274 protein-coding genes, 8 tRNA genes and 21 pseudogenes (1 of these 303 running past the window's edge) are annotated in these 224475 nt (G+C 41.8%); 172 read left to right on the top strand and 131 right to left on the bottom strand.

Annotated elements, in window-relative coordinates; genetic code table 11:
* Nucleotides 1–6 precede the first annotated feature (6 nt).
* The 9 genes from MKP07_RS34785 (at nt 7) to tssO (MKP07_RS34750) (ending at nt 5971) form a co-directional block, all read left to right on the top strand.
* Nucleotides 7–363 carry a GPW/gp25 family protein gene (locus tag MKP07_RS34785; RefSeq protein WP_240852615.1) on the top strand — a complete coding sequence of 119 codons (357 nt, stop codon included), beginning with the start codon at nt 7–9 and terminating at the stop codon, nt 361–363.
* 87 nt (nt 364–450) lie between these two features.
* A complete protein-coding gene (locus MKP07_RS34780; RefSeq protein ID WP_240852614.1) occupies nt 451–2340 on the top strand; it encodes a hypothetical protein in 1890 nt (629 codons plus the stop codon).
* Complete coding sequence (locus MKP07_RS34775) at nt 2337–2789, top strand: hypothetical protein (protein WP_240852613.1); 453 nt, start codon at nt 2337–2339, stop codon at nt 2787–2789. The genes MKP07_RS34780 and MKP07_RS34775 overlap by 4 nt, the downstream gene beginning before the upstream one ends.
* The gene (locus tag MKP07_RS34770; RefSeq protein WP_240852612.1) at nt 2740–3282 is read left to right on the top strand and encodes a hypothetical protein; all 543 of its coding nucleotides are present in this window, start codon (nt 2740–2742) and stop codon (nt 3280–3282) included. Before MKP07_RS34775 ends, MKP07_RS34770 begins: the two co-directional genes overlap by 50 nt.
* A 39-nt stretch (nt 3283–3321) precedes the next feature.
* Nucleotides 3322–3879, top strand: coding sequence for a TssN family type VI secretion system protein (locus tag MKP07_RS34765; RefSeq protein WP_262920144.1), 558 nt, complete (start codon nt 3322–3324; stop codon nt 3877–3879).
* Nucleotides 3880–3890: 11 nt separating this feature from the next.
* Nucleotides 3891–4118 (top strand): TssN family type VI secretion system protein, encoded by a 228-nt coding sequence (locus tag MKP07_RS40540; protein ID WP_317236207.1) that lies wholly within the window; start codon nt 3891–3893, stop codon nt 4116–4118.
* 124 nt (nt 4119–4242) lie between these two features.
* Nucleotides 4243–4743, top strand: a complete 501-nt coding sequence (locus tag MKP07_RS34760) for a hypothetical protein (protein WP_240852611.1) — start codon at nt 4243–4245, stop codon at nt 4741–4743.
* Nucleotides 4740–5417: a hypothetical protein gene (locus MKP07_RS34755; protein WP_240852610.1), complete on the top strand. Its 678-nt coding sequence runs from the start codon at nt 4740–4742 to the stop codon at nt 5415–5417. Before MKP07_RS34760 ends, MKP07_RS34755 begins: the two co-directional genes overlap by 4 nt.
* 35 nt (nt 5418–5452) lie before the next feature.
* Complete coding sequence (gene tssO, locus MKP07_RS34750; RefSeq protein ID WP_240852609.1) at nt 5453–5971, top strand: type VI secretion system TssO; 519 nt, start codon at nt 5453–5455, stop codon at nt 5969–5971.
* A 19-nt stretch (nt 5972–5990) separates the two neighbouring features.
* Here the strand turns inward: tssO (MKP07_RS34750) and MKP07_RS34745 are convergent.
* Nucleotides 5991–6502 (bottom strand): annotated as a pseudogene (locus MKP07_RS34745) (C40 family peptidase).
* Between the two features lie 324 nt (nt 6503–6826).
* Between MKP07_RS34745 and MKP07_RS34740 the strand changes: the two are divergent.
* The 4 genes from MKP07_RS34740 to MKP07_RS34725 all read left to right on the top strand — a co-directional run bounded on the left by MKP07_RS34740 (nt 6827) and on the right by MKP07_RS34725 (nt 10255).
* Nucleotides 6827–7411: a PKD domain-containing protein gene (locus MKP07_RS34740; RefSeq protein WP_240852608.1), complete on the top strand. Its 585-nt coding sequence runs from the start codon at nt 6827–6829 to the stop codon at nt 7409–7411.
* A 181-nt stretch (nt 7412–7592) separates the two neighbouring features.
* Nucleotides 7593–7868 carry a hypothetical protein gene (locus tag MKP07_RS34735; protein ID WP_240852607.1) on the top strand — a complete coding sequence of 92 codons (276 nt, stop codon included), beginning with the start codon at nt 7593–7595 and terminating at the stop codon, nt 7866–7868.
* Between the two features lie 3 nt (nt 7869–7871).
* Nucleotides 7872–8219, top strand: coding sequence for a hypothetical protein (locus tag MKP07_RS34730; RefSeq protein ID WP_240852606.1), 348 nt, complete (start codon nt 7872–7874; stop codon nt 8217–8219).
* Between the two features lie 65 nt (nt 8220–8284).
* Nucleotides 8285–10255 carry an AAA family ATPase gene (locus MKP07_RS34725; RefSeq protein ID WP_240852605.1) on the top strand — a complete coding sequence of 657 codons (1971 nt, stop codon included), beginning with the start codon at nt 8285–8287 and terminating at the stop codon, nt 10253–10255.
* A 265-nt stretch (nt 10256–10520) separates the two neighbouring features.
* On the opposite strand, the gene MKP07_RS34720 is transcribed toward MKP07_RS34725, so the two are convergent.
* The 11 genes and pseudogenes from MKP07_RS34720 to MKP07_RS34670 form a co-directional block, all read right to left on the bottom strand.
* Nucleotides 10521–11534 carry a hypothetical protein gene (locus MKP07_RS34720; protein WP_240852604.1) on the bottom strand — a complete coding sequence of 338 codons (1014 nt, stop codon included), beginning with the start codon at nt 11532–11534 and terminating at the stop codon, nt 10521–10523.
* 253 nt (nt 11535–11787) lie between these two features.
* Complete coding sequence (locus MKP07_RS34715; protein WP_240852603.1) at nt 11788–12357, bottom strand: hypothetical protein; 570 nt, start codon at nt 12355–12357, stop codon at nt 11788–11790.
* Nucleotides 12358–12545: 188 nt separating this feature from the next.
* Nucleotides 12546–12827, bottom strand: coding sequence for a GPW/gp25 family protein (locus tag MKP07_RS34710; RefSeq protein ID WP_240852602.1), 282 nt, complete (start codon nt 12825–12827; stop codon nt 12546–12548).
* Between the two features lie 7 nt (nt 12828–12834).
* Nucleotides 12835–13296 (bottom strand): hypothetical protein, encoded by a 462-nt coding sequence (locus MKP07_RS34705; RefSeq protein ID WP_240852601.1) that lies wholly within the window; start codon nt 13294–13296, stop codon nt 12835–12837.
* Entirely contained in the window at nt 13296–13922 is a 627-nt protein-coding gene (locus MKP07_RS34700) for a PKD domain-containing protein (protein ID WP_240852600.1), read from the bottom strand. Before MKP07_RS34700 ends, MKP07_RS34705 begins: the two co-directional genes overlap by 1 nt.
* 23 nt (nt 13923–13945) lie before the next feature.
* On the bottom strand, nt 13946–14467 hold the full coding sequence (gene tssO, locus MKP07_RS34695) for a type VI secretion system TssO (protein WP_240852599.1): 522 nt from the start codon (nt 14465–14467) through the stop codon (nt 13946–13948).
* Between the two features lie 73 nt (nt 14468–14540).
* Nucleotides 14541–14993, bottom strand: a complete 453-nt coding sequence (locus MKP07_RS34690; protein ID WP_240852598.1) for a hypothetical protein — start codon at nt 14991–14993, stop codon at nt 14541–14543.
* Complete coding sequence (locus tag MKP07_RS34685; protein ID WP_240852597.1) at nt 14966–15694, bottom strand: hypothetical protein; 729 nt, start codon at nt 15692–15694, stop codon at nt 14966–14968. The genes MKP07_RS34690 and MKP07_RS34685 overlap by 28 nt, the downstream gene beginning before the upstream one ends.
* A gap of 25 nt (nt 15695–15719) precedes the next feature.
* Nucleotides 15720–16513 (bottom strand): annotated as a pseudogene (locus tag MKP07_RS34680) (TssN family type VI secretion system protein).
* A gap of 49 nt (nt 16514–16562) precedes the next feature.
* Complete coding sequence (locus MKP07_RS34675) at nt 16563–17129, bottom strand: hypothetical protein (protein ID WP_240852596.1); 567 nt, start codon at nt 17127–17129, stop codon at nt 16563–16565.
* Complete coding sequence (locus tag MKP07_RS34670; protein ID WP_240852595.1) at nt 17063–17494, bottom strand: hypothetical protein; 432 nt, start codon at nt 17492–17494, stop codon at nt 17063–17065. Before MKP07_RS34670 ends, MKP07_RS34675 begins: the two co-directional genes overlap by 67 nt.
* A gap of 235 nt (nt 17495–17729) precedes the next feature.
* On the opposite strand from MKP07_RS34670, the gene MKP07_RS34665 reads away from it, so the two are divergent.
* The 13 genes from MKP07_RS34665 (at nt 17730) to MKP07_RS34610 (ending at nt 24006) form a co-directional block, all read left to right on the top strand.
* A complete protein-coding gene (locus MKP07_RS34665; protein WP_240852594.1) occupies nt 17730–19484 on the top strand; it encodes a phage baseplate assembly protein V in 1755 nt (584 codons plus the stop codon).
* Nucleotides 19481–19651, top strand: a complete 171-nt coding sequence (locus tag MKP07_RS34660; protein ID WP_240852593.1) for a hypothetical protein — start codon at nt 19481–19483, stop codon at nt 19649–19651. Before MKP07_RS34665 ends, MKP07_RS34660 begins: the two co-directional genes overlap by 4 nt.
* On the top strand, nt 19651–20097 hold the full coding sequence (locus MKP07_RS34655) for a DUF4123 domain-containing protein (protein ID WP_240852592.1): 447 nt from the start codon (nt 19651–19653) through the stop codon (nt 20095–20097). Before MKP07_RS34660 ends, MKP07_RS34655 begins: the two co-directional genes overlap by 1 nt.
* Before the next feature lie 11 nt (nt 20098–20108).
* On the top strand, nt 20109–20279 hold the full coding sequence (locus MKP07_RS34650) for a hypothetical protein (protein WP_240852591.1): 171 nt from the start codon (nt 20109–20111) through the stop codon (nt 20277–20279).
* 9 nt (nt 20280–20288) lie between these two features.
* Nucleotides 20289–20645, top strand: coding sequence for a PAAR domain-containing protein (locus MKP07_RS34645; RefSeq protein WP_240852590.1), 357 nt, complete (start codon nt 20289–20291; stop codon nt 20643–20645).
* Nucleotides 20646–20781: 136 nt separating this feature from the next.
* On the top strand, nt 20782–20913 hold the full coding sequence (locus MKP07_RS40535) for a hypothetical protein (RefSeq protein WP_262920142.1): 132 nt from the start codon (nt 20782–20784) through the stop codon (nt 20911–20913).
* 68 nt (nt 20914–20981) lie between these two features.
* Nucleotides 20982–21155, top strand: coding sequence for a hypothetical protein (locus tag MKP07_RS34640; protein WP_240852589.1), 174 nt, complete (start codon nt 20982–20984; stop codon nt 21153–21155).
* 52 nt (nt 21156–21207) lie between these two features.
* Nucleotides 21208–21876 (top strand): hypothetical protein, encoded by a 669-nt coding sequence (locus tag MKP07_RS34635; RefSeq protein ID WP_240852588.1) that lies wholly within the window; start codon nt 21208–21210, stop codon nt 21874–21876.
* Nucleotides 21870–22019, top strand: coding sequence for a hypothetical protein (locus MKP07_RS34630; protein ID WP_240852587.1), 150 nt, complete (start codon nt 21870–21872; stop codon nt 22017–22019). The genes MKP07_RS34635 and MKP07_RS34630 overlap by 7 nt, the downstream gene beginning before the upstream one ends.
* Before the next feature lie 163 nt (nt 22020–22182).
* Nucleotides 22183–22524, top strand: coding sequence for a hypothetical protein (locus MKP07_RS34625; protein WP_240852586.1), 342 nt, complete (start codon nt 22183–22185; stop codon nt 22522–22524).
* On the top strand, nt 22521–22931 hold the full coding sequence (locus MKP07_RS34620) for a hypothetical protein (protein ID WP_240852585.1): 411 nt from the start codon (nt 22521–22523) through the stop codon (nt 22929–22931). The genes MKP07_RS34625 and MKP07_RS34620 overlap by 4 nt, the downstream gene beginning before the upstream one ends.
* 39 nt (nt 22932–22970) lie before the next feature.
* A complete protein-coding gene (locus tag MKP07_RS34615) occupies nt 22971–23630 on the top strand; it encodes a hypothetical protein (RefSeq protein ID WP_240852584.1) in 660 nt (219 codons plus the stop codon).
* 73 nt (nt 23631–23703) lie between these two features.
* The gene (locus MKP07_RS34610) at nt 23704–24006 is read left to right on the top strand and encodes a hypothetical protein (RefSeq protein WP_240852583.1); all 303 of its coding nucleotides are present in this window, start codon (nt 23704–23706) and stop codon (nt 24004–24006) included.
* Here the strand turns inward: MKP07_RS34610 and MKP07_RS34605 are convergent.
* Nucleotides 23999–24199 carry a hypothetical protein gene (locus MKP07_RS34605; protein WP_240852582.1) on the bottom strand — a complete coding sequence of 67 codons (201 nt, stop codon included), beginning with the start codon at nt 24197–24199 and terminating at the stop codon, nt 23999–24001. The two genes, MKP07_RS34610 and MKP07_RS34605, sit on opposite strands and share 8 nt — an antisense overlap.
* An 18-nt stretch (nt 24200–24217) precedes the next feature.
* Here MKP07_RS34605 and tssD (MKP07_RS34600) point away from each other — a divergent pair.
* The 7 genes and pseudogenes from tssD (MKP07_RS34600) to MKP07_RS34560 form a co-directional block, all read left to right on the top strand.
* Nucleotides 24218–24670: pseudogene (gene tssD, locus MKP07_RS34600) on the top strand (type VI secretion system tube protein TssD); the annotation flags it as partial.
* Between the two features lie 15 nt (nt 24671–24685).
* Nucleotides 24686–26033, top strand: a pseudogene (locus tag MKP07_RS43355) (type VI secretion system contractile sheath protein TssC).
* Between the two features lie 24 nt (nt 26034–26057).
* Nucleotides 26058–27191 (top strand): hypothetical protein, encoded by a 1134-nt coding sequence (locus MKP07_RS34580; RefSeq protein WP_240852578.1) that lies wholly within the window; start codon nt 26058–26060, stop codon nt 27189–27191.
* The gene (locus MKP07_RS34575) at nt 27188–27700 is read left to right on the top strand and encodes a hypothetical protein (RefSeq protein ID WP_240852577.1); all 513 of its coding nucleotides are present in this window, start codon (nt 27188–27190) and stop codon (nt 27698–27700) included. Before MKP07_RS34580 ends, MKP07_RS34575 begins: the two co-directional genes overlap by 4 nt.
* A gap of 44 nt (nt 27701–27744) precedes the next feature.
* Entirely contained in the window at nt 27745–28218 is a 474-nt protein-coding gene (locus MKP07_RS34570) for a lytic transglycosylase domain-containing protein (RefSeq protein WP_240852576.1), read from the top strand.
* A gap of 28 nt (nt 28219–28246) precedes the next feature.
* Nucleotides 28247–28552: a hypothetical protein gene (locus tag MKP07_RS34565; protein ID WP_240852575.1), complete on the top strand. Its 306-nt coding sequence runs from the start codon at nt 28247–28249 to the stop codon at nt 28550–28552.
* Nucleotides 28525–28809: a hypothetical protein gene (locus tag MKP07_RS34560; protein ID WP_240852574.1), complete on the top strand. Its 285-nt coding sequence runs from the start codon at nt 28525–28527 to the stop codon at nt 28807–28809. The genes MKP07_RS34565 and MKP07_RS34560 overlap by 28 nt, the downstream gene beginning before the upstream one ends.
* A gap of 295 nt (nt 28810–29104) precedes the next feature.
* Here the strand turns inward: MKP07_RS34560 and MKP07_RS34555 are convergent, their stop codons facing one another.
* Nucleotides 29105–29956 (bottom strand): hydrogen peroxide-inducible genes activator, encoded by an 852-nt coding sequence (locus MKP07_RS34555; protein WP_240852573.1) that lies wholly within the window; start codon nt 29954–29956, stop codon nt 29105–29107.
* Between the two features lie 353 nt (nt 29957–30309).
* Here MKP07_RS34555 and MKP07_RS34550 point away from each other — a divergent pair, with 353 nt between their 5' ends.
* The 5 genes from MKP07_RS34550 to MKP07_RS40520 all read left to right on the top strand — a co-directional run bounded on the left by MKP07_RS34550 (nt 30310) and on the right by MKP07_RS40520 (nt 34788).
* Nucleotides 30310–31620, top strand: coding sequence for a hypothetical protein (locus MKP07_RS34550; RefSeq protein ID WP_240852572.1), 1311 nt, complete (start codon nt 30310–30312; stop codon nt 31618–31620).
* Nucleotides 31621–31745: 125 nt separating this feature from the next.
* Nucleotides 31746–32501 (top strand): XRE family transcriptional regulator, encoded by a 756-nt coding sequence (locus tag MKP07_RS34545; RefSeq protein ID WP_240852571.1) that lies wholly within the window; start codon nt 31746–31748, stop codon nt 32499–32501.
* Nucleotides 32502–32724: 223 nt separating this feature from the next.
* Nucleotides 32725–33846 carry a DPP IV N-terminal domain-containing protein gene (locus MKP07_RS40530; RefSeq protein WP_262920141.1) on the top strand — a complete coding sequence of 374 codons (1122 nt, stop codon included), beginning with the start codon at nt 32725–32727 and terminating at the stop codon, nt 33844–33846.
* Nucleotides 33843–34550 carry an alpha/beta hydrolase family protein gene (locus tag MKP07_RS40525; protein ID WP_317236237.1) on the top strand — a complete coding sequence of 236 codons (708 nt, stop codon included), beginning with the start codon at nt 33843–33845 and terminating at the stop codon, nt 34548–34550. Before MKP07_RS40530 ends, MKP07_RS40525 begins: the two co-directional genes overlap by 4 nt.
* Nucleotides 34551–34614: 64 nt before the next feature.
* Entirely contained in the window at nt 34615–34788 is a 174-nt protein-coding gene (locus tag MKP07_RS40520) for a S9 family peptidase (protein ID WP_262920140.1), read from the top strand.
* Between the two features lie 106 nt (nt 34789–34894).
* Here the strand turns inward: MKP07_RS40520 and MKP07_RS34535 are convergent, their stop codons facing one another.
* Nucleotides 34895–35365 carry a Crp/Fnr family transcriptional regulator gene (locus MKP07_RS34535; RefSeq protein WP_240852570.1) on the bottom strand — a complete coding sequence of 157 codons (471 nt, stop codon included), beginning with the start codon at nt 35363–35365 and terminating at the stop codon, nt 34895–34897.
* Nucleotides 35366–35653: 288 nt separating this feature from the next.
* Here MKP07_RS34535 and MKP07_RS34530 point away from each other — a divergent pair, with 288 nt between their 5' ends.
* Nucleotides 35654–35914, top strand: a complete 261-nt coding sequence (locus MKP07_RS34530) for a hypothetical protein (protein ID WP_240852569.1) — start codon at nt 35654–35656, stop codon at nt 35912–35914.
* 118 nt (nt 35915–36032) lie between these two features.
* On the opposite strand, the gene MKP07_RS34525 is transcribed toward MKP07_RS34530, so the two are convergent.
* From MKP07_RS34525 to MKP07_RS34485, 11 genes and pseudogenes are all read right to left on the bottom strand, one after another.
* The gene (locus MKP07_RS34525; RefSeq protein WP_240852568.1) at nt 36033–36674 is read right to left on the bottom strand and encodes an NAD(P)H-dependent oxidoreductase; all 642 of its coding nucleotides are present in this window, start codon (nt 36672–36674) and stop codon (nt 36033–36035) included.
* A gap of 73 nt (nt 36675–36747) precedes the next feature.
* Nucleotides 36748–37068: a GyrI-like domain-containing protein gene (locus tag MKP07_RS40515; RefSeq protein WP_262920139.1), complete on the bottom strand. Its 321-nt coding sequence runs from the start codon at nt 37066–37068 to the stop codon at nt 36748–36750.
* Complete coding sequence (locus tag MKP07_RS40510; RefSeq protein WP_262920138.1) at nt 37050–37370, bottom strand: GyrI-like domain-containing protein; 321 nt, start codon at nt 37368–37370, stop codon at nt 37050–37052. The genes MKP07_RS40515 and MKP07_RS40510 overlap by 19 nt, the downstream gene beginning before the upstream one ends.
* Nucleotides 37371–37571: 201 nt before the next feature.
* Nucleotides 37572–37940 carry a DUF1801 domain-containing protein gene (locus MKP07_RS34515; RefSeq protein WP_240852567.1) on the bottom strand — a complete coding sequence of 123 codons (369 nt, stop codon included), beginning with the start codon at nt 37938–37940 and terminating at the stop codon, nt 37572–37574.
* Nucleotides 37937–38395 (bottom strand): GyrI-like domain-containing protein, encoded by a 459-nt coding sequence (locus tag MKP07_RS34510; protein ID WP_240852566.1) that lies wholly within the window; start codon nt 38393–38395, stop codon nt 37937–37939. The genes MKP07_RS34515 and MKP07_RS34510 overlap by 4 nt, the downstream gene beginning before the upstream one ends.
* Before the next feature lie 108 nt (nt 38396–38503).
* Entirely contained in the window at nt 38504–38680 is a 177-nt protein-coding gene (locus MKP07_RS34505) for a hypothetical protein (RefSeq protein ID WP_240852565.1), read from the bottom strand.
* A 213-nt stretch (nt 38681–38893) separates the two neighbouring features.
* The gene (locus tag MKP07_RS34500; RefSeq protein WP_240852564.1) at nt 38894–39106 is read right to left on the bottom strand and encodes a hypothetical protein; all 213 of its coding nucleotides are present in this window, start codon (nt 39104–39106) and stop codon (nt 38894–38896) included.
* 100 nt (nt 39107–39206) lie between these two features.
* Nucleotides 39207–39950, bottom strand: a complete 744-nt coding sequence (locus MKP07_RS34495; RefSeq protein WP_240852563.1) for a hypothetical protein — start codon at nt 39948–39950, stop codon at nt 39207–39209.
* A 208-nt stretch (nt 39951–40158) separates the two neighbouring features.
* Complete coding sequence (locus tag MKP07_RS41730; protein ID WP_317236206.1) at nt 40159–40557, bottom strand: hypothetical protein; 399 nt, start codon at nt 40555–40557, stop codon at nt 40159–40161.
* Nucleotides 40558–40660: 103 nt separating this feature from the next.
* Nucleotides 40661–41377 (bottom strand): annotated as a pseudogene (locus tag MKP07_RS41725) (beta-ketoacyl-[acyl-carrier-protein] synthase family protein).
* Nucleotides 41378–41501: 124 nt separating this feature from the next.
* A complete protein-coding gene (locus MKP07_RS34485) occupies nt 41502–42065 on the bottom strand; it encodes a TetR/AcrR family transcriptional regulator (RefSeq protein WP_240852562.1) in 564 nt (187 codons plus the stop codon).
* A 195-nt stretch (nt 42066–42260) separates the two neighbouring features.
* Here MKP07_RS34485 and murB point away from each other — a divergent pair, with 195 nt between their 5' ends.
* From murB to MKP07_RS34470, 3 genes are all read left to right on the top strand, one after another.
* Entirely contained in the window at nt 42261–43031 is a 771-nt protein-coding gene (murB, locus tag MKP07_RS34480; protein ID WP_240852561.1) for a UDP-N-acetylmuramate dehydrogenase, read from the top strand.
* Complete coding sequence (locus MKP07_RS34475) at nt 42923–43204, top strand: hypothetical protein (protein ID WP_240852776.1); 282 nt, start codon at nt 42923–42925, stop codon at nt 43202–43204. Before murB ends, MKP07_RS34475 begins: the two co-directional genes overlap by 109 nt.
* Nucleotides 43205–43502: 298 nt before the next feature.
* Complete coding sequence (locus MKP07_RS34470; protein ID WP_240852775.1) at nt 43503–44165, top strand: porin family protein; 663 nt, start codon at nt 43503–43505, stop codon at nt 44163–44165.
* Between the two features lie 81 nt (nt 44166–44246).
* On the opposite strand, the gene MKP07_RS34465 is transcribed toward MKP07_RS34470, so the two are convergent.
* Nucleotides 44247–44855 (bottom strand): superoxide dismutase family protein, encoded by a 609-nt coding sequence (locus tag MKP07_RS34465; RefSeq protein ID WP_240852560.1) that lies wholly within the window; start codon nt 44853–44855, stop codon nt 44247–44249.
* 126 nt (nt 44856–44981) lie between these two features.
* Between MKP07_RS34465 and MKP07_RS34460 the strand changes: the two genes are divergently transcribed.
* The 5 genes and pseudogenes from MKP07_RS34460 to MKP07_RS34440 all read left to right on the top strand — a co-directional run bounded on the left by MKP07_RS34460 (nt 44982) and on the right by MKP07_RS34440 (nt 47918).
* Nucleotides 44982–45344 (top strand): NUDIX hydrolase, encoded by a 363-nt coding sequence (locus MKP07_RS34460; protein WP_240852785.1) that lies wholly within the window; start codon nt 44982–44984, stop codon nt 45342–45344.
* The gene (locus tag MKP07_RS34455) at nt 45286–45543 is read left to right on the top strand and encodes an NUDIX hydrolase (RefSeq protein WP_394803746.1); all 258 of its coding nucleotides are present in this window, start codon (nt 45286–45288) and stop codon (nt 45541–45543) included. The genes MKP07_RS34460 and MKP07_RS34455 overlap by 59 nt, the downstream gene beginning before the upstream one ends.
* A gap of 3 nt (nt 45544–45546) precedes the next feature.
* Nucleotides 45547–46035: a DUF4112 domain-containing protein gene (locus MKP07_RS34450; protein ID WP_240852559.1), complete on the top strand. Its 489-nt coding sequence runs from the start codon at nt 45547–45549 to the stop codon at nt 46033–46035.
* A gap of 46 nt (nt 46036–46081) precedes the next feature.
* Nucleotides 46082–46879 (top strand): 23S rRNA (guanosine(2251)-2'-O)-methyltransferase RlmB, encoded by a 798-nt coding sequence (rlmB, locus tag MKP07_RS34445; protein ID WP_240852558.1) that lies wholly within the window; start codon nt 46082–46084, stop codon nt 46877–46879.
* Between the two features lie 38 nt (nt 46880–46917).
* Nucleotides 46918–47918: pseudogene (locus MKP07_RS34440) on the top strand (GSCFA domain-containing protein).
* On the opposite strand, the gene tssD (MKP07_RS34430) reads toward MKP07_RS34440, so the two are convergent.
* The 5 genes from tssD (MKP07_RS34430) to MKP07_RS34410 all read right to left on the bottom strand — a co-directional run bounded on the left by tssD (MKP07_RS34430) (nt 47915) and on the right by MKP07_RS34410 (nt 50476).
* On the bottom strand, nt 47915–48418 hold the full coding sequence (tssD, locus tag MKP07_RS34430) for a type VI secretion system tube protein TssD (RefSeq protein ID WP_240852555.1): 504 nt from the start codon (nt 48416–48418) through the stop codon (nt 47915–47917). The pseudogene MKP07_RS34440 and the gene tssD (MKP07_RS34430) overlap by 4 nt on opposite strands.
* A gap of 67 nt (nt 48419–48485) precedes the next feature.
* A complete protein-coding gene (locus tag MKP07_RS34425) occupies nt 48486–49184 on the bottom strand; it encodes a sterol desaturase family protein (protein ID WP_240852554.1) in 699 nt (232 codons plus the stop codon).
* Nucleotides 49172–49318: a hypothetical protein gene (locus MKP07_RS34420; RefSeq protein ID WP_240852553.1), complete on the bottom strand. Its 147-nt coding sequence runs from the start codon at nt 49316–49318 to the stop codon at nt 49172–49174. The genes MKP07_RS34425 and MKP07_RS34420 overlap by 13 nt, the downstream gene beginning before the upstream one ends.
* A 6-nt stretch (nt 49319–49324) precedes the next feature.
* On the bottom strand, nt 49325–49738 hold the full coding sequence (locus tag MKP07_RS34415; RefSeq protein WP_240852552.1) for a hypothetical protein: 414 nt from the start codon (nt 49736–49738) through the stop codon (nt 49325–49327).
* Between the two features lie 345 nt (nt 49739–50083).
* Nucleotides 50084–50476: a SpoIIAA family protein gene (locus MKP07_RS34410; protein ID WP_240852551.1), complete on the bottom strand. Its 393-nt coding sequence runs from the start codon at nt 50474–50476 to the stop codon at nt 50084–50086.
* 400 nt (nt 50477–50876) lie between these two features.
* Here MKP07_RS34410 and MKP07_RS34405 point away from each other — a divergent pair, with 400 nt between their 5' ends.
* Nucleotides 50877–51575, top strand: a complete 699-nt coding sequence (locus MKP07_RS34405; protein WP_240852550.1) for an SPFH domain-containing protein — start codon at nt 50877–50879, stop codon at nt 51573–51575.
* A 10-nt stretch (nt 51576–51585) separates the two neighbouring features.
* Nucleotides 51586–51786 carry a hypothetical protein gene (locus MKP07_RS34400; RefSeq protein WP_240852549.1) on the top strand — a complete coding sequence of 67 codons (201 nt, stop codon included), beginning with the start codon at nt 51586–51588 and terminating at the stop codon, nt 51784–51786.
* A gap of 48 nt (nt 51787–51834) precedes the next feature.
* Here the strand turns inward: MKP07_RS34400 and MKP07_RS34395 are convergent, their stop codons facing one another.
* A complete protein-coding gene (locus MKP07_RS34395) occupies nt 51835–53055 on the bottom strand; it encodes a trans-sulfuration enzyme family protein (RefSeq protein WP_240852548.1) in 1221 nt (406 codons plus the stop codon).
* A 129-nt stretch (nt 53056–53184) separates the two neighbouring features.
* Between MKP07_RS34395 and MKP07_RS34390 the strand changes: the two genes are divergently transcribed.
* From MKP07_RS34390 to MKP07_RS34355, 7 genes and pseudogenes are all read left to right on the top strand, one after another.
* Entirely contained in the window at nt 53185–53526 is a 342-nt protein-coding gene (locus MKP07_RS34390) for a histidine kinase (RefSeq protein ID WP_240852547.1), read from the top strand.
* 125 nt (nt 53527–53651) lie between these two features.
* Nucleotides 53652–53972: a LytS family sensor histidine kinase gene (locus MKP07_RS34385; RefSeq protein WP_240852546.1), complete on the top strand. Its 321-nt coding sequence runs from the start codon at nt 53652–53654 to the stop codon at nt 53970–53972.
* 90 nt (nt 53973–54062) lie between these two features.
* Nucleotides 54063–54656: a LytR/AlgR family response regulator transcription factor gene (locus MKP07_RS34380; RefSeq protein ID WP_240852545.1), complete on the top strand. Its 594-nt coding sequence runs from the start codon at nt 54063–54065 to the stop codon at nt 54654–54656.
* Nucleotides 54657–54814: 158 nt separating this feature from the next.
* Nucleotides 54815–56802: pseudogene (locus tag MKP07_RS34370) on the top strand (cation:proton antiporter).
* The gene (locus tag MKP07_RS34365) at nt 56799–57092 is read left to right on the top strand and encodes a hypothetical protein (RefSeq protein ID WP_240852542.1); all 294 of its coding nucleotides are present in this window, start codon (nt 56799–56801) and stop codon (nt 57090–57092) included. The pseudogene MKP07_RS34370 and the gene MKP07_RS34365 overlap by 4 nt, the downstream one beginning before the upstream one ends.
* A gap of 40 nt (nt 57093–57132) precedes the next feature.
* Nucleotides 57133–57569 (top strand): annotated as a pseudogene (locus MKP07_RS34360) (SufE family protein).
* 223 nt (nt 57570–57792) lie between these two features.
* Complete coding sequence (locus tag MKP07_RS34355; protein ID WP_240852540.1) at nt 57793–58167, top strand: hypothetical protein; 375 nt, start codon at nt 57793–57795, stop codon at nt 58165–58167.
* Between the two features lie 297 nt (nt 58168–58464).
* On the opposite strand, the gene MKP07_RS34350 is transcribed toward MKP07_RS34355, so the two are convergent.
* From MKP07_RS34350 to MKP07_RS34280, 15 genes are all read right to left on the bottom strand, one after another.
* Nucleotides 58465–59067, bottom strand: coding sequence for a sulfite exporter TauE/SafE family protein (locus MKP07_RS34350; RefSeq protein WP_240852539.1), 603 nt, complete (start codon nt 59065–59067; stop codon nt 58465–58467).
* A complete protein-coding gene (locus tag MKP07_RS34345) occupies nt 59068–59505 on the bottom strand; it encodes a FixH family protein (RefSeq protein ID WP_240852538.1) in 438 nt (145 codons plus the stop codon).
* A gap of 16 nt (nt 59506–59521) precedes the next feature.
* Nucleotides 59522–60139: a 4Fe-4S dicluster domain-containing protein gene (locus MKP07_RS40505; protein WP_262920137.1), complete on the bottom strand. Its 618-nt coding sequence runs from the start codon at nt 60137–60139 to the stop codon at nt 59522–59524.
* Nucleotides 60140–60147: 8 nt separating this feature from the next.
* Nucleotides 60148–60372 carry a 4Fe-4S dicluster domain-containing protein gene (locus MKP07_RS40500; RefSeq protein ID WP_262920136.1) on the bottom strand — a complete coding sequence of 75 codons (225 nt, stop codon included), beginning with the start codon at nt 60370–60372 and terminating at the stop codon, nt 60148–60150.
* A 121-nt stretch (nt 60373–60493) separates the two neighbouring features.
* On the bottom strand, nt 60494–60940 hold the full coding sequence (locus MKP07_RS34330; RefSeq protein WP_240852537.1) for a 4Fe-4S binding protein: 447 nt from the start codon (nt 60938–60940) through the stop codon (nt 60494–60496).
* 13 nt (nt 60941–60953) lie between these two features.
* Nucleotides 60954–62120 carry a cbb3-type cytochrome c oxidase N-terminal domain-containing protein gene (locus MKP07_RS34325; RefSeq protein WP_240852536.1) on the bottom strand — a complete coding sequence of 389 codons (1167 nt, stop codon included), beginning with the start codon at nt 62118–62120 and terminating at the stop codon, nt 60954–60956.
* Between the two features lie 11 nt (nt 62121–62131).
* A complete protein-coding gene (locus MKP07_RS34320) occupies nt 62132–62296 on the bottom strand; it encodes a cbb3-type cytochrome c oxidase subunit 3 (RefSeq protein WP_240852535.1) in 165 nt (54 codons plus the stop codon).
* A 60-nt stretch (nt 62297–62356) separates the two neighbouring features.
* Nucleotides 62357–64480, bottom strand: coding sequence for a cytochrome-c oxidase, cbb3-type subunit I (ccoN, locus tag MKP07_RS34315; protein ID WP_240852534.1), 2124 nt, complete (start codon nt 64478–64480; stop codon nt 62357–62359).
* A 9-nt stretch (nt 64481–64489) separates the two neighbouring features.
* On the bottom strand, nt 64490–64645 hold the full coding sequence (gene ccoS, locus MKP07_RS34310; protein WP_240852533.1) for a cbb3-type cytochrome oxidase assembly protein CcoS: 156 nt from the start codon (nt 64643–64645) through the stop codon (nt 64490–64492).
* Between the two features lie 75 nt (nt 64646–64720).
* On the bottom strand, nt 64721–65005 hold the full coding sequence (locus MKP07_RS34305; RefSeq protein ID WP_240852532.1) for a hypothetical protein: 285 nt from the start codon (nt 65003–65005) through the stop codon (nt 64721–64723).
* 44 nt (nt 65006–65049) lie between these two features.
* Nucleotides 65050–66672 (bottom strand): heavy metal translocating P-type ATPase, encoded by a 1623-nt coding sequence (locus MKP07_RS34300; protein ID WP_240852772.1) that lies wholly within the window; start codon nt 66670–66672, stop codon nt 65050–65052.
* 17 nt (nt 66673–66689) lie between these two features.
* Nucleotides 66690–67118, bottom strand: coding sequence for a heavy metal translocating P-type ATPase metal-binding domain-containing protein (locus MKP07_RS34295; protein WP_240852531.1), 429 nt, complete (start codon nt 67116–67118; stop codon nt 66690–66692).
* Between the two features lie 188 nt (nt 67119–67306).
* Nucleotides 67307–68167 (bottom strand): C1 family peptidase, encoded by an 861-nt coding sequence (locus tag MKP07_RS40495; protein ID WP_317236205.1) that lies wholly within the window; start codon nt 68165–68167, stop codon nt 67307–67309.
* 38 nt (nt 68168–68205) lie between these two features.
* Nucleotides 68206–68709, bottom strand: a complete 504-nt coding sequence (locus MKP07_RS34285) for a C1 family peptidase (protein WP_262920134.1) — start codon at nt 68707–68709, stop codon at nt 68206–68208.
* Nucleotides 68676–68891 carry a hypothetical protein gene (locus MKP07_RS34280; RefSeq protein WP_240852530.1) on the bottom strand — a complete coding sequence of 72 codons (216 nt, stop codon included), beginning with the start codon at nt 68889–68891 and terminating at the stop codon, nt 68676–68678. The genes MKP07_RS34285 and MKP07_RS34280 overlap by 34 nt, the downstream gene beginning before the upstream one ends.
* A 187-nt stretch (nt 68892–69078) precedes the next feature.
* Between MKP07_RS34280 and MKP07_RS34275 the strand changes: the two genes are divergently transcribed.
* The 7 genes from MKP07_RS34275 to MKP07_RS34245 all read left to right on the top strand — a co-directional run bounded on the left by MKP07_RS34275 (nt 69079) and on the right by MKP07_RS34245 (nt 75348).
* Nucleotides 69079–69411: a hypothetical protein gene (locus MKP07_RS34275; RefSeq protein WP_240852529.1), complete on the top strand. Its 333-nt coding sequence runs from the start codon at nt 69079–69081 to the stop codon at nt 69409–69411.
* Complete coding sequence (locus MKP07_RS34270) at nt 69398–70921, top strand: YidC/Oxa1 family insertase periplasmic-domain containing protein (protein WP_240852528.1); 1524 nt, start codon at nt 69398–69400, stop codon at nt 70919–70921. Before MKP07_RS34275 ends, MKP07_RS34270 begins: the two co-directional genes overlap by 14 nt.
* Nucleotides 70922–71017: 96 nt before the next feature.
* Nucleotides 71018–71677 carry a hypothetical protein gene (locus tag MKP07_RS34265; RefSeq protein WP_240852527.1) on the top strand — a complete coding sequence of 220 codons (660 nt, stop codon included), beginning with the start codon at nt 71018–71020 and terminating at the stop codon, nt 71675–71677.
* 614 nt (nt 71678–72291) lie between these two features.
* Complete coding sequence (locus MKP07_RS34260) at nt 72292–72534, top strand: hypothetical protein (RefSeq protein ID WP_240852526.1); 243 nt, start codon at nt 72292–72294, stop codon at nt 72532–72534.
* Complete coding sequence (locus MKP07_RS34255) at nt 72528–73721, top strand: tetratricopeptide repeat protein (RefSeq protein ID WP_240852525.1); 1194 nt, start codon at nt 72528–72530, stop codon at nt 73719–73721. Before MKP07_RS34260 ends, MKP07_RS34255 begins: the two co-directional genes overlap by 7 nt.
* Nucleotides 73722–73837: 116 nt before the next feature.
* Nucleotides 73838–74611, top strand: coding sequence for a phosphosulfolactate synthase (locus tag MKP07_RS34250; protein ID WP_240852524.1), 774 nt, complete (start codon nt 73838–73840; stop codon nt 74609–74611).
* On the top strand, nt 74611–75348 hold the full coding sequence (locus tag MKP07_RS34245; RefSeq protein ID WP_240852523.1) for a shikimate dehydrogenase family protein: 738 nt from the start codon (nt 74611–74613) through the stop codon (nt 75346–75348). The genes MKP07_RS34250 and MKP07_RS34245 overlap by 1 nt, the downstream gene beginning before the upstream one ends.
* 285 nt (nt 75349–75633) lie before the next feature.
* Here the strand turns inward: MKP07_RS34245 and MKP07_RS34240 are convergent, their stop codons facing one another.
* The 5 genes from MKP07_RS34240 to MKP07_RS34220 form a co-directional block, all read right to left on the bottom strand.
* Nucleotides 75634–76122 (bottom strand): hypothetical protein, encoded by a 489-nt coding sequence (locus MKP07_RS34240; RefSeq protein WP_240852522.1) that lies wholly within the window; start codon nt 76120–76122, stop codon nt 75634–75636.
* 32 nt (nt 76123–76154) lie between these two features.
* Nucleotides 76155–76406, bottom strand: coding sequence for a hypothetical protein (locus MKP07_RS34235; protein WP_240852521.1), 252 nt, complete (start codon nt 76404–76406; stop codon nt 76155–76157).
* Between the two features lie 438 nt (nt 76407–76844).
* Nucleotides 76845–77717 carry a cupin-like domain-containing protein gene (locus MKP07_RS34230; RefSeq protein ID WP_240852520.1) on the bottom strand — a complete coding sequence of 291 codons (873 nt, stop codon included), beginning with the start codon at nt 77715–77717 and terminating at the stop codon, nt 76845–76847.
* Nucleotides 77718–77887: 170 nt separating this feature from the next.
* The gene (locus tag MKP07_RS34225) at nt 77888–78265 is read right to left on the bottom strand and encodes a riboflavin synthase (protein WP_240852519.1); all 378 of its coding nucleotides are present in this window, start codon (nt 78263–78265) and stop codon (nt 77888–77890) included.
* Nucleotides 78226–78483 carry a hypothetical protein gene (locus MKP07_RS34220; RefSeq protein ID WP_240852518.1) on the bottom strand — a complete coding sequence of 86 codons (258 nt, stop codon included), beginning with the start codon at nt 78481–78483 and terminating at the stop codon, nt 78226–78228. Before MKP07_RS34220 ends, MKP07_RS34225 begins: the two co-directional genes overlap by 40 nt.
* A gap of 107 nt (nt 78484–78590) precedes the next feature.
* On the opposite strand from MKP07_RS34220, the gene rpsU reads away from it, so the two are divergent.
* From rpsU to MKP07_RS34205, 3 genes and pseudogenes are all read left to right on the top strand, one after another.
* On the top strand, nt 78591–78788 hold the full coding sequence (gene rpsU, locus MKP07_RS34215; RefSeq protein WP_240852517.1) for a 30S ribosomal protein S21: 198 nt from the start codon (nt 78591–78593) through the stop codon (nt 78786–78788).
* A 152-nt stretch (nt 78789–78940) separates the two neighbouring features.
* Nucleotides 78941–79741, top strand: a pseudogene (locus MKP07_RS34210) (tyrosine-type recombinase/integrase).
* 131 nt (nt 79742–79872) lie between these two features.
* Nucleotides 79873–80172 (top strand): HPF/RaiA family ribosome-associated protein, encoded by a 300-nt coding sequence (locus MKP07_RS34205; protein WP_240852516.1) that lies wholly within the window; start codon nt 79873–79875, stop codon nt 80170–80172.
* Nucleotides 80173–80248: 76 nt separating this feature from the next.
* On the opposite strand, the pseudogene MKP07_RS34200 reads toward MKP07_RS34205, so the two are convergent.
* A pseudogene (locus MKP07_RS34200) lies at nt 80249–81945 on the bottom strand (outer membrane beta-barrel family protein).
* A gap of 260 nt (nt 81946–82205) precedes the next feature.
* The gene (locus MKP07_RS40490; RefSeq protein WP_262920133.1) at nt 82206–82337 is read right to left on the bottom strand and encodes a hypothetical protein; all 132 of its coding nucleotides are present in this window, start codon (nt 82335–82337) and stop codon (nt 82206–82208) included.
* A gap of 130 nt (nt 82338–82467) precedes the next feature.
* Here MKP07_RS40490 and MKP07_RS34195 point away from each other — a divergent pair, with 130 nt between their 5' ends.
* The 12 genes from MKP07_RS34195 (at nt 82468) to MKP07_RS34145 (ending at nt 87502) form a co-directional block, all read left to right on the top strand.
* Nucleotides 82468–82641: a hypothetical protein gene (locus MKP07_RS34195; protein ID WP_240852515.1), complete on the top strand. Its 174-nt coding sequence runs from the start codon at nt 82468–82470 to the stop codon at nt 82639–82641.
* Between the two features lie 534 nt (nt 82642–83175).
* Nucleotides 83176–83247, top strand: a tRNA-Thr gene (locus MKP07_RS34190).
* 86 nt (nt 83248–83333) lie between these two features.
* A tRNA-Tyr gene (locus MKP07_RS34185) sits at nt 83334–83416 on the top strand.
* A gap of 93 nt (nt 83417–83509) precedes the next feature.
* A tRNA-Gly gene (locus MKP07_RS34180) sits at nt 83510–83582 on the top strand.
* 90 nt (nt 83583–83672) lie between these two features.
* A tRNA-Thr gene (locus MKP07_RS34175) sits at nt 83673–83747 on the top strand.
* 97 nt (nt 83748–83844) lie between these two features.
* Nucleotides 83845–83967 (top strand): GTP-binding protein, encoded by a 123-nt coding sequence (locus MKP07_RS43920; protein WP_449589538.1) that lies wholly within the window; start codon nt 83845–83847, stop codon nt 83965–83967.
* Between the two features lie 23 nt (nt 83968–83990).
* Nucleotides 83991–85031: an elongation factor Tu gene (tuf, locus tag MKP07_RS34170; RefSeq protein ID WP_449589539.1), complete on the top strand. Its 1041-nt coding sequence runs from the start codon at nt 83991–83993 to the stop codon at nt 85029–85031.
* 64 nt (nt 85032–85095) lie between these two features.
* Nucleotides 85096–85166: transfer RNA gene (locus MKP07_RS34165), tRNA-Trp, on the top strand.
* 93 nt (nt 85167–85259) lie between these two features.
* Nucleotides 85260–85457, top strand: coding sequence for a preprotein translocase subunit SecE (gene secE / locus MKP07_RS34160; RefSeq protein ID WP_240852514.1), 198 nt, complete (start codon nt 85260–85262; stop codon nt 85455–85457).
* 3 nt (nt 85458–85460) lie between these two features.
* A complete protein-coding gene (nusG, locus tag MKP07_RS34155; RefSeq protein ID WP_240852513.1) occupies nt 85461–86051 on the top strand; it encodes a transcription termination/antitermination protein NusG in 591 nt (196 codons plus the stop codon).
* A gap of 469 nt (nt 86052–86520) precedes the next feature.
* On the top strand, nt 86521–86793 hold the full coding sequence (locus tag MKP07_RS34150; RefSeq protein WP_240852512.1) for a glycine zipper domain-containing protein: 273 nt from the start codon (nt 86521–86523) through the stop codon (nt 86791–86793).
* Nucleotides 86794–86899: 106 nt separating this feature from the next.
* Nucleotides 86900–87502, top strand: a complete 603-nt coding sequence (locus MKP07_RS34145; RefSeq protein WP_240852511.1) for a DUF6799 domain-containing protein — start codon at nt 86900–86902, stop codon at nt 87500–87502.
* A gap of 63 nt (nt 87503–87565) precedes the next feature.
* Here the strand turns inward: MKP07_RS34145 and MKP07_RS34140 are convergent, their stop codons facing one another.
* The 8 genes and pseudogenes from MKP07_RS34140 to MKP07_RS34105 form a co-directional block, all read right to left on the bottom strand.
* On the bottom strand, nt 87566–88279 hold the full coding sequence (locus MKP07_RS34140; RefSeq protein WP_240852510.1) for a hypothetical protein: 714 nt from the start codon (nt 88277–88279) through the stop codon (nt 87566–87568).
* Between the two features lie 64 nt (nt 88280–88343).
* Nucleotides 88344–89351: a cytochrome d ubiquinol oxidase subunit II gene (locus MKP07_RS34135; RefSeq protein ID WP_240852509.1), complete on the bottom strand. Its 1008-nt coding sequence runs from the start codon at nt 89349–89351 to the stop codon at nt 88344–88346.
* Nucleotides 89352–89360: 9 nt separating this feature from the next.
* Nucleotides 89361–90621, bottom strand: a pseudogene (locus tag MKP07_RS34130) (cytochrome ubiquinol oxidase subunit I).
* A gap of 184 nt (nt 90622–90805) precedes the next feature.
* Nucleotides 90806–91579 (bottom strand): hypothetical protein, encoded by a 774-nt coding sequence (locus tag MKP07_RS34125; RefSeq protein ID WP_240852508.1) that lies wholly within the window; start codon nt 91577–91579, stop codon nt 90806–90808.
* A gap of 26 nt (nt 91580–91605) precedes the next feature.
* Nucleotides 91606–94917 (bottom strand): preprotein translocase subunit SecA, encoded by a 3312-nt coding sequence (gene secA, locus MKP07_RS34120; RefSeq protein WP_240852770.1) that lies wholly within the window; start codon nt 94915–94917, stop codon nt 91606–91608.
* 335 nt (nt 94918–95252) lie between these two features.
* On the bottom strand, nt 95253–95762 hold the full coding sequence (locus MKP07_RS34115; RefSeq protein ID WP_240852507.1) for a hypothetical protein: 510 nt from the start codon (nt 95760–95762) through the stop codon (nt 95253–95255).
* Nucleotides 95763–95833: 71 nt separating this feature from the next.
* On the bottom strand, nt 95834–96142 hold the full coding sequence (locus MKP07_RS34110) for a hypothetical protein (RefSeq protein WP_240852506.1): 309 nt from the start codon (nt 96140–96142) through the stop codon (nt 95834–95836).
* 176 nt (nt 96143–96318) lie between these two features.
* Nucleotides 96319–96672 carry a glycosyltransferase family 39 protein gene (locus MKP07_RS34105; RefSeq protein WP_240852505.1) on the bottom strand — a complete coding sequence of 118 codons (354 nt, stop codon included), beginning with the start codon at nt 96670–96672 and terminating at the stop codon, nt 96319–96321.
* 270 nt (nt 96673–96942) lie between these two features.
* Here MKP07_RS34105 and MKP07_RS34100 point away from each other — a divergent pair, with 270 nt between their 5' ends.
* Nucleotides 96943–97455: an acyl-CoA thioesterase gene (locus MKP07_RS34100; protein ID WP_240852504.1), complete on the top strand. Its 513-nt coding sequence runs from the start codon at nt 96943–96945 to the stop codon at nt 97453–97455.
* Nucleotides 97456–97496: 41 nt separating this feature from the next.
* Nucleotides 97497–98189, top strand: coding sequence for a DUF1003 domain-containing protein (locus MKP07_RS34095; protein ID WP_240852503.1), 693 nt, complete (start codon nt 97497–97499; stop codon nt 98187–98189).
* 33 nt (nt 98190–98222) lie between these two features.
* Here the strand turns inward: MKP07_RS34095 and MKP07_RS34090 are convergent, their stop codons facing one another.
* The 4 genes and pseudogenes from MKP07_RS34090 to MKP07_RS34075 form a co-directional block, all read right to left on the bottom strand.
* On the bottom strand, nt 98223–98672 hold the full coding sequence (locus MKP07_RS34090) for a hypothetical protein (RefSeq protein WP_240852502.1): 450 nt from the start codon (nt 98670–98672) through the stop codon (nt 98223–98225).
* A 29-nt stretch (nt 98673–98701) separates the two neighbouring features.
* Nucleotides 98702–99558: pseudogene (locus tag MKP07_RS34085) on the bottom strand (CHAT domain-containing protein).
* Between the two features lie 117 nt (nt 99559–99675).
* A complete protein-coding gene (locus MKP07_RS34080) occupies nt 99676–100476 on the bottom strand; it encodes a hypothetical protein (RefSeq protein WP_240852501.1) in 801 nt (266 codons plus the stop codon).
* The gene (locus tag MKP07_RS34075) at nt 100461–101120 is read right to left on the bottom strand and encodes a hypothetical protein (protein WP_240852500.1); all 660 of its coding nucleotides are present in this window, start codon (nt 101118–101120) and stop codon (nt 100461–100463) included. Before MKP07_RS34075 ends, MKP07_RS34080 begins: the two co-directional genes overlap by 16 nt.
* A gap of 142 nt (nt 101121–101262) precedes the next feature.
* Between MKP07_RS34075 and MKP07_RS34070 the strand changes: the two genes are divergently transcribed.
* Entirely contained in the window at nt 101263–101715 is a 453-nt protein-coding gene (locus tag MKP07_RS34070) for a hypothetical protein (protein WP_240852499.1), read from the top strand.
* A gap of 62 nt (nt 101716–101777) precedes the next feature.
* Here the strand turns inward: MKP07_RS34070 and dapA are convergent, their stop codons facing one another.
* Together dapA and MKP07_RS34060 are read right to left on the bottom strand one after the other, a co-directional pair.
* Entirely contained in the window at nt 101778–102662 is an 885-nt protein-coding gene (gene dapA / locus MKP07_RS34065) for a 4-hydroxy-tetrahydrodipicolinate synthase (protein ID WP_240852498.1), read from the bottom strand.
* A gap of 209 nt (nt 102663–102871) precedes the next feature.
* Nucleotides 102872–103843, bottom strand: a complete 972-nt coding sequence (locus tag MKP07_RS34060; RefSeq protein ID WP_240852497.1) for an acetyl-CoA carboxylase carboxyltransferase subunit alpha — start codon at nt 103841–103843, stop codon at nt 102872–102874.
* A 234-nt stretch (nt 103844–104077) separates the two neighbouring features.
* On the opposite strand from MKP07_RS34060, the gene MKP07_RS34055 reads away from it, so the two are divergent.
* Nucleotides 104078–104149, top strand: a tRNA-Thr gene (locus tag MKP07_RS34055).
* Nucleotides 104150–104208: 59 nt separating this feature from the next.
* On the opposite strand, the gene MKP07_RS34050 is transcribed toward MKP07_RS34055, so the two are convergent.
* The 9 genes from MKP07_RS34050 to MKP07_RS34010 form a co-directional block, all read right to left on the bottom strand.
* Nucleotides 104209–104559, bottom strand: a complete 351-nt coding sequence (locus MKP07_RS34050; RefSeq protein WP_240852496.1) for a hypothetical protein — start codon at nt 104557–104559, stop codon at nt 104209–104211.
* A 209-nt stretch (nt 104560–104768) separates the two neighbouring features.
* Nucleotides 104769–105446 carry a hypothetical protein gene (locus MKP07_RS34045; RefSeq protein WP_240852495.1) on the bottom strand — a complete coding sequence of 226 codons (678 nt, stop codon included), beginning with the start codon at nt 105444–105446 and terminating at the stop codon, nt 104769–104771.
* A 53-nt stretch (nt 105447–105499) separates the two neighbouring features.
* Nucleotides 105500–106402 carry an IS1595 family transposase gene (locus tag MKP07_RS34040; RefSeq protein WP_240852494.1) on the bottom strand — a complete coding sequence of 301 codons (903 nt, stop codon included), beginning with the start codon at nt 106400–106402 and terminating at the stop codon, nt 105500–105502.
* Nucleotides 106403–106493: 91 nt separating this feature from the next.
* Nucleotides 106494–107585 carry a Fic family protein gene (locus tag MKP07_RS34035; RefSeq protein ID WP_240852493.1) on the bottom strand — a complete coding sequence of 364 codons (1092 nt, stop codon included), beginning with the start codon at nt 107583–107585 and terminating at the stop codon, nt 106494–106496.
* A 126-nt stretch (nt 107586–107711) separates the two neighbouring features.
* On the bottom strand, nt 107712–108188 hold the full coding sequence (locus MKP07_RS34030; protein ID WP_240852492.1) for a PUA domain-containing protein: 477 nt from the start codon (nt 108186–108188) through the stop codon (nt 107712–107714).
* A gap of 17 nt (nt 108189–108205) precedes the next feature.
* A complete protein-coding gene (locus tag MKP07_RS34025; protein WP_240852491.1) occupies nt 108206–108730 on the bottom strand; it encodes an amino acid kinase family protein in 525 nt (174 codons plus the stop codon).
* Between the two features lie 115 nt (nt 108731–108845).
* Nucleotides 108846–109226, bottom strand: coding sequence for a YkgJ family cysteine cluster protein (locus tag MKP07_RS34020; RefSeq protein WP_240852769.1), 381 nt, complete (start codon nt 109224–109226; stop codon nt 108846–108848).
* Between the two features lie 93 nt (nt 109227–109319).
* A complete protein-coding gene (locus MKP07_RS34015) occupies nt 109320–109913 on the bottom strand; it encodes a sterol desaturase family protein (RefSeq protein WP_240852490.1) in 594 nt (197 codons plus the stop codon).
* On the bottom strand, nt 109850–110257 hold the full coding sequence (locus MKP07_RS34010) for a hypothetical protein (protein ID WP_240852489.1): 408 nt from the start codon (nt 110255–110257) through the stop codon (nt 109850–109852). The genes MKP07_RS34015 and MKP07_RS34010 overlap by 64 nt, the downstream gene beginning before the upstream one ends.
* Nucleotides 110258–110448: 191 nt before the next feature.
* On the opposite strand from MKP07_RS34010, the gene gcvP reads away from it, so the two are divergent.
* On the top strand, nt 110449–112494 hold the full coding sequence (gene gcvP, locus MKP07_RS34005; RefSeq protein WP_240852488.1) for an aminomethyl-transferring glycine dehydrogenase: 2046 nt from the start codon (nt 110449–110451) through the stop codon (nt 112492–112494).
* Complete coding sequence (locus MKP07_RS34000) at nt 112476–113147, top strand: aminomethyl-transferring glycine dehydrogenase (RefSeq protein WP_240852487.1); 672 nt, start codon at nt 112476–112478, stop codon at nt 113145–113147. Before gcvP ends, MKP07_RS34000 begins: the two co-directional genes overlap by 19 nt.
* Nucleotides 113148–113318: 171 nt before the next feature.
* Here MKP07_RS34000 and MKP07_RS33995 read toward each other — a convergent pair whose 3' ends face one another.
* Nucleotides 113319–113969, bottom strand: a complete 651-nt coding sequence (locus MKP07_RS33995; protein ID WP_240852486.1) for a hypothetical protein — start codon at nt 113967–113969, stop codon at nt 113319–113321.
* Between the two features lie 511 nt (nt 113970–114480).
* Between MKP07_RS33995 and MKP07_RS33990 the strand changes: the two genes are divergently transcribed.
* Nucleotides 114481–114840 carry an N-acetylmuramidase domain-containing protein gene (locus MKP07_RS33990; protein ID WP_240852768.1) on the top strand — a complete coding sequence of 120 codons (360 nt, stop codon included), beginning with the start codon at nt 114481–114483 and terminating at the stop codon, nt 114838–114840.
* A 17-nt stretch (nt 114841–114857) separates the two neighbouring features.
* Here the strand turns inward: MKP07_RS33990 and MKP07_RS41720 are convergent.
* From MKP07_RS41720 to MKP07_RS40465, 4 genes and pseudogenes are all read right to left on the bottom strand, one after another.
* Nucleotides 114858–116292: pseudogene (locus MKP07_RS41720) on the bottom strand (AAA domain-containing protein).
* 465 nt (nt 116293–116757) lie between these two features.
* The gene (locus MKP07_RS40475) at nt 116758–117366 is read right to left on the bottom strand and encodes a beta-L-arabinofuranosidase domain-containing protein (protein WP_317236236.1); all 609 of its coding nucleotides are present in this window, start codon (nt 117364–117366) and stop codon (nt 116758–116760) included.
* A gap of 76 nt (nt 117367–117442) precedes the next feature.
* The gene (locus tag MKP07_RS40470) at nt 117443–117859 is read right to left on the bottom strand and encodes a glycoside hydrolase family 127 protein (RefSeq protein ID WP_262920129.1); all 417 of its coding nucleotides are present in this window, start codon (nt 117857–117859) and stop codon (nt 117443–117445) included.
* Nucleotides 117860–117885: 26 nt separating this feature from the next.
* A complete protein-coding gene (locus MKP07_RS40465) occupies nt 117886–118761 on the bottom strand; it encodes a glycoside hydrolase family 127 protein (protein ID WP_262920128.1) in 876 nt (291 codons plus the stop codon).
* A 199-nt stretch (nt 118762–118960) separates the two neighbouring features.
* Between MKP07_RS40465 and MKP07_RS33975 the strand changes: the two genes are divergently transcribed.
* From MKP07_RS33975 to MKP07_RS33950, 6 genes are all read left to right on the top strand, one after another.
* Nucleotides 118961–119033 (top strand) — tRNA-OTHER (locus MKP07_RS33975).
* A gap of 163 nt (nt 119034–119196) precedes the next feature.
* Complete coding sequence (locus tag MKP07_RS33970; protein ID WP_240852485.1) at nt 119197–120462, top strand: dihydroorotase; 1266 nt, start codon at nt 119197–119199, stop codon at nt 120460–120462.
* Nucleotides 120463–120465: 3 nt separating this feature from the next.
* Nucleotides 120466–120957 carry a DUF4199 family protein gene (locus tag MKP07_RS33965; protein WP_240852484.1) on the top strand — a complete coding sequence of 164 codons (492 nt, stop codon included), beginning with the start codon at nt 120466–120468 and terminating at the stop codon, nt 120955–120957.
* Nucleotides 120957–121679, top strand: coding sequence for a glycosyltransferase family 2 protein (locus MKP07_RS33960; RefSeq protein ID WP_240852483.1), 723 nt, complete (start codon nt 120957–120959; stop codon nt 121677–121679). The genes MKP07_RS33965 and MKP07_RS33960 overlap by 1 nt, the downstream gene beginning before the upstream one ends.
* A complete protein-coding gene (locus tag MKP07_RS33955) occupies nt 121669–121899 on the top strand; it encodes a hypothetical protein (RefSeq protein WP_240852482.1) in 231 nt (76 codons plus the stop codon). Before MKP07_RS33960 ends, MKP07_RS33955 begins: the two co-directional genes overlap by 11 nt.
* Nucleotides 121900–122041: 142 nt before the next feature.
* Nucleotides 122042–122662, top strand: a complete 621-nt coding sequence (locus MKP07_RS33950; RefSeq protein WP_240852481.1) for a hypothetical protein — start codon at nt 122042–122044, stop codon at nt 122660–122662.
* 166 nt (nt 122663–122828) lie between these two features.
* On the opposite strand, the gene MKP07_RS33945 is transcribed toward MKP07_RS33950, so the two are convergent.
* On the bottom strand, nt 122829–123908 hold the full coding sequence (locus MKP07_RS33945) for a DUF2157 domain-containing protein (RefSeq protein ID WP_240852480.1): 1080 nt from the start codon (nt 123906–123908) through the stop codon (nt 122829–122831).
* Nucleotides 123909–124265: 357 nt separating this feature from the next.
* Here MKP07_RS33945 and MKP07_RS41715 point away from each other — a divergent pair, with 357 nt between their 5' ends.
* The 6 genes from MKP07_RS41715 (at nt 124266) to MKP07_RS33915 (ending at nt 129502) form a co-directional block, all read left to right on the top strand.
* Nucleotides 124266–125081, top strand: coding sequence for a c-type cytochrome (locus MKP07_RS41715; RefSeq protein WP_240852479.1), 816 nt, complete (start codon nt 124266–124268; stop codon nt 125079–125081).
* 30 nt (nt 125082–125111) lie between these two features.
* Nucleotides 125112–126245, top strand: coding sequence for a hypothetical protein (locus tag MKP07_RS33935; protein WP_240852478.1), 1134 nt, complete (start codon nt 125112–125114; stop codon nt 126243–126245).
* 49 nt (nt 126246–126294) lie between these two features.
* A complete protein-coding gene (locus MKP07_RS33930; RefSeq protein WP_240852477.1) occupies nt 126295–126519 on the top strand; it encodes a hypothetical protein in 225 nt (74 codons plus the stop codon).
* Nucleotides 126520–126553: 34 nt separating this feature from the next.
* Entirely contained in the window at nt 126554–128686 is a 2133-nt protein-coding gene (locus MKP07_RS33925; RefSeq protein ID WP_240852476.1) for an nSTAND1 domain-containing NTPase, read from the top strand.
* Between the two features lie 163 nt (nt 128687–128849).
* The gene (locus MKP07_RS33920) at nt 128850–129104 is read left to right on the top strand and encodes a TIR domain-containing protein (RefSeq protein ID WP_240852475.1); all 255 of its coding nucleotides are present in this window, start codon (nt 128850–128852) and stop codon (nt 129102–129104) included.
* The gene (locus MKP07_RS33915) at nt 129101–129502 is read left to right on the top strand and encodes a hypothetical protein (protein WP_240852474.1); all 402 of its coding nucleotides are present in this window, start codon (nt 129101–129103) and stop codon (nt 129500–129502) included. The genes MKP07_RS33920 and MKP07_RS33915 overlap by 4 nt, the downstream gene beginning before the upstream one ends.
* Before the next feature lie 64 nt (nt 129503–129566).
* On the opposite strand, the gene MKP07_RS33910 is transcribed toward MKP07_RS33915, so the two are convergent.
* From MKP07_RS33910 to MKP07_RS33900, 3 genes are all read right to left on the bottom strand, one after another.
* Nucleotides 129567–130145, bottom strand: a complete 579-nt coding sequence (locus MKP07_RS33910) for a caspase family protein (protein WP_240852767.1) — start codon at nt 130143–130145, stop codon at nt 129567–129569.
* Entirely contained in the window at nt 130052–130378 is a 327-nt protein-coding gene (locus MKP07_RS33905) for a hypothetical protein (RefSeq protein ID WP_240852473.1), read from the bottom strand. Before MKP07_RS33905 ends, MKP07_RS33910 begins: the two co-directional genes overlap by 94 nt.
* Before the next feature lie 157 nt (nt 130379–130535).
* Nucleotides 130536–130943: a M15 family metallopeptidase gene (locus MKP07_RS33900; protein WP_240852472.1), complete on the bottom strand. Its 408-nt coding sequence runs from the start codon at nt 130941–130943 to the stop codon at nt 130536–130538.
* A 344-nt stretch (nt 130944–131287) separates the two neighbouring features.
* Here MKP07_RS33900 and MKP07_RS33895 point away from each other — a divergent pair, with 344 nt between their 5' ends.
* From MKP07_RS33895 to MKP07_RS33885, 3 genes are all read left to right on the top strand, one after another.
* Entirely contained in the window at nt 131288–131653 is a 366-nt protein-coding gene (locus MKP07_RS33895) for an OB-fold nucleic acid binding domain-containing protein (protein ID WP_240852471.1), read from the top strand.
* Nucleotides 131654–131755: 102 nt separating this feature from the next.
* A complete protein-coding gene (locus MKP07_RS33890; protein WP_240852470.1) occupies nt 131756–132643 on the top strand; it encodes an amino acid--tRNA ligase-related protein in 888 nt (295 codons plus the stop codon).
* Entirely contained in the window at nt 132595–133116 is a 522-nt protein-coding gene (locus MKP07_RS33885; RefSeq protein ID WP_240852469.1) for an amino acid--tRNA ligase-related protein, read from the top strand. The genes MKP07_RS33890 and MKP07_RS33885 overlap by 49 nt, the downstream gene beginning before the upstream one ends.
* Nucleotides 133117–133291: 175 nt before the next feature.
* On the opposite strand, the gene yiaA is transcribed toward MKP07_RS33885, so the two are convergent.
* From yiaA to rsmG, 3 genes are all read right to left on the bottom strand, one after another.
* Nucleotides 133292–133798, bottom strand: coding sequence for an inner membrane protein YiaA (gene yiaA, locus MKP07_RS33880; RefSeq protein ID WP_240852468.1), 507 nt, complete (start codon nt 133796–133798; stop codon nt 133292–133294).
* Between the two features lie 163 nt (nt 133799–133961).
* Complete coding sequence (locus tag MKP07_RS33875) at nt 133962–134381, bottom strand: Crp/Fnr family transcriptional regulator (protein WP_240852467.1); 420 nt, start codon at nt 134379–134381, stop codon at nt 133962–133964.
* A 39-nt stretch (nt 134382–134420) separates the two neighbouring features.
* Nucleotides 134421–135059, bottom strand: coding sequence for a 16S rRNA (guanine(527)-N(7))-methyltransferase RsmG (gene rsmG, locus MKP07_RS33870; RefSeq protein ID WP_240852466.1), 639 nt, complete (start codon nt 135057–135059; stop codon nt 134421–134423).
* A 224-nt stretch (nt 135060–135283) separates the two neighbouring features.
* Here rsmG and MKP07_RS33865 point away from each other — a divergent pair, with 224 nt between their 5' ends.
* Nucleotides 135284–136078: a pepsin/retropepsin-like aspartic protease family protein gene (locus tag MKP07_RS33865; protein WP_240852465.1), complete on the top strand. Its 795-nt coding sequence runs from the start codon at nt 135284–135286 to the stop codon at nt 136076–136078.
* An 87-nt stretch (nt 136079–136165) separates the two neighbouring features.
* Here the strand turns inward: MKP07_RS33865 and MKP07_RS33860 are convergent, their stop codons facing one another.
* The 4 genes from MKP07_RS33860 to MKP07_RS33845 all read right to left on the bottom strand — a co-directional run bounded on the left by MKP07_RS33860 (nt 136166) and on the right by MKP07_RS33845 (nt 138950).
* Entirely contained in the window at nt 136166–136423 is a 258-nt protein-coding gene (locus MKP07_RS33860) for a hypothetical protein (RefSeq protein ID WP_240852464.1), read from the bottom strand.
* 112 nt (nt 136424–136535) lie between these two features.
* Nucleotides 136536–137078, bottom strand: coding sequence for a glycosyltransferase (locus tag MKP07_RS33855; protein WP_240852463.1), 543 nt, complete (start codon nt 137076–137078; stop codon nt 136536–136538).
* 434 nt (nt 137079–137512) lie between these two features.
* Nucleotides 137513–138238: an SDR family oxidoreductase gene (locus MKP07_RS33850; RefSeq protein ID WP_240852462.1), complete on the bottom strand. Its 726-nt coding sequence runs from the start codon at nt 138236–138238 to the stop codon at nt 137513–137515.
* An 88-nt stretch (nt 138239–138326) separates the two neighbouring features.
* Nucleotides 138327–138950, bottom strand: coding sequence for a Crp/Fnr family transcriptional regulator (locus tag MKP07_RS33845; RefSeq protein ID WP_240852461.1), 624 nt, complete (start codon nt 138948–138950; stop codon nt 138327–138329).
* Between MKP07_RS33845 and tgt the strand changes: the two are divergent.
* A pseudogene (gene tgt, locus MKP07_RS33840) lies at nt 138895–140108 on the top strand (tRNA guanosine(34) transglycosylase Tgt). The gene MKP07_RS33845 and the pseudogene tgt sit on opposite strands and share 56 nt — an antisense overlap.
* 780 nt (nt 140109–140888) lie before the next feature.
* On the opposite strand, the pseudogene MKP07_RS33835 reads toward tgt, so the two are convergent.
* Nucleotides 140889–141934 (bottom strand): annotated as a pseudogene (locus MKP07_RS33835) (LptF/LptG family permease).
* A gap of 359 nt (nt 141935–142293) precedes the next feature.
* Here MKP07_RS33835 and MKP07_RS33830 point away from each other — a divergent pair.
* The 7 genes from MKP07_RS33830 to MKP07_RS33805 all read left to right on the top strand — a co-directional run bounded on the left by MKP07_RS33830 (nt 142294) and on the right by MKP07_RS33805 (nt 145004).
* Nucleotides 142294–142572, top strand: a complete 279-nt coding sequence (locus MKP07_RS33830) for a citrate synthase family protein (RefSeq protein ID WP_240852460.1) — start codon at nt 142294–142296, stop codon at nt 142570–142572.
* Nucleotides 142572–142820, top strand: a complete 249-nt coding sequence (locus MKP07_RS40455) for a citrate/2-methylcitrate synthase (protein WP_262920127.1) — start codon at nt 142572–142574, stop codon at nt 142818–142820. Before MKP07_RS33830 ends, MKP07_RS40455 begins: the two co-directional genes overlap by 1 nt.
* On the top strand, nt 142817–143617 hold the full coding sequence (locus MKP07_RS33825; protein ID WP_262920196.1) for a citrate (Si)-synthase: 801 nt from the start codon (nt 142817–142819) through the stop codon (nt 143615–143617). Before MKP07_RS40455 ends, MKP07_RS33825 begins: the two co-directional genes overlap by 4 nt.
* A gap of 116 nt (nt 143618–143733) precedes the next feature.
* Entirely contained in the window at nt 143734–143889 is a 156-nt protein-coding gene (locus tag MKP07_RS33820; protein ID WP_240852459.1) for a hypothetical protein, read from the top strand.
* A gap of 223 nt (nt 143890–144112) precedes the next feature.
* Nucleotides 144113–144451, top strand: a complete 339-nt coding sequence (locus tag MKP07_RS33815) for a phage holin family protein (protein ID WP_240852458.1) — start codon at nt 144113–144115, stop codon at nt 144449–144451.
* Nucleotides 144444–144779 (top strand): hypothetical protein, encoded by a 336-nt coding sequence (locus tag MKP07_RS33810; RefSeq protein WP_240852457.1) that lies wholly within the window; start codon nt 144444–144446, stop codon nt 144777–144779. The genes MKP07_RS33815 and MKP07_RS33810 overlap by 8 nt, the downstream gene beginning before the upstream one ends.
* A gap of 151 nt (nt 144780–144930) precedes the next feature.
* Nucleotides 144931–145004: transfer RNA gene (locus MKP07_RS33805), tRNA-Ala, on the top strand.
* A 976-nt stretch (nt 145005–145980) separates the two neighbouring features.
* Here MKP07_RS33805 and MKP07_RS33800 read toward each other — a convergent pair.
* From MKP07_RS33800 to MKP07_RS33785, 6 genes are all read right to left on the bottom strand, one after another.
* Complete coding sequence (locus tag MKP07_RS33800; protein WP_240852456.1) at nt 145981–146568, bottom strand: hypothetical protein; 588 nt, start codon at nt 146566–146568, stop codon at nt 145981–145983.
* Entirely contained in the window at nt 146565–147608 is a 1044-nt protein-coding gene (locus MKP07_RS33795; protein WP_240852455.1) for a zinc-dependent alcohol dehydrogenase family protein, read from the bottom strand. Before MKP07_RS33795 ends, MKP07_RS33800 begins: the two co-directional genes overlap by 4 nt.
* 23 nt (nt 147609–147631) lie before the next feature.
* The gene (locus MKP07_RS40450; protein ID WP_262920126.1) at nt 147632–147766 is read right to left on the bottom strand and encodes a hypothetical protein; all 135 of its coding nucleotides are present in this window, start codon (nt 147764–147766) and stop codon (nt 147632–147634) included.
* A gap of 305 nt (nt 147767–148071) precedes the next feature.
* On the bottom strand, nt 148072–148269 hold the full coding sequence (locus tag MKP07_RS43350) for a sensor histidine kinase (protein ID WP_394803761.1): 198 nt from the start codon (nt 148267–148269) through the stop codon (nt 148072–148074).
* A 23-nt stretch (nt 148270–148292) separates the two neighbouring features.
* Nucleotides 148293–148781: a sensor histidine kinase gene (locus tag MKP07_RS33790; RefSeq protein ID WP_240852454.1), complete on the bottom strand. Its 489-nt coding sequence runs from the start codon at nt 148779–148781 to the stop codon at nt 148293–148295.
* Nucleotides 148778–149602 (bottom strand): PAS domain-containing protein, encoded by an 825-nt coding sequence (locus MKP07_RS33785; RefSeq protein ID WP_317236235.1) that lies wholly within the window; start codon nt 149600–149602, stop codon nt 148778–148780. The genes MKP07_RS33790 and MKP07_RS33785 overlap by 4 nt, the downstream gene beginning before the upstream one ends.
* An 864-nt stretch (nt 149603–150466) precedes the next feature.
* On the opposite strand from MKP07_RS33785, the gene MKP07_RS33780 reads away from it, so the two are divergent.
* Nucleotides 150467–150922: a pyridoxamine 5'-phosphate oxidase family protein gene (locus tag MKP07_RS33780; protein ID WP_240852452.1), complete on the top strand. Its 456-nt coding sequence runs from the start codon at nt 150467–150469 to the stop codon at nt 150920–150922.
* Nucleotides 150923–151164: 242 nt separating this feature from the next.
* Nucleotides 151165–151506, top strand: coding sequence for a hypothetical protein (locus MKP07_RS33775; RefSeq protein ID WP_240852451.1), 342 nt, complete (start codon nt 151165–151167; stop codon nt 151504–151506).
* Here MKP07_RS33775 and MKP07_RS33770 read toward each other — a convergent pair.
* The 9 genes and pseudogenes from MKP07_RS33770 to MKP07_RS33730 all read right to left on the bottom strand — a co-directional run.
* Nucleotides 151499–151711: pseudogene (locus tag MKP07_RS33770) on the bottom strand (helix-turn-helix domain-containing protein); the annotation flags it as partial. The gene MKP07_RS33775 and the pseudogene MKP07_RS33770 sit on opposite strands and share 8 nt — an antisense overlap.
* Nucleotides 151678–152019, bottom strand: a complete 342-nt coding sequence (locus MKP07_RS33765) for a Crp/Fnr family transcriptional regulator (RefSeq protein ID WP_240852766.1) — start codon at nt 152017–152019, stop codon at nt 151678–151680. The pseudogene MKP07_RS33770 and the gene MKP07_RS33765, both read right to left, overlap by 34 nt.
* Before the next feature lie 79 nt (nt 152020–152098).
* Entirely contained in the window at nt 152099–152554 is a 456-nt protein-coding gene (locus MKP07_RS33760; protein ID WP_240852449.1) for a response regulator transcription factor, read from the bottom strand.
* A 249-nt stretch (nt 152555–152803) separates the two neighbouring features.
* On the bottom strand, nt 152804–153379 hold the full coding sequence (locus MKP07_RS43345) for a DUF308 domain-containing protein (protein WP_394803744.1): 576 nt from the start codon (nt 153377–153379) through the stop codon (nt 152804–152806).
* Nucleotides 153380–153572: 193 nt separating this feature from the next.
* Nucleotides 153573–154073 carry a cation transporting ATPase C-terminal domain-containing protein gene (locus tag MKP07_RS33755; protein WP_240852448.1) on the bottom strand — a complete coding sequence of 167 codons (501 nt, stop codon included), beginning with the start codon at nt 154071–154073 and terminating at the stop codon, nt 153573–153575.
* Nucleotides 154074–154080: 7 nt separating this feature from the next.
* Complete coding sequence (locus MKP07_RS33750) at nt 154081–155868, bottom strand: cation-translocating P-type ATPase (protein ID WP_240852447.1); 1788 nt, start codon at nt 155866–155868, stop codon at nt 154081–154083.
* Complete coding sequence (locus tag MKP07_RS33745) at nt 155865–156077, bottom strand: cation-transporting P-type ATPase (RefSeq protein WP_240852446.1); 213 nt, start codon at nt 156075–156077, stop codon at nt 155865–155867. The genes MKP07_RS33750 and MKP07_RS33745 overlap by 4 nt, the downstream gene beginning before the upstream one ends.
* 61 nt (nt 156078–156138) lie before the next feature.
* Nucleotides 156139–156857: pseudogene (locus MKP07_RS41710) on the bottom strand (DUF6544 family protein).
* A gap of 202 nt (nt 156858–157059) precedes the next feature.
* Entirely contained in the window at nt 157060–157386 is a 327-nt protein-coding gene (locus MKP07_RS33730) for a DUF1003 domain-containing protein (protein ID WP_240852443.1), read from the bottom strand.
* A 910-nt stretch (nt 157387–158296) separates the two neighbouring features.
* On the opposite strand from MKP07_RS33730, the gene MKP07_RS33725 reads away from it, so the two are divergent.
* The 6 genes from MKP07_RS33725 to MKP07_RS41705 all read left to right on the top strand — a co-directional run bounded on the left by MKP07_RS33725 (nt 158297) and on the right by MKP07_RS41705 (nt 161515).
* Complete coding sequence (locus tag MKP07_RS33725) at nt 158297–158764, top strand: hypothetical protein (RefSeq protein WP_240852442.1); 468 nt, start codon at nt 158297–158299, stop codon at nt 158762–158764.
* 32 nt (nt 158765–158796) lie between these two features.
* Nucleotides 158797–159186: a polysaccharide deacetylase family protein gene (locus MKP07_RS33720; protein WP_240852441.1), complete on the top strand. Its 390-nt coding sequence runs from the start codon at nt 158797–158799 to the stop codon at nt 159184–159186.
* Nucleotides 159187–159409: 223 nt separating this feature from the next.
* Nucleotides 159410–160297, top strand: a complete 888-nt coding sequence (locus tag MKP07_RS40445) for a L,D-transpeptidase scaffold domain-containing protein (RefSeq protein ID WP_262920125.1) — start codon at nt 159410–159412, stop codon at nt 160295–160297.
* Nucleotides 160297–160749 (top strand): L,D-transpeptidase family protein, encoded by a 453-nt coding sequence (locus tag MKP07_RS40440; protein ID WP_262920123.1) that lies wholly within the window; start codon nt 160297–160299, stop codon nt 160747–160749. The genes MKP07_RS40445 and MKP07_RS40440 overlap by 1 nt, the downstream gene beginning before the upstream one ends.
* A 170-nt stretch (nt 160750–160919) precedes the next feature.
* Nucleotides 160920–161393, top strand: coding sequence for a BON domain-containing protein (locus tag MKP07_RS33710; protein ID WP_317236202.1), 474 nt, complete (start codon nt 160920–160922; stop codon nt 161391–161393).
* Nucleotides 161394–161401: 8 nt separating this feature from the next.
* Nucleotides 161402–161515, top strand: a complete 114-nt coding sequence (locus MKP07_RS41705; RefSeq protein ID WP_317236201.1) for a BON domain-containing protein — start codon at nt 161402–161404, stop codon at nt 161513–161515.
* A gap of 320 nt (nt 161516–161835) precedes the next feature.
* On the opposite strand, the gene MKP07_RS33705 is transcribed toward MKP07_RS41705, so the two are convergent.
* The 5 genes from MKP07_RS33705 to MKP07_RS33690 all read right to left on the bottom strand — a co-directional run bounded on the left by MKP07_RS33705 (nt 161836) and on the right by MKP07_RS33690 (nt 164885).
* Nucleotides 161836–162639, bottom strand: coding sequence for a universal stress protein (locus tag MKP07_RS33705; RefSeq protein ID WP_240852440.1), 804 nt, complete (start codon nt 162637–162639; stop codon nt 161836–161838).
* A gap of 130 nt (nt 162640–162769) precedes the next feature.
* Nucleotides 162770–163525, bottom strand: coding sequence for a universal stress protein (locus MKP07_RS33700; RefSeq protein ID WP_240852439.1), 756 nt, complete (start codon nt 163523–163525; stop codon nt 162770–162772).
* Between the two features lie 106 nt (nt 163526–163631).
* Entirely contained in the window at nt 163632–164012 is a 381-nt protein-coding gene (locus tag MKP07_RS33695; protein ID WP_240852438.1) for a tyrosine-type recombinase/integrase, read from the bottom strand.
* Between the two features lie 178 nt (nt 164013–164190).
* On the bottom strand, nt 164191–164625 hold the full coding sequence (locus MKP07_RS43340) for a phage integrase SAM-like domain-containing protein (protein WP_394803760.1): 435 nt from the start codon (nt 164623–164625) through the stop codon (nt 164191–164193).
* Nucleotides 164625–164885 (bottom strand): hypothetical protein, encoded by a 261-nt coding sequence (locus tag MKP07_RS33690; RefSeq protein WP_317236234.1) that lies wholly within the window; start codon nt 164883–164885, stop codon nt 164625–164627. Before MKP07_RS33690 ends, MKP07_RS43340 begins: the two co-directional genes overlap by 1 nt.
* 498 nt (nt 164886–165383) lie before the next feature.
* Between MKP07_RS33690 and MKP07_RS33685 the strand changes: the two genes are divergently transcribed.
* Nucleotides 165384–166271 carry a hypothetical protein gene (locus MKP07_RS33685; RefSeq protein WP_240852436.1) on the top strand — a complete coding sequence of 296 codons (888 nt, stop codon included), beginning with the start codon at nt 165384–165386 and terminating at the stop codon, nt 166269–166271.
* Nucleotides 166272–166291: 20 nt separating this feature from the next.
* Nucleotides 166292–166855 (top strand): hypothetical protein, encoded by a 564-nt coding sequence (locus tag MKP07_RS33680; RefSeq protein WP_240852435.1) that lies wholly within the window; start codon nt 166292–166294, stop codon nt 166853–166855.
* Between the two features lie 216 nt (nt 166856–167071).
* Here MKP07_RS33680 and MKP07_RS33675 read toward each other — a convergent pair whose 3' ends face one another.
* From MKP07_RS33675 to MKP07_RS33660, 4 genes are all read right to left on the bottom strand, one after another.
* Nucleotides 167072–167617 (bottom strand): hypothetical protein, encoded by a 546-nt coding sequence (locus MKP07_RS33675; RefSeq protein WP_240852434.1) that lies wholly within the window; start codon nt 167615–167617, stop codon nt 167072–167074.
* A 53-nt stretch (nt 167618–167670) separates the two neighbouring features.
* On the bottom strand, nt 167671–168684 hold the full coding sequence (locus MKP07_RS33670; RefSeq protein WP_240852433.1) for a glycoside hydrolase family protein: 1014 nt from the start codon (nt 168682–168684) through the stop codon (nt 167671–167673).
* Between the two features lie 55 nt (nt 168685–168739).
* Entirely contained in the window at nt 168740–169807 is a 1068-nt protein-coding gene (locus MKP07_RS33665; protein ID WP_240852432.1) for a hypothetical protein, read from the bottom strand.
* A gap of 123 nt (nt 169808–169930) precedes the next feature.
* A complete protein-coding gene (locus MKP07_RS33660) occupies nt 169931–170800 on the bottom strand; it encodes an AraC family transcriptional regulator (RefSeq protein ID WP_240852431.1) in 870 nt (289 codons plus the stop codon).
* A 187-nt stretch (nt 170801–170987) separates the two neighbouring features.
* Here MKP07_RS33660 and MKP07_RS33655 point away from each other — a divergent pair, with 187 nt between their 5' ends.
* From MKP07_RS33655 to MKP07_RS33440, 42 genes and pseudogenes are all read left to right on the top strand, one after another.
* Entirely contained in the window at nt 170988–171461 is a 474-nt protein-coding gene (locus MKP07_RS33655) for a carboxypeptidase-like regulatory domain-containing protein (RefSeq protein ID WP_240852430.1), read from the top strand.
* On the top strand, nt 171434–172639 hold the full coding sequence (locus MKP07_RS33650; protein WP_317236233.1) for a TonB-dependent receptor plug domain-containing protein: 1206 nt from the start codon (nt 171434–171436) through the stop codon (nt 172637–172639). Before MKP07_RS33655 ends, MKP07_RS33650 begins: the two co-directional genes overlap by 28 nt.
* A gap of 166 nt (nt 172640–172805) precedes the next feature.
* The gene (locus tag MKP07_RS33645) at nt 172806–174155 is read left to right on the top strand and encodes a SusC/RagA family TonB-linked outer membrane protein (protein WP_394803743.1); all 1350 of its coding nucleotides are present in this window, start codon (nt 172806–172808) and stop codon (nt 174153–174155) included.
* A gap of 10 nt (nt 174156–174165) precedes the next feature.
* Nucleotides 174166–174312 carry a RagB/SusD family nutrient uptake outer membrane protein gene (locus MKP07_RS33640; protein ID WP_240852429.1) on the top strand — a complete coding sequence of 49 codons (147 nt, stop codon included), beginning with the start codon at nt 174166–174168 and terminating at the stop codon, nt 174310–174312.
* Nucleotides 174313–174317: 5 nt separating this feature from the next.
* Entirely contained in the window at nt 174318–174671 is a 354-nt protein-coding gene (locus MKP07_RS33635) for a RagB/SusD family nutrient uptake outer membrane protein (protein ID WP_240852428.1), read from the top strand.
* Nucleotides 174599–175606: a RagB/SusD family nutrient uptake outer membrane protein gene (locus MKP07_RS33630; RefSeq protein WP_240852427.1), complete on the top strand. Its 1008-nt coding sequence runs from the start codon at nt 174599–174601 to the stop codon at nt 175604–175606. The genes MKP07_RS33635 and MKP07_RS33630 overlap by 73 nt, the downstream gene beginning before the upstream one ends.
* 79 nt (nt 175607–175685) lie before the next feature.
* Entirely contained in the window at nt 175686–176063 is a 378-nt protein-coding gene (locus tag MKP07_RS33625; RefSeq protein WP_240852426.1) for a hypothetical protein, read from the top strand.
* A 44-nt stretch (nt 176064–176107) separates the two neighbouring features.
* Complete coding sequence (locus MKP07_RS33620) at nt 176108–176386, top strand: hypothetical protein (RefSeq protein ID WP_240852425.1); 279 nt, start codon at nt 176108–176110, stop codon at nt 176384–176386.
* Between the two features lie 13 nt (nt 176387–176399).
* Complete coding sequence (locus tag MKP07_RS33615; RefSeq protein ID WP_240852424.1) at nt 176400–177338, top strand: sugar-binding domain-containing protein; 939 nt, start codon at nt 176400–176402, stop codon at nt 177336–177338.
* A 17-nt stretch (nt 177339–177355) separates the two neighbouring features.
* Nucleotides 177356–178348, top strand: coding sequence for a glycoside hydrolase family 2 TIM barrel-domain containing protein (locus MKP07_RS33610; RefSeq protein WP_240852423.1), 993 nt, complete (start codon nt 177356–177358; stop codon nt 178346–178348).
* Nucleotides 178285–178494, top strand: a complete 210-nt coding sequence (locus tag MKP07_RS33605) for a DUF4982 domain-containing protein (RefSeq protein WP_317236200.1) — start codon at nt 178285–178287, stop codon at nt 178492–178494. Before MKP07_RS33610 ends, MKP07_RS33605 begins: the two co-directional genes overlap by 64 nt.
* 23 nt (nt 178495–178517) lie before the next feature.
* The gene (locus MKP07_RS33600) at nt 178518–178850 is read left to right on the top strand and encodes a hypothetical protein (protein ID WP_240852421.1); all 333 of its coding nucleotides are present in this window, start codon (nt 178518–178520) and stop codon (nt 178848–178850) included.
* 46 nt (nt 178851–178896) lie between these two features.
* A pseudogene (locus MKP07_RS33595) lies at nt 178897–180978 on the top strand (glycoside hydrolase family 95 protein); the annotation flags it as partial.
* A gap of 45 nt (nt 180979–181023) precedes the next feature.
* Nucleotides 181024–181416, top strand: a complete 393-nt coding sequence (locus MKP07_RS43335) for a glycoside hydrolase family 95-like protein (RefSeq protein ID WP_394803759.1) — start codon at nt 181024–181026, stop codon at nt 181414–181416.
* A 197-nt stretch (nt 181417–181613) separates the two neighbouring features.
* Nucleotides 181614–181973 (top strand): hypothetical protein, encoded by a 360-nt coding sequence (locus tag MKP07_RS33580; protein WP_317236232.1) that lies wholly within the window; start codon nt 181614–181616, stop codon nt 181971–181973.
* Between the two features lie 5 nt (nt 181974–181978).
* Nucleotides 181979–182452 (top strand): glycoside hydrolase family 31 protein, encoded by a 474-nt coding sequence (locus MKP07_RS33575; RefSeq protein WP_240852417.1) that lies wholly within the window; start codon nt 181979–181981, stop codon nt 182450–182452.
* Nucleotides 182406–182825: a TIM-barrel domain-containing protein gene (locus MKP07_RS43330; RefSeq protein ID WP_394803758.1), complete on the top strand. Its 420-nt coding sequence runs from the start codon at nt 182406–182408 to the stop codon at nt 182823–182825. Before MKP07_RS33575 ends, MKP07_RS43330 begins: the two co-directional genes overlap by 47 nt.
* Complete coding sequence (locus MKP07_RS33565) at nt 182762–183559, top strand: glycoside hydrolase family 31 protein (protein ID WP_240852415.1); 798 nt, start codon at nt 182762–182764, stop codon at nt 183557–183559. The genes MKP07_RS43330 and MKP07_RS33565 overlap by 64 nt, the downstream gene beginning before the upstream one ends.
* A 3-nt stretch (nt 183560–183562) precedes the next feature.
* The gene (locus tag MKP07_RS33560; RefSeq protein ID WP_240852414.1) at nt 183563–184738 is read left to right on the top strand and encodes an alginate lyase family protein; all 1176 of its coding nucleotides are present in this window, start codon (nt 183563–183565) and stop codon (nt 184736–184738) included.
* Nucleotides 184739–184782: 44 nt separating this feature from the next.
* On the top strand, nt 184783–186615 hold the full coding sequence (locus tag MKP07_RS33555) for an alpha-L-fucosidase (protein ID WP_240852413.1): 1833 nt from the start codon (nt 184783–184785) through the stop codon (nt 186613–186615).
* Between the two features lie 5 nt (nt 186616–186620).
* Nucleotides 186621–187043: a hypothetical protein gene (locus MKP07_RS33550; protein WP_240852412.1), complete on the top strand. Its 423-nt coding sequence runs from the start codon at nt 186621–186623 to the stop codon at nt 187041–187043.
* On the top strand, nt 186992–187432 hold the full coding sequence (locus MKP07_RS33545; RefSeq protein ID WP_240852411.1) for a hypothetical protein: 441 nt from the start codon (nt 186992–186994) through the stop codon (nt 187430–187432). The genes MKP07_RS33550 and MKP07_RS33545 overlap by 52 nt, the downstream gene beginning before the upstream one ends.
* Entirely contained in the window at nt 187396–187824 is a 429-nt protein-coding gene (locus MKP07_RS33540) for a hypothetical protein (protein WP_240852410.1), read from the top strand. Before MKP07_RS33545 ends, MKP07_RS33540 begins: the two co-directional genes overlap by 37 nt.
* 193 nt (nt 187825–188017) lie before the next feature.
* On the top strand, nt 188018–189340 hold the full coding sequence (locus MKP07_RS33535; RefSeq protein ID WP_240852409.1) for a hypothetical protein: 1323 nt from the start codon (nt 188018–188020) through the stop codon (nt 189338–189340).
* Between the two features lie 18 nt (nt 189341–189358).
* The gene (locus tag MKP07_RS33530; protein WP_240852408.1) at nt 189359–190141 is read left to right on the top strand and encodes a polysaccharide lyase 6 family protein; all 783 of its coding nucleotides are present in this window, start codon (nt 189359–189361) and stop codon (nt 190139–190141) included.
* Complete coding sequence (locus tag MKP07_RS33525; protein WP_240852407.1) at nt 190119–190358, top strand: hypothetical protein; 240 nt, start codon at nt 190119–190121, stop codon at nt 190356–190358. The genes MKP07_RS33530 and MKP07_RS33525 overlap by 23 nt, the downstream gene beginning before the upstream one ends.
* Before the next feature lie 149 nt (nt 190359–190507).
* Nucleotides 190508–190732: a hypothetical protein gene (locus tag MKP07_RS33520; RefSeq protein ID WP_240852406.1), complete on the top strand. Its 225-nt coding sequence runs from the start codon at nt 190508–190510 to the stop codon at nt 190730–190732.
* A 72-nt stretch (nt 190733–190804) separates the two neighbouring features.
* Nucleotides 190805–192211, top strand: a complete 1407-nt coding sequence (locus tag MKP07_RS33515; RefSeq protein ID WP_240852405.1) for an alpha-L-fucosidase — start codon at nt 190805–190807, stop codon at nt 192209–192211.
* Between the two features lie 38 nt (nt 192212–192249).
* On the top strand, nt 192250–192747 hold the full coding sequence (locus MKP07_RS33510) for a glycosyl hydrolase family 28-related protein (RefSeq protein ID WP_240852404.1): 498 nt from the start codon (nt 192250–192252) through the stop codon (nt 192745–192747).
* Entirely contained in the window at nt 192729–193799 is a 1071-nt protein-coding gene (locus tag MKP07_RS33505) for a glycoside hydrolase family 28 protein (RefSeq protein WP_240852403.1), read from the top strand. Before MKP07_RS33510 ends, MKP07_RS33505 begins: the two co-directional genes overlap by 19 nt.
* A gap of 305 nt (nt 193800–194104) precedes the next feature.
* Nucleotides 194105–194692 carry an RNA polymerase sigma-70 factor gene (locus MKP07_RS33500; protein ID WP_240852402.1) on the top strand — a complete coding sequence of 196 codons (588 nt, stop codon included), beginning with the start codon at nt 194105–194107 and terminating at the stop codon, nt 194690–194692.
* A gap of 77 nt (nt 194693–194769) precedes the next feature.
* A complete protein-coding gene (locus tag MKP07_RS33495; protein WP_240852401.1) occupies nt 194770–195798 on the top strand; it encodes a FecR family protein in 1029 nt (342 codons plus the stop codon).
* Between the two features lie 138 nt (nt 195799–195936).
* On the top strand, nt 195937–196755 hold the full coding sequence (locus MKP07_RS33490) for a DUF4974 domain-containing protein (RefSeq protein ID WP_240852400.1): 819 nt from the start codon (nt 195937–195939) through the stop codon (nt 196753–196755).
* Nucleotides 196745–198292, top strand: a complete 1548-nt coding sequence (locus tag MKP07_RS33485) for a SusC/RagA family TonB-linked outer membrane protein (protein WP_317236231.1) — start codon at nt 196745–196747, stop codon at nt 198290–198292. Before MKP07_RS33490 ends, MKP07_RS33485 begins: the two co-directional genes overlap by 11 nt.
* 103 nt (nt 198293–198395) lie before the next feature.
* Nucleotides 198396–199319: a SusC/RagA family TonB-linked outer membrane protein gene (locus MKP07_RS33475; RefSeq protein WP_240852784.1), complete on the top strand. Its 924-nt coding sequence runs from the start codon at nt 198396–198398 to the stop codon at nt 199317–199319.
* 81 nt (nt 199320–199400) lie between these two features.
* Nucleotides 199401–199958: a RagB/SusD family nutrient uptake outer membrane protein gene (locus MKP07_RS33470; protein WP_240852398.1), complete on the top strand. Its 558-nt coding sequence runs from the start codon at nt 199401–199403 to the stop codon at nt 199956–199958.
* Complete coding sequence (locus MKP07_RS33465; protein ID WP_240852397.1) at nt 199853–201109, top strand: RagB/SusD family nutrient uptake outer membrane protein; 1257 nt, start codon at nt 199853–199855, stop codon at nt 201107–201109. The genes MKP07_RS33470 and MKP07_RS33465 overlap by 106 nt, the downstream gene beginning before the upstream one ends.
* 173 nt (nt 201110–201282) lie before the next feature.
* Nucleotides 201283–201594 carry an AraC family ligand binding domain-containing protein gene (locus tag MKP07_RS33460; RefSeq protein ID WP_240852396.1) on the top strand — a complete coding sequence of 104 codons (312 nt, stop codon included), beginning with the start codon at nt 201283–201285 and terminating at the stop codon, nt 201592–201594.
* Nucleotides 201576–202145: a helix-turn-helix domain-containing protein gene (locus MKP07_RS33455; RefSeq protein ID WP_240852395.1), complete on the top strand. Its 570-nt coding sequence runs from the start codon at nt 201576–201578 to the stop codon at nt 202143–202145. The genes MKP07_RS33460 and MKP07_RS33455 overlap by 19 nt, the downstream gene beginning before the upstream one ends.
* Before the next feature lie 129 nt (nt 202146–202274).
* Nucleotides 202275–202736 carry a hypothetical protein gene (locus MKP07_RS33450; RefSeq protein WP_240852394.1) on the top strand — a complete coding sequence of 154 codons (462 nt, stop codon included), beginning with the start codon at nt 202275–202277 and terminating at the stop codon, nt 202734–202736.
* A complete protein-coding gene (locus tag MKP07_RS33445; RefSeq protein ID WP_240852393.1) occupies nt 202705–203532 on the top strand; it encodes a PQQ-dependent sugar dehydrogenase in 828 nt (275 codons plus the stop codon). Before MKP07_RS33450 ends, MKP07_RS33445 begins: the two co-directional genes overlap by 32 nt.
* A 182-nt stretch (nt 203533–203714) precedes the next feature.
* Complete coding sequence (locus MKP07_RS33440; RefSeq protein ID WP_240852392.1) at nt 203715–203975, top strand: c-type cytochrome; 261 nt, start codon at nt 203715–203717, stop codon at nt 203973–203975.
* A gap of 804 nt (nt 203976–204779) precedes the next feature.
* Here MKP07_RS33440 and MKP07_RS40435 read toward each other — a convergent pair.
* The 7 genes and pseudogenes from MKP07_RS40435 to MKP07_RS33410 form a co-directional block, all read right to left on the bottom strand.
* Nucleotides 204780–205124 (bottom strand): glycoside hydrolase family 88 protein, encoded by a 345-nt coding sequence (locus MKP07_RS40435; protein ID WP_262920121.1) that lies wholly within the window; start codon nt 205122–205124, stop codon nt 204780–204782.
* The gene (locus MKP07_RS33435; RefSeq protein ID WP_262920120.1) at nt 205121–205852 is read right to left on the bottom strand and encodes a glycoside hydrolase family 88 protein; all 732 of its coding nucleotides are present in this window, start codon (nt 205850–205852) and stop codon (nt 205121–205123) included. The genes MKP07_RS40435 and MKP07_RS33435 overlap by 4 nt, the downstream gene beginning before the upstream one ends.
* Before the next feature lie 361 nt (nt 205853–206213).
* Complete coding sequence (locus tag MKP07_RS33430) at nt 206214–206396, bottom strand: GH36 C-terminal domain-containing protein (RefSeq protein WP_240852391.1); 183 nt, start codon at nt 206394–206396, stop codon at nt 206214–206216.
* A pseudogene (locus tag MKP07_RS33425) lies at nt 206396–208148 on the bottom strand (glycoside hydrolase family 36 N-terminal domain-containing protein); the annotation flags it as partial. The pseudogene MKP07_RS33425 and the gene MKP07_RS33430, both read right to left, overlap by 1 nt.
* A gap of 288 nt (nt 208149–208436) precedes the next feature.
* Nucleotides 208437–208838, bottom strand: a complete 402-nt coding sequence (locus tag MKP07_RS33420; RefSeq protein WP_240852390.1) for a hypothetical protein — start codon at nt 208836–208838, stop codon at nt 208437–208439.
* Nucleotides 208787–209170, bottom strand: coding sequence for a hypothetical protein (locus tag MKP07_RS33415; protein WP_240852389.1), 384 nt, complete (start codon nt 209168–209170; stop codon nt 208787–208789). Before MKP07_RS33415 ends, MKP07_RS33420 begins: the two co-directional genes overlap by 52 nt.
* The gene (locus MKP07_RS33410) at nt 209137–210417 is read right to left on the bottom strand and encodes a hypothetical protein (protein WP_240852388.1); all 1281 of its coding nucleotides are present in this window, start codon (nt 210415–210417) and stop codon (nt 209137–209139) included. The genes MKP07_RS33415 and MKP07_RS33410 overlap by 34 nt, the downstream gene beginning before the upstream one ends.
* Before the next feature lie 652 nt (nt 210418–211069).
* On the opposite strand from MKP07_RS33410, the gene MKP07_RS33405 reads away from it, so the two are divergent.
* Both MKP07_RS33405 and MKP07_RS33400 read left to right on the top strand, forming a co-directional pair.
* The gene (locus MKP07_RS33405; protein ID WP_262920192.1) at nt 211070–211657 is read left to right on the top strand and encodes a GDSL-type esterase/lipase family protein; all 588 of its coding nucleotides are present in this window, start codon (nt 211070–211072) and stop codon (nt 211655–211657) included.
* Between the two features lie 159 nt (nt 211658–211816).
* A pseudogene (locus tag MKP07_RS33400) lies at nt 211817–212532 on the top strand (3-keto-disaccharide hydrolase).
* 132 nt (nt 212533–212664) lie between these two features.
* On the opposite strand, the gene MKP07_RS33395 reads toward MKP07_RS33400, so the two are convergent.
* Nucleotides 212665–213498, bottom strand: a complete 834-nt coding sequence (locus tag MKP07_RS33395) for a helix-turn-helix domain-containing protein (protein ID WP_240852385.1) — start codon at nt 213496–213498, stop codon at nt 212665–212667.
* Nucleotides 213499–213733: 235 nt separating this feature from the next.
* On the opposite strand from MKP07_RS33395, the pseudogene MKP07_RS33390 reads away from it, so the two are divergent.
* Nucleotides 213734–215183: pseudogene (locus MKP07_RS33390) on the top strand (alpha-L-fucosidase).
* On the top strand, nt 215183–215389 hold the full coding sequence (locus tag MKP07_RS33385) for an alpha-L-fucosidase C-terminal domain-containing protein (protein ID WP_240852384.1): 207 nt from the start codon (nt 215183–215185) through the stop codon (nt 215387–215389). Before MKP07_RS33390 ends, MKP07_RS33385 begins: the two are co-directional and overlap by 1 nt.
* A 164-nt stretch (nt 215390–215553) precedes the next feature.
* Here MKP07_RS33385 and MKP07_RS33380 read toward each other — a convergent pair whose 3' ends face one another.
* Nucleotides 215554–216651 carry a hypothetical protein gene (locus tag MKP07_RS33380; protein WP_240852383.1) on the bottom strand — a complete coding sequence of 366 codons (1098 nt, stop codon included), beginning with the start codon at nt 216649–216651 and terminating at the stop codon, nt 215554–215556.
* A gap of 146 nt (nt 216652–216797) precedes the next feature.
* Here MKP07_RS33380 and MKP07_RS33375 point away from each other — a divergent pair, with 146 nt between their 5' ends.
* The 7 genes from MKP07_RS33375 (at nt 216798) to MKP07_RS33350 (ending at nt 220538) form a co-directional block, all read left to right on the top strand.
* Entirely contained in the window at nt 216798–217229 is a 432-nt protein-coding gene (locus MKP07_RS33375) for a hypothetical protein (RefSeq protein WP_240852382.1), read from the top strand.
* On the top strand, nt 217220–217486 hold the full coding sequence (locus tag MKP07_RS33370; protein ID WP_240852381.1) for a hypothetical protein: 267 nt from the start codon (nt 217220–217222) through the stop codon (nt 217484–217486). Before MKP07_RS33375 ends, MKP07_RS33370 begins: the two co-directional genes overlap by 10 nt.
* Nucleotides 217476–218264, top strand: coding sequence for a sensor histidine kinase (locus MKP07_RS33365; RefSeq protein ID WP_240852380.1), 789 nt, complete (start codon nt 217476–217478; stop codon nt 218262–218264). The genes MKP07_RS33370 and MKP07_RS33365 overlap by 11 nt, the downstream gene beginning before the upstream one ends.
* A 17-nt stretch (nt 218265–218281) precedes the next feature.
* The gene (locus MKP07_RS33360; RefSeq protein ID WP_240852379.1) at nt 218282–218938 is read left to right on the top strand and encodes a response regulator; all 657 of its coding nucleotides are present in this window, start codon (nt 218282–218284) and stop codon (nt 218936–218938) included.
* 138 nt (nt 218939–219076) lie between these two features.
* Nucleotides 219077–219430 carry an aldo/keto reductase gene (locus MKP07_RS40425; RefSeq protein WP_262920117.1) on the top strand — a complete coding sequence of 118 codons (354 nt, stop codon included), beginning with the start codon at nt 219077–219079 and terminating at the stop codon, nt 219428–219430.
* A gap of 29 nt (nt 219431–219459) precedes the next feature.
* Nucleotides 219460–220059, top strand: a complete 600-nt coding sequence (locus MKP07_RS33355) for an aldo/keto reductase (protein ID WP_262920116.1) — start codon at nt 219460–219462, stop codon at nt 220057–220059.
* Between the two features lie 11 nt (nt 220060–220070).
* Nucleotides 220071–220538 (top strand): hypothetical protein, encoded by a 468-nt coding sequence (locus MKP07_RS33350; protein ID WP_240852378.1) that lies wholly within the window; start codon nt 220071–220073, stop codon nt 220536–220538.
* On the opposite strand, the gene MKP07_RS33345 is transcribed toward MKP07_RS33350, so the two are convergent.
* The 3 genes from MKP07_RS33345 to MKP07_RS33335 form a co-directional block, all read right to left on the bottom strand.
* Nucleotides 220535–221776 (bottom strand): carboxypeptidase-like regulatory domain-containing protein, encoded by a 1242-nt coding sequence (locus MKP07_RS33345; protein ID WP_240852377.1) that lies wholly within the window; start codon nt 221774–221776, stop codon nt 220535–220537. The genes MKP07_RS33350 and MKP07_RS33345 overlap by 4 nt on opposite strands.
* Nucleotides 221777–221938: 162 nt before the next feature.
* Nucleotides 221939–223249, bottom strand: coding sequence for a hypothetical protein (locus MKP07_RS33340; RefSeq protein ID WP_240852376.1), 1311 nt, complete (start codon nt 223247–223249; stop codon nt 221939–221941).
* A gap of 64 nt (nt 223250–223313) precedes the next feature.
* Nucleotides 223314–224475 carry the 3' portion of an autotransporter outer membrane beta-barrel domain-containing protein gene (locus MKP07_RS33335; RefSeq protein WP_240852375.1) on the bottom strand. Its footprint extends 296 nt past the window's final position, so the window shows 1162 of its 1458 coding nt (coding positions 297–1458); the start codon falls outside the window, past its right edge — the gene reads right to left on this strand; it ends in the stop codon at nt 223314–223316.

Raw genomic sequence — 224475 nt, 5'->3', positions numbered from 1 at the left:
CGGGATATGAATTTTCAAAACTATTATAAGCTACCACTCGACCTGGGTAGCATTACCGCCAAAAAGATACTGCCGAAGTGCAGCCAAAAGGAATCTATTGCGCATCATCTGCACCTCATACTTACTACTTCTTTCGGGGAGTTGTTAAGCGATGTTCAGTATGGTAGCAGCCTGTGGGATGAAGATTTCGATAATGTATCTTATCGCAACAAACAAAAAGAACATATACTAAGGTCTATAGCCTCAACCATTGCTATATACGAAACCCGTATAGAAAAGGTAAAGGTAGAAATGAATGTGATGCAGGAGGAAATACCCGACAGAACTACTGATCCGCGTATGAAACGCAAGCTTGATTTTTGATAACGGGTGTAATGGTAGCCACTAACGAAAACATTGTATACAGGGATAGCTTTTTTGTAAGTCCCCTGGCCTATAACTAGAATAAACATGAGTGAAAGCAGGGAGCACATAAGAAACAGGATGTTACATCATGCAGCGAGGATATGGGGGTACCCCGAGACCGAGGATACTTCCAGCTTCGATCCGTTGGTAAACCTGCTAATGTCGGTTAACGCAGCTGAGTTGGAACGCCTATCCAATGAGATCCACCATTCACGCACCAGGGTGATGGATCGCATCATGCAGCTATTGGCTCCAGATGTATTAACGGGCCCTCATCAGGCATCGGCGATATTAAATGCTAATAGCCTGGATGACACAGCGGTACTTTCGCCGCGGGAACAGTTCTTCATAACGCAGCCGCTTGCCATGGGACAGGAAGCTAATGCCAATATTGATGTATATTTTACGCCTGTTGATGCTTTCTTTATCAATGCCTGTTCAGTAAAATACATGGCCGCCGGTAATAAGTTTTTTCGTTATACCTCAGATAGCATTACCAGGGAACTGATGGCTGTGGGTAATGAACAACAATTTTTGCCCAATGCTACACTTTGGGTAGCGTTAGATAATCCTCGTGTAAGCCTGAAAAATACCCAGTTTTATTTTCAATACCGCAGCGAGATTCACAAAGATATTTTCTATAATCAGCTAAAAAATACCCGATGGACAATAGACGATACACCGGCTAGCACAAGGAAAGGGTATAATCGGTTGCCTGACACCAATGCTGATTGGTATGCGCAACAAATCATTAACCAGCAGGCCAGTGTATCCGATAAATTTATGAAGCTGGTAAAGCAGCAGTATGAACATTATTTTATATCTGTAACCGACTCGCCGGGAGGAATGATGAATCGCGAATCAAAAACACCAGATCAGTTAAAGGAGGTTTTTGGTCCGGCGGTCAATAGCCTGAATAATGAAAAATTAAGATGGATCAAAATTATTTTTCCTGAGAACATAACTGGCGCCATGCTGGAAGAAGTAAGTGTTTTTGCCAATGCTTTTCCGGTTGTAAACAGAAGACTGCATGAGATGTCTTATCGGCTGCAGGAAATGATGAATGTAATACCGCTTCTTTCTGAAGAGAACCAGTTTTTTGACATAGATGCCATTACCGATGATAGCGGGCGAAAGCTTCATGTAAGAGAGCAGGAAGAAATAGAAAAGTCGGGATTGAGCATTGTAATGCGAAACGGCGGTGCCGGCAGATTTGATGAGCGGGATGCGCAGATGGTGATAGAAAACCTGGTGCAATTATTACGGGATGAGAGCGCGGCCTTTTCAAACATAGGTAAAGACCTCGTAGCGCAGGAAGTTAAAAACCTGCAACAGTCCATTACAAAAATCGAACAGCTTGTAGGTGCGGGCACGAGCGGTAATGCTACTTCGTTTACCCCCTATCTAATGGTTCGGAATAATAAACAATCAGATTCCAGGTTTCTGTATATATCCTACTGGAGTACGAACGGCGCTACCGCCAACGGCGTAAGGGCTGGCACAAGGCTACAGTCTTATCGAACCAGTTCGGTAAAAGCTTCCTCTGCATTTCTTCTGACACCAACCCTGGGCGGCAAAAACAGACTAAGTCAAACGGATAGCGTAGTAGCATATAAATATGCATTGCTCTCCAAAGACCGCGTAATGAGTAAGGAGGATATTAAATTGTATTGTCAGCTTGCTTTAGGGAATATGGTGCGCGATGTATCTATAGCAAAAGGCTTTATGATATCAGCAGAAAATACCAGCGGGTTTAAAAAAACAATAGATGTAACCATCACAATCGATAGGAAAAGCTACGATGAGGCCAAAGATAATGGTGAGTTAATCAACTGGGAGAAAGATATTGCCCTGCAATTAGACGAACGATCTATGGCGTTTATACCCTTCCGGGTATTTGTAAAATCAATTATCAACAATAGTATTGCTGTATGATAAAAGAAGAAGAATTATATGGGTTGTTGGACGCCTTGGAAAAACGGGGGACCGATGTTCGGGCAGAAGTGCTGTTGAATCACCTGCGCGAAAACGGGTTACTCGATGAAAGTTTTGTTGTAAGTAATAACGGTTTCTTTTATCGCGAGTTTACCAAAGATATTTATGCAGCCGCTGTAGCCGAGGATCAATGGTTTCGCCAGTACCTCGAAGTAGCGCTTTCCCGTTCCGGTTTTTATGATATGCTACCCGAAGCTTTGTTTCATCAACCTGAAACCACTGAATTCCGGCAACGTTCGGGCGTATCAGAAATGATAACGCGGTATAAAAAAATACAACAAAAGAAAAGGAAGCTCGTAAATTCTTCCAGCCTTTTGAGAACGAATTTTTCACCAGCAGATGGAATTGGAGCGCGAAGAATTAAACCTGCTGGATACGCTGCGGAATAAAACCCTTAGCCTCTATTTTTTGAAGTTTTGGGGATTGCCTGCCAGCCTTACAGTACATGAAGTAGCTTCTTTTTTACTGCTCTTTCCCTACGCCAATATAATCAATGGAAATATATCGTTGATGCAATCCTGTCTCAGGGTGCTGCTAAAAGAAGCTGTGGTAATAATGCAGAAGCAACCCGTGGCCACGATAGCTGAGGGTGATTGGGACATGGGTTTGGGTAGCCAGCCCCTGGGCGATTACATGATTTGTGGCAATGATTTTATGGAAGAGTATCCAAACCTGTCTTATAAAATAGGACCTCTGAAAAATAGTCGTGTAACTGAGTATATTGAAGAAGGCCGAAAGGAAATATTGATCCGGACTTTTAATAATTTTTTCGCGCCGGTAGAAGCGGATATAGAAATTGATATAGAAATAAACAACAGCATCCCAGGAATGAGTTTTGCTGAAGAAGACGAAATAATATTAGGGTATTCATCTGTTATGTAATATGATAGACATTTTTTTATCAATAATAGTGCTTTACAAATGGATAGTTGGTTTTCCCAATCAATGCGGGGCATATTGTCGGTATTAGGTATTGGTTTTGTCAGCCTTTCGGTAGTTGCAGGAATTATTATTTCCCGCATACGGGGAAGCGTAAAACCTTTTATAAAGCCATGTTTGCTTTACCTGCTTTTATATGCATTGGCTTTTGCTATAACCGGGCTGCTGATTGCCCTGCGTATGTTTCAAAGTTATACTCAGTATTTTATCTTCTTTCAGTTGATATTTATTGCGCTGGGCATACTACACGTATTTACCCTCTTCAAATACCAGAAATGGATCAACGAAAAAACCTTTTGGGCCGAGGTGATTTTTACAATAGTTATAGCTGCTGCCGGAGGTTTATGTTTCATGATGGTCTATCGTTATTTTAGTAGGGATGAAATGGATATTGCTATGCTGGGTGCCGCAGTAAGTTTCCTTATTCCCCTGTTTGTTTACTATACTTACAAACGCGCCATTGCTATTCCTTTTAAGATATTAAAGCAGTGGCATTATCCAATACAGGCTGCTACTGCCGAACCCGATGAAAAAAGTTAAAAAATCTTTTGGTGATCAGTTTTGAGTTTTTAAAGAAGGAGAACGATAAGCATTATACCAATTTTCGGGCTAAAGCCCCGTCAGATATGGACTTTGGAGAGTTATTCTACTATTTTATTAATGATTACAATGAAAGGCATCCTCATGCTACCATATCTTACTCCAACGAAACTGGCATGCCTTCAGGCTGGATATTTTTAAAAAGCCAAAGTGGTATACATTGTTTACAAAGTATATAGATTCTGAACGTACTATATTTATTAATCATATAAAAGAGAACGATATTATTATGTGTATACGCGTATCCTGATCAACAAAGCGTTAACAAGTTTTACATCATCGTTTTAAATAAAAAATAAAAGAATGAAGCGACAAGGTGAATATCAACCAGTGAATTGGATCAATGGGATGAAGATCAATAAAACGCATTTTATAGCAGAACGCAATGCGGGCACCTATCAGCAGGCAATGGGCAATACCTCTTTTTTAAATGATCATAATTATGGAATCCTGCCCTTTAAAGGTAATACACCATCATCCAGGATTTGGTTGAGCATTGATAACGCCAACCATGTTAACATCCGTATCATGTCTTGCCTGGCTATTACAAGAGGCGGTTATATTATAGACTTTAATTCAGATGAGGTAGACCTGGCAAACCCGCTTTCCGCAAAGATCCCGGGGCTGAGCATTCCGTTTACCTTACTGAAAGATAAAAGTAAATCTTTCTATATCGTATTGTCGGTCGATCCCTATCATCCTGAACCAACAGGTGCCGCTAACCCGGAAGAGCAGCCGGTTCGCCTGCCTTTTTGCGCCCCTCGTATTCTGTTTTGTTGCTGGAGGAAGAAGAGACTAGTGTGAATACCCTGGGAGACTTTCAATTACCTGTAGGTAAGCTGGAAGTAAGAGACCAGACAGTCTTGTTGATAGATAACTATATACCGGCTTGCACTAATGTTAATAGTCATGAATTTTTGTTACAGCATCATGCACAAACTGAACAATTTCTGGGCAAGTTGGAACTAAACGCCTTGCAGATCATACAAAAGATACTACAGAAAAATCAATCCAATGATATAATTGAACCTGTAAGAAAGTTGTGTGAGCAGGTGCTATCCTATATCTCTAATGTTTATGGTGCCTATCGGCAAACTGTTCGGTATGCGCCGCCTATTCAGCTAATTGCTATGGTATCGGGCCTGGCAAGAAATATTAAAAATGCGATTGATATTTACACGGGTACTTTCAAAGAGGAGATGATTAACTATTTCACCGAATGGTGTAATGTAAAACAAGGTGAGTTGGAGGATGAAATTGCAGAGGTCTGCAATTATCGGTACGATCATTTGAATATCCACACGGGTATTTTAAAATGCTCCAATTTCTGCGGGCTTGTATTGGGTTTGTTTGATGCGTTGGCGGCGCTGGATTATATAGGCAAAAAAAAAGAGACCGGCATTTTTGTTAAAGAGCAGTTGATTGTACCCGAGGAAGATATACAATCAAGAAGGAGAGGATTTTTCCTGGCTGACTAAAACTGATAATCAATAAAATATAAAATTAAGCAACAATGGCGCAGATCGTTATTAATGCAAAGGAAAGAAGACAGGCCTTCTGGAAATTTTTATTCTTCTTTATTATTTCTGTTGGAATCATATTGTTAGCGGTGTACTTTGATACGTTGGTGCCCACAAAAGAGAACAGGATGATGCGGGAGCAGCTGGCCAAATTTAAAGTAAGAGAAGCTGCACAGGAACGTTTCACCAATAGTATGAATGAAGCCCGTGCTCTAATTGATTCATTAAGGAAGCCAGGCGTTAATGAAGCATATGTCAATTCTCAGGCACTGGAAAAGATAAGAGAGCTTACTGCATTGCAGTATAAAGACAGCAGCATGTACAGCCGTTTAAATGCCAGTGTTATCGATGTGTTTCAGCGTTACCAGGAGTCCATGAGCCAGGTGGCGAAATTGGGTACCATGCCAGAGGATTTTCAGAAAGTTAAAATGGAGTATGAAAATGCGCAGAAAGAATTGATCACCTGCAGGCAAAATCTGAATAACCTGTTAAACCCCGCAGGCAGCTATTAAGCCTGTTTTAGCTCTTTGATTATTCTACCCGAACCGATTTATTAACGATCAGTCTGCCGGCTCCAACATATTTGGAAGACCAGTAGGGATCGTTAAGACTGGCAATACTTACGCCTTTAGATGAAGATGAGTTTACAAACATGTTGTTGTCTAGGTACATGCCCACATGCGACACATAAGTGCCGGGTAAGGTTTTGAAAAAACCAGGTCGCCCTTGGCCAGTTCAGGTCGTACTGTAAAACGCTCTACATTCTGAGTGAAGAATTGTTGAACAGATGCGCGCGGTATGCGGATCTTATATACATCGGAAAACAACCGCTGAATAAAGGCTGAACAGTCAATGCCGTTTTTGGTAGTACCTGCCCATAAGTAGGGCGTGTGCAGCCATTCATCAATAAAGGAATACAGTTTGACGTCAGTGATTTTTTCGGGTTTTGTTTTCAGATAGCCGGAGTATTTACTTTTCAGTCGTATTTCCTCCTGGCTACTGACGGGTTTGTCAGCTTCATTATTGGTTACTTTAACGACCATCTGATCGGGAGTCTTCGTGCTGTCGTTAATTACAGCTACATCCGGCCCGTTTTCGTAAATGAATTGACTATAGTCGGGTTGCGGACTTTTTTTAATGCGGTACAACCGGCCAGTAATACGATGATAAATATTTTGAATATAGGTTTTGTCAGCATGCCTAAAAGTACAAACTAAGATCAAAACAGCATGATAATTTTTTATGAGAGACATAAGCGCCAGGGTGACTGGAAGATGTAGGTATCTAAAAATTTGATAGCAATGCTGCTGTATAGTTGACATTGGAATTTCGAACAATAAAAATATACGGATGAAAAAAAGCAATACATGGCTTTTCGCCTCGATGATAATGTTACCATTGCCTTCCTGGTTACCTGTGTAATCGCTTCGATGGCTTTTGTGGTTCGCTATAAAAATCACACACCCTGTAAAGAGTTCGCTATTAAAACATTAACCAATAAGATTTATACCGGAACCCTGATCCGCTTTGATGCAGATGTAACCGGGCATAGAGATTTTGAATGGGACTTTGGTGATAATGAAAGTAGCCATAGTGAAGTGAACTCAGCGGTTCATTCTTATGACCGGCCAGGTGAATATGTAGTTACTTTAAAATTAGATGACCGGTGTATGGAAACAACTACCATTTTTGTGCAACAAGCTGCAGAAGTGATAGATCAGTCGCGTATGCCGCATGCAATAATTCCCGAAGTAACTGAGGTTGGAAAGCCTACCAGTTTTACGGATACAACCGCTGGCGCCAATGCCTGGGAGTGGAGGTTTGGCGAAAATGAAAAAGTAGATGCCTATGTGAAAAATCCTGTTTACTCTTTCAGACAACCTGGTTGGAAAACCATAACATTAACCGTTAACGGAAATAATGATGCAGTTCTGGTAAAAAGATATTTGTAAATCCACCTAAGCAGGGAGCAGCGCCAACGCTCGTTCCGAGATCTGGTGGTGGACGTAAGCCAATCAGCTCAAGGCCCGAAACCGATCCGCTAGAAGAGCAGTTGAATCCACAGCCAGAACAGCCCGAAGCACCACCCCCGTGGTAAAAGCCCCCGAAATTTCTATCACAGACTTTAGATATATGTTATTTGGAGTAGCAGATAAGAGGTTGAATGCCGCCAGTTTTGCCAAGTATTTTTGTGATGGTAACCTGAATACTTACACGAATATAAACGGGAAGCCGTCTACCTTTAATGAGCTATGTGCTAAGCTGGCAAAGCTGAAAAAATCGGGCGATATTAAGAGCATGACAGTTACTCCCAAAAAGAATCAGGAAACCAATTGTATTTCCTCCGTAAGCATTGTAATAAGGGTAAAAACAGGTATATTTGGTTTATCTAAAACCCCTGATTTTTAAACCATGCAACTATCAAAAACGCTTGAGAAAGCAATCGCCATATCTAAAGCAATCGCTAAAGAACATATACATGCTCAATATGCCGCACCTCATTTATTAAAGGCACTTTTGCATGATGATGTAGAGCTCGATCCTTTGCTGATGAAAGCCGATATCGACATGTATTACCTGGGCGATTGGGCTGATGTAAGAATTGAGTCGCTACCCAAAAGTCCGGGACCAAAGGATGAAATTCCACCTGCCGCTGATATAGCTACCATTTTAGATGATGCCGATAATATCAGGCTCAGGTTAAAAGGCGAAGAAATTACTCCATTGCATGTACTGGCTTCTATCAGCACTCCGGGGTAGTATTCTCCTTTGATCAGCTTAAAACCTTTCCGGTAAAAAGGGAAGAGCTGATCGGTCTGGCAGAAGTGGGTGGCGATATAGAGCAGGTGTTAGGCGCCGGCAACAGCGGTTCTGGAGTAGCAGTTAAGAATAATGATGTGGCGTCAAAAAAGGCTCTACAAAAATATTGCGTAGATAAAACACGCCTGGCAGCCGAAGGAAAGGTAGATCCGATCATTGGACGGGAACAGGAAGTGCGTATGATGGCTGAGATTTTGTGTAGGCGCAGTAAGCCTAATGTTATTTTAACAGGTGAGCCGGGCGTGGGTAAAACAGCGCTTGTAGATGGGTTCGCCCTGGCTATTACAGCCGGTAAAGTGCCGGCTTTCCTGAAAAATGCCAAACTGTTTGAGCTGAACAATGGTGCGATGGCAGCGGGCGCTTCTTATAAAGGAGAAACCGAAGAGCGGTTGAAGTCGGTGATTACAGAAATAAAAGAATTTGATAAAGCCATTTTGTTTATTGATGAGATACATGTGCTGCTGGATAAAAATGGACCTTTTGCGGGCGCTGCCAATTTGTTGAAGCCGGAACTGGCAAGAGGAACCATTACTATTATTGGCGCTACTACTATAGATGAGTATCGTAAAAATATTGAAAGAGATGAAGCTTTTGCAAGGCGCTTCGAAATACTCGACGTAGAAGAGCCTTCACCAACCGTGGCTTTTAGGATGATGAAAGTAGTGATGCCTCTTTACGAGCAACACCATAAGATCAAGGTAGATGATGAAACCATGCATGAGTCCATCCGGCTGGCTAAAAGATATATAAAAGATCGCCGCCTGCCCGATGCGGCGATTGATCTGACAGATCGTTCCATGGCTGCATTGCGATTGGCTACTGATACCGGGGCTGACACATTAGCTGCCCGCAAAGAAGAGTTCCAGAAATTGAAGGAAGTTGCTGATATGGATGTAACGGAATATCAATGGCACTATCATCAATTGAAAAGCGGCATGAGCCCTATTGTATGGAGTGCGGTGCCCTCTTCCGAAGATCCGCTGCAAATGAAGGAAACAGAAAAAGTGACCGGGTTCTTAGACCAGGTGTATGAAATACTGGAGCCGCTTGTGCAGGAACAAAGAACGGAACTACAGAAGCACGATGTAATTTCCATTGTTGCAGATAAGACAGGTATTCCTTTGGGCAAAATTCAGGCGCAGGAGAAAGAGCGCCTGTTAAACATCAGGGATATTTTGTCGCAACGCGTGGTGGGGCAGGATCATGCTGTGAAAGTGATCAGTGAGTCGATACTCGAATCTCGTTCGGGACTGGGTAAGGCGGGGCAGCCCATCGGGTCTTTCTTCTTTTTAGGGCCAACCGGTACGGGAAAAACGGAACTGGCTAAATCCCTGGCGGAGTTTTTGTTCCAGGATGCCAGCAATATCATTCGCTTCGATATGAGCGAATTTAAAGAAGAGCATTCTGCTGCACTGTTATACGGAGCGCCTCCCGGTTATGTGGGTTATGAAGAGGGCGGATTATTAGTGAACAAAATAAGACAGCAACCTTATGCAGTAGTTTTGTTTGATGAGATAGAAAAAGCGCACCCTTCGGTTTTTGACTTGTTCCTGCAAATACTGGATGAAGGTAAGCTACACGATAAGCTGGGTAAAGAAGGCGATTTCTCTAATTCTTTGATCATCTTTACTTCTAACATAGGAAGCAGGTTTGTGGTAGATTCCTTTAATAAAGGCGAAGTGCCAGATCATTCAACATTATTAACGACAATGGGCAATCATTTCCGCCCCGAGTTTTTAGGCCGTTTAACGGAGATTGTTCCCTTTGCACCGATGACACAAGAGATGGTAGAACGAATCCTGGAGATCAATTTAAAAGACTTGTATGCTGCCCTGGAAAAACAACAGATATCATTAACCATAACACCCGAAGCTAAAAGTAAAATAGCCGTATTAGGTTTTACACCAGAGTACGGTGCGCGTCCGCTACATGGCGCTATCCGGTCGCAGGTGCGAAGGCCCTTATCCAAAAGATAATCGCCGGCGAGCTGGCGCCAGGCACTACAATTAGGCTGGATGCAGTAAACGATGAATTCGTTTGGAAAAGTTAATCATAAAAGTATTAAGGAAAGGAGGCCGGGATGGTTGAGGTTTGATATTCCCTACATCATATTCTTAGTGTTCCTGCATGTTTAATGGTTTAGAATAAAACTATTAAGGAGTTAAGAATAGTTAAGCTTTGATATTCCTCAGCATAACATTGTCAATGTTCCTTCATGCTTTAATGTTTTAAAATAAAGATTTATATCTCCTTAATGCTAATTTCAAACGGGAACATAAAAGACCCATAGAGTTCCAATTGGTAGGATAGCTGTTTGATCAGATATACTTTCTCTTCTTCCCCGTAATTTTCATTTGCAAGGTAAAGCGTAATGTCTATAAACCGGCTGATGCCCGAATGCGTGCCTTGAAGCACTTTCATTGTTTTTTGAACCTGAACTTCTTTAAGCTTCTGCCCGAAGATCTCATAGCACAGCAGTTTAATGTCTTCAACAGAAATAATCTTTCCTTTAGAGGATAACTGCCTTACTAACATCTGCTTTTGCGCATAGTCATTCAATATTTCCATACCGCCAACAGCAGTGGTGACAGAGAAACAGCTTCCGGCCTCTGTCAGGCTGTGTTGCACTGGTTTGAACCCCGCATTCGCCTTCACAAAAGCAGCTTCAGCCGGTGCGGTTGTCCAGTAAGACACCTGTACATTCTCACCAGGGTTCTTTGATTTTAATAATACATATCGGAAAGTGGGCTTTTCATCTTTTGACAGTTGAACCTGGTCTTCCAACCTTGTTAATGTTTTAGATATTTCATTAAGACGCGAACTAATAAAATCATTACTGGTTCTGCTAAAATAGGCGCTCTCATCACGTATCGCTTCCAACAGGCTTTTTAATGCATTCCTAATATCATTGCTGCTGTTCTTGCTTACTCTTGCTGCGCGTATAATGGCCTGGCCTTCCTCCACTTTACTATCGTAGTTGGCATTCTGCAGCCGATACCGGGTTCCATTTACATTTTCGATGGCATGAATATCCAGGTAAGTGCCATGCAGCTGTAGCGGAATAATATTCACCCATTTTTCAGTTTTGTGAAAAATGCGCTCCAGCCTCCTGTTGATGGCAGGAAAAGCATTGATCGCTATTTGGAGTCGTTCAATGATCTCAATGCTGAATGGACGTCGTAGCGTCAATGTACAAAAAACAGCATGCGGTGTGTTGATGTCCTGTGCCAGTTTTTCGGGAATATCCTGTAGCATAGCCGGCGTGTCCGGCCTGTTAGCGATCGCTCCGGACTTCTCATCTATGGTAAAAAACTGGTTGGTATAAATGCCTGCAATTTCTCTCTGTATTTTACGGGAATAATCGGTGTCGTTGTTAAAAGCATCTCTTATCGAAGTTTCATATTGATCATTCTTAAAAAGCCCTTTTGCAATAAGACGTTAGAATTGTTAATTGAAAGAGTAGCGTCCTGCAACGCAAAATAAAAATTATTGGCCTCCGAATGACCTTTCAGATCAAAGAATAATTGCAGCCCGGCAAGTGAGGGAATGGGTGATTTTGCCGTAATGGTAAAATGTATTTGCTGAACCATACTACCGGTAGCCGTATCCTGGTGTTGAGTAGTTTTTTTCCATCCTCCTGGTATTTATATACTTGGTTGCCCGCGCGCAAATAGCTCAGGCTGGCTTTTATTAACTTTACTTCACCAATGGGCGTAAAGTTGAGCTCGGCTTCCTTATTGGCTTCATCGGCTCTCGATGTTTTGGCAATAGTGCTGAAATTGGTTTCGCTTTTTAGCAGGCAGCTGTCCTCTGCCGGTCGTGCTGTTAGTATACAGGAAGCCGGTTTGGCTCTTAACAAAGAATGGGGGAGCATTAATGCCGCCAACTCATTCAGCAGGTTGCTTTGTATATCTTTGATCCGGTATCCCAGTGATTCTATTTCGCCCGCAACCGCATCAAAAAGTAACACCACCAACGGGTCAAAATTGGCTTCAATTTCATTCTCCTCCAGGTTCCAATGTTCCGCCGCCAGGCGTATCATCTTATCCTTTATCTGTTCTCTGCTTTGTACGTCCATTGCCAATATTTAAGATGTTATAGTTGCCGGAATGAAAGCGCTTTAATCCAATGTATAGGGACTGATAAAGAATCCTGTCTGGAAAGTAAAAGCTTCCATATTACGTTTAGTCTTACCTTTTACAGTAATTTCTATTTTCTTTTTCTGAACCTCCATATTATTCACTATTGCTGTCGATAATCGAACGCTTACATCCAGTATAACATCGGTAATCCTTTTTCATAACGGCTGATCTGATTTTTCAGGCTGCTGATGATCAGTTCTTTTCTTACATCATTGTTCAGGTGAATGTCATAGTCGCTATCCCAAAATGAAGAGCCATAATGTTCATCCGTTTTGTTTTCGCCGGGAACGGTAGTGATGATCAGGTGGAGGTTTCTGTAAACCGAATCCAGCAGACTACATACCGGCAGCTTCTTATTATCGAAGAAGTGGTGGAAGCGTATAGGTAGTTTGATATTGTCCGGCATGTATCGCTTATTTGTATTGGATATAAATGATTTTTACACAATTTCCATTTGTATCATCTCTTACCACTTTGAACGATTCTATTTTTCGTTTCTTTTTGAGTATCAGTACACCCTTCTTTTCTTTAAGCTCATTGCAAAGTGCGGCAAATGTGGTAGACTCGTTATTGGCCATTACCTTGGTACCCGCCCCGTTGCATAGTATATTATTAAAGTCTTCAACATTCTTTTTGCCATCAATAACACCCTGTACCATCGACCTGATGGCTGGCTCAGGTAGCTGGTCGTATGATTTGGCAGCGGGGGCAGCAGGTTCCGGGGCAGGCGGTTCATTACTTGTTTTGGCTTCGTCCACTGGCTTCTTATCCTCCAGCGGCAAAGGTTCCTGGGGTATAGGCGGAACGTCCATAGGAGATACCGGCGGTAAGGCACTGGCCTGATCTAATGGAGCTCCCGCATCGGTTACCTGCACTATTTTTTATAAACCTTGGTATTGTCAACTTTTAAAACAACAGTAAAAGTTCCTGCTTTGGTAAAAATAAATTTAGCCGGGTTAGCATTTTGAACGGGTATTGCTGGTAATTCTTCCACACTCCATTCATAATTGGCTCCAATGGCACTGGTGTTAAATATGGCTTCATCGCCGGTAGATATGATATCGGCAGAAATAATGGGACTTACTGCCGGTGCGCTGATATTAAGGATGGTGTTGCTTTGCGTGATACGAACATTAAAGGACTGCAGGCATTTACCGTTCAATATCGCTTTAACCAGGTAATATCCTTCAGTTGTATAAACATGCGAGGTACTAATACCGGCCTTCTTCTCTGCGCCATCGTCGAAATCCCATATTATATTGTCGGCCTTGTTTGTGCCGGATGTAAAGAAAACAACCTGTTCATTAATATAAAATGTTTGAGTACCGCCTGCTTCCGGGTGGCTCAGCTTACCTTTTGCTTTAATGGTGAAATCGGGGCAAGGTACATTTGTGGCAACTTTATAAGCAAGCAGCATTACAGATAAGATAACCAGTACCAGTAATGATACCCATACTTTAAAGTCAATACCGGCCCATCTTTTTGAAAGCGACGAATGCATGTCAGTAATTTTCGGTTACAGTATTATTTTTGCCTCAGTATCAGGTTCTGTGTTTGCAGCTGGTTATAAGACTCCTGCCATTTCGCTAATGAATTTTTTAGTTCCAGTATCTGCATGTTATACATCGCTACCACCGAATCCTTATTGCTCGCGGCCCTTAAACCTCTCTTATCCGATTGCATACTATTGAGCGACTTAATTACCTGGCTGTATATCCCTTTCGAGGTAATGTCATTTTTCGCCAGCATAGCATCCATTTCCTGTATTTTTTGGGTGATCCGGCCATCAAGAAGCCCCGATTTCTGAGGGTCCATATTTACCGTATCCAGCAGGGATTGTGCTTCGGTCATTGCCTGGCTGAAATCATTTCTGAAATGATTTTCTTTATCAACAATGGCCAGCTGTTCCTGCAGCTTTTCATTTTCTGCATAAGGGATCTTTATACCAAAGAATACCGCTGTGATGATCACGGCTATCGTAAGAATAAAGAATAGCAAAAACCGTTGAAATGCTCTTTGTCTGTCCTGAACGTTTAGTGGTTTCATCTTAATCTCTTTAATAGGATGGTGTAACTATTTTGCTGGCCTGCGGTAGTGGCTCTGTTCTGTTAATATATGATTATCCAAAAAATCTTCTCTTCGGTTTTGGAGCGTTGCTGTTTTCTCCCGAGTCGTTGATATATCCCTCTTTAACAAATATGCCGGATTCCTTTTTCTTGCCGATGAATTCAAGGTTACTCAGCGTGTTAAAAAGCTTGCCAATTACTTTGGCGAACTGTATAATACTATTCACATTTTCATTGATGTCGTTATGGTTATAACGAAGCACTGCCATATTATTTAATAGCGTTTCCAATTCTCCCTGGTTCAGTTCGCTCCACTCGCTTAAGTAATTCATCAACTCTTCTTTTCCCGAACCTGTACGAAGATCAATAGTGTTTTTAAGTGCTCTTGCCAGTCCTACAATATCGCTGATCATTTTAGCAGGTGATTCATGAATGTATAACCACCTGAAATCGGTAATGGCTTTGCTTAAGTACAGCGTCAGACGATCGCATACAAACTGCGCCAATTCCGCCAGGTCGTTTTGCTGGCTCTTTTTATAGATCTTCTGAACGATCTGTGCACAAGCCTGTTCCAGGTTAGCCAGGAAAGTGTCCAACTCTGAATGGAGCCCCAGTAAATCCTGCGAAGCATTGATAGACAAGCAGGGGGCATATATTCCGTATCAGGTTTTAAATAACCACCCGCCGGAATCAATTTCCCTATAAAAAGCGAATAAGGATTTTGCGCATATTGATTCAATTCGTGATGGGCTACTAATTGTACACTATACGCGGGCTTTACATAAGGAAAGCGTGGCGGGTTCTCCTGCAGGTTGATAGTGCCAAAAGGTACATGATCGAAGGGATTGGTGGTAAGCACTACCCAATATACTTCGTTAACCGAACCCGGCAATGATAAGGAAATGGATGGGTTGGCATCGGTATGGCTATTAGATTCCGTTGCGTTAATATTAATATAAGCGCCACCGATAGTGATTGCCTTACAGGATAGTATGCTTACACGTAGTGTATTTTGATTATCTGTATTGATCTGTATATTAAAACTGTTTTCAAGAGGCAGGATACCATATCTTATAGGAGACAGTGTAGACGAAATAAGATTGTAAAGATCAAAAGTGTGCGCATTGTTTTGAGCAATAAAAGCATCTTTATTCAACTTCATTCCGTCGGTCCAGTTAATATGGGGATATGCGGTATTTTGTTCCATAATTTAATTGCTGTTTTTTTCAACCTTAAAGCACCCTTTCACAAATCACTACTGAGTTTTCTTTTAGTTTATTGTACTTGATCGTTAATGCCGGATCTAATACCCTGGATGAATTGTACCATTTGGGCTTGGTGCGAAACGTCCAGTCGTTAACGGCTGCGGCATCCGTGTATTGTATGGGGGTTTCACTTTGTACTTCATTATAGTCATTAATAAAATGATAAAACAGGTCTCCCAGTTTCATGTGCTCCGGCGCTTTAACCGTGAAGTAGGTACGTTCCCTGTCAGTACTTTTTTGGGGATTTCCAGCCCGATCACATAAAGCCGCTCTTTTTCATCTTCATCAGGTAGTTCAATCGGGTTGTTAACCGGATATTGCCAGTAGTGATAAGCCGGTTCAGGAATGGCCATCGCCGCATCAAAACTGTGTAATAATAAAAAAGGGATTAAGAGAAAAAGCGTGCACAACAGGGTGGGGAAATGCATAAAGTCTTTATCCTTGATAAAGTATTGTAAAGAAGAGAAGATGGCAACGCAGAGGAGTATAATGGATAAGCCGAACAGGAACTCTGCAAAAAACTGTTTGCCCCAGTTGTCGTGCCTGATCCTGAAGTATTTTTTGTGTACCATCAGTACGATAATAATTCCGAATAACAGGAAGACAGCTGAAAGGATCCAGAATGTGAAGAAAAGGTTTTTGGTGATATAAGTGGTGGCAAATGCGATGCCTGAAACCAATGCAGAAGCTGCCAGGTTGAATATCCAGGGCTTTTTACCGTAATTGCCAAAGCTGCTGCTTAACGGCTTTATAAAAGCCATTATGATCATAGACGAAGCAAAGAAAGCCCCGCAAAAATTAAAAAATACTTTAAGGCCATTTTGTTGAGTTTTGAATGCGATACTTATAAATAAGCACCAACTCTAATATATTTTCATACGTTTCTTTCTGTAAATCATCTGCCTGCATGAAATCGAATGACACATCAATATCAACCGGTACAAATATTTCTATAAAACGATCTGTCACTTTTTTTAGTGCACCTCCATCCACATACAATGCCAGGTCTTTTTCCGGGATATCAAATAAGGTACAGTTCCAATGAGTCAGCCATTCGCCGATGGTATTGCCCATGGTTGCATCCACCCCTAAATATTGTTCACTTAAATATTTTTGTGACAATAAATGAGCATCCGGTAACAAAGAGCTTTTTAAGCTAACAGCTCTTTGCAGTACATACGAAAGGGCCGCTGCTGTAGCATCTATATCCGATTTGATCGTATCTGCATAAGGCATCAGGCGTAGCAGCCTGCCGGCCGGCCCATCGGGCAGGCTGGTATCAATATTCCAAAAATGGTAAAACGAATCGCTTAGCTGGCCATTTTGAATATCGTACAAGGCATTGCGCTCTGCTGTCTCGGCCCCGGCTCTAAACAAAAAAGCAATTGTTCCAGCGGGGTGAAAAATTTTCTCGCCAGCTTTTCTTCTTCTTTGAACTGTTTGTGCTCCTCAACGGCATCCTGAACGGAGTTGACCCGTGTATTGCCTTTTGACTGGTGAAATAATCCTTCCGGTAAAAGGTCATAAATGCCGTCACGGTTAAGAGCCATTTCAAAGCTCACGCGATTGCCAGATTCCTCAATCAGAACCTGTTCTACATCGTTACTAAATCCTTTCTTAAATCCTCCCTTGTTAAAGGCTTTGATATCGCTAGCCCCATGCCCTGCTTCCTCAAGCGAAGCAAAAACAGCTTCTGCCAGGAAGGCGGTTTTAAAAACGGAGTTATTGCCGGGGCTATTCATAATAATATTGGTATGCTGATCTTTTAATTAGATAAGCGCTCCATGATTTAGTTTCATTCAAAATTATATCAAACCTTTAAAAGGGCGCATCACTAAAAATAGTGATAGAGCAACGCTTTTTTATATTCTAAATTTACAATGCGAAGCAGTTAACCCGTTTCAACTTTTCATTCAAAACTTACATTGGTTATAGCCCCTCTGTATTTGTTTAAAGAATCTTAAAAAAGGATGCCAGATGCCTGAAAACTCAATACTCGCAAAAACAGAGATCACTATACAGGATTATAACAGTAACAACCCCGTTGTTTTCTCCAACTTAATGTTGAGCGAATCGCTGGTCAATGTTAATAGCTTTTCATTTTCTATTCGCCCTTCTAACAATGAGGGTACGCTTAATTCCATTATTAATTTTAAAAAAGAGGTACTGGGGAAAGAAGTGCAGCTGAGCTTCAAAGACGGGGAAACGGTTAGCTATAAGTTCAAAGGTGTTATTCTTGAAGTAAATTCATCCCTTGTTGACGAGCACTTTTACGAATTCAGGATTGATGGCTGTGGCTTGTTTTGTAAGGTAAATGAGTTAACACAGTATCACTCATTTTATAAAAAGAAACTGGACGCTATTATTGATGGTGTATTTCAAAACTCATCACTTAAAAATAGCATCAATAAAAATCCGCAAAACACAAAAGAGTTGCATTATACAGTTCAGTATGATCAAACGGCTTTTGGCTTCTTGTCCTCCCTGGCAACCCGCTTTGGCGAATGGATGTTTTACGATGGTGAAAAACTACAGTTTGGAAAAAAGCCGGAAGGGAACGCCATTGAACTAACAGTTCCTGGCGATGCCAGCAACCTGAATATCAGAGCACAGGTAGTGAAAAGTCCCAAGGGTATTGCAAGTACAGATATTTTTAAAAGCTCGGTTATTGAGGCTACTACCAAAGAACAGGCGCCTGATAACCCGGCCATAAAAGCGGCAGAAGAATCCGGCGGAAAAGTTATTGAAGATGCACCGCGGAATATGTTCATTCCATCCGGATTTTCGCAGGATGTAGTAAACGATAAATTTAAACTGGAACAACAGGCTATTCTGGCATCTTCCGTATACATTACCGGAAATACCCGCAATACTAAGCTAGGCATCGGCAAGATCATCAAAATAAAAGATGCGCAGGATACGGCCGGCAAGAGTTACCTGCTTACCCAGGTACAGCATACGGCTTCCAATGCCAGTAATTATTTAAACCGGTTTACGGCAGTTCCATTGGAAGTGCAGGTGCCTCCTTACACGAATCCTTTACTGGTGCCGAAAGCTACTGCCCAGGCGGCAATTGTTACCGATAATGAAGATGACGCAGGTTTGGCCCGCGTAAAAGTAAAATTTCCCTGGATGGGGGATGACGAAAAATCTCCCTGGATCAGTGTACTGGCCCCACATGCAGGTAAGGGCAAAGGCTTTCGGTTTACACCCGAAAAAGACGATGAAGTGATGGTGGATTTCTGGGATGGGAATGTAGAAACACCTTTTGTCAATGGTTCTGTTTATACCGATAAAAATCAATCAGGTATAGCTGAAGGCGGCAATCATATAAAAATGATCGGCTCAAGAACAGGCCGAAGCCTTTTAATTGACGACGAAGAAGGTACGCTCTCCATCAGCGATGGAGGTAATTCGAAAAGCAAGGGTAAAAACCTGATACGGTTAACCGAGAGTAAAGATGGGCGGTCTATTAAGATCGTATCGGGCGAAGATGGACAGAATCATTACGCCATGATCCTCGATTACAAAGAAAAGAATGCCAGTTTTTATTGCCAGGAGGGAGGCAAGGCCATATTGAATATCACCTTCGATGCAAAGAAAAAGCAGATGTATATTTATTCCGAAGATGATATGACCATCAAGTCTTCCGGTTCCATTAGTATCGAAGCAAAAAAGATATTAACCTTAAGGCGAACGGAAATATTAACTGCAAAGCAGACGGGAATGTGAAGATCGATGCAGTGGGGGACGCGGAAACCGCAGGCGTAAACATCAAGATGAAAGCCTCGGCAAAAATGGCGGCAGAAGGCACCATGACAGAAATTAAGGGTGCTAAACTCGATTTAAACGGAAGCGGCATTGCCAGTTTGCAGGGAGGATTGGTAAAAATTAATTAATGATATACCTGTGCTACGATACGGCCCTAAACGAAGAGTATACCCTCGTGAAATTGTTACAGAAATATCCTGATTATATTTCTTTGTTTAAAGGAACCGACGATGAAAATATATGGGATGCTGCTCCCTATCTTTTCGAGGTAAAAGATAATTTTTATGAATTAAGGAAAGATGCATTTATACAATTAGATCATTGCATTCTTTTCGAAACCAATGAAACCAAAGAAGAAGTCTGTCGCTTTCTGCAGTATTACATGTATAAAAAAATGGGAGATAGAATAGCTTATGTTCGGGTATGGGATGCCAGGGTGTTAACGAAACATTTGGCCGGATGGGAGGAGAAAGAAAAACAGCAGTTTTTTATTTTTTTAAAGCAGTTTATACAGAAAATGAAGATAGGCAAAGGCTGGATAAGTGGCAATTGGGCAGGTTTAATAAACCGGTAGCCGAACCGGTATTGAAAACGGCAGTACTAAGTGAATGGGTAGATTCGTTAGCAGTTATTGACCGTGAGCCCGCTACAGTTACTGTCAAAAGTCCTGAGGTTATACCAGAGACGGTTACAGAAGTACCACCAGCAGGAACGGTGAATCAACCACCCAAGAGAAGAAGATTTTTTATAGACTAAAAAATAGATATGGGACAACCGGCAGCAAGAGTAGGCGATATGCATGTTTGCCCGTTAATAAACGGTTTAGTACCCCATGTGGGTGGGCCTGTATTGCCTGCAGGCGTTCCAACGGTATTGATTCAGGGCCTGCCGGCAGCCACATCTGGCACCATGTGTACTTGTGTTGGTCCTCCCGATGTAATTACAATGGGAAGTGGGGCTGTATTGATAGGCGGCATGCCAGCCGCACGCATGGGTGATATGACGGCTCATGGAGGTAGCATTATACTAGGCTGTTTTACGGTATTAATAGGAGATGCGGGTAGCGGTGGCGGAGGAGGAGGTGGTGGAATAGGGGCGCAGGTGGCGTGCCAAAAGGAGTAGGCGCCATGCAGGCCCAAAAAATGGCCAACCAGGAGGCCTTGAAAAAAGCGCTAAAGAGGGTGAGGATACGGCGGAGAAAACGGATAAAGAAGACTTTCAGGCGAAATTTACCCTGGTAGATGAAGCCCATAAGCCCATGAAAGATGTGAAGTACGAGATTAGGACCAATGATGATCAGTTGCACGAGGGCAGAACCAATAGTAATGGAGAAACGCAGAGTCTTTCGGGCTATACGGAGGCCGACTGCCGGGTAACTTTTCTTAATTAAAATAACAGGAGGCTATGTATGGCTGGCGGCCAGACACAAAGAGACTTTCAGATCAATGAAAAAAGCAGATGCTGGTACTGGTAAGGTACAAGCCGGTTGCTGCTATGGGTGCCGATAGTATGATAGGAGGTATCGCCGGTAAAGTACAGGGCGTAGCCGATACTGTACAGGATGCCGCTAATTCGATCCCGGGGCTTAACTTGTTTTTAAAGAAGAAAAAGAACCCGAAAAAAATGCGATAAAGAATACAACTATTACCAGGATTATAGTGGTTGGGACCAGTATATGCAAAAGATGAAGGACGAACTGGTTAATAAACTAAACAATGATAACGAAACGCTGGTGTTTGACTTTGATACCGATGACAGGGAAAAAGAAGGTGAAAAATTATTGAACGAAATTAAGGGCAAGATATCTGCCTGGAAAAACTATACGGCTTGTTTTCATTTCGTGGGTATAGGACAGGGCGGCAACGTGGCGAATGAATGTATTAGAGAGTTGGTAAAAGAAAGTGATTTTCAGGACAAATGGTGGGTGCAGTCGGTGGTGTATGTGGGCACGCCTCTGTACAAAAACAAGCACGCTTTCAATGAAACCGATGCCTTCAGAGGCAAGGGGAAAGCTTACTCCTTCGGCAACGCCTATGATTTAACACATCAGGCCATTGCATATATGGAGCCTAATGATCAGCTACTTAAAATGATTGCAGAAAGCAACTCCAATTTACTCTCCATTTTTACGGGAAAGATAAAAGCGCAGCTGGTAGCAACATTGGGGCGGCTTTTAAGTATCCAAGGATTTGGTACAAGCCACGATAATGCAGGTAATATCGATAAGCTTACACAGTGTAAAGATGATGTTCAGGGATTGGTAGAAGAATGCATCAATGCATGTAAAGCAGTTTTCGAAGCTTTTCCGGGATTGGTAAAGCCCCTGATCTGCCCAAGTTTGATCAGATGTTAACTGGTTTTGATTCGGTGCCTGGCAAATCGGTAGACAGGCTCGAGAAATTCATTGATGAGTTGAAAAAGGTGAGGAGCGGCACCAGCCTGGATACCAGCCATATTGGCCTGGGAAAACTGTTTAATTTTTATGCCCGCTGGTAGATCAGCTGACTGGTATGCTGAAACTATTTGCGTTTGACAGCGAAACAACAAATCAGCTTTTCGATAAGATAATGGAAAAGGCCGAAGTGAAAAAGTATTGCAACCAGCCGCACTTGCTACGAAGACACTCCCTGTTGACCCATACATAGAAAAGGCGGCTGAAATGGCGGAAAAGGCAAAACAGCAGGAGCGGGAAGCGGCTGGGCGAGCAGCACAGGACGGCCAGGCAGGGCATGAGGCAACTCATGTAGTTCAACAAAGCGCTGATGTGTATCAATACGACCAGGCTACTACAATGATCCGTACCTGTAAAACAAATATAGAAGCGGCGACAAAATCAGGTGATCTTGAGATCAATAATTCGGTTAGTGCGGAGACCAGGTCAAAAATAGGCGCTGCTATTGCGGCAATGCTATTGCCCATGATGCCTTCCAAAAAGAAGTTTTACGGCACTTTATTAAGCTATATACCACTCGACGGCATCACTGGTTTTTGCAAAAGTTGACAGGTGATGCAGCTATGGCTCCTTTAAAAAATGTACTGGGAAAAGTAAAGTCAGGGTTTGATTTTGATGAGGGTACGGAGGAAGAACCTGGCTTGAAGAAATCGCTGCGCAGTTTTGATACAGAGCTGGCTCGCATCAAAGGTTTTCTGAATAAGAATGATTACCCCGTGCACAAAGATGTCAATAACCTGTATTTTATTTACAATGCGCACAATAAAATGCTGCAAAAGCCTTGGGGTTTTATTTTGAATACGATTGATAAAGAAACCGGCTATTTCGATTTTATGCAAAACGCGGGCTATACCAATATTTGCAATCTGGATCAAAATGAGTACCAGGGAGGTGGCCCGGCAGCCGGCAATGTTCAACCGGCCAAAGTGTTAGAAGAAGAGGAGCAAAATACGTAAAAGCAAACGAATAGCTGAACTTTTAAAAGAATAGTTTTAATGGACGAAGATGATATCATACTGGATGTTTCCTGGTTGGTAGCAAGAGCGGAAGCCGCTGCTATTTGTTTTGCAGCAACGGACCAGATTGTCTATGATCATATCATCTTTCATTGGACCTATGTTTCTCCCCAGGGTAATGCCCGTCGCCACCTGTATCATTACCGGTATGGCAACGGAGTTGATTATAATGAGAATGTAAGAGGCTTGTTCGATGCCAATCCAAGGATAAGGGAAAGAGTGTTTAGTATGATCCACGCTCAAATGCGGGCCAATCACCGCTGGGATTCGGGCAGTATTATCGGTCGTGGTGTAGATGATGGACAGCCGCCTCCCATAAGGCAGCAGGATTATGATTCTGATGATTGGGTAAACTCAAATGGTAATATAGATGAAGTGCATTGGCGATTAATTGGCGATTATAATCCTTATGACAATAGAGAAACAGATGACAGGGCCTATTACCTGCGGGAAGTTGGTCGGGACCGGATACGTATGATACAGGTAGAAATAACCATCCGGGATCCTTACACCTGGCATCCGCTGGAGGTGAGACCCACTCAGTGTATCCATCAGGCTATGGAAAGACTGAAAGCCTCTGGTGCTGCAGATTATGTAACGGTGGGTACCGCTATTATTTCGATGCCATCCGTTTATTGATGGAAGATGTACAGGTAAAAAGAGGAGATGGCAGAACCAATGCAATAAATACAACTAATTAAAAAAGCATATCATGAGTGATGCAAATGCACAGGCAGGAGAAACACTAAATCATATTTCAGCTAACCGAACCTTGATCGCCAAAAAGTTTACCGTTGGGGACGTGTTAAAGCCTGAAGTTGTGCATGGTTTGCAAACAGTGAGTCAGGTTTTTGAACATTACCGTCCTGCATTAGAGTTTAGGTTTGAAGATGCTGGTGGATTCACTCATTTGGAGGAGCTGAAATTTAAATCAGTGGATGATTTCAGTTGGAGCAGTATCAACCGGCATAGTCATTTTTTAACCCGGCAAACGGCAAAAAGAAGGCCTATTTAAAGCTGGCCGGGCTTTTAAAAACGAATCCATCATTAAACGAGGTAATCGCTGATGCCAATAAACGAAAAGCTTTGGGAGCAATGGTGAAAGCTATGATAGAGGATCTTAAAAAATAAAAATAAATTAAAATGGCAATATCCGGATCATTACAATTGGGCGGTGCCGGCGAAGGCGGACCTACCTGGCGAATCATTAATCTGACCTACAATTTTTCCAGCCGGTGGATCGCTTCGGGCAGCCTAATGGCGCTCCTGATGGAGGTTTTATTAACGCCACAGTTGAGTCTTCTACTTCAGACGTTACTGTTATTCAATGGATGCTGTCTCATGAAAGAATGACCGACGGTGGCGCTTATTTTTTCGACAGGAACGGAAGGCAGGTGCGATCTGTAGAGTTTAGAAGTGCTTATTGTATCTATTTCAAAGAAATCTTTGATGCGTTTAATGACTCCTTCATGAAGATCGAATTCAGGATTTCCTGCAGAGAGATTTCTATCGATGGCGGCGGAGCTGAAGCGACACTGGTAAAAACCTGGACGGGTTCTTCAGAAAGCACTGGTTCTCCAGCTTCTTCATCATCGTCTTCATCTTCATCCTCTTCTTCTTCGGGTTCACCAGGCACTTCTTCCTCATCAGGCATCAGCTCTTTCAACCCTAATGACTAAAAGTAGTATGGTGGTATGACCGAAGAAATAAGTACATATAGAACAGCAGCGGATGGCAGGGATCTTTTATACAGAGAACTGGTGGAGCAGTTAACGATTGATGAGGGAGCCGATTGGCTGGAGGAAGTGCTCGATGGATATAGTTGCCTGGTGTCTGCCAATAGCGCCCGCCGGGCCATTTTTTTACAGGACCAGGAATATGAGAAGGATCGGCAGGAGGTGTTGCATGCGCTGGAAATATGGCAGGAGCTGTTGCAGTTGGGCAACGAGGTTAGCGATCTGCCCGGCTACTGTTTTGGGAAAGCAGATGAGCAGGAAGCTGTTTTGCGAAATAATCTATTAGGCGTTATGGAGGCCATTAAGCCAGTAGAAGAATCTTACCGGGGGCTTGCGCTTTTCTTTGAAAACGCCGAAAGTGAGCAGTTAAGTAATGTTTCGTTTGTGAACTGTGATATCAGCCAGTTGTCGGATCTGACTTTATCGCTTTTTTTGATCATATCAGCGAAGAGTTAAAGAAGCATTTCGATCGTATCGACTTACGCAATAATTACAGCCTGCTGCTATTGCCAGGCTATCTGGGCAGCAATGCAGTGGTGGAAAAGTGGGCAAAAGTAGCCTTCGATAATAAAGTGATGATCATTACAGATTTTGAGAACCTGGATGAGGCCGACGATGTTATGGAAGTTTTTGAGGCTAGCGGCCTTGCTGGTGGTGATCCTTACAAGGCCAGCATTTTGGTTTGTTGTAACTGGTTGGTTGGTAGGGGGCGATATGCCGACATCAATGAAGCAGATGATCTATTTGTTCCGCCATCTTTAGCCCTGGGCGGAAAAATATATAAGGGACTGTTAAGCCAGGTATCTGCAGGTAAGAAATTTGGTGTGATTAATGGGGTGGATGGTGTAAAATTCCCGCTAAAGAAAAGTGAGGTCTCGGTATTGGAGAAAATGAACCTCGTGCCCATGTTTAATGAATATGGTAAGGTGATGGCTTTTTCTGCCAAGACGCTTTTTAATGGAGCCAATCTTGGATTACAGATATACTCCGTTGTCCGCGTCTTTGATCATATTGCCAAAGTGTTGATGGACTTTTTAAACCGACGGGCTTTCGAGAATTTCAATGCGAATATCCGTAAAGAGCTGATGGGGCAGGTAGTAAAGTTCCTGGATGGTGTTTCGGGCAACGGAAAACTAATTGAAGATTTTAGTATCCGCCGTTTTGAGCAAGATGCCGAAAAAAAGATAAGATTCACCTGGATATTCATTTGAAACCATATTTTCCTGCTAAGAACTTTATGATAAAAATGGAAGGTAAGAAGGGTGAGGATGGAAATAGCTGGGATACAAGTTATGACCAGGAGTAATGTTCAATTCAAAACAAAACAAACATGAAGCAAATACGATGGATATTATTACTGCTGTTTTTTAGCTCCTCGGGTTGGAAGAGCAACGCACAGAATATTAATGGCGAGCGCATCCTGGTAGGACGGGAAAGTATTACCGTTATTAATTTCCCCGATAAGGTATTAAACATTAATTTTTCAGACGATGGCGCGTATGATTATTATATACCCAAACGCAGAGAAGAGAAATCCATCTCCCTGCAATTTAATAAAGAGCAGGCTACAGGCCCTAACACAGGGTTATTAGTGAACGAAGGGGGTAGAAGCCACATGTTTCGTATTGTGTTTGACTCCACCTATAATATTAACGACGATAGCCGGCCTCCTTTGTGGTACGATCACTCCAACCTAAAAGAATTAAAAACATTTGTACAAAAGCAAAAAGATGTCCAGTCAACAGGTAATGACGAAGCTAGTATTGCCAAACAAGATAAAGAACAGGAAGAAGAACGAAAAAAACAAATAGAAGCCAGGAAGGCTGAAGCAGCATTAGCACAAAAGAAGTCGGGCGAGGAAGCGGCAGAGAAAGCGAGGGATGCAGAAAAGCTAAGAAAGAATGAGGAGGCCAGGGAGAAGGAAGAAGCGACCCTTATCGCTAAAACAAAAAAAGAAGCTGAGGATAAAGAAAAGCAATTACAATTGGCCCTGCAAAAAGCAGAGGCTGACAAAAAAGCGAAGGAACTGAAGGATAAAAAGGATGCGGAAGATCTGGCCAAAAAGCAAGCTGCTGAACAAGAACGGATCAAAGAATTAAAAGCAAAAAATGATGCGGAGGCCTTAGCTAAAGCAGAAAAAGTTGCTGAAGAGCAAAAGTTGCTGCGTGAGCAGGAGCTGGTGAAAAAGCAGGCTGAAGAAGAGGAAAAACGTAAGAAGGCAGCAGAAGAGTTTGCCCGTAAAGAGGCTGAGAAAAAAGCAGCCCAGGAAAAGTTGGCGCAACTCGAAGCAGACCGGAAGAAACGAGATGCTGAACGAGCTTATTCCGAAATGGGACTTTGGCAACGGTATGGTAAAAAGGGGATAGATGTTTATAATATTCCAGCCGGTCAAATGGCCATGGTCAACGCAGACTTTTTATTGTCGCTGATACGCTTCGCAATTTCAGGATCGCAGATTCTTTGATCAGAAGCAGTGCGCCCAATAAGATCAATATTACCGCAGATAAAATCGTCAACGGCGGGGTTAAAATGACCCTAGAGAATATTGCTTTTAAAGACGTGCATACTTATTATAAGGTTAAAGTGGAGAACGAAACCAATGAAGATTTCTTGCTGGGCAGGACCTATATGTATTGGTACGATAAAAATGAAAAAGCAAAAATGATCATTAAAGGAAGCTATCTTACCTACATCAGCTTTTATCCTATTATACGGCCTCATACCAGCCAGTACATTGTATTTGCTACCCGTTCGCCTAATGTAGTAGAAGATGAAAGCCTGGTATTGTTTGTTGATGATCGCCGTAAAGAAAAGGGCGGCACAAGTATAGTGGTTCCGGGCAAATATTATGTAAGCGAGTTGGCAAAAGTGCAAAGTTCCGTTAAGTCTGCGGCAAGTAAGCGACAGGTGGAGACCCAGCCTGAAGCATCCGATACTAAATCATCTAAACGAACCCGTAAGAAAAAAGGATGATTTGTAAATCCGTTTAACTAAATGAAGAAAAGGATCATAGCATATTGTTTTTTGTTAACGATATCACTGGTTACGGGGTACAGGCTCAGCATATCATTACGTTTTGTGGAGACGCTGTGCCTATGAACCAGCAGTTCGTCCAGGATAAACTGATCAATGTGATAAAAAAGCAGGTAAACGTGGTAAACCTCCCTTCGCTGCGGCAAAGAGCCAATAGTTATTTTCCACTGGTAGAGCGATATCTTAAAGCTTATGGTCTGCATCCCGATCTGAAATACCTGCCCATTGTAGAAAGCGGCTTTTTGACAAAAGCTGAATCAGGAGTAGGAGCCAGGGGTATCTGGCAAATTATGCCTGCCACGGCAAGGGGTTACGGAATGCAGGTGAGTGATAATATGGATGAGAGAGAGAATTTTGATAAGGCAACAAGAGTGGCCTGTCAGTTGATCAGGGATAACTATACGGGGCTTAGGAAATTGGCTGGTTCGGTTAACTGGCCACTTGCTATAGCCCTATAATTTTGGCATAGGAAATATTCTCAATGCCATGAAGGCCCAGGGTAATAATTATTTTACCATGAAGTTGAACCCTGAAACAGGCTTATATGTTTACAAGATCATTGCGGTAAAAGAACTATTTGAATATCCTGAGTTATATAATTCCAAGTTTGGCTATAACGTCTTTAGCTCCAAGACCGGACCACGCACCAAACCTAAACAAACCGATCTCGACGTGGTCAATGATCCTGATATTCTGGGCGCCATTGAAAAAGAACTGGAGAAAAATAAAGACAAAAAAGCTCCTGAAATAAAGAGGAGCAATATGTGCTGGCTCATGTTAACGGAAAAATAAAGAACTTCCAGGATGGCGATATGATAACGATCGTCTTAGATGAAGACCTTCAGACTTCTAATTATGGCTTGTCTTTTAAAGGGTATTCTTTTGGCGTGCAGGGATGGATTATAGACGACCGGGTATTCTTTAAGCTGGGATACGATCATGATGTAACCTTACTCGACCTGGATAAACAGAAAGGCGTTTTATTGACCGATCTGCTGGCAAAGAAAAGGATCGATGTTTTGCTAAAAAATATCATTTACAAGAAATAGGAGAAGACTGTTCAAAAAGAGACTGTTCGAGGCGTCCTCGCCTCGAACCCATATGTTATCGCCTCAGGCGATCATTGCAGACTGTTACTTAAACTTATTGGTATAGGATAATGCATTCTTGTTTGCTTTAAGCCGTGTCCTGCAGCTAAACTTACATCACAAAGTTTTTTGGTACCACGAACCTTGTCCTCACGGTTCAAATTAAGCTACAATTGTATCGGTATTACATTTTTCTTTTTATTCTGCCGCAATTTTTCCGGTATCGTATCTAGTATCGATCTTTTTAAAGAATCGATCAGTCTCTTTTTACAAAATTGCCATGCACGACCAGGCTTACTTCCCGCATCGGCGCCGGGCTTTTAAAATGTCTTACTGCTCTCAATTCAGTTTTGGGCATCTGGAAACTTACTAACTCAGGAATGATCGTGATGCCATCGTTAACATCCACCATTCTTTTTAAAGTTTCAATGCTGCCCGCTTCGTATTCGAAATTAAAAAACTCGCTGCTCTGTTTCTTTAGTTCACACAATGAAAGTATTTGCGACCGAAAGCAATGACTTTCCTCCAACAGCCACAGTTTACTCACATCTATGTCTTTTTGTAAAAGATATTGTTTTTGATACAGACGATTGTTTTTAGAGGCATATACCATCAGTTCCTCGTAAAATAATACCTGCTCAGTAATGCCGTTTTCTTTAATGGGTGTAACCAGTATACCTACGTCTATGCTGCCTTGCTTCAGCATGCTAATGAGAATGTCGGTGGTCTGCTCCTGCACTAAAAGTTTCACTCCGGGGTAGTTTTTAGTAAATGAGGGAACAAACAGGGGAAGCAGGTAGGGTGCGAGCGTGGGGATAATGCCAATACGCAATTGTCCCTTCATCTTACCTTTTTGCGATTCCACTAATGAGGATAACTCATGTGCCGCATTAATAATATTACGTGCATGCTCAATAATTTCAACGCCCGCTGGTGTTGTGGTAATAGGCTGTTTACGGCGATCAAAAATTTTAATTTCAAATTCTTCTTCCAGTTTCTGTATTTGCATGCTTAGCGTAGGCTGCGTAACAAAGCAGGCATCTGCTGCCTTTAAAAAATTCTGATGCTGGTGCACCGCTAATAAATATTCCAGCTGCTGAAGCGTCATCTTTTAATAATTAATATCTATGAATTGTACAAAAGTATCAATTTTTCTTATAATTGATTGATAGGGTTTTTGTGTCTAACTATTACGCTTTGTTTAAAAAACAGATTGTTGGGGCTGGGTTCAGTGCGCCGTTTTTAGCTGTCACCAATATTGGACAGACCGCTGTTAACTTTTTGTTACCTGGGATGTTATAGGAGTAATCAACCATTCGTCCTTAAATAACGGTATTTGTGTATTAGTGGTAACCGGTTATCCCAAAATCCACTATCATTGCAGCGAAGTACAGGTTTCTAATTATAATTTAATGTACTTACCTTTCTCCGGGGACTTAAAAAATGTAGCTTTGTTGATATATGGGCAGGGAAATACTCGAAACTAAAAGGAAAGCTTTAAATATTAATTTAGACGGTCCGGTGTATGGCACTTTTGCCGAAATTGGCGCCGGGCAGGAGGTGGCCAGGAACTTTTTTACAGCAGGTGCCGCTTCCGGAACAGTTGCAAAAACTATGTCGGCTTATGATATGGCGTTCAGCAATGCCATTTATGGTATAGAAGAAAATGGTCGCTATGTGAGTCGCTCTCGTGTGAAGCAAATGTTATCCCATGAGTACGATCTGCTGACGGAACGCCTGCGTGGAGAAAAGTATGACGATAAAACTTTCTTTGCTTTTGCTGATACCGTAACCACGCTTAATTTTGCCCGAAATAATGAACCGCATGGCTGGCTGGGGCTTCGCTTCCAGGTAACTCCGGGAGGCGACCATAATGATATTATCTTCCATGTAAGATTGTTGGATAATGACACGAGTTTGCAGCAAAATGTATTGGGTATACTGGGTGTAAACCTGGTGTATGGAGCCTTTTACTACAATCATGACGTACAGCTCATGGTAGAATCGCTGGTGGACAATCTTTCTTTTGGTTCGGTGGAAATTGATATGATCAGTTTGCGCGGACCGGTATTCAAAAATACCAACGACAGGCTCGTAAACCTATACTTAATAGCCAAAGGGTTTTCCGGCGCAGCTGTTTTTGATCCCAACGGTAATGTAACGCAGGCAAAAGACCTGATGTACAAAAAGGATATAATGATCCTGCGTACCAAATTCCTGCAAAAATCAAAACCCAATTTTGATCTTTTCAATAAAGCCATAGAGCAATTCAAACGCTCTCAGCAAGTACAGGACGATAACCTGGTTGTGCTTATTGAAGTGTTAATGAGCAACCTGCTTGAAGACGACGATCCGCATAATGATAACGACGTAGAAATTTTTGCAAAGAGAGCGGAGGAGCTTTGTGCTACCGGCAATAATGTGATCGTTTCTAACTTTAAAAGAAACAATAAGCTGGCCCAATACCTGGCGCTTTGTAAGCCGCATAATGTAGGCATCTCCACTAATATATCGAACCTGCGTACTATTTTCGATGCAAAAAATTACAGCGACTCTTACACGCAGGAGCTTTTAACTTATGTCAGCGATCTGTTTAGCCGCAATGTAAAACTGTATGCTTATCCTTATCTCAATAAGAAAACCAACGAAGTTGTTACATTAAAGAATATGCCCGTATCTGCGGAGGCTAAGCCTTTGTTCGAATTTCTGGTAGCTAACCATTATATAAAAGATATAGAGGGGTACGACGTAAAAGATGTAAAAGCGGTGTAACAATAAACCCGGTTCGATTTTCTTCTCATCATAGCTTCGGTTTAGGCAAGCTTTAATTTTTAGGCAAAAAATACTTTTTTGAAAAATGATAAAAAAATTAGTATTTTGCACTAAAATAATTAGTCATGTCGGTAGCCAACAAAAATTTAAAGTATTTAAGAAAGCTTCGGGGATGGACGCAGGATGAATTTGCGACTAAATTAAATATTAAACGGTCACTCCTGGGCGCTTACGAAGAAGAGCGTGCTGAACCACGTATTGATGTATTGGAAGTGATCTGCGATATGTTTAAATTAACGCTGGATGAATTACTAAGGAAAGACCTGAGCGTGGAATCTGGGTCTGATAATTACCTGGCGAAGCGGAGAGCTCTGAAGCTGGCTCCTGTAATTACACATATACCTTTTGTACCGGTAAAGGCGGCGGCCGGCTACCTGGCGGGATACGCTGATCATGAATTTGTGGATGAGCTGAATACCTTTACCCTGCCCATGGTTAGTGGCGGAAATTACCGGGCATTTGAAATTCTGGGAGATTCGATGCTGCCAACACCTAGTGGTTCGGTAATTGTAGGTGAAAAGGTAGATGAGCTGGAATCGTTAAGGAACAATACAGCCTGTATATTGGTGTCACGCAACGATGGTATTGTTTATAAACGGGTGCAGAAGAATACAAAAACCAAGCATAAGATCACACTGGTAAGTGATAATCCTACTTTTCAACCCTATACCATCAATTCTGATGAGGTACTGGAAATGTGGCAGGCACAATATGTGATCTCCAAAACCAATGTGGCCCAAAACTGGGATGTAGGCCAATTAGTAAATATTGTAGCCAACCTGCAGCAACAGGTAGATGGAATGAAAAAGAAGATCAATTAGAATGACAATTGAATAAATGGGTATCAGGGGCCTTCCGGCCCCTTTTTCGCGTGGATACTTTTGTATAATTACCGTTTATACCGGTAATGCGCTTGTTTTTGTAATTTATGAACGCTTTTTTATTTAAAAACTAATAATTTAGCCTTATTGCATTTGCGTTTTGATATTGCATGAGAAAGGGATAATCGACCGTTTCGCGGTTATTTTTTAAATAAAATCATAGATGAACAAACATTTAGGTTTAATGGCTGCCGTTATGTTAGCAGGCACTGCCCATGCTCAAAAACTACAGCTTACAGCAGAAGACTATCGGAAAGCAGAACAGTTCCTGGGTTATAATACAACAGCCCTGGTTGATTGGACAAGTCCTTATCCCAACTGGATAGAAGGTGATCAATTCTGGTACAGGAGTGGTGATAAAGTATTATTGGTAGATCCTAAAACAAAGTCTAAGACTGAAACTACAGCCTACGGAAAAGTAGCTGCAGTAGATATGAATCAGCGTAGAAGGCGCGCTGCCAATGAAGTGGTTTCGCCTGATGGTAAAAAAGCAGTATTTATCAGAGACTGGAACCTTTGGGTAAAAGATCTGGATACTAAAAAAGAAACGCAGCTAACAACTGATGGTGTAAAGGACTATGGATATGCAACAGATAATGCAGGCTGGAAGCACAGCGATGCAGCTATCGTTAGCTGGTCCCCGGACTCGAAGAAGGTTGCCACTTTTCAGCAGGATCAGCGAAAGGTAAATGACATGTACCTGGTTACTACCAATGTGGGAGCTCCCAGGTTGGAACAATGGAAATATCCTTTGCCTGGCGATCCATATATTCCTACTATGCGAAGGGTAGTGATTGATGTAGATGCAGCCAAAGTGGTATCGCTGAGTATTCCACCTGATCCGCATCGAGCTACCATGAGTGATGATATTTCCAGCAGCGGAAGTTTGGATGATATCGACTGGTCTCCCGATGCTGGTGAAGTAGCTTTTGTATCGTCTTCAAGAGATCATAAAAATGCCAGAGTGCGCATTGCTAATACGGCAACGGGCCAGGTGCGGGAGGTATTTGAGGAGACCGTCAAAACACAGTTTGAGTCGGGCAGAGGCGCCATTAACTGGCGATACCTTTCTAAAACCAACGAAATAATATGGTACTCCGAACGGGATAACTGGGGACATTTATATTTATACGACAGCAAAACGGGTAACCTCAAACAACAGATCACCAAAGGCGATTGGCTGGTGGGCAAGGTGTTGAGAATAGATGAAAAGAAACGTACTATTTATTTCACCGCTATGGACGTGAAAAAGGCAATCCTTATTTTTCTTATTTCTACAAAATAGGCTTCGATGGCAAAGGCTTAACCCTGCTGACGCCGGAAGCCGGTAACCATACTGTGCATTTGTCGCCCTCCGGCGATCATTTTGTTGATGTGTACTCTCAGCCTGATGTGCCGCCGGTAGCTAATTTCAGGAGTACAAAAGGTTCGTTGATCACCAATTTGGGAAAAGCAGATATCTCACGTTTGCAGGCCAAAGGGTGGAAAGCGCCTTCGCCTGTTGCAGTGAAGGCTGCTGACGGTGTAACAGATATCTACGGATTGGTATTTACGCCAACAAACATGATCCCTGCTAAAAAATACCCTGTTATTGATTATATCTACCCGGGTCCGCAAGGCGGAAGTGTAGGTAGTTGGAGCTTTTCTCCGTCGAGAGGTGATAACCAGGCCTTGGCTGAACTGGGTTTTATCGTTGTTGTGATGGAAGGAACCAGCAATCCTTATCGTTCCAAAAGCTTTCACGATATGAGTTATGGTAATATGGCTGAAAATACTTTACCGGATCAGATCACGGCTATCAGGCAATTGTCAAAAACTTACCCGATTGATACGAGCAAAGTGGGAATATGGGGACATAGCGGCGGCGGCTTTGCCACGGCAGCAGCTTTATTGCGATATCCCGATTTTTTTAAAGTAGGTATTGCTGAATCGGGGAATCATGATAATCGTAATTACGAAGACGATTGGGGGAGCGTTATAATGGGTTAGTTGAAAACAGCGATTATGCTGCGCAGGCCAACCAGGCTTATGCAAAAATCTGAAAGGAAAGCTCATGCTGGTACATGGTATGATGGATGATAATGTACCGCCATATAACACCATGTTAGTGGTGGAAGCTTTGCAGAAAGCGAACAAAGATTTCGACCTGGTGGTTTTTCCCAATGCCCGTCATGGATTTGGTGAGTATTCCAGCTATATGATGCGCGGCGCTGGGACTATTTTGTAAAGCACTTACTGGAAGCTGAGCCGCCTAAAGAGTATTCAATGGGTGCAAAATAATAACGGATTTACTTTACTTCAAGGCCCGCTGGTGTGTAGTCTCCGGCGGGCTTTTATTTTTGTAGCCTGCTTAATGTTTCTCTTGAAACACCCAGGTAATGAGCGATCATCGTTTTAGATACACGTTGAAATAGCTCGGGATATTGTTCCAGCAACAGGTCATATTTTTCTTTTGCAGAATTCTTCATTAAAGAAAGTACTCGTTTCTGTAGTGCCACAAATCCTCCAAAAGCTTTGGTACCATGAAAGCGATACATTACAGGAACGGCTTCACACATACGGCGCTTGTTTTCCAGGCTAAGCTCTAAAACCAAGCAGGGCTCTAGTGCCTGAACACAAAGTTCTCCGCCCGATTGAAGTTTATAAGCCGGGTAATCCGATATCCACCAATTTTCCATGGCAAACTGAATAATATGCTCCCGCTCCATATCATCATACATAAAAGCTTTCAACAAGCCTTTGATCACCAGGTATTCGGCAGTTACCTTTTTACCGCTTTTGATTAAGTAGTCTTTTCTGCGCATCTCCACCAGCTTGAAATAAGGTAGAATAATTTCAAACTCTTCATCAGAAAGGGAATGATCTCCTCTATATGTTTGCGTAAAAAAACAGCATACTCCATTTTGTAAAAATACGAAACCGACGGTGCTGCAAATAATCAAGCCCGAAGGGCTCGCATTATTAACGAACGCCTCATTTATTAGAAGAAATGATCTTGTCTATATATCGACATAAAAAAGCAGCACACTCCATTTTTTTAAATACAAAGTGGATGGCGCCGTAAATGTTGTAATTGTCTGGTCAAAATGCATATGGATAAACATTTCAAGCTCCGGGGCTTGCATTATCAACGAACGCTTCATTTGTTAGAAGAAATGATTTTGTCAGTATGTCTGCATAAAAAAATTACATACGCCATTTTGCAAAAATACGAAACGAACGTTGCTGCAAATAATCAAGCCCGAAGGGCTGGCATCATTACAGAAAAACATGTTCGCAGATATGTTAAAATCCCGAAGGCCCGCCTGGCCGTACGGTCAGGGATGATATTTTACATCATTGGTGTTGCCTAGCGCGAGATGGGGCAGTCATGGTAAAATAAACAATGAAATTAGAGGTAACACCTTGATGCAGCAACTGAAACTACTGCTGTTGTCTATGCGCAATATTGTCAAGCTATTGATGCCTTTGTTAACAAAATTCCGGAATAACTTCTTTTGCTGATATAGCTAAGGCTTCCATGGTTTCGGAAAGATGAGTAGTGTAGCGCTCAGAATAATCCTGTATTCTTTTGGGTGTGGCATTTTTCTCCAGGTCATGAAAATGAAAGCCTTCCAACTGTTTCATTCCGGTAAAAGCATTCATACGATGAAAGCCAAACATTACTCCTTCATCTACGCTTTTCTGTTGAAAGAATTCGCCGGGTAGTGTAAATGCGGTTTCAGGTGCATTCCAGGTGGTGGTTAACATATAGTATCGGCCCTGCAAAGAGCCGCCGGTTCCATAATTAATTTCAGGATTTTCTTTCTTTCTGCCATCACTGTAATAAATGCCCTTGCGATGCCCGGTCGTAAAAACCAGATCCAGGTATTCTTTAAACTTATGGGGCAGGCCAAACCACCATACTGGCGCATGATAGATTACGATATCTGCCCACACAAATTTACCTACTTCCTTTTCCAGGTCGTAAGTGTCGTTGATGTCTGTAGTTTGTACCTCAAAGCCGTTTTTCAAGGTGAAAAAGCTTTTATCCCATTGCACCAATGTCTGGTTGAACTTTCCACCTGAATGTGCAAAATGCTGTCCGCCGTTGATGATAAATATTTTTGTCATGCTTTGTGTTTATTAAAAGCAAAGTTCTTTAAACAACAGCACCGGCACCTGTGAGGTAAGTCACAGGTTTTATTTATCGCACAGGTTCTCTTAAAATAGTTTTGAGTTTTTCGGGAGCCGTCTTCCGGAAATCCGATAGATAGATTTCATGGTGCAGTCCGTTTTTTGCAAATTGATGGATATCCATAAAAGCAGACATGATTTTTAAAGACTCTGGCTCGGTTGAGAACGGACCCACATGTAGCATCTGCACACATTTCCCTTCCTCTAAGGTATGCCATTCAATCTCCGCCGCTTTTTGTATGCCTTTTCGATCAGTCACGATCAATTGGGCCGCTTCCATATCTTTCGCAGTAACAAAATCGGGCATGCGGATCAATAGCCGTATTCCCATTCGCTGCGGGGTACTTCTACCGCAGCACTATTCATCGTTTGCCCGGTAAATCGGGTTTCGTCAAACCACCACTGCCCCTCCAGTTTGGATACTACAAAATCTTTACCTTCATCTTTGCAGGTAAATTTCATCGCATATGCAGTGGAATACATTGCTTCAATATCCTTAGCAAAAGCTTCGCCTGAAGGATCGCCCTTCCCACGGATTGAAATAAATGAAGCAGGTTCAATGTTCACGATTTGGGGTTGCGTGGTAGCTGTGAAATAGCTTTTATATTTTTTGGTAAGATCTAATTTTTCCATCTCGGGTAGGGTGTAAAGTATTTATAATTGATGTTGGTAAGGCCATAGAGTTCCCTGGCCCTGTTGGCAAAACAGTTTCAGGCTTCTTAAAAATTTTTACCAGGTATAAGTGCCAAACATAGTTGTATCGTGATAGCCGGAGCACTAATTAATATTTATTGTCTGATATCGGGCATACAATTAATTTACAGGGAGTGAGCACTATTTTTTAACAGGAATAACTCCTGTTTTGTAAAGGTTAATAGCCTTCCGGACAACCGCGTCGATTTGTTCAGCCGGCAGGTCTTTATTGGGGTCTAGCAACATTATTTTCATGCGCGAGCGGTCTTCCTGTAGTAAAAATGGCTCGTCGAAATGCTTGCCTTCAACGATGCCGATATATGGTTGCCGATATTTTTTATGTGTCCATAAATAGCAAAACATTTTGCCTTTGTAGCAAAAGAAAGGCATGCCATATTTCCAGGCCGGAACAATATCTTTATCCTGGCTTAGAATAAGATGGTGTAAGGCCAGGAAGCAGCTTTTTACTGGCTCCTCCAGCTGATCGTAGTAGTTTTCGGAAGCTTTCATTTTAACGCTACAAAAATATCGACTTCCCCGTTCTCAGGATTATTTGCTTTTGCTCCATATATTTCAAAATCTGCAGTAAAAGCCCTGTCCAATGGGTTGTTCCAAATATTGATCCATTCATTGTATACAGCGCCCTGCGTTAAATTTCCTTTTGCGGTGAAAAGGGTGTAATTGCCTTCGGGAACCGTTTTGCAGGTTAGTCCGTCCGGGACGTTTTCAAGACTATTTACCCGGCAGCCGAGAAGGGTAGTGTAAGGCCTCGTATGGTCTTTTTCATAATCAGTGTAAATGCAATAAAGGTCATTGTCAACTTTGCCGGGGATTTTTGCCGCTATATTCTCTGCCATAAACCTGGCCCAAAGCGCAGGTATGTCCTGCGTAGCCTGTCCGTTTTCATTAGTTGTGCGTACCGATATGCCAATAATCTGGAAGGTACCTCTTGTTTGATTTTTCACTTTTTTGTTTTTTATAATACAAAACTAAACCAGGGAGTGACAACCCTATGTCAGCAGCTTTTAACGTAATTGAACTGGCAGGTATTTTTTTTGCCGTCAATGAGATTATTATTTTAGAATTGTATCAGCAAGTTTTATTACGTGGTTTTGTTGTTCTATGAAATTATTTAAAGACCTGGTGTTGGGGAGATGGTCATTTTGATATTTGCCGATAACCGGTAAGGTAGTTGCGATTTTTAAAGCCAGATGCAGGTCATTGATCGTGCTATTGTTAGTGTCAATCATATGAAGAAGTTGACGGTGTTGGGAGATCTTTTTTATTGTAGACGGATAAACTATTAGCAATAAGCTTCGTTATTTTCTCTCTCAGTACAGAATCTTTAATGTTAGCGCTATGTGTATTTGCCGAATTAAAATAAGCCTGGTTCTTTCGGTCGAATTCAAGAAATGCATGCGTGCTGTCGCCTTGACTTGTATTTAAAGTGTCGATTGCACCCTCTATGTTTTTAGATCAGCGTTTTTATTTACCAATTCACTGTAAAGACTTTCGATCAGGTCCTCATATCCTCTCTTCTTTACTATATCGTAAGAAGTTGTTGTGTTTGTTAAAGCCTGTGGTGTATCATTAGCCGGGCTGTCTTGTCTCGAATTTGATTTGCAGGAAATAAATGAAATAAATGCTATAACGACTGTAAGTGTTTTTATTGTCATGCTGGGTGTTGAATTATTGGTATTAGATATAGTTGATACCGAATGTAAGTCAAAACACGGCAGGAGGAATGCCTGTAAATGTTAATCTTTTAAAAGTGGATTATTTTTGTAAATACCTGTTGGGAACGTTCGCCGGAACATAGCTGATGCCGTAGCGTGCTTTTTGTAAAATCGTTACTACCTCGTATATCTGCGATTCTGTTCGTTGAAACTGTGGCAGCAACCCCATCATCGCATAACTAATCGGGTTTACGGATGGAATGAAAGTTTCCCATTCATAACCTTTACCCCAGATAAGGCCCGGTACGGTTAGAGATAAGTCCGCTCCTGCGGAGATCAGAAATTGCATCATATCTATACAGGCATTGGCATGTTGATTTACCGTATGAAAAACCGGTGTTTGCCCGCCAAACCCGTTTCTATCAATGCCTGCCTTTATATTGACCTCCATTCCATACTTTACCAGGATAGCGGCGCTATGAATGTGATTGTATTCTGCGCAGATATGTAGCAAAGATGCCTCGTGTAGGGGTGTAAATGCGCAACGGAAATTGTATTTCTTATTTAGCAGGGTTTTGTCGCCCTCAAGCAAAAGGCTCAGTTGTACTGCGTCATCCTGCAATACAGCAAGTAAAACCTGGTCTTCGAATTGTAGGCCGAAATCTACAAAAGTCTGCACGCAATCTTTGAACCGGTCGCTTCTCAGGTACATATTGATCAGCTCGTAGAGCAGGGGTTGGCCTTTGTACAGTTGATTGGGATTAACACCGTTTTTGAAACAGGTTCTTATCCCTTCGATGGAATGCGTTTCAAAATCTCCGATTATTTTTTGAAGGTGATCCATGCAATCAGTTAATGGAGTAAAGAATTATTAAGATAAATCTATGTGATCTTGTGCGAATGCCTGACCCGATTGTCAAACCTACATTGTGTTCAATGCTAACTGAAGGTAATAATAAATGATGGATACCGGACCGGGCAAAATTAAAAACGACAGCGGTGTTGCTGTCGTTTTTAAAGATGAACAATTCTGTACCGCTATGGAGATTTTTTTATGGAACAAATTTTTTGAAAATGCTGCAGGCAATATGCCCTCCAAAGCCGAACGTATTGCTAACGGCGATATTCACGGTTTTTGATTGAGCTTTTCCCAGTACAATGTTTAATTGGTCCGCGAACTCCGGTTCTATCTCTGTTGTGTTAATCGTGGGAGGAATGATATTCGTTTCTACTGCTTTTACGGAAGCAATTGCTTCAATGGCCCCCGCCGCACCCAGCAGGTGGCCGGTCATAGATTTGGTAGCACTAATAGATACATCAGGGTTGTGTTCAAAAGTTCTTTGGATGGCTTTTAGCTCGCTTCTGTCGCCCATAGGCGTAGAAGTAGCGTGGGCATTAATGTAGTCAATATCACTAGCTGTGATCTCTGCGTCTTCCATAGCAACCTTCATTCCTAAATAAGCGCCATCTCCTCCGGATGTGTACCTGTAATATGATAGGCATCTGCAGCAAGGCCACCGCCTATAATCTCGGCAATAATAGGGGCATTCCTTTTTAAAGCGCTCTCATAGCTTTCCAACACCAGGGCGCCGGCGCCCTCTCCAGAACAAATCCATCCCTGCTAATATCAAATGGCTTTGAAGCCTGCTGGTAATGTTCATTGTTGGTCGATAAGGCCTTAGAGGCATTAAAGCCGCCAATGGAACTTTCGGTAATAGAGGCTTCAGATCCGCCGGTTATAATCATATCAGCCTTTCCCCAGCGTATATAGTTAAAGGCGTCAATAATGGCCGTATTGCTGGCCGAACAGGCTGCAGCTGTTGTGTAGTTAACCCCTCTTAGTCAATACTTTATTGATATAAGACCTGAAGCAATGTTCATGATCCTTTTGGATATAAAAAACGGGTTAAACCTGGGTACGCCATTGCCTTTATTATATTCGGTCATCTGCTCCTCAAAAGTTGAAACACCGCCATCGCCCGAGGCCCATATTACCCCGATACGATCTTTATTTAACTGGTCGAAATTGATCTGTGCATTTTCCACTGCCTGCTGTGCACTCGCCAGTGCATATTGTGAGAACAGGTCATACTTTCTGGCTTCAGATTTCTCTATATATTGTAAAGGATCAAAATTGACTACCTCGCAGGCAAATTTTGTTTTAAAATGCGTGGTGTCAAATTTACTGATCAGCTTTGCGCCGCTTACGCCATTCACCAATGATTGCCAGTATTCATCTACTGTATTGCCCAGGGGAGTAATTGCTCCCATCCCTGTTATAACTACTCTTTTCATGTATTCTTTTTTTAATGTCCTTTGGATATGACTTCATATCTGTTACTGCGGTACTCAAAAGCGTATGAAGTTTTCCATCAAAAAATGTCTATCTCTTATTTCAACAACCCCTGCCGGATCGTCTTTTTACTAAGCCGAAATCTTTTTCACCGGTCAGCCGGGAAAGTTTTACAATAGCCATCATACTGGCAATAATTAATACCGCCCGGGTTCTTGGTAATTCATCAAAATGAAAAACACCTGCCTGTTTGCCCTCTTTTAAAATGTCTGTAACCCATGCCAGAAATGCATTAGAGAACTCCTTTATTTTTTCCTGTACTTCAGGCTCCAGTGTATTATAGTCGGTAGATAGCGAACCTACTATACAAACCTTATTCTCGTATTTGATGTCGGTATAAATAGAGAAAAAGCGATCCAGTTTCTCTATAGGTGTTCTACCCTGGCTGGCCTGTTTTATTTGCTCCAGGCCTTTAATGTGAAAGTCAATCACCGCAATGCCCAAATCCGTTTTTCGTGGGAAATGGTGGTGGATCGAGGGTTTTTTTATTCCTACAACCCGGGCAATGTCAACAAAGCTAAAAGCATTATACCCCTTATCTCTTATCAGGGCATCAGCGGTATATATGATGTGCTCCCTCGTGGTCATAAATAAATATTTCAGCAAAGGTACAAACCTACCAGTAGGTAGGCAAATTATTTTTATAGGTGTCTGTTCGGGCATTTGTTTAAAAGTTAAAATGCGTAATAGAATTTTTTGAGATAATACAAAAGGTGATCAGCATCTGGTCGGTTGAGTTAAATGATCTTTCAGTGCCAATCAAACTTTTTAAGCTGCTTTTGCTGTAACATTGTATCCATAATGAGTATCCAAATACAAGACAACGAATCGCTGAAGCCGTTTAATACATTTGGTATGAACGTGCAGGCTAAGCATTTTATAAAGGTATCGGACCAGGATCAGGTAAGGCTGGCCTTGCAATGGTCTGCCAGGGAAGGGGTGAAATCATTTGTTCTGGGAGGCGGGAGCAATATTCTCTTTACAAAAGATGTGGATGGCTTAGTAATACAAAATAGTATAAAGGGCATCGAGAAAGTATATGAAGATGAGGACTGCGTGCATGTGAAAGTGGGAGGGGGAGAGGTATGGCACCAGTTGGTGTTATATTGCCTGGCTCATAATTACGCAGGTGTTGAAAACCTGGCGCTGATACCTGGATTGGTGGGCGCTTCACCCATGCAAAATATAGGCGCTTACGGTGTAGAAATAAAAGAGGTTTTTCATGAGCTTACTGCTATCAACCGGTCAACTCTGGAAGAGATACGGTTTTCCAATAAGGATTGCCAATTCGGATACCGGGAAAGTGTTTTCAAGCATAAGTATAAAGATCGGTTCATAATTACCGATGTTACTTACCAGCTTTATAAAAAGCCGGTTTTCAGGATAGAATATGGGGCGATACAACAGGAATTGGAAAAAGCGGTGTGCAGGATCTGTCGATACAGGCTATTGCGAATGCAGTTATTGCTATACGCTCGTCTAAATTACCCGATCCAAAAGAAATTGGTAATGCAGGTAGTTTCTTTAAAAATCCTTCTGTTTCAAAAGAACAATTTGGCGTATTACAATTAAACTTCCCCGGTATCGTAGCCTATGAGAATCCCGATCATACCATGAAGCTGGCAGCAGGTTGGTTGATCGAGCAGGCGGGGTTAAAGGGATTTAGAAAAGGCGATGCCGGTGTACATGCCCGGCAGGCACTGGTTTTGGTGAACTATGGAAGCGCGGTGGCGACGAAATTTTAAACACCTGCAGATTGGTGCAAAATGCTGTATATGAGAAGTTTGGGGTAGAGCTTCACCCAGAGGTTAATATTGTGTAGATAGCTGTAAACAATAAAGTCTTATATTCGCACCCGATTTTCAAAGCCCTCTGCTTATTTATTCAAAAATATTGAACGATGACACGCCTTTTGGCTTTTAGTCTCGCAATAAGCAGGTCTCATACTGAGGCAATGCATGCTGGGCGTTTCATCCGACAAGAAAACGCGGTTATGCCGCAGCTAAAAAATTTACGGATGAAAAAGTATTTTTATTGGGTTTGATGTCAGCTACCCTATGTTTAGGTCTTAACGCGCAAAGATCAGTTTACAACAGGGATGTAAGATTTGGATTTAAGATAGATCCCGTGTTTACCAATTCTTTCCGCGCAGCAGAAAATGATATAGAGCGCAGCGGCAGCGGCTTTGGCGTGAACTACGGTTTGATGGCCGATGTTTTGTTTAGCGATGGTCGTGGCGCTTTTGCTACAGGTTTGGAAGTAGCGCACGCTTCGTCTGAGTTAATTTACAGCACCAGCAGCAGGGGATTAAAAAGGGCTGAGGCCGCAGGAACCGATCAGAATTATAAACTAAAGCTTCAATACCTGCAGATCCCTTTAAGTGTAAAATTAAAAACCAACCAGAATAATGGTTTCAGGTTCTGGGGACAATTTGGTACTTATATGGGTGCATTATTAAAATCAAGAATGGATTATTCTTATGGTTCGGTTTCAGAAAGCAATGTCAATGCAATGAAGAATACGAATAAGGTAAATATGGGACTTTTAGTGGGTGCCGGAGGTGAATACGAGATAGCTCCTAAAACAGATTTATTCTTTGGTATTGGTATGGAAAACGGATTTACAGATATTACCGCTAACAAAGACTGGAAAGATGGTAAAGTAGGACTGAACAGGTGGGCGATCCGTTTGGGAATGTTCTTCTAATCAAACATTATTTAAATGTAAAAGGAGAGATTGCAGGGTTGCAGTCTCTCCTTTTTTATATAAAAGGTACGGATCAGTACATTATTGTTTTACGATAACACCACAACCAACACGCGGACCGGAATTGCCGGTAGGCTGAGTTTTGTAATCATCAGTTCCGCCGTGTACAATAATACCCAGGCCGATTACATTATTTACCGCCTTGTCTGTAATGCTCCATCTGTTGGTAGTTACAGATTTAGTAGCGTGCCCATTGTTGTCCAATTTAATATTGCCAATATCGCCTGAATGGTAAGCCGCAGATCCCCATTCGCCATGATTTTCTTTTGTAGGGTTCCAGTGACCGTGAGCGCCTTCGCCTTTATTGCTGCAATCTCCATGTTCATGAAAATGTACCGCAACATTGCTGTCAGCTCTTGCTTTATCATCAATTACCAGGTCAAGGCGTATTTGTGTGCTGTCTAACTGGTAAAATTGGGCCGTCCCTATTTGCTGTGTGGAATCTGCTGTAGACATCAGGTTGGCTGTAGCTACTAAAGTGCCATCTGCTGAAGGTGCAATAGTACTATCGGTTGCTACAACGGCAGAGTCGCCTCCTGTAGCTTCATCGCTGTTGGTATTGGCTCCCCCGCACGACGCCAGCGCAGCCAGGGCAATCATACCGCTCAATAATAAATGAGAACGTTTCATAATGCTTTTTTAAATTTTAATTAAAGAGGTTTAAACGGATAAAAATAGATAAAAGTTTACTTTTACTGTTGTTATAATTCTTGTATTATCAATAACTATTGTCATTACACAAACATTGAACCAAATATGAGTGAGGTCGAAAACCCGTGGAAGGTAACCGGGAGCAAAAACGTTTATAGTAACCCCTGGATTAGCCTTACCGAGTTTGACGTAATAAACCCGGGCGGTGGAAAGGGAATTTATGGTAAAGTGCATTTTAAAAATGCAGCAGTAGGTGTTATCGCTTTAGATACGGATATGAATACTTACCTGGTGGGACAGTTCAGGTTTGCACTTGATGCCTATAGCTGGGAAATACCAGAAGGTGGATGTCCTGAGGGGGGAGACCTACCTGGAGGCTGCGCAACGAGAATTATTAGAAGAGGCTGGATTGATAGCAGAAAGCTGGACCGAACTGGTGCGTTTTCATCTTTCGAATTCGGTGTCTGATGAGCATGGCATTATATTTTTGGCCAGGGGGTTAAAGGAGGGCCAGGCTATGCCCGAAGAAACAGAGCAGGACCTGCGATCAAAGAAGCTGCCTTTTGGCGAAACGGTAGCCATGGTTAATGACGGGCGTATTACAGATGCCATTTCTATTATGGCGATACAAAAAGTTCAATTGATGTTGCTTTTAAATGAGATTTAAGTCATGTCTAAATTCCGGCAAAACATACCAGCGCCACTGGTGAATGATCCCCGCCTTAAAATGGTGCAAAGGGTAACCCGTTTGATGGATGAGCAATTTTCCGTTGGCGGATTTAAATTTGGATTGGACCCTGTATTAAATCTAATTCCTGTGGCGGGCGATGTGAGCAGCTATATAATTTCCGTTGCTTTGATCATCACCATGGCACAGCATGGAGCTTCGGGACGGGTAGCCATGAAAATGCTGGGTAATGCTAGTTTAGATGCTTTGGTAGGTTCTATTCCCGTTTTGGGGTGGATTTTTGATTTTTCCTACAAGGCTAATACGCGTAACCTCAAACTGCTGACTGAGCATTATACCGAGGGTAAGCACAGAGGAAGCGCGAAGCCTGTTATTGTCAGCATTCTCGTCGTTATGCTGCTGGTGCTGGCCCTGATGGTATTCCTGGTGATAAAGCTATTTCAATGGTTGGAAGCGCTTATAATGTCATAAAGCGGGCATTTCCCCTCAAAGATTAAATATCTATGCACAGGCTGCATTGAATTGTAGTGGCTTTTTAGTTTCTTTGTCGGGTGAAAAATTTCAGGTCGCCGCAAAGGCCCAAAAAAGTTCGTTAATTGTAGGCGCTGCCGCAATTATCGATGCTTTGCAGCATGGCAAAGCTTTAGATAAGATTTATGTGGATGTTAAGTTGGTAGGTGCTGAGTTGTCGGTACTTCGAAAGTTGGCCACCGAACTGGCTGTGCCGCTTAATTATGTGCCTGCTCAAAAGCTGAATACTTTTAATATAGAAGGACATGGTGGTTGCATTGCCCAGATTGCAAAAGTGCAGTACCAGAACCTACAGGATATTATTTCTTTTGTGGTAGACCAGGGGCAAACGCCTTTATTCCTGATTTTGGACGGTATAACGGATATCAGGAATATCGGCGGCATCGCGCGTACGGCCTGGTGCTGTGGAGTGAACGCAATCATTATTCCCGACAAAGGTGTAGGCGCACTCAATGATGACGCTATTCTTACTTCTGCCGGTGCATTGGAAAAAATACCCGTGTGCCGTGTTAACAGCCTGATGAAGGCGGTAGACGAGCTGCACTTGAATGGTGTTACTGTTTTCGCCAGCGAAATGACCGCATCAAAAAACATTGCTGATTGCGATTTTTCGGCTCCTGCCGCTATCGTAATGGGTAGTGAAGAGAAAGGAGTTTACCCGGCACTGCTCAAAATATGCGACGAGCGCATTAGCATTCCCATGAAAAATAATTTTGAAAGCCTGAACGTTTCAGTAGCTACCGGTATGATACTGTACGAAGTAATGAAACAGAGAAGCGCGTAATTACAGGTTCCGGTTGTTTACTTAAATCTGCACATGGTATGGATTTTATGTCGCCTATACATATTCCCAAATTGCCGGAGCCTATTGCTTACGGAAACAAGATATTGTTGATAGGGTCTTGTTTTACGGAGCATATTGGCAATGCTTTAGCAGATTATAAGTTTAATGTGTTGCAAAACCCACACGGGATATTGTTTGAGCCTGCCAGTGTAAGACATAGCCTGGTTTCTTATGTAGAGAACAGGAAGTATACTGAATCGGACTTATTTTACTTGAATGAGGTTTGGAGTTCCTGGCATCATCATTCCCGCTTTTCCGATATGGATAAAGAAAAGGCATTGGAGGGGATGAATCAGTCCGTTGAAAAGGCCCATCATTTTTTAAAGGATTGCGATTGGGTAGTGATCACATTAGGCTCTTCGTTTTCTTATATCCTGTCTTCTAATAATCCGGAGAAGGAGCGTTATGATCTGCATGTGGCCAACTGCCACCGCGCACCTGGACAATGGTTTTATAAAAAACTTTTAGGTATCGAGGAGATCATCGCGGCTATGGATAATACTTATCACCGGCTCAGAACCTTCAATCCTAAAATTAAAATACTATTTACAGTAAGTCCTGTAAGGCATTTGCGGGATGGTGTTACTGAGAATAATCGTAGTAAAGCACGCCTGATTGAGGTAGTGCATCACATGGTAGATAAGTTCCCGGGGTGTATTATTTCCCTGCTTATGAGCTGGTAATAGATGTGTTGCGCGATTATCGCTTTTACGATGTAGATCTGGCGCATCCCAATTACCAGGCTACTGAATTTGTATTGGAGAAATTCACAGAAGCTTGTATCGACGATTTCTCAAAGCCCATTATGAAAGAGTTGAGACAGGTGGCCATTGCCAGGCGGCATAAGGCTTTTCAGCCCAATACGCAGGCTCATCAACAATTTTTAAAAACGCATTATACAAAGGCAAAAGAATTAATGGAGAAGTATGCCTTCCTGGATCTCAAGGAGGAAGCGGAGTATTTCTCTGCCACTCACTAACGGTTTAATTTGAGAGCATCATTGGCGGTTAAACCTCCGTCTGTCCAAAACCATTCTATCTCTTCGTAAACGAAAGAGCATTCCTCATACTCGGCGTACTTGCTTAGCTCAGGGTTTTTGTTATTAGGCATAATGGTTCTGATGCCGACAATCGAGGCGTTTTTTAGTCTGATCGTAAAATGATTGACCTGTGCGCCTTGTCCCCCTGCTGTTCCCATTTTATTGGGCGCGAAAAATTTTAATTCAAAAGAGGTTAACGCTTCATTTTGAATGAGGGCTTGTAACAATGCTGTAGTGCTTTTGTCGAGCTCTTTGGTAATAACCAGTGGTTTGTGTTGACGCCTGCCGGTAGCCTGCCCGGTGGCTGCATCACGCGGCGATAGTATCTCATGGTCAAAGGCAATCACCTCAATCAATCCTTCTTTTCCTTTTTGAATAGTACTGCCCTTAATATTACCTTGTTTGCTTCCGGTAATTTTCAGGTATGCATTTAATGCCATTGGTTTAGATTTTAATGCTAAGTTAATTGCATTAAAAATTACAATCTATACCCTAAACAGGCGACGGTTAGCTTAACTTGGATGATGTGCACGCTATGTCACTTTGGTTGGTATTGGTTGCTTTTTTTGATATTTTCCCTGGAGCCAGTGGCTGAAGGAGTTGACCCGCATAGCTTCCCGGAAATTGCTCTTTGAGCCCGAAACTGTCAGGTTCATGCGGAGGGCAAACATAAGTGCCAAATAACAGGTCCATCAAAGGTGAAATATTAGCATAATTACCCCGGTCTCTTTCTTTGTCGTGATGCCAATGGTGCAATTCGGGAGCGCCTATCAGCATCTTTAATTTTCCGATAGGGAGTCTTACGTTGGAGTGTATGTAAATAGCCCAGATGCCTCTGAATGCCACAATAAGCGCCAAAGCTTCCAGCTCAAACCCAAAAATAAAAGCGGGCAGGTTGATCAGGCCGATGGTGTAAATACTGTCAATGGGGTGCTCTCTGTGTGCTGCCAGCCAGTCGAGCTCTTCGGCGCTATGATGTACTTTATGAAACCGCCAGAGAAAGTCTACTTTATGCTGAAGCCGGTGACCCCAGTAAATAAGCAGGTCGCTCAAAAATAAAACCTCAACAGCCTGTAGCCATATTGGTTGTTGCCGGATCGTTTCTCTGAAAGTGTGAGGAATAACTCCGTCAAGCCAGAAACTAAAATATTGAAGCACCCATAGCACCACGCCGCTCCATAAAAGATACTGCCCTAAAAATAGCATAAGTCTGTTAGCCAGCCCTTCCTGAATGTTTTTTGACCTTGCCTGGCTGGAAAGGCTTTTTCCAGTGGAATAAATACCAGGCAAAGAAATAGCAGGCTTACCGCAGTGCCAAAGATGAGGTTTAAAAAATCCATTGTCTTTTATTTATGAATAAGGGTGTCTGTATTCTTCTTATAACTTTTGTAGTTGTATTCCTCTGTTTTGGGCTTAACAATGATGCCGGATTTTGAACTGCTCATGATTTGTTGTTCTGTAAGCAACACTTTAGGTTTTAATTTTTGTTTCCATAGATCAATAGGAGGCGTTTTTTTAGGTTCGGCCAGGATCATAGATTTGGAGGATGAGAGCATTCGTCTGTCAGGTACACTGTCCCTGTGCTTTGCCTGGCTCCTGATGCTATTTGATTGAATGCTGCTTCCGTTGGGACTGGTTTGTAAAGAACTGTCGGGGTTTACGATATCTGGAAAAAGGCCTGCCCTATAACACAAAAATACAATAACGAGTAAAGTAGATGATGTAAGTGCTAATCCTTTTAAAATTTTTATTCGTGTCATGGTAAGCAATTGAGTTGGCAAAAAAAATTATAAGTTTATATGCGCTATCTAAGTTAAATAAAAGACGGGAAAAAGTATTAATTATAGCATTGTTAATTCCTGAGTATCTTAAGCTGAATAATTATTGGTTAACACAGTTATTACTGCTTTGGCATGGCTTTGGTAATTATAGCTATTGCAGGAATGATGAGCGATCGTGGTTGATGATTTCAAAAATAGGGTGACCTGTTTTGAAAAATAGCGGGTTAGGAAATTTCGGAATGAATATAAAAAGTTGATCTATAAAAAACCGATCATGTTAACCTTTTAAATAAAGTCCGGCGATCCGCCGGGCTTTTTATAGATCTATGTGGTTGAATCATTCTCCTGAGAGGCGTCGTCCTGTAGCCATCTTATGGCGTCATCTATTTGCTCGTGAGGGTATATGCGTAGTTCTCCCGGTATGTCTTTGCAGGTTTCATTGGTGAAGTTTTTCAATCCATCCAGGTCACTGATAATAGCGCAACGTTGCCAGCTGCTCCAGTCTCTGATAGCCAGCCATAAGCTTTTGATCCACCAGTTGATAGAGAAGCTGCTAAGATCGTGCTCCAGTACCAGCATGTAGTTAAGTTCCTTGTGCTGTCTTTTGTATTGTTGTATTGCCGGTACAAGGCTTGTTTCAAAGTCATGCCCGCTAATAGTGCCGCTTGCTTTAAATGCTACAATGGTATCTGATATGTTTTTTATTTCTGTAATCATAGGGGGTTTTTAGAGGCCTATGTAGTATAGGTTAACCAAAGTCGTACCGAAAACCAGAGACGCCTTACTAAACCGGTATAAGCTGGGTTTAACCTGTTGATATCCACCTGTAAAAAATAATTCAGATAATAGACAGCCGCTTATTCAACCTTTTTGGGATATGCTGAAATTAATTAGGGAGCATTTATGTTTTTATATATCTTTATGATATCATTTTAATATCAAATAATTTATATGGAAAGAATCGTAAAACCAATGTCAGGATTTTTGGCGCTGATCATATCCTTTGCTATTTTAGGGTTGGGTGTTTTCTTTATCTTTTTCAATCTGAGCGTACTGTTGCCGGTGTAGTGTTGGGCGTACTATGTTTTTTGCTATTCGTTTTTTTATAAAAGGGTTGATGATCATTCAGCCTAACCACTCAAGAGTGCTTACTTTTTTTGGCAAGTATGTAGGATCTGTTAAAGAAAATGGCTTATTCTTTATTAATCCTTTGTATGGCACGCATAAATTAAGTTTACGTTCTCAGAATATGCAGGGACAAACTTTAAAGGTAAATGACAAGATGGGAAACCCGATTGAGATCGGCGCCGTGGTGGTATGGCAGGTTGGTGATACCTATAAAGCGGCCTATGATGTGGCAAGCTATGTTGACTATGTAAATACCCAGAGCGAAGCGGCAATAAGGCATCTCGCGGTAAGCTTTCCTTACGATAACCTGGAAGATGAGTATGCTGGTATTACATTAAGGGAAGGTGGTGAAAAAGTAAACCAGATACTGGAGCAGGAATTAACCGACAGGCTGGCACGGGCCGGCATTATTGTACAGGAAGCACGTATCAGTCACCTGGCCTATGCTTCTGAGATTGCCGGGGCAATGCTGCAACGTCAGCAGGCGACGGCTATTGTTGCGGCCCGTACAAAAATTGTAGAAGGTGCTGTAGGTATGGTAGACCTTGCATTGAAAAAACTATCTGCAGAAAATATTGTTGAGTTAGATGATGAGCGCAAAGCTGCTATGGTGAGTAATTTAATGGTGGTATTGTGCGGGGAAAAAGCAGCCCAACCCATTTTAAACGCAGGCACTCTGCATCACTAGAATACATGTTTTGAACGATAAAAAGAGTTTTATATTAAGAATTAATCCCGACACTTTTCAGGCACTCGAAAAATGGGCCGCCGACGAATTCAGAAGTGTGAACGGGCAGATAGAATACCTGCTGCATGAGGCGATTTCGAAATCGGGGAGAGGCAGGCCTGGGGCTAAGTCAGGCGATAAAGTCAAACCTAAGGGAAAGGAAAAGAATTGACCGATTTTGTGATCCTTGTTATTGAGGCAACAAGGATTATAACGGGCTTTAGGTTGAAAGCGCTTGTTCCAGGTCTGCAATAAGGTCGGTTATATCTTCTAGTCCTACACTCATTCTGATGAGCCCGTCAGTAATGCCTGCTTTTAGCCTCTGTTCCCTGGCTACTCCTGCGTGGGACATGGATGCCGGATGAGACACCAGCCTATCGGTAGTGCCCAGTGATACTGCCCTCACAAAAATATTCAGCTTATCGATAAATCGTATCGCTCCTTCAAATCCATCCTTTAATTCAAAACTAAGAACCGCTCCCGCGTGCCGCATTTGAGATTTGGATAGTTCATAATCCGGATGTGTTTCCAGTCCGTTATAATTTACTTTTGAAACAGCAGGATGTTGCTGAAGGAACCGGGCTGCCACTGCAGCATTGCTGCAATGCCTGTCCATACGTGTAGCCAGGGTTTTTATGCCTTGTAGTAGCAAAAAAGCATCAAATGGATTAGCATTTACGCCCAGTAGCTTATAGGTGTGATATACTTTTTGCAGGCTTTGCTGATCTTTACCTATAATCACACCGCCAATAGCATTTCCATGGCCGTTTAGAAATTTTGTGGTAGAATGGAAAATAAGATCGGTGCCCAATTTAAAAGGCTGTTGGAGATAAGGCGTTGCGAAAGTATTGTCTACCGTCACCAGTACATCAAACTTCTTCGCCAACCGGCTCACCGCTGCAATATCGATGCATTGCATACCGGGATTGGCCGGCGATTCCAGGTGAATGATTTTAATGGAAGCTTTTTGCTGTAAAGTAGCTTCCAATAATACAGTATCATTCAAATCCAGAGCAATATAACCAACTCCAAACCGGGGTAAAATACTATGAAAGAATTCGTGCGTACCTCCGTATAAAGAAGGGCCCGATAGGATAGTGTCACCAGCTGATATATGGGACATGATCATGGTAGCCATTGCTGCCTGTCCGGAAGCTGTCAATAGGCCCCATGCTTCAATGGTGTTCCCTTTTTCGTCGGTTATACCAAAGGCTTCCAGGTCTGCAATCAGTTTCGCGGCTGCATCTGTTGTGGGATTCCCAAATCTCGAATAAGTATATCCCTTTTCTTCGCCAGAGAAACGCGCCATGCCCTGAGCTGCATTGTCGAATGTAAAAGAAGAAGTTGCAAAGATGGGCATCGCGTGAGCATGCTCCGGCATTACTGCACTGCATGCGTGAATAGCAGCGGTAGCCAATCCATTAATATTTTTATGGGTCATAATAAATATAAGTTGAGCGGTTAATACCTGCTAAGTAAGAACATAATTGTTGGTTTACCGGCAATTGTCTGCATTTTCTGATACGAATTATTTTCGCTTTAGGCGGACTTAGCGCCAAAACAAATACCTTTGGCTATCGCGTTCTCCAATTCAATGTTTAATAGTCAATCACCTTATATCGTTTGGTTAGCAGCAGTAATTGTTGCAATACTTGTTGGTATAATTACCTATCTGCTGGTAAAGCTTTCGCGGTCCGACAAACAAAAGAAAGATATGGAAGCGCGCTTTCAACAGGTGGAAAACCAGGTAAATTCTTTACAACTCGAAACCTTAGAATCAAGGCTGAATCCTCATTTATTTAAGAATATTCTGAACTCCATACAGTCACACGCGTATCAAACTTACTTTGCTCTTGATAAGCTGGGTAATGTGCTGGATTATATTTTATATGAGAGCAGAAAAAACTGGTAACACCCAAAGAAGAAATAGAATTCGCTTTAAGCCTTATCGAAATTAATAAGATAAAAGTTAGTCCGCTATTTGAGTTGAATGTTAAAACAAAGATTAACGAGTCAGAACCCTTGTATAAACAAAGAATGCTGGCCCCGTTAATTTCTATCGACCTGATAGAAAATGCATTTAAGCATGCCGACCTGCAAAGTTCCGATGCTTTTATTTCCATCATTTTCGAATTCAGGGATGATCATTTTTACCTGACGGTTTCTAATAAGATCTCTTCTAAAAAACCGATCGAAAAGGAGAAGAGCGGAATAGGCGTGACTACCCTGGAGAACCGCCTGCGCATCATCTACAAGAATCATTTTAAGCTGGAGAAATTTATTGAGGGAGACGTTTATATTGCACATTTAAAAATTAATCTCTTTGAACACAAGGCTCAGATGCTTACTGCTCGATGACGAAATTCCGGGACTTACTTACCTGAAAATGCTTTGTGAGCAATTACCCGATCTGGAAGTAGTCAAAGCTTTTAATAATCCTTTACTTTTTTGAAGGAATTGCCGGAGCTGGAATTTGACTTTTGTATATTGGATATAGAAATGCCCGAAATGAATGGCCTGCAGGTAGCATCCCTTTTAAAGGGAAAACCGGTTGTTTTTACTACGGCGTATAAAGAATATGCCGCCGAAGCCTTTGATCTGGACGCTATCGATTACGTGAGAAAACCGGTTAAAAAAGAACGGTTGCAACAGGCTGTAGATAAAGTGAAGTACCGGTTGGAGAGTAAAAGCCAGGGACCTCGTTTTGTGCAGCTCAATACGGAAAAAGGAAAAGCATTGATCTATTTCGATCAGCTACTCTACATAAAAACATCAGAGGTGGATAGCAGGGATAAAACAGCTTTGCTGGCAGATCATAGTTACCTGACGCTTAAAAATATATCTTTTGAAAAGTTACAGGAACTGCTGCCAAAAGAAGATTTTGTACGCGTCAATAAAAAAGAAATGATTGCGCTGAAGACGGTGCAAACTTTTCTATCCGATGAAATTACAACCAAAATTACTGAGGCTTCAGGCGCTTTTTTAAAAGTGGTGTTAAGCGAGACTTATCGCAAAGAGTTTATTCAACGAGTCAATCTTTGAGTTCATTACAGTTTTTTACCTTTTCATTACATTTTTCGCATTTTAGTTACATTTTTCCTTTTTTTATTTTCAGATACTCTGCACTTTCGTAACCGGATAAAAGATGTGGGTAGTGGCTCTTTCCCGGGGAGAATTTTAAACCGCACACGCTATTTAAGATGGGCAAATTCAAAAATACAATCTTCTATATTTTTACCATTGGTGGGTTCTCTTTACTTATTTACTGGGTAGTAATAATGGGAGGCAAGCTGGAAGATGGGCGACAAGTGGTAAAGCCCAATTCTTTCAAAGGACAGTGGGGCGATTTTTTAGATTCATTTTCTACCAACCTGCAGCATCCACTGGCACTTTTGTTAGGGCAGATTATTACTATTATCCTGGTAGCTAAACTTTTTGGATGGATTTGCAGAAAAATTGGCCAGCCAACTGTAATGGGAGAAATGATTGCCGGTATCTTACTCGGACCTTCTTTGCTGGGAATGTACCTGCCTGAGTTTTCCAATATTTTATTCCCCAAACAATCATTGGGTAACCTGCAGTTTCTGAGCCAGATAGGCCTGATCCTGTTTATGTTTATTGTTGGAATGGAGCTGGATTTGAAGATGCTGAAAAAGCAAACGCATGATGCAGTAGTGATCAGCCATGCCAGTATTATTGTGCCTTTCGCATTAGGCATAGGATTGGCCTATTTCATATATGAGTCTTTTGCACCGGAGGGTGTACAGTTTCTTTCATTCGGCCTGTTTATGGGTATTGCAATGAGTATTACAGCTTTTCCCGTATTGGCAAGAATTGTACAGGAACGGGGATTACCAAAACAAAGCTGGGAGCGATAGTGATCACTTGTGCCGCTGCAGATGATATAACCGCCTGGTGTATACTGGCCGCTGTTATTGCCATTGTAAAAGCAGGCTCGTTTACCAGTTCTCTTTATACGATAGGGCTGGCGCTTGCTTACGTAACCGTAATGATCAAAGTAGTACGCCCGTTTTTGCTTCGTATCGGCAACATTTATACTTCAAAGCAGGCGCTGACCAAACCTATTGTTACGATATTCTTTCTAACCCTGATTGTTTCCGCTTATGCAGCAGAAGTAATAGGTATTCATGCACTGTTCGGTGCTTTCATGGCCGGGGCTATTATGCCCGATAATATTAAATTTCGTAATCTTTTTATTGAGAAGGTAGAAGATGTAGCCCTGATTGTATTACTGCCGTTGTTCTTTGTATTTACCGGCTTAAGAACGCAAATAGGCTTATTGAGTGATCCGGCACTATGGAAGCTCACGGCATTGATCATCGTTATAGCGGTTGCCGGTAAATTTTTAGGTAGCGCGCTGGCCGCCAGGTTTGTTGGCCAGAACTGGAAAGACAGCCTTTCGATAGGAGCGCTCATGAATACCAGGGGGTTAATGGAGCTCGTGGTATTAAATATTGGATACGACCTGGGGGTTCTTACTCCACAAGTGTTTTCCATGATGGTATTGATGGCCCTGGTAACCACTTTTATGACCGGGCCGGCACTCGATCTGATTAATTGGGCGTTTAAAACAAAACCACAGGCATCGGCACAGGAATTAAAGGAGATGAGTAAGTATAAAATATTACTCTCTTTTGATCAACCTAAAACAGGCCTGGGCTTACTAAAATTAGCGAATGCTTTTACGAGTAAAATGAATGGTAATGCATCGCTTACAGCCATACACTTTTCTCCATCAAACAAATTGCATTTCTATGATGTGGAAGAATATGAAAAGGAAGTGTTTCGCCCCGTAGTAGAAGAGTCCGTTAACCTGAATCGAAAGCTGGAGACGGTTTTTAAAGAGTCTACTGATCAGGATAATGAAATTATCGCAGCAGCTAATAAAGGAAATTATGATCTGTTGCTGATTAGTCTTCAGGAGTCGATATATGAAGGAAGCCTGTTGGGAAGGTTGCTGGGCTTTACAACAAGGATCATGAATCCCGAAAAGCTATTGAATACGGTTACCGGCAGGGAGAATATTTTTGAGAGCTCACCGTTTGATGAACATACCCGCCAGATTGTTTCTAAATCACAGGTTCCGGTGGGTATTTTGGTGGATAAAGGATATTCAGATTTTGACCAGGTATTTATTCCTATCTTAGAAGAGCAGGATGTTTTTTGACGGATTATGCCCAAAAGCTGATTCATAATACCGGAGCCCAGGTAACCATTGCAGATACGTCGGATATTTTAAAAAGAAATGATGCAGCAAGAGAACGGATCCGGTCTATAGAACAAAAGGCGCCGAATCATATTGCCCTGAATAGTGCCGCGGTTATTACGCCGGAAAACCTGAAAGGACGTAACCTCATGCTCATCAGTCTTAACAGCTGGAGCGCATTGATAGAATCAAAAAGCGACTGGCTATCCGATATACCATCCACATTGGTAATTTCGGATAAGCCCGAATAATAAATAGTATTTATTCTGTTAACATTTAAAAACTTTCATTATGGATTTAAACAAAGTACAGGATACGATCATAGAAGAATTTGAATTAATGGTCGACCAGGTTAAAAGCAAGTTCAAATATCTTCGTCATTTCGCTGAAATGGGCGCAAAACCTGCTCTGAATGTTATTGAAAGAACAAATGAAAAGTTGATCAGGCTTACTAAATCCCGTATCTGGCTCGATGCTGAATACCTGGATGGAAAAGTGTATTATTATGGCGATAGCGATAGTAAGATCATCAGGGGATACTGGCGTTGTACATCAGGGTTTTCTCCGGAAGAACACCCCAGGAGATCATTAATTCCGATGTGTATTTTACCAATGAAATCAGCCTTCATAGTAATTTATCAGCTGAAAGAAGAAATGATGTTTCATCTGTTTTACAACGGATCAGAGCCGTAGCTGCCGGATACAAGCTGAAGAGTTTAGGCGCGTAAGATGTAACAGCTTTTCAATGTAAATTCGTTGGCTGGCTTTATCTGTCCCTTTAAGCCTAAGTTGCGCTTACGGGTTAAATCAGCTGTAATGCAGGGTAATAATGCCACGTATATGTTGGTGTATAAAAAAATATATATAATATTTACAACCCTTGCACTCTATATATCGTCAAAAAACTAAATTTGGCATCGCAATTGCATTTTTATATTTAAAATGATATATATGAGTATTACTAAAAACCTGACAGTCCTCCTTGTAGCCACTTCTATTTTCCTGATATCCTGCTCTTCCAGCAAAAATGCGCCGGTAGCGCCGAGAAAGGACTTTAAAGGTAATTGGACCATCAGCTCTGCGAGATTGGAAGGTGCTGACGGTAAAATAAATATTACCGCTTTCGATGATGCAGCTTTAAAATGCTTTGAAGGCAGCGAATGGGTGCTTCCTAACAATGGCTATGGCTCTTACACCATCAATGGCGGTGCTGACTGTCCGGGCGGAGAAAGGAAGATCATCTGGTCTCAGCGTGTAAGCGGTGGTACTACACTATTTAATTTCAAAAAAATGGATGGCGTAAAAAGAGCGATTCCAAACATGTAGAGGAAGGATACTCCTTGGAGGTTACTTCTTTTGCTGAAAATTCTTTTATCGCCAGAAGCCCGATCCAGTTTGAAGGGAAAACTGTTTATATAGTTTATAATTTTGAAAAAGATAAATCATAAACGCTATTAATTAAATTGAAGCCGCTTCTTTTGGGAAGCGGCTTCATCGTATCAGCAAGGATTAGTATGCTTTAATGAGAAGGCGAGCAATGACTGGTACCCAGTGGCGCGGCGCTAAAAGCCGGGCTTATATAAGGGATACCCAGGTTTAGTCCGCGTAAGATCATCAGAACTGCTACGATGCCGATGAAATAAGGTAAGGCTTTTTCATCGTTGACCTTAAAGAAAATGAAACCAGGTGCCCTGTGATCATCAGGATCAGCATTAATGGAATAGTGCCCAGGCCAAAAGCTGCCATAAATATCCCGGATTGCAGTGGTCCGCCAATGATCAATGCCGATGCGATGGCCATATAAACCAGCCCACAGGGTAAAAGGCCGTTAAGCAGCCCGAAAATAAATAAACCCTGTATTGAGGGCTTTCTGTTTAAAAACCGGGCAACATATTTTTTGAAACTTACCTGAAATGCAGACAGGATCTTTATAGAAGGCAGGTATTTACCCAATAAAAGTATTAGCAGTATCAGTGCTCCCATGGCAATAGAAAATAGTTGCTGGTAGCCTATTGCAACCAGGCGCGACCCGGTCCAGCCCAGTATTGCACCCATTGAAAAATAAGTAACGGTGCGGCCGGTATTGTAAGCCAGTGCAGACAGGAAACGTTTTAAGCCTGTGGTGCTATTGAGCGGCAATGCCAGGGCTAAAGGGCCGCACATGCCTATGCAGTGTACACTGCCGGCCAGTCCCATAGTTAAACCCATTATAATAGCTTCCAGCATTTACCGAATATTGAAATTTTGCTCGTGATAATAGACGCGGCCTTCGTTGCTCCAGTCGATACGAACTTTGTACCAACCTTTTTTGAGGTAGCTTAAAGGCACCTGGTAAAGATCTGTTTTAGCACCGCTCATGGGTATTGTTTTGTCGTCTTTAGCGTCAGATAATTTCATGAACTGTATGGATCCTGAATCCAGCAGTGTTACAGATGCAGATGGGAAAGAAATTCTTATTGCGGCACCGTCATTTTCTAAGGTAACCGAATCGTTCAGGGCCTGAAGGTTTTTCTTCCCGTCAATTACCTGCTGATATTTCATTTCCCGCTCGTAATAATTGGTGTCAACTACTTCGTTGGTCTGACGCATGGAGATATATACCATGGATATGATCCCTGCAACGAATACAACAAGGATGATAATAATTCTGTTTCCCCAACTCATATTTTTAAGTTTTTTGTTAAATAAAAGGTCCCAGGAAGGTAGATGTAATGGTCTGTATCTTTTGCCCGTTGCCATATACACTAATTCTTATTTTGGATGACCTGGCCTTGACTTTATCTAAGGGCACTGCTATAAAAAACGTTGCGTTACTTAAACTTTCCGCTTTTAAAGTGTGATGTTTGGTATCGATCATTTTAACAGTACCCGGAATGTCTCCTTCTACTCTTAGTTCATACTGCACATCACTATGAGTTTTATTAATGATCTTTGCCTGGAACAAATTAGAAAGAGAGTCTTTCCCCACCTCCTGGTATAGCTGTCCTTTTACTCTGGATATAGAAGTGTCAATGCTTTTCCTGGACAGTAATAAAAAAGACATTAACCCTACCAAAGCCAGTAACAGCACCGAATAAAATCTGATCTTCCCATTAATTCTGAAGGGTTGCTTTTTAGAGATCTGGTTCTCTGAAGCCATGCGTATCAATCCTAAAGGGCGATTAATTTTATCCATTACCGAATTGCAGGCATCAATGCAGGCGGTACAACCAACACATTCCATTTGTACGCCATTTCGTATATCAATGCCGGTAGGGCATACATTTACGCATAGTTTACAGTCGATACAATCACCCAACTGCTGGTCTATGCCTTTTTGATCTTTCCCCTGGGCTCACCACGGTTGTAATCGTAAGATACCTGCATGGTGTCTTTATCAAAGAGCACGCTTTGCAATCTCCCATAGGGACAAATAGTAGTACAAACAATATCTCTGACAAGGGCAAAAACAAAATAAAACAACCCGGTGAAAAACAGGAGACCCGCAAATAGCCCCGCGTTCTCAGAGATCGGATGTTCGATCAGGTTCAATACTTCTTTTACACCAAGTATGTAGGAAAGAAATGTGTGCGCAATTAAAAAAGAAATGAAAAGAAAAATGAAGTGCTTAAGCGTCTTTTTTAAGAGCTTTTCTTTCCCCAGGAACCATCATTTAATTTTTTTGCTTGTTCGGAGGGCCTTCTATCCACCATTCAATTTTGCGGAATACGAATTCCATAAAAATTGTTTGCGGGCACATCCAGCCGCAAAATACCCTACCGTATATAACGGTAAACAGTGCAATGAAAACAATAAATGCAATCATCGCTATCGCGAATATAAAGAAGTCATCGGGCCAGAAAATTTTGCCAAATAGAATAAACTTAGCTTCAGTAAAATTTAATTGTATTGCAGGTAAACCGCTTATTTTAATGAACGGAAGTGCAAAGAATAAGCCCAGGTATAAAAAGGAAAGATAATTGCGGTATTTATATAATTGGCCTTTTGGTTGTAACGCATAAATCCATTTACGTTTTCCTTTATCAGTAACATTACTGTGCCTGTCGCGAAAACTATCGCTTACTTTTTGCGGGCCAATATCATCTATTCCTGTTTCCATTTTTTAAGACGGCTTATAGTTTTGCCGTTTGAGTACTGCCTGTTGTTGCTTTTGCAGATGTGGAGTCCGCCTTCTGTGTTTCTTTATAAAGCTCACCCTGAGGCTCTTTGGCGCCTGCCGGTTTGCTGCCATGTGTAGATTTAATATAGCTGGCCAGTTGCGCAATCTGGTCGGCAGAAAATACGTCCTTCCAACTCATCATTCCTTTTTCCACAACTCCTAGTCTGATCGTTTTAAAAACGTCTCCAATACTGCCGCCGTGCAACCAAAAGTCATCAGTTAAATTAGGTCCCACACCACCCTGGCCATCGCTACCATGACAGGCAGAACAGTTGCTTGTATATAGCGCTCTTCCTGCTTCAATTCCTGTTGCATCCAGCATGGTAACGGTGTTTTCGTTGATGGCATCGCCTTTCAATTTCATGTACGCCTGCTTTTCAAGATTTGCTTTCGTTATGGCAATTTCATATTCCTCATATTGGCCGGGTCCTGCCTTAGAAACATGATAATGCCAGAGGTATCCGATACCGAAAATGATAGATGCAATAAACGCAATGGTAAACCAGGGTGGTGTTACATTGTCCAGCTCTTTAATGCCATCATAACTATGCCCTACGTCAAGAGAGGCTTCTTCGTCCATAGGTTTGAGCTTATTAACACGGCTCCACCAGGAGGAAGCATCTTTTAGTTTTGTTTTTCGTTCGACCGTTTTTTCTCTTTGCAGATCTTCTATACCCGTGAAAAAGCGGATCCAATAAACTAATGCAAATATGGTGATCAATTCCAGGCCTACGATACCTAATAACAGGTAGCGAAAAATATGGGCATCGGAGAAAACGCCGGTTACAGGCGCTGCAACTTCGCCGCCCTCCTGGCCAAAAGCCTGCAATGCGCCTAATGATAATAAGCCTACCAATAAGGATTTGGTGATCTGCCCGGTGGTGTTTTTGTTGCTTTTTCTTTTCTTGTACAGATCGAGTGCGGCCCTTAGCGTATAGCCCAGAACACCTATCACCATTGCCAGCAGGGCAATAGCAAATATTAAAACAGCATTAGCGTCCAGTGTAAAAGAGGGTGGAGTAGTAGCCCCGGTATTCTCCTGGGCCGGCAATGGCATTGTTCCTGTAAGCAAAAGAACTATAAATAACGTAATGGTTTTTGTTGTTTGTAATTTTTTCATCGCAGTTACTTTTATTGATCGTCAAGAGGTATATTTTCCATTTCTGCTATTGTATCACGGCTGGCTCTCATGGCGTAAATGATAACCAGTACAAAAACGGTAGTGAATAGCAACAATGAAATGATTGGGTAAATGCTGACACCGCTTATTTTTTCGAGATAGTTAATGAATTTCATTTTCTATAATTTTTTATAAAAGGAGTGCGGCTTGGGTAGGTCCGTACCGCATTCCTGATGTTATTTAGTTGACGGCGCTTCGCTTTTGATGTCAGTGCCAAGTCTTTGCAGGTAGGCTATCAGGGCAACAATCTGTTTGTCGCTCATGATTTTGATCTTTTCTTTTTCCAGTCGTTTAGTAATTTCTTCTGCCTGTTTTTTCAGATCGTTTATGGCATCGGCTTCGTAACCTTCCTGGTATGGTACACCCAGCTTACGCATAGCGTGTATTTTTGAATTGGTAGCGCCTATATTGATGGTTTTTTCAAATAGCCACGGATAAGGAGGCATTACAGATCCGGGTGCCATGGACGTCGGATCCAGCATGTGGTTAACATGCCAGCTGTCTGGATACTTACTTCCAATACGTGCCAGGTCGGGCCCGGTGCGTTTGCTGCCCCAGAGATGCGGATGGTCGTATACAAATTCACCTGCCTTGGAGTATTCGCCATAACGAGCTACTTCATGACGGAAGGGCCTGATCATTTGAGTGTGACAGTTGTTACAACCTTCCTGAATGTAAATATCACGTCCGTGCAATTCAAGTGGTGTATAAGGCTTAACGCTGCTAATGGTAGGTACATTTTCTTTTACCAGGAAGGTGGGCACCATTTCTACCATCCCGCCGATTGCTACCACTATTAAGCTTAATACTAAAAGCATAACGGGCCTGCGTTCTATTTTAGAATGCCAGTGTGCTTTGGCTGGAGCTTTATAATTTTTTGTCAAAGGCGCAGCGCTGGCTTCCTCACTTGCTACAAATTTCCCTTTCCTGGCTGTTTTGATCAGGTTGTACACCATCAGGAAAACACCTATAAGATAGATAGTGCCACCAATAGCACGCAAGGCATAAAATGGAACCATTTGCTGTACTACATCAATAAACTGGTACTGTAGCTGACCTTCGGGGGTAAAAGCACTCATCATAAAATAACTCCTGAAAGCTGCCCAGTACATGGGAACTGCATATAGAATGATACCCAGGGTGCCGATCAGAAAGTGTGTCCCTGCGAGTTTCCTGGAGAATAGGGTAGTATTAAACATTTTAGGTATCAGCCAGTACATCATACCAAAAGTTAAGAACCCGTTCCAGCCTAAAGCTCCTATATGAACGTGTGCAACGGTCCAGTCGCTATAATGTGAAATAGCATTTACATTTTTTAACGACAGCATAGGCCCTTCAAACGTAGCCATACCATAACAGATCACTGCTACTACAATAAATTTTAAAACAGGATCTTCACGTACTTTATCCCAGGCTCCTCTCAGAGTAAATAACCCGTTCAACATACCACCCCAGCTGGGCAGTAAAAGCATGATAGAAAGCGCTGTGCCTAAAGACTGGGCCCACTCGGGCAAAGCGGTATATAATAAGTGGTGAGGGCCCGCCCATATATAAATGAAAATAAGACTCCAGAAGTGCACAATACTTAACCGGTAGGAGTAAATAGGGCGGTTAGCGGCTTTCGGCAAAAAGTAATACATCATGCCCAGGAACGGTGTGGTAAGAAAAAAAGCTACGGCATTATGCCCGTACCACCATTGTACCAGCGCATCTTGTACACCAGCATACCAGGAATAGCTTTTGAGGCCTGAAACCGGCATTTCAAATGAGTTGACAATATGTAATAATGCAACAGTAATCCATGAGCCCAGGTAAAACCAAATGGCTACATATAAGTGCCTTTCCCTGCGGGTAAGGATCGTACCCATCATGTTGATGCCAAATACCACCCATATCAGGGTAATGGCAATGTCTATGGGCCACTCCAGTTCTGCATATTCTTTTGATGTGGTGAAACCTGCAAGCAGTGTAACTGCCGCTGCTACTATGATCAATTGCCAGCCCCAGAAGTGAATTTTGCTGAGGGCATTGCTCCACATGGGTGCTTTCAGCAACCTGGGCATAGAATAGTACACCGCAGTGAAAATGGCATTACCCACAAAAGCGAAAATAACTGCGTTGGTATGTACCGGGCGAACGCGGCCAAAAGTGGTAAATTCTAAACTGAAATTTAAAGCAGGAAAGGCCAGTTGAAAAGCAGCCAGTACCCCGGCCAGCATGCCCACCACACCCCAGGTAACGGTGGCGATGGCAAACATTTTAGGAATTTTGTTGTCGTAGCTAAATTTTTCTAACTCCATGTGCTTTGGTTATTTGTTTTTTGTATTGTTTTCATCAAATAGTATACGGTTGGGAGGAGCGTAGTCATCTTCATACTGACCATCCTTAATGCTCCATATCAACGCTGCCAGGAAAACGCCGGCAATTAATAAACTTGCAATAGCTGTAATAACAATGATGCTCATTTGTCACACGAAGGTCACTTTAACAATGCGGGAGAAACTTGATATCAAACAGACAGGAGTATGATATAAGTCATTTTATGCGCGTGGTAATTTTCGGCCATACCATTCCGATAGGATAAATGTTATTAGAATGATGCTGATCGTACTGGCGGGCATCAGGATAGCGGCAATCACAGGTGCTAAAAGACCTTGTAAAGCGAAGTAAAGACCAATGATGTTGTAAAAAATGGATATAATAAAACTGACAATGATGATTCGTTTAGCCTTTGTGGCAAAAGTCAGTAAGCTATTTAAATTTGTTAAAGCGGTTCCGTTAATGATAGCATCAGAAGCTGGTGTGAACGAATTATTGTCTTCCATTACCGCAATGCCTACCTCGCTTTTCCTGAGTGCCCCTGCATCATTTAAACCGTCGCCGCCATCAATACCTTTTCACCGTTGGCTTGTAAGGCGGTAACATAATTGTATTTGTCTTCCGGCGACTGATTAAAGTAGATCTGCCTGCTGCCTCCGGTCATTGCCTGTAGCCGGGCTCGTTCCGCGTTATTATCTCCGCTGAGAATAGAGACAGAGAACCTTTTATTCAGTTCTTTTAACAAGCCGGCAAGGCCAGGACGATACATGTTTTCCAGCTCAAATACACCTCCGGCAACACCGTCTATCCATGTAAAAGCCGCACTGGTGCTGAAGGCTTCATCATCGGGAGCGCCGGCTTGAACAAAGGCCTTGCTACCTATTTTGACATGCCGGTCATTGATCCAGCCTTCAATCCCTTTTCCCGGAACGTTGGTAAAGCTATCTGCAGAATAGGTTGACTTTATATGTAAATGATCATATACAGCTTTGCTTAAAGGGTGGGTAGAGTGTCGTGCAAGAGAGGCGATCAGCTTTTTCTCTTCTTCTGTCAGTATTTTCCCTTTATAGGTTACCCGGGAATTTTTATTAAGAGTGATGGTGCCCGTTTTATCCAATACAACGTGCGTAATATCCGCGAGGTCGGTGATCACATCGGAATTTTTAAGAAACAGGCCTGACCTGCTTAAAACACGCATTACGTTGCCATTGGTAAAAGTAGAAGCCAGGAGTAATGCACAGGGGCAGGCCACAATTAAAGTAGTGGTCAATGCATTCCACATAGTCGTATAAGAGCCCTGGGTCAACCAGAATGCAGCGCTGATAAAGGTTAGCGCAAAAACAACCAGGGTAAAGTAGTTGCTGATCCTGTGCAGATGAAGGCTCGCCGCCGAGTCGCTTTTCCCGTCTTTGTTCCAGAGATTGGTAAGGTAGCCCTGGTCAGATTTCTTTAATACCATCAGTTCTATACGTTCTCCCAATTGTTTGCCTCCGGCATATATGATTGAACCAGGGTCGATCTGTTTCGGAAGACTTTCGCCGGTAACAAAGCTGTAGTCGATCAGCGCTTTGCCTTTGGCTAAAATTGCATCCGCAGGTATAATCTCCTGGTCAAAAATCTCTATAATATCTTTTTCCTTCAGCTCATGGATCATTACCGGCTCAATACTACTGTTTCGTTTTACGTTAACTGCAATAGGGAAGAAGGATTTATAGTCTCTGTCGAAAATCAGCGATTGCTGGGTGCGATCCTGTGCCCATCTACCCACCAGCATAAAGAAAACGATGCCGCTCATGCTGTCAAAATAGGTATTGCCATCCAGTACAAAAAGATTATAGAGGCTCCTGGTAAAAGTAAGCAGGATCGCGAGTGCAATGGAGCTGTCGATGTTTAAATGCCTTGTTTTGACAGAGCCGAGGGCATTGTTAAAAAACTCCCTGGAGCAATAAAAAAAAACAGGGAGTGAAAGCAATAAGGCAATGTAACGGAATGCGGTTCCTGTTTTTTCCTGGAGGTAATTGGTTACGGAAAAGTATTCGGGAAGGCTCAGCATCATAATATTGGCAAAACAAAATCCGGCAATACTTATTTGCGTAATTCGCGAGTAAGCATCTTTACGTCCTGATTGGGTAGCACTCAGGCTTAGATAGGGCTCGTATCCAACAGCAGTCATGGTTTCCACTACTTCTCTTAAAGATGTTTTGCGATTGTTGAAAACAACAAAAACTTCTTTTTTACAAAGTTGACCCTCGCAGATAAAATGCCTGGTTGAAGTTGATCGAGGTGTTCTAAAAGCCAAAGACAGCTGCTGCAATGTATTTGTGGTACAGAAAACGTAATATGAGATTGTTCTCCGTCAGAAAAAGAAAACAGCTGGCCAATGATTTCTTTTTTGTCAAGATAGGCGAATTTGTTCTTTCTTTTTTGTTGTAGTTGCTGGTTCCCGGGATGAACATTGAGATCGTAATAGGTGCAAAGATCGTTTTCATGGAGAATTTCATACACCAGCTTACATCCGGCGCAACAAAAAGCTTTGTTACCTATTTTATGATGATTGTCGTTGCAGGCATCGCCGCAATGGTAGCAGGTGGTTGCGATCTGTACTGTTGTATTGCTCAAGGGTTGACTTTATATGAATGGCAAAGCAAGGCACTAAGCATCTGTTGAGCGCTGACCCTGATCATGCTCATAAATGATTGTTGTCAATAAGGGTTACTGTTTTTTAAACGAACTATAGGATTAAAATAAAACGGGTAAGCCATGCCTACCCGTTTCAAACTCAGTGTTAAGGATGAGATTATAAAAACTTATTTTTTATCAAATGCAACGATTGTAGCCACAGCCTGGTTGGCATTGGCATTCGCTTTAAAATAAATCCTTCCGTCGGCCGTAGCTGTCTGTCCGGATGATACGAGGGAGCTTTTTAATGCTTCATTTACTTTGGCTGCGAAATTGCTCTGGGTGCTGTTGTTAATGGCCTCGTTTACGAGGTTATAGTTTAATTCTTTTTTACTGGTAACTATAGCCATGTAATCACGGTTACCTACGTTGTCCGCCTCAAGGGATTGAGATTTGGGGAACAGTCGGTAGCCGGTGATGCCACAGTAAGGCGCATGTTTGGATACAGTTTCTCCTGGTTTTAAGTAAGGAAATAGTACATAGCTGCTGCCATTCGTTTCCTGTCCGAAGATATAAATATAGCATTCTGTAGAATTCTTCACCTCCATTTTAAAACGGGTGCCAATAGCTATGGGAGTGGCAGTTTGAAAGGAGTTATTACCGGTAGATTTTAGCTTAATATATTGCCTGGTGGTATTGTCAACCAGGCCAATATTGCATTCCAGGGGTAGAGACGCAACAGCCGATGATTTAGGTAGCGGGTCAATGCCATAAGCTTCCCTTACATATTCCTTAAAATCCCCGTAACGCACCCAGGCATTGCCATTATTACCCCATTGAGGCGACCAGCTGTTCATGATCTGGAAAGCACCTCCATATTTATTGTCGTCGTAGCCTATAACGCACATGGCATGACCACCCAGCCCAACCTGCGACTGATCGGCTCCCTGGGGCTGCCACAATTCTTTGCCCATCATACCCTGCATAAAACTTTGTCCTACCATCATGCCAATAACTACGGGAGCGTCTTTCGAAAGGTGCTCTTTCACAGCCCGAACACTTATTTGGTTCAAATTGTCTCCCTCCGTCAGCCTGGTGAGCCATGGATCAGGTTTTGTTTACCTGCCTGTATCGCACCTCCATCTGGGGTGCGGCTACAGTCCTGGTCACTATAGGGGTATTGGCTCAGGGCTACACCTCCATTGGCCTTCATGGCTTGCATGGCGCGTTGTATATAAGAACCCTGGCAGTCGTCTCCCAGGCGTATCTGGTTGTATAAATAGGAGGGGCTAAAGACGATGGAGTTGGGGTCTTTACCGGTTGCCGCAGCAGTTAAAATGGTTTGAGCGGCATAAGCGCTACTCCAGGCCACACAGCTGCCCTGTTCTCCCTGGTCGCCCCGGCGGGGAGCAAAACGAAGCAGGGATACCGCTTCAGGCAAAGGATTTTTGCTGTTATTGTCTTCCAGGCCCTCGTAAATAGACGCTTTGTTAAATTCATTGGGATTATAACTGTAGCCGCTTTGTGAAAATAATTGCTGTGCTACGTCTCCAATGTTCAGATTGCTACAGCTGCCACTACCGCGGCCCATAAAAACCACAGTGCGGCGCCTATTACTAGCAGAAATATGATCTTCTTACCCCTGAACAAACTAAGCAGCAAGGGGAGAAGGGCAAAAGACCGCCACCGCCACCAGATCCTGAGCCCCCTCCCCCGGTCATTGTTGTAATCATTATCCTGTCCGTTCTGGTCATCAGTCATTCTTATAGGCATGATCTAAATTTTTAATAAAAATAGTTGATTATATACATCGGTTCATATCTCCAATAAAATATATGTATGCCAGGTTTATCCGCTCTAAGACCGTATTATCTTTCTAAAAAGCCACTGATCCTGTTTCACAATGCTTATCTTTGCGCCCTTCCGAAGGGGTTCTTCGGACAAAAAATTACAGCTCATAATGAAGTTTGATCGTAATACCGTCATTGGTTTTTCTCTTTTGGCGGTGCTTTTTATCTTTTATTTTGTTTATAATTCGAAACAGCAAACTGCTGCCCGCGCAGAACAGGCACTGCAGGACTCTATTGCGAAAGCAATGCAGCCTAAAGTAGACTCTGCTGCATTGCGTTTAAACGCCTTAAAAGCTGATTCTCAACTACATGTTGCCAAAGCAGGGATGTTTCAACAATCAGCAAATGGACAAGAGCAATTGATTTTTGCAGAAAATAGTGTGTTTAAAGTTGCTTTTACTAATAAGGGGGCAACCCAAATACGTAGAGTTGAAAAAATTTAAGAATTCAGAAACACAGCAACCGGTGAAATTAGCTGCTTCTGATTTCAATAAGATCAGCTATGCCATTAACACAGCCGCCAATCAAAGCTCTCAAACTGCCGACCTGTTCTTTAGCAATGGTAAGGTAGAGCAGGGGCCTTCAGGTTCTCAATTGGTGAGTTTTGAGTTAAAGGGAGGTGATAGCACGCAAAGCAACACCTATATCACGCACCAGTATATTATTTATCCGGATACCTATAAAATTGACCTTAATATTTCTTTAAGTCAGCCTGCACAGTTGCTTACACAGGGTAATTTAAACCTGATGTGGCAGTATGAAGCTCATCAGCAGGAAGGTGATATTGAGTTTGAAAAGCAAAATACACAGGTAGGCTATATGGAAGATGGCAGCTTTGACTACCATACCATCGGCAAAACCAATATTGTAGAATTTAGCAAATCAGTAGAGTGGGTTGGTGTGAGACAACGCTTTTTCAATACATTTTTAATAGCAAAGAATAAATTTTCTGGTGGCAAAATGGAATGGAGTATGCCAGAAAGCAATAGTCATATTGTTTCTCAGTCCACTGCCAATATGCGCGTTTCTATCAACCCTGCTGCTACGGCAACAGTACCGCTGAGTTTATTTTACGGACCTGCTGATTATAATATCCTGAAGAAAGAAGGGGGTGGGTTGAGCAAACTTGTAAACCTGGGGCAGGGTATTTACGCTTTTGTAAGACCATTGAACCAGTATGCGGTTATTCCTATTTTTAATTTCTTTAAGGGCTTTGTATCCAGCTATGGTATTATTATCGCCTTACTTACGCTTATCATCAGGCTCCTTATCTCTCCTTTAAACTATAGCAGTTATTTGAGTGGTGCCAAAATGAAGGCGCTAAGACCTGAAATAGCCAAGCTCAAAGAAAAGCATGGTGATGATCAGCAGGCCATGAGCATGGACCAGATGAAGTTGTTCAGAGAAGCAGGTGTAAATCCTTTAGGCGGTTGTATACCAGCTTTATTACAAATTCCTATCTTCTTTGCTTTATATAGCTTCTTTAGTTCCAATGTAGATTTGAGAGGTGTAGATTTCTTGTGGTCTCACGACCTATCAGCCTACGATGCACCTATCAAATTCGGATTTAATATACCGTTGTTAGGAGATCACCTGAGCTTATTCACGATTGCAGCGGTAATCACCAGCTTACTAATTTCTTTGTACAGTATGAGCATGACACCGGATCAAAATAATCCGATGATGAAGTATATGCCTTATATTATGCCTATATTCCTGCTGTTTATATTTAATAAGCTACCATCGGCTCTTACATGGTATTACACGGTATCGAATATCATTACATTAGTATTGCAGTTTATTATCCAGAACTACATTATCGATCACAACAAGATTCTGGCAAAAATTGAAGCCAATCGCAAAAAGCCTAAAGGCAAATCCAAGTGGCAGGAGCGGCTGGAGCAAATGCAGGAACAGCAGAAGCAAATGCAGCAAAAACAAAATAAGAAATAAGTATCATAGAAATCCGGGTTATTTATAGCCCGGATTTTTTTAAGCAACTTATTGTTTATCTTGTAGCGTCTATAGGTTATATTGAATTCAACTAAAATGAAAACTCGATTTTTACCCCTACTGGCTCTTGTATTAGGAGCTAAGTTGTCGGTAGCGCAAAAAAAGCTAACTGAAGCCACCATCTATTATGATATAGTGGTCAGCACAGATAATCATACTCCCAAAAAGGCTGATATGCTGGATGGCTCCACTAATATTATCTATGTAAAGGGTAATATGAGCCGCTCTGATTTTATAAGCTCGCTCGGCTCGCAGTTCACTATCTACGATGACAAGAGCGGTACAGCCAATGATGTAAGGGAGTATGGAAATAAGAAATTTCTGATTAGCTATTCCAATGCAGAGTGGAAGTCTTATAATAAAAGATACGAGGGCGTAACCTACAAAATTGAAAATGAGTTTAAGAAAATAGCCGGCTACCAGTGTCAGAAAGCAACCGGTAAACTAGCTAATGGCACAGCTTTCACTGTTTTTTTTACAAAGGATCTGATTCCCACAAATGCTAATTTTCAAAGCATTAACAAAGGGTTGCCAGGATTAGCTATGCAATACGATGCAGCAAGGGGAAATGACAAAGTTACTTTTACTGTTTCTAATATCGAATTCACCCCGGTGGCCCTGGCAAAATTTGATATTCCCAAGACGGGATATCGTGTGATGTCTTACACTGAATTTAAAACACAAAATACCAGATAAAAAAATCCCGGGAAACCGGGATTTTTTTTATCTGTAAACTTTTTCTACTTACCGGAGTAATTCCGCAATATTTCGTTTGGATTAAAAGTAAGTTTATTCAAAATTGCTTTCTTTTTGTAAGGAAGCAAATAGCTATTCTGACCTTTTTGAAAACTAATAATATTCAGGTTTGAATAAGTTGCATTGGCTGCCGACTCAGTATTAATAAGGTTTTCACCTTTGAAATACATAGGCGATCTCAATGAAAAAGAATTGAGCTGCTTCGATGATTTATTGTCTAATGAAAAATTTTTAGGTTTTTCTTTACCGAAATCATCAGCAACTACCTCTCCTCCGCAAATGCTACTGCGGATAAAGAAAAGATAAACAGAAGGTTAAAAAAAATGGCCTTTAGCATAACGTATGATTTAAAGACATAACAAAGATACGAAATTTTATGAGAATGTATAATAAATTTTAATTTTTTATTAACAATTGTTAAAATGCCAAATATTGGGCCAAAAATAGTTTTTCACAATAGGAGGAAAACTTAGTGCTGGTTTAATTGTTGAACTGGTATAAATTAGTAATTGTTAATAGTTCGGTCGTTCGTTTAATATTTAAAGAAGATTATTATGAGAGATTTTTCCCAACACGATGAAGATAAAGACCAGGAATTAGATGAACTGTTGCAACGATATGAGAACCTTAGAAAGGGAAGGGGCAGTTCTTATCTGGAGGAAGAGGCTTTCGAAAAAATTATTGAACATTTTGAGTCGCAGGAACAATATATTAAGGCTTTGCAAGCCGTAGAAATTGCAACGGAGCAGTTTCCTTATTCTGCGTCCTTGCTGATCAAAAAGCAGACCTGTTGTTAAACAGGCGGCAATATGACGAGGCACTGACCTTGCTGGAGCAGGCGGCTATTTTCGACAACAGCAATATTGATATCTATATTTTAAAAACGGAGGCTTTCCTGGCCCTGGATCGCCAGGAAGAGGCCGTAGCCTTGTTGAATGAAGCGCTCGAACTCTTTGAAGGCGAGGATAGGGTAGAGCTGTTATTTGAATTGGCAGATGTTTACGATGATTACGAAGATTTTGATAAAGTCTTCGATTGTTTGAAGGAGATTCTCCACCAGGAGCCGGATAATGAAGAAGCACTGTATAAAATTTGTTTTTGGACAGATTATACCGGGCGTAATGCAGAAAGTATTGAGATTCATAAGAAAATAATTGATGACTATCCCTATAGCGAGCTAGCCTGGTTTAACCTGGGTGCGGCTTTTCAGGGAATTAAGTTATATGAGAAAGCTATAGATGCTTACCTGTATGCGCTGGTTATCGATGAGAAAATGGATTATGCTTATCGTAATATAGGCGATGCGTATATACGTTTGCGTAAATACAAGGATGCTATCGAGAGTTTGGAAAAAGTGCTGGAGCTTTCCAAGCCTGAGGATGTTATTTATGAGGCGATTGGTTACTGCTATGAAAAGATGAAAAATTATGCCCAGGCACGGTTTTACTATCGCAAAGCTTCTCATTTGAATCCGGAAGTGGGTTACCTGGCTTATAAAATGGCGTTTACCTATTATAAAGAAGAGAAGTACGAGCTCTGTATAAAACAGCTGGATACGGCTTTGAAGTTAAAGCGTAATAAGGCGGAGTATAATATTCTGATGGGTGAATGTAAAATGCAACTGGGTTTTACAAAAGAAGCCATACAGTACTTTACCAATGTAGTGAGATTGAAGCCCAAATCTGCTATAGGTTGGGAAGCGCTTATTAAGTGTCTTTATGATGCTAAATATTACGAAGAGGCGTTAAAGCAACTGGATAATGCAGTTATGATGACAAAGAACAAACCTGTATTTACTTATTATAAGGCACTGCTGTATTTTGTGATGGGTAAACGAAAGGAAGCCTTACTGCACTTGGAAGACGCGCTTACTGAGGCGCCCGCTCAATTGAAGAAAATTATACAGATCAACCCTTCTATGCTGCAGCATCAGCAGGTGGCCGACCTTATTTTAAAATATAAAAAACGCAAAAGCGGTAAATAGTTTTTAAGTGCTCCCTGTATTTGATAATACAGGGAGTATTTTTATATGCCTTATTATCTTTCCTATTATTGAACAATATATAATACATTTGCCGCTATACTAATTTGAATTAGGGAATGAAGTTTAATCTGACTCAACTACCAGAAAGGAATCAACAACCTCGAACCGCTGGGCTTACAATGGTGATGGATAAAGGCCTTAGCCTCGATGAAGCCAAAAACTTTATGGATGTATCGCAACCACATGTAGACATTGTGAAGCTGGGTTTTGGTACAGCTGTGGTTACGCCCAGGCTGGAAGAAAAGATCGCTTTATATAAGTCGCATGGCATGGCCGTTTATTTTGGAGGTACTTTGTTTGAGGCCTATTTGGTGCGCAACCAAATACAGGATTATATTGATACCTGTAAATCTTTTGGCATTGATTATATGGAAGTGAGCGATGGCTCGATAGAAATACCTCATGCAGAAAAGTGTGGCTATATAGAAAAACTTACCCAGCACGGCACGGTATTAAGTGAAGTAGGAAGTAAAGATGCAACCCATATCATACCTCCTTATAAATGGATTGAACTAATGCGCGCGGAACTCGAAGCAGGCTCTTCTTACGTGATAGCGGAGGCCAGAGAAGCCGGTAATGTTGGTATCTATCGTGGTAGCGGGGAAGTGCGTGAAGGCCTGGTACAGGAAATCCTGACACAAATACCGGCAGAGAAAATTCTGTGGGAAGCTCCTCAGAAAGCGCAACAGCTTTACTTTCTTGAACTGATCGGTTGTAATGTAAATTTAGGTAACATACCGCCTAATGAGGTAATAGCGCTCGAAGCCATGCGCATCGGGCTTCGTGGAGATACATTCGACTTATACCTGAATAAGAAAACTTCTGCCTGATGAATTTGTACGGGCTTATCGGCATGCCTCTGGCGCAGTCTTTCTCTAAAAAATACTTTACCGGGAAATTTGAAAAAGAAGGAATAGCCGAAGCTGCATATGAATTATTCCCTCTTGAAAATATTTCGTTGCTAAAGGAGTTGCTAGCTACACAACCGGATCTTAAAGGTTTGAATGTGACAATTCCTTATAAAGAGCAGGTCATTCCTTTTTTGTCTGGCTTGAACGAAGAAGCTAAGAATATAGGCGCCTGTAATTGTATTAAAATAAATGGCGGCAGGCTAACCGGTTTCAATACAGATGCTCCTGCATTTAGGCAGTCGTTATTGCCCCAGCTTCAATCTCATCATAAGAAAGCCCTGATATTGGGAACAGGTGGTGCCGCAAAAGCCGTGCTGTATGTTTTACAAAGCCTGGGCATTGAGTACGCGTATGTATCGCGTAGCAAGGGCGCCGGTTTTACTTATGATGAACTCAACAGCACCATAATCAGGGAATACCCGCTTATTATCAATTCTACGCCTTTAGGTAGTTTTCCGAAAGTGGACACCGCCCCTGATATTCCCTATGCATATTTAAATGCAGATAATTACTTATACGATTTGGTGTATAATCCGGCCAAAACTTTATTTCTTCAAAAAGGAGCCGAGCGGGGCGCAGCCATAAAAAATGGTTATGAAATGCTGGTGGGACAAGCAGAATTAAGCTGGCAGATATGGAACGATGACAGCCTTTAGCGCATTGCTTAAAACCTCTGTTACTTTTCCAGGCTGTTGTTTAAAAGCGATCCCCCTTATTTAAGGCCGGAGGCAACTCCTACATAAAGAGCGCTAATTGTTGGGTTGGTCCTTGTTCTGGTGGCTTCTTTTGTTTTTTACCCTCGTTTGTTTCCACCGGCTTATCGTTTTCGTAGTATTGATTTACCCTGTCGATTGTCATGCCGGTAATGCGTTCTGTACCCTCACTGTTGATCTTTTTGTGAATGGATATCTGGCAATTAATGATGGTCCCGTTTTTAAATTCTACTTTTCCAGACTGAACCAGTTTTTAAATTCTTTGGATAGCATGGTAAATGAACGCGCTTTGCCATTGTAAACGCCCACCCATTTGTAATTGCTTTTCTTTAGCACAGGGGAAACGATTTCTATATCTACATTGTCAATCTCTTCTGGTTCTAATACATCCGAGGTTAATATCTGTTGCTCAAATTGCTGGCGGGTAATTGTTTTTTCCTGGGTTATGGTAGACCGTTGCTCATCTACAGCTGTCAGTTGCACCCTATTGATCCTGGGATATTTTTTCAGGAGCTCAAAGAAATTTGATCTACGTTTCTTCAGAATATTGCTGGAATCGAGGTTGCTGCAGCTGGCGATCATCTGCTGCACTCTTTTTTCAACCAGTGTTTTTGTTTTTTCGCCTGCAGACTGCTCAAATTCGGGTGTTGCAATTAATTGATCAATTAGCTGTTTCGCCTCTTCACTACCTGACGTTGTTAATGGATTGGCGATCATGGCTACTAAAACAGCGGTCGCAATGGTAATAGCTACAGGGCCGGTTTTGTTGTCTTTTTCAACGCTACCTTAAAACGCCATCTGAATCCTTTTTCTGCCAGGGGAGCGGTTTCTATATGAATACTCAGCCGGAAGCGCGCAGCTACTTCTTTAATAAGTGCTAACAATTCATATTCACATTTATTTTGAACCAGCGCATCCATTAAATGCGTTTCTTCTTCAAAATAGTATTGAACTTCGATGCAATTACTGCCTGTATATATTTGTTCTTTGAGTTCGCTCATTGCAATATTCTCTTTTCACGGGCCGCGAAAATAGTGCATTTTAGCGGGAGGCATGATGAAATGCTACTTCCATCCTGTAATCACCTGAAAAATCAGTAAAATCTATTTGCTGCGCGGCCAGAAAGTGATGCCTACCCGTCCGGCGGGTTGGGGCGTGACCTGGCTGAAATCTATGGGGTGGAAACAAGAAGATTGAATGAAGTAGGTGAAGTGAAATACAGAACGCTTTCCTGTAGCTTTCATCTTTAAGCTGACAGAGAGTGAAGTTGCATTATGGTGTCGCAAAATGTGATACCATCCAAACAGGCTTTAGGGAGCTCTCGCTATCTAATGCTTTTATGGAGCATGACTTATTAATGCCAGCCAACGTATTAAAGAGTAAAACGCCGTTGAAGTGAGTATAAAAATTATCGAGATTTTCGTTCTGTAACGGAATGATTATTTGGCAGCAGCCAGCTCCTGGCAGCGTATTGATATAATTTCTCTTTTTTCGGTCGTACCACCACTTAGGTGCTGTTTTTTCATCAGTGTATCAATATTGCGCATACCGAAAAGATTCCATACGCCATTCAGTTTACCACCGATACTGCTCTGCAGGGCACGAAGGCTCATAGCAAAGCCTGCGTCAATATATTCCATGTGGTGCCAGTAACCTGCGGGCATAAATAGGGTATCACCGTGTTCGAGTATAGCCTCATAGCCGTTAGCAAGTTTTACCGCAGGGAAGTTGTCATAATCAAATTGCTCATTGTAATGAGCGTAGTTGGCAAGGCTTAGCACTTCCCAGGGTTTCCTGTACAATTTATGCTGTTCTTCAAAAGGAAATAATAACACCCGCTTGCGCCCTGCAAATTGGGTGTGTAATATATGACTAAGATCTATATCGAAATGCATATGGGTGATAGCACCCTGGCCGCCTACAAATAACATGGGGAATCTTTTTACAAAGCCCTTCATGTATTCGTCAGGCCACGAAAAGTCTTGTACAATTTGAGGCGCGTGTTGAAATATGTTAAACAGAAAAATGCGCAGGTCAACTGGCCCTTTTTTTACCATTTGCAGGTATTCGCCAAATTTCATGTAAGCATCTGCTGTATTGATGGGCGTGTAAGAATCACTCTTTACATTATTATATACACCCACTTCTTTCGTCCCTACAATGTCAATAAAGTAGTCCCAGTTCCATTTGTTATAAGCTGGCCACTGCCGGGCAAGTCCTTTAATGATCAGTGGCTGATAGGTATTGTAGTAGCTGGCTTTAAAGTCGGCGGGAGAAAGATTCTCAACCGTTGGGATAGGTCTTAAATTCATCGCTTCTTATTTAAACAAGCTACAAAAATATGCAACAAAAAAATAATATTGAAAAAAATAACAGGTGGTTGAAGCAGGAAACTACAATGAGGCCTGTTAGTGTTCGCTCCTGAACCGGAAACTTTTTTAGTAATACACAGTTTGTCTTGTCTTACAGTTTGTTAGTAGTATCAGCGTTGATGATTTAGTTCGTTTTTACGCATAATATACTTGCCTATTACGTCAAATTCAATGTTTACGGTACTGCTCGCTGCGACCTCTTTAATATTGGTGTGATTATAAGTGTAGGGGATGATAGCGACTTTAAAACTGCTTCTTTTAACGTCAAAAACAGTTAAGCTGATACCGTTGACACAGGCAGAGCCTTTTTCGATAACTAAAGGAGCAAACTGTTCGTCAAACTGAAATTCATATTCCCAGCTTCCTTCCTTTTCTGATACGGAGATACATTGGGCTGTACCGTCTACATGACCTTGTACAATATGGCCATCCAGCCGGCCGTTCATGATCATACAACGTTCCAGGTTAAGCAAATCTCCTTCCCGCAAGGTTCCCAGGTTGGTTTTTGAAGGGTTTCATCAATAGCCGTCACCGAATGAATGCCAGCTGCTATAGATTCTACAGTAAGGCATACTCCGTTATGGCTTACACTTTGATCTACCTTTAATTCATGGCTGATGGGGCTTTCTACCCAGAATGTTCTATTACTGCCTGCGATGGCTACTTTCTTTACAACCCCTAAAGCTTCAATAATACCTGTAAACATGGCGCTAATTTCTACACAATAACATAATATCCAAAATATTTGTTTGTAAAAAAGAATATACTATCTTTGCACTCTTAAAAAATTTACCAAAGGGAGGTATATAAATTATGTTAATTATAGATTCTAAAGACTGCGAAAACATTGATAAAGCGCTAAAAAAGTACAAAAAGAAATTTGAGAAATCTAAAGTTCTTTTACAATTGCGTGAACGTCAAGCTTTTATTAAGCCTTCGATAAGACGTCGTGGCCAGGTTTTAAAAGCCGTTTACAAGCAGCAGATCGCCAGCGGTAAAATCGAATTATAATTAGAATAAGATTTTAAATAAATTGCAGTCCTACATAATTGTAGGACTTTTTTCATGTCTGACACATTCAAAGAGCAAATAGACCCTTTTATCAATTTTTTGAAATTTGAAAAAGGTTTTCCCAGCATACTATACTTGCCTATGGTACAGATTTGCAGGATTTTAACCTGTTTTTGCTGAGTGTATACGGGGATGTCAATTTTATAGAGTTGAATTACCTGCATGTAAGAAGCTGGCTGGTCGAATTGAAAGAAAATAAGCTCACATCCCGGAGCATTAACCGTAAAATATCCACGCTTAAATCTTTCTTTAAATATCACCTCAAACTCGGGAATATCCAGGCCAACCCGATGGCTAAAATTGTTTCTCCAAAGACCAACAAGCGTTTACCTGTGTTTATTAAGGAGGACGACGTTGCGGTATTGAAGAACAGGGTAGAAACTGCTACCGAAAGCTGGAAAACCCTGAACGAGAAAATGCTGATGACGCTCTTTTATGCTACCGGTATGCGTTTAAGCGAGCTGATCAACCTGAAGGAAAATCAGGTAGATTTTAACCGGCAGCAGGTGAAAGTTTTGGGTAAGGGCAATAAGGAGCGCAGTATCCCTCTTACAAGAGACATATTACAAGAGATAGAAGAATATATTGCGCTAAAAGAAAAGAGTTTGAGCAGCCGGCAACAGAATTGATGGTTACAGAAAAAGGTAATAAGTTGTATCCTAAGTATGCCTATCTTCTCGTGAAAAAGTACTTTCTGAAGTAGCAACACTCGATAAAAAAGCCCGCATGTGCTTCGGCATACATTTGCAACCCACCTGGTAAATAATGGCGCTGAGTTAAATGCAGTTAAAGAATTGCTGGGCCATTCCAGCCTGGCCGCGACCCAGGTTTATACGCATAATACAATCGAAAAGCTAAAAGAAGTGTATAAAAATGCCCACCCCAAAGCCTGAATTTTTATATAAAAACTTTAGCAAATAATTTTTTGAGAATAGGTGTTGTTTTTAGTAACTTTAGTTTGTAAGCTAAAACAGTTCTTTGAAACAGAATTTATTTCGATTATTCACTCTTAAATATATGAACTATGAATGTAAACATTCAAACGGTTAATTTCAATGCCGATCAGAAACTTATTGAATTGGTGAGCCGCAAAATGGATAAGTTAAATACGTTTCATGATCGCATTATTGAGTCGGATGTTTTTCTAAAACTGGATAACGTGGTACATAACATTAAGGACAAGATTGTGGAGATAAAAGTGCATGTGCCCCGTCATAGTTTCTTTGTTAAATCCACCAGTAAGTCCTTTGAAGAATCATTTGAAGCCGCTTTCGATTCTTTGGTAAACCAGGTTAAAAGACGAAAAGAAAAGTTGATTGCTTAAATAAAATACTACAAGCCCCACGCAACCTGCGTGGGGCTTTTTTGTGCTCGTTATTTTCTGACTTTTATCTGTAAAATTAGCTTGCTCGAACCCTGCCTTTCTCTGACTCTGATCCGCCAGACTGCCGTATATTAAGTGTTTTACCTTTGTTGAACCTGTAAGAGAAACTTATCGTAAATACACGGCTGTCCAGTTTGCTAAGCCAGTTAGCTTTTGAGTTAGCAATATTCCTGATATCGCCGCCTGGTTGATTGGTATAAAAGATATCTGATAAGTTCAACCGTACAGTACCATTTCCTTTTAGTACTTTCTGAGAAAGCCCGGTACGTACCTGCCATACAGGGATCGTAAGAAACTGCCCTGATAATATTCTTGTTTGATAGGAGCCTGCCAACTCTGCACTTAGGTTTTTGGTGATAGTGAATTGATTGGTGGGGCCGATATACCAATACCACCTCTTCTCATCCAGTGTTTGCCCGTAAAGAATGGATTGGAACCCTACATTTTTAAACTCTGTATATAATTGCAGGGTCCACCATTTATAAGGCTGCAGGCTACCATTCATGGTAAGACCAAAAACCGTTTGCTGTCCATAGTTACCTGGCCTGCTGTAGTATATGGTTCCTTTTTGTTCATTGGTTTCCTGTATCAGGTTTTTTATTATACTGTATTCGAGCGATGTGGTGATCTTGTTTTTGTAGGTATGCGATACCTCCAGGTTATACGAATAAGTGGGAACTAAAAACGGATTTCCGCCATAGTAAGTAAACCTGTCAATAGGGTAGGTAAACGGGTTCAAATCCTGGTAATCAGGCCGGTCTATCCTTCTGCCTAAAGAAAAACCCAATTGATGTTTCTGAGCGCTATCCACACGATAGGCCAGGTAAAGGGTAGGGAACAGGCCCGTATAATCTCTTGTAAAGCTGGAGTCTGAAATCAACGGATTGCCTAACTGATGCCCGTTGATCCTGGTATTCTCAAGACGCAAGCCCAATTGCAGAGAAAACTTATCCCAGTCCCTTGAATAGTTCAAATAACCGCATTAATATTCTCTTTATATTTAAAACGGTTAGAGAACTCATAATTGGGTGTAGCAACATCATTCACAACGTCAGAGAAAGATGCGGTGTTGTCGGTATTTACAAAGCTGCTTTTGATCCCTATTTCCATTTTGCCAGCCTTTTCAAAAGGGTGAGCGTAATCTACTTTAGCTGTTTGTATTTTTATGGTTGCCGGAAGTGTGGACTCCAGAAGTGAGCGGTCCGTCAATCCGCGGTCGGGTGTAAAGCTACTGTTAATCAGGCTTTGTGTTTGATCGGCGCGATAGGAGATATAATCTGCATTGGCCGTTAATTCTTTTCCTTTTTCGTCAAGTTTATAACTGTAGTTCAGGTTGGCACTTCCGTTGATCCATTTCCTGTCGGATTCGCTTACCGCATTAATCAAAGATGTGGGGGTGTTATTGGCATTCAGTACCTGTGCATTGTTGAGTATTCCCGATTCGCCGGGGTTAATGAATCCAGACAAAACCGCTCCAAGAGTTGATTTTTTGCTCAGATAATAATCCACGCCAATCCTTGCATTTTGACCGGTAGATTTTCTTTTTATGTAAGAGTTTTGCGAAAACGCCGAATTGTAAGTTCCGTCAGGCTTGTAATAATACCGGTTAATTGTAAGATCCTGGTAGCTGTTATTTTGATTCCAGCTAAAGTTGCTGAAGAGATTGAACTTGTTAATGCGGTAGTTGAAATTAAAGCTGTTATTCGAACGCATGTACTTTCCCTGGCCATAGCTAAGATTGATGCCACCATTTAATCCCTTTACTGTATTCTTTTTTAATTTAATATTGATGATGCCTGCGTTGCCTGCTGCATCATAGCCTGCCGGAGGTGTTGTCATCAGTTCTATAGCTTCAATGGAACTTGACGGAAGTGAACGTAAATAATTGGCCAGGTCTCCGGAAGCCATATAGGTGGGCTTGTTGTCGATGAATACCACTACTCCCGGTTTGCCCTTCATAGAAATATTTCCATCTACATCAACCAGTACCCCGGAGCTTTTTCAAGTACATCGAGCGAGGTGGTACCGGCATTACTGATCAGCGCATCAGGATTAACCACTACACGATCTATTTTTCTTTGTATGAATGGTTTTGTTGCAGACACTTTTACCGTTTCCAGTTCGCTGATTCTCGGCGCCAGCTGAATGGTCGCAAGGTTGATTACCGGGCCGGCATTATTAATTGAGATCAGCTTGCTGTAATAAGGTTGATAAGCAACATGGCTAATGTTCAGGATGAAGTCTCCTTCTTTTAACTGGTTAAAGTCAAATTTCCCGGTAGAGTCGGGCAGGGTTGTTTTAACCAGTGCAGAGTCTTTTGCAGTTATCAGGTTTAGTACAGGTAGTTCACCTTCGGCTAGTCCTTCGAGCTTTCCTTTAATGGAACCCTGTTGTGCTAAAATTGTATAGCTGGTGCCCGTGAGGAGAAAGATCAGTGATAAAAAAATCTAAACAGCGGATGAATGTGCATGACAAATAGTTCTGGTGTTACAAAATTTACAGTTTTACAACAGGTTGTTGCCCTTATAGTGGTTTTAAATAAAAATAATGTGAATTATAACAATTATATTGTTAAAAGGGACGAGTGGTAGAATGGCTCCCTGGCAATACGTACATTTTTGTATAAGTATTTATGTCCCCATTTCAATGATATCAATGACGTACCCGATATTGTGCAGCGCATCTTTATATAGGATTTAACGTTTAACAGGAGCGCGTAATTGTTGCAACTCATAAAGGGTCTTAAAAAAGCAGATTAACAGTGATTTTCCGGGGTATGAGAGGAAAAAAGACAGGTGACAATAAATTTTTATAAAAATATTGTTTGGGTATTTTGAGGTTTGGAAAATTCCCCTACTTTTGCCTTCCAAATTTTGAGGGTGCTATTAATTGTAATGCTACAGAATAGTAGAAAATCTGAAAAATTTAGTTCTTTATTTAAAAGCCGAAGTAGCTCAGTTGGTAGAGCAGCTGATTTGTAATCAGCAGGTCGCGGGTTCGACTCCTTCTTCGGCTCAGTTAAGTTAACTAGTTTACCGGTTGACATGTTGATAAGGATATTTCTTTTCAACTTTTCAACCTCTCAACTTTTAAACTAACATGGGTAGTTGGCCGAGTGGTTAAAGGCGACAGACTGTAAATCTGTTCTCTCACGAGTACGGAGGTTCGAATCCTTCACTGCCCACTTTCTTAATTAGCTAATAAGCCAATGTGTTGGTAAGTTAATAAAGAGTAGTTCTTTGAGTTTCAAATTGGAAATTCCGGTTTGGAACTATTAGCGGGAGTAGCTCATTTGGTAGAGCGGTAGCCTTCCAAGCTTCAGGTGGCCGGTTCGAGCCCGGTCTCCCGCTCTTTGTAGATGGCAGAGATGAGATAACGGAAGACAGCGATTAGAATGAGAACTGTCAACCTACAACAGTCAGCTGTCAGCTTAGGCAAACGCTGTTGTAGCTCAGGGGTAGAGCACTTCCTTGGTAAGGAAGAGGTCGAGAGTTCAATTCTCTTCAACAGCTCCAACTGTGTACAATAGTACAAACAGACGACGCAACAAACCTTTTAGTAAATTTGCTGTATCGTACAAGAATATAAAAACAACTTTAAAAACAGATAACAATGTCAAAAGAGACCTTTAAGAGGGAGAAACCCCACGTAAACATTGGTACTATTGGTCACGTTGACCATGGTAAAACAACTTTGACTGCAGCTATTACTGAAGTTCTTGCGAAAAAGGTTTAGCTACTGCAAAGAAATATGACGATATCGATGGTGCACCTGAAGAAAAAGAAAGGGGTATCACAATTAATACTGCTCACGTAGAATATCAAACTGACAGCCGTCACTACGCACACGTTGACTGCCCAGGTCACGCTGACTACGTAAAAAATATGATCACAGGTGCTGCTCAGATGGATGGCGCTATCCTTGTAGTTGCTGCTACTGATGGTCCTATGCCTCAAACTAAAGAACACATCCTTTTGGCTGCACAGGTTGGTGTACCTAAAATGGTGGTTTTCTTAAATAAAGTTGATTTAGTAGACGATTTAGAGCTTTTGGATCTTGTTGAAATGGAAGTTCGTGAAGAGTTAACTAAACGTGGTTTTGACGGTGATAACACTCCAATCATTAAAGGTTCTGCAACTGGTGCTTTAGCTGGTGACGAAAAATGGGTTGGTGCTATCACAGAATTGATGGATGCTGTAGATACTTACATTCCTCTGCCTCCACGTCCAATTGATCTTCCAATGCTGATGTCTGTAGAGGACGTATTCTCTATCACAGGTCGTGGTACAGTTGCTACAGGTCGTATTGAAAGAGGTAAAATTAAAACCGGTGATCCAGTTGAGATCGTAGGTTTAATGGAAAAACCTTTAACATCTACTGTAACAGGTGTTGAAATGTTCCGTAAAATATTAGACGAAGGTGAAGCTGGTGATAACGCAGGTTTATTATTACGTGGTATTGAGAAAACTCAAATCCGTCGTGGTATGGTAATTTGTAAGCCAGGTTCTATCACTCCTCACACAGACTTCAAAGGTGAAGTTTATGTATTGAGCAAAGATGAAGGTGGTCGTCACACTCCATTCTTCCAAAAATACCGTCCTCAGTTCTACTTCCGTACAACTGACGTAACTGGAGAATGTTCTTTACCAGAAGGTACAGAAATGGTTATGCCTGGTGATAACACTACATTAACTGTAAAATTAATCACTCCAATCGCAATGGAAAAAGGTTTGAAGTTTGCGATTCGTGAAGGTGGTCGTACAGTAGGTGCTGGTCAGGTTACTGAAATCATCAAGTAAGAATTAATTTCTTTGAAATACTACAATTAGCTAATTAGCAGTTCGCTAATTAGCTAATTAGTTTACGGGCATCGTCCAATGGTAGGATACCGGTCTCCAAAACCGTTGATCTGGGTTCGAATCCTAGTGCCCGTGCAATCATTTGTTGTTTGATGTTTAAAGTTTAAAGTTAGATCGTGGCAACAGCCGGAACTTTAAACCTTGAATCTTAAACTTTAAACTTTATAGATGAACAAATTCGGCAATTATTTAAAAAATAGCTATAAAGAATTAGCTGAAAAAGTAACCTGGCCTGATTGGGCTCAGTTACAGCAATCTACTATGATTGTATTGGTTGCTACCATCCTCATTACACTGTTGGTTTGGGTAATGGACTTTTTAGCAGGTGGTGGTCTTAACTTCTTGTACAAAATATTATACAGCTAAGAGATGGTAGAGAATATTGTTGACGATAAACCCGCAGAAACTCCACAAATAGATACCAAATGGTATGTATTGCGTGTGGTGAGCGGTAAGGAGCGCAAGGTTAAGGAGTATCTGGATAAAGAAATTTCCCGCAGCCCTTTTGCAACGCTTGTTCAACAGGTTTTTTTACCTGTAGAAAAAGTGTATAAAGTGCAGAATGGTAAGAAGGTAATGCGCGAAAGAAACTATTATCCTGGTTATGTAATGATTGAAGTGCAGGATGGTAAGATGAGCGATGATTTGCGTGACCTGGTAGTTGGAACCAATAGTGTCATTCATTTTTTAGGAAAGGATAACCCCATTTCTTTACGTAAGGCCGAAGTAAATAAGATGCTGGGCCGCATGGATGAAATGAATGAGGCGGGTGGTGTTAGCATGATCGAGCCTTATATTGTAGGTGAAACTATTAAGATTGTTGAAGGACCATTTAATGACTTTAACGGTATTATTGAAGAAGTGAACGATGAGAAGAAGAAGTTGAAGGTTATTGTAAAGATATTCGGACGTTCAACACCGGTAGAGCTGAATTACATGCAGGTAGAGAAGATTATTTAATCTGTTTTATAAAAGTTGTTTAGGCCGTTTCGCAAGAAACGGCTTTTTTATTTCGTTTTGTTTGCTAATCGACTTTTATTACCTCATTGAAATCAATTGGTTAGCGCTATTAGGTTTTTTTTAAGAACTACCGGACAACCTATTTGGCATAGTTTTTTGTCTTTAGTGTGACATAGATCATTATTATTACCAGACAAAATTAGAGGTTATGAAAAAGTTCAACATTTTAATGATAGTATCGGTATTATTTACCTTTTTTATACTATCATGTACAAGCAGAAAAAAGATAGCGATACCGCTCTGTACAGGTACAGGATACGTTAGGTCTTGCTGAATATCAAAAATGGAAAATGGAAAGCGAGATACGTGAAAAAATTGAAGCAGAGAAGGAGCTTGAAAATAATGCAACAGTAGCTCCGGTAGCTACTAGAGATCATCGGCATCCAGCAGTTCCAGCTCAGGAAATAAGGTGTACAGAAGTAGTGGCAGCAGTCGAGGAAACAGTAGTTCGTCGGGGTCGGGTACTGCATCTGCTCCGGCACCTGCGCCTCAGAGAAAGGGAATGAGCCATACTGCTAAAGGAGCTATAGTAGGAGCTGCTTCAGGGGCAGTAATTGGCGCCGTGGCTAATAAAAACAATCGATTGGGCGGTGGTGTAGTAGGAGGCGTGATAGGAGCCGCTACAGGAGCTGGTGTGGGTGCTATCGTTGATAAAAAAGAAAGACAAAGAAATGGTTATTAACATTCACTAATAACAGACAAAAGCGGTTTAAACCGCTTTTGTCGTATATATTCCTTATTTTTAACTAACTCCGGTTAACCCTATTACCGGAACCAAACTTAAACAAATGAAAAAACTATTACTCGCAGTTGCCGTGGCTTCTATCAGTGTTGCATGTAACAATGAAGCGAACAATACCGCATCTTCAGATTCTATTGTTGTGGCGCCTACTGATACTTTGCCTGTTGCAGAAGTATTTTCTGATTATAAAGAAGGCGATATCATCAGGAAGGATGGTCAGCTGGTGGTTTATACAAACGGAGCTTGGGTACCGGTTGATAACGACCTGGTACTGGAAAATGGCGTTACGATTAAAAAGAATGGCGAAGTAGTGGATAAGAAGGGCCGGACTATTGTATTAGAGGATGGAGAGCGGGTAACTAAAACCGGCATTTTCTTTAACAGGGCCGGAGCTGCAGTGGAAGATGCATGGGATGCGACTAAGAGAGGAGTAACCAATGCGGCAGATGCTACAGGGAATGCTGTTGAAAAGGGATACGAAGCTACAAAAGAAGGCGTAAAAGATGCAGCGGCGGCTACTAAACAAGGTGTAGAAAAAGCGGCTGATGCAACCAAAGAAAAAGCTGAGGATGTAGGCCAGGCTATTAAAAAGGGAGCGCAGAAAGTGGGTGATAAAGCTAAAGAAGTTAAAGAAGATATTAAAAAGTAAATAAACGTTTTCTGGTTATGTTTTGATAAAAGGTGAAGCCTTGCGCTCACCTTTTTGTTGCTCTTATTTCCTGTTTTTCGCCTGAAATTCTTTGAACTTATCACTAACATAAGTGATAAGTTCTCCCTTATTGCGTTGGCGGCAAAATTCGTAAGACGGTCTGTACTCGTTCATAAATGATTTCAGCGCTTCATCCTTCAGACCGGTTAATGAGCTCACCCAGGCGGGCGAAAATACATAGTCAACATAAGCGTCTTCTTCCTGCTTCAGCAACCTCGTTTTCAATCGCTTATTAGCTTTGCGTTCTTTTGAAAAAATAGCAGAAGGACTTAAGACAATACCTGCACCCGCAGATGGTGTATGACCGCCGGTTATTCCCAATGGCTTTTCATAGGCATAGGCATATTCCTGTCTTCTGCGTATAGAATCTCTCCTGTAATCTGCCATCACCGTAACCCCGGCCAGGAACGCAGCCCGTTCAATAAGCGCTGCATCATATCCTGATATAAAAAACTGTTCCTGCACTTTTACAGTATCGCTTATAAATCCGCTAAAAGAAAAGATCAGGCTGTCATTTTCGTTGGCGTTGATGGAATAATATCCACTGTTGTCAGCCGATACAGATGAGCCACGACTGATATTGGTTACGGTAGCCTTAGGCAGGGGAGAAATGGTATCGTAAGTGAAATCGTTTACGCGTCCTTTTACTGTTTTTTGTGCGGCAAGCGGTAGTATAGCAATCAGCAGGCAGATGGTAAGTATATAGCGGATAATCATATATAAATGTAAGGGTTATCTATATGCAGGTAACTGCTCTCTCCAATAATTGTTTGTTAAAGCGCTATTCTTCTGTCCGGTTGGAAAAACTATATAACAGGTAAAACAGCGAGGGTAAAATTAAAACACTTCCGGCAAGCAGGGCTATACCGAGAGACCTGATCGTTTTTTCCGCTCCTTGTTGCGTTAACAGGGATAACCCTTCTGTATTTTTTAAATTAACCAGCACCGGATAATGCTCGTAAGTGATAGCGACCAGTAGTAAGGTGACCTGGGCTCCGGCAATCACCCGGATCAATTTTGTTTGTTTTGTAAATAAAGAGGCCCACATCCAAACCAGGGATATAATGGCTAGTATCACGCAAATAATACTTACTGAATTGCCAAAAAGCCAATGGGCCAATGGAATGCCTTCCATTTGGGCAGCTATGAATACAAGGACAGCGGCTGCCAGCGCCGCAATACTCATGTGTTTGGACTTGGTAACAAAACGCTTTTTGTCTTCTTCCGACTTTGTTTCTCCAATAATAAATATAGCCGCCAAAAAGCCACAGATAATAACCGTAAAAATCCCTACCGCCACAGGAAATGGCGATAACCAGCTGAAAACATAGGCATCTAAAAAGTTAGTTGCCTGGGGATCTATTCTCCCAGAAACGGCACTACCCGCTATAATGCCTAAAAATAATGGAGTGATAATGCTGGAGTACATAAAGGTTTTGGAGTACACCACCTGCATATTGTCTTTTACCGCGTCATAATTACGAAAGGTAAAAGCTGTTCCCCTGGCAATAATACCGAGCAGCATAATAGTTAAGGGTATATGCAGATAAACTGACATGGTGGTATAGATAACCGGGAAGCCCACAAAAAGTATTACAATGGCAATAATCAGCCACATGTGATTAGCCTCCCAGATGGGGCCAATGGCCCTGTACATCACTTTTCGGGTTCGGTCTTTACTTTTTGATGTAGATAGAAATTCCAGCACGCCGGCGCCAAAATCGGCTCCGCCCATCAAAACGTATAATAAAACGGAAGCCCATAAATATGCCATCACTACATAAATCATAAAAGGCTTTTAATGGTTATCGGGTAATGACTCGCCTGCAGGAGCATCATACAACACACCTACCATTTTAACCTGCCTGTACAAAAGCATCATTACTATAATACTTAAAGAAAGATAAACTGCGGTGAAAATATAAAACGAATATATAATGCCAGGCATGGGTGTAACTGCATCGGCCGTTCGCATGTAGCCATACATAATCCAGGGTTGTCGTCCCACTTCTGTAACCATCCATCCGGCTTCTACCGCAATAAATCCTGCAGGAATGGCCAGTACGAACATTTTCAACAACCATCTTTTTCGAGCCAGCCTTTCTTTCTCCATAAAATAAAGAGATACAAAAGGGCAATCAACATCATAGCCATACCCAGCATCACCATTACCTGGAAGGAGTAGTGTACTACAGCCACTGGAGGCCGTTCATTTTTAGGAATTTTGTCCAGGCCTGTTACCTCGGTATTAAAATCTCCATGTGCCAAAAAACTTAAGGCTCCGGGAATTTTTATGGCATACTTCACTGTTTCTGTTTTTTCATCGGGCACACCGCCAATGATCAATGCCGCTTTTTCTTCAGTTTTAAAATGTGCTTCCATAGCCGCCAATTTCGCGGGCTGTCTTTTAGCAACATCTTTAGCTGAAAAGTCGCCACTAAGCGGTTGAAGAATGGCGCTGACAGCTGCAAATACAGCCGCAATTCTAAAGGCCTTTGTATGAAAGGATACATTCTTTCCTTTTAATATCATTAATGCATGTACACCCGCTACAGCAAAGCTGGTAGCTACAGTGGCAGCGAGTACCATGTGTATGGATTGGGAGAGCCAGGCGTCGTTAAACATCGCAGCAATAGGGTCGGCGTTGATATACTGCCCGTTTACATATTCAAAACCTGTGGGGCTGTTCATCCAGGCATTGGCTGCAACTACAAGTATGCCCGAAGCCAACCCGCTAAGACCTACCACTACACCCGTGAACCAATGAAACCATCTGTTGAAGCGGTTCCAGCCATATAAATAAAAGCCTAATGCAATAGCCTCGATAAAAAGGCCGTTCCCTCCAGCGAAAAAGGCATACCGAAAATAGGGCCTGCATGCTTCATAAACTCTGGCCATAACAAGCCGAGTTCAAAAGATAAAACAGTGCCGGAGACGGCACCTGTTGCGAAGAATATTGCTACGCCCCGGCTCCAGGCTTTGGTTACATTTTTATAAGTTGTATCGCCTGTTTTTAACCACTTGTAATGTGATACAGCCATAAAAAATGGCATGATCATTCCGATACATGCAAAAATGATGTGAAAGCCAAGAGAGAGCGCCATTTGCGACCGTGCCGCCAAAAATCATCCATAGTAGCATGGATTTAGACAAGAATAAGTTACCGGCCGCAAAGGTACGACAGATCTGTTGTAATTGGTGTTTCAATATACCGGACCTGTGTTGTGTTATCCGGTCTTTTCGCTAACGACAGTGGGATAGATGATAGCTTTTATTGCCTTTATGATCCGTTTGTTCCCGCACATCAAGTGCGTTATAAGCGCCGTTTGTGTCCTGCTTCAGTAATACTATCCCCATCTTGTATTTTTTAAGCAGTATGACCAATGCCGTTTCATGAGTAATCCCGTTCCATGATCTTAATTCATTGAATTCGTCTACCAATTGTTGCGGAAATGTAGGCTGATAATTGATCGAAGTGCCATCTGCCTGAATTTTGCTGATACCTGCCCGTCTTGTGTAAGAAGTATTAAAGCGTAGCGCGTCTTTTTTACTAAGCAGTACAAGGGCATACGCTTGTCCTTTAGGAGTGATTATATATCTGATATAATTAGCGTCGATTGTTATTTGGTCGATAAAACCATATAAGTCGCCGCTGGAGGGAGGATGTTCGTTGGTATGTATATGTATATCTGCAAACCGATTGTTCATATCAGGTATATAACCGCTGCTGATATTACCTGTGCTAATTGGTGAGTTGATAATCTTCCCGGTTGAATCTTTACCAAAGGATATTACATGTTCTTTATAATGGAGTAATTGAGCTTTTCTGATCAATATAACCGCACTGTCATAGTTAGGGGTTTGGGCAAGCAGGGTCGTTGCCCGGGCAGCCTTTTCAGATGCAATGCAGAGATCGTAATAGGTAGTGTCGTAAGCAGATGCAAATGCCTGGGAACTACAAAGGGGAGTGTATTGCCACAAAAAGGGAAGAAGGTATATTAAAGCTACTGTCCGCATTGGCTATTACTATATTATTGTCAGATTCATACCAGCATTGGTTTCCATAAAAAAATCCCTTCAATTCGAAGGGATTTTACAGTTTTATTCTGCGCCTTTACCGTGGCATTGTTTGAATTTTTTCCGCTACCGCAGGGGCAAGGATCGTTTCGGCCGATTTTGGGTCCTACGCGAACGGGCTCTTGTTTTACCGGCGGTGCTGATGGATCGAAATAGTCATTTTCATTAGCGGCATAATCATCGCCGGCTGCATCTATTTCTTCTTTATTAACACTTAGTTTACTCAGATCGGTTTTTTCCTGGCGGCCTTCTTTGATTTCATTGCTTTCCTGTTGGTCTGGCAAATTGGCTTGTGTAAGGAAGGAAATGATATCCTTGTTTAAAGTAGTGGTCATGTTGTTAAACAACTGGAAAGCCTCTACTTTATAAATTACTAATGGATCTTTTTGTTCCAGGTACGCGGTTTGTACGCTTTGCTTTAAATCATCCATGGCACGCAGATGCTCTTTCCAGGCATCGTCTATCACCGCCAGGGTAATAGATTTTTCCATGCTGGAAACAAGCGCCTGCCCATTGGTGTCAACTGTTTTATCCAAAGGAGCGAGTACGTTGATTCCCTTACGGCCATCTGTAAATGGTACCACAACATTTTCAATATGAGGTCCCTGGGCGGTACGGATATTTTTAAATACCGGCACTGCTTTGAGGCCTATAGCTTCTGTGTGTTGATTATAACGTTGAGTAGCTTCTTCGTATAATTTATCGATCAGTTTATTTTCCGAAGTGGCATTAAACTCATCGGCAGTAATGGCGGTGTCCATACCGAAGTTTACAATACAAGCCATTTTAAAGCCTTCGTAGTCATCCTGCTCTTTAAAGGAATTTACTACGCTTTCTGCTACTATAGAAAACGCACTGTCGATATCCAGTGAAAGACGCTCTCCAAACAAAGCATGGTTTCTTTTTTCGTAAACAGCATTTCTTTGTTTGTTCATTACATCATCATACTCCAGCAATCTTTTACGGATACCAAAGTTATTCTCCTCAACTTTTTTCTGGGCACGCTGAATGGAATTGCTGATCATGCTATGCTGAATTACATCGCCTTCTTTATATCCCAGCTTATCCATCATGCCAGCAATACGATCACTACCAAACATACGCATCAGATCATCCTCAAGCGATACATAAAACTGTGAACTGCCCGGATCACCCTGGCGGCCTGCACGACCACGAAGCTGCCTGTCAACACGGCGGCTTTCGTGTCTCTCCGTACCAATAATGGCTAAACCTCCTGCTTCTTTTACACCGGCTCCCAGCTTAATGTCGGTACCACGACCAGCCATGTTGGTGGCAATGGTTACAGCGCCTGCTAACCCGGCTTCAGCTACCACGCTCGCTTCACGCGCGTGTTGCTTGGCGTTGAGTACATTGTGCGGAATTTTCTTCTGTTGAAGCATACGGCCTAAAAGCTCACTTATCTCAACCGAAGTAGTACCTACCAACACCGGCCTGCCAGCATTGCGTAATACTTCTATTTCGTCAATTACCGCCTTATATTTCTCACGCTTGGTTTTATAAACGAGGTCCTGTTTGTCATCTCTGATGATAGGAACATTGGTAGGAATGTTTACTACATCCAGTTTATAAATACTCCAAAGCTCGGCTGCTTCTGTTTCTGCTGTACCCGTCATACCACCTAATTTGTGATACATACGGAAGAAGTTTTGAAGGGTAACGGTAGCGTAGGTTTGAGTGGCTGCTTCGATCTTCACATTTTCTTTAGCCTCCAGTGCCTGGTGCAAACCATCACTATAACGACGGCCATCCATGATACGACCTGTTTGTTCGTCGACAATTTTAATAGCACCATCAATTACTACATATTCTACGTCTTTTTCGAACAGCGCGTAGGCTTTCAGTAATTGTTGTACAGAGTGTATACGATCAGCTTTTTGAGAATAGTCGTTAAGAATATGCTCTTTCTGTCTTAATTTATCTTCTGATGAGGCATCACTTTTTTCTATGTCGGCAAGACTTACACTAATGTCTGGTAACACGAAGAATTCAGGATCTTCACCCGAACGGGTAATGGTACCTAAACCTTTTTCTGTAAGATCTACCGATTTGTTTTTCTCATCGATCCTGAACAACAGTTCCGAATCAATGATATGCATATTGCGTTCCTGATCCTGCAGGTAGTAGTTTTCAGCTTTCTGCAGTTTTACTTTGATGCCGGGCTCGCTCAAGAATTTGATAAGCGGAGTGTACTTAGGTAAACCTCTAAAAGCGCGGAATAAATGAAGTCCTCCTGTTTTAGGATCGTCTTCACCTTTTTCAATTAATTTCTTCGCTTCGTTTAAAGCATTTCTAACAATGCGTTCCTGCTCAATAAATAATTGCTGTACGCGTGGTTTGTGAATATGATACTGCTGATCGTCTGCTTTGTCAACAGGACCGCTTATGATCAAAGGAGTACGTGCGTCATCAATTAAAACGCTATCTACCTCATCCACCATTGCATAATGGTGTTTGCGCTGTACCATTTCATCGGCTGTGTGCACCATGTTATCACGCAGGTAATCGAAGCCAAATTCGTTATTGGTACCATAAGTGATATCTGCCAGGTAAGCATTTCTCCTGGCGGCAGTATTAGGCTGGTGTTTATCTATACAATCTACTCTTAAACCTAGCCATTCAAAAATAGGTCCGTTCCATTCCTGGTCACGACGGGCAAGGTAATCGTTCACTGTTACAATGTGTACACCTTCACCAGCCAAAGCGTTCAGGTAGGCTGGCAAAGTAGATACCAGTGTTTTACCCTCACCGGTAGCCATTTCTGCAATTTTACCGCTATGTAAAACAGCTCCGCCAATTAACTGCACATCGTAATGCACCATGTTCCAGTTCACCGTGTTGCCGGCAGCAGTCCAGCTATTGTTAAATATGGCTTTATCGCCATCAATGGTTATATATTCACTTCCAACGCTTAACTGCCTGTCAAGATCAGTAGCTTTAGAAACTACTTTTTCATTTTCTTTAAATCTCCGGGCTGTTTCCTTCATTACGGCAAAAGCTTCCGGCATTATTTCTTCCAGAACAACCTCGATTTCTTTATCACGACTTTTCTTTAACTCATCTACCTGTTTGTAAACATTATCTTTTTCAAATAATGCATCATGTGATAATGCATCTGCGCTGGCATTTAATGTATTGATTTCTTCATCAATTTTGCTCAAACGATCCTGTATACGCTGTTTGAACTCTTGTGTTTTATGACGAAGCTCATCGTTGCTTAAAGACTGGTATTGACTGAAAAAGCTATTTACTTTTTCAATAACCGGTTGAAGTTTTTTGTGTCTTTCTCTGACTTACTACCTCCGAAAATTTTAGATAAGAAACCAAACATGATAATATATTAATAATTAAAATCTTTTAAAGAAATATCCTTGTCAAAAACAGTGCTTATATTACAAAGGCAGACAATTTGACAGGGCCGCAAAGATACGAAAATTGGCCGGCAACCAGGCAGAGGAGCGCCGGTTAAGCTTGTTTTACCGAAATAATTATTACTCAACCTGAACCGAATAAAAGGAGCTGGCAAAATTGCCCTGCAAATGCCTGTTTTTTATAGAGAAAAGTAATTTATAGGTGCCTGCCTGATCGGGCGTTTTCAAATTAATGGAAATCCTGGTCTTTTGTCTGGGAGCAATAATATTGCCTTCAATTTTATAACTGCTGTCTGCATTAATGAAATCGGACTTAGCAATAAAAAAGCATAATTTATTTCAAGTTCGTTATAAAGAGTGATGGTTTGATCCGATTTATTTTGAAGCTCTACTTGAATAGGGAATGAAGCGCTAGTCTTTAGCTTTTCGGGCAAATGTTGCGGAATGATCTTCAGTGCATTGACACAAGTAAATTTTTCGATTGGATGAAGTAGTCCCGGATTATATTTGGTATCAATATAGGTGAGCGCCGAATCGTGTTCCCCGGTTATTTGATAATGCCATACTTTTTGGCCACTTAACCTACAATCGTTTTCGAGATTGTAATTGGTTTTTCGATAGCTTTTTGTGTTGTAGTCCAGGGCTTTGGCATCCGGAAAATAGTAAGTATACAATGATGGCAATACATAAGAGTTCTCAAAAATTACCGGAGTATCGCCAACCGCTTTATGCAAGGTTTCAGCCCATTGTTTCCCATAAAAGAAGGGGTAGTAATGGCGGATTAAAGTAAATGGTGAGTGGGGTACTAAAAAAGCACCCTGGCGAGTAGTATAATAATAATGTTAGCGATGGCAAACTTTCGGAAAAGACGCTGGTATTTTTCTGTACCATTTGCAATAAGCGCCATAAATAAGGTCATAAACGAAGGCGCCGCAATAAGCGTCCAGTGCGCTTCCACAGTGTTTTTGAAAGAGGATATCAAAAAGAAAATTAAAGTACCTGCAAAAATGAATAAGTGCGTTCTGAGTAATTGGTCTTTGATCTTAAGCCTGTAGCAGGTTGCGTAAAATAATAAGGAAATGAAGGGACCAAATACCAGGATCTGACCTGACAAATAATCAGTGGTATGGTTTATCCGGTAACGCCTGGCCAGGCGCTCATTCAGATGATAGCGGAAGCTAGGCCAGTCATGTTGATACTGCCAGTAGATATGCGGTAAAAATAGAATGGTAGTAATTAATACAGTGAGCCAGAAGTACTTGTTGAAAAGTAATTTATAATTGGAAAGAACTACAAAAAAATAAGCAGGATGCCATGATATTTGCTATAAAACATGCCGGTGATACAAAAAGCCATTAGAATGCTGTTGCCAATGCTTCTCTTGTTAAGAAAGCTTTTATAAGCTAACAGAAACAAACAGGAAAAAAACAGGAGCGGGGCATCGGGTGTGGTGATAAAACTATAAACATTCACCAGCAGTGTTGAGGCTGCTATCAGCATATACCATTTAATATGCTTTAGGTAGTCCGGCAAGGCTTTGTAAATAATGCCGATAGAGAAAGTTGTTATTAATACAGTACCTAAACGTGTGAACAGGCTTCCATGACCGAAAGTTTCTCCGAGCCGGATCAACAGCGCTACCATCGGGGGTGGTCAAAATAGCTCCAGTCTATATTTTGGGACAAATGCCAGTAATAAGCTTCGTCTCCTCCAGTCCTAAAAACAGGCCTGCAGGGCGTTTATAATAAACCAACCCAGCATAAAAAGGTACAATGTCTTGTTTTCCTGCCCCACATCTGACTGGATTTTAATACCTGGTACTGTATTCATGTATAACTATTGATATTTGAGTAGCCTATAAAATGCAACTGTAAAAATCTGCAATTTGCAGCTACATTTGCAAAAAAGTATAGAATGGTTAAAAAACCGGCTGATAGTCTGATCGTGATGACCGAATTGGTACTACCTAATGATACGAATGTTTTTGGAAACTTAATGGGGGGCAGGTTAATGTACTGGATGGATATTGCTGCAGCATTGTCTGCACAAAAGCATAGCAATGCACCCGTAGTAACAGCTTCTGTAGATAATATATCCTTTTTAAATTCTATTAAATTGGGCAATGCGGTGCACATTGAGGCACGCGTTACCCGCGCTTTTAACTCTTCGATGGAGGTATTCCTGGATGTTTGGGGAGAAGACCTGGTGACACAACACAAATATCAAAGCAATACTGCTTATTATACTTTTGTTGCTTTGGATGAGCATAGTAAACCCAAAGCAGCCCAGCCTATCGAACCTGAAACAGCAGATGATGTGGAACGCTACAATGGAGCTATGCGTAGAAGGCAGCTGAGGCTGATATTGGGTGGTAAAATGAAACCCGATGATGCCAAAGAGTTGAAGGAGCTATTTGGAAAAGTATAGTTACCGGGATATAAAAGGGCTTAAATTATAATGTGTATACGATGAAAACATTTCGCAGTGATGTTTCAGGAAAAGAGTTTCCCGTTGCCGAGAAGGTAGCTGGCAGTTCGCTCAATGACAGGATTATTGATCTGATAAGACAGGAAATGCCTGAGTTCACAGTAGCCCATTTTTTGTCAGTAAATGAGTTGAAAAGTTACCGCGAAAAATATATTATCCGCCAACTGTCTGCACAAACAGGTAAAAATACAAACCTGGTAAAAAATGTGATGGATTCGATAACCGGAGATACTATATTGGCCGATGCTATTGAAGAGGAGAATAAAACGGAATCTACACTGGGGCAGAGAGTTGCCGACAAAGTAGCCTCCTTCGGAGGAAGCTGGACTTTTATTATTTCCTTTATTATATTCCTTTTAGTGTGGATTGCATTTAACGCATTTATATTGCTCAACAAAGGATTTGATCCTTACCCTTTTATTCTCTTAAACCTTATTTTATCCTGCCTTGCTGCGTTGCAGGCGCCAGTAATTATGATGAGCCAAAACAGGCAGGAAGAAAAAGACAGGGAGCGTGCCAAGAAGGATTATATGATCAATTTAAAAGCCGAGCTCGAAATAAAGTTGCTACATGAAAAAATGGACCGTTTAATAAACCTGGAAAGCAAGCTTACCGGGTTGATAGCAAGAAATGACAATACTGCTGCAGATAATAGCGCTACTCAGAACGTTTAGGTAATAGTTTAAATAGGGATTCAAAAATCAATTTTAAGGCTCAATCTGGTTTTTATTTTTGTAGCCGATGCTAAACTCCCAGCCCTTTGCCTTGGTATAACCCACTTTCACAGTAGATAACAACATCACCGCCGACAAGGCACCGCCAAGAGCCAGTATTGTACCTGCTACCATTTCATCATCCTTCCAGGTATCAAGTTCATGTTCCAGATACTCGTGCGTATCGGGGTTAGATGCCATAATTTCCAGGCTTTCTCTTGCTACTTTAATAGCCGTGGCAGTATCCAGGTTTTCTTCATATACTTCTTCTGATGCGGTAGTTAACTGCTGCACTTCCGGCATTTGCTTTATATCATCCGGCAGTTGAGCGATTAGTTCATCACTATCGATATTCAATTGCTGCGGCAGCGAAGTTTCAATATGCTTGAATAGTCTGAGGGCTTTAAAATCGTCCAGTTGCTGAACTTTCTCCAGTGTAGTCATAATAAGTGTTTGTTTAAAATTAAATGTATTTATCTGAAATCTCCTATTAATGATAGTCCGGCCCAATAGTATTCAGGAGGCTTGGGTAACGAAGCATCAACCTCTTTTTTAACCTGCAATAGTGCCTGTTGCAAAGCCTGTGCCCGGGTCTTTTTATGAATCAGCCATTGTTCGTAGAATATTCTGAATATTTTATTTCCCCAATTCACATCCAGGTTCCAGTTAGCGCTAATGATGCTGGATACTCCTTTTTGAAAAAAGCCCATTCCATGCCGAGTGCATCGCCTCCATACCCGTCTTTTGATCTGCCGCTTACGCATGCTTGCATACTTATATGTGATTGGCGCAAATGGCAATCGTCTTCTATCAGCTTTTGCGGACTCAACAAATGAGGTGATCCATAATAATTGGCATTGGCCTGTAATGAAGGCCATTGATTATTGGATTTCAGTAGAAGTCCGCTGTGGAAATAAGGATTTTGTAGTTGAATATTTTGAAACAACTCATCTATCGGGAAAACGCCGTGTGTTGCCAGGTGATGTAATGTTTCAGGCTGCCAGAAGGATGAGAGCGTTTCAATATCAGCGTGGGTGGAAACACCAGATTGTGTATCGTTCAGCCATATATTGGTTTCATTAAATGCGGCACACTTGTCCTTGTCATCCTGGATAGCACTGCATGAAACTGTTCGGATATTGGAATACAGAATAGGTGGCTGTTCTAATAATTGATAGAGTTGAAATCCACTATGGATCTTGGATACGCTAAATGCTTCAATCAAGGGTCTGCCGTCAGGAAGCAGTGCATATTGAAGTGAAAAAAGATTTAAGATGCCGTCTGGTGAAAAAACAATATGCTCGCCCTCTTTAAGATAGCCTTCTTCCATAGCCAGCACTAAAGGAGCTAGCAAGATACCCAATTCCAGTGGCAGGTTAATCGTTTTTGTTTAGCAAAAAGTCCTGCCGATGCCCTTCTCCAATTATCCGGATTAGGATAATCTTTTTTAACCAGGATTGAAGCGTATCGCTGGAAGGCCCTTTAGCAGTAGCAAAAAACGACCCTGTTTAGTAAGCAGCACGCTATAGGTTCTGTCATCATCGCAAAAAAGGCTTAGATAATGTGCCTTGTTTTGTGCCAGTACAGGAGATAGATAAGCTTCTATATTGCCTTTTATATAAAACTCCGAGGTCAGGTTGCCTGATTGCAGTGCTTTGTCCGTAAGACTTCTTGCTTTTGAGGCTTCTATCCGGTTAAACAAGCGAGAGGCGTTGCTACTTTGATAATTAGTATAAGCCATTGCTCCGAACAGATGAGGATACTGCGAAAAAATACCTGCCCGTTTATGGGAATCGGTAATGGCGGCTCTCTGTTCTTCCAGGTAAAAGTAAAGCCTGTCCAATGCGTCTGCGGCTTCTTTAAATTTTTCGAGCCGGTTTAAACAGATATAGATTGGCCAACAAATGAAGGAGCTGTCACCAAAATGTCCTTCGTTTTCAAACCATTGCTGTAAATGCTGAAGTTCTTCTACCAAACGTATATACTTGGCATCACTTTCGTCGTTATTCTCTATCTCTTCCATAACTACTCCCAATTGATGTCTTTTCGACATCAGTGACGTAGCATCAATATCACCTCCCATTGATGCCTGTATGTTTAGCAGCGATGCAGATAGCTGGTTCGAAAGCCCCAGTACTTTATCATCATCAACAGGAACTCCCGATTGATACATTTTAAGCAATTCTTCAACAGGAGAGAGGTCCCAGGCATTATTCCCTTTTTCTACTTCCTTTAACGCAGCAAGCATGGTTTCCAGGTCGGTAATGGTTTGACTTTTTTGTATGCCTGTACTTCTTCGTTGGTCACACTTGTAGCAGTGGTAAATAGGTGTATCTTATTGCGCAGCCTGTCATAAAGAACAATGCTTGATGGAGGGATTAATTGCGGGTCTAACGAATTCACAATCATATTAGCCTCCTCAATTTCATGATGTTCCAGGTAGTTCTCTGCCGCCTGTAAATGAGTGCTCATAAAAGGTGTATTCATCCAGCCAGGTAAATTCATGTCTGCCCATTGCCTGTAGCAGGAAATAGCTTTTGAGTAAGCACCTTTGTCGAACCATAGCTTCATTAATAAGTAAGAATTATTACCCAGGTAATAGCTCAATTCATCTATCGGAGCAGCGCCTCCCTGCTGCCATAGCTGAACACCCAACGATACAGCAACGTCGGCAAATAATAGCCCTTTTGCTACATGACCGGTATGCGCAAACGAAGTAGCCATACAATCCAGGGCAGCCAGGTTATATATAGGTTGTTTTGCCTCCAGGAATAACAGTGCATTGGTTAGAGCCGGGTTGGGGTATTTGTTAAAGAAACTAACTACAGCAACATAATCGTTTTGATTTAGCTTTTCCAGCAATTCACTCGAATTGAGGTCAGGGGCTTTCATAATCTAAAAATTTAGCTCTTCTAAAATAAACAAAAAAATGGTATTTCGCATGCGGCCCAATCGTAAATAATTATCTTACCTTGAAGAAGTAACCGTTAACTTCTTAAAACCAAAAGCTCCAGGATACTTTTAAAATTGCTATATGAAGAAGGAAATATTTAAGGTAACGCTTATTTCTGGCATGCTGGATATTATGGCCGCGTTTAGCCAGGCATATATGGTACGCAAGACTCCGCCGGATATTGTTTTAAGATACATCGCCAGCGGACTGTTTGGTAAACCGGCATTCTCCGGCGGCGTCATCTATCCAACATTGGGATTAGTATTTCATTTTTTGATCGTGTTCGCTTGTGCTGTAACGTATTTCTGGCTTTTTACAAGGGTAGCACTTCTTCGTAGAAGTGTTCTTTTAAGTGCATTTTTGATTGCACTTGTTGCCTGGGTAGTTACGACGCAGGTGGTTATTCGTTTAAGTAAAATAACGGCAGCTCCTGTTGAATTGAATAGTGCCCTTGTTGCTATTGTCATATTGTGGATATGTGTTGGTTTACCAATCGCTTTTATGGCAAAGCAACACTTTAAAAAGACCGAATAATGCTCATAAAAATGGGCGACTACTATTGGTAATCGCCCTAAGTCTATAAAAATTATAATGGGTTAAACGGTGGCCATCAGCGATTTTATTTTTGCTGCATGAGCATCACTTACCGGTACTACCGGGAGGCGTGCGTTAATAGTGCACAGTCCCATCTCCTGTAGGTACTGCTTTACACCGGCAGGACTACCCTCAGCAAATAAAGAGGTGATGATATCAGTGAATTTAAGGTGCAATGGCAATGCCTCTGCAAATTTTCCCTCAAGGCAAAGACGTATCATGTCTCCAAACTCTTTTGGATAGGCATTAGCTACTACCGATATAACCCCTCTCGCTCCCAGAGCAATCATTGGAAATGCAATCGGATCATCTCCGCTGATCAGCATGAACTCAGCGGGTTTATGCTTCATTATATAATTGAACTGATCAAAACTGCCTGAAGCTTCTTTTGTAGCAATGATATTTTTACAATCCTTAGCTATACGTACTGTTGTCTCGGCACTAATACTTTGTCCGGTACGTCCTGGTACATTGTACATGATGATCGGCAATGGAGCTACCGTGTCAATAGTTTTGTAATGCTGGTACAGGCCTTCTTGTCCGGGTTTATTATAATAGGGCGCTACTGAGAGTATAGCATCATAGCCATCTAACTGCATTGTTTGAAAGGCATGTACTACCTCGCGGGTATCATTGCCTCCAATACCTGCCACGAGCCCTGCACGGCCTGCTACTTTCTCTTTTGCAAAATTGAAAAGCTCTTGTTCTTCTTCTCTTGTAAGCGTAGCACTTTCGCCCGTAGTACCTGCTACAACCAGGTATTCTATTTTATTGTCAATCCAGAAATTGATCAGGTTTTCCAGGGTGGCCCAATCAAAATCGCCATTGGATGTAAAAGGTGTTACTATTGCAATACCGGTACCGGTAAGTTTTTGTTGTAAAGACATTTTAGTCGGAAATTTGAGATGATAGGTGATAGTTGACAGATGAAGGGTTTACATCATTTATCTAACATAACATTGTTATTGGTTAATTTCTGAGTTGAAGTAGGTTGTTCAGCTTTAACAGATGATCAATTTAGATGAGGATATCAGTAAGTCCGATAATGTTGTAACGGCTACTCTGTATTCTGCCAACAGTCATCTGCTATCTGTTATTACACTTCTTCCCAGAAGCCCATCTTGCTGAATTTTTCTATACGGGCCTCAACACGTTTTTCAGGCTTCATATTTTTTATTTCAGCAATACCCGCCAGTATTTGCTTCTTTAAATTTTGAGCAGCCAGTTCATAGTCCCAATGGGCTCCACCGTCAGGCTCAGGTATAATACCATCTATGAGGCCAAACTCTTTCATTTTTGTAGATGTGAGTTTTAATTGTTCGGCTGCTTTCATTTTATAGTCCCAGCTACGCCAGAGAATGGTGCTGCAGTTTTCAGGAGAGATAACCGTATACCAGGTATTTTCCATCATATATACTCTGTCTCCTACGCCAATGCCTAACGCACCGCCGCTTGCTCCTTCGCCGATAATAACGCAAATTACGGGCACTTTCAGACGCATCATTTCATAAATGTTACGGGCAATGGCTTCGCCTTGTCCACGCTCTTCCGCCTCTAAACCCGGAAAAGCACCGGGTGTGTCGATCAGCGTAACAACGGGTTTATTAAACTTTTCAGCCAGCTTCATTAAGCGCAGAGCTTTACGATAGCCTTCTGGGTTAGCCATACCAAAATTGCGTAACTGGCGTTTTTTGGTGTTAGAACCTTTTTGCTGACCTATGATCATTACTGTTTGCCCATCTAAAGAAGCAAAACCGCCTACCATAGCTTTATCATCCTTAATATTACGGTCTCCGTATAATTCCGTATAATTTTCCGTCATCAGCTCTATATACTTGTGTGTATAAGGTCTGTCCGGGTGCCGGCTTAGTTGCACGCGCTGCCAATCCGTAAGATTATGGGTAATGGTCTTACGCGTTTCACCTACTTTATTCTGGAGCTGCTCTATCTGGCCGCCTAAGTCAATATCTGTTTTCTTTTCTCGCTCAGTAGTTAATTCAATTTCATCCAACAAATCTTTTATTGGCTTTTCAAAATCAAGAAACTGCCTGTTTGCATTTTGGGGCATAATCAATGCTTTTATATGAGGCGGCTAAATTAATGATTATTTAGCAATACCCGTTGGTGTGGGCAGATATCTGTATAGTATGTGAATTGTAAGGGCTGTTTTGAGGGGTGGCGTTTTGAAAATATGCAGACTGCCCGGTTTTGTAGAGAAAAAATAATGGATAGAAAAGCATTATAGAACTTTTTGAGCTACTTTCGCGGCCCGTTCGAAAAAGCCATGGTCTTTTCGCAGCAGGCCGAAGTAGCTCAGTTGGTAGAGCAGCTGATTTGTAATCAGCAGGTCGCGGGTTCGACTCCTTCTTCGGCTCATAAGAAAATCTGGTAAATTATTTTACCAGATTTTTTGTTTATACGACATTTTATAATTTATCTCACTTGTCCATTACCTTCTAATATCCATTTTTCCGTCACCAGTTTTTCCAGTGCAAATGGTCCGCGTGCATGTAACTTTTGTGTAGAGATGCCTATTTCTGCACCCAGGCCAAACTCCTCGCCATCAGTAAATCTTGTAGAGGCATTGGTATAAACCGCAGCCGCATCTACTTCGGTAACAAAACGGTCACAAGCCTTTTTATTTTTAGATACAATAGCTTCGGAATGTTTGGTAGAGTATTGTGCAATATGATCCAGGGCCTCATCAATATCTTTAACAACTTTTACGGCACATTTCAGCGATAAAAACTCTTTACCAAAATCTTCCGGTTTCGCCTTAACCAAGTATGGATAGCCTTTTAGATTTTTGTAGGATGCTGCATCTGCAAAAATTTCTACTTCATATTTTTCAAATGCCGGTTTCAGTAGCTGCAGGAAGCTTGCTGCAATTTCTTTATCAACCAGTATCGCATCCGCAGCGTTGCATACAGAAGGTCTGCTTACCTTGGCGTTTACAGCAATTGCTACTGCCTTTTTTAGATCGGCCGTTTTTTCTATATATACGTGGCAAACTCCGGCGCCTGTTTCAATAACCGCACCAGGCTGTTTTGGCGAACAAAGTTGATCAACCCTTCTGACCCTCTTGGAATTAATACATCCAGGTATTTTGTAGCGGTAAACATTTCCTGTACTACTTCCCGTTGTGGTGGTAACAGGCTCACTGTGTTTATATCTAATCCAAATTGTTTTAATGCCTTTTGGATAATACCGATAGATACCTTGTTGGTATGTTGGGCATCGCTGCTGCCTTTCAACACGCAGGCATTCCGGCTGCGTAAACAAAGGGCGGCAATGTCGTAAGTTACATTGGGACGGCTTTCGTAAATGGCCCCTACAACACCCAGGGATACAGCCACTTTTTTAAGCCGGATGCCATTGGGAAGCGTTCTCTCAGCGAGTAAGGTCCCGGTAGGATCAGGCAGCTGCGCGATATTTTTGATAGCGTTGGAAATGTTTTTAAGCCGTTCGCTGTTCAGCATCAGGCGATCATTTTTTGGATCGTTGGCGTCTTTTGCTGCCAGGTCTTTTTTATTGGCTTTTAAAATAGCGGATTCATTGGTAAGAATTCCCTCAGCAATGGCCTGCAATAAACCCTTTAATTGCTTTTCAGGTAATTGTTGTAAGGCTATTTTTGCCTTATTGGTTTTTATGAGAGTGGTTTGTATAGACATAATGATTGCTCTTGAGCGTATTTTACTTCGTAAAAGTATTTGCGATTATAGAATTAGGCATTACAGCCGCATTTACTTATTAAATATTGATATGGGTGAGGAATGTTGTTCATCATTCTACCAATAAGTTCATGAAAAATGTAGTTTCTTTTATTCCTGTTGTTAAAACGATAAGTATATTCTTTCAGGTATGCGTGCAGGTGCTCCTTTGAACATTTGTGATGTATACCTCTTAACCAATTTTTGAATAGCATAATTTGCTTATGAAGCTCCTTCATTGCGGAACCCTTTTCTGATTTTACCATTTCGATATTCATTTCACTTTGTAGCGGTTCATAAGATTTAAACGAATCTGTTGTCAGACAAACATCCGGTTTTGTCATTTCTAACAAATGGCATTGTAGGGTAGCTGCCTCAAAATTATCGATATGACGCAACCCTATTTTCCCGGTTCTGTCATCTCCCAATTTCTCACAAACTATCAAAACAGCTTCTTTGTTTTCAAGGCTACGGCCACCCTTGCCGCTTTTGTAGCCACCCTGCAAAAACTCGTCTGCCTCTGCATTACCCCCTATTTTGTCTTTCTGGTCTTCTTTCATCATCTGCTGAACTTTTCTTTTAAACAGCCAGGCCGTCTTCTGTTGTACTCCCACTTCATAGCCTAGCTCTATCGTTGACATCCCTTTCTTTTTAGCCGTAAGCCTGTATAACATATGAAAGGCTTTTAACAACGGCATTTTAGTACCATGAAATACAGTATTGGCCAAAACGTTCTCATCGTATTTACAATTTTTACATCGCCGATGATGCCAGGTACGTCCTTTTACATGCTGCTCAAATCCGCACCTACTACATTTAAACCCTTCAGGCCATTTTTGTTTTACCAGATACGAGAAACAATCATCATTGTTTTTAAACTGCTTGTTGAACTCAAGTATACTTAATCCTTTAAACATGGCTAATTTATTTAGCTTAAATATACTAACAATATTAGTATAAAACAAAACCTATTCAATCCGTGCGTTCAAAATGCCTAATTCTATGCGATTATTTTGTTTTATGTTCCAGTATATTTAATAAGCGCCTGTTCAGGTATAGTTTCTCCTTTCCCACCTTTACAGATTCCAGAAAACCCTTTTCTTCCAAAGATATCAGATAATTTCCTACTGTCTTGGCGTTGCCTAAATGCTCTTCAATCAGGTATTGCCTTTTAGTATAAGGCAGGCGAAATAATACTTCAACAAGGTCTTTGGAATATATTTTGGGAAGTTGCTTTTTGAGGTCATGAGTCATTTTTTCCATAGCTGCTGTTATTTTATTGAGGCGCTCCAAACCATTTAAGGCAGTCACCTCTATCATATCCAGCATATAAAGAATAAAGTTCTCCCAATTGCTTTTTTCTGTTACACTTTTCAGGCTCCGGTAGTAGGCGGCTTTATTGTTAATGATATACTCGCTAAGATAAATGGCTGGTGTATTCAGTAAACCGGAAACTTTCAGGTATAGAAGTAGCAAGATCCTTCCGGTTCTCCCATTGCCGTCGGAAAAAGGGTGAATGGCTTCAAATTGATAGTGCATTAAAGCCATTTTTATAAGCGGGTCGATATTGCTTTCTGCATGAATAAACTTTTCCCACTTTGATAATTTATCGCGAATTATTTTTTCACCGCTGGGTGGAGTGTAGACAACCTTCCCTTTCGTGTTGGATAAAGTAGTGCCGGGTGTTACTCTTATGGAGGCACTGTTTTGTTTAATGCATTGCACAATCTTTATACATAAATTAGTGGTAATAAAAGGTTTTTCCTTTAATTGTTTTAGGCCCATCCATAAGGCTTCTTTATAACTCAATACTTCTTTCGTTGCATCGTCTTCTACTATCTTTTCAGATACTAGCGATTGATACAATTCATCATTAGTAGTAATGATATTTTCTACCTCAGAACTGGCTTTAGCCTCCTGTAGATAAATCGTATCCAAAAATAATGTAGGATTGGGCAGGTTGAGCAGGGTTCCGTTTAGCTGCGCTAATGCTCTCCCTGCCGATATTGTTTTACGTAGTATTTTTTTCGTTTCAATATCAGCCGCCGGAGGCAGATCCGGTAAGTTGTTATAAGGTATTTTGGGGTTAAAGTTGCTCATTTTAATAAGAGTAATTTTTACACTCGTTTTTACAACGAGAGTAAATTTATGCATTTTTTGCCCTCGTTCAAAAAACGAGGGCGATTTTTACCCTCGTTTTATTACCTCTTTTGTAAACTTTTCGTCCTACACCAGTACTATATCATTAGCGTGCGCCGCAATAATATTCTTTTCTTTCAATTGTTTTTTTAATTCCGTGCTGCTTAGTTTGGTTTTGGCAATGCCAATAATAATATCGTCTTCACCCATTAATTGTACCACTTCACCAATAGCGAAACTGCCTTCTATGCTGCTGATACCTACTGTTAATAAACTCTTTCGTTCTGCTACAGCCTTTGCCGCGCCTTTATCCAGCTTAATATTACCTAAAGTAATAGAACCGCTGGCCAGCCATTTTTGCCTGTTTTTTAAGTTGGACTTTTGTGCATAAAACCAACTCCCTGTTTTTTTATTTAAAGCATCGGTAATAGGAGAGGCCGATTTTAATCCGCACATGATAACATTAATTCCCAAATTAGTAGCCAACCTGGTGAAGGTTAATTTCGATAACATTCCTCCCAGCCCAAATTCAGATTTCTCTCCCTTTTTTACTAGTCCCAGCACGTCTTTATCTATGGCTTTTATTTCCGGGATGATCTTTTTTCATCATTTAAAAAGCCACCAACTGAAGTACATAATACTAATGTTTCTGCATCGAAGGCAATGGCCAATAAAGTAGCCAATTCATCATTGTCGGAAAACTTCAATTCCAGGTCGCTGATCACGTCATTTTCATTCACAACGGGAATAACATTGTGAGACCAGAAGGTATTGAATGTATCGCGCAGTTGTAAAAACTGTTTACGGTTGCTGAAGTGCGATCGTTCACATAATGCCTGCGCTACAGTAAGTCCGCATTTTTGGAAATAACTCCTGTATAGCTGTATCAGGATGGGGTTGCCGATAGCTGCTGCCACTTTGCGTTGAAGCAGCGTGCCTTTATAACCCGAAAGATATTTCTTTCCGCTGCTAACCGCTCCGCTGCTAACCAAAACGATTTTATAGTCTTTATGCAGGTTGCCTATATCGGTTACAATCTTTTTAATAACGGCTTTGTTAATATTGCCGTTAGCGTTGGTGATAACTGCAGAACCCAACTTTATCACTAAAACCTTTTGCCTCATAAAATTAAAATGTATGCAAATTTAGTGTACTAAAGGAAAATAGAAGGATATCAGGTGAGTACAGGACAGAAAGTTTAGTATCTATTACCAATAATTTTTACTGGATTAGTTTTTCTAATACATAATAGGTAATAGGACAGAACTCACTGTTTTTTAAGGTAAGTGCCTGGCGTTTGATGAGCACATCTTCATCTGTATAGGGAAAACGGGCGCAGTCAGAAGGACGCTCGTCATATATAGTACAAGTGTTGTCTGATGCCAAAAATGGGCAGGGTGATGATTTTACTACGAAGTCGCCATCCTCATCAACCCGAAGATAAGTGTCTATAAAAGCGCTTTCCTTCATACCCAGGTATTTTGAAATACGCTTTACATCCGGGGTTTTGAAGCGGGGAGAATAGTTTTTACAACAGTTGGCGCAGGTTAAACAATCTACATGTTCAAAAGCTTCTTCATGAAGGGTAGGTAAGGCTTTAATACTTTATTCTTATCAGCTCTTTTTAAAAATTGCTGGTATTGCTTACGGTGTTCTTTCGATCTTTTTCCCAGTTCTGAAGTATGTCTTTTGCCATTATTGATTGCTTTGCTCCAGCTCTTCCTGCTGTCTCATTTGTTCGCTGGTTTGACGACTACCGTTATGACTCCATCCGGGCGGTCCAAAAAGGTAGCCCAGCTTTTGCTTAAAAGTGAGGTTCTTTTGTTTCAGGTCTTTAAAGATATTGATCCATTCATAAAACACAATGGTGAAGGCATTCTCTTTCTCCATGGGAGTGGTAAGACCGTATTTGATAGGCTGGTAAGACTCAGGAGGTAGTTCTTTTTGAAAAGTGCCAAATAGTTTGTCCCAGATGATCAGAAACATCCCCATGTTTTTATCAAGGTATTTAGCGTTAGAGCCATGATGCACCCGGTGATGCGAGGGTGTAACGAATATGTATTCCAGGAACCCCAGGTTGCCTACCTTTTCCGTATGTATTAAAATACCCCAGATCTGGGTGGCGGAATAGACAAAAGCAATATCAATTGGATGAAATCCCAGCCATGCAATAGGAATAAAGTAAACGAACCGGTATAAAGGCTCCAGAACCGATGACCGGAATCCTACGGTAAGATTAAACTTGGGCGAAGAGTGGTGGGTGAAATGGGTAGCCCAAAAAGACGGCATTCATGATCTACCCGGTGCAGCCAGTAATACATGAAGTCCTGGAATACCAACAATGTGAGCCAGTATATCCATGGCGTCTCAATGGGCGCTACCAGCCGGTGGTTATAAAAGAACAACAGCACGGTCCCGATATATACCGAACGAAAGGCCAGATCCAGTCCGCCATTTAATAACATCAGGTAAATGTTTTGAATAGTATCCTTAAATGTATAGGTATTCTGCTTTCTTAAATGGCTAAAAATCAGCTCTATACCAATTATGATAATATATAAAGGAGTAGTTAGTAAAATTAACAGTTGTTCTTTGGCTGTACCCATCATGGGCGCAAAGATAATAAGTTTCATTTTTTAGGCATTTGGCTTAGCAACCGGCCAGCCTATTAACATTAAACAAAGTACTTATTCACATGTTATATCATGGTCAAACGTATGCGCAAATACAGCTGATAAATTACCATTAACTTTGCACATCCTCCGAAGGAGCCTCAAGGGAGTTCTTTGAACCTTCGGGCAAAAAATTTAATTTCTACCACACTATGAGTATTTTAGAACTCCAGTCGAAAGAGTTTGCAAAAAGGCATATTGGGCCTAACGAGTCTGAAACCCAGAAAATGTTACATGAGACGGGTTTTAGCGATTTAGACAGCTTAATTGAGAAAACAGTGCCCTCGGGTATCCGAATGAAAAATGCGCTTCGCATCCCCAGGGCCATGAGTGAGCATGAATATCTGAGGCATATTAAGAATGTGTCTCTTAAAAACAAGATATTTAAGAACTATATTGGTCAGGGCTATTATGGTACCATTACCCCTTCGGTTATTTTACGTAATATTTTTGAAAATCCAGGTTGGTATACGCAGTATACTCCTTACCAGGCAGAGATCTCGCAGGGACGATTAGAGAGCTTGCTGAACTACCAGACTTTGGTGAGTGATCTGACCGGTTTGCCCCTGGCAAATGCTTCTCTTTTAGATGAAGCTACTGCTGCTGCCGAGGCCATGGCTATGTTTTTTAACTTAAAAAACAGGCAGGATCATGTTGAAAGACCCCGTTTTTTCCTGGATGCAGCAACTTTTCCTCAAACAAAAGACGTAATTTATACAAGGGCTATTCCATTCGGTATTGAAGTAGTTGAAGGTGATTATAAGTCGGCTAACATTGACGAAACCTATTTTGGCGCATTGGTACAATATCCGAATAATGTAGGTAGCATAGAGGATTATAGTGTTTTTATAGGCAATGTTCAGCAGGCGGGTGGGCACGTAGCAATGGCAACAGACCTGCTGGCGCTTAGTGTCTTAACTTCTCCCGGAGAATTAGGCGCTGATGTGGCAATTGGTTCTGCGCAAAGATTGGGTGTTCCATTAGGATATGGCGGCCCACATGCAGCTTTTATGGCGGCAAAAGACGATTTTAAACGCGTACTGCCAGGTCGTATCATTGGTGTGAGTGTGGATGCGCAGGGTAACAGGGCGCTACGCATGGCCTTACAAACCCGTGAGCAGCATATTAAAAGAGAAAAAGCGACTTCAAATATTTGTACGGCACAGGCATTATTAGCCAACATGGCTGCTATGTATGCAGTTTATCATGGTCCGCAAGGATTGAAAGCTATAGCTGAAAGAATTGCTATCTATGCTCAAACTGTAGCCGCTGAAATAGAAGCGCGCGGTTTTGAGCTGGTTAGTGAATACTTTTTTGATACCATTGTGGTAAAGGCTTCCGACGTGGCTGCTATCAGGCAGAAGGCAGAAGCGCAAAAGATCAATTTCCGCTATATCGGTGAAGATTTGATTGGTATTTCGATTGATGAAACCGTTATTGTAGAAGATCTGTTTGATATTATCAACTGCTTTGAAAATGATACCGACCCGGTGGCGTTTGATATTAATGCGGATGCAGGTACTTATCGCTTGCCTGAATCTTTGATCCGTAAGTCATCTTACCTGACGCATGCGGTGTTTAACACGCATCATAGCGAAAGCCAGATGATGCGGTACATCAAATACCTGGAGAACAAAGATCTTTCTTTAAATACTTCCATGATATCACTGGGTAGCTGTACCATGAAATTGAATGCAGCAACACAGATGATGCCATTAAGCTGGTCGCATTGGGGCAGTATTCACCCTTTCGTTCCTGTAGAGCAGGCAGGTGGTTATAAAGAGTTAGTTGATAATCTTGGTAAATATTTATGTGAAATCACTGCTTTTGATGCTTGCAGCCTGCAGCCTAATAGCGGCGCGCAGGGCGAATATGCAGGATTGCTTACTATTAAGGCATACCATGAAGCACAGGGTAATCCACACAGAAATGTAATGCTGATACCTATTTCGGCGCATGGTACCAACCCTGCTTCTGCGGTTATGGCGGGTATGAAAGTGGTGGTAGTAAAAGCGCTGGAGAATGGGTATATTGATGTAGCCGATCTGAAGGCAAAAGCCGCACAACATGCGGAGAACCTGGCGGGTATCATGATCACTTACCCAAGTACCTATGGTGTTTACGAAGAAACGGTAAAGAGATTAACCAGATCGTTCACGATCATGGCGGACAAGTTTATATGGACGGCGCCAATATGAATGCGCAGGTAGGTTTAACAGCTCCCGGCCTGATTGGTGCAGATGTGTGTCACCTCAATCTCCACAAAACCTTTGCTATTCCACATGGTGGTGGTGGTCCTGGCATGGGCCCTATTTGTGTAAAGGCGCACCTGGCTCAATATTTACCTGGTCACGTTTTCCAGGATGCCAACGGTTTGCAACATGCGGTATCTGCTGCGCCTTATGGTTCAGCATCTATTTTGCTGATCTCTTATGCCTATATTATGATGCTGGGAGGCGACGGCGTGAAATCGGCTACAGAATATGCCATACTGAATGCTAACTACATGCGTTCCAGGCTGGGCAAGCACTACGATATTTTGTATACAAACGATAACGGACTTTGTGCGCATGAATTTATAGTGGATCTGAGGCCATTTAAAAAAACAGCCCAAATTGAAGCAGAAGATGTGGCGAAACGCTTGATGGATTATGGTTTTCATGCGCCTACTATGAGCTTCCCTGTACCGGGCACTATTATGATAGAACCTACCGAAAGCGAGGATAAAGCAGAATTAGATCGCTTTTGCGATGCGATGATCAGCATCAGGGAGGAAATTAAAGCTATAGAGGATGGAATAGCGGATGTTAAGGACAACGCTTTAAAAATGCACCTCATACGCAGCAGGTAGTTACTGCAAACGAATGGAACCATGGCTATAGCCGCCAGGACGCGGCATTTCCGTTGCATTATGTTACGCTTAATAAGTTCTGGCCATCTGTGGCAAGGGTAAACAATACGGTAGGGGATAGAAACCTTATTTGCACCTGCGAGCCTACAGAAATGTATGCAGAGGCTTAGTTTACAAACTATTAAATAACTTAAAAGCCAGGTTGGATATAAATCTAACCTGGCTTTTTTTATGGAGAAGAAAAAATGCTTTTTTCTTTCCTTCAATGGAGATGGTGAAGGCTTTGTTCGTTTCGTTAAAAAAGAAGTTTACAATATCGGCATTGGAGGTTTTAAACTCTAATGCTGCCCCCGACGAAGTATTGTATTGCAAATAATTATAAAGGTCTTCCTTGGTCTTACTGCTGTTGTTTACCCCACCATCCGCATCTATCGCATAAAATTTTGCCAGCGGATATTTGGCGCTCAGTAATTCATCAAAATAATGAAAGGTATTCTTGTAAGTACCATGAGTGCCAATGGTTGCTTTGATTTCTATTTTTGTAATGATGTCGTTTTCTTCTGATAGTTCGCATACAAAATTCGGATTAGGAGATTCCCTGTCTAAAACGGGTACTGTAGCCTTTTTGTGGCCCATAGAATCTGTAATAACAATATTGGTATTTGCAAATGCAGACTGAAGCGTATAATATTTCTTACCGATAAATCCTACCAATTGGTCAATGTCCAGTTTAAGAGGTTCTTTTTGTTCGGGAGTCAGGTCTGTTTTGCCACACGAAGCAAGCATTACAATTACTGCAACAAGTGATAGCAAATTTTTCATCTGGTTTTGTTTGGGGTGTATAAGAAAGTTAATTTGAGATTGCAAGGCAAATGTAACACTACAATAGCGTATTAGGCTCAATTTAACATATCAATTTTTGCTCCAAACGCACGCTTGCTGGCTTTTAACTTTTCGTTGGCTTAAAAAAATAAAAACCTCGATTTTTATTTAATTTTATTAAAGTGGTTTTTAATGAATTAAAAAAGTAGTGTCATTGTAATATGGTTTTACAATTGAAAAGTAAAAATGACGGCATAATTTTCGCTATAATTAATGCTTTCTAAACCGTCTCATAAGGAGAGTATGCATTAATGACAACTGGAGGGTTAACAGACTCAGATTTATCGAAGGCAGCTGCTGTGATAAGTTGCGAAATAGCAATAATTAAGACTATCATCGAAGTGGAAGGTAGCCGTGAGGGATTTCTATCTACCTATGAGCCTTTGCTTTGGTTTCATAAAGATGTTTTTCGCGTCGGACGCAAGGAGCTTACGATAAGGTAGCTCCGGATATTTCTCATCCGGAACCGGGAGATTTTGGCCCTGTATCCAGCCAGCATGAAAGATTGCATAAAGCTGCCTGGCTCAACCGTAATGCAGCGTTGATGTCTGCCAGCTGGGGTAGGTTTCAGGTGATGGGATACAATTATGCCCTGGCGGGATATTATTCCCTGCAGGATTTTGTAAGTGCTATGTATAAAAGCGAAGGTGAACACTTGTTAGCATTTGTTCAATATCTTAAAAATCTTTCGATGGACGAAGATTTACGCAGTAAGGACTGGGAGTCTTTTGCCTTTAAGTACAAAAGTCCTGAAGACCGGTCCGATTATGTTCAAAAGCTGAAATTGACTTTCGAAAAATATACAGAATAAATTCCCGACCTTTTTCATCAGATCATTTCAAACTCCCACACGGTACGGTAAGTGCCATATTGTTCAACATACTGCAAAAACGACTCGTAAAATGGGTCGGCGCCAATTGTGGCACTATCCCCTATAACAATAAGCGCATCCTTTGCCCGTGTGATTGCTACATTCATCCTGCGGTAATCCTTCAAAAAACCTATCTCGCAGTCATCGTTACTTCTTACCAGCGATAATACAATAACCGATTTTTCCTGTCCCTGGAAGCTATCAATGGTACTAACGCGCATGGTTTTAGGCAGCTTGTCTTTGGCCATTAAAACCTGGCCGGCGTAAGGAGATATAAAAGCCGAGCTTTCGGCGACAAAGTCACCGTTTTGAAGCAGTTGCTGCAATATTCAGTTCACCTTCGTTTTGAAGACTGCTTCCATCAGGTCCTTTGCTCTCATTAAAGCCGGAACCTGCGGTATCAATAAAAGTAAGGTGAGTACCTTGGTTAACCAAATGGGATGCGGATAGTAATAGTCCCTTATAAAAGTATTCGCTGCTGAACCCGGCAATAACGGGTTTCATACGGTACTGCGTATTCAACAGGTGTACTACGGGAGCAGTTTCAATGGCGATTTCTAAGATCGAACGGTTAAATCCCGCTTTCTGGGCAGCATTACTTAAAACTGTTGGAGGTAGTTGGAGGTGATCTCCGGCCAATACAATTTTAGGCGCTAAAGGAAATACGCACCAGGCGAGGGGTTCAATGCATTGTCCCGCTTCATCCACAATAAGGTGTTGAAAGGTTATTGTGCCCAGGCCTGCATCGTGTAAGCCAATAGGTGTGCCTGCAATTACCTGGGCTTCTGTAAACAGTTTTTCCTCGTTGTAGTGTTGCAATTGCTTTATTTCATTCCTGATATTTTTAACCTCTTTAAATAAAAGACTTCGCTGCTCTCTTTCGGCTTTTCCAAAGGTTCGTTTGTACTTTAAAGCCATTCGTCTGAATTCTTCGGCTCTCAGCTTTAGCTGGCGGATATCTTTCTGAACCTTGCTATTGCTCAGCCGGCCTTCGGGCGTATGCATGAAAATAGCTTCATCAGTTTTACTGGCATTGCCCACTCTCAATAACTGTATGCCTTTCTGAAGCAGTCCCTTGCAAATATTGTCAACCGCTGCATTGCTGGGGGCGGTAACCAATACTTTCTCTCCCCTTTTTGCCAGCTGCTGCACGGCTTCTATTAGAGTAGTGGTCTTGCCGGTTCCGGGAGGTCCATGCACAATGGTCAGCTCCTGGTTTTCTGTTATGGCCGATACAGCTTGCTGCTGGCTATTATTTAAATTTTTATTGAAGAATGCGAGTGGGACATTGTACGCGGGCGTAGCTGAGTTGGAGCTGGTGTCGCCATGTAGCTCTTCAAACAATTGGAAAAGATGCTTGTTTTTTTCAAGGCCCGTTAATGCCTCTTTCATGATGCTGTTGGTGCGGGTATCAGGCGCCAGTTTAAGTCCTACACCTTCGTCTTCGATCCAATCCGGAAAGTCCGGGGCGAATAATCTGAATTCCCCGGTTTTGCCTTCGAGGCTCATCATAATTCCTTTAACGGGTTCTTCTCCCTGTTTAAAACATTCGATAGCGGCGCCATCCCGAAACATATTCGTAGTGCCGGGGTAGGGAAGGCGGAAACTGATCTCGGGGTAGTCGGCATATCCAAAACTCTTACGGGTTACCGAAATAGGATGTAAGGCCAATCCCTCAGCTTTTAATGCTCTTACAGTATGTGCCTGGCTGAGCTGGTAACGTTCGGTTTGTTCTTTTTCTTCGAGATTAATGCAGCGGATTAAATGTTGTATGTGAGGATGCATGAAATAAAATGATTATTGCCTGAATGCTGCAAATTAAAATCATTTCGTGCACTTCTTTCTAAAGCCTGCTGTTTATCTTCCTACTACCGGAAATTGTGATACGCGCAACCTCGTGCAGCCATAAGGGATCAGCTCAATCGTCTCTTCGGGCTGTTTGGGTACATTTTCGTTGTAAATGACGCTGAAGGGCAGGGGACCCGCCATTTCATTATACAATCCCCATTCAGGTATACGCCTGGCCCGGGTAGTAAGTGTGAGAGGGGTATTTGTGCTGGTCCACGGGTAGTTAGTAATAGAGGGAGCTTTTGTGATAGTAAACTGTTCACTAAACTCTTTGTCAGACCTACTGATCAGTCCAAAATTCCAGGGCGTGGTTGGCCTTATCTCTACATAACTCTTTCCATAGTTTTCAGGGTCTTTCTTATTCTGTACGAGCGCTTGTTTTTCTCCAATTTTTAATGCATATACCAATGGACCTCGTTCTACCGAGACAGAATTTTCATGCCAGGTATTTTTATAAATATGCATGGGCAAATGAATGGTTACCACATCACCATTTTTCCATTGACGGTTGATTTTAAAAATTTCACCAGCCGACGCAATTCCGTGATCGGCATCGTTTACTTTAATGGTTGCCGTGGTGCACCATTGGGGAATGCGCAGATCCAAGGGAAATACTATATTTTTTCTTTTTTATCCATTGTCACAGTAAAGTGTATTGTTTCTTCAAACGGGTAGTTGGTGGTTTCTTTAATAGTTACTTTTTGATTATTGCCACCGTTGCGGTCACTTCGCTGGCCGAATAGACCAAAGCTGCCAAGCCCTTGTCAGGCGTGCTGTACCAGAGGTTTTGTACAAATTTTGGCCAGCCCCGGTGCATGTTGGAAGTACAGCAGGGGTAACCTGTTAGCAACCCGTAGCAGATGTCTGTGCCATTATGGTTTACCTCAAAGTTGCGGTTATGCCGGGTGATCATTACCTGGTTGGCCTGCTGAAAGTATTGATGCAGCATATAATCTTCGGTTGTTTGGCTGGGTAATGCGTTAAAAGCAATACGCTCCAGCTGGTCGGCGTAATCCACATCGCCCGATATTTGCAATGCAGCTTCCAGTGAAAACATCATTTCTACAGCGGAGCATAGTTCTGCACCCTGTGTAGGGCTGTTTCCGTGCAACGCTTCATCGCCACCGTAAAGACCGTTTACTGTGCCGTTAAATTTTTCAGATCGGCAAGTCCCTTCTTAAAAGCTTCCGCATATTTAGGGTCCTGGTTTTGCTGGTAATAGATCATGGGCGATTTAAAGCCCTGAGCCAGGTTGACGCCATGTATACTACCAGTTCGGCTTAACAGATCACTATAGAGAAAGGCAGTGGTAAAATCAAAGGTTTGCCGGTGGAGCAGGTTGGCTAAATCCAGCAGAAAGCTGTCCCCGGTTATATTGTAGAGCCAATAAACTACCATTAAATTGTCTGCCGCACGAAACCTTGCCCAGAAGGTCCAGTTGTCAAGCGGTTTTAAAGGGAGTTCTTTTAGCTGGTATTTAAAATAGTTGGTAAACAGCTTTACAATACGTTCATCAGCTGTGGCCATATAATACTGTTTGAGCACTTTGAGCATTACCATTTTGGGCCACCAGTCGCGGCTATTATTACGTTGTACACCATGTTCGTGGGGGTAATCTTTGGCCGGACCAAAATAGCCATCGGGCTGTTGGCTTTTAATTGCCCATTCGACCCAGGGCTTAACTTTAGCAATCAGTTCTTTATCCTTAAGAATATAAGCCAGGGGCAATAATCCGTCTATCCAGTAAGGCCCACGTTCCCATTGATCACCGTCTCCGCCAAGCCATCCATTGCGTTTACCCATAACAAGTGGATACAATTCATCCAGCTTTCCGGTAGCACCATTCTTTTGGCGTACCAGCATTTCTCTTAACCAGCCCTGTGGCTGAATGGCACCGATAGGTAGTTCGCGATAGACATCTTGTTTTAGCGGAGCTCTGGGAGCAATGATTTGAGGTTGTGCTTTAACGCAAACTGAGGTTAATAAAAGCAGCAAAGCAATATTGAATCTCATCTGTATTCTTTAAGGGTTTTAAAGCAATTTTTGGGCAACATAACCTATTCTTTGGGTGTTGTTTCGCAGCGTTAATTTAACCAACTGCAGGTAAAATACCTGTTAATGGAAATTAAACCGTTGCCAACTGCAATGATTTTTTAATTTATTTGAAAAATACCTACATTTGCAACCCTTCTGATAATATTAGAAGCCTGAGCGGGACGTAGCTCAGCCCGGTAGAGTACACGTCTGGGGGCGTGTGGTCGCAAGTTCGAATCTTGTCGTCCCGACAATAATACGGTGTAATTAATTTTTAAATAAATTGGTTGCACCGTATTTTTTTATACCAGTGTCTTCAAGTCTTTTTGAGTTATTGTAGGGGCTATTTTATTAGAGCAATCTTACCTCAAAAATGTACAATCATTCCCTCCCTTGCCTTATCTTCGCACCTTAATGAACATTATCATTAAGAAGGCAAGAATTACAGACCCCACATCGCCTCACAACGGTCAAATTGCTGATATACATATTGCCAGCGGCAAAATAGTCTCAATTGGTAAAGATATTGTAGCAAAAGGTGCTAAAATAATTGACACTCCGGGTGTGCATGTTTCACCAGGATGGATTGACCTGTTTGCCGATTTTGCCGATCCGGGGTATGAGTTCCGCGAAACCCTTGAAACGGGAGCTGCTGCGGCGGTAGCAGGTGGCTATACCGATGTTTGTGTAGTACCCAATACCCAACCAGCCCTGGATCAAAAGTCGGTGGTAGAATATGTAGTGCAGAAGGCTAAACAATTGCCGGTAAGTATTCATCCACTGGGCAGCATCACCCGAGGTGTGGAGGGAAAGGACCTGGCAGAAATGTACGATATGAAGCTGAGTGGCGCCGTAGCTTTTAGCGATGGTAAAACTCCTTTACAATCTGCCGGTATACTGGTTAAAGCACTTCAGTACGTGAAATCTTTTGATGGTGTTTTGATACAAGTGCCGGATGATAAAAGCATCAGTCCTAACGGGCTGATGAATGAGGGGATCACTTCTACAAAAATGGGATTGCCCGGACGTCCTGAAATTGCCGAGGAAATTGCGGTAGCTGCTAATGTGAAGCTGGCGGCCTATGCGGAGTCTAATCTGCATTTAACTGGCATCAGTACCGAAGGTTCCCTGAAACTGATCAAAGACGCCAAGCAGAAAAAAGTGGCGGTGACCTGTTCGGTAACACCTTATAATCTTGTTTTTTGCGATGAAGATATTACCACTTACGATTCTAACCTGAAGGTGAATCCGCCTTTGAGAAGTAAAAAAGACAGGAAGGCACTACAAAAAGCAGTAACTGAAGGTTTGATTGATTGCCTGGCGTCTCACCATATTCCGCAGGATACAGATCATAAGGTAGTAGAGTTTGAATATGCCAAAAATGGTATGATCAGCCTGCAAACCACTTATGCTGCAGCAAACACGCATTTGCCGGAGGTTTCGCAGGATCGCTGGGTGGAGCTACTGGCTATTAATGCCAGGCGCATTTTAAATATACCGGTACCCACTATTGCCGAAGGTAATGAAGCATCGGTTACCTTGTTTTTGCCTAAGCAGGAATGGGTGTTGGAGTTGAAAGATATTGCCTCTAAAAGCAAGAATACGCCGTTTATCGGGCAACAGTTCACCGGTAAACCCCTGGGTATTTATCATAAAAGCAAGCTTACATTAAATAATTAATCATTGAAATTAACATCTACAATAAAGGGGCTGATTACAGGACTTTTAATGGTTGGAATAACTTTGGCGTTGACTGACGATTCTGGAGGGGAACTATCCGCAATCAAATTTGTCGCAGTGGCGATTTATGGAATTGGTATTGTATGGAGTATTGTTTCATTTGGATTAAAAAATAAAACTGGCGGATTTAAAGACTATTTCAATCAGGGTTTTCGTTGTTTTGTGATGGCCACATTAGTACTTGCCATTTATTGTTTTGTCTTCTGGAAAATAAATCCTGTGTTGATGGAACAAAATATTCAGGCCACAAAAGCCGAGCGAATAAAAACCGCGAAGGACAGGACCATGGCCGAAATAGAGCAGGAAGCGGTACAAACCAGGAAATATTATATACCTTTTCAGGTTTCGGGAGTTGTATTTTCTAATTTGTTAGTGGGAGTTATGGTTACATTCGCCACCTCAGGATTACTATATTTGCGCAACAAAAACTCGTAATGGATATTTCAGTTGTCATACCTCTTTTAAATGAGGAAGAATCTTTGCCAGAGTTGTCCGAATGGATCGACCGCGTAATGCGTGATAACAACTTCAGTTACGAGGTGATTTTTGTGGACGATGGTAGTACAGATAGTTCCTGGAACGTAATACAGGAACTGCGTGCCAAAAATGATAGCATTAAAGGCATTAAGTTTCAGCGGAACTACGGGAAATCTGCTGCCTTAAACGAGGCTTTCCGGGCTTCGCAGGGAGATGTGGTCATTACGATGGATGCAGACTTGCAGGATAGTCCTGATGAGATTCCCGAATTGAGAAGGATGATCGTAGAAGATAAATACGACCTTGTGAGTGGCTGGAAGAAAGTTCGTTACGATAACACGCTGACCAAAAATATCCCCTCCAAATTTTTTAACGCGGTAACCAGTAAGGTTTCTAAAATAAAGCTGCACGATTTTAACTGCGGACTTAAATCTTATAATAAAAAGGTAGTTAAAAGCATAGAAGTGTATGGCGAAATGCATCGCTATATACCGGTAATTGCCAAGTGGGCCGGGTTTAGAAAGATTGGCGAAAAAGTGGTGGAGCATCGAAAACGTAAATATGGTGTAACCAAATTTGGCTGGGACCGTTTCATCAACGGCTTTCTCGATCTGATGTCGATTACTTTTGTAGGGAAGTTCTCTAAAAACCTATGCACTTTTTTGGTTTATGGGGAATGATCTTTTTTTAATAGGCATTTTAACGTCGTTGTTTTTAATAGTATCCAAGGTCATTGATCCTGAGTATGCTATCACTAACCGGCCAACTTTCTATATTGCTTTAACGACGATTATTATTGGAATGCAGCTGTTCCTGGCAGGTTTCCTGAGCGAATTAGTATCCCGTAATGCAGCTGGCCGTAATGCTTACCTTGTTGAAGAAAAAGCAGGCCTGAGCTGATCGGCGGAATCGTAAAATATAACGTTATCCGGCCGGAAGGAGATCGTAAAAATACTTGTGGCTGCAAAAAAATCCTGTCTTTTATTCCGGTGAAATAGTATAACTTTAAAGGGATTCTTAATACAATAAACCATTGTCCTTCATGAGTATCTTTAAACCTGCACTTTTAGGTTGCCTTTTGTTTTGCAGCCATATCGTATCGGCCCAACTGAGGGCCAAAGAAGGAAAAGGCTACTTCAATATCACCAATATTGCCGAGCCTCAATATCTTCAATCTGTTGATTCGTCTGAGCTGGCATTTGGCGATGCATACATCAAAACTGTGGGGTTTGCTGCCAGCACTATTAATGGCGTTTTTCTGAATCCGCATTTATCGATTGGCCTGGGTGTGGGAGTACAATTTACCCGTTACAAAGCACATCGTAATGCTGCAACTCCGGATAGCAGTTTTGCACCCGGATATTTTGAAGACGGACATAGCATGACAGCCTTACCCATTTTTGCTGATTTCAGGTATTATCCTAATGGAACGAGAAACAGCTTAATGCTCATATTGGACGTCGGTTATGCACCCTTACTGAATATCAAAAATGATTTCGATAAAATGTACCTGGATGGCGGCGCTTTAGTTAAACTGGGGGCAGCCTATCGTATTCCATTGAGCGAAACCATTTCCTTTTTACCCTCCCTTAATTTCAATGCCCAGCGGTTTGGAGAAAATACCAGTATTGGGGCCAATGTAGGACTGGGTTTTATGTTTTAGTTTATGCCCTCCCTCTTTGTATACGCTGCGGTTAAGTGACTAGATAGGCATAGTATTAACCGCTGTGAAAAAGAGAAGCAGAGACTTCGCAGAGTGATTAAGTAAGCTATATTATTTTATATTACTGGATCAAAAATCGAGCAATCTCCGCGTATCCTTCGCGTATTCAAGTCTTTGCGGTTTTAAAAAAGAGAACAGGCATGTGATCTGCCTTATTCAGAAAGTCGTTTGCGCAATTGCTCGGCTTTTTGCCGATTAACCAGAACGAGAGCGCCAGTAGCGCAAAAAATAATCCCTTATTGGTATGGTCCCAGAAGTACTCAAAATAGCGGGTGTAAATATTAAGGAGGAAAAACACGATGGCGATATCCCTTAAAGTATCATCTTTCTGCTTAATAGCGTAAACCAAAACGCCAATCAAAACCAGGGTATAGGCTATTGCCCACATAAATAGCTTCCCCTGTTTAATGGCAGACCACACATCATAACTTAAATTACCGGATACGGACAGAAACAGCGCCGATAGCAGCAGGAAGATCCAACTGGCATACCAGGAAAGGTTAAAATATCTTTTGGTTGAAGCATGACGTTTAGTTAATAGCGTCAGGCATACCATCAACATACCAAAGAGGGCCATTCTTAGAGGATAGTTCATGCCAATAAAATAAGCATGCGCAGGAGCTGAAGACCATGCATAGGTTTGCGTAGCCCAGCTGCTAATGAGCGCCAGCAACATGCAGGTCCATAGTATTTTGGAATTGAGATACACTGCCAGCGAACCATACAATAGCGCTGCGATAAATATGCCAATACCATAATAATAGTAGGTAGGCTGAAAGCTCCTGGTAAAATAGGCCACAGATATGCCCAGGGTTAATGCTACTAAAACGGTAAAGCTTTCATTAGCGAGGGATGCATAAGCGTATTTTCTTTTTCTTCTTTTGGCGATCCAGGTAAGCAATACGGCCACGCCACCAAATAGGAAGCCAATAAATATTTCAGAGAAAGCGAATAGCTTCCGGAGCCTTTCTATCCATTTTTCATCGAGTACGAGAGCGCCGAACGCCAGCAGTGCGCAGGATACCGCTGCGATGGTAGCATAAAAAGCTACTGAATCGAATTCATTGCGGTAAGAAGAAATTGATTTCCTGAGCTGCTCAGCCTTAGACGGGTCCAGCAAATCGTCTTTTTGCCATTGATTAACGGCTTCTTCCAATAACCTCGCTTCTTTTTTATTAACACGCATAAGTTGTAACTACAAAATACAGTTTTACAGTGATAAATACTACAATGAATCATCTTACTTATCATAAAAACTGCGCTAGAATACATAGCTATGGACGCCGCTTTGGGCTCTATAAAGTTACCTGAAGGTTTATCCCCTATTTATGTGATACAGAGGGGCTGCGTCGCTTTGGAAAATGATCTAACTTAGGTTTAGGTAAAAGAGGTCTTCATTTATAGCGTTGGATAAGACATCAAATTATACTTTAAACTGTTCACATGAAACGTAGCATAAAAACTTTTGGGTGAAATTTATACCTGTTGTAGGAAAGTCTTTACGCGAGGTAACATGTGGCTCAACTCAAATAAAAGCATACACGTGAAACTCGTTATTTTATTAGCTATAACCAGTTTTATGTGTGCCTGTACTGCTAAAAAGCAGGATGATCAATATGCGGAGCGTATACATGTTTCAAAGCAATATGTTGTAGATGTCGATTCTCTTGTCAGTGTTGCAAAGCCCGATGATATGACAGAAGTTTTGATTACATACGATCCCAATGTAAAGGGTATTAAAAAGTACCAGGGGATACAACTGGGAGTGCAGCTAAAGCGCATATTGAAGCAGCGGAACCTTGATGCAGGAAAGTTTGATATGGTGTTTGTTTGCAAAGATGGGTACGCGCCGGTAAGGCATGTTACTGAGCTATCAGGCAGGCAGGATGGATATATTGTATTTAAAGACCTGGCGGCCCCCGCATCGCAGAACTGGACTCCAGCAATGGAAGGAGCCTTTAGTCCTTATTACTTAGTGTGGACAACCGACAGTGTCCATGCAGGTGAATTACCCTGGCCTTACGGATTGGTCAGTATTAAACTGGTTGAAAAAGACAGTATGCTGTTTAGTGGCTTGTCTAAAAATAAGGCTTCGTTTGCAGGATATCATTTGTTTCGGAAACATTGTTTTAGTTGCCATTCCATCAACAAAACCGGTGGACAGGTGGGACCTGAAATGAACTGGCCCAGGAATATAACAGAGTATTGGACAGATGACAATATAAGGCATTATGTAAAAGAACCGAAAAGTTTCAGGTATAATGCGCACATGCCTGCAATGAGGCAGGTTAATGATCTGGATATAGATGCTATTATTCAATACTTGCATTATATGAAGAAGCATAAATACAAGGAATAGTAATGTGCTGTCGATTCTAAACCCCAAAGTATGAGCGAAGTATTCAATACTGAACGAACACCACCCGAACAGTTTTCTATTGACTGGGATGATATTTATTACGATATCAAAACTCAGAAGGCGATCCTGGTTTTAGGACCCGGCTTCCTGGTTCAAAATGAACAGACCGCGAAGCAATTATTATATGGGGAGTTGAAAAATAAGCCGGATAACGGTATTCTTCATTTCAATCCCGATAACGAGATTTTCTTGTTCGAGAGCCAGTATCACAAAACCAAGGCGCAGCGATTTGCCAGTACTTTTTATGAAAAAATAAAAGCAGATGCTACCATTTTAAAATGCATTGCCGAGCTGCCTTTTCCTTTGGTTATTAATACGAACCCTGATACCACATTGATGGCTGGCTACCAGAGCGCATCAAAAAAGCCGCAGTTCGATTATTTTACCGGCAGGGCCAGTAAAAGCCCGGTAGAGCTGGCCAAGCCGGATAAAGACAATCCTATTTTGTACAACCTGTTCGGCTCGTCTCAGCCGGAAGCATTGGAGTCAATTATCCTGGATTTTGAAGATATGTTTACCCATTTAAAAGCGCTGTTTGAAAATACCAAACAGGTGCCGGATGCTTTTAATACTGTATTAAGAGAAGCCGATACTTATATTTTTATCGGCTTCAGAATGGAGAAATTAAGAACGCAATTGTTGATGCGTTATATCAATACCAAAACACACGATTTTGATAACAGGGATAAGAACTATACAGCTAAATCTTCTTTTGATGATGCCGATTCAGAATCGTTCTTCAGAAAGCAGTTCAATATAAAATACTATGGAGCGCCGGTTGAATTTCTAAACGAAATTCATAAGCTGTACTTTGCTTCACGCCAGATTGATGAAGCAGTAGCCACTATTATCAAGCCGTTTAAAGAAGCGGCTAAAGATTATATTAAGCAAAATGATTTTAGTAAAGCTTTTACCCTACTGGAGAATAATATTTTCGATAACGATCAGAAAAATCAATTGATCGCCTGCCAGATGCGTTACTCTAAATACAGCCTGGATGTAAAAAACGGAACAGAATATAAAATGAACCTGGATGTTGAGCTAAACAGGATCACTATGGCTTTACTGGAACTGATTGATTGTATACCACCCGATAAAGGTTAATTTATGGAAAAACTATACCGTTATCCGGGAGTAAGGCCTTTTACGCGGAGTGAAAAAATATTTACTTCGGCAGGGAGCAGGATGCTCAAAAACTATTCGATCTGTTGATGCTCGAAAAGATCGTAGTGCTTTTGCTAAATCGGGAAGGGGTAAAAGTTCACTTATTAATGCGGCCATTGTTCCGTTGCTCGATGATACAGATAATCCTAAATATAGTTATACACCTGTTGAAATAAGATTAAGCGAAGTAAAGGGCGATGTTTCCTCCCCATAGAAAAAATTATATCCAGGTTAAAAGAGATAGCGCGGTGCCGGAACATCCCCATCCTGTATTAGACAGGTTTGTGTATCCTTACAGGTTATGGCATCATTTTAAAAAGATACAGCTAACCCAACCTCGCAAATTCCTGCTGATATTTGATCAGTTTGAAGAATTTTTTAATAACCCGCCTTCCGTTCAGGAGCGCTTTAAAAAAGAGCTTGCTGAGTTATTGTATACAACAGTGCCCAATGTGATAAGGGAACATATTGATCAGCTCACGCACGAGGAGTATGATATACTATCGGAGCCTGTGGATGTACATGTGTTATTTTCAATACGGTCTGATCGCTTAAGTAGTATGCATTCCTTAACAGATGTGTTGCCTCATTTACTCAAAAATCGTTTTGAAATTCGCAGCTTGTCCGTAGAGCAGGCGCGGCAGGCGATTATAAAGCCTGCTGCCATTGAAAGCCCCGCTTTTGCTACTCATTCTTTTACTTACGATGAGGAAGCGCTGCAGGCAATTCTCTCCCAGTTTTCTTCTGCTGCTGATGGACAAGAGGTTAGTGTAGAACCCTTTCATCTGCAGATCATTTGCCAGGCTTGCGAGGTGAAGATTGAGCAGAAATTGCTGCACCATGAAAAAGACCTGGAAGTAAACCGTTCAGATCTTCCTTCTTTTGATAACCTGTACGGTGACTATTATAAAAGACAGATTGAGAAATTACCCTTGCACTTAAGAGATAAGGCGCAACAATTATTGGAGAATAACCTGATACATGAAGTAGGCGGATCTAATGAGTATCGTCGAATACCGGTAGATAAAGATGTTTTACTGAGCGAGCTGGTTAATATCAGTGCTCCGCCCGAAATATTAGATATGCTGGAACAGGCTTTCCTCATAAGGCGCGAGCAAAATTCTGTCGGGGGCTATAGTTACGAGATCGCGCATGATACCATACTGGATCCCATTGTTAATATAAAAAAGCAAAAACAGCAAAGAGATAACGAGCGAAAAATGGCTCAGCTGATTATGGAAAAAAGGCGGATCGAACGTGAACGCATCTATGGTCGCACTACACTGGCTTTGCTGGTAGTGTTGCTTTTGTCACTGCTGGCTTATTTTAACTGGGAAACCCTGTATTTCAGTTACCGGATAGCCGTGGATGAGGATACAAAACCCATCATCAGGAAGCCCGAAAAGCTGGCTTTTATTGCCGATAAGTTAAAAGATGAGGTGATGAAAAGTGCCCGTCAGATCAATTTAACCAATGATATTAATAGCTGGGAAGCTTCCCAGTTAATGGCAGCCCTTTACGGGGTCGATGGATTTGATGGTAATGGAATTATAAAAAAGCAGTATTTGAATCAAGCCCAAAAAACACTGAATAAAAACAGTTGCTGCTGGCGTGAAATGGTAGATATTGATGATATAAGGGCTACCAGCTGGATCATCAGCACCAATGGCATTTTAGGATTGACCAATCGCTTTTCCTGCTCCACAGTTCATTTTTTATTGACTCAACAGGACAGCAGCGGCGCCTGGCCTATGTTTATATTACCCCCGGCCGTAAAAAATTACAGTGCTACTTATGCCACCGCCCATGCACTAAGAGCTTTGTATAATTCCTTACCCAATATCAAAGACAGCAGCTTTGCCCGGCAGATCCATTCAGCTATCGGGCGTGGTGTTCAATGGTTGCAACTGACTATTGCGGATAAGCACAGTTCCCGTTGGAGCGATTATGAGCAAAAAGAAGGTGAGTATGAAAGTCTGGCAGTATCTAAAAGTCTTTCGGGGCTTACTTTGCATACGCTGAATATTTTAAGCAGGAGTAACGATACCCTGAACCGTAACTGGCTTAAAAGTCTTGAGACAGCTGATGCTTCCGTCGATATTAACCTTCGGGAACGAAGCGATAAAGGATTTAAAACAGAAAATACAGCTGTAGCTTTTACCGATGCTACGCGCCACCTGGTAATACCGTGGCAATTGATCGCCACCGCAGACGCTTACAACAGCGGAAGTTTTTCTGAAAAATTAAAGGCCAATAAATGGATTGATGTGGTGGTTGAAAACCTGGATGCCGACAAAATTGCAAAAACCGATCGGTTTGCAAAAGCAGAAGTGTTGATAGCGCTTCGTTACCTGCTGGAAGAACAGTATCATTTTAAATAATAAGAAATGAAAAAGAACTGGACGGCGCAAGGGATCTCGTAAAACAAGGGAATTTAAAAGCAGCCCTGGCGATACTTTTACCTGCTACCGAACATGATGCTGAAGTCAATGGTCAGTTGATGACACATGCGGCTCGTTTAAGCGATCTGTCAAAAAAGAAAGCATGGGCATGGTGAGTTTTGAGAATGCCAACCTTACCCGAAATCAAATAGCTTATGCATTGATTGAATTGTTGGGTAATATGCAGTCGGAAGTCAAAGAGCAGCAAAAAAGAGTTTTTATTTCCTACAATCATAAAGATGTGGCTACTGCTAGCCGTGTTAGGGAGCTCCTGGTTAAAGCAGGGGTGGAAGTGACCATAGACAGCGAGGCAATGGGAGCGGGTGATAACATTAAGGCGTTTATTGAAAAAGTGTGAGAGATACAGAAACAACACTTTCTATTGTATCCGTGAATAGCTTGCTCTCCGCATGGGTGGCTATGGAAACATTGAATACATTCGGGTTGCAATTGGGGCCTGTTGCTAAAAAGTTTATACCCTGCTATATTCAGCCTGATTTTTTTGATATCGGTTTTACCGATAAGGCGCAGCTACAGCTGGATGAAAAAATTACGTCACTGGCAGCCCTTATTGAGGGGCGTCTAAAAAAGGGGGAGGATAGCCTCGATGTTAACGATGAATACAGTCGCCTGATCAAATTACGCAATTCATTGGGCGAGATTGTCGGCCGCTTAAGAAATAGTCTCTGTATCGATATCAGCAATGAAAAGCTGGAAGCCAATATGCCGAAGATCATTCAAAAAATAAAGGAGTAAGCTTTCAACAGGCTTACTCCGCGTGTACAAAACCAAAACCAATAATATTACAGTTGCCGGTGAGCTATTTTTCAAAAGGGCGGCTGCTTTCAAAAGGTATATTTCTTACACCACTTAAATAGTAATTAGGGGTTTGATTAGAGGGCATCAGCTTTAAGACTTCTCTAAGTAATTGCGCATAGTTGCCTGTGAACTTTCCTTTCTTGTATACCTTCAGCATTTTTTCTGTGAACAGCCCATTTTTGTCGCCATCCAGTGATGTCTGGTTATCCTGGCATCCGGAAAGTAAAATGACGGCAGCTTTGATATTGCTTTTTCCCGCAGCTACATTTGATGAAGATGCATTGTTGTATAAACTTTTATGTTTGGCGAAGATCTTTGGTCCGTTCTTGATAAGTCTGGTTCGCAAGGTTTCCAGGGAGTCGTCCAAGGTTCCGTCACTCTTAATGGCTCTTGATACGGTTCCGCTATGGCAACTGTCAGAGATCATGAAAATACGCACACCCGTTTTGAATTTGCTCCAGTATTGAGCCAGCTCATCGTCCAATATCATCCGGTCATATAAACACCAGGTTTCATCTTTCCCATCCAGCTCATCTTTATTGGTGTCGGGTACATAAGCGCCATGTCCCGAGTAAGTGATAAAGAAGATATCTCCTTTTTTAATTTCTTAGCGGCAGCAGTAAGATGGCCGGTTATATTATCATAAGTGCCCGCTTCATCTATCAGTATATAAGATTCATCATACTGTTTTTGTTTGGCTATCGCCAGCATGTCTTTGGCATCATTAATACAGCCTGCGAGCGGGTAATCGCTTCCGTAATGTTTTTTATCAATTTTGTTTAAACCAATATGCAGGGAGATAGAGTAGGACATAGCAGAGGATTTATGAATGATGAATAATGAGTGACAAATGTGAATAGTTAATAGGGAGAGATGTGATTATATAGTCGATTTTTCCCGGTTTGAATAAGCACGTGTCAAATACCGATTTCAAAATGCATCCAGTCGTAATCTTTTTCAGGCCCGTAACCTACAAAGCCGTTCCGGTAAAAATATCGATCATGGGTTTGTATTCCGGTCGGGCAAAGCGAGCCGTTGTATGGTCTTCTCTCAATAAATTACGGTCAGGATCCAGGTCAATAGCTATGGCCCAGGAATGGCGGCTCCACCGGGTGCTGCTTCCCCGCATTTTTCTCAGATTGTAAAGACCCCCATAATAATCAATATGCAGTTCCCTGAGTTTTTGTTGACCGTAGGTTGAGAGCAACTCTTTCAACACATTGGCTAAAGGCTGGGCAATTTTTTTATGACAGGTAAGTTTTTGTACCAATATGTTTTTATCCCACGCAATTACCAGTGGAAACGGCGAAATGATTTGGGTGAAATTGTTGGTATTGCCGGGTGTGCCGTAAATGGCCAGCACTTCATTATCGGTCATAATCCTTCTACCTCCACGATTGCCAGGTGTTAAAGACCTGGTTTTGGGCAGTATAGGTATTTTTTGATAGAAATGGTTGCATCAATGGATGATGGCGACAATGCCGGTGTTTTGGATTTAGACATTTTTAGGTTGTTTTGAGTGTAGAGATGCATCAGCAAGTTATTCAAACAAACAGGAGAATGCAAATGAGGACTATCGCTAAAATGGGGTAGTTGTTAAAAATAGACAGCTGCTTACGTATTCTTAACCCAAAAACACCGGGCGAAGGCTGTAAATCCGCTAAGGATGGTATATTTGCAGCCCGTAAAAGGGCATTTCAAATTCTAAATTGCAAATATTTCATGTTTCGTACGCATACCTGTGGTGAGTTAAGAGCCGCCGACGTAAATCAAGAAGTTACCCTGGCTGGCTGGGTACAAACTGTTCGTAAATTCGGAAGTATCACTTTTGTTGACCTGAGAGACCGGTATGGTATTACCCAGTTGCTGTTTTCTGAAGCATTAAATGCACAATTGGATGAAAATCCTTTGGGACGTGAATTTGTGCTGCAGGCAACAGGTAAAGTAAACGAACGCAGTAATAAGAATAAAAATATTCCTACAGGTGATGTAGAGCTGCTGGTAGAAAGCTTTACCATTCTGAATAAAAGCGTTACACCACCTTTTACTATACAGGACGATACCGATGGGGAGATGATCTGCGCATGAAATACCGTTACCTTGATCTGCGTCGTAATGCGGTGAAAAAAACCTGGAACTACGTTATGCGGTAAACCGTGCACGCGCGATTACCTGCACCAGCAAAATTTCATGGATATTGAAACTCCGTTCCTGATCAAATCTACTCCGGAGGGTGCCAGAGATTTCGTGGTACCGAGCCGTATGAACCCGGGTGAATTTTATGCCTTACCTCAATCTCCCCAAACCTTCAAACAGCTGTTGATGGTAAGTGGTTACGACAGGTATTACCAGATCGTAAAATGCTTCAGAGATGAGGATCTGCGTGCGGATCGTCAGCCAGAGTTTACCCAGATAGATTGTGAGATGGCTTTTGTTCAGCAGGAAGATGTACTGAATATGTTTGAAAACCTGATCAAATATATTTTCAAAACAGTAAAAGGTATTGATTATAACGAGGCGGTAGAACGTATGAGCTGGCAGGAAGCCATGTGGCAGTATGGTAATGACAAGCCCGATATTCGTTTTGGCATGAAGCTGCTGAATATCAAATACCCCAAGCATGTATTTGCTGAGAAAGAAGAAAATGCACAATTGGTAGACGGAGCCGACTTCCAGGTGTTTGACGCGGCGGAAACGGTTATTGCTATTGCGGTGCCAGGTTGCAGCGAATATACACGTAAGCAAACCGATGAATTAACCGAATGGGTAAAACGTCCACAGATAGGTATGAAAGGCCTGGTGTTTATTAAATGCAACGCCGATGGTACTTATAAAAGTAGCGTAGATAAGTTTTATAGTGAAGAGAAGCTGAAAGCTATTGCTGATGCAGCAGGCGCCAAGGCAGGTGACCTGGTATTGATATTAGCAGGCGCCGAAGAGCGTACCCGTAAAGCTACCAGCGAGCTTCGCCTGAAATGGGCAAACGCCTGGGCTTTAGAAAAGATGATGAGTTTAAACTATTGTGGGTATTGGACTTCCCGCTTTTTGAATATGCCGAAGAAGAGAACCGTTGGGTAGCAAGACACCATCCGTTTACTTCTCCCAAACCTTCAGATATTGATACCATGATCAATAACAACCCGGTTATTGAAAATGCCGCAGAATACCTGAAACATCCTTACTCCAATATCAAAGCGAATGCCTACGATATGGTGTTAAACGGAAATGAAATTGGTGGAGGTAGTATCCGTATCTATCAAAAAGAGCTACAGCAGAAAATGTTTGAGGCATTGGGTATGGATGCCGAAGAGCAGCAACATAAGTTTGGCTTTTTGTTAGGCGCATTTGAATATGGTGCACCGCCACACGGTGGTATCGCGTTCGGATTCGATAGGCTATGTTCTATTTTAGGTGGAAGCGAAAGTATCCGTGACTTTATTGCCTTCCCCAAAAATAACAGTGGCCGCGATGTGATGATTGATGCTCCTTCAGCTATAGATGCCAAACAGTTTACCGAATTGCAGATCAAACTGGATTTGCCGACTAAATAACAGCAGTACATTTTTTAGTAAGCCCTTTGCAATAATTCAGCAAAGGGCATTTTTTATTAAAGGGAATGTAATAGAAGAAACATTGGGGCATACATGTGTACATTAAAGGTTGGCAACGGCCCGGTTTAATATCATGTTGATCTTTCGGCAAGCATGTGTTGTTTGATTGTCAGAATTAGAAAGGCTGATGTTCGTTGTTCTGGTAGTTGTCTGACTTGTTTTCTGATGCCCTTGAGTCCCTGGTGTTCTTCTGCACCGCAATAGCTGCAAATATGCTTAGTATAAAAGACATGGCATAAAAGCCTTTTTCACTGCGGGTAATATCGGCATTCCAAAGCCCTACAGTAATTAACACAATGGATAATATAGTGGCAAACCAGGCGATGCTGTAGTATAGATTGGTTACAGGAATGCCTTCCAGCTGGTCGCGTACCGCTTTTTGCAGGGAGATGGCAGCAAAAAGCCCGAACATTAAAACGGTAAAATAATAACCTTTTTCATTCAGCTGCATTTCTGCATTCCATAAGCCAATGATATAAGCGGTAAAGCCAATAAGAAGCGCCATCCACGAAGCGCCGATAAAAGCGCCGGAAGGTTTTTGATAATACTTTGTTTCCATTTTTTTGATTTGTTGAAACAAAGCTAAAGGCTGCAGGATGGCTCCTGATTTGATATTTGTCAAAAAATAAAAGGAGATTGTTAATGCAATTTGCGAATGCGGCTCAATGTTTCCTGCGTCATGCCTAAGTAAGAAGATACATAACCCAATGGTACACGTTCTAATATATGGGGCGACTTTTCCATCAGGTCGCTGTACAATTCTGCGGCAGTTTTAAACTGGGCGTTTACATAGCGTTCCTCCAGTCGTATATAGTAGTTTTCATAAATAATAATACGTACCAGGCGCTCGAGTTCATGGTATTGATCAAATAAGCCGGTGAGGTCTTTTTCGATATGGCCCACATAATGCTGCCCTCCATAAACTGGATATTTTCAACTGCCGGTTGCTCGGTTATATAACTATGGAAGGAGGTGATAAAAGTATTTTCGAAACCAAACCAGTGGGTGATCTCTTTGCCGTTCAAATGATAGAATCCACGCAGGGCGCCGGTTTCCATAAAGTAAAAATACCTGCACACGCGGCCGGCCTTGATGAGATAATCATTTTTAGCAAAACATTTTTCTTCCAGGCAACTGCCAAGTGCCTGGCTTGCCTCGGCACTTAAAGGGTAATAGCTCTTCAGATGTTGAATCAGTTGCTCCATTGGTTTATGTATCTACGAACAATTAACTATGAACTATGATCACTTAGGCACATAAAGAATATACTTTTCTTCAAAAAACGGCTCCGCAAAAATGTCTTTGATCGCCGTTACATAAGGCTTGGTACCGCTTTCCTGTATTTCTTTGGCCAGGTCGCCACCTTTCAAACAAATAAGTCCGGGTGCAGGCGCATCTGCACTGCGGGTTTGGGTATTGCTTTTTTGAATAAGCGGTTTACCCCAATTCCAAAGGTCTTGCAGCGGAGCTACTGCTCTTGAAACAACATAGTCGAATTTTTTATCTTTGATATCTTCTACGCGGGAGTGTTGAACAGATACATTGGTTAATCCTATGGCTTCGGCCACGCCTTCTACCACTTTTAATTTTTTGGCAATGCTATCTACCATGTGAAATTGCACGCCAGGGAACAATATAGCCAGTGGTATGCCTGGAAATCCGCCACCGCAGCCGAGATCAACAATTTTCGCTCCATCATCAAAACTAAATGCCGCAGCAATAGCCAGGGAGTGCAGCACATGCTTCTCATAAAGACTGTCGATGTCTTTACGGCTGATTACATTGATCTTCTCATTCCAGTCGGTGTATAAGGCTTTTAACGACTCTACTTGCTTTAACTGGGTTTCGGTAAAATCAGAAAAATATTTGAGCACAATTTCCATGTAAACAAACGTACATAAAAATAATTATGCAGCCTTATTCTTTGGTATTTAATCGCGGTAGTATGTTGCATGTCGAAATAATGTCGATTTTTGCAGTTGATCGTATTATTAATGATAAAGATTTTTAAGAGCGCTATTTTTTTCCTTTCCTGCTATGGGTTGTATCGGCAAACGCCCAGGTTGATTTTGTTTTCAGCGATGCCCAAAAACCAAACAGCTTTGCAGTGGCTTTTGAGATAAAGGATTCGCTGATACGCGTTACAGCCAATGTGAATGGAAAAGCAACTCATTTTGTTTTGGACAATGGTTGCCCTTACCTGGTAATCAACAGCCGGTATTGGAAGAATGGTGTACAACAGGATAGTGCGGTTAAAGCCAGGGGCGTTGGCGGAGAAGTGAATGCAGGCGCTGTGCTGATTGATTCTTTTAACTGGGAGGGTGTGCAGAAACAACATTTTAAAGCTATAGCTGCCGATCTGCCTCACCTGGGCGATAGTATTGGAGGGCTGATGGGGCTGGACGTGTATAAGGATTACCGGGTAACCTTTGATTTTAAAAGCAGGCAGATCCTCTTCGAAAAACCGGAAACAGGTGTTGAAATAGAAGATAGCATATCCTCAAGGGTAATAGTGCCTTTTGTTTTTAGCGGACATATGCCGGTTGTTACCTGCACCATTGAGCAGGAGAAAATACAGATGGGCATTGATTGCGCAGCTTTTCCTAACCTGGTTTCTGCAAAGTTGTTGTCAACCATGAAAGAAATAAGTAACGTTCGCAATACCATATTAAGAGGAGCCGGTGCGCCGGTAACTGTTGTGGAAGCGAATATTAAAGAGCTCCTGATCGGGGATGTTTCCTACAGGGATATGCGGTTTACCTTTGATAATTCCAGTCTTTCTCAAATTAACCAGGGGCGGGATATTATAATAGACGGCTTATTGGGGATGCCGTTTTTGAAACAGCATAAAACTGTTATTGATTTTCTTAACCGTCGGGTAGAAATATACAGAGATAAATAATGCCAGTCCCAGAATCCGGGTCATCAGAGCAGGGTGCAGTAAATAGACCTTGTAAAGGAGGCGTCCTGGGTTGTTCTTTACGGGCCTCTACCAGGTTTTCTTTTCCTTTTTCCAGAGCGTATTCGCAAAAAGCAGGTAATAAACCATCATCCAGATATCCATCAAAAAGATCCAACCAGTCAGATCGCTTTCATTGAGTTTTTTCATAGCTTTTGAAAACACCAGGTATTGCACTCCCGATTTTATAACCAGTATACCCAGGGCTATAGGCCAGCTGGAAATAAGAGCCGTGGCGATAAGCAGCGGGTAAAATAAAAACTGCGACATGCTATACAAACCCAGCAAAAATTTGTGCTTAAACCGGTAGTATTTTGAAGTGCTGTAATGCCGTGTTTTTTGATGCTTCCATGCCGCCCATGTTTTTTTGGAACGCTCATCGTATGGGCGTCTGTGTCGATCATAATGGCCGTGTTAGTTCCGTTAGCTGCTTTACTAATGAAAAGATCATCGTCGCCGCCAGGTATATGACTAATGGAGGTAAAGCCTTTGTGCTGAGAAAAAGGTCTTTTTTATAACTCAGGTTACGGCCCACGCCCATATAAGGATGCCCTGCCAACGCATAAGAAAGGTATTGCAATGCAGCGTGAAAGGTTTCAAAACGGATTACTTTGTTCAGAAAACCGGGATGCTTCTCATAAGGTCCATAACCCAGCACAATGTCAATGCCGGGTTGATAAGCACTCGCCATTTGGGTAGCCCATTGATAAGATGCCGGAATACAATCGGCATCAGTGAGCAGGAGATGCCCATGCTTTGCCTCCCTTATGCCAATGGACAGCGGATATTTCTTTCCAGCGCCTTCTTTATTCTTTCTTTCAATGTTGATTAGCTTGAGCCTGGGGCGATCTCTCGACATCCATTGCATTATGTGTTTCGTGTCATCCTCCGAATTGTCGTTTACCAGCAAAAGCTCGAACGGAGCATCATAATGTTGCAGCAATAACTCCGGATATTCTTTTCCAGGTTATACTGCTCATTCTTGGCGCAAATAATAGTGGTGAGCGGTGGTAGGTTGGCAGCAGTACCAGCCTGTTTGTTTTTAAAGAACGCCAGCCGGGCAAAGAAAAACAGGTAATAAAATAATAAGAATATTGTTACCAAAATCAATAAAACCAAAATAAGCTGAGCCGTAGTTGAAAACATATCGGCAAATATAATCACCAAAGAATTACCTACACTTAAACGGTTAAAAGGCAAGGTTGGTGTAATGGCCGTCGGTCGTATAACTTACCCTGTGACACTTTTTTTAATCGGGCCAAATAGCGACACACTTTGCTGTGACACCTTTTACTGTGTCATAAATTGCTGACACGATTTTTTGTGGCACCAATTGACTGTTTTATCCTCAGCCGTCGGTCATTTACTGTAATGCATTTATTTTTTGAACGCAAACTTTGGTGCAATGCGCGACAGGTAGGATAGTAGCTTTACGGCGCCCACTTTAATTTCGCTTTTGTTGTGCTCAATACCTCTTATCATTTCTGATACTGCTTTTTCAACAGAAATGCTGCTTTTAGGTGCATTGCCCTTATGCCATGGCGTATCCACAACAGGAAACATAACTTCAATTATTTTTATAGGCTCATGTTGTAGCTGATAGCGGAGCACCTGTGTAAAGGCATGCAGTGCCGACTTGGTGGCATTATAAAACGGGTAAATACTCCTGGGGGTATAAATCAGCCCGCTTGTTATGTTAAGGATGGCTGCATTATTGTTTTTTATTAGTACAGGGTACAGCAGTTTAATGAGGTGGATGGGGGCTATTAGGTTTGTGGCTATTTCACCGGATAACTTATTGCAACTTTCGTTATCTGTAATGAAATGGGTTCGGTTAACGATGGCCGCATTGTTAATTAATACGGTCAAATCCGGATGATATAGTTCAACCCAGCTTGCCAATCTCTCTTGTTCTGCTTCAACGGAAATGTCACATTGAAAAGTAATTACTTCAGGTAACTTGTTTTTTGTAAACTTAAGTTTGTCGGGGCTTCTCGAACAAACAATTACTTTGTTTCCCAGTTGTAAAAACATTTTTGCCATCTCCAGGCCCAGGCCCGAGCTGCCTCCGGTAATGAGGATCGTATTTTTTGTGAGTACCATAATGTGTTTATTGAGATACTCAAAAGTAAAAGCAGCAAGGCGGGTGGAAATTGATCTATGTTAGTTTTCCATTTTTTTCTTATCCTGCTCAGGGATTCGGGCTGTATGCCAATATAGGAGGCAATAATGTGGAGTTTAACTTTTTATCCAGGTCAGGAAACTCTGACAGGAATATTTTATACCGGCTGCTAGCGTCCAATAGTAAAAGTTCCCGTTCTCTTTTTTCTTTTGCAAAATATCCCTTTTCAAGAGCCTGAATTAAAAAGCGGTCCCAAAAGGCGTTAGACCCACGAAGCTGCAACCAGCTTTGATAATTGACTTCAAGAATTTGAGCATGTTCAAGGGCCTGTATATTGAACAATGAGGGCGTGCCCTGTGCCATTGCAGAATAAGCGCTTAGCACAGTATTTTTTAAAATAAATCCCTTGGTAAATTCATCACCTTTCTCATTTACATAGTAATACCTGAAAGAGCCGCTCAATACGATAGCGAATTTTCTGGGAATTTGCCCTTCCGAAATAAAAAATTCATCTTTTTCTACAGATTTGATAGTGGATATACTTAAGAGATCTGCGGACTCTTTTTCAGGGAAGCCTGGCAGTATTGGATTGTTTTCTGTCATTGTTAGTGGTATGATGCCGGGACAATAATCTCCCATGGCGGTCAATAAAGTTAGTAATTCCTGCAGGTGTACAATGACCAACTGCTGCAATCTGATTACTTTTGCGGCAATGGCAACACTCAATTTTGATCTGCAGTATAAGGACAGTACATCTAATGCAAGGGCTGGTGAAATTACCACTGATCACGGAAAAATCCAAACACCCATTTTCATGCCCGTAGGTACCATTGGTAGTGTAAAGGCAGTTTCGCAACAACTGCTGAAATCGGATGTAAAAGCCCAGATTATTTTGGGTAATACCTATCATTTATACTTGCGTCCCGGGACAGATGTGTTAGAAAAGGCGGGTGGACTGCATCAGTTCAATAACTGGGACCGGCCTATTTTGACAGATAGCGGCGGCTACCAGGTTTTTTCCTTAGCCGGAACGCGTAAGATCAAAGAAGAGGGTGTCACCTTTCAGTCGCATATAGACGGGAGCAAACATCTTTTCAGCCCTGAGCGGGTAATGGATATACAGCGCAGCATTGGGGGAGATATTATCATGGCTTTTGATGAGTGCCCTCCCGGAGGCAGCGAATATGGCTACGCGCATAAAAGCATGGAATTAACGCATCGCTGGTTAGACCGGTGTTTAACGCAGTTTAATGCAACGCCTGATAAATACGGCTATACACAGAATCTCTTCCCGATTGTACAGGGAGCAACTTTTAAAGATCTCCGTAAACAATCCTGCGAATTTATTGCTTCCAAGGGAGCGCCCGGAAATGCGATCGGCGGCCTGAGTGTAGGCGAGCCGGAGCCGTGATGTACGAGATATGCGACTGGTGCTGCCAGCATTTACCTGCCGAAAAACCCAGGTACCTGATGGGAGTGGGAACTCCCTGGAATATATTGGAGTGTATTGGTATGGGCGTGGATATGTTCGATTGTGTAATGCCCACCCGGAATGGCCGTAATGCCATGCTTTTCACCAGTAAGGGCGTTATAAATATCGATAATAAAAAGTGGGAGTATGATTTTTCTCCTATTGACGAGGAGCTGCCTTGTGAAATGAGTAATTACTACTCGAAAGCTTATTTGAGGCATTTATTTAAGGCAAAGGAGATATTGGCGCTGACGATTGCCAGCACACATAACCTGAGCTTTTACTTGTGGCTGGTAGGAGAGGCGCGTAAGCACATCATCGCAGGTGATTACGCCAGCTGGAAGAATGAAATGGTGGTGAGATTGAAAACCAGGTTGTAGGTTATACATGACCCAGTGTAATATAAATATTATGAAAGTGATAAAAAACGTATTCACGTTGTTATTGCTGCTTTTTGTATTTACTTGCGCTGCTCAGACCGGACAAGACAATATTTATAAGCAGCGGGTAGTCCAAACAGTGAGTGTTATGAGCTGCTCAGCCCAGGACAGCCTCCGATGTTTAGTATACGGTAATATATTTGATTCTACTGGAACTGTAGGATTACAGCAGGTGCATATTGTCGTATCTGTCTCGGGTTTGCCAATGGATGTAGATACCGTTTCTACATTTACCGACGATAAAGGTGCCTATAGGTTGTGGATTCCCGCGCGTCTTAGGAAACATAACATACTATATCTATCAATCCATCCTATCTGGGGATATAGGTCCTTGCAGGCCGTCTCTTTTCGTAGCAGCCAATTACCCTACAAGTACGTAGTCTCTCCGCCCTTTCAAAAAATTCAGAGATTTTTTGGCTGCGGGGGAGGTGTTAAAATGAATTAGTAAAATAAGCCGGGAAGATATATGTCGACTTAAGTATTTCCTTCATTTGGGAAACCGGGGATTGTAATGGGAAGATCTTTAATATCGCTGTTGACTGCAGTGAAGAATACTTTGGAGAACCGGTTCCGGTACGGTTTGTAGAATGACCCTTCAAGTATGATTTTTACCGCGGAACCACACCAACCAGTCGTTTTTAATGGGGTGTTACCATTATTACTTATGTAAAGAAAATATCCTGATTGAAAAAGGTATTTAAAAGCCGCAGGTAACTGTTTCTATTTAGGCGTTGTAAAATACAATCTTAACGCTACAAACATAAACGCAATATTGGGTAGCCAGGCAGCCAGGAAGGGAGAAAAATTCCCTTTTACAGCAAATACCGTAGAAAACTGGTCGGCAATAATAAATATAGCTGCAATTAATATACCCAGGGCGAGGTGTAAACCGCTACCACCCCTGGTTTTTCTGCAGGCGATAACAGCGCCTATTAAGGTTAACAGTAACACGGTAAATGGAGTGGCCGAACGCTTATAGAGCTCCACCTTTAGGGTATTTAAACCCTCGGTTCCACGTAACTGTTCTTTTTTAATAAAATCTATTAGCTGGGGAGTAGTTAGCTTATCTTTCTGGTATTCATCCCTGATCAGCTCCGAGGGTAGTATATTGAGCTTGACTTCTTTTTCTTCATGAAACCGGACCCTTTCTCCCAGGCTGTCAACAAAACGTTCTACCACTTTATTGGCAATCCACCGTTTTTTTCGTTTGGTGGTATCCCATTTAATCGACTCCGCCCTCAGGTTGTAAATAACTTTCCCCTTTTTAACACGTTCCATGAAAAATGTACCGCTCATTTGTGTCTCGGGATTGTAATTTTTTACTCCCATATAAGAGGAGCTGTCGATGCGCTTATAGAAACAATTGCTGCAGCTTGTTTCCTGCCGGTTTTTAAGCGGGTTATGCTTGTCTAGCTTTTGCTGCATAAAAGTGGTATAGAGCACATTCGCCTTCGGTATAAAATAATAACGGCCGATAAATAGCACCGCGGCCAGCAAAATGCCACCGATAATATAGGGTCTTAAAAAACGGTTAAAGGAAGTGCCGCTGGCCAGTATCGCAATCACCTCGCTGCGCATAGCCATTTTACTGGTAAAAAGATCACCGCAATAAATACAAACAGCGGAAATAGCAGGCTCCATATAAAAGGAATGAAGCCAACATAATACTGCTTAAAGATCTCCCAGTTACTCAGCCCGGTTTTTACAAAATCGTCAGTTTTCTCACTGCTATCTACCGCTACAGCAATAACGGTAAATAATAACATACAAAATACAAATGTTACCAGCAGACGTTTTAATATGAACCAGTCGAGTATTTTCATTCAGCCGCCAAAAATAGATGAAAATTAAGACTTAATGTAAGGTGTTGCATATTTTAGGAATGATTTTGCAAGCACCGGTAATTTAAGGTGCTAAACGGGGCTGTTAGTGATCGTTTTATCTTACCGTGTAAGTCTTGCCTGTATTGTTTTTCAGGCTTTTAAAGAAACCAAAATACAACGCAAACGTTCCCGTAATTACATTGCTGTTAAATAGGTAATATAATTTGCTGAACCACTTGCCTTTATTTATCTTTAGCGCGAATGCTTACCCGAATAATCAAAGTACAAATTTTTTACGTGTTATGGAAATGCTGAAACAAAAGTTTAAAGCGCAGGCTGATAAGCTGGGCGAAGAAATTAAAGCAATACTGAAGGAACATGGTGATACAGTAATTGGTCAAACCACGCTGGCCCAGGTTTACCAGGGCATGCGCGGCATGACAGCGTTGATTACAGAAACATCGCTTCTGGATGCCCAGGACGGAATCCGTTTTAGAAGACACTCGATAGATGAGTTACGTGATAAACTACCCAAAGCCAATGGTGGCAGCGAACCCCTGCCTGAAGGACTTTTTACCTGATGCTGGTGGGTGAAATTCCTACACAGGAAGAAGTAGAAAACCTGACCTCCATTTTACAACGTCGCAGCCATGTGCCCTCTTACGTGTTCGAAACAATGGGCGCGTTGCCCAAAGAAACGCACCCGATGACCATGTTCGTGGTAGGGGTTATGGCCCTGCAGGGTGAAAGCACTTTTGCAAAAAAGTATGCAGAAGGGATGAATAAAAAGAATACTGGGCTGCTACTTTTGAGGATACCCTTGATCTGATTGCCCGTATACCACATATCGCAGCTTATGTTTACCGTAGAAAATACAAGCAAGGCAAGGCTCTGCAGCCAGATGGTTTATTAGACTGGGCCGGGAACTTTGCGCACATGCTGGGCTATGATGATGACCAGTTTAAAGAATTGATGCGTTTATATATGGTAATACATGCCGACCACGAGGGCGGAAATGTATCAGCTCATACTACGCACCTGGTGGGTTCTGCATTAAGCGATCCTTACCTGAGCTATGCCGCCGGTATGAACGGCCTGGCCGGCCCATTGCATGGCCTGGCTAACCAGGAAGTGATCAAGTGGATATTTGAAATGCAGGAAGAGCTTCAAACCAAGGAGCCTACGGCAGAGCAGATAAAAGGATATGTAGAAAAAACATTAGCCGAGGGCAAAGTGGTGCCGGGCTATGGTCATGCGGTACTACGTAAAACAGATCCCCGCTTCACCGCGCAGATGGATTTTGGCAAAAAACATATGTCAGATGATCCTTTGGTAAATACAGTTTGGAGGATATACGAGACGGTACCGCCAATTTTACAGTCTTTAGGAAAAGTTAAAAACCCATGGCCTAATGTGGATGCACACAGTGGTGCTCTGTTAGTGCATTATGGTATGGTAGAATATGAATATTATACGGTATTGTTCGCTGTAAGCCGCGCTTTGGGTGTACTTTCCAGCCTTTGCTGGGACCGCGCTTTAAGCATGCCTTTAGAGCGTCCTAAATCTGTAACAACGGCGGCTGTAAAACGCTGGTTGAACAAAGAAGTACAAAACCTGGGCGATTAAGCATTGATTTTTACCGGTAAATTATTAATTGTTTAGCAGTCAGTGCTTTTTGGTACGATTTTTTAGGTACCTTAATTATATAAATTATTTGTTTGAAAACTTTTAAAAGTTAAATTATGAAAAATAAAGACAAGATTTTACTGGGTATTTTAGGTGCAGCAGCAGCGGGTGTAGCCATTGGTTTATTGTTTTATACCGAAGAAGGTAAAAAAGCAAGAAAAAAATCAAAAATACTACCAGCGATTGGGCCGATTCTCTGGGAAGTCTTATAGAGTCAGGAAAAGAGAATTTATCCGACCTTTCTCATAAAGCTAAGGATCGTTTTAAGAAAGTAAAAGGTAAAGCCCAGGATGCTTATTCCGGTGCTTCAGAAGAATATTCGAGCTAATTCTGTTTTTAGCTTTTAATGGGGTTGCCCGTAGGTTTTTCATAATAGTAACTATTGTGAACGATTTCGCAGGCAACCTCTTTTATTTAACTACATAAACTAAATCTATGTTCGACATAAAAGATAAGGTAGAGGACATTGTGGATAACGTAGAAGATATTGCCAAAACCTATTACCGTTTATCTGTAGTAAAAGTTGCTGATAAAGGAAGTAAGCTGGGAGCCTCGCTTTTAATTACGCTCCTTCTATTTGCATTATTATTTTTTGCCCTCTTTTTTGCCTGCTTTGGCTTAAGTTGGTGGGTAGGTGTAAAGCTGAACAATCACGTATTGGGCTTCTTTATAGTATCGGGAGGCTTGTTTGTGGTACTGCTCCTGATCGTATTGCTCAAAAAGAAAGTAATTAACCTTATTAGAAATATCATCATAAATAAGATTTATGGCTAAACCGGAGATCAATAATTTCGAAGACTTAATGGAGGAGAAGGCGCGCCTCAAAGAGCGCCTTAAAGCCAGCAAGGCCAGCATCAAAGAGTCCTTCGAAGGTATAAAAGAAGAGGTCAATCCCTTTTCCAATATAAAGAAAACAGCGCAGGGCGCATTGAGTACCAGTACTACCAATCCTTTGGTGAAATTTGGCATTAAGCGGGCCAGTGAGTTTTTGATAGGAAAGGTATTGTTGAAAAAAGCCGGCTGGCTTCCTAAACTGATAGTACCTTTTTTAGTAAGGGAGGTAGCTACCCGGCTCATAGGCAGCAAGGCCGATAAAAAATAGCCACCACCCTCAGAAATACTGCCAGCAAGCTCCGGGAAGCCGAAATTCCTGATCTCTCTGGTGAGAAACCCGCTGTCATTTAATAGATTCCTGTAATTGAACTTGGATAAATTGATTGTTTCCTTTAATTTCGCTCTCCGCTCAGGAGCAAGGGGGATTAGCTCAGCTGGCTAGAGCGCTTGCATGGCATGCAAGAGGTCGTCGGTTCGACTCCGATATCCTCCACTGATTACCAAGGTCTTACAATTTATGTAAGGCCTATTTTTATGCTCTTTTGCTCCTGATAAAACCAAATCGAGCTATAAATGGTTCAAGGTATCTGTGGAAAACTTTTCAAATACTCTAGGTTATAATGACAAAAAAAGCGCAGTTCTTGCTTGGGCTAAAGATCATCAGATACTACTCCATTTTTTAACACCTTGTCAATGTTATCAATATTGTAGTAGCATATGCCACCCAACCTGCTAAATGAAATTATACTATTATCCCTCAGCATTTGCAGTTTAACTTCTGAAAGACCTAACAATTCCATTACTTCAAATGCCCTTAACCATTTTTTTTGGCGGCTTTGACAACTTCAAATCCGTCCAATGGGATGGCAAAGAATAAATGTGTCAGTTATTTACACACTTTGTATCCTCTTTTGATCTTTTTGTCGAAAAGACAGCCAAGCTGTTATATTTCAAACACCAATAGTAATTTTTAAAGCAAGGTGCTATAAGAGCTTTGATAAATAAGTCAAAGTCACTTGAGCGTTGTCATCATTGCTCATTGCAAGTGAAATTGCATTAACATAGCATGCTTACCAGAAAGCACTATTTTTTTAGATAATTGCATTTGGAGAGTCTATTTAATGCCTCTATTTGATGATTATATGAAATACAATCTTAATTACCATTTATCCGGCTAGACATTTATCTTCAAGCTCTTGGGCTATCATTTAGGTTCAAAATTTGGGGTTTTGAGTTTTTCTTAATTGGAAACTAATATTAATGAGCAATAAATATGGGTGCAATTTGATCCTTTATTATCAGATCCGAGAAACTTGTTTCGAGCAGGTAAGAAAGGATAGATCGGTTGTAGGAACCTGCTATAATCAACGGGTTTTTGTGGCACTCAATCCAGGTGGAAAATAGCTTTTCATAGTCCCAGTGTAATTTTTGGATTACTGCGTTTTGAAAATTTATATTGACAAACTCTTTTAACAATTTCGATTGTGGAATGTCTTCGTTGTCCTCATCTTTAACATAAACGAAGCTTGCAGGTAAGTTGCAATAGTGAGGGAAAATTTTAATAAATTCCTTAATTGCGTGCATACTTTCCCGGAACCATCGTAAGTCGCAATAAGAGACTCTATTTTTCTTATATTTTCAGGAACAACCAGGATGGGGCAATCGGCCCAGCGAAATAACTCTTGCATAAATGCATTGGGCTGTTTTGAGTCTACATCTTTCCCAATCATTGACTGGCTTAGAACAATATAATCGGCGAACCTGGACTCTATTTGCCAAAACACTTTGCTCCAGTATGAGGCATCCTTTTCCTCTATAGCAAATTGGATATTGTTATTTTTACACTGATTGGCAAAACGCTCAACTGCCATCGAAGCTACACCATTGATACTATCCTTCTCCTCCCAAAAATCACGGGCAACAGATGCTACTATGTCGATAGATGAGAAAAATATTCCTTTGATGAATGATGCTTCATGCTGTTGACATTGTTTGATAAACTCAAATACGCCATGGGAATAATTTTCGCCATCACAAACAAGAATTACCTTTTTCATAAATCGTTATTTAAAATAATTTTCAATGCTTTTGTGGACGCCGCTCTTTCAAAAGTGTCGTAAGCACTTATAATGTCATTTAAGCTGAAGTAATGCGTTATTAGTTTTTTAGCGTCCACTTTTTTGGAGCTAATCGTCTTCAATAAAAGGGGTGTTGTAACGGTGTCTACCAGCCGGGTAGTGATAGTAATATTGTGTGACCATAATTGCTCAAGGTGCAATTCAACGCTTTTGCCGTGCACACCAATATTGGCTATGGTACCGCCCGGGGCAATAATAGACTGGCAAAGTGCAAAACTGGCAGGTACACCTACGGCTTCAATGGCTGTATCAACTCCTGTGTTTTCTGTCAACTCCATGATCTTTTGGACACTGTTTTCCTGTTCATAGTTAGTAGTGTGAGTAGCGCCAAATTGCAGGGCAATTGAAAGGCGGTTCTCATTCGAGTCTATCATAATAATTGCCGAAGGGCTATAAAATTGTGCCGTAAGCAATGCAGCCAACCCAATAGGACCCGCCCCTACAATGGCAACGGTGCTACCTGGCTGCACTTTTCCGTTCAGCACCCCACATTCAAATCCCGTAGGCAGTATATCACTTAGCATTACCAGGGCATCTTCGTCACTTCCTTCAGGAATAGGATAAAGACTGGAATCTGCATAAGGAATTCTAACAAATTCGGCCTGGGTGCCGTCTATCAAATGACCTAGTATCCATCCTCCATCCACACAATGTGAGTACATTCCTTTTTTACAGTAAACGCATTTGGCACAGGCCGTAATGCAGGAAATTAAAACGCGGTCGCCTTTTTTAAAGTTAGTAACGGCGTCCCCTGTTTTTTCCACGATCCCAACGCCTTCGTGACCGAGTATTCGTCCTTCTGTCACATCAGCCACATCTCCTTTTAGAATATGAAGATCTGTACCGCAGATAGTTGTTTTTGTTATCTTAATTATAGCATCGGTTGGCTTAAGAATAACTGGTTGAGGTTTATCGTCCCATGATTTTTTTCCCGGTCTGTGATACACTAATGCTTTCATTTTTTAATTGTTTTACCTGCAATCTACAAGGTAGTGACAGGCTTTGCCAATGATATCCATTGGGATCTTCGCTGATCCTTATCACCTGCGGGGAGTCGTATTGGACGCAAGCTTTCGTCTTTCAGTATCATCTGATCGTCTACGGGGAATCTGTTCATTATGTAATTTTCTAACGAATTGATTAACAACTAACAGCTTTACTATATTCAAACAATCATTATCAGTTTTAAAGAAGTATGTCCATGGCGAGAGAAGACGTTCCTCTTGGCTGGCACCTACGTCTCTTTCGAAAGTAATGACAGCAATTTCGGTAAATTACTTGAGGAGTGATCTAACACTGCAGTTGTAAAAAACACAAAGGATTGGCGCCTGGACTTTGTTATAACTTTGGTACACCGTGCATGGGATTGTGTATGCCTGGAGGAAAGTAATCGGTCTTTTATAATGTTTTCAAAAATACTTCTTACTGGGTTAGTTGAAAATGCAGGTTAAAGGTAGTGCCGGCATTTATTTGGCTCTTACAGGTAATGTTTCCATTTAACAATTCCGCATACCTGCTTACAATATGAAGCCCAAGACCAGTACCCTGTACATTGGTAGCGTTAGTGCCTCGAAAAAAGCGTTCAAATAAATGTTGCTGATCCTCCTCGGAAATACCAATACCCTGATCAGCAACCGAGATTTTTAGGTCTTTGGATGTAAGCTCACTTTCAAGGTTGATAATGCCACCTTCGGGGAGAATTTTATTGCATTGGACAACAGGTTTGTCAAAATTTGCCTCATTAAAGACGGATCGAGTTCGAGTTTTTCCTTACCCTTATGCGTATATTTTATTTGTTGGTTTTTCTTTAGCAGTCCGTTTAATTCACTTACGATTTGTTGTATATGCTGTTTTATATCAAATAGACTTCGCCGTATTTGAATTTTCCCTTCTTCAATTTTCCCTACAGACAGAAAATCATTTAAAATGTCAGTAAGCATATCAACCGAAGAAATAATTCGCTGTATGTGCTTTTCTCTGCGGGGCTGATCTTCATTTCCGGCATATTGAGACACCAGGTACGCCGAAGAAAGTACCGTACTAAGTGGTGTACGAAACTCGTGGGATGCTATGGAAACAAACCTTGATTTTAGCTCGCTTAAGTCCTTTTCTTTATTTAGGGCGATGATCATATCATTCTCTGCCTTTTTCGCCTGGATATGTCCATAGATATGATCAGGTAGCCTTCAATTTCACCCCTGGCATTGCGCATCGATGTAAAAGTTTGCGATACAGGAAAACGGATACCATCTTTGGGTGTATAGTAAATCTCTCTTTCTATGGGCTGGCCGGCATATACCTTTTCAATAAAGCTGGAGAAGGCTAGGTGATCATTGTCTAAGAAAATCGAGGGTGTTTTCCTATTCATCAATTCAGCTTCTTTATATTTCAATAATCGTTCGGCAGCAGGATTCATCATTTTGATAATGCCTTCTTTATCGGTAACTAATATAATGGCCTCGGCATGGTCCCAGATGTTTTTTAGAAATATATTGACACGATTGAGCTCTGCATCCTTGACCTCTGTTTCGGCAATGAGCGCAGCAAGTTGTTTAACGGTGTTTTTAAGCGTTATAGTCCGGTCTTCTACCTTTTGTTCCAGCTCTTCGTTCAATTGCTGCAAAGCGTTCTCTGCTACTTTTCTTTTTGAGATATCGCTTAAAAAAGCAATTACATACTTACCCTGATCTGTTTGGTAATTCCCCAGGCTAACTTCTACCGGGAACTCTGTTTTATCCTTTCGAATTCCATAAAGGTCAAGGCCCAGGCCCATGGGTCTTTTTTTGGGATGTTGGTTATAATAAGAAACATGCTTTACATGCCTTAAATGATATCTTTCGGGAATGAGTTTTTCTATCTGTTGCCCGAGCAATTCTTTTTCTGCATAGCCAAATTGCTCAAGAAGAAAAGGGTTTACGAGAACCATTGTTCCCAACTCGTCTGCGACTAAAATTCCCAGGAGGCGTTACTGAAAAGCACATCAAATCCAATGCCGGTATCTTTATTCATAACCTGTGATTTGCTATTCTAAAGGTAGTTTTTATTCTCCGGTGCGTGGGTAATATAAATGACTCATAATTAGCAAAACACATTTTCTGATAGAACATGCCGAAGGTAACAGTGATTGATGACCAACGTCAAGGTTAAACCGACCAAGATCATCGGGTTTTACCCCCTGGTGTCTTAATTTAACTCTAAAATTGGTCATGAATAGACGCTCGAAATTTGAATTTTTAAAAGGCAGGATGACGGGGTTGGATGTTGCGATATTTTATGACCCGGCTAATCAGGCTTTCAAATTTCCGACTTCTTTAATAAGGGGATTTTATTTTGATGTAGACGGATACATATGCTTTAACCTCGATAAGCCCTATGTTGATATAACTGGTATGGATAATGCGTTTCATTCTAAATTGCACTTTCACAAAAAGGACGTTCCCAGGAGCATTGATCTTTCAGGTATGGCAACTTTTTATTTGGTGAAGGAATTTTCGTCAAATAAAGTCTTTATAAAATTTAAAATATCTTAGGCTAAATGTTTCTATATGCATAAAGCGAAGCCATCAATCTGCGCTTATATCAGACGACGTATAGGCTATTTTATGAAGCGATTCTATCAGGATACTCCCAATTACACGGAAATAGCTTTAGGGTAATTAGTAAGTAGTGTTAGTAGTCGGATGTTGAATATTAGTAGTGTTGGTGACGTGAATCATTGTTAGCCCGGAGATAGTAAAATACCTTTATGTTGCTTGTTGCATCTTTATTTCTCTTAACTATGTGAGAAGCTTTTTTGATAATAATAAATATAAAGATCATGCTCAGGGAGTTAAATAAAAATGAAATAAAAAATATATTGCAAAAAATGATGTTCGGCCATATCGGTTGTCACGCTGATGGGGTCACTTATATCGTTCCTATTTGTTACGCTTATGACAATGAGTGTATTTTTTGCAGAACCAGTGAGGGACTAAAACTGAGATTGTTGCGTGAAAATCCGGCTGTTTGTTTCCAGGTCGAAAATATTGATACTATACTAAAATGGGAGAGCGTTGTTTGCTGGGGAACATTTCACGAACTTTCCCAAAAGGACGAACGAATGGAGGCTATTCGTGTTTTGCAGCAACGTGTTCTTGCCAAGGTAGACAGCGATGAATTGTTACGATCTCCCTATTGGCCGTTTGCCCTTTCTGGTTCAAAAGACGATGGCGTATTTTTCTGCATACAATTGAAAGAGATGACCGGTCGCAGCTCCATTTTTGAAAGCGTGTAGAGACATTGAAATTACATTTAGAGGCTCCTGCTTTCATTAATACATTTATGTACAAATTTCGGGCTAAAAGCCCTTTAAAAAGCGCCAAAGTTTGAAAGCTATTGGGTATGGTAGTTAGCGGCCTTTACCTGGTGAACTGATGTTATGAAAATTGCATTGCGAAACAAAGTTTCGTGGTGCGTCTACTTAAAATAAGAGGCCGGTTATCGGATCATGATATATTTAATTGTAACAGGTATTTTATGACAGCGTATAGAAAGTGGCTCGGCATTCTGAACGAACTTAAAAAGGAAAATGTTCAACTAAAAGATTGGCTTTCAGAATCAATTAGTGGTCAGGTGCCTGTTGATTTTGTTGAACATGCAGAAATGTTTCAACAACAATTTGTGGAAAAGGATCAGATCATAGACCTGTTACGTAGGGATATTGCCGTTTTATTAGAGGAGGTATCTATACATGGTATGAGGCAAGTGAACAAGAAGCAATATCTAAACTTAGAAAAGGCCATTATGCGCTTGCAAATAGAATTTCAAAAAATGAAGTTGTCTTTCCTTAACTTCCTCAATCACAAGCGAGCTAGTTGAACATATTTTCTAATTTGACATAGTTCAGAATTTTAATCCGGCTTCCTTCCATGCCAATTATTTTTTCATCTTTAAGCTCGCTAAGCATACGAATCATCGATTCTTTGGCTACTCCGGCTATAGCCGCCAGATTATCGCGTGATAAATCAATATAAAAATTGTCGGCGTCATTTATATTGTACTTTTCATTAAGCATAACCAGGGTATTTGCAACTTTTTTCGTAAAGAATTATAAGCCACTGAAAGTAATTGTTCGGCTTTCTCATCAACATTCCGGGCTAGTATGCTCATAAACTTTTTCATGACTACCAGATTGCTGCCGAGTAATTCTTCAAATTCCGATCGGGGGATTATTGAAAGCGCTACATCTGTCATAGCTTCGGCAGTTTCATGATAAATCCGTCCTTCAATAAGCGGCATGTAGCCGAGAAAATCACCCTCGGTGTGTAGGCCAACTATAAAATCTTTCCCGTCGTTGTTACGTTTAAAGGTCTTTACCTTGCCTTTTTGTATATAATACAGACGCGATGGATGATTGCCCTCTGTATAAATAACCTGTTTTTTTTTATAGTGGTTTATGTTTCTGTTTTTTTTAATTCTTCCAGGTAATCCCTGCCATACGTAATAGAAACGAGTTCATTAACTCCTCCAGATTGCCTGGTAAAAGACGTTTTAAATTATCCACTTTTGCCAGGCGGACTTCTATGGCATTAAGAAGCTCTGTACTGTGGAAGGGTTTAGTAATGTAATCGTCTGCACCCAATTCCATTCCTTTTCTCATCTCATGTCTTTCAGATTTCGCTGTCAAAAATATAAAAGGAATGCCTTGTAGTTCTGTATGCCTCTGAATGAGGTATAGCACCCCGTAACCGTCCAGAACCGGCATCATGATATCACAAAGGATGAGGTTGGGCCGCTCTTTGATAGCTGTGTCAACACCATCTTTGCCATTTGAAGTTGTAAATACCTGATAGCCGCCAAGTTCAAGAATCTCGGTGATATTTTCTCTGATTTCCAGATTGTCTTCTATAAGCAATATCTTTATCATAATGCATAAGTTCTTAATTTCATTTGCAGTATTGGCTATTCTTTACCGGGATGTGCTAAAAAATCCTCATTCTATATCACTAACAATTAAACAAATTGCTTGTCTTCTTTTTATAATTAGATTATAAAGAATGAAATCCATCGATACCAGCCTAAAACTTAATTGATAATCGTTTGGGAAATTGCCTTTAGTTTGATAAATATACCGATAAATTAAGGCACTAAGATTATTTTAAAGTAAAAGCTGTTATTACAGGATAATAGGAAGGTTTTTTTGGAAAGTTCTATTTATCAGGTTGACGGATATGTTCAAAATACTCAGAAGTACAAGTAAGAGACAGATCCACTGGATGGTTGGCGGTGTTTTTATAAATGGATATTTTAAAAGCAGATAACCAATTACAATGGCAAAGCACCCTTCTAAACTTATAAAATACCATGCTTTCAGTTCCTTCTTTTGGAATATGGATTGAATTATTTTAAGAATACCCCAACCTGTAATCCATATACCAACGAAATAGGAGAAGAGAAAGAAATTTAAGAAGGGATTAAACAACATTATAGCGCCGAACAGACTATTGAGTATTCCTTCGGCGAGTAAGCTATTTGAGCTACCAGGAACTGTTTTATCAAAGTAGTAGATGATTATCAGGAATACTCCGTGTAGCAAGATACATCCTCCCGATAGCTTGATTAATTGAAGATAACTATTCCATGGATCAATAAAGATGTACAGGCTTATTCCAATCAATATCAGGCTTATAACAGGTGTTATTAACCAGAGTGGTGGTTTTCTTATTGCTGATTTCCCAATGACTGTATGCATGAGCAATGCTTTTGTTTCAATACAAGGTCGCTACAATTAACAGGTTGGCCAATGATAACCGCTACATGATATACTGATCAAGATCATTTAAGCAGATTGTTAGAAAGCATAATACTATCTGCGGAGCTTGTTTTACATAGCTGCGTCACAAAAGCTATAGTTTCAACCTTCTATTAATAATGTTGTCTAAAAGTTATGTTTGCTGGTTCCTTTTCCGGTTCATCCATTTTACTATTTCAAACCAAAAAACAGAAATAAATCCTGTTAATATGGCAATTATTAATTGAAAAAAATGGGGTCGTTCAAATCCGAAAAATCGGGTTACCGGGTTCGCAAAAAGTATAAGTGCTACTAAAGTAACTGTAATGCTAATAATTAATGCAACCAGGTTGTTTCGGTATTTTAAGGTAGTAAAAATGGAATAATAAAATGAGCGGTTTATCAGTGTGAGGAAGATATTGGCTGTTATTAAAACTGTAAATACCATGGTTTTGGTTAATGCTTCGTTGTATCCCTCTCGTACTGCATATTGGTATATCAGTAGTGTTCCCGCAGTAATAGCTAATCCCTGCAAAATGCTGGCAGATAACTCGCGCCAGTTAAAGAAAGTAGTTGTTAATGCTCGTGGAGGTTGCTGCATGGTGTTTTTTTCCATGGGTTCATTTTCATAAATAATGGAACAGGTAGGTCCCATAATAATTTCAAGGAAAATAATATGAATGGGAGAAAAATATTAGGATAAATCCAGCCCAGCGCCAATGGAATAAAGACCGTGAGTATGATAGGGATATGAATGGAAATGATGTATTGAATAGCTTTTTTGAGATTTGTATAAATTTTTCGGCCATGGCCACCGCATCTACCATTTTAGATAGATCATCTTCCAATAGAATTAAAGATGCCGCCTGCTTGGCTATCTCAGTCCCTTTTTTGCCCATCGCAATGCCAATATGAGCCGCTTTCAATGCAGGGCCATCATTCACACCGTCACCCGTCATTGCCACTATTTGGTTATTCGACTTCAAAGCGTTGATTATTTTCAATTTGGCTTCGGGGAACATACGGGTAAAAATGTTGGTGCTCATAACCCGGCTTTTTAGCTCGTCGTCTTGTAAAGCCATCAACTCATTACCAGTTATACTTTTTTCATATCCCTTAAAACCAACCTGCCTGGCGATAGATTCCGTTGTTGCGGCATTGTCTCCGGTTATAATTTTAACGGAAATCCCAGCCTCATAAAAGCTTTCCAGTACATCTCGGATGTTCTGTTTGGGTGGGTCGTAAAAAGCGACTATGCCCATAAACCTAAAGGAAAGGTCTTGTTGCTTTAGAGGAAAAACAACTCCTGGAAAATCTGCAATACCCACACCCAAAACACGATACCCTTCCGACGCCAAATGGGTTATGGCCTCTTCTATTTGTTGTTTTTCTTTTGAATTCAAATTAGCCACACTCATCAAGGCTTCGGGCGCGCCCTTGGCTGCAATAATTCTTTTTCCTTTCTCATTTTCAAAAACATGCGTCATCATAGGAGGTTTCCCACTTAAAGGATATTCGTGTATGAGCTGGTATTCCGACCGTTCGTCATTAGTTATTGTTGTTTTATAGGTTTGGTGCAGCGCAATTTCCATCGGGTCAAACGGCAGGGGTTCACTGGCCCACATAGCCATTTGGATGAGACGGTTTTCATCCTCTGATAAGATATCGCTGGTCGCAAATATTTTATTTGATGACAATAAGAAAAGCTTTGCCACACTCATTTTATTTTCAGTGAGCGTTCCTGTTTTGTCAGTACAAATTACGGTAGCGCTGCCCAGTGTTTCCACGGTTTTCATTTGCTTCACCACTATGCCTAATTTCATAAGCCTCCAGGCTCCCAAAGCCATAAAAGTGGTAAACGCCACCGGGATCTCCTCCGGCAAAATACTCATGGCCAAAGTAAGAGACTGCAATAGGCTTTGCAGTACCTGCTGCGTATTCCAAAAATTTATCGCCCATACCACCCCAAAAACCACGGCGCCCGTAATAGCCATTTTCTTTACAAAATGGGCAATCTGCTGCTCCAAAGGCGTTCTCTCTTCCTTGATGCCCGCCAGGCTGCTACCAATTTTACCTAATTGGGTGTTGTTGCCAATGGCCGTGATAGTGGCTACTGCAAGTCCGCTGGCTACGGTAGTGCCACTGAAAATGAAAGGCTCTTTTTGTGTTCTATCCTTAAAAATGGCAAAAGATTCTCCTGTCAGTATTGATTCGTTTACCGAAAAATCATTTGAGTGCACAATGGTGCCATCTGCGGTAATTAAAGTGCCTTCTTCCACTACAAGGCTGTCTCCCATCACTAAATCATGACTTTTAATTTCTACTATTTGACTGTTTCGGATAACCTTGCAGTTGGGCTGCGAAAGGTCCTTCAGCTTCTCCAGCGCCTTTTTGCTCCTTGAATATTGAAATAAAGAGATAGATGTTTGAAATACGATAGCAACCGTCAAAAAATACCATCACCTACTTTGCCGCTGATAAAGTAAATACAAGCTGCTACCAGTAATAGTATGAGCATGGGATCTTTGGCAATGCGTATGGCAGTGTCTAAAAAAGTATTTCCGCTTTTGTAGTTTAATTGGTTTTGTCCAAATTTTCCTCTTGCAATAATTACTTCATGGTCGGACAAACCTTCTATGTTCCAATTCGGATGAGCCATAATTGCTGTTCAGTTTAGCTACTTTAAAATTTATAGCAGGTTATCTTTGTAAAGTTTGCGTTTAAAACCGGGCTGCCACATCGTATTCTACATCAGTAATATTAAACCTGGCATAGCTAAAATCACCTTTTGACAGCCTCCAGATCACGTCAAATGAATTAGGCACTTTTACCTGGTTCCTTAATCTGTAATCGGAAGCTTTTATAATCCAGGTTTCCAGGCGATTAGTATCCATATATCTTTTAGTTTCCAATTCAGTAATTTCCCCGGTTTTATTAAAAGTAATGGTAAAGTGCAGGTTAAGCCCGTTGTAGGTAAATGTAAGCAGGGCCCTTTCGGCATTAATTTCCAGCCATTGTAATCTATCTGATGGTAGTAGATTTGTAGGATACAAAACACTTTCGCCCAACCAGCGAAGCAATTCTCCCTGATTGTAGTTGCCGCTGTGGGCATCTGCTATCTTAAAAACTGAAAGTATCGAAACAATAAGTCTGCCTTCCCCGAAATATACATATCCCGGGCTACAAAAAAGCTAGTGCTGCCTTTCCAAATAAAACTCGGTACGGGGGTGGTGGCGTATTGCTCACCTTGTATATTGGTCCAGTTTTTATCAAACCCGGTCCTAAACTGCCCGTTGTGTTTAATTCTGGCATAATTGATATAGGATTGGCCATCAGTTAAAGCGTACCTGAAGTACTGTTGAACCGGTTCGGGCAGACCTGCTAATAAACCTTCGCTATATAGTTTGGGACTGATATTGCCCGATGATGCAAAAAGCATTTTTACTTCTTTGCCAAATTTCAGGTGCAATCTTATTTTGCTAATTATCAGCGTAGCTAATAATATACCGATAATGATTAATACATAGGCCATAATTTTGAGATGCTTTATTTTTACTTTCTATAATCATAGTGTTTTATGCAGGCATTCATACATGTTATGAGGAAATAGTGCTAAGCCAGCTGAATAACGGCTAACTTTTTTATTTTTCAATTCGATTCTTTTTTATTCCTTTCATAAGATCTTCCAGGTAATCAGTTTGTACTTCCTGAATTTCCAAAAGCTTTTTGTTTTGATGTACTAATAAATGATCAATTTTTTCACTTAACAATTTTATTTCCAACTCTGCTTTCAGGTTGATTTTATAATCATGTTCGCCGCGCTGTCTGTCTTTTTGTTCCTGCCGGTTTTGGCTCATCATAATAATAGGTGCCTGTATAGCAGCTAAACAGGATAGGATCAAGTTGAGTAAAATAAAAGGATAGGGGTCAAAAGGTTGCTTGGAGAGAAACCAGATATTAACCAGCATCCAAATAAAAATGAAAGAAAAAAGGTGATAATAAAAGTCCAGCTGCCTCCAAATGTTGCCACTTTATCTGCGATCCGTTGACCTAAAGTTAAATCTGATTCTATTTCGTCCTGTATGTTTTCAGAAAGAATGGAATTGTTTTTGATAGCCTCCATTACGTCGTTATCAATTGTTGCCAGCTCGCCTTTTTCAAGGGTTATTAGTGAAGTGAGATAAAACCTCCGGTATTGATTAAGCTCATCAAGCGATATAAAATTATCCTGGGTGAAATCCGGAAAATCTTTTTTAAGAGATCGAAGATGCCTGCCCTGATTTCCAGACCCCGAATAGCTTCACCCTTTTCAATCTCTTTTTTACTGATGCAACTTATTTTCATAATGTCGATTTCTGATTGACCATAACACAGTTCTGATACCTGGCTATTTGACTGAAAATTGTATCTGTACCTTCAATAATTAAGGGCGTTGTCTTTTTAATTATTAGATTAATGGCCTACTTTTTTTGTTCTTACGTATAATGTGGGGCCATCCCAATAGCTCATTGAATATCTCTTTCGTCATATGGTCAATTATCTATAAGTCGGAAAGTACCATGAACTTAGCTATTTTAAATGCGGGAGGCTTGTTCTTTGTACGTCTATATTTTCAAACAACTAAATTCTTTTACCTAATTCTAAACCAAAACTACAATTGCTTCCAGCCTAATACAATGACCGCTATCATCTTTTTACCTGATGTTGTTTTCTGACCGGTATGATGTGCAATTTAAACGGCATGTTTAAATCAGTTTGATACCAAGTCGACATTCTGAAAAATGATGTAAATCATCATCCTTCATAGCTGCCGTTATTGTTGGCATGCCAGATGGAATAGAAATTTGTTTAAGAATCCTTCATTCTAAAAATAATACTATGCAACAGATAAAAGAAACCTTACCGATTTTCGTAAAAAGGCATTTATATAACGGTTTAATTCTTTTGTTCGTTATTGCCATTTGTGCTGTAGTTTATACTTTCAGAACCGCTTTTATTTCACGGACCTCTAAATTGGCCGGCATAGGTTGGATTGCAACCTCCCAGCCCCTCTTAACAAATCGTAGCTCATCGCAAGCGGATTCTTTTTACCAGCCGCTGGTATTGTGCTATCATCAGGTTAGAGATTGGAAGGCTACTGATTCTAAATCAGATAGGGCCTATATTATGCCGGTCAATACATTTAACGAGCACATGAAGGCATTATACGAATCAGGTTATAGAACCCTCTTGCCTGATCAATGGATGGATTATATGAAGCGCGGCGAACGGCTACCTGGGAAATATTTTATTTTAACATTTGATGATGGAACAAGGGGCAGTATACGAATGCATTACCCTTACTGAACCGGTACCATTATAAGGCTGTTTTTTTCATTATGACTGTAAGTATTGATAAAAGTCAATACCTTACACGAGAGCAGATAAAAGATCTTGACAAAGCCGGCCATGTAATTGGATGCCATACATGGGATCATCACGACGTACGCTTTTTAAAAGAAGCGGATTGGTATGAACAGTTGGTAAAACCCAATCGGATGCTCAGCGATATTACCGGCAATACCATTAGGTATTTTGCTTACCCCTATGGCAGCTGGAATAGCAATGCCATTCAACAACTTAAAACGAATGCTTATGAAATGGCTTTTCAGCTGAATGGTCCCTACGACGCAGGGAACCCCATTTTTACTGTCAGGCGTATTTCTGTAGATGGTCGCTGGAATAGAACAGCACTAATGAAAGCTGTTTCCCAATTTAACGTGCACTAATAGCAATTTTTCTTTTACTTATTCGTGAAGCGATGTAAACTGTTTTAATGGTAAGCTGCATCCGGCATTTTGTTATCCTGTGCTTACTGAAATATCAGTTTTGGTGGTTTGAGCCAATGAATCATATCTATTATTGATATGTTCGTTTCCATGTGTCAGGATTATGAGTAAAGTTGATGGCTCTCAGCTTTTTTAGTGATCTAGGTCATAGATGAAGTGATACTTGTATGGATACCTTTATGAGACCATGTCAATAAAAGATAAATGTTACGGATTATTTCACTCGATCCTGGTAATTGTAGCGCTGGTTATGATCTCATATCCTGCGGCAGGCCAAAAACAATTACGCATTTTATTATCTGTCAAGGATCAATTGGATTTGTTTTACAAGGAAAATAGCAGCGAGTTACATTGGTTCAAAAATAATAGTGAAATAGATGGGGATCTTAAAAATGAGTTGATCAGAATATTCAGGGAAGAATCGGTATTGAATGGCCTGGACTCCCTGAAATATTTATCTATGTTACCCTTAAAAACAGACTTCTCAAATTTGTCATCCGTGGAGGCTTTTGATTACGATAGAAAATTCACTAATGCCGCCTTGACGTACTTTCTTGATTTATACCAGGGCGACAAGAACATCAATAAATTAATAGGCAGTGACGAGGTAAGTGGGAAATATGAAGAGCGAGACGTAGAATTTATTGTACACCTTTTAAGTAAGTCAAACAGCGTTACCGGTCTGAATTCGATGGTATGGTCTCTGGGGCCCCATCAGCGGGATTACACGCTGCTCAAGGCCGAGCTGAAAAAACAACTGTACCTGGGCGATTCTAAAAAAGCCGGAGCTGTGAGGACCAGTTTAAATTGTTATCGATGGTTTAGTCATTTTCACTTCGATAAGTTAGTGGTAGTTAATATACCATCTGCTGAGCTAAAATATTATGAGAGCGATTCGCTAAAATTAGATATGGCTGTTGTTGTGGGAAAGCCATCGACGATGACCCCACGGTTTGTTACTTACTGTGACCAGGTGATTTTATATCCTTATTGGAATGTACCGCGAAGCATCGCAGTTAACGAGATTCTGCCCGTTTGCAAAAAAGCCTGATGATCCTGGACGTATTGAAGATGCAGGTGATAGATAGTAAAGGAAGGATTATAGATCCCCGCTCGCTGGATTGGGGAAAGTTTACAAAGAATAATTTTCCTTTCCGGTTTCGTCAGTCTACTGGTTGCGACAATGCACTGGGGGTCATAAAATTCAATTTAACAAGCTCATACAATGTATATCTGCACGATACCAATCTTAAATCAGATTTCCAGGCCAGGTCCAGGTATTTCAGCCACGGTTGTATACGGGTTCAGAAGCCTATTCTATTGGCAAATAGCTTCCTGGAAAAGCAACTCGATGAGGCGTTTTTAAAGGCAAGTATAAAGGGTCAACAACCAATAGTTAACAAAGTATCATGGCCTGTTCCTGTTTTTGTTTTGTATATGATGGCAGATGTGAATGTGGACGGAACCATAACCTATTTCCCGGATGTATACAATTTGTTTTAGCTGGTATATAAGTGATTGTTCTTTTGCACATGAATGGTAAGCGAAATCAGGTATTCAATATTTTAATATAGTTCCTTAAATTTTAAACTTAAAATTATGAAAAGCGATTTTCAAATTCAAAAGGATGTAATGGAAGAATTAAGCTGGGACCTAGTGTAAGCAAAGCTGGATTGGGGGTAGCTGTAAAGGATGGGGTAGTTACGCTCTCAGGCCAGGTAGCATCTTATGCGCAAAAACTGGCTGCAGAGCGGGATGCAAAAAAGGTCTCAGGTGTGCGGGCGGTCGCCGAAGATATACTGGTGGGCGCGTCTCCGCTTTTTAAATGTACTGATGCTGAAATTGCCAAAGCAGTATTGGATGCCTTACTATGGCATTCGTTTGTTATAGAGGATAAGATAAAAATTAAGGTGGAAGATGGAATTGTAACATTGGAAGGCGAAGTAGAGTGGGACTATCAGCGAAACAGTGCTCAAATAGCTATCCAGGATCTGACAGGTGTAAAAAGTGTTCTAAATCTGATTCTGATAAAGCCTAAAGTAGTAGCAACAGATATAAGTGACAAAATAACAAAGGCTTTTGAACGCAGTGCAACGGTAGATGCGCGTAATGTCAAAGTAGAAGTTATTGGGTCCGAAGTTTTTTAAGCGGCACTGTGCGATCCTTTACGGAGAAGCAGAATGCAGCAGACGCGGCATGGAATGCGCCTGGCGTGTCCAATGTGAGAAATAATTTAAAAGTAGGAGTAAAAGAATATCCTGTTGACTAGAAAAAGGTGTTTTCCAATAGGTTTATAAACGTAACATCATTAATTTCTTGTTTGCTAAATGCTTATCGCTTAGCAAACGGGCTTGCCCATGGGCCTGCTTTTTGTGCCCATTAATAGGCTCACATATCTGTAACAACATGAGATTTGCAGTTAACAAATACCCGCGATCTGATTACCTTCAGATAGCGCTTGTTATGACAGGGTTTTAACAGGGCCTGGCAATAAAAATCTATTGTCCCGAATGGGAGAGCTTTTGAATTTGTGTAAGGTTAACCGGCTTTTAAAGAGTCAACCTTTGCTAAAGACCAGTAATGGCACTTTTATCTGAAAAGATAGCTCTTCAGATTTGTTGGAAAGAAAGATTTTTGAAATAGTGTTCTGTTTTGATTGGTAAACATTATTACTACCGAAGGTTTGATCAGTGATATCTTACGTTGGATATTCTGAACCAAAGAATGTATTCCGTCATTCCCTTCAAAATGAATTTTCATCCCATATTTATATGATTTTTTGAAAGCGAGGTTGATCGTTTTCTCGTCGAAAGCAACCTCGTTGGGCCAGGTAAAATGCAACACATCTATTTGCATTTTAAATGGATTTGCGAACGCCAAGACCTTTTCGAGCTCCCTGGAGTAATTTTGAAGATCTGCAGCATACAATACAGTCTTCATCGGTTTTGTTTTGTAGTGATGGGGAACAGCCATTACAGGAACCGGTGATTTGGTAATTAAGTTGCCGGTATTTGTTCCCAGCAACTTACCCAGCTTACCACTCCCTCTTGTACTCAGGCAAATATAGCTGATGTCTGCTTTGTCCCTGCAATACTCCAGCAGGGATAAATCGGGGCTTATACCTTGTAATACAATAAAGCTATGTTTACCAGGCTCAATATACATCTTTTTATAGGTGCTGGTAATAAAGCTTTTTAGTTTTTCATAACAGGCGTTTTCTTCATTTTTTGCGTATTTTTCAAAGTAGTCGTCTGACCAGGTAGATGGCTTCATTGTATTCAGCACATGTACAAAAATCAGTTCTGTTTTTTGATAATTTGCCCAGTTAATGGCAAACCTAATTCCACTTTTGGAGTTGGCCGAGAAATCCGTAGGTACCAGAATCTTTTTCATATTTTGGATATTTATGTGTTAAATGAGGTGGGGCGCGGAAACCCTTTTAGCCTGGTAGGTAAGATTACTTACATGTGAAGCGACATTACCGGCACATTGGACATTAAGGCAAGTTCTTTGGTATGGCTGGTTAAAAAAGGCGTTCGAAAAAATCATGTTTCTTCGGTGTTACCAATAGTAGGTCAATATTTCTTTTATCTACAAAGTCTGTAATGCCTTGATCAATATCTTTAGACTCGATAAAGTGATATTCATGATCGACACCCGGCAAAACCTCGCGAAGCAGCCCTGATTCGAAAACAATATCCGGATGGTATTGGGCATTGCTACCTGCATTCAATATGTGCAATTTTCCGCCAAAATCATTCACCAGCATTTTCACCTTTTCTACCGGTACCGTAGCAGCAACCTGAATTAAGTCACAAGCTATTGCGATATTTTTTAAACTCCTGAAATGTGCGTGCTCGGGTACAAGAATCAGCGGCCATTCAATATGTTTCATGGCGAATATAGCCTGGCTACCAAAAAAGAACCTTTTAGCAGCAGTTGATTTATGTATACCAAATATTACCAGGTAAGGATTAATTTTTTTACAGACTTTTGCGAGTTCGTCTAAAAAATCTCCAAGCCGTACTTCTGTTTTAATCTCAACATTGGTAACGGTGGCATTAGTTAGTTGCGATTGAAAATCATTCATAAGATCCTGGGCATCTTTTTCAATTTCGCCGCTTGATACAGCGTAGGAAATGTCACTGTAGCTGACAGGAAGTTGATACACATGCAAAACGTGCAGCGAAGCATTAAGGATAGCTGCTATCTCTGTGGCATACCTGGCGGCATTGATGGATGCCTTCGAGAAATCTGTTGCGACAAGAATAGTTTTCATACAAAAGAATTTATTTGCATTAATTTATCTAAGCTATTATGTATCGGCCTTGAAATCAATGATAGCGATCATTATTAGAACTGATTTCTATCATTGCACTAGCCTGCTATATGTATAAGTGTAGTTTGAAGGTTTTATTGCGGCAATTTAAAACACAAGGTTTTTGTATAGCTAAGTACCTTTTTGATATATATATACGTTTTATGGAACCAATTAGCAAGATTGCTTTAGCCACAATAGTATCATCTATATCATCTAAATAAACTTGTGTTTGGTGCTTTGTCTTATGCCAAATTGCTGCCTTGATAATACTAATATCAACACCATTGTTTCTCAGATGACTTGCAAAGCCATGGCGTAGCACGTAGCTTGTAGAAGTGCCTTGCCACCCAATCGCTTGAGCCATTAATTTGAAGTTTTCATTCAAGTCCTTTAATGCTGAATCTATCCTGGCATCGATTTTTCTCGGCGTGTCATGTACTGCCATGAGAAATGGAAATACATAGCCCGCATCTGATTGTTGAGGAAACTCCTTGAAAATTGTGAGTATGGCTAAAGATTTCTTGTGTAGTTCAAAATTGTACTCCCGTCTGTTTTTGATCGTTTATAAAATAATCCTTCGTTTTTGATTTTATCCCATTTGATTTTGCAGACATCAGCGAAGTTTATTCCTCGTGAGTAATATATGAATTGCAGCCCTTTTGAGAGCGAAATAATCTTGAATCTTTAGGTAATTTCAAACTCAGCATTGGTTGTAAAAATTGAGATTTAATGGCCCTCTTTTTTGTTCGGATTCTTTTGTAGGGTTTGAATTGAATGAAATTAGAAGGATGATACAGCTTTGGGCAAAGACCGTCCTTTATAGCCAGGTTGCATATCCTGTAATATGTCCTTAAATAGTTACTTATTGTTGATTGCGAGGTGCCGTTTGAGATTTGTTTCTCATATCGTTCATGAATGTCCTTGTTGAAGCTAATGAATTTTCGATCTTGATTATTCAATAGCTTATTCAAAGAAGACTTGAAGTATAAGAAAATATTGGCGTATCCAATTCTGCCGTCTTCCTCTAATTGTTCAATGATCATATCAGTATAGGTAATTATTTTCTGAGGTTTTTGACAAGTAGTTTAGGAACTTTTGTTTCTATTTTTTCTTTTATTTCAACTGGGGTTGCGATACGGCCTTCTCTTTCGGCGATGGCTATTTCGATATCTACTTTCTTCTTAAGTTCTTCAATTTTTTGAATTACTTTTAAGTAATGTGGGTTAGTATTGGTGGGTAGAGAATTATGGTTGTCCCAATTATCTTGGGAAGAACTGACGCCTGTAGAAAGGTATTCTACTTCCTTCATTGGTGTTATGCGAAGCCTTATTTAATGTTTCTCCTGGAATATAATTTAAGCGAGTTCTTTGAACTGATCTGCACTTCCCAATGATCGGTCTTTTAATGATTTCCATACACGCTACATTTTCTCCTGATAAAACCCTGATACAACTAAAAGCCCGATAAAACTAATTTAATTAGCAGAAAAAAACAATTGATAAAATTGTAAATTTTTGATAACCATTGTTGCGTATTTTATTTGTAACTGGTTGAAGTCAGCCAAAAGGCGGATGGCATGCAAGAGGTCGTCGGTTCGACTCCGATACCCTCCATGGGATAAAAAAATTACCTGATAATTCCGGATCCGAATCGATTTCATCCGGGTGGAAACAAGAGATTTCAAAACCTGATATGTGGCCTCCTCTTTAAAACAGGGTAACCATCCAGATACAGCAAATTACCTGATTTGTAAGCTATTTTACCTGCTGGGATAAAGTCCTGATTTTTTTTTGGAATATTATATAAAAAACCGGGTATGCATATACGTTTACTGATTGTCTTTTTGGCATTAACTATTAGTTCTTTCACATGGAAGGAGTGGCACTCGAAATTAGTAGAATTAAAGCCGGATGGCCGTTTAATATACAAGCCAGATTCTAGGGGAAATATATTACCCGATTTTAGCCGGGTAGGCTATGAAACAGGTAATGTTCCTATCCCCGATATACCTGTTGCTAAAACTATTGAGCCTGGCCCGCAGGCTGCAGATCAGATACAACAGGCTATTGACGAATTGGCTGGAAAGCCTTTAAGTAAATTGGGTTTTCGCGGAGCGATTGTTGTAAAAAAGGGCAGGTATTCTATCAAAGACCAGATAAAAATTAATGCCAGCGGTATCGTTTTGCGGGGTGAAGGGACGGGCACAACTTTTATTGCTGAAGGTACTGATAAGCGACCCCTGATAAAGGTATTGGGTGAAGGCAGCATGAAAGAAATTAAAGGCACAAGAACGGGTGTCAGAACCGAATATGTACCGGTTGGCAGTTTTTCGATACCTGTGGTATCAACAGCCGGTTTTAAAAAAGGAGATCGTATTATTCTGGAATGGAATGCAACACAGCAATGGATAGATGATTTAAAGATGAGCCGTATTGTGGAACGTCCCGGTACACAGCAATGGCAGGTAAAGGAATACCGTTTTCAATTCCAGCGGGAAGTAACAGCAATAAAAGGGAATGACCTGATTATTGACAACCCTGTGGTAATGGAAATGGATGCTAAGTATTGTTCCGCCTTTATTTATAAATATAACTTCAATGGAAGGATCCGGAATATTGGTGTAGAGAATCTCAATTGTGAGTCGGCATATACTGGGACACGTCAGAAGATCATTCCTGGGATGCGATCTCTTTTGATAAAGTAGAGCATGGCTGGGTTAGAAACGTGAATGCCCGTTATTTCGCTTATTCCTGTGTTAACCTGGGCCGGTTTAGTAAAAATATCTCGGTGCTTAATTGTTCCGGTACTGATCATAAATCGATAATAACCGGCGGCCGGCGTTATTCATTTAATAATGATGGCCAGCAAAACCTCTTCATGAATTGTGTGGCGAAAGATGGACGGCATGATTATGTGACAGGTGCCAGGGTTTGCGGTCCTAATGTGTTTTACAACTGTAAGGCAAGCAACACACATGCAGATATAGGACCACACCATCGCTGGGCGATGGGTACTTTATATGACAATATTGAAACCTCGGGCGAGATGAATGTGAGAGACCGTGGTAACTGGGGATCGGGTCACGGATGGCCGGGAGTAAATCAGATTTTCTGGAACTGCATTGCCAGAACCGTGGTCGTTGAAAGCCCATGGGTCTCCGGTAAAAATTATGCAATCGGTGTTAAAGGAAAAAAGTACCAGGCAGGCTGGAAGGCCGGCCCGATGGAGAATGGGAAGGTCATGAACAAGACGGGCTGCAACCTTCCTCTTTGTATCAGGCTCAATTGAAAGCAAGACAATTAGGCTTAAAAAGAAACTAAAATCTGCTGCATATTGAGGGCATCTGTGAGAGTGTTGTCGTTTACTATAGCAAATTCTTTAGCAACAAAACGCCCGTTTAAGGCGTATTATTGTTGGGATATATCTCGAGCTTATCTTCCTGCTGAATCTGTCATCATGCGTACCCATACACAGATGAATATGGATGGGTACTGCAAACCTGTTTTATTGTAAACCTGTTGTTTCTTTCTGACCAATAATTGCTGTACCGGCTACCCGGTTATTAATTAAACGAACGTTTTTAGCATCGTTCAAAAACAACCAGTAACGATGGTCAGGGTGCTCATAGTCAAATGTTGAGTTAGTAATAGCCAAATCTTTAACATGCCTTGCCCAAATGCCCCATGATGGCTGTGTCTTCAGGTTGGAAACATTATATTGTCCTACCCCCAGCTCCGGCGGATTAGCCGCTGTATCAGACGCAGGATGGCCGCCCTTAACGAGCAGGTGAATATCATTAAACCTGATATTGGTGATATATCCCGTATGAATACCATTGGGTAACGTGAAGGTAAGACCTCCTTCAACATGGTTGGCGGAGGGCAATGCATACCCTGCAACAATGGGCGATGCAATACGTTGGCTGCCGTCAAATTTCAGCCATCTCTTACTAGCTTTCCCATAAGAACTGCCTGCATAAACTTCTGAGATATCTATGCCGTTGAGCATAATGTTTTCCACCCTTCCGATATTAATATTCGTAACAAGCAATTCATTTCTTGTTGCACCATTTTCTGTGAATTTAAATAGTCGGGCTTCGGCTCCTAATACCCGCCCTCGATTAGAAATAGAAATAAAAAAGGAGTGTGTGTGCGCAGCATCTTTGAACGGCTATGTAAAGGGCCGGTTTCACCGCAGTTTAAGTGAATGTCTTTAACAAGGCCGCCATCGTTGGTAGAAATAGAAAAGCCGGCTTTATTGGCCCCCAATACATAAATATTATCAACGCATATATTGGTGATATCATCGGCCGTTTCAGAACCAATTTGAAAAAGATTACAATTGGTGTCGCCTATAATATTGCGTACCTTATAATTTTTTGCCGGCCGGGTGAACCCCAAAGAGCAGTCAGATCCGGGCTTTACTATATCGTCTGAACTTACCTTGGAGTAAATATTACGTACGTAAACATCATTACATCCCATAAAGTCGTAAATATCTCTTGCATTCGAACTGTTGTCTTTTGCGAAATAGGTATCATGCACATTAATCTGGTCCGTTCCGGTAGCCAGCAATACAAAATGTCCGGCCCTGTCAATTTTTAGCATGTTGTCTGTATTAAAGTCCCTGCCTTTATCGCTGGTTATGTAATACGCATCACTGGCGCTATCATACCATATATCTTCTTTCCTGTAAATGCCACCTATTTCAATACGGCTGCATAGCTTAAATGAAAACATTTTATCACTGCGATTATCCTGTTTGTTATCCATCACTTTGTCACTGGTAACCAGGTTGCCATTTCCCGTTATATAGCCATTGCCGGTAATTTTTATGTTATCCTCTCTTTCAGCAGTAAACATGGCGTTTCGAAAGTAGGTATGGCCCACATCCTGTTTGGTTAACCAGTTTTCAGGGTGGATATACGGCCCCATATCAGTTGGTGATAATCCTGACCTGTATTTTTTACTACTGAACCAGGTGAGCTCCGGAGCGTCGCCGCCCTTTAAAGCCTGAATGGTGGCGTCTTTATCCAGGTATAACCATACATTGCTTTTCAGGTGTACTGTTCTTAAGTTATAGGTACCACGGCTGAACAAAATGGTTCCGCCGCCCAAACGGTATAATGAATCTATGGCTGCGTTTATTTTGTCGGTATCATCGGTATCGCCTTTACCCGAAACGCCGAATTTCTTTATATCTACTTTCCCCGAAAAAAGACACGATATTGGAAGCTCCCTGGTGCTTGCCGCCCGAAACCAATATCCTGAACAGGTAAAGTTTTCCGGGTTGCAGTTCTTTTAGCTGGCCTATACCGTTTCTCATATCAACACTGGCATCGGAAGTAATCCAGCTTTTGCCTTCGTTGGTAGATTGCTGAATGATAATGCGCGAAGCTGAGATCCGTGGCCATTTTAAGGTGGTATAACTGTACCCGCCTGGCATGCCGGCCTGGTAGGTTGATGAATCCGGAATTCTCTGTAAATCAGTTACGGCCCGTGTTACAGTAACCATTGCATTTGATTCCGGGCTTTTCAGGATCTCTGGTTCGTGGGTAGTATAATAAGCTTTAAACCCATGAACACCGCTCGTAGAAAAGCCGGCTCCCTGTATTCTTATTTTTACATCTACGCCATTTGATGGGCGAAGATCGAGTCCCGTTAAAGTAATTTGCTTTCCATCTTTTGACCATTGCGCGTGTCCCGTTTTGTTATACGGGTAATTGGTACCGGTTCTGCCAATAGATTGTTGCTCAAGCTTCTGAAGCAGTACCTCTCCGCGACCGATAATATTAATGAAGGTATTACCGGGATCTGCTGTAAAATTCCTTGGCAATGTTATTACTATTGTTGTATTCGGGCTTCTCTGGCCCGCAGTGTAATTAATGATCAGATCTCCCCGGGTGCCGACGGTCCGGCGTGGTTGCTCAATATCCAGCATCCCTTTAAGCGCAGCGGGGCGCAAAGCAATAGGGTATTGTTTCACAGACCTGCCTTTTAAACGAATAAGCAGCCGGTCGCGGTGGCAATAACCCCTTCTTTTTTCTAAACCGGCAGGTGTAAGTATGGAGTAATCAGCGGCCAGGCAGGAAAAGTCTGAAACCAGATTCTTAACAGTTGGCGTAGTAGATTTTAAGCCTTCGTTTTCAGGGGTATCCACATCGAATAAATAAGTGGTACCTGTTATGATATAAAGGGTGTCATTACTTATCCTGCTTACATAACGCGAAGAAGGTAACAATGCCTTTTGAGCTGATATTGTTGCCGGAAAAAGAATGTGGCGGCAATGATCTTAAAAAAAGTGATTTCATTTTAAAGTAACTTGACGTGATAGTATAATAAATGCTTGTACAGTTTAAATAATTTAAACTGACAGAGGCTTGTGTTTTTTCTGATAGAGAAGAGGGCTCATGCCGGTAACCTGTTTAAAACATTTGTGAAAAGAAGTGAAATTATAAAAGCCACTATCATAGCAAATTTTCTTAATTGGATTATCGGTTTTTACCAGGAGTTTACAAACATGGGCTATTCTAAGCTCGGCGATAAATTGTGTATAGGTTTTTCTCGTTCTCAGTTTAAAAAAACGGCAAAAGGAATTAGGACGTACGCCCGCTATTTTTGCAATTTCGTCCAGTTGAATTTTCTTTCTGAAATTTTTAATAGTATACTCGTATACCTCGTTAATCCGTTCTTCTTCTGTAGCTCCGACATTTAACTGAATATCGGTAGAAGACAGGAAAAACTGATTTTTCCAGCCGGCTATTTTGGTAAGAATGGTTAACAAAGAAATGATCCGGTAAGGCCTGTCTGTATTCAAAACATTTTCAAAAGCATGTATCAATGCCTCATTCAATTCATCAATAAGGATTCCTCTTTTGGCGTTTTCCAAAAGTAACCTGATATCGGTATTTTCAGGAAGTTTTAAGAATTTTTGCCCCCAGAAAGATTCCAGGAAATGGATAGCAATTACATTGATACTTTCTTCAACATCTGTTTCATGATACCTGTCATCAAAGCGCCAATAATGCGGAACATGCGATCCGATCAGGCAAATAGTTCCCTCTGCGAAAAGCCTTACGTGATCGCCGATCAGTAACATCCCTGTTCCTTTAGCAATATATATCAGCTCTATTTCTTCATGGCAGTGCCAACGCCTGTTAATAGGGAAAAGATCGCGCCTGGCTTCAAAAGAGGTGCCGGGAGCAGGAGCGATTTTTAGCAAATGTGGTTTCATTCTGATTTTTAGACAAGTGTTGAAAGGTATTTTGGATTTGTAAACGAAATATACACCATAACTGAACGAGGGAATATATGAATGGTAAAATTGCTTATTACTTGGATAATAAGCCGGTCTTTTACCGTGTTAAAACGACTTTACTTGCAGTATAGATTAACGATTGCACATTCTTAAATAAAACTATATGACGTACTGCTTTAAAAAGAAGAGCCGCTATGTTTATCCATTGCCATTGGCTGTTATTATGCTGTTTGCATATTCACAGGTCCTGTATGCTGCAACAGGATACTCCGGCGGTAGTTCTAAAAATGAAATGAATTTGCTACAGCAAAAGAATATTAAGGTTACAGGAGTTGTGACGGATGCAAAGGGCGCACCCATTAAGGGCGTTTCGATCACCCAAAAAAGTTTGAAAGGTGGCACAATGACCGACGCAGAAGGCCGTTACTCGATATCGGTACCAGACGGGCAAACTGTACTTGTTTTTTCCGCTATAGGTTACCTGGAAAAGGAGGAGAACATTAATGACCGGGATAAAATAGACATTACTTTGTTCGAGTCCATTTCAGATCTGGATGATGTGGTAGTTATTGGCTACGGAACACAGAAAAAAGAGATGTTACTGGTGCTATCACATCTATTAGCGCAAAGCAGATAGAGGAGCGGCAGGCTGTTAATATTGCTGATGCCCTGCAGGGACAGGCAGCGGGATTGCTGGTAATTAATAATTCGGGCGAACCGGGAGCCGAGAGTTCTGTTACCATCCGTGGGGGATCTACTTTTTCCAGTGCCGGCAACGAACCCCTATATGTTATTGATGGAGTGGTGGGCGCTAACGGAAATAATATTAACCCTAACGATATCCAGTCTATTGAAATTTTGAAAGACGCCGCATCTTCAGCTATATATGGTTCCCGGGCTGCCAATGGTGTCATTATTATTACCACTAAAAAAGGGCAGGAGGGCAAACCGAAAATAGATGTACGCTATTTAAGAAACTATGGCTTCCTGGCTCATAAGCTGCGCCAGGCAAATGCCAGAGAAGTAAGGCTGTTCAGGCAAAAGCAAAGCCCCAACAGTTCTGGTGCCGGATCCAGTACAGATTCGCTGAATCCTGGTTTCAATGCCGATAATGATTACCAGGATGCCTTAACAAGAGTAGCGAAAAGAGACCAGGTAGACCTTGGTTTGAGCGGTGGTAGCAAAACGCTGAATTATTACACTAATATGCGGTATGTTAATGATCAGGGATTGATACTCAACAGCTGGGGTAAGCAGGTACAGGCCCGCACCAACCTGGATTTCGTGCCCAATGAAAAATTTAAATTTATTACCCGTTACCAGTTCGGGTATCGCAAACGCAATAATATTAATGAAGGCAATACGATCAACCAAACCTTTCAGCGACCTACTAATTTTACGCTCTATTACCCTGACGGTTCGCTTACAGGATATGTGAGTGGCAGGAGAAATCCATTGTCTGTTGCGTTATACGAAGTTAACAATGAGGAACAGTTTAACGCCCAATTGTTCAACGAGATCCAGTACGCTATTTTGAAGAACCTGAGGTTTACGACCAATTATACTTTTCTTTATACGCAGGGCTATGATCTTGATTTTTCTCCTAAGATCTTAAGCTCTAACACGCCGTTATCTAATAATGGGGGTGAAGGGTTTGACCGTTCCACGCAATGGCAATACCAGGCGTTTATAAATTATGATCCACGCTTTGGTAAAAACCATAGTATAAACCTTACAACTGGATTTAGTGCAGAAAAAGTGATAATAAAAGCACCTACACAGAGGCTAGAAATTATGCTACCGAAACAATCATAGCTATCAATTCGGCTCAAACGATATTGCCTGCTGAGTTTAATGCAAGCGGCAATACCCTGGCTTCTTTTTTGGCAGGTTAGGATATAGCTTTAAAGGAAAGTATACTATTAACGGCTCTGTACGCTACGACGGATCTTCAAGATTTGGAAAGGACAATAGCTGGGGTTTGTTTCCAACTATAGGTGCCGGATGGAGAATCTCTGATGAGCAGTTTATGCAGTGGGCCAAGCCTCTGTTATCGGACGCCCGCTTTAGAGCAAGCTACGGAAAAGTAGGTAATGAGCGCATCGGGAACTATGATGCTTTACAGCGGTATGGATTTGGCCGATATTACAATACGGTATCGGGTGTAGCTTTTGGTAATTCATTTGGCAATCCCAAGCTGGCCTGGGAGAGTTTGATCCAGGCGAACTTTGGTTTAGATATAAGCTTGTTGAAAAATCGCATTTCTATAGCCATTGATGTATACGATAAAACCACCAAAGATCTTTTGTATAACAGGCCACTTCCGAGAGAGACAGGCTTTAACAGCGTTCGGGTAAACCTCGGAAGTATTCAAACCAAAGGATTTGAGTTCCAGGTAAACGCAACAGCTATATCTACCAAAAATCTGAACTGGAATGTAGTGGCCAATTATTCGAGGTATAAAAGCATCGTAAAAACACTTTATAACGGGGAGTCATTTATTTCAGGTAATACAGCAGATGGAGGAAACGCCGGCTGGTTTATAAGAGAAGGCGGTCAGCTGGGAGATTTTTACGGATGGAAAGCCCTCGGCGTTTACGCTTATGATGAATCGAATGCTTATAATGAAAATTGGGACCGGCTCACACCTGATTTTGATGCAGCCGGAAAGTTCTCCGGATATAGTTACAATGGGCAGCCTTACACAGGCATCGTACAAAGTCTTTATGGACGGGGCAGTAAACTGCGTGGCGGGGATGTAATTTTTGAAAACCTGAACAGGGATAGTGTTATTGATGACAGGGATCGCCTGATACTGGGAAATGCACAACCTAAGTTTTTTGCTGCAATCATCAATACGCTGACGTACAAACAGCTTTCTTTATCATTTACCTTTAACACAACCTGGGGAAACAAGGTTTACAATAATGCTGCTCAAACACTCGATAATTACGGCACAACACATATTATTCCCAGGCCTCAAACTATTTATGAGGCATGGTTCAAACCTGGAGATATTACCAATGTACCCGAAGTCAGCCGCAGACAGACCACAGGTAATATGCGTATGAACGACCGTTTCCTGGAAGATGGTTCGTTTATAAGGCTGTCTTATGCACGACTTACCTATAATCTGAAACCACAATGGGCCAAAACTATTTTTTCCAGGGGAGCAAGCCTTTACGTTTATGGTTCCAATTTAGTTACATGGACGAACTACACCTGGTTTGATCCGGAGTTTCCCTCGGGAGATCCTCTGCAAATGGGACAGGACAACGGTCGTTATCCAAGGAGACGTGAAGTTGGAGTAGGAGTAAACGTTAACTTTTAAATGATTTGATATGATAAATATAATATACAGAAGTCTTTTAATTGCAGTACTGATCATCACCTTCAGCGGCTGTAAAAAGTTCCTGGAGCAAAATCCAAAAACGGAAATAGGTTCAACTGTTTTCTGGAAAACCGAAGACGATATTAAAGGGGTATAGCCGCGATGTATGACGGCATACAGGCCATCTTCGACAACGATTACACGTTGTATGGCGATGCAAGAACTGATGAGATCAGGGTGGGACAATATGGTAATATATCCTACGCCATGAACGGGTTGAGTGCGGGCATTACCGGTTCGGATTGGACCAATTTTTACATTACCATTGCAAGAGCCAACCTGGGGATTAAATATATCCCGATTGTTAAGCAGGAGCACCAGACGGGCATAGCTCAAAGCGCCATTAATCATTACCTGGCTCAATGTTATACTACAAGGGCATTATGCTATTTTTGGTTAATTCGCCTCTGGGGGATGTTCCCGTATGGACCGAACCCTACGAAGATATCAGCCTGAGCCCGGATAAACCCAAAACATCGAGGAATTTAATAGTGGATACACTTATTCTTAAAGATCTTGAAATGGCGGCCAGCCTTGCTAACCCCGCTCTGAATAATGTATTTGAGGCGAATGTCGGCGGAACTTATGCACTGCAAATGGATGTGGCCATGTGGAAGAAGGATTATCAATTAGCCAAAGATGCCTATGATAAATTAATGGCGTTAAAAAAGTATAGTCTTGAGCCTACCGCCACATGGAAAAATCTCTTTATTGCACCCGCTTCTACAAAGGAGTCGATATGGAGTGTATATTGGGATTGGACATTAGATGGCGGAGCTGAAGTGTCTACCTTAATTGGCGCCGGCAATACCAATAGTGATTTTGAGGTAGAAGATTCTGTATGGACCTATTGGACTACCACAGTTTCTGATATCCGCGGACCCCAAACCATCGATTTTAAAAATACCAGTCACGATAAGTTTTTAAAATTTTATGCACCTAATCTCAACGCCAGTGGTAATCAGGTATATCCTAACGGAGCAGAAGCCAATATATTATTCCCGATCTATCGCTGGGCCGACATTGTTTTGCTGCGCGCAGAAGCCGCCAATAAACTCAATGATCCCGGCACCGCTCTCAGCCTTTTAAACCAGGTGCGTGCCAGGGCTGGCGTTACCGCTTACCGTGCCGATTCCCTGAATAATCAAACGATTATGGAATCGGCAATACTGGAAGAAAGAAAGCTTGAATTATATATGGAGGCCAAACGTTGGTTTGATCTTTTAAGAACCGACAAAGTGATTGAAGTGATGGATCCGATATTAAGAAGAAGGCAAATTCAAAGAAATTCACCTGCAACCGGTTGGGGCGATCCCAGAACTATTCTTTGGCCCATTCACAGAAATGTACTCAATGCTAATACAAAGTTGGAGCAAAATCCTCCGTATTAATTAGTGAAGTTATTGAATGACCGCGTTTTCCGCGTTCCGTTTACAAGAAGATATGTTTTGAGTGTTGGTAAAAGCGCTCATGATTAAACAAATTATTAGAAATGAAAAAAATATACTCATCCCTTTATGTAGCATCCTGGTGGTGCTGCTGGTAATGAATTCGGGTTGCAAAAAGCTATTTGGACTGGAACGTCAGAAAAGCTGGGATTTTGAACCGGTAGTGCTGGATCCCCACATCAATCGTACAGCCTGGCAGTTCCTGAAAGACTATGCAACGGGCCCTACACGACAGGACTCCGTTTTTACAGGATGTACCAGGCTATTGTTTATTCAGGCATTGATAGTAACCTTTATTTGCAAAATAACAAGACATTTATATTTCTTCACAATGATGCAGTGTACAGGCTTGCGAGTAACAGGATCACGGCGGATTGTTATTTTGGATACCATAAAATAGGAACTGCCACTGGAACCAAATGGGAAGATTATCCAAAGGATTCAGTGAAAAACTGGCTGTTGTACTTAATAGCAGAAGGTGAGCATAACTTTGGTGGTGTAGGTCCTACACCTGTAAAGGCTAAGACTTTACAACCGCCGAACACTTATGCCAATAATCCAGAAAGCGTGATCTATTTTAGCGTGGTGAATGATCAGAACATGAAGTTCAGGATCAATGATTTTATAGGAAGTAAAATGATGACACAAACCCGGGCTGCGGGTTTTATATCAACAAATGGTCCTGTGCATATTGTAGATAGAGTAGTAGATTACATCCCATAAAGACGAGTATATAATGATGAAGTATTGGTTTCTTTTTATTTCAATGGCTTTCCAGTTTTGCGCCGCAGCGCAGCAATCGGTAAGGCTGATTAACGACTGGCAGTTTCTTAAGCAAGACCTGGGCGGTATATGGGAGGCCGTGCGACCGGGGAAGGAAGGCAGCCCCGAATTAGTACCGCTGTGGAGCAAGGTAAGCCTGCCTCATTGTGCCAACGAAAAAGACGCAGTAGATCCGGACGTGAATTATTACCAGGGACCCATGTGGTATAAAACACAGCTGGATGTAAAGAACCCTTATGACGGAGGAAGAACATTGCTGCATTTTGAAGGGGCTGGACAGAAAACCCAGGTATATGTATATACTACCAAAGTGGGGGAGCACGTAGGAGGTTATGATGAATGGAGTGTAGATATAACAGAAGCCGTAGCCTCTTTCCGGGAAAATAAAGAATTGGTAAAAGCGTTTAAAGGCAAAGTGCCGTTGTCTGTACGTTGTGATAATTCGCGCGACCTGGAGATGATGCCATCTGATCTTTCCGATTTTAATGTATATGGTGGTTTGTATCGTTATGTGAATCTAGTTTATCAGCCATCACTCTATATCAGTGGCCTGTTTGCTACTCCTGTAGTTGCTGCAAATAGTAAATCGGCTATAGTAAATGTAAAGGTGCGTTTTGAGAATCCCGGCCATTTGGCAACAGCACAATTATCGATAAAAATAAAAGATCCGCTCGGCAGGGAAGTTCAAAAGATAGAAAAGCAGTTACAGCAGCTGAGCGGTGACATTGAAGCAGGAGATCTGATCGTTAAAAATCCCAGGCTTTGGAGCACCGACCAGCCGGTATTGTACACGCTGGAAGCCACTGTTACATCCGGCACAGGTACTCAAACAACTCAAACGCGTATTGGATTCAGAAGCTTTGAATTTGTAAAAAAGGACCGTTTTTATTAAATGGAAAGAGATTGCTGTTGAGAGGCACACACCGGCATGAAGACCATGCAGGGGTAGCGGCTGCAATGACAGAAGACCTGATGCGGGAGGAGATGATTGCAATGAAGGAAATGGGCGTGAATTTTATCCGCCTTGGACATTATCAGCAATCGCGGGTGATCCTGGATCTTTGTGACAGCCTGGGTATTTTGGTGTGGGAAGAAATTCCCTGGTGTCGGGGAGGTTTGGGCGGACCGGTATACCAGGAGCAGGGTAAACGCATGCTGCGCAATATGATCGGGCAGCATTATAATCATCCTTCAATAATTATCTGGGGACTGGGAAATGAGAATGACTGGCCTAACGATTTCCCTGAGTTTGATCAGCAAAAGATACGTGCTTATATGAAAGAATTGCATGACCTGTCTCATCAGTTAGATCCCACGAGAAAGACCGCTATCCGGCGTTGCGATTTTTGTAAAGATATTGTGGATGTATATTCGCCCTCGATCTGGGCCGGTTGGTACCGCGGCATTTACACCGAGTACAAAGAGGTTTCAAAGGCTGAATTTGATAAGGTAGATCATTTTCTTCATGTAGAATGGGGCGGCGACAGCCATGCGGGAAGACATTCAGAAACCCCTGATAGGGCTTTACAAAATATTAAAACAACCGGCACCGCTGATGAAAGAGCCGGCGATGCCTCCCTGTATGGAGGTGCTGCCAGGGCTTCCAAAGATGGTGATTGGAGTGAGACCTATATTTGCAACCTGGTAGACTGGCATTTAAAAGAACAGGAAACCATGCCCTGGCTAACCGGTACAGCCCAGTGGCCGTTTAAGGATTTTTCAACACCTGTACGGCCCGAGAACCCGGTGCCCTATATGAACCAAAAAGGCGTAGTTGAAAGAGATCTTACAAAAAAGAAGCCTACTATGTATTTCAATCTTACTGGACCAGCCAACCTATGGTACGTATTTACGGGCATTCATGGCCGGTACGCTGGGGTAACGGGAATGAAGAGAAAATGATCAAAGTGTATTCCAATTGTGACGAAGCGGAGCTGTTTGTAAATGGTAAATCGTATGGTATTAAAAAAGAAATAGCCAGGACTTTCCTGCCGCCGGTCTGCGCTGGAGCCTGTCTTTTAAAAAAGGCGCTAATCAGGCATATGTAATTGCCCGTAAAGGCAAAACGGTAGTGAGCGATACAATCCGCTTTGAGTACCAGACAGACAAATGGGCTCAACCTGCGCAGGTTTCATTGAGAAAGATCAGGGAAGAAAATGGTATTATTACACTCGAAGCTAAATTATACGATAAAAATAATGTTCAGTGCCTGGATGCAGTAAACTGGATTCGTTTTGGTTTAACAGGAGATGGTACTTTGTTAGACAACCTGGGCACATCAGGAGGTTCCAGGTTGGTACAATTATATAACGGTCGTGCCACAATCCGGATTCGAACCAACGGTGGACGATCGGTAGCCAGTGCTAAAGTGGATCAGCTTCCGGTTGCTTTTATTAATTTATAAAGATGCATAAGAGAGATTTATTTTCCTTACAGGATTATTAACTGCAGTGCTTGTTAATGCGCAGGTATCTTCACCCGGAGAGGATTTAAAGCTATGGTACAACCAGCCTGCATCCATTTGGGAAGAAGCGCTTCCTTTGGGTAATGGCAAAACGGGCGCTATGGTATTTGGTGGTGTGGGCACAGAACGTCTGCAACTGAATGATAATACACTTTGGTCAGGTGCTCCCAACCCGGGCAATACCCCCGGTGGTCCGGCCATACTGGCCGAAATTCGCCGGCTCATTTTTGCGGGTTTATACGATAGTGCCGCTAATGTATGGAAAAAGATGCATGGACCTTATTCTGCCCGTTATCTTCCTATGGCTGATCTTTGGCTTAGAACATTGGGTTCAGATACGATAGCTTCGGCTTATTACCGCGATTTGAATCTTAATACAGCAACTGCTACGGTAAGGTATACTTTGAATGGAGTAACCTATACCCGGGAGACTTTTGTAAGTCATCCCGATAAAGCACTGGTAGTACGCCTCAGCGCCAATAAAAGCAATGCCATCAACATTTCGGCAGCGCTCAGTAGTAAACTGAAATACAAGGTTGCAGCGAATGGAAAAGAGGGACTGGTGTTAACAGGCAAGGCTCCGAAGTTTGTAGCGAACCGTGCTTACGAAAAGGAGCAAGTGGTGTATGACGACTGGAATGGAGAAGGCATCAACTTCGAGGTTCAGTTGAAAATAGTAGCGCCCGGTGCAACGGTTAAGGCTGTAGGAGATCAGCTTCACATTTCAAAAGCGAGTATGGTAACAATCTATTTAACCAATGCGACCAGTTTTAACGGTTTTAATAAATCACCGGGTAGAGAAGGAAAAGATCCGCATATGGAAGCTGGCAGCAATATGCAGCGGGTACAAAACCTTCCTTTCGAAAAACTTCGGCAAAACCATGTTGCCGACTATAAGCGCCTGTTCAACAGGGTAGCTTTAAAAATTGAAAACAAATCTGCAAATGCGGCCCTGCCCACCAATGAGCGGTTACGCGCCTTTGCAAAAAGCCCTGATGATTTTGGCCTGCAAACTTTATATTATCAATTCGGGCGTTACCTGATGATCGCTTCTTCCAGGCCGGGATCAAGGCCCACCAACCTGCAGGGTATCTGGAACGATCATGTGCAGCCACCCTGGGGCAGCAATTATACTACTAACATTAACACTGAAATGAATTATTGGCTGGCAGAAAATACCAACCTTTCCGAATGCCACCAGCCTTTGTTCGACTTCATCAAAGAATTAGCTGTAAATGGAGCGGTAACGGCCAAAGTAAACTATGGTATCAATGAAGGCTGGACCGCTCATCATAATTCCGATCTTTGGGCAAAGACCTCTCCGCCCGGCGGGCAGGGGTGGAATGACCCTTCTGCAATGCCAAGGTGGAGCTGCTGGCCCATGGCTGCCGGCTGGTTCAGTACGCATTTATGGGAGCATTATCTTTTTACGGGCGATGTAATTTTTTAAGGGAGAAAGGTTATCCTTTAATGAAAGGCGCTGCGCAATTCCTGTTACAGTGGCTGGTCAAAGATCCCCAATCGGGTTTGCTGGTTACCAATCCTTCGTCTTCGCCCGAAAATACCATTAAGATCAATGGTAAAGAGCACCAGCTTACCATGGCCAGTACCATGGATATGTCCATCATCAGGGAGCTGTTCACTGCTGTCATTAAATCAGCAGAGCTATTAAAAACCGATGCCGCTTTTGCAGCCACGCTTAAAAAAACAATGGATCAATTGTATCCTTTTAATATAGGGCAATACGGACAATTGCAGGAATGGTTTAAAGACTGGGACGCACCTACCGATAAACACCGGCATCTCCCATTTGTTTGGATTATACCCTGGCAGCCAGGTAACGTTGAGTAACACCCCCGAGCTGGCAGCGGCAGCAAAGAAATCATTAATCTTCCGGGGAGATGTAAGTACGGGCTGGTCTATGGCCTGGAAAATTAACTGGTGGGCCCGCCTCCGCGATGGAGATCATTCCTATAAGATCTTAAGCGATGCCTTTGCTTATATTGATCCGCGGGAGAAGCGGGAAACCATGGGTGGTGGGGGAACCTATCCCAACCTGTTTGACGCACATCCCCCTTTTCAGATCGACGGGAACTTTGGAGCCACGGCTGGTATGACGGAAATGTTGTTGCAGAGCCATGAAGGGTATTTATTCCTGCTGCCTGCGCTTCCCGCTGTATGGAAGGATGGCTTTATTAGTGGCATTAAAGCCAGGGGGAATTTTAAAGTAGATATCAGCTGGAAGCATAATAAGCTTAGCAGCGCAACGGTTTATTCTGAAATTGGAGGCGATTGCAGCCTGCACACTTTGCAGCCTGTGAAAGTGGTAGAAACTAATGCATCAAAAACGGTAGGTAGTTCCGGGAATAATTTGCTCACCCGGTATGAGAAGCTCAACTATCATAATAATACAAAGGAGAAACTCCCCGATCTAAATACGGTGGAAGGATATACCATTAATTTTAAAACCGAAAAAGGAAAAAGGTACACTATAGTACCACTATAACCAATGCGTCGATATATTTTTTACGTTTGCTTTTTTACAACCTTATTGTTCCGGGTTAGTGCCCAGTCTCTGCAGTGGCAACAAGTGGCGCCCGGAGTATGGAAAGGTACTGCGGGACAACCCGAGTCCTACGATTTATTAAAGGCTTCTGGCTCAACTCCGGCAACCGAAGCTTTGCAAAAGATGGGAAATAGCCCCTGACCATAAATAGGAACGATATTACGGCTTCAGTAGTAGATGGTAAGACCTATCTGCGTTTTCCACTTGCAGAGAAAGAACAGCTGTTTGGGTTAGGACTAAATTTTCAAACCGTTCATCAGCGCGGTAAAATTCTCCAGTTACATATGGACCACTACGGAGGTAAAGACAACGGACGCACGCATGCCCCGGTTCCTTTTTATGTATCAAGTGCAGGATATGGCGTTTTTATAAATTCGGCCAGGTACATAACCGTATACGCAGGAACTTCAGTAGGAAAAGATAGCAGGCATCCGCCTGCAGAAAAAACAGGAACGAAGATAAAAGCTGGAGTTCGCGCCCTTACTCAGATGCCGTAGAAATTTTGGTACCGGCTGCCGGTAGTGAAATATATGTATTTGCAGGGCCTACAAGCCTGGATGCCGTAAGAAGGTATAATTTGTTTAATGGCGGCGGCGTGCTGCCACCCCGCTGGGGATTAGGTTTCACGCAAAGGGTTAAAACTTTGTATACAGCCGATGATGTAAAAGCAGAGGTAGATTCTTTTCGTCTCAAAGGATATCCGCTGGATTTTGTGGGCCTGGAGCCAGGATGGCAAAGCCGTGCTTACCCGGGCACATTTGAGTGGGATAAAAAGCGTTTTCCCCAGCCTGCAAAATTTGTCAAGGAAATGCTTGATAAGGATATCCGTTTAAATTTATGGATCAATCCGTACGTTTCAAAGGAAGCCGGGTTCTACAAACAAATATCGCCATACACCGGTTCACATACGGTCTGGGTAGGAGAAGTTCCTGATTTTACAATACCGCAGGCACGCGATATTTTTTTGGTCAGTTAAAAAAGACCAGGTAGACATTGGCGTAAGCGGCTATAAGATCGATGAGGTAGATGGATATGATTATTATCTCTGGCCGGATGTGGCGCGTTTTCCCGGCGGTTTAACAGGAGAGCCAATGCGGCAGACTTATGGCGTATTGGCAATGCGATATAGCCTCGATATGTTTAAGCAAAAGAATGAACGCACTTATGGTCTTGTAAGAGCGTCCAATGCCGGGGCCAATGCATTTCCTTATGTGATCTATAATGATTATTATAATCATGAAGACTTTATTACCGCCCTCATCAATAGCGGCTATATTGGGGTATTATGGACCCCGAGGCCCGTGCTTCCAAAACTTCGGAGGAATGGCTGCGCCGGTTTCAAACCGTAATTTTTTCGCCTATGGCCATGATCAACGCCTGGTCAAGCGGCACCAAACCATGGTCGTACCCCGATGTGGTAGAGCAGGTGAAAGAGTTGGCGTTGCTTCGTATGAAAATGATGCCTTACTGGTACAGCGAGTTTGCAAAGTATCGTTTTGAGGGAACTCCTGTTTTCCGAGGTATGAGCCTCGAGCCTGGTTTTGAAGTGAATGCAGTGAGTGCCGTAAAAGGGAACCTGGATGATAATCCGTACCTCGAAGCTACAACCAGGGAAGTAAAGGACCAGTATATGGCAGGAGAATATCTTTTGGTAGCGCCTTTATTTACCGGCCAGCAAGCAAGAAAAGTTATTTTACCCAAAGGAAAATGGTTTGATTTTTATACCGGGGCTTATGCAGGAGACGGGCAAATTATAACGGTAACGCCCGGGCTTGACAAAATTCCGGTATTTGTAAAAGATGGCGGCATTATTCCTATGATGGAAGCACAATTACATGCACCCCGCAAAGGAGAGAAAGTGGATCTGGAAATAAGAGTATATGGCCAGAAACCGGGTACTTATAAACTCTACGATGATGACGGGCAAAGCCTGGATTATGAAAAAGGCGCTTTTGATTGGCGTAATATAAAAATTGAGAAAGATAGCAAAGGACAATTAAAAGCTTCCGTAGATGCGGCGCACAACAAGGCTATTCAATCCTATAACAAAATCACATTCCGGTTTATGTCGGGCCAACAGTAATATATGAGATTGTTTATAGCCATAGCATTGATGGGAATTATGTCCGCCGTATATGCACAGCCGCGTAGCTCCGGGGATATTTACAATGCTGTTGTAAAGGAGCTACGTAAAGATGTTTTGAAAGAAGCAGAAAAGGCGCTTAAAGAAAAGGCAGTGACGGTTACTGCACAAACCTCCCCGAGAAGCGCAGGGGGCATACATGACTTTTACAGCGAAGGTGACTACTGGTGGCCCAATCCTGCAAGTGCCGACAGCCCTTATATTCAAAAAGATGGGATGACCAATCCGGATAACTTCGTGGCACATCGGCTGGCAATGATCCGGCTAAGCCGGATTGTGGGGGTATTGGCATCCGCATGGCGCATTACAGGTCAGGATAAGTATGTAAGGAAAGCTATGGAGCACTGCAAAGCCTGGTTTGTAGATACTGCTACCATGATGAATCCGCATTTACTTTATGCGCAGGCTATAAAGGGAAGAGCCACAGGCAGGGGTATTGGTATTATAGATGCGATACAGTTAATGGAAGTGGCCCAGGGACTTTACATCATGCAGCCATCTCCTGTAATGGATCAGGAAGCCTTAAGACAGGTAAAGCGGTGGTTTATGCAATACCTGGACTGGGTGACCTCCCATCAATATGGCGTTGATGAAATGAACGCAGCTAATAACCACGGTACCTGCTGGGTGATGCAGGTAGCGAGCTTTGCAAAGTTTACCGGCAATCAAAAATGGATGGACTTTTGTACAGATCGGTATAAAAATATACTGTTACCCAACCAGATGGCGCCTGATGGCAGTTTTCCAAGAGAATTGGCGCGTACCAAACCTTATGGCTATTCCTTGTTCAACCTGGATGCGATGACAACGATTTGCCAGATACTTTCCTCAAAAGAGAATGATCTCTGGAATTATCATACTACAGACGGACGCTCTATAGAAAAAGCGATCGCATTTTTATATCCTTATATCAATAATAAAAACAAATGGCCTTTTAAACAGGATGTGATGTATTGGGATAACTGGCCGGTAGCGCAGCCTGCGTTATTATTCGGAGCTGCGGCCTTTAATAACCGGGATTGGTTAAGCACCTGGGCGAAGCTCGACCATTTTCCGGCGGTAGAAGAAGTGATTCGCAACCTCCCCGTACGCAACCCGTTAATATGGATAACAAAATGAAATACGCAAAAATAATACTAGCGGTTTGGTGTTGCATCTCAATTATGTTAGTTAAAGCGCAGGTGAAAGGGGATGAGGATAAAGAGATGTTTAATAAAGCCGGTACCGATCGCGATAACAGCGCTGTGCAGGATGCATTGAGTGGTTGGTGGACCGCTTCGATGAAAAATCACGATGATCGCATAAAGTGGTGGAACGATGCAAAGTTTGGTATGTTTATCCATTGGGGAATTTATTCGCTCCCCGGCGGAGAATGGAAGGGCAGGGAGGTGAAAGGTTATGGAGAACATTTAATGCGAAAGGAAAAAATTTTCAGGCAAGACTACCTTGATATTGCCAAACAGTTCAACCCCGTAAAATTTAATGCGGAAGAATGGGTGAAGGATGCAAGAAATGCAGGCATGCGTTACTTTGTGATTACCGCTAAACACCATGATGGTTTTGCTATGTATCCATCAGCTATATCTGATTTTAATATACAGGTACAAACTCCTTTTTCAAGAGACCCCATGTCTGAGTTACAGGCTGCCTGCAAAAAGTACGGTTTGAAGTTTGGGTTTTATTATTCCCATGCGTTCGACTGGGAACATCCCGATGCACCGGGCAATGACTGGGAATATAGTAATCCTGGTGGGGACCGCCAGTTACATGGTGGTACCGGCTGGTATAATTTACATCCGGAGTTATTACAAAAGGCAAAGCGCTATGTTGATCAAAAGGCCATCCCGCAGATCGTGGAACTGATTCATAAATATCACCCGGATATTTTATGGTTTGATACACCTCATAAATTGCCATTATCAGAAAACATACGCATTTTGGAAGCCATTCGTAAAGCAGATCCTGATGTAGTTGTAAACGGACGACTGGTAAGAAGCGACCGGAACAATTTTGGCGATTATAAAAATACGGCTGACCGTCCGGCTGAATTCTATCCTGTCACCGGCAATTGGGAAGCCATTCCAACTACCAATGAAAGTTACGGTTACAATAAGTATGATCACTCTCATAAACCTGCTAGTCATTTTATAAGGCTGCTGGCCAGTGCTGCGGCTAAAGGAGGAAATCTGTTGATGAACATAGGTCCGATGGGAGACGGCGCAATAGATGGTAAAGACCAGGATATTTTAAAAGGCATTGGTCAGTGGATGTATAAAAACGGGGAAAGCATTTATAGCACTATGGCTACGCCTGCGCCACTGCAAAGCTGGGGTGTTACTACTTATAAAAAAGGGAAACTGTACTTGCATGTCTTTGATTATCCTGCCGATGGAACACTCTATGTAGGTGGTGTCCGGGCTGATATAGCGAAAACCTATTTGCTGTCTGATAAAAGTAAGAATCTGAATATTGTAAGATCAGGTAAAGAAGACTGGAAGATTCAACTCCCTGCAACAGCGCCAGACACCACTAATACAGTGGTGGTATTGGAGATCAATGAGGGCGCCCGCTTTGACAGTATACGGTATATAGCCCCCAATAGTCGTATTACGAGAATGCTTGCTTTTGATGCAGCATTAAACGGAAATGGCTTCGGCTTTGGCGACGGCAAAACCAACCGGTATTATGTGGATGGATGGAAGTTGCCGTCACAAACAATTAGCTGGACCTTTAGAAACGATAGCGATGCAATGTTCGATCTGTCATTGAAATATATTATTGGAATGAATTCCGGCGGCGTTTATAAAGTGGTATTAGACGGAAAACAATTGGCCGAAGCGGAGCTTCAACCGGCTACAAAGGGAGAGGATATTTTGACAAAAGATATAGGTATAGTACAGGTAAAAAAGGGGATACATACGCTGGTCATTCAGCCGGTATCTATAACAAAACAGGAACTGATGCGCCCGTTAGAATTACTATTAATTAAAAAGTAACAGACATGGTGAATAAAATGGTTATTTCCCTGGGCATAGTCATAATGACAGGGATAAGTGCGCAGGCGCAACGCCCGGATATGCGCGCAGTCTTCGGTGATGCGGAGAAACAGACCCGGGTAATGCTTGCTGAAGTTGATAAAGCTAAAGAAGGAAAGCCTGAGTTGGTTGCTCCAAGAACTATTGAACAAGGGAAGTTAAAGTTGGTGAAGTCGGGCGATTGGACCAGTGGTTTCTTTCCGGGCGTATTATGGTTTTTATATGAGTACTCACAAAAGGCCGAATGGAAAAAGAAGCGGAACAGTATACTGCTGATATTGAAAAAGAACAATGGAACGGCGGCACACATGATATGGGCTTTAAAGTATACTGCAGTGTGGGCAATGGCTTCAGGCTTACCGGTAATGCTCATTATAAAGACGTGTTGATACAGTCTGCAAAAACGTTGAGCAGGCGTTTTAATAAAACAGCGGGCGTTATACGTTCCTGGGACCATAATAAACAAAAATGGGACTACCCGGTAATTATTGATAATATGCTGAACCTGGAATTGTTGTTTGCTGTATCAAAACTTACAGGCGATCAATCCTATTATAATATTGCCGTAAGCCATGCTGATAATACCATGAAAAATCATTTCAGAAAAGATTTCAGTACCTGGCATGTGGTGGATTATGATTCTACACAGGCGGGGAAGATCAATAAAAAACAACCCACCAGGGCTATGCCGATGAGTCCACCTGGTCAAGGGGAGAAGCATGGGCCGTTTATGGTTATACGATGTGTTATCGTGAAACAAAAGATCCCAAATATCTAAAGCAGGCTGAAAATATTGCAGGATTTATTTTGAAGCATCCTAATATGCCTGAAGATTTAATACCTTATTGGGATTTTAATGCACCTCAAATACCTCGGGAGCCACGGGATGTGTCGGCGGCAGCAGTAATGGCGTCCGCGTTGCTGGAGCTAAGCACCTATAGCAAGAGCGGTAAGCTGTACAGGGCAACAACTGCTGAAAAGATGCTGACCCATTTAACCAAAAGCTACAGAGCCCCCATCGGTAGCGACTTTGGCTTTTTATTGCAGCATAGTACCGGATCGAAACCGTCAGATAGCGAAGTTGATGTTCCTTTGAGCTATGCAGATTATTATTATCTCGAAGCGCTGTTACGTTTGCGCAAATTAACCGGCTCAAAGAAGCTGTATTAGAAAACGGTCTTTGTAAATATTGTTTGAAACAAATGGGTAAAAATAGAAGATTAAACCCGGTTGAAATTCAGATAATCTAAAAATTGTACACCATATCCCTTCATCAATACGATAACATATGAAATGTATAAGCAGGACAGCAGCAATTTTTACCTTATGTAGCATTACACTATTAAGTTGTTCACAGGAAAAGATGGACGCCGCAGTGGACGAGGAGTTGGTTGAGACCCATGCCGGTGTTCAGAGATCCGGAAACTATGCAGTTCACCTGGGGCTTACTTCTGCAACAGGTACTTCCACATGGACCTACACAATAAGAAAAGAGAACAAGGCAAAAGATATCGGGTATTTTGTTCTTAACCTGGGCGGCTGCGGGGAGAATAGTCCAACCATCTGCAATATTATTGCGGCAAAGGTAAATGGGGTTGACTGGATGGGAAATATCACCGCTTCAAACGGCAATACTCAATGTCAAATTGAATCGGGCAATTTTGTAAAGTTTGACAACCTGCCCGGCTCCGAAGTGTATACAATAGAGTTTACGCTGGATTCAATATATGCACAGGTTCCCGCTTCAGGTTGGATAAAAGCAGGCACCACCTGTTCCCCGATGGAGATCCAGGGGCCCGGTTGTAAAGGCTACCGGTTGACAACATTACTTAACGCCGATTCCTCCCTTGCCGGAAAATCATATAGCGAATTAAACAGCTATGCAAGGATCTCAGGTTTTGACTATACAGAACATCCGCATTGTAGTGGTGGCTACGGTGGTCATAGAGATGGGATACATTTTGCAACGGAGAAGGACGATTTTCTAAACAAATATGTTTTCCGGTTTAACATTCATATCGATCCGGTGATCGATGGGGACCGTTGCAGCGCCGGTACAGTTGATCGTCAGCGAAACGAATTAAAGTCTGCTACCAATAATACTGAATGGGCGAAAGTACAGGGCAATTGGGATGAGTGGCAGATACTGGAATGGAATTTTAAACTACCTGCCGGCTTTCAGCCTACATCCAGTTTTTGTCATATTCACCAGCTAAAAGCCCAGGACGGACCTAATAACGGGAGCCCGGTTATTACGATTACGCCCAGGGCTAACAGTAATGGATCCAATAAGCGCATACAGATTATTCATTCTGTTGACGGTGCGAAAACAGGTAAAGGAACTATTGTGGATAATATTCCCCTCGTCGATTTTGAGAACGAATGGGTAAGCGTGCGTGAAGAAATGCACTACGCGCACAACGGGTACTACTCCTGCAAAATTGTAAGACTGCGTGATGGCAAGGTACTCATCGATTTCAGGGATACAGATATTGATATGTGGCGAACAGGAAGCTCTTATATACGTAGCAAGTTCGGGATATACAGGAGCCTGGGTGCAGGACGTTTGAATCAAGATCCGGTAGGTCAGAACCCGCTGCTAAAAAATGAATCAATGTGGTTGAGTGATTTGAGGATATATGAAAAAATCCGAATCCCAGCCCGGGAACAACGCACTAGCTTTTAAACAATAAAAAAAAATGAAATGATCAGGTATATTTTTGTGTTGGTATGTTCTATTCTTATGGGCTCCGCAATCGCCTCCCCTATAGTAGTATCCTCAATTAAAGATTTGCAGGAAGCAATTAATAAAGCTACGCCCGGAACAACCATTATCCTGAAAAATGGAGTGTATCAAACAGACGCTGACATAACAGTTAATTGTTCCGGGACAAAGAAGCAGCCTGTTATAATACAGGCCCAAACTGTGGGTGGAGCGGTTATTACCGGCAAAGGTGGAATTAATTTAGCAAGTCCTGCCGCTTATGTAGTTATTAAAGGCTTTAAATTCACGCATGCGGCTTCTCATGCAAGATCAGCTTCGGGAACCAGCTATTGCCGGTGGACGCAAAATATTTTTGAAACGCCTGGAAAGGGCGAGTACCTTACTATTGCAGGCAATGATCATGAAATAGATTACAACACCTTTCAGCATAAAAAAGAAATGGGGCGAATACTGGCAATAAGAGGCGAAGGAAGCCAGATCGCTCAACGCCTGCATATTCATCATAATTATTTTTATGATTTCCCCGACCAGGGAGGCGCCAATGGAGCCGAAACATTACAGTTTGGTTTAAGCGGCTTAAGCTTATCTACCAGTAACAGTATTGTGGAGTATAATCTTTTTGAAAAATGCCATGGCGAAAATGAGCTGATTTCTGTAAAGGCTTCAGGCGTTACCCTTCGGTATAACACGATACGGGATTGTCCTGCACAATTCACGCTGAGACATGGCAATCGTTGTGATGTGTACGGAAATTTTTTTTAACACGCCCGGCCTGAGGATTTATGGTGATGATCATCATATTTTCAGCAACTACTTTGAAAATTGCAGCCAGGCTATCACCATTGGTAACGGGGGCGCTGAAGTAGCGGATGGAGCACCGCTCACTTCTCATGATCGTCCTGATCGTGTTTTAATTGCCTTTAATACATTAGTGGGTAATCAAAAAATATACTGCTGCAGGCAAGGCAAAAAGGTTTAGGCGCTACGGCCATTACCATTGCCGATAATATCATTCAGGGAGGAGCCGAAGCAGCTGTTCTTTCGGGACCATTAAAAGAAGGCGTCTGGAAAAATAACTGGCTGTATCAGGTAGCCGGTCCCGGCGATATTCCTGCAGGGGGATATAAATTGAAAGATGCCCAACTGGTTAAAGATACTAAAGGTATTTACCGGCTTAGCGCAAAGAGTCCTGCGATAGGCACTGCTGATGCAGGTTTTAAGGTAGTTAGTGTAGATATGGATGCGCAGCCAAGGAAAGGAAAGTGGGACACCGGAGCTGATCAGTATATGCAGAAAAAGAGCGTAGCGCAGGTACTTCAAACTGGCCAGGTCGGCGCCGGCGCAAATCAGTAGAGAGGTGAAGTGTCCTGAGCAGTGTGAATAACAATCAGCAATATTCTATTTAATAAAATGTAAACAATAGCGATGAAGAAATTCTATTTTATACTTATCTGGGCCCTGATCTTTTCGGTTTCAATGCAGGCGCAAACAACGGGTAAAGACGCACGCATGGAGTGGTGGCGGGCAGCGCGTTTTGGCATGTTCATTCATTGGGGCGTATATGCCCAGTGGGGCGGTGTGTATCATGGACATCAGCAGGCAAGGGGTGGTGCGGAGTGGATTATGAATCGCTCAAAAATTCCGGTGACGGAATATCAGGAGCGTGCAAAATCATTTAACCCTGTAAATTATAATCCTGACGCTATTGTAAAAATGGCGAAGGACGCTGGCATGAAGTACATCATTATTACTTCCAAACATCATGATGGCTTTGCGCTATTTAAATCTGACGCCAGTAAATGGAACGTGGTGGATGCTACTAAATACGGGAAAGATTTACTTGAACCGCTGGCGGAGGCCTGCAGGAAGTATGGCATGAAGCTGGGCTTTTATTATTCCCAGGCCCAGGACTGGAATAACCCCGGCGGTTCAGTAGCTCGCAAGGAAATGAGGGAGGGTTGGCCTAATCCGGACTCTGCAAAAATAGATGCGTACACAGCAGCACACAAGGGCCATTGGGACCCGTTACAGGAAACAAAAACCTTTGATGAATATATTGATGGAGTAGCCGTTCCGCAGGTAAAGGAAATTTTGACGAAGTACGGAGATATTGCCGTTTTGTGGTGGGATACTCCAACCAATATGACCGATGCCGCAGCATTGAAATTCCAGGAAGTACTGAAGCTGCAACCCGGCATCATTACTAACGACAGGTTGAAACGTCCCAACTTTCCGGGAGATACGAAAACTCCCGAACAAAAAATACCTACACAGGCAGAACTGGACGGACAGGATTGGGAAACCTGTATGACGATGAATGGTAGTTGGGGATATAAAAGCTGGGATCATAATTGGAAGTCTACGGAATCACTAGTTCGAAACCTGGTAGATATTGCTTCAAAAGGAGGTAACTACTTATTGAATATTGGCCCTAAAGAAGACGGCTCCGTACCAGCCGAAAGCATTGAACGTTTAGCACAGATTGGTAACTGGATGAAAGTAAACGGTAATGCTATTTATGCAACCAAAGCCAGTCCGCTACCGGATCTGGACTGGGGACGTTGTACTATGAAAAGGGCTGGTAAAAATACTCAGCTGAATCTGTTTGTGTTCAACTGGCCTGCCAACGGAAAGTTGGTAGTACCGGCAATTGCCAATAAAGCTATTGAGGCCAGGCTCATAGCAACGGGGAAAAAGCTTACCGTAAAAAATGAAAACGGAAGCATCGTTATAGTGTTGCCATCAGCTGCGCCTGATAAAATTGCTTCATTGATACAACTGACCGTCACGGGTGAAATAGCCAATGTAAATATCAAAGGAACCAAAAAATGAAAACCGGCGAGCTGGATTAAGAACATACTATAATAAATATGAAAAAGCTGATTCTACTGATATGGTTCGCCCATATTGCTGCTGTTGTTTGTGCCGGGGATGTACTCATTACTAGTTTCGGAGCGAAACCGGATGGGCATACCATGAATACCGTAGCCATTCAAAAGGCAATTGATTATTGTTACAGTAAAGGTGGCGGCCGCGTGATATTTCCTAAAGGTGATTTTCTTGCGGGTACAATAGAGTTCAGGGATAATATAAAACTCTACTTTGAAAAAGATGCCCGCTTATTAGGAAGCACCAATGTTGAGGATTATCGCAATGTGGATCCTTTTACAGAAGGACTGGGTATAGACGTGGGCTGGGCATTATTGGTAGCTGTAGACCGGAAGAATATCGGGATTGAAGGTTATGGTGTTATTGACGGACAGGGATCTGCTTTAAAGGCTGCCCATATTCTAAAAGATACAAGACCCGAAGGACAGCGTTGGGGACGGCGGCCTTTTTACTACGCGTTGTGCGATGCGATAATGTAACCGTCAGGGATATAAGTCTGAACTATGCCGGGGCATGGACATCGCATTATTTTCAGTCCAGAAATATTATAATAGAGCATGTAAAGATCCTCAGCGTAGGTGTAGCTCATAATGATGGTATCGGTATCGATGGTTGCCAGAAAGTTGCTATTAGTAATTGTGACGTAGTAAGCGGAGATGATGCACTTGTGTTTAAAACAACCTCCGGTAAAATGGCTTGCAAGGATATTACGGTAACAAATATGCGCCTCAAAAGTAACCAGGCAGGCATAAAAATAGGAACGGAATCAATGGCAGATTTTGAGCATATTGATATCAAAAACTGTTATATCTATGATACTAAAAATGGTGGCATAAAATTATTATCGGTGGATGGTGCCCGTATAAAAAATGTAACGATTACTGATATTAAGATGGATGATGTTCGTACTCCGGTGCTGTTACGCCTGGGCTCCCGTTTAAACGTGTTCAGAAAGGGTCAGGATCAACAACAACCTACAGGTTACTTTGAAAACGTGATGTTGAAAAATATTATGGCAGTATCAGCAGACAGCACACAATTGAGATCAGCAACAGGTATCTTAATAACAGGTGTGCCAGACTATAAGCTTTCGGGTATAACACTGGAGAATATTTTGATAGAATTACCCGGAGGCGGTGCCGCTGAAGAAATAAATATAAATGTTCCCGAAGCTGTTGACCAGTACCCGGAAGTGAAAACCTTCGGCCCGGTAATTCCCGCTTATGGTCTTTGGGCAAGACATGTAAAAGATATTAAGATAAAAGGATTAGAGTTTAGATTGAGAACTAATGACCTGCGGCCTGCAGTTTTCCTGGAAGATGCAGGTAATGCTATTATTGAAGATGCCATCATTCCCGCTACCGTAAACGCCGCTTCAGCTGTTTTTGTCAGGCAATCTGCAAATGTGGTTTTGAAATCCTGGAAAGTGAACGGCTCTTTACAATCATTTATAAAAGCGGATACGGTTAGTAAATCCCAGATCCATTTAAAAGAAAATAAATTGCCTGAAGTGCAGATTTTGTTCAGGTAAATTTTTTTTGCACTATTCATTCAAATAGCGGTTTAAAATATTGGTGGCGTATCAGGCAAAGAAGGAGAATTAGGTTATCATATCGTAAGGATGGAATAATTATAGAAACCCCGAAAGGGGTGAAATATCATTCATCCGGCATTTTAGGCTATTTAAAACATATTTTTATAATAAGGCCGGCCCTGTCCCTGCAGTCAGGCGGGCTTTCAGGCTTAAATGTTTTAGATACGTTTGCCTTGCCCGGATAGATAGAAATAAAAAAGGAATACTATATTTGATAAACGGTTGGTACCAAAGTCTTGCGCATGAAGAGAAAAGTCCTCGAATGGGTGGTTGATGTGGCTGAAAATGATTCTCATGAATCGTTTGAACAGCTATACTCCTATTTTTCGTCAGGACTTCAGTCATACGTTTATACAATTGTAGAAGATAAAGAAGTAGCATTAGATCTGGTTCAGGATCTTTTTGTGACACTTTGGGCTAACCGGCGTACGCTAAGTGCAGTCAGCAATATCGGTCATTACCTGTATAGTTCTATTAAGAATAACGCCGTACGTTATGTAAATAAGCGTTCCAGAGTTACACCCATTGATAATGAACATTTAGAGCAGATATCCCTGGACGCCATGAGTCCGGAGCTGACATTCATTGCCAGGGAACAATTTCAGCAACTACAAAATTCTATCAATAGCCTTCCCTATAAATGCCGTCTGGTTTTCCGTTTGGTAAAAGAGGATGGACTAAAATATAAAGATGTCGCCCAATTACTGGAAATTTCAGTAAAAACAGTAGAAGCCCACATGACACTGGCTTACAGCCGCATCGTGGATTGCTTTGAGCAGATGCTTCCCGAGCATCAGGGGTATTTCAAACCCGGTAAAAAGGCTCAGTAAAATTTTTTTAATTTTTTTGAAATGACTAAGGGTTTTGCGTCAGCAACTACTCTTTATAGTTAAGCATGGTCTAAATTATGGAAAAGTCCAGGTTCATTGAACTTTTAAGAAAGAAAGAGAGCGGTGAAATTTCGCTTTGGGAATTGAAGGAATTAAACGAGGCCATGGAAGGTAATTCTTTATACGCATCAGTTTTAAATCACCTTCAGGACGTTTCGGACGCGCAACCTCTTTTTAATAAGAGGGATGATAGTTCCATAGCAGGAGAATTGGAGCAATTAAAAACGAGGATCAATTATAAGCCGTTGAAGAAAAAAACGGTATACCTTAAACGATTACTTGCTGTTGCAGCTATGTTATTAATTGTTATAACCGTATCCGGTATATTGTTGAGCCGGCACGATAAAGCTGCAGACCCAACCAATATCATAGCGACACAGAAGGGATCTAAAACCACTATAACGCTTATCGATGGCACGAAAGTATGGGTAAACGCAGATTCCAAACTCACTTATGACAATACGTTTGGTGTAAAAACAAGATCTGTTTGGCTCTCCGGAGAGGCTTATTTTGAAGTAGCGAAGGATAAAGACCACCCCTTTATAGTACATACGGATTTAATGGATGTTACTGCTTTGGGTACCGCGTTTAATGTTCGTTCTTATAAAGATGAAGATGATGCAGAAACAGCTCTCATGGAAGGGTCTGTTCAAATTGCGTTTAAGAAAAAGGAAACAGGTAAAATACTGCTTAAACCAATGGAAAAAGTGGTGGTTCGCGATCCGGCAGTCAGCACTTATCCGGAGAAAGAACAACCTGAGATCGCAGTCGTTAAAGTGGTTTATGATTCTGCGCAGGCTGTAGCAGCGGAAACGGGTTGGTTAACCAATCGCCTGGTATTTAAACAGGAGCGCCTGGATGTTATTATCAAGACACTCGAACGTCACTATGGATACGATATAAAAGTACAAAATGCGTCTTTGCTTGATAGAAAGCTGAGCGGTATATTTAAAGACGAGAGCCTTATAGAAGTGTTAGAAACTTTCAGACTAGCTGCCGGTATACGGTATAAAATCGATAAAAACAACGTATTGCTTTTTAATTAAACCAAATAGCCCCATATGAACAGTCAGCCATAACATGTAATCACAAAAAAGCGGAAAATGTGCAACCATTTCCCGCCGGATACTAAAGTAATCATTGCCTGGACAGCAATATTCAATCACTTTAATTAATACAAAAATATGAAAATTAAGGATTGCCCCGCTATGCGCGTTTGGGTGCAATTAATTATCAAATATTTATTGGTAATGAAGCTTGCCATATTTATTATTCTTTTAACGTCAACGCAGGCAATTGCGATCAAAACATTTTCCCAGGAGAAAATAAATTTGAAGCAGGCGAACATTTCCATCTTAGCAGTTTTAACAGGAATAGAATCGCGGTATGATTATCGGTTTGTGTATAGCGATAGCGTAGCGTTAAGCAGTCAGAAAATTGATGTATTTGCCCGGAACGCGAGCATTGATGAGGTAATGCAACAGATCTTAAAAACAACCAGTTTTTCGTATAAAAAAATGAAAAAGGGGCTGATTGTTATTACCGGGGATAGCCATGATATTGTGGCAGAACTCCCTTTGAAAGGAATGGTTGTAGACCAGAACGGGCAGCCGGTAGCCGGAGCCAATGTTATTGAAAAAGGAACGGTGAATGGTACTGTTACCTCAGATGATGGTAGCTTCCAGATTGATGTGAAAGATCAGCAATCTATCCTCATTATTTCTGTAGTTGGTTTTAAGACGAAGGAAATAGCAGTTACCGCTATCGGTTCTGGCATTGTGCTGGAGAAGGAAGAAGGGAAGCTGGATGAAGTAGTTGTAGTGGGTTATGGAACCCAACGTAAATCGGATGTTACGGGTTCTATTACTTCCATTAATGAAAAATCATTGCGGGAGGTACCTGCTGCCAACCTCTCACAGGCATTGCAGGGCAGAGGAGCCGGTATTGATATTCAGAAGGGAGGGGCAACAGTAAGCCGGGGCATCGCCTGTAATACGTATTAGAGGCGTACGCTCTATTAGTGCTGATAACGGCCCCTTATTCGTTGTGGACGGCATTCCGTATAACGGTAATATTAACGATCTCAATCCGGATGATATTGTATCTCTGGAAGTACTTAAAGATGCTTCTGCAACGGCTATTTATGGGTCGAGGGGTGCCAATGGTGTTATACTGGTTACCAGCCGCCGTGGGCGTAATGGGGAGCCGGTTATATCGTATGCCGGATATACCGGCTATGTGAAGAATTTAGGCAAGATTGAAGTAATGGATGGAGCGGAATTTGCCCTGCTTAAAAAATGGGCCGCTTACAACGGCAACTTCCTGAGCAACGGCAGCAGGAAATATACAGGGATCGATGATCCTGCTATTATAACAGACGGTGTTTTTGCTCCCCAGGAAATAGAGTCTATGAACATGGGGCGTTCTACCGATTGGCAGGACCTAATTTATAAAACGGGCATCAACACCGATCATCAATTAAGCGTATCGGGAGGTTCGGCCAAAACCCAGTACGCGCTCTCAACCGGCTACCATAATGAAACGGGTATTTATCCGGGGCAGTCTTTTGAACGTTTTTCAGTAAGATTAAACTTAGATCAGCAACTGGGTAAATCTGTAAAAGTTGGATTGAGCTCGTTAAATAATTATAGTATTACCAAAGGTGAAAATGCCAATCCCATGGGACAGGTTTTAAGAGCCAGCCCTTTGGCCACACCTTATGATGAGAACGGAAAATTATGGGGATTCGTTCCCGGTAGCGCCAACCAGGTATGGAATCCGCTTGGAGATTTTGTAGACGGAGCCAAAATAGAAAACCGTAAAAGGACTGGTACATTTACCACGCTCTACCTGGATATCAACCTCGCAAAAGGGTTAAAATACAGGTTTAATGCCGGTGCTGAAATACGCTCTGATATCTATGGTAACTATTATGCCAGCGCCACATCTAATAACCTGGGTGGCCTTTCCACATCAAGGAACCGTACCGAGTTTTCTACCAATTATACATTGGAAAATATTCTTACTTACAATAGAACATTTGCAGAAAAACACAGGATTGATTTTACAGGATTGTTCAGTATGCAGGAATCTCAGGGACAAACCAACCAATTTGATAATAATGACATTGTAGCTGATCCTCTTTGGTACTATAACCCAGCGTTTGGTGCCAATCTGCGGGGTGTTGGTAGTTATGCCAAATGGAATATAGTTTCTTTCATGGGACGTGCCAACTATGCCTTTAAGAATAAATACCTGGCTACAGTAACCGTACGTTCAGATGGGTCTTCAAGACTGGCACCTGGTAATCAGTTCCAGGCCTTCCCTTCGGGTGTGTTGGCCTGGAACCTGGCACAGGAAGATTTTATCCGCAGGACACGTATATTCTCCAACCTTAAACTAAGATTGAGTTACGGGAAAGTAGGTAATACTGCAATTGATCCCTACCAAACCCTTGGCGCCTTGTCAGGAGCTGTGTACAATTACGGCGATCAGATGACCACCGTGTTTATCTTTCAGATGTTCCAAATCCTAATTTAACCTGGGAATATACTGCCAGCACTAACTTGGGGCTTGACTTTGGCCTGTTTAATAACAGGATATCGGGTTCCATCGAACTTTATAAGCAGGCCACCAGTTCTCTTTGTTACCACAAAGTTTACCCCCTACCTCCGGCATTCCCAATGCTATTGTAACCAACGTTGGTAAAACGGAAAACAGAGGTATAGAAATACAATTGGCTACAGTGAATTTGGCTGGTGATGGCAGGCAAAAGGTAAGCTGGACTTCAGATATCAATATCTTTTTAAACAGGGGTAAAATAACGCAGCTTCAGGAAGGTGTTACTGTGGATATTACCAATAGCAGGTTTGTAGGCTATCCGATAGGAACCATCTTCGATTATAAAAAGATCGGTATCTGGCAGAATACATCGGCAGATTCGGCATTGGCTAAAAGCCTGGGACTTTCACTTTCGGGAACCGGATCTGTAATTGGAAACATCAAGGTAGAAGACGTAAATGGCGATAGTAAGATCAATGCAAGTGACAGGATTATTCTGGGTTCAAGTCAACCCAGTTGGTCTGCAGGTTTTACCAACAGGTTAGCATATAAAGGTTTTGATTTTACAATTGTTGCCTTTGGCCGGTTTGGAAGTACTATTACCAGCCGTATGCATAACAGTGGTTTTGCCAATACGTTCCAGGGTAACTATAATAATCTCAGTGTAAACTACTGGACACCCACCAATGGCGAGAACTTTTGGCCCAAACCTAATGCCGCCTCAACTAACACGCCTAATAACTCAACATTAGGATATTTTGATGGCACTTTCGTTAAAATACGCAGCCTGACCCTGGGCTATAATCTACCCCCTTCATTTTTAAATCTTCGGTCGGCAAGAGTATATGTTACAGCCAATGATGCTTTTATTCTCTTTTCAAAATACCGGAATGTATACAAAGGCATTGATCCCGAAGCCATCAATGCAGGCAACAACCGCGGTGAGATTAACGTTGACACGCCCGCTACTTATTCAATTCTTTTTGGTTTGAACATTACACTGTAATTAATTCAAGTGAAAGGTAATTCTACAATACCAGATTTTACAACGGCTTATTCCCTTAAGAAGCCACAACATATTATAAACATGAAAAAGAAATACTCTTGCTTGTTTAGCCTCTTGTCGATCCTCTTTATTTCAGCATGTAATAAGCAATTGAGGGAGGAACCTCACTCAATACTTACACCTGAATTCTTTGCTACTACACAGGGCTTTCAACGCGGACTAGATGCGGCTTATGCCGGAACCAGGAACCTGTGGGGTACTCAGAACCTGTTTACTATGACCGTAATCGGAACGGACGAATTTTATACAGGTAAGGATGGTAACAATGATATCAATAAGTATAATAGCAATTACAATACTTCCAACGGAACAGTGGCGGCAATATGGAAAGAATGTTACACCAATATCAATACCTGTAACGGGGTTATTGAGTATGCGCCTAAAATAACCGGGCTTCCAGATGAGCAGAAAGGAAGGAATGTAGCTGAAGCAAAATTTCTGCGGGCTAATTTTTATTTTTTACTGGTGCAGTTTTGGGGAGACGTAACACTGAACCGCAATTTTCAGACAGCTCCGGTCACTTCCGCAACCCGTACGCCTCTGGCAGAAGTATATATGACTTTATTATCCAGGACCTGAATGATGCTATTGCTGAACCGAGCTTTCCACTAAGCCCAAAATCAGCTGGTGTTTTACCGGGGAAGGCAACAAAAACTGCAGCCTGGCATGTACTGGCTAAAGTATACCTGGCCAGGGCGGGTTCTTCGGCGAAGAAAGCCGATGATTACAAAAATGCATACTTCAACGCCATGGAAGCCATCAATAAAAGCGGACTCACGCTTTTACCCGATTTTGCACAGGTTTTTGCAGAAGGCAATGAAGCCAGCAATGAAGTGATCTGGACTGTGCAGCACACATCGAACCTGGCGTATAATGGGCCAAACAATAGTGGCGGTTCAGACAATGTGCTCAACCATATGTGGGTGCCTAAGTATGAAGATGTAGGTGGTATGAAAAGGGATGTATTGTACGGGCGACCTTATATACGCTGTGTACCTACACCATGGTTAACAGAAGTCGCATTTGGCGAACGTGTAAACGACACCAGGTACAACAAGACCTTTCAAACCGTATGGTATAGTAATAATGCTGCATCTATACCCAAATGGACAGCACCTCTTCCCCCGGGGGCTCCTGCAGGAGCTGTAGTTGGCCAGCCCAAATTCCCGGTCGGCGACACAGCTATCTTTATGCCCGGCAAACCGGCTACCCCTGCACAGATTGCTGCTTCCCGGTATTTACTGATGCCTCCTAATAACTACAATATCAGTTTAAGTCCCTATATGAAAAAGTATAATGATACTAAAAGAGCTGATATGAATTATCCTTCGATAAGACCGGTAATAGTATATCGCCTGGCGGAAACTTACCTCATAGCTGCTGAAGCCGCATTTATGGGTGGCGCCGGTGCAGCGGATGCACTTCAAAATATCAACATAGTAAGAAGACGGGCAGCCTATCCGAATGCAAATCCGGCTGTAATGGATGTAGCAGCAATACCCTCACTTGATTTTATTCTTGAAGAGCGGAGCAGGGAGCTGTGCGGTGAATTAACCAGGTGGCTGGACCTGGTTAGAACGAACAAACTGATTGACCGGGTTAAAACAAAAAACTACAATCCCGAAGCGGCGGCGAATATTAAAGAATTCCACGTACTACGGCCCATTCCTCAAGCCCAGATTGACGCAGTTACTACCGGGCAGGCATACCCTCAGAACCCTGGTTGGTGATACATTTTTAGAATAATTAGCTTGGAGATTGCCAGGTTCCTGTGGTCGAAGATCGCATCCCCGGTGATCCTGTAATGTCTGTCTTCTGATTCGGCTCTGTAATCTTGTGTTTAAACTCTGAACAGATACTTTGCCTTTTGCTTAATAATGATTGCTTAATTAAAAATGCTTTTATGAAACCGCAATTACTCAAAATGCACACTGAGCCTTACAGCTCCTTTAGTTTTAGAAATGATTCGGTACCCCATGTAAACAACCGCTGGCATCTTCATGCAGAACTTGAATTGATCTATTTTAAAAATGGTGAAGGCACACAGTTTATCGGGGACAATATCTCAGACTTTAAAAGTGGAGATGTTGTACTGGTAGGACCCAGCCTGCCTCATTACTGGCGTTTTTCTGATTCTTTTTTGAAGAGAATGCTAATCAGGTTAATGTATTCGTGGCCCATTTTCCTCAAAACTTTTTGGGGAGTCATTTTTTAGACCTGCCCGAGAATATTGAAATAAGAGCCGTTTTCGAACGTTCAAAAAGAGGGCTTCAAATTGCAGGCAAAGCACGAAGCCGTGTTGCCGATATCCTGGAGCGGCTATCCTGTGCCGAAGGAAGCCAGCGTATACTATTAATGATTGAAGCCTTAACGATTATTTCATCAGAACCCAATTGTATGGAGTTGTCTTCTGTAGGTTTCAGACCCAGTGACTATTCTGACGAGAATGAAAGATTGCAGGCCATCTTTGATTACTCCAATAAAAATTTTAAACATAGAATAGCTTTAGAGGAAATTGCTGAAATAGCCAATATTAGTCCCAATTCCTTTTGCAGGTATTTTAAAGCAAGAACCGGTAAAACCTATTCCCAGTATCTTATAGAGCTAAGGGTAGGATATGCCTGCAGGCTGCTCATTGAAACCAATACCTGCCTGAAACGGTTGTGTTTCGAAAGCGGGTTTAATAATTTTTCCAGCTTTCATAAATATTTTAAGATCATCACAGGGCGTAGTCCGCTGATGTATCAAAAAGAATACACCATGTAAATATACCCAGGCATTGATGCGGGTGAATTTGCTAAAATCAGTGAACATATTGCTGATAGGTAGTATCATGGTTATAAAAATACATACCATATTTGCCCGATTAAGAATAGATATTTTCAAGCTACATATATGAATCAAATTAGAATTGCTATAAGCACATGGATCATTGTTCTCGTGCTGCTCAGCCAAAGTTTTACAGGGTTTTGCCAGACAACGAATGCCGGCTTAAAGCTCCCGCAGGGATTTACTGCCAAAAAGATCATAGATACCTCCGGTAAGGCAAGGCATCTTTCGGTGTTGCCCGGTGGATTGATTTACGTGAAAATGGCAAAGCCCTGGCAAGGGAAAGCTATTTTAATGCTGAGAGAGAATGATAAAGGGCAGGCCGCTGTTGTTGGCGGGTTCAGCAATTATGGAGGAACGGGCATCTATATTAAAAACAATTATTTGTATGCATCCTCGAATGAAGAGGTCTTTCGTTATCAGTTGGGAGCCGATGGCCAGGTATTAAATCCGGATAAGCCGGAGCGGATTATAACCGGGTTAAAGATGGGGACACATGAAAACAAAATCAATAGTGCTGGACAATGATGGTAATATTTATGTCAACATCGGTATGCCCACCAATTCCTGCCAGGAAAAAGACAGGCAACCCGGATCAATGGGAATACCCGGTTGTCCTTTACTCGATTCGGCAGGAGGTATCTGGCAGTTTCGTTGTGATAAACCCGATCAAACCTATAAGGACGGTATTCGCTATGCAACAGGATTACGTAACGTAGTGGGGCTTGATTGGAATACACAGAATAATACCCTATTTGTTATGCAACATGGCAGGGATCAGCTGCATGATCTTTTCCCTGCACTATACAATCAAAAACAGTCTGCAGAAGTTCCTGCTGAGTGTATGTATATGATTAGGAAAGGTGATAATGCAGGGTTCCCTTTTATTTATTATGACCAGATCCAGGGCAAAAAAATTCTGGCTCCTGAGTATGGCGGAGACGGTCGTAAAGAAGGTAGTAAAGAATATATAGATCCTGTTGTGGCATTTCCCGGGCATCTGGCTCCAAACGGGTTATTGTTTTATACGGGAAGTCAATTCCCGGAAAGATTCAGGAACGGTGCATTTGTCGCTTTTCATGGCTCCTGGAACCGCACACCTGAAAAACAGGAAGGATATTATGTGGTGTTTGTTCCTTTTGAGAACGGCAAGCCGTCGGGGAACTGGGAAGTTTTTGCCGATGGATTTTCAGGCGTGTCTGAAGTGCGCTCTCCCCGCCAGGCCCGGCACCGTCCTTGCGGATTAGCGCAGGGCCCCGATGGAGCGCTTTATATTACAGACGATGTAAAAGGTGCTATTTATAAAATTGAATACAAACAATAAGATGCGAAAAGTTATAATACTGGCTTGTGTACTGGGGAGTTTTACAGGGTTTAGCCAGTCAGCAAAGAAACCTTTGGTTAAAAAAGCAACATCTTCGGTTTCGCCGGTTGTATCGTCCGCAAACCGGGGAAAATAGTTTACCGTAAGTTCTGTTTATCCTGTCATCAGCCGGATGGGGAGGCGTGCAAAACTTAAACCCGCCACTGATAGGCACCAGCGGCGTTTTAGGAAACAAGGCCCGGCTCATCAAAATAGTAAAAAATGGCCTGCAGGAACATGTTGAGCTGGATGGAGAGTATTATTCCAATAATATGCCTCCGTTTAAAATGCTTACCGATCAGCAGGTGGCTGATGTATTAACCTATATCAGGAGAAGTTTCGGAAACAAGGCAACGCCGGTGTATAAGAATGAGGTAACACAATTAACGGCTAAGAAAAAATAGCCGGATGTATTATTTGTTTCGATGGTTGACATTGTCAACCATTTATTGGTTAAGTAAAGTGCATGTATTGTTACAGCTATGTAATAATAAACAGGTATTAAAATTATTATTGCGCATAGTTTAACCTCCTTTCTAGGGCCAGTGCAGACACTGGCCAGGGCTATGCTGAGGTTTGTGTCTCCACAAACCAATTGGAAGCATTCAATAAAATTGATGTTGGTTTATTATAAGATAGTAGTTTAAGCAAGCAATCAGAGGAAAAGAATGCCTCACTCAAAAGCAAATCTTTGCTACTGGTGAGGCTTCTTCATTTAAATAAAATAAGAGCCTGCTTAAGAATATTTTATTAAAAGCCTCATGGCAGATCATTTGACCATTTCTTACACAGATCCCAGGATTACCGGAAAAAATGTGTAGGTTAAAATCGGGGTAAAATAATCAGGGCATTCAGGGCGCGGCCGGCTTGTAGCATTGTTTTTCGTAGCAGGCTAAAAATGCTTCAGTGAAGCTTGCTACCATTTTGTAGCATTCATCCGGCAAAAGATGAAAAATGCTACTACCGCCGTTCCCGCTTGCTTTCAGCAACCAGCTTCAACACTTCGTTAAGCATTCAATAATGAACGCCCCCAATTTTTGGGAGCCCGACCTTTGTATTACCGGGCGACGCGTGCGGACACGCGTCATGGCCGGCGGCCCTGATTTGTGTCTGCACGAACCGGAAATGTTATGCACCGGTTTTCCTTCTTAAACAGCCTCTAAGGATCAATATATCACTGTATCCTTACTTGTATAGGTATCAAATCCTTATCTTAAAAATGCGGTGGCGCACCATAGTAAAGGCGCTTGCCCGTGCAGGTCTCCTGTATTTCGTTTTCTGTCTAAATAATATTGGCGGCTGTCCTTTTTATTGGTTCCTTCACATACATCTGTAATGTCGCCATCGCTGTTAATGTATTTAATTAATGATAACCATGCTTTGCGTGCGGCAGGCGCATAGATCGCTTTATCCAGCCATCCTTCTTTCACCCCCGTAATAAAGGCACAGGTAAACATACCGGTACAGGAGGTTTCTTTCCATGAATCAGGGTCGTCGATCAATTGTCTCCACATACCATCGGCTGCCTGGTATTTTAACAATGTAGCCATCATTTTTTATACCCTTCCATAATACGGGGACGATCGGGATTATTTTTAGGTAAGGAGCGTAACAACTCGCTCATGCCAACCGCCATCCAGCCATCGCCACGTCCCCAGAAATAAGGGACATCAGGTGCGTGGTAAAACAGGCCGTTCGGCTGTTGTAAAGAGTCCAGGTAAAATACCATTTCCCTGGCAGCCTTGGTAATATACATGGGGTTGCCAGTGGCACGGAATGCCTGTGATTGAACGGCCGTAATCATAAACATATCATCTATCCACAAACGTGTTTGCCAGGTCAGCCCTTTATTATAAAAGCGGTGTGACTCAGCGGTGACCCGCTTTCCTTCCGGTGGTCCCCATTGCTTATCTGCAAACATCCTCCCTATCTTAAGATATCGCTCCTCTTTAGTTTGCATATATAATTCCAGGGGAACCGATCCAAACACGGTATAATCCACATGATCAGGAACCGGGATCAAACTGTCGCGGCTACCGAATAAAGGTTCAAACCGATCGGCAAGTTGCCTGGTCAGGGCTTTATTGCCGGTTACTTTTGCAAAAGTCAGCGCGCCATACCAGGTACAGGTTTCGGGGTAAGTAATTACTTTGGGAGGGGTAGGGCGGTTAAAATTAGTATGAGGTGTAGCAATAAACCGTGATGCAATTTTTTCCGATCTCTGCCGGCGAAGCTCCTTCAGGCCACGATTTAAATGCCTGGATGGAGGACGACTGCGCATGTGCCGTGGCAGTTGCAGCAAGCACTGATACAGCACCGGCAAGCAATAGATTTGCTGACTTCATATTGTATTATTTCATTTATAGTTTAAGCTATTCGTAGTCTCAATTAATGGGTTGTAAAAGGCAACTGGGTATGCCAGTCAGGAAGATAAGCATACCATACCCATGGCTTTCCGGCCAAAGGCTTTACCTTTTCTATATACCAGGCCGGGGTAGTATCTCTTTATTTTTTTCAAACTTCAGGCGCTGACCGTTTAACCAGCTAAAATATGAAAATGTTTTTTTAGCGCTCAGCGTATTTAGCCAATTATTAAGCTGTATATACTTTTAAAACAAATGGTACCAGCTGATGAGCGGTATTTACCTGGCTTCTGATATTTCAATAATATTGCTTGTTAAAGATTGTAACTTCCCCGAGGCAATATTGATCCCTACTTCCATAAGGTAGGCTCCTGATAGTATTTTGTCATTATCCGGCAATGTAGACGGCGTGTCAGGCAGCAGATTGATCTCACGTATGCGGTAATTTTTGGAGGGTGTCAAACCTTTGAGCAGCACTTTTGAAAAGCTATCCTTTTTCTGAGGTTCAAATGATAGTTAAAGAGCACAGCCCGGCTTTGGGAGTTGTTAACATACATCAGAACGGCCCTGTTTTGATCATAGGGAGAGATCAGGCGATAAAGGTTGCCTTTCCATATAATGTCGCTGATCCCCGAATAGGTTTTAACCGCATTTTTGCTAAACTCGAGCTCTTTTTCGGTAAAATTGTTCACGCGGATATCATATCCCATCTTGCCCATCATAGCTACATCCGTTCTGAATTTTAGAGACTGTTTTCCCATGCTGGTGACGTGTGCTGACATAGTATTGGATGGGAAAAAATAAGAATACCCCCATTGTATAAATATCCGCTCCAGCGCGTCTGTATTGTCGCTGGGCCAGAATTCTGTGAAATATTCAAGTGCTTTGTAGTCGGTACGACCACCACCGCCCGCACATAGCATAATGGGTAAATGTGGGTACTTTTTTCTGATGCGTTCCATTACACTATAGAAACCTTTGGTATAGTTAATATAAAGATGCGATTGGCGATCTTTAAGATAAGCAGAATAAGCGTTGGTCATACTTCGGTTACAATCCCATTTTATAAAAGCGATGCCCGGATTTTTGGTCATCATATCATCTACAATACCAAATACAAAATCCTGTACAGAAGGGTTGGTAAGGTCAAGAACGAGTTGATTCCTTCCATAACTCTCGGGCCGGTTGGGTAGTTTCAATATCCATTCAGGATGTTTTTCATATAATTCACTTTTAGGATTCACCATTTCCGGCTCCAGCCAGATGCCAAATTTTACTCCACGTACCGAAGCTTCCTGTATGAGTTTGGCAATGCCGTTAGGTAGTTTGGATCGATCAGGTTGCCAGTCACCCAACCCTGCTTTGTCATCATTCCTTGGATACTTGTTACCAAACCAGCCGTCATCCAGTAAAAAAGATCTACACCCAGTTTCCGGGCTTCTTCAAAAAGCTCTGTGAGCTTTTGTTCATTAAAGCTGGTATGTGTTGCTTCCCAGTTATTAAGCAAGGTCATCCTGGGAGCATTACCGTCCAGCAGGGCATTATTTCTAACCCATTTATGCAGGTTACGGCTGGCCAGGCCTTTACCCTTTGCGGAGTAGGTGAAAATAAATTCAGGAGTTGTAAATACTTCGTTTGGTGCCAGATAGTATTCTGACGCAAATGGATTGATCCCTGAAATAACCCTTAATCCATTTTTTTGATCTACTTCAAAAGTATATTTGAAATTTCCCGTCCAGCCCAATGTACCTGCAATCAGTTTTCCATCATTTTCTGAAGAAGGCTTACCAAGTGAAAGGATAAAAGTTTGAGTCTGGTAAAAATTAGTTCTCGTTCCAAGCTTACTTTCAATATTCTTAATACCATTGGAAAGCTTTTCCTCTGCCATTTGCACTTCCCTTGCCCAATCTCCGTGAAATTGTGTTAACCAATACTGTCCTGCATTAAAATGCAGCAGCGATGAAGCATACTGGGTCAGCATTACAGGCTTTTTTCCTGGTGCCGTATTTCAGTCCAGGTTTTTATAACGTCTTCATTATTGTAGGCCTTGAAGTGAATCGTAACCTGAAATGGGTAGGCGGGATCCTTCAACATGATTTGCGTATAAGTGATATTAGCTTCTTTTCGCTGTTTATAATAGTCAAACTGCAAATCCAATGATGGATTCCCATCGTTATGTATGGCTCGAATGGCTGGCTCGAATTGGTTATCCATACCAGCGGTCAGGTAAATTTCCTGGCCGGCGTTCAGGTCTGTATAATCTGGCCTGGATAGTTTATTACCTATGTAAACCTGGGTTACTTTTTTATTCTTTCCTATTTTGTAAACCAGGGCTGTGTTATCGGTCTCTATAAAAATTTTATCTGTTTGTGTTGTACCAGCTATTGATAGTAACAGAAATAAAACCGTACAGGAAAATAATTTCATTTGCTTGCTTTAGAAGAACCGTTGACAGGTTCTGTTTTATGGTTTGCTCAATCAGAAATACAGGGTTCGCACTGTTTAAAGATTAATAGTGGTTCTTTTCCCTTCAGTCAAATCATATTCCTGTGTTTTACCATTTGCTGTAATATGCATCGTTAACCGGTTGCCGCTCTTACGAATCACTTCTATATCGAATATCTTTCCAAATGCATGTATGTTTTTCAACCGCATAAAGTTCCATGATATTGGAAGGTTGGGAGTGATGTTGAATGTGCTGAAACCAACGGGGCGGATTCCTAAAATACCTTCCGTAAAAATGCGGCAATATAACCCGCTTTCAGCCGATAAGTGCCGTTGGTTTCCCTCCGGATAGGCTTCTACGGCATAGGGTACATGATCTCCCAGTAGTCGCCTCTTTGAATAATATTTTAAAAAATCGTATGCTTTTGCTTTTTCTCCTGCTGCAAAAGCGCCGCGCAATCCATATAAAGTAGATCTGTCCCAGAAGGTGCTGTTTCCGGCAAGAGTAGCAAGTCCGTCTTCCGTCCATAAACGTTCAGAAAATAATGCGTCAATAGTACCTTTTTTCTATCGAAGATGTCCATGACTAATGGTGTAGCGATCCATGATCTCAATGTGTCGTTGCCTTTATAGTAGCGGTAGGTATTAAAGCCCTCTATCGTTGCTCCAAAGTATTTCTCAATGTTAGACTTCATTTGAGCCGCCCGTTGTATATAATCTTTAACCTGCTTTTCATTTTTTCCTAATGACCGGGCAATCATTGCTGCCGACAATAAACCGTCATAATACAAGCAGCTGGTATTAAGGTTGGCGTTTCCGGAGGGAACCTGCCTTCCAGTTCATCTCTGTTGCTCCATACCACACCTTCATCATTGATCTTTCTTTTACAGTATTCCAGGCACCATTCAATAAGCGGCCATAAGACTTTCGCAGAATCTATGTCCCCGTTAGCCAATGCAAACCGGCCGGCACCATAAGCAATCATAGCCATATCGCCCCTATCGCCCGCTCCCTGCCATACTCCTTTTCCCTCGTTAATAATGGAACTGGGAATAGGCTTATACTCCGGGTTCATGTATGCTGCGAATAGCCGGTAAGCGTTCATAGCTGATTTAGTAGCAATGTCATCTCCCAGGTAGGCAAAAAATGGATTGATGTATTCTGCCTGGTCGTTAGCCCAGATGGCAGCATAGTATCTCAATCCTCCGGGGCCATGCATCAAACCGCCCCTGGTGTCAAATATGCTTTCTGTTCCTCTTAGTTTGGCAAAGTTGAACATAGTATTTAAAACAGTATCCGGCGATTCCAGCCTGAGCAAATTGCTGATGTCTTCAACTCTTTTTCTCCTCGCGTTTTCTTCCTGCGTGATACCTGCGTATACCGGCGTGGACGATGCTCCTGCAATTGCCTGGTAGCTAATGCCAAACACGACCGAATCGCCCGGTGCTACTGTTTTTAATCCTTCATTAATGCTGGATATGATAAACCTTAAAGGACCATCACTGGCCCGCTCGGGAGCAGGTCTTACTTCCCGTTGTAAAAATTCCATTTCAAGTTTAAGGGGCTGATTCCCGTTATTAATAAAAACAAGCTTTTCAATAGCTACCGCTTTATCAGCCGAAGGATAAAAAGATCTTTTTAATGCTAATGTGCCAGAGGTGCCAATAGTACTTTCGATCGAGAGAATTCCATCAAATTTTACAGTTTTTGCCTTTTCGGGCTGGTCATCCATTACGGTGGCATTATAAATGCCTTTTTTGAGAAGCTTGTCATTTATTAGGATTCGCGGCAGGTTTTCATCCTCTACACTATACATCATAGAAGCAATGGTTCGTGCAGGTAAAAGTCTGAAGCCGGGAAATACAAAGGTTCTGGTAAATGACGGAGTCTTTTTGTCATCGATATTATATTGAAGCCAGAGTGATATTTTTTGCCCACTCATTTCTATATGGTCAGCATGGGGTAATCGATCTGCAATGTTCCAGGCAATGGTTCCGGGTGTCTCTATATTCCAACGGGCCGCAGTTCGATTCATCATTTTAAGCTGCCCCCATAAGTTTGAGGGTGATAAAATACCCCACAACACTATAATGCAAATCATAGATATATAGTTTCTGATTCCTGACTGTTTCATAAAATGATTAATAATTGAATGAATTTTGCAACGCTGCCTAACTGTTTTTGGCAGCTATTATCGGCAATGATTTTACAACGCAATATTAACGGCCATAAGAAGTTAATGGCGCTCGTATATTATCTGATAACTCAACAATTTTGGCTATATACATCAGTAGGTTCGTGAAGAACCCGCTCTTTTAAAGTCAGGACAAGCCAATTGAACCTTTTACAGGTAGTGGATATTAAAGTGGGGGAATTGATTGGAGGACCCAAGGAGTGCCTTATGATAGACAACTACCAACGTGGTTTTCGAAAATGGCGGGTGAAATAATAAGTATTACATTAGCAAAAGATTTTCATCTCAATCAACGCCCTATTAAATAACTAAACTGGTTTTAAAGCACAAAGTATGAATCTTAAATTTTTGTTGTCCATAATTATTAGCCTGTTGTTTAGCTCTTTTGTTTTAAAAAAGAGCTGCCTATCAACATCGTTTTTATAGGAGATAGCATAACACAAGGTAATAAAGTTCCAGGTGATACGCCGCCCGATTATGCAGGGGGTATTTAAAGCTGCATGATTACCCTAAAGCAAGAATTGCCAATTGTGGTGTCAGCGGTAGAACTACGTATGATTTTTTGCCGGATGCCAAACTGTACACTCATGTAAAAACAGTAGCCGATTCTTTTTATCTCAATAGGGAAGCGATGCTGATTTTCTCGATAATGATAGGTACTAATGATAGTGCTGTTGAAGGACCGAATGGAGCTCCTGTTGCTCCCGACCAATACAGGCTCAATATGAAAATGATCATAGACAGCTTGTTGCAGCGATATCCTGACGCCAGGGTAGTGGTACATTATCCGATTTGGTACAGCGACAATACACACAACAGGTCTACCTATATGAAAGAAGGGCAGCAGCGTATAGTGGCTTATCAACCTCAAATAGATAAGCTCATTAACAATTATAAGAAAAGCCATCCACTCCATGTTTTCAAAGGCGATACAAAAGCACACAACTATTTTAAAGAAAATTATCTCACTGATTTCAAACCCGAAACCGGCGTAGACGGGGTGTTTTATCTACATCCTAATCATAAGGGAGATATGGCATTGGGTGAGTTTTGGGCGAAGGCTATTTTAAAAGCAATCAGATAATGTTTATAGGGTACTGCATAATAGCTGACCAATTTGAATAGATTAAGATAGCCCAGGAAAAGCTATGTGTCCCGAAGGTGATTGATGTTTAATGTTTTCTTCCACCTGGTTTAATAATCTTTGCTATATTCCAACTCATTTCACCAAACGAAAGTCATCATGAAAACCGTCTTCTCATCTATTTTGTCTCTCTTGTTGTTGATGTCTGCATGCTCTGATTCTCATAATAAAGCTAACAGGCTAACTGCTTCCGAGGAAGCGCAAGGCTGGAAATTACTGTTTGATGGCAAGACACTTGAGAATTGGCATGCTTATAATCACGGCAAACAAAAGTCGGAGTGGGCTGTAGTGGATGGGACTATATTCTGCGACCCGGCAAGCGCTGATAGAGCAGGTGACTTAACATCGGATGCAGAATATGAAAATTATGATTTGGTGTTTGACTGGAAGTTGCCGGAAAATGGTAACAGTGGTGTATTCATTAATGTTTTGGAAGTAGATACCCTAACGGCAGCCTGGTTTACGGGACCAGAGTACCAGTTATTAGATAGTGCTCACAAGGATTATCAACTGCCGTTGAAGCGTGCGGGTTGCCTGTATGGGATAAGTCCTTTAAAGAATGCGGTAGATATGAAGGGCAGCGGTCAATGGAATCACTCCAGGATTGTGCAGAACAATGGTTTGGTGAAGTTTTTCTCAATGGGGTACAAACAGCAGAAATGGATTTTAAATCCGAAGAATGGCGCAATCTTGTTGCCAATAGCGGGTTTAAAGTAACACCCGGATTTGGCAAACGCATTAAGGGCCGCATTGTGTTGCAGAACTGGGCTACCGGCGTAAATTTCAGAAATATAAAAATCAGGGAACTTCAATAGAATCCCTGTGAAGATTTTTAAATGTGCCGGCCGATTCCTTTATAAGGTAATGGTACTAAACCTTAGTTCTTAATTGGGTTATCTCAACTTCTTATACGAAATTACTTTTCCTGGCATATTCAGCAGGCGTCATTAAAGTAAGCTTCTTGAAGACCCTAAAAAATAGGGTAAATTCTGGAAGCCGATAATTTCAGCTATGTCTCCAAAGGATTTATTGGTAGTCATGATCAGGTATTGTGCCCTTTCTATTCTCTTGCTCTGAACGTATTCCAGTGGTCGTTTACCAGTGTGTTTTAGAAAAATTCTGGAGAAATAATCGGTTTGCAAATTGGCTCTTTTGGCAAGTTGGTTAACTGATATCTCTGAAGGTAGATTTATTTGAATATACCGTATCGCATCAAGTATAACTGAAGGTATGTTAGCCGTATGTTCTCTTTTTAAATGTATGTGAGAAATGAACTGCGATATTAACTGAAGCAAAATTCCTTGCGTTTCCATAAATACTCCCTCGCTTTGCTGATTGTTCAGCTCCTGGTACTCCCGGTAAAATTTACTATTCTCATAAATTTGAGGATCGTCAGATCGATAGATCTTTCGGTTAGGGTTGATTTTGAGTAGTTGCTTTATACTCCGCTCAACTAATTCGCTTGCTTTAATCTTTAGCGGTTTTCTATAATTGTGAAAAAGCGATAAACCAGACGGAGAGTCTTCAAAGCAGTGTACAAAAAATTGGCTTAAGCTTTTCGAACATTCCAGGTTACATAGGGTGAAACTGGGAATGATGTAGAGAAAGCCTGGTTCTAATTTTAAATTCTGATCGATAGAGGATATCAACCCTTCACCACCATCTATGTAGTAAATACGTATATAGGGACTAATAACATTTTTGTAATTCCACTTTTGATTCAACAGAACTTTATCGACATGTAGTAAAGAAAAATGGTGCGTGAGAATTCTTCTGGCCATAGAAGCAGAAAGATAAGGCAAATGTCGGATTTGTATAAGATAAAGTCGAATTTACATAGTGATATTGTTTATGATCTGTGATAAATTTGATAAAGATGGAGCTGTCATAAATATTGCTGCACTAAAGCGATAAAGCTGGTAGCCATCCATAAAAGTTATAGGTTTTGTAGTTGATTAATAAGGGGAGTTATTCGCCGTTGAAGAAGTCAATGGCCGATCAGAAAATAAACAATTAATGAAAAGAAGAGAATTGCTTAAACAGTTGGGCGTGGTTATACCTGCACTTGCATTGGCCTCCAATACTCATGCGCGTGGATTTTTCAGAGATTTTGCAGGCGAGAAAATTCTTAAGGGACCCTTTGAACCTACCTGGGAATCCCTGCAACAATACGTTGTACCGGACTGGTACCGTAATGCCAAGTTTGGTATCTGGGCACATTGGGGTCCTCAATGTGAACCGGAAGCCGGAGATTGGTATGCACGTGGTATGTATGAAGAGGGATCTCGTCAATACAATTACCATATCAAAAGTATGGGCATCCATCAAAGTTTGGATTTAAAGATGTAATTAACGAGTGGAAAGCAGATCAATGGAATCCTGAAGAGTTGGTAAGCCTTTATAAGGAGGCCGGGGCAAAATACTTTTTGCTATGGCCAATCACCACGATAATTTTGATATGTATGATAGTTCCTACCAGAAAAAGTGGAATTCGGTTAGATTAGGGCCTGAAAAGGATATCATTGCAGGATGGGCCAGGGCTGCTAAAAAAGCGGGACTTCCTTTTGGCTGCAGCATACATGCTGCACATGCATGGCGGTGGTTTGAAACAGCGCAGCGAAGTGATCAATCAGGACCGCTTGCGGGTATTCCTTACGATGGTAAACTAACCAAAGCTGATGGTAAAGGTAAATGGTGGGAAGGTCTCGATCCGCAGGAGTTATATGCACAAGACCATGCTTTAAGCAAAGACAGCCTGAATAACGGTTCCATTCACAGGCAATGGCATTGGGGAGAAGGCGTTTATCCGCCAACCAAAGCTTATATAGAGAAATTTGTAAACCGTACCATAGAACTGATCAATAAATATGAGCCTGACTTATTATATTTTGATGACTCTCAACTTCCCTTTTGGCCTATTAGTGATGCGGGATTACGAATTGCCGCCCATCATTACAATCACAGCTTAAAAAAGTATGGTAAAATGCGGGCTGTAATTAATGGTAAAATCCTCGATGAACAACAGCGGAAAGCATTGGTTTGGGATATTGAGAGAGGGCAGGCCAATGATATCCTGCCTCATACCTGGCAAACAGATACATGTATTGGTAGCTGGCATTACGACAGGTCTATTTATGAGAACAATCGCTATAAATCTCCCCAAATGGTTATTCAAACCCTGGTAGATGTAGTAAGTAAAAATGGAAATTATCTGCTAAACATTCCAGTAAGAGGTAATGGCACTATTGATGACCTAGAGCGAAAAATTGTGCAGGATATTTCTCGCTGGATGAAACTCAATAGTGAAAGTATTTATGATACGAGGCCCTGGGAAATATTTGGCGAAGGCCCTTCAACCGAAAATCAGGCTAAGTTAACGGGGCAGGGGTTTAATGAGGGAAGAACAAAGTTTACCTCAGAAGATATTCGCTTCAATCAAAGGGCTCCACACTGTTTGCTACAGTGATGGCATGGCCAGAAGGAAGCAAAAGTGTTTTAATAAAAAGCCTGGGGAAAAATAGTTCGCATTATAAAAAAGAAATTAAGCAGGTTGAATGGCTGGAAACCCAAGACTCTTTATCGTTTGAGCAGAATGATAAGGGGTTAAAGATTGCTTTTCCTGATAAAGCACCGCTATTCCCATTTGCTGTTGTATTGAAAATTACAGGGTGAACATTGCCGTAAGTTCAAAAACATAGCTTGTAAGGGGCTTCGGTTAATTTCCTGTATCCTCCAAAATTGAAACAGCCCGGAATTACCGGGATGTTTCGTTTAAATCTATCTGTATTGATTGTTTATTATGGGCGCTGCTTCACTGACGGGAAAGCGACCTCCTGCTATTCTTTAACAGCCGCAATAACTTTTGAGTAAGTGCGGTTGCCATCCTTGTCTACCTGGCCTATCCGGATAAATAAGGGACTGTCTTCATGCTCTGAAATATTTTTACTACATGAGATAAATACAATGAGGCCAAACGCAGTAAATATCAGCCATTTCCTGTTTCTTTTGGTTAAAAACAGTAAACCCGCCAATAAACCAAAGGCTGCCATTGACGCCATGCCTGTTCCCGCATTTCTAAGCACAAAGGAATATTGAATAGCGTTGTCGGAATAGCCTTTCGGTGCGCTGGATGATAAAGTTCCTATTTGTTTAAAAGCTGTACCATCCGTTGATGCTTCAATTACAAAATGATCATTATTAGTTTCGGTAAGTGTTTGCCAGTTTACAGTGAGTGTTTCATTTTTTATTACCGGTGCTATGGAACCAAAAGTTACAGGCAGGCTGATGCCCTCAAAAAGCCTGAAATTGTCAATAGCAAACTCCTCGGTACCGGTGCCGTTTGAGTGACCCGAAAAACGCAGGTCAAGTGTGGTACCGATACCCGTGATATACCCGCTGAGTTCTGTAAAAGTGTAAGAGGCAAAAGGTGTTCCGTCACCAACCTCGTCACCGGTAGTTTCACGGGTCATTTGTCCGCCATCGGTAGCAAAAACACGAACCACGTCAGTCCAGGCGCCTCCGTTGATCCGGTAGGAGACGATCATGTAGTCTGAGGGAAGTCCAACTCCTGTATTCCCATTCTCCCATGTGCTGGGGCCATTATTGCAGGCAAAAAGTCCTCTGAAGCTAATCCCGGTTCTGCCGGTTATATTGATATTGCTCCAGATAATGGTTTGATTAGGCAATTGCCCGAAATTGGAGCCGTTAAGCGCACCGTCGATATCTTCAGCAGCCCATATCCTGGCTCCCTGAACATTACTGTAACTGCCGTTTTGAAGAGCGATATTCGCCGGCGCTACCCTTGCAAAATACCGGGTATAAGGTGGCGTGGCAGGAAAGAAATTCTGAACAGACGGTGTTCTGCTCCCGATGCTTGGTGCGCCTGAATCTTCAAACGTATCCGACCAGAAGGGAGTTTGTGAAAACGTGTTCAAAGAGATTAAGGTAAATAAAATTAAAAGCTGATTCTTCATTGTGAGAGGGCTGTTTTTAGGCAGTAAAACTACCTTACCCCGCACGCAATAAAAATGCTTAGAACTCATCATTTTGAATGCCGAAAAATAATCAGAAGTTTGCATCGATGTTATTTACCCTTCTAATCCCTTATATAGTGACCATTCTTGTTGCAACCGTTGTGGCCATAGTTCGCACAAGAGGCTTTTATCCTGCAATTCCCCGGAAAGAAAACCCCGAGGCCTGGGATCATTATTATGGAATGTTGTTTTTAACCAGCTATCTGGCTATTAATTTAGTAACCGAAACTGTAGGGGTTATCATGGCCCGTAATAATTTTTACAACCATTATCTGTATGCTATCAATATATTGCTAACACAATTGACGCTGGTCGCCTGTTTTTGTTATTTTACCCGCCTGAACCGCTTGATGATTGCATATGGAGTGCTCATGCTTTCCCTGTCTTTATACATTTACGCAGACAATGCTTATTGGCGTCCTGATACGGTTATGCCGCAGTCTGTATATATGCGGGTAACTTTGCCGTGGTGTCCATAGCCTCCATGCTTTTTGGAGGTATTAATATGTATTATGCTACGCAGAGCAATAAGCATCGGTCTTATTGGGGCTTAGCATTGATCTGCGTATGCTACAATGTATATGGGCAGATTAGTAATAGTTTTCTTTTTGGAGAAACGATAGCAGAAATTTTACAGGTTAACGAGTTGTATTTTTATCTTTTTATTTATGGAACTTATTACCTGGCCATAGCCTGGTATCTGGCTAAATATAAAATTGCAGTAAATGCCCGATGATCTTCATGTACATATTCTAATGGCCTCATTCGTGCTGGTCCTGCTTTTGCTATTTGCAGTAGCAGGCTCCACCTACCTGTTAAGAAGACTCAGGGCCAAAGATGCCGAGCAAATGAAAGCCGTACTGCTTGCTGAAGAGAAGGAAAGAAACCTGATTGCCCGCGAAATTCATGATAACCTGGGACCGCTCTTATCCATCGCCCAGTTGCAACTAGACTATTTGCGCGAAGAGCCCACCGTTTCAAATTTACACAAGCTCGCTCCACATCTGCACCAACAACTATCCACGGCGGTTAACCTGAGTCGAAATATCTCCCATGAACTGAGCCCGTTCATTGATGACCAAAAGGACCTTAAAGATATTCTGCAGGCATACATTGGTAATATTAATGCATCCCGGCAATTACAGGTGACTTTGCAATGGAACAGCCTGGTGGATCTGCAGGGAGGCCCGGCTATTTCCCTGTTTCGTATTTTGCAGGAGCTGCTACAGAACACGATCCGGCATGCACGGGCAAGCAAGGCCGGCATCGATATCCGGAGCGGGCTGGACTATTTAACTGTTGTATATACGGATAACGGAATTGGCCTGAACCTGTTATTGTTGGGTAAGGGGCTGGGTACTCAGAATATTACCAGTCGGGTGCAAAGCCTGCGGGGAAGAATATCCTGGAGCGATAAAAAGAAGCTACCCGGCTCGCCAGGTCTCCATATAGCGTTGCAGCTTCCGCTTCAGCAATTTGAAGGCGCTGTAAAACTGCCCGATGAAAATCCTTAAACTAAACTAACTCCATCATGAAGATATTTATTGCCGATGATCATGCTCTTTTTCGCCAGGGATTAACAATCCTGCTGCAGCAGCTTGCTGAAGTAGAAAGCGTAACAGAAGCGTGTAACGGACTTCAGGTCCTTGAGCAGCTCGAACGGATGCAGCCAGACCTGATACTTATGGATATAGATATGCCGGAGTTGAATGGTCAGGATACCGTTAGGACTATCCGGCAACAGAAAAATCAGGTTCCTGTTATAGCATTATCTATATCAGCCCGTCCCTATGATATTATAAATATGTATGATGCCGGTATCAATGGCTACCTGCTTAAAAGCTGTTCTATGCAAGAGCTGAGGGCCGCATTGGGCCAGATTCAGCAAGGCAAGGAATATTACTGTGTTGAGATCCGGCAGGAGCTCTTTGAGATACTGCTCAACCGGCGACCAGGTAATGCTGAAGACGCATTAACTGCCCGGGAAAAGGAAGTGCTGATTATGATATGTAAGCAGTACTCCACCGAAGAGATTGCTCAACAGCTTTATGTATCGCCACTAACCATTAACAATCACCGTCGCAACATTCTTAGAAAAACCGGTTCTAAGAATGTTGCTGGCCTGGTTCTTTATGCATTGGAAAAAATATTTACTCCAGGTAAAATGCAAGAGAGGCTGACATGTTAACCGAGAGCCTGTTGATACACCGGTAAAGGGAACCATAGCAACTCATGAGGAACCGCTAACTTTGGGTGCAATTATACCGGGGAAAACTTTCGCCTATTTCTTTATATACTCAATCATGGATTGTCTAAATTTGATCCCATGAATTACAGAAATTTTAAAGCACATAATATATCGGAGATTGGATTGGGTACCTGGCAACTGGGAAGCGCAGATTGGGGCATGGTAAACGAAGAAGAAGCTTTTACTATTCTTAAAACCTATACCGATGCCGGCGGCAATTTTATTGATACGGCCGACGTGTATGGTATGGGTATCAGCGAGTCGCTGATAGGACGGTTTTTGAAAACGATTGATACCCCTGTTTTAGTGGCAACCAAGTTGGGCCGCAGGCATGATAGTCTCAATGGCTGGCCTCAGAATTTTAGCTACGACTTTATGCGGCAACATATTGAAAGCTCGCTGGAGAAGCTGGGCGTGGGTTCTCTTTTTTAGAACAGCTGCATTGTGTTCCAACTGAAGAAATGAGGGAGGGGAAAGTCTTTGATCATTTCAGGAAATTTAAAGATGAGGGACTGATACAATATTGGGGTGCCAGCGTGGAAACTGCAGAGGAAGCGCTCATTTGCCTTGAACAGGAGGGCCTGGCATCGTTGCAGATTATCTTTAATCTTTTTCGCCAGCATATAGCAGAAGAGGTTTTAACAAAAGCCAGGGAAAAAAATGTGGCCATTATTGTAAGGGTTCCTTTAGCCAGTGGTTTGCTAACGGGTAAGTTTAATGAACATACAACATTTGCGGAGAAAGATCATCGGCATTATAATGCTAACGGAGAATCGTTCAATGCAGGAGAAACTTTCTCAGGGATTGAATTTAATAAGGGTGTAGACTTTGCGAAACAAATAGGTAATTTATTACCCGATGATAGAATGGCTCAGTGGGCCTTGCGATGGATTTTGGATCATCCGGAAGTTACTACCGTGATACCCGGCGCTTCCAAAATTTCGCAGGTGGTTGGTAACGTAAATGCATCAGCATTGCCTCCTTTAAGTACAACCACTCACCAACAGCTTCGGGCATTATATGATGAGCAGATAAAAGAATCTATCAGAGGACATTATTAAGCGTTGCGAGCTTGAAAGCAATTATTTCTATATTGTTTGTAGCACTGTGCAGTACCATTGCATTTGCCAGACAGGGTGAGATTTTTGTAACCGTCAATCGGCCCGACACTACACGGGTGATCAAAGAATATGGACCGGATAGTATATTGCTTTCAACAAGCCGGCAGCAAATGATCAATGGATGCCGGAAAGAACTGGAGCATCGTCTATACGATCAGCAAGGCCTGTTGAAAGAGATGCGAAATACGCGGTATGCTGCAGGAAAAGAAAATACCTGCGATTTTACGCCTTACATAATCTGTTGCAGGTTATACGAAAAGGGTAAACTGAGTAAAGAATACTTCCGGCAGGCTGCCTGTGACGAATGTGAATCCGTTTCTTGTGGTATCGAAAAACGTTGGAACCCGCAGGGTAAATTAATATTCAATCGCAGTTATAAAAAATGCAGCTTTAAGCCCGCTACCTTAAAGGAGCCTTAGAATTGCTTCACATCGATCCTGATGTCTTTGTTCCTGTAATGGAATATCAATGGAGTATTAATGCCTGTTTCACCTACTGTTATCTCCTGGTTATTGTCAGTAATATCATAGCGGTCGTTACGAATATAAATAAGGTAACGACCTGCCGGTAACTTAAGCTGGAAATCGCCTTCGAAGCTGGTTACCGTATTGTAAGTTTTACCCGTTTGTGTATTTTGTGCGTATATCATAATGCCCGATGCATCCTGCATTTGTATATCATACGCTGCTTTTATCTCCTGAAGGGTTCCTTTTCTTACATAGGTTTTAATAACAGGTATAGCGAAAGTTTTGTTTTTATTAATATAAAGGCTATCTCCTGAAAGAATATCCAAACGTTGATCATTTCTCTGAGCCGTAATATAGTAAGTAGCTTCAGGTACCTGGTTTAATTTAATTCGGCCTTTTGCGTCTGTTATCGCAACCGTTGTTTTGTTAAGCTGTACAATTGTGCCCGGGAGCAGCGGCTCTTTTCCATTTCTTCTGCCGTTTTGGTCATGATCTTCAAATACTTCCAGGCTAATGTTATTTTGATTGTCCGAAGCAGAAGACCATTGCGTGAAAGCTTTTTTCAGGCCAACGCCAAACTGAAGATTATTGAATCCCGAGCTGCTTCGATTATTGGTAAAGCTGGAATAAGTAATATTTCCCGTTGCGTACCAGTCATTGCCTATTTTATAAGACAGCAATGCTGAGCTGAAATAGTTTCTGCTTTGATAAGTGTTGATATAATTATAACCAATATAAGTATTACCCGATAGTTTGTTGCCTGGCAAGTTGAGGTTATAGCCTGTAGTCACAGCGTAATTTCGAAAACGATCATTGTTTTGCGCCATCGTAACATCATAAACGTTAGATGGATTGATACTGGCCATGCCATCTACATAAAACGAACCTATTCGATAATTAAGCAGTAAACGGGTTGATTGAAAACTTTTGTCACTACCAATGATTTTTCCAATCCCATGGTCAAACGTAAAGTTAATAGCATGTTGATTATAAAGTTTGGCAATATTTAGTTTGGCCCGGTAGGCTTCATACTCCATGGTGCCGGGTAAGGAATACAGTTGATAGTTGTAATTGGGCGCCAACGTGAATGTATATCCATTGACGGTTTTGCCATAACCCGTTTCCAGCTGGTGGGTGATAAAGTTGTTGTTTACCTGGTATAAAAGAAAAGAAGAAGAATCATCCATCACGAAATTCGGTTTGTTGATGGATCCGCTGTAAAGAAAAAAACGTGGCCCTGGTTGGCAAATTGGTATCGTAGCAATTCATATAAGTTAAGCGCCCCTTTTCGTAAACCGGCGTAGTAGGCGCTGCTGAAATAATTATTGGACACCAGGAAAACTGTTTATGGGTCATGCTATAAGATAAACCCATTGCACCTCCGGGATATTTTTACGCTGGTGTATTCCCTCGCTGGTACTACCTCCACCTTCAAGCATTAAAGAGTGTACAGAGTCGTTTACCAGGGGCATACTGAGGGTTGCCAGGTGAGACTGTACGCCCGTAAAATTGTTCTGGTTGAAAACATAGGAAGCGCTCATTGTTTTGGTATTGCTGATGCGATGATCTAATTTTGTTCCGATGCTGTAGCCAGGATTAGCAAGGTTGGTCGAAGAGCTATACAGTAAAAAGCTATTATGTGTGCCTAATACTTCCAGCTGAGTTTTGGTGGTCGGTTTATACTGAAATAAAGCCCCTCTGCCTGCGATATTCATATCATAGCCCTGTGCATTGATATTACCCACGCGGGAGAAGGTTTTAGGCGTTTGAAAGCTAAGCCAGGTATCGTAAAGGTTCAGGAAACTGTAATTCGTAAAATAGTCAGCGGTTGTATTAAACTCCATCACTTTACCTGCTCCCATTTTACGTTCAAAGTTAGACCTGAGTTGAATAAACTCATTACTTTGGTTCGACCGGTTAAACTGAAGCTCAAGGTAATTCTTATACATATTACCGGCAGGATTATAGCTCATGTTTCTTTTTTCGGCCAGCGTTCTAACCGGTATAACGGTACTAGATATAACCTTCGTGCTGCCTTGTTCGTAAGCACTTACTGAAAGACTATAGTCAGGATAATAAGCATTCTTTGTTCTCGTAACCAGTGGGATCTGTATCAGCTTTCTTTCCTTCGGTGCCAGCAATACAGACTCCTGCTGTATGGCAGTGTTTAAATATTCTCCCGGCAATAGTTGATATTTCAAAACGATATGCCTGCTGTCATAGCCCGGGTTTTCCACGAATAGGCTGATCCTGTTTTCGCTAACGGATGGGTTGAAATAGGCTTCGCCTGATGAAGTGCCCATCACAATATAATTGGCTGTTGGGCGCACAATACTAAAGTTAGCCTGGCTGATTTTCGCTATCCCATTTTCTGAATAATGAACATGGTATTCGTATTGACGAATAGCCGACCGCATCAGTGCATCATCGGCGATCATTTTTATCCTTAGTGTTTGCTGTTCATTGGGGCGCAGTGATCCTGAAAATTCTGGTGTAAATAAAATGCCGGGGTATGACGCTGCCGGCTTTATACTATCAATTACAATAAGGGTGTCGCCCGTATTTTTTATCAGCAGATCATTAGAAAAAGTTTGTCCCTCTTCAATAACAACAATCGGTTGCAAAGCGTACAATAGCGCCATAAGGGGTTTGCCCTCTTGCATTTGTTAGGGGCAACAGGGATAATAAATAAAGTGCTATGGGTTTTAAAAAGCTCATAGATGCCTGCTACAAACTGGTGAAGCTGTAAATGACATTAAGAATATAAGGAGTTGCTCCGGTTTGCTTACCCAGGAATTGCAGGGTTTGTGAAGCCGGAATCGTATACTTTAACGAGAGTTGTCTGCCAATGGTTGAACCGGCGTTGGTAATGATCGATTGCGACGTGGTTGAGAGTGTTCTGCCGGTTACTGTACTTTCTCCCGTTCCGTTTTCGATTTGTACAATAGAAGCGGGGATTGTTGTAGCTATGCTGTTGCGGGTGAAATTAGCCGTGCTGCTTTTTACATAAACCTCGTAATTTCTGTTATTGGTAATCAGCAGATGATTCGGCATATTAATACTCTTCGTGGTTTGGTAGTCAGCCAGGCTACCATAGCTGAAATTAACATCAGGTGTTCCTTGTACGGCAATGCTGCTTAACACGTCAGTCGTAACAGTGAAGGAGAGGGTTTTTACATCAGCAATAGTATTGCCTGAATTACGTGTTCTCAGATCTATGCTGAATGTATAAGTACCTGGTTTAAAAAAATGTTGAACCACGTTCGCCGCACTTATTTTAAGTGTTAAAGGGATAGTGGTGATATTACCTGTTGGTACAACCAGGCCGGTGGTGTTAAGCGCTGCATAAGTAGTGGATAGGGCAGTGGTAACTAGCCCTGAGCCCTGTGCCTGCACAATATTAACGGGTACCGTAGTTGTAGCTCCTCCTCCGTTGGGTGTAAAGGTAATAGGCCCCTGTGCTTTTATATCTATAAATGAGGGTTCTGTATGTCCAACGGTAAAATTGGTCAGGTTAAAATCAAGATCGGCGACAGTGGTAAATGAACTGACATTATTATAGTTTTTTGTAAAACTGGTAGCGAAAGTAACCCACTTATTAAGATAAGGAATGCCAAGCGATAATGTTACGGGAGATGGTGTAATATATCTGTAACCAACCAGCAACTGTATTATACTGGATGTGGGTTGATTGTAAATCAGATTGCCACCTGTATAATTACCGGCGATAAGTGCAGTATTTGCCAATATTGTTCTTGCAATACGATACCTTCCTGCAATTGCACCGGTAGGTGCATCTGAGTTTGCTGCCGTTGGTGAAAATATGGTTTGAAAACTGCTACTGATATTCACTGCGCCAGCTGAAGTTCCAACAAAGCCGGTAGCGCCA

It is taken from the genome of Paraniabella hibiscisoli (genome assembly GCF_022512515.1).
GTDB classification, from domain to species: Bacteria; Bacteroidota; Bacteroidia; order Chitinophagales; family Chitinophagaceae; genus Niabella; species Niabella hibiscisoli.
The sequence above is the reverse complement of the archived record's forward strand: the minus strand, read 5'-3'. Positions and strand labels throughout refer to the sequence as shown.

What these genes read in the sequence shown, in the direction of transcription:
- MKP07_RS33530 (WP_240852408.1), top strand. Translation starts at nt 189,359, where the DNA reads ATGATCAGGTATATTTTTGTGTTGGTATGTTCTATTCTTATGGGCTCC.
- MKP07_RS34015 (WP_240852490.1), bottom strand. Translation starts at nt 109,913, where the DNA reads ATGCCGTCTTTTTGGGCTACCCATTTCACCCACCACTCTTCGCCCAAG.
- MKP07_RS34220 (WP_240852518.1), bottom strand. Translation starts at nt 78,483, where the DNA reads ATGTTTACAGGTATTATTGAAGCTTTAGGGGTTGTAAAGAAAGTAGCC.
- MKP07_RS33340 (WP_240852376.1), bottom strand. Translation starts at nt 223,249, where the DNA reads ATGCAAGAGGGCAAACCCCTTATGGCGCTATTGTACGCTTTGCAACCG.
- MKP07_RS33510 (WP_240852404.1), top strand. Translation starts at nt 192,250, where the DNA reads ATGAAAAAGCTGATTCTACTGATATGGTTCGCCCATATTGCTGCTGTT.
- MKP07_RS34515 (WP_240852567.1), bottom strand. Translation starts at nt 37,940, where the DNA reads ATGAAAGCTTCCGAAAACTACTACGATCAGCTGGAGGAGCCAGTAAAA.
- MKP07_RS33540 (WP_240852410.1), top strand. Translation starts at nt 187,396, where the DNA reads ATGTGTTATCGTGAAACAAAAGATCCCAAATATCTAAAGCAGGCTGAA.
- MKP07_RS33535 (WP_240852409.1), top strand. Translation starts at nt 188,018, where the DNA reads ATGGACGCCGCAGTGGACGAGGAGTTGGTTGAGACCCATGCCGGTGTT.
- MKP07_RS33655 (WP_240852430.1), top strand. Translation starts at nt 170,988, where the DNA reads ATGACGTACTGCTTTAAAAAGAAGAGCCGCTATGTTTATCCATTGCCA.
- MKP07_RS34715 (WP_240852603.1), bottom strand. Translation starts at nt 12,357, where the DNA reads ATGGACGTACAAAGCAGAGAACAGATAAAGGATAAGATGATACGCCTG.
- MKP07_RS34730 (WP_240852606.1), top strand. Translation starts at nt 7,872, where the DNA reads ATGCAACTATCAAAAACGCTTGAGAAAGCAATCGCCATATCTAAAGCA.
- MKP07_RS33815 (WP_240852458.1), top strand. Translation starts at nt 144,113, where the DNA reads ATGTTCGACATAAAAGATAAGGTAGAGGACATTGTGGATAACGTAGAA.
- MKP07_RS34240 (WP_240852522.1), bottom strand. Translation starts at nt 76,122, where the DNA reads ATGATCGCCAATCCATTAACAACGTCAGGTAGTGAAGAGGCGAAACAG.
- MKP07_RS34615 (WP_240852584.1), top strand. Translation starts at nt 22,971, where the DNA reads ATGGACGAAGATGATATCATACTGGATGTTTCCTGGTTGGTAGCAAGA.
- MKP07_RS33375 (WP_240852382.1), top strand. Translation starts at nt 216,798, where the DNA reads ATGTTATTTACCCTTCTAATCCCTTATATAGTGACCATTCTTGTTGCA.
- MKP07_RS34565 (WP_240852575.1), top strand. Translation starts at nt 28,247, where the DNA reads ATGAAGGCCCAGGGTAATAATTATTTTACCATGAAGTTGAACCCTGAA.
- MKP07_RS34495 (WP_240852563.1), bottom strand. Translation starts at nt 39,950, where the DNA reads ATGGATCACCTTCAAAAAATAATCGGAGATTTTGAAACGCATTCCATC.
- MKP07_RS34070 (WP_240852499.1), top strand. Translation starts at nt 101,263, where the DNA reads ATGAAGAAGGAAATATTTAAGGTAACGCTTATTTCTGGCATGCTGGAT.
- MKP07_RS34655 (WP_240852592.1), top strand. Translation starts at nt 19,651, where the DNA reads ATGATATACCTGTGCTACGATACGGCCCTAAACGAAGAGTATACCCTC.
- MKP07_RS33625 (WP_240852426.1), top strand. Translation starts at nt 175,686, where the DNA reads ATGATTAAACAAATTATTAGAAATGAAAAAAATATACTCATCCCTTTA.
- MKP07_RS33435 (WP_262920120.1), bottom strand. Translation starts at nt 205,852, where the DNA reads ATGCGCAGTCGTCCTCCATCCAGGCATTTAAATCGTGGCCTGAAGGAG.
- MKP07_RS33945 (WP_240852480.1), bottom strand. Translation starts at nt 123,908, where the DNA reads ATGCGTGTTAATAAAAAAGAAGCGAGGTTATTGGAAGAAGCCGTTAAT.
- MKP07_RS34460 (WP_240852785.1), top strand. Translation starts at nt 44,982, where the DNA reads ATGAGTGAGGTCGAAAACCCGTGGAAGGTAACCGGGAGCAAAAACGTT.
- MKP07_RS34265 (WP_240852527.1), top strand. Translation starts at nt 71,018, where the DNA reads ATGAAAACTCGATTTTTACCCCTACTGGCTCTTGTATTAGGAGCTAAG.
- MKP07_RS34305 (WP_240852532.1), bottom strand. Translation starts at nt 65,005, where the DNA reads ATGGAAGACAATAATTCGTTCACACCAGCTTCTGATGCTATCATTAAC.
- MKP07_RS34235 (WP_240852521.1), bottom strand. Translation starts at nt 76,406, where the DNA reads ATGAGCGAACTCAAAGAACAAATATATACAGGCAGTAATTGCATCGAA.
- MKP07_RS33550 (WP_240852412.1), top strand. Translation starts at nt 186,621, where the DNA reads ATGGTGAATAAAATGGTTATTTCCCTGGGCATAGTCATAATGACAGGG.
- MKP07_RS41730 (WP_317236206.1), bottom strand. Translation starts at nt 40,557, where the DNA reads ATGAAGGTTGCTATGGAAGACGCAGAGATCACAGCTAGTGATATTGAC.
- MKP07_RS33460 (WP_240852396.1), top strand. Translation starts at nt 201,283, where the DNA reads ATGAAACCGCAATTACTCAAAATGCACACTGAGCCTTACAGCTCCTTT.
- MKP07_RS33935 (WP_240852478.1), top strand. Translation starts at nt 125,112, where the DNA reads ATGAGCGAAGTATTCAATACTGAACGAACACCACCCGAACAGTTTTCT.
- MKP07_RS33685 (WP_240852436.1), top strand. Translation starts at nt 165,384, where the DNA reads ATGCATATACGTTTACTGATTGTCTTTTTGGCATTAACTATTAGTTCT.
- MKP07_RS34525 (WP_240852568.1), bottom strand. Translation starts at nt 36,674, where the DNA reads ATGACAAAAATATTTATCATCAACGGCGGACAGCATTTTGCACATTCA.
- MKP07_RS33695 (WP_240852438.1), bottom strand. Translation starts at nt 164,012, where the DNA reads ATGGCAGTACATGACACGCCGAGAAAAATCGATGCCAGGATAGATTCA.
- MKP07_RS34450 (WP_240852559.1), top strand. Translation starts at nt 45,547, where the DNA reads ATGTCTAAATTCCGGCAAAACATACCAGCGCCACTGGTGAATGATCCC.
- MKP07_RS34385 (WP_240852546.1), top strand. Translation starts at nt 53,652, where the DNA reads ATGCTGGCCCCGTTAATTTCTATCGACCTGATAGAAAATGCATTTAAG.
- tssO (WP_240852599.1), bottom strand. Translation starts at nt 14,467, where the DNA reads ATGAAACCACTAAACGTTCAGGACAGACAAAGAGCATTTCAACGGTTT.
- MKP07_RS34145 (WP_240852511.1), top strand. Translation starts at nt 86,900, where the DNA reads ATGAAAAAACTATTACTCGCAGTTGCCGTGGCTTCTATCAGTGTTGCA.
- MKP07_RS33660 (WP_240852431.1), bottom strand. Translation starts at nt 170,800, where the DNA reads ATGAAACCACATTTGCTAAAAATCGCTCCTGCTCCCGGCACCTCTTTT.
- MKP07_RS40530 (WP_262920141.1), top strand. Translation starts at nt 32,725, where the DNA reads ATGAACAAACATTTAGGTTTAATGGCTGCCGTTATGTTAGCAGGCACT.
- MKP07_RS34685 (WP_240852597.1), bottom strand. Translation starts at nt 15,694, where the DNA reads ATGGAACAAAATACCGCATATCCCCATATTAACTGGACCGACGGAATG.
- MKP07_RS33950 (WP_240852481.1), top strand. Translation starts at nt 122,042, where the DNA reads ATGAGTATCTTTAAACCTGCACTTTTAGGTTGCCTTTTGTTTTGCAGC.
- MKP07_RS33905 (WP_240852473.1), bottom strand. Translation starts at nt 130,378, where the DNA reads ATGTCCTACTCTATCTCCCTGCATATTGGTTTAAACAAAATTGATAAA.
- MKP07_RS34605 (WP_240852582.1), bottom strand. Translation starts at nt 24,199, where the DNA reads ATGATTCGCCAGGTAGGTCCGCCTTCGCCGGCACCGCCCAATTGTAAT.
- MKP07_RS34640 (WP_240852589.1), top strand. Translation starts at nt 20,982, where the DNA reads ATGCTGGTACTGGTAAGGTACAAGCCGGTTGCTGCTATGGGTGCCGAT.
- MKP07_RS43335 (WP_394803759.1), top strand. Translation starts at nt 181,024, where the DNA reads ATGACGGAAATGTTGTTGCAGAGCCATGAAGGGTATTTATTCCTGCTG.
- MKP07_RS34625 (WP_240852586.1), top strand. Translation starts at nt 22,183, where the DNA reads ATGGCGGAAAAGGCAAAACAGCAGGAGCGGGAAGCGGCTGGGCGAGCA.
- MKP07_RS33615 (WP_240852424.1), top strand. Translation starts at nt 176,400, where the DNA reads ATGATGAAGTATTGGTTTCTTTTTATTTCAATGGCTTTCCAGTTTTGC.
- MKP07_RS34535 (WP_240852570.1), bottom strand. Translation starts at nt 35,365, where the DNA reads ATGCGCAGAAAAGACTACTTAATCAAAAGCGGTAAAAAGGTAACTGCC.
- MKP07_RS34740 (WP_240852608.1), top strand. Translation starts at nt 6,827, where the DNA reads ATGGCTTTTCGCCTCGATGATAATGTTACCATTGCCTTCCTGGTTACC.
- MKP07_RS33355 (WP_262920116.1), top strand. Translation starts at nt 219,460, where the DNA reads ATGAGGGAGGGGAAAGTCTTTGATCATTTCAGGAAATTTAAAGATGAG.
- MKP07_RS33360 (WP_240852379.1), top strand. Translation starts at nt 218,282, where the DNA reads ATGAAGATATTTATTGCCGATGATCATGCTCTTTTTCGCCAGGGATTA.
- MKP07_RS34550 (WP_240852572.1), top strand. Translation starts at nt 30,310, where the DNA reads ATGGGCAGGGAAATACTCGAAACTAAAAGGAAAGCTTTAAATATTAAT.
- MKP07_RS40435 (WP_262920121.1), bottom strand. Translation starts at nt 205,124, where the DNA reads ATGATGGCTACATTGTTAAAATACCAGGCAGCCGATGGTATGTGGAGA.
- MKP07_RS34785 (WP_240852615.1), top strand. Translation starts at nt 7, where the DNA reads ATGAATTTTCAAAACTATTATAAGCTACCACTCGACCTGGGTAGCATT.
- MKP07_RS33960 (WP_240852483.1), top strand. Translation starts at nt 120,957, where the DNA reads ATGGATATTTCAGTTGTCATACCTCTTTTAAATGAGGAAGAATCTTTG.
- MKP07_RS33875 (WP_240852467.1), bottom strand. Translation starts at nt 134,381, where the DNA reads ATGGAGCAACTGATTCAACATCTGAAGAGCTATTACCCTTTAAGTGCC.
- MKP07_RS40535 (WP_262920142.1), top strand. Translation starts at nt 20,782, where the DNA reads ATGAAAGATGTGAAGTACGAGATTAGGACCAATGATGATCAGTTGCAC.
- MKP07_RS34700 (WP_240852600.1), bottom strand. Translation starts at nt 13,922, where the DNA reads ATGCATTCGTCGCTTTCAAAAAGATGGGCCGGTATTGACTTTAAAGTA.
- MKP07_RS33640 (WP_240852429.1), top strand. Translation starts at nt 174,166, where the DNA reads ATGATAAATATAATATACAGAAGTCTTTTAATTGCAGTACTGATCATC.
- MKP07_RS34205 (WP_240852516.1), top strand. Translation starts at nt 79,873, where the DNA reads ATGAATGTAAACATTCAAACGGTTAATTTCAATGCCGATCAGAAACTT.
- MKP07_RS34415 (WP_240852552.1), bottom strand. Translation starts at nt 49,738, where the DNA reads ATGACACGAATAAAAATTTTAAAAGGATTAGCACTTACATCATCTACT.
- MKP07_RS40510 (WP_262920138.1), bottom strand. Translation starts at nt 37,370, where the DNA reads ATGGAAAAATTAGATCTTACCAAAAAATATAAAAGCTATTTCACAGCT.
- MKP07_RS34010 (WP_240852489.1), bottom strand. Translation starts at nt 110,257, where the DNA reads ATGAAACTTATTATCTTTGCGCCCATGATGGGTACAGCCAAAGAACAA.
- MKP07_RS34425 (WP_240852554.1), bottom strand. Translation starts at nt 49,184, where the DNA reads ATGCTATTTTTAGGGCAGTATCTTTTATGGAGCGGCGTGGTGCTATGG.
- MKP07_RS40520 (WP_262920140.1), top strand. Translation starts at nt 34,615, where the DNA reads ATGCTGGTACATGGTATGATGGATGATAATGTACCGCCATATAACACC.
- MKP07_RS33780 (WP_240852452.1), top strand. Translation starts at nt 150,467, where the DNA reads ATGCTCAGGGAGTTAAATAAAAATGAAATAAAAAATATATTGCAAAAA.
- tssO (WP_240852609.1), top strand. Translation starts at nt 5,453, where the DNA reads ATGGCGCAGATCGTTATTAATGCAAAGGAAAGAAGACAGGCCTTCTGG.
- MKP07_RS34285 (WP_262920134.1), bottom strand. Translation starts at nt 68,709, where the DNA reads ATGGGCCGCGGTAGTGGCAGCTGTAGCAATCTGAACATTGGAGACGTA.
- MKP07_RS33730 (WP_240852443.1), bottom strand. Translation starts at nt 157,386, where the DNA reads ATGCTGGTTAATATCTGGTTTCTCTCCAAGCAACCTTTTGACCCCTAT.
- MKP07_RS33795 (WP_240852455.1), bottom strand. Translation starts at nt 147,608, where the DNA reads ATGAAAGCATTAGTGTATCACAGACCGGGAAAAAAATCATGGGACGAT.
- MKP07_RS33890 (WP_240852470.1), top strand. Translation starts at nt 131,756, where the DNA reads ATGGATATTGAAACTCCGTTCCTGATCAAATCTACTCCGGAGGGTGCC.
- MKP07_RS33395 (WP_240852385.1), bottom strand. Translation starts at nt 213,498, where the DNA reads ATGGCCAGAAGAATTCTCACGCACCATTTTTCTTTACTACATGTCGAT.
- MKP07_RS34320 (WP_240852535.1), bottom strand. Translation starts at nt 62,296, where the DNA reads ATGAAATTCATTAACTATCTCGAAAAAATAAGCGGTGTCAGCATTTAC.
- MKP07_RS33495 (WP_240852401.1), top strand. Translation starts at nt 194,770, where the DNA reads ATGGAAAAGTCCAGGTTCATTGAACTTTTAAGAAAGAAAGAGAGCGGT.
- MKP07_RS34140 (WP_240852510.1), bottom strand. Translation starts at nt 88,279, where the DNA reads ATGATTATCCGCTATATACTTACCATCTGCCTGCTGATTGCTATACTA.
- MKP07_RS34470 (WP_240852775.1), top strand. Translation starts at nt 43,503, where the DNA reads ATGTCAGCTACCCTATGTTTAGGTCTTAACGCGCAAAGATCAGTTTAC.
- MKP07_RS34075 (WP_240852500.1), bottom strand. Translation starts at nt 101,120, where the DNA reads ATGAAAGCCCCTGACCTCAATTCGAGTGAATTGCTGGAAAAGCTAAAT.
- MKP07_RS34095 (WP_240852503.1), top strand. Translation starts at nt 97,497, where the DNA reads ATGAAAACATTTCGCAGTGATGTTTCAGGAAAAGAGTTTCCCGTTGCC.
- MKP07_RS33895 (WP_240852471.1), top strand. Translation starts at nt 131,288, where the DNA reads ATGTTTCGTACGCATACCTGTGGTGAGTTAAGAGCCGCCGACGTAAAT.
- MKP07_RS34035 (WP_240852493.1), bottom strand. Translation starts at nt 107,585, where the DNA reads ATGAGCAACTTTAACCCCAAAATACCTTATAACAACTTACCGGATCTG.
- MKP07_RS34635 (WP_240852588.1), top strand. Translation starts at nt 21,208, where the DNA reads ATGAAGGACGAACTGGTTAATAAACTAAACAATGATAACGAAACGCTG.
- MKP07_RS34325 (WP_240852536.1), bottom strand. Translation starts at nt 62,120, where the DNA reads ATGAAAAAATTACAAACAACAAAAACCATTACGTTATTTATAGTTCTT.
- MKP07_RS34420 (WP_240852553.1), bottom strand. Translation starts at nt 49,318, where the DNA reads ATGGATTTTTTAAACCTCATCTTTGGCACTGCGGTAAGCCTGCTATTT.
- gcvP (WP_240852488.1), top strand. Translation starts at nt 110,449, where the DNA reads ATGAGTATTTTAGAACTCCAGTCGAAAGAGTTTGCAAAAAGGCATATT.
- MKP07_RS34545 (WP_240852571.1), top strand. Translation starts at nt 31,746, where the DNA reads ATGTCGGTAGCCAACAAAAATTTAAAGTATTTAAGAAAGCTTCGGGGA.
- MKP07_RS34195 (WP_240852515.1), top strand. Translation starts at nt 82,468, where the DNA reads ATGAAGTCTCCTTCTTTTAACTGGTTAAAGTCAAATTTCCCGGTAGAG.
- MKP07_RS40450 (WP_262920126.1), bottom strand. Translation starts at nt 147,766, where the DNA reads ATGAACAGATTCCCCGTAGACGATCAGATGATACTGAAAGACGAAAGC.
- MKP07_RS33560 (WP_240852414.1), top strand. Translation starts at nt 183,563, where the DNA reads ATGAGATTGTTTATAGCCATAGCATTGATGGGAATTATGTCCGCCGTA.
- MKP07_RS34775 (WP_240852613.1), top strand. Translation starts at nt 2,337, where the DNA reads ATGATAAAAGAAGAAGAATTATATGGGTTGTTGGACGCCTTGGAAAAA.
- MKP07_RS33500 (WP_240852402.1), top strand. Translation starts at nt 194,105, where the DNA reads ATGAAGAGAAAAGTCCTCGAATGGGTGGTTGATGTGGCTGAAAATGAT.
- MKP07_RS34275 (WP_240852529.1), top strand. Translation starts at nt 69,079, where the DNA reads ATGAAGTTTGATCGTAATACCGTCATTGGTTTTTCTCTTTTGGCGGTG.
- MKP07_RS33515 (WP_240852405.1), top strand. Translation starts at nt 190,805, where the DNA reads ATGAAGAAATTCTATTTTATACTTATCTGGGCCCTGATCTTTTCGGTT.
- MKP07_RS34555 (WP_240852573.1), bottom strand. Translation starts at nt 29,956, where the DNA reads ATGACGCTTCAGCAGCTGGAATATTTATTAGCGGTGCACCAGCATCAG.
- MKP07_RS33630 (WP_240852427.1), top strand. Translation starts at nt 174,599, where the DNA reads ATGCTATTTTTGGTTAATTCGCCTCTGGGGGATGTTCCCGTATGGACC.
- MKP07_RS33850 (WP_240852462.1), bottom strand. Translation starts at nt 138,238, where the DNA reads ATGGTACTCACAAAAAATACGATCCTCATTACCGGAGGCAGCTCGGGC.
- MKP07_RS33385 (WP_240852384.1), top strand. Translation starts at nt 215,183, where the DNA reads ATGGCATGGCCAGAAGGAAGCAAAAGTGTTTTAATAAAAAGCCTGGGG.
- MKP07_RS34770 (WP_240852612.1), top strand. Translation starts at nt 2,740, where the DNA reads ATGGAATTGGAGCGCGAAGAATTAAACCTGCTGGATACGCTGCGGAAT.
- MKP07_RS34345 (WP_240852538.1), bottom strand. Translation starts at nt 59,505, where the DNA reads ATGAGTTGGGGAAACAGAATTATTATCATCCTTGTTGTATTCGTTGCA.
- MKP07_RS33450 (WP_240852394.1), top strand. Translation starts at nt 202,275, where the DNA reads ATGAATCAAATTAGAATTGCTATAAGCACATGGATCATTGTTCTCGTG.
- MKP07_RS34665 (WP_240852594.1), top strand. Translation starts at nt 17,730, where the DNA reads ATGCCTGAAAACTCAATACTCGCAAAAACAGAGATCACTATACAGGAT.
- MKP07_RS34245 (WP_240852523.1), top strand. Translation starts at nt 74,611, where the DNA reads ATGAATTTGTACGGGCTTATCGGCATGCCTCTGGCGCAGTCTTTCTCT.
- MKP07_RS33720 (WP_240852441.1), top strand. Translation starts at nt 158,797, where the DNA reads ATGACTGTAAGTATTGATAAAAGTCAATACCTTACACGAGAGCAGATA.
- MKP07_RS34260 (WP_240852526.1), top strand. Translation starts at nt 72,292, where the DNA reads ATGAGAGATTTTTCCCAACACGATGAAGATAAAGACCAGGAATTAGAT.
- MKP07_RS40425 (WP_262920117.1), top strand. Translation starts at nt 219,077, where the DNA reads ATGAATTACAGAAATTTTAAAGCACATAATATATCGGAGATTGGATTG.
- MKP07_RS43920 (WP_449589538.1), top strand. Translation starts at nt 83,845, where the DNA reads ATGTCAAAAGAGACCTTTAAGAGGGAGAAACCCCACGTAAACATTGGT.
- MKP07_RS33745 (WP_240852446.1), bottom strand. Translation starts at nt 156,077, where the DNA reads ATGGCTCATCCGAATTGGAACATAGAAGGTTTGTCCGACCATGAAGTA.
- MKP07_RS33700 (WP_240852439.1), bottom strand. Translation starts at nt 163,525, where the DNA reads ATGAAAACTATTCTTGTCGCAACAGATTTCTCGAAGGCATCCATCAAT.
- MKP07_RS33755 (WP_240852448.1), bottom strand. Translation starts at nt 154,073, where the DNA reads ATGGGACCTACCTGTTCCATTATTTATGAAAATGAACCCATGGAAAAA.
- rpsU (WP_240852517.1), top strand. Translation starts at nt 78,591, where the DNA reads ATGTTAATTATAGATTCTAAAGACTGCGAAAACATTGATAAAGCGCTA.
- MKP07_RS34530 (WP_240852569.1), top strand. Translation starts at nt 35,654, where the DNA reads ATGGATAAACATTTCAAGCTCCGGGGCTTGCATTATCAACGAACGCTT.
- MKP07_RS34060 (WP_240852497.1), bottom strand. Translation starts at nt 103,843, where the DNA reads ATGCCCCAAAATGCAAACAGGCAGTTTCTTGATTTTGAAAAGCCAATA.
- MKP07_RS34630 (WP_240852587.1), top strand. Translation starts at nt 21,870, where the DNA reads ATGTTAACTGGTTTTGATTCGGTGCCTGGCAAATCGGTAGACAGGCTC.
- MKP07_RS33525 (WP_240852407.1), top strand. Translation starts at nt 190,119, where the DNA reads ATGTGTACGGAAATTTTTTTTAACACGCCCGGCCTGAGGATTTATGGT.
- MKP07_RS33565 (WP_240852415.1), top strand. Translation starts at nt 182,762, where the DNA reads ATGGACCCCGAGGCCCGTGCTTCCAAAACTTCGGAGGAATGGCTGCGC.
- MKP07_RS33445 (WP_240852393.1), top strand. Translation starts at nt 202,705, where the DNA reads ATGAAAACAAAATCAATAGTGCTGGACAATGATGGTAATATTTATGTC.
- MKP07_RS34080 (WP_240852501.1), bottom strand. Translation starts at nt 100,476, where the DNA reads ATGCTTGCTGCGTTAAAGGAAGTAGAAAAAGGGAATAATGCCTGGGAC.
- MKP07_RS33470 (WP_240852398.1), top strand. Translation starts at nt 199,401, where the DNA reads ATGAAAAAGAAATACTCTTGCTTGTTTAGCCTCTTGTCGATCCTCTTT.
- MKP07_RS34580 (WP_240852578.1), top strand. Translation starts at nt 26,058, where the DNA reads ATGAAGCAAATACGATGGATATTATTACTGCTGTTTTTTAGCTCCTCG.
- MKP07_RS40515 (WP_262920139.1), bottom strand. Translation starts at nt 37,068, where the DNA reads ATGGGAATACGGCTATTGATCCGCATGCCCGATTTTGTTACTGCGAAA.
- dapA (WP_240852498.1), bottom strand. Translation starts at nt 102,662, where the DNA reads ATGTCTTTACAACAAAAACTTACCGGTACCGGTATTGCAATAGTAACA.
- MKP07_RS33995 (WP_240852486.1), bottom strand. Translation starts at nt 113,969, where the DNA reads ATGAAAAATTTGCTATCACTTGTTGCAGTAATTGTAATGCTTGCTTCG.
- MKP07_RS34045 (WP_240852495.1), bottom strand. Translation starts at nt 105,446, where the DNA reads ATGTCTATACAAACCACTCTCATAAAAACCAATAAGGCAAAAATAGCC.
- MKP07_RS34720 (WP_240852604.1), bottom strand. Translation starts at nt 11,534, where the DNA reads ATGCTACAGGATATTCCCGAAAAACTGGCACAGGACATCAACACACCG.
- MKP07_RS33635 (WP_240852428.1), top strand. Translation starts at nt 174,318, where the DNA reads ATGTATGACGGCATACAGGCCATCTTCGACAACGATTACACGTTGTAT.
- MKP07_RS34765 (WP_262920144.1), top strand. Translation starts at nt 3,322, where the DNA reads ATGGATAGTTGGTTTTCCCAATCAATGCGGGGCATATTGTCGGTATTA.
- MKP07_RS34355 (WP_240852540.1), top strand. Translation starts at nt 57,793, where the DNA reads ATGAGTATTACTAAAAACCTGACAGTCCTCCTTGTAGCCACTTCTATT.
- MKP07_RS33830 (WP_240852460.1), top strand. Translation starts at nt 142,294, where the DNA reads ATGGAAATGCTGAAACAAAAGTTTAAAGCGCAGGCTGATAAGCTGGGC.
- MKP07_RS40465 (WP_262920128.1), bottom strand. Translation starts at nt 118,761, where the DNA reads ATGAGATTCAATATTGCTTTGCTGCTTTTATTAACCTCAGTTTGCGTT.
- MKP07_RS33605 (WP_317236200.1), top strand. Translation starts at nt 178,285, where the DNA reads ATGGTACGTATTTACGGGCATTCATGGCCGGTACGCTGGGGTAACGGG.
- MKP07_RS34280 (WP_240852530.1), bottom strand. Translation starts at nt 68,891, where the DNA reads ATGCCTATAAGAATGACTGATGACCAGAACGGACAGGATAATGATTAC.
- MKP07_RS34330 (WP_240852537.1), bottom strand. Translation starts at nt 60,940, where the DNA reads ATGGAAACAGGAATAGATGATATTGGCCCGCAAAAAGTAAGCGATAGT.
- MKP07_RS34125 (WP_240852508.1), bottom strand. Translation starts at nt 91,579, where the DNA reads ATGCGGACAGTAGCTTTAATATACCTTCTTCCCTTTTTGTGGCAATAC.
- MKP07_RS34090 (WP_240852502.1), bottom strand. Translation starts at nt 98,672, where the DNA reads ATGACTACACTGGAGAAAGTTCAGCAACTGGACGATTTTAAAGCCCTC.
- MKP07_RS34410 (WP_240852551.1), bottom strand. Translation starts at nt 50,476, where the DNA reads ATGATTACAGAAATAAAAAACATATCAGATACCATTGTAGCATTTAAA.
- MKP07_RS33900 (WP_240852472.1), bottom strand. Translation starts at nt 130,943, where the DNA reads ATGACCGATAATGAAGTGCTGGCCATTTACGGCACACCCGGCAATACC.
- MKP07_RS34395 (WP_240852548.1), bottom strand. Translation starts at nt 53,055, where the DNA reads ATGACCCATAAAAATATTAATGGATTGGCTACCGCTGCTATTCACGCA.
- MKP07_RS33920 (WP_240852475.1), top strand. Translation starts at nt 128,850, where the DNA reads ATGGGCATGGTGAGTTTTGAGAATGCCAACCTTACCCGAAATCAAATA.
- MKP07_RS34350 (WP_240852539.1), bottom strand. Translation starts at nt 59,067, where the DNA reads ATGCTGGAAGCTATTATAATGGGTTTAACTATGGGACTGGCCGGCAGT.
- MKP07_RS34300 (WP_240852772.1), bottom strand. Translation starts at nt 66,672, where the DNA reads ATGACTGCTGTTGGATACGAGCCCTATCTAAGCCTGAGTGCTACCCAA.
- MKP07_RS34610 (WP_240852583.1), top strand. Translation starts at nt 23,704, where the DNA reads ATGAGTGATGCAAATGCACAGGCAGGAGAAACACTAAATCATATTTCA.
- MKP07_RS33790 (WP_240852454.1), bottom strand. Translation starts at nt 148,781, where the DNA reads ATGATCATCGCCCTAAATAAAGAAAAGGACTTAAGCGAGCTAAAATCA.
- MKP07_RS33970 (WP_240852485.1), top strand. Translation starts at nt 119,197, where the DNA reads ATGAACATTATCATTAAGAAGGCAAGAATTACAGACCCCACATCGCCT.
- MKP07_RS34645 (WP_240852590.1), top strand. Translation starts at nt 20,289, where the DNA reads ATGGGACAACCGGCAGCAAGAGTAGGCGATATGCATGTTTGCCCGTTA.
- MKP07_RS33955 (WP_240852482.1), top strand. Translation starts at nt 121,669, where the DNA reads ATGGGGAATGATCTTTTTTTAATAGGCATTTTAACGTCGTTGTTTTTA.
- MKP07_RS34230 (WP_240852520.1), bottom strand. Translation starts at nt 77,717, where the DNA reads ATGAATTTAAGACCTATCCCAACGGTTGAGAATCTTTCTCCCGCCGAC.
- nusG (WP_240852513.1), top strand. Translation starts at nt 85,461, where the DNA reads ATGGTAGAGAATATTGTTGACGATAAACCCGCAGAAACTCCACAAATA.
- MKP07_RS34505 (WP_240852565.1), bottom strand. Translation starts at nt 38,680, where the DNA reads ATGATTGACACTAACAATAGCACGATCAATGACCTGCATCTGGCTTTA.
- ccoN (WP_240852534.1), bottom strand. Translation starts at nt 64,480, where the DNA reads ATGGAGTTAGAAAAATTTAGCTACGACAACAAAATTCCTAAAATGTTT.
- MKP07_RS34100 (WP_240852504.1), top strand. Translation starts at nt 96,943, where the DNA reads ATGGTTAAAAAACCGGCTGATAGTCTGATCGTGATGACCGAATTGGTA.
- rsmG (WP_240852466.1), bottom strand. Translation starts at nt 135,059, where the DNA reads ATGGAAATTGTGCTCAAATATTTTTCTGATTTTACCGAAACCCAGTTA.
- MKP07_RS34500 (WP_240852564.1), bottom strand. Translation starts at nt 39,106, where the DNA reads ATGACAATAAAAACACTTACAGTCGTTATAGCATTTATTTCATTTATT.
- tssD (WP_240852555.1), bottom strand. Translation starts at nt 48,418, where the DNA reads ATGGCATTAAATGCATACCTGAAAATTACCGGAAGCAAACAAGGTAAT.
- secE (WP_240852514.1), top strand. Translation starts at nt 85,260, where the DNA reads ATGAACAAATTCGGCAATTATTTAAAAAATAGCTATAAAGAATTAGCT.
- MKP07_RS34465 (WP_240852560.1), bottom strand. Translation starts at nt 44,855, where the DNA reads ATGAAACGTTCTCATTTATTATTGAGCGGTATGATTGCCCTGGCTGCG.
- MKP07_RS34735 (WP_240852607.1), top strand. Translation starts at nt 7,593, where the DNA reads ATGTTATTTGGAGTAGCAGATAAGAGGTTGAATGCCGCCAGTTTTGCC.
- MKP07_RS34760 (WP_240852611.1), top strand. Translation starts at nt 4,243, where the DNA reads ATGAAGCGACAAGGTGAATATCAACCAGTGAATTGGATCAATGGGATG.
- MKP07_RS34135 (WP_240852509.1), bottom strand. Translation starts at nt 89,351, where the DNA reads ATGATTTATGTAGTGATGGCATATTTATGGGCTTCCGTTTTATTATAC.
- MKP07_RS40455 (WP_262920127.1), top strand. Translation starts at nt 142,572, where the DNA reads ATGCTGGTGGGTGAAATTCCTACACAGGAAGAAGTAGAAAACCTGACC.
- MKP07_RS33490 (WP_240852400.1), top strand. Translation starts at nt 195,937, where the DNA reads ATGAAAATTAAGGATTGCCCCGCTATGCGCGTTTGGGTGCAATTAATT.
- murB (WP_240852561.1), top strand. Translation starts at nt 42,261, where the DNA reads ATGAGTATCCAAATACAAGACAACGAATCGCTGAAGCCGTTTAATACA.
- MKP07_RS34105 (WP_240852505.1), bottom strand. Translation starts at nt 96,672, where the DNA reads ATGGTAGCGCTGTTGATCCGGCTCGGAGAAACTTTCGGTCATGGAAGC.
- MKP07_RS43345 (WP_394803744.1), bottom strand. Translation starts at nt 153,379, where the DNA reads ATGCATACAGTCATTGGGAAATCAGCAATAAGAAAACCACCACTCTGG.
- MKP07_RS34710 (WP_240852602.1), bottom strand. Translation starts at nt 12,827, where the DNA reads ATGCCGGACAATATCAAACTACCTATACGCTTCCACCACTTCTTCGAT.
- MKP07_RS33725 (WP_240852442.1), top strand. Translation starts at nt 158,297, where the DNA reads ATGCAACAGATAAAAGAAACCTTACCGATTTTCGTAAAAAGGCATTTA.
- MKP07_RS33760 (WP_240852449.1), bottom strand. Translation starts at nt 152,554, where the DNA reads ATGATAAAGATATTGCTTATAGAAGACAATCTGGAAATCAGAGAAAAT.
- MKP07_RS33820 (WP_240852459.1), top strand. Translation starts at nt 143,734, where the DNA reads ATGAAAAATAAAGACAAGATTTTACTGGGTATTTTAGGTGCAGCAGCA.
- MKP07_RS34405 (WP_240852550.1), top strand. Translation starts at nt 50,877, where the DNA reads ATGATCATTCAGCCTAACCACTCAAGAGTGCTTACTTTTTTTGGCAAG.
- MKP07_RS34040 (WP_240852494.1), bottom strand. Translation starts at nt 106,402, where the DNA reads ATGTTTAAAGGATTAAGTATACTTGAGTTCAACAAGCAGTTTAAAAAC.
- MKP07_RS33410 (WP_240852388.1), bottom strand. Translation starts at nt 210,417, where the DNA reads ATGATGAATCGAACTGCGGCCCGTTGGAATATAGAGACACCCGGAACC.
- MKP07_RS33555 (WP_240852413.1), top strand. Translation starts at nt 184,783, where the DNA reads ATGTTAGTTAAAGCGCAGGTGAAAGGGGATGAGGATAAAGAGATGTTT.
- MKP07_RS33705 (WP_240852440.1), bottom strand. Translation starts at nt 162,639, where the DNA reads ATGAAAAAGATTCTGGTACCTACGGATTTCTCGGCCAACTCCAAAAGT.
- MKP07_RS33810 (WP_240852457.1), top strand. Translation starts at nt 144,444, where the DNA reads ATGGCTAAACCGGAGATCAATAATTTCGAAGACTTAATGGAGGAGAAG.
- MKP07_RS33800 (WP_240852456.1), bottom strand. Translation starts at nt 146,568, where the DNA reads ATGAAAAAGGTAATTCTTGTTTGTGATGGCGAAAATTATTCCCATGGC.
- MKP07_RS33775 (WP_240852451.1), top strand. Translation starts at nt 151,165, where the DNA reads ATGACAGCGTATAGAAAGTGGCTCGGCATTCTGAACGAACTTAAAAAG.
- ccoS (WP_240852533.1), bottom strand. Translation starts at nt 64,645, where the DNA reads ATGAGCATCATTGTTATTACAGCTATTGCAAGTTTATTAATTGCCGGC.
- MKP07_RS34250 (WP_240852524.1), top strand. Translation starts at nt 73,838, where the DNA reads ATGAAGTTTAATCTGACTCAACTACCAGAAAGGAATCAACAACCTCGA.
- MKP07_RS34670 (WP_240852595.1), bottom strand. Translation starts at nt 17,494, where the DNA reads ATGAATAGCCCCGGCAATAACTCCGTTTTTAAAACCGCCTTCCTGGCA.
- MKP07_RS33365 (WP_240852380.1), top strand. Translation starts at nt 217,476, where the DNA reads ATGCCCGATGATCTTCATGTACATATTCTAATGGCCTCATTCGTGCTG.
- MKP07_RS40440 (WP_262920123.1), top strand. Translation starts at nt 160,297, where the DNA reads ATGATCCTGGACGTATTGAAGATGCAGGTGATAGATAGTAAAGGAAGG.
- MKP07_RS34000 (WP_240852487.1), top strand. Translation starts at nt 112,476, where the DNA reads ATGGACGGCGCCAATATGAATGCGCAGGTAGGTTTAACAGCTCCCGGC.
- MKP07_RS34780 (WP_240852614.1), top strand. Translation starts at nt 451, where the DNA reads ATGAGTGAAAGCAGGGAGCACATAAGAAACAGGATGTTACATCATGCA.